Source organism: Bradyrhizobium sp. CCBAU 21365, assembly GCF_015291305.1.
Lineage (GTDB): Bacteria > Pseudomonadota > Alphaproteobacteria > Rhizobiales > Xanthobacteraceae > Bradyrhizobium > Bradyrhizobium elkanii.
Genome location: NZ_CP030036.1, coordinates 4,450,747 through 4,676,976, shown reverse-complemented (window position 1 = coordinate 4,676,976; position 226,230 = coordinate 4,450,747). Strand labels below are relative to the sequence as shown.

Sequence of the window (226,230 nt, the reverse complement as noted above, 5' to 3'; positions counted from 1 at the left end):
GCCGGACTGAGCGCCGACGGCTCGTCTCAACTTGCCGCTGTCCCGGCTCGCCGTGTTCAGTTTGCCTTCCGAGCCTCTCCCGCCGTCCGCACCAGCCGGTCCGCCTTCACAAGTGCCTTGCCGTTCTCCGGCTGCGGCCGAAACCAGAAGCTGATCGCGACAAAGAGCGAACAGAACAGCAGGCCCACCACCATCACGCGTCGGTGGGTCGGTCGATCAGCACTGTGGAACGTTGGCATCATGGCTGTCACCCGCAGCCATCCCAACCGCAATCGCAGGTGGTGACAACACGATGCTGCCCTTAACCTAACCAGGTAGGGTTAGCGGTGCCCGGGCAATGCCTCGTCAGGCAAGTTCCGACAGTCCGCCGCAGCCCGATTCACAGCGATATCCCCTGCTTGTCCGCAGCAAATTCACAGCGCCAGCGGGTCCAATTATCCAACAAAATACGGGTCTTGCTGCACCCTCGTCCACAGCCTCGCGCCGCGTGCGCGCAATCAGGCATCCGCCAGCCGTTTCAGGGTGGCCCGGAAACCCAGGCTGCGGGTTCCAACCAGCACGGTCCCGAACACTTCGGCCTCGTCACCGCTGAACGTGCCGGAGAACCCGCTCGTCACTTCCTGCCCGGCGAACAGCGGACGGGTGAACGGGTCGGCGAACGGCGAATGCTGGTTGGTGCTGAGATGTCCCTTCCAGGTCCCCTCGCCGGCGGTGTAGGCCCCGATCGACCAGAAATATGGCCCGCCGCCGATCAAGAGACCGTCGCGCAGGATCAGGATGCCGCTGTCGCGGCCCCTCACGCCGTCGGTCATGTGGATATGGATCGAATAGAGCCCGTTCTTCATCGATCGCGCCGCCCGGTCCTGGCAGCCCGCAGTATGGCTCCAATCCGGCCGGCGTGCGAGCAGGCCGATACCGTCCGGGCCCGTCCGAATCGGCGCAAAAGGCGGCTCCCCGAGCGCTTACAAATCGTTAAGAAAGCCCTGACAAGGTTCGATCCTCCGGAGGGAGAGAGCCATGCTCGTATACCCCGTACCTGTCGAAGTGACGCAGGCCAGAGTGCAGCTCGTCGTCGACCAGACGGCGAAGGAGCAGCCGCGCATCATCAATGAGGATGTGCTGGACGTCTTCGCCGCGAAGAACCAGGCCGACCGTGAAGCGGTCGAGACCATCCTCGACATCAAGGTGTGAGCGGCGTCAGGTTCCCACGACCAACGTCCCGGGAGCTGCGACCTTGAAAAGAGCGACCTTAAAAAAAGAGGCGCCCGCTAAAAAAAAGGAACGAGTCTCTCGTTCCGCCGTTGGTTTCGCGAGCGGTACAACGAGGGAGAAATCCACCGGAAATATCAGCTCAACAAGCCCCGTCAGCTTACTTCGGTAACTGGCGGGGTTTTGGTTTCTGGAGGCGCCCATGTGCGCCCTGTTCCGCGGCAAGACGCGGCCTGGAAGATCGTACGAGCCGCAGCCCGATTGGAAACCCGGACGTTCCCGAAGCCGGTCGGCCGAAACCGCATTGAACAGCGCAACCGCAAACACGCCTGGTGCCGACAGCTCACCGCCCTGTCGGCTTTGGAAGGACCCCGCGAATCCCCCTCGCGGGGTCCTTCCTTGAACCTTTTGCACGGCGCGAAGACATAAAGGGCGCTGGGGATTTCAGGGCCCAGCATCCGGCGCAGCGCTGTGGGACGAACATACTCCGTCTACGCGGCGCTGTTGCATTTTACAAATTCAACCTTAAGTTTGGTCTCCGACAGTTGACGGCTCACGCCCTGAGAGATCCCCAGTCCGTCAGCTGGGAAAGCCCCGCATCCAGCCTGCGGGGCTTTCTATTTTCCGGACCCCAGGAACCTTCCGCGCGCAGCGACATTGTATGCGCGGTTGCCGGCACGATCTCCCCAAGGCCGGTCGGCATCAGACCTCGCGAGCCCGCTCGCGGGGTTTCGCGCTTTAGAGGACGTCCAACCTCGCGTGTCCTTGATTGGCCGTGATCGGCAATCGGTGAGATAGAGGCGCGGTGCCTCCAAGGCTCGACCACGAAAGCCCTGTCCCGGATATTTCCCGGGCGGGGCTTTCTCGTATCCGCTGCTGCGCAAGCGCGGCGCGTGCCGTCCATATCTGGCTGCGTGATCGCGCGGCGCAACGGGAGCCAGCGCTCGCAAGGGTGTGAGCATGCAAAGGCGAAATGCGGTCGGCAAAAGTCGCGCTAACCCCTGCCCCGCACCGCGTTTTGCTGCTATTTCTTGCCCCGTCTCAAACAAAATCTCTGAATCCGCAGGAGGATAAGAAAATGCGCTATCTGCACACCATGCTGCGCGTCCGCAATCTCGATGTCGCGATGAAATTCTATCAGGACGCGCTGGGGCTGAAGGAAGTGCGCCGCATCGACAATGAAAAGGGCCGCTTCACGCTGGTGTTTCTCTGCGCGGAGGAAGACCTCCATCTGCTCAAGTCCCTGCCGCAGACCCGCGGCGCGCCGCTGGTCGAGCTGACCTACAATTGGGACGAGGAGAAATACGGCGAAGACCGCCATTTCGGCCATCTCGCCTACGAGGTCGACGACATCTACGCGACCTGCGAGAAGCTGATGAAGATGGGCGTCACCATCAATCGTCCGCCGCGCGACGGCAACATGGCGTTCGTGCGCTCGCCCGACCTGCACTCGATCGAGATCCTGCAAAAGGGCGAGCCGAAGGCCCCGGCCGAGCCGTGGGCGTCGATGCCGAACACCGGCCACTGGTAAACACCGCGCCCGCATCCGCGTTCCTGTCGGTGTTTCGCCCTTGCTGAAGCGCGGAGCGAACGCGAGGAACGCGACACGATCGTTGACGTTGCCTCCTTACAAGTATGCGAGGAGGCAACGAGATGGGAAAAGGAATTTTGCTTTGGCTGTTGGGCGTGCCGATTCCGGTGATCATCGTGCTGTGGTTGCTGTTCGGTCACTGACCGCGATTTGATGCATAGCTATCAGCAAGGCTCTGCCGCAATGCGGCGGGGCCTCTTTTTTTGCTCTCGGTACAATCCACCCCGCGCTTTTCCCTGACGCTTCGGCTATGAACGCGCGCAAAGCACAACAGCGGGAAGAATCGCGTGATGGACAGCAAGCCGCAACTGACGATCTGGGGCCGGGCCAATTCGGTCAACGTGCAGAAGGTGCTCTGGTGTCTCGCCGAGCTCGACCTCCCCTATCAGCGCATCGATGCCGGCATGCAGTTCGGCAAGAACGATCAGCCCGACTATCTCGCGATGAATCCGAATGGCCGCGTCCCGACGCTGGTCGACGGCGACTATGTGCTGTGGGAATCCAATTCGGTGATGCGCTATCTCTGCATGGCCTATGGCCAGGGCGCGCCGCTCTATCCGCAAGCGCCGAAGGCGCGCGCCGCCGTCGACCGCTGGCTCGACTGGACGCTGTCGACGCTGCAGCCGGTCGACCGTCCGGTGTTCTGGGGCCTGGTGCGCACGCCGCCGGACAAGCGCGACATGGTCCAGCTCCAGAAGGACGCCGATGCCGAGGGCGCGGTGTGGCGCGTCGTCGAGGCGCAGCTCGCGGGGCGCCGCTTCATCGAGGGCGACCATTTCACCATCGCCGACATCGCGCTCGGCGCCTTTGCGCGGCGCTGGCTCGGCGTCGAGGGCGTTACCAAGCCGAAGCTGCCCAATCTCGAGCGCTGGTTCGGTGAGATCGCGGGGCGGCCGGCCTTCGTGCGCTTCATCGCGCCGCCGATGTCGTGAGCGCGGGCGGCAAGCCGCTCACCGTCCGCGGCCGGACATCCCACCATCGACGCTGATGCCGCCACCGAGCTTCACGCAGGTGTCGGAGCCCTCGACCTTGACGAAGCCCGGTCCATACGACGCGCAAGGATTGCTTCGCGTCGCGGATTTCGACGGCAAGGTTTTGCTGGCGTCGGGGGGCGTCTGGAAATTGCGGCGGTCGCCCTGCTGCGCGAGCGCGGCGGCGGGTAGCAGGATGGCGATGATGGCGATGCAGGTCTTGCGCATCCGGCCTTTTATCCTGCGCCACCGGATGAGGCCAGCTCATGATGCGATCGGGACGAACGCAGCATGAGCTAGCTTCTTTCTTGAGCATGATCTGTTCGGAAACCGGATCCCACTTTTCCGGATCATGCACTACCGCACGAACTTGACGCCGAACGTCCTGCCCTCGCGCCACACCACTTCGCAGGCGCGCCCGGTGCGGGCGTCGCGCGAGAACGCCAGCCGCAGCTTGGCCGGCAGCGTGTTGTTGTCCTGGATCGTGATTTTGGCGCCCGACGAGGACATGTCCTCGACCACGCAGGGCCGCGCGGCGAATCCGCCGTCGAGCGTGATCCAGCCGGATTGCCGCAGCGATTTGCGCGTTTCGCGCTTCTTGGTCCCTGGAGCCATCACATCATCCCGGGCCCAGCCGTATCGCCGTTGGCTTTACAAAGGGTTGCCAAAGAAGGGCGGATTGCAGCGATCTCGGGATTGTTCACATCTACATCTGCCAGCGCGGCACAGCAAAGCCTGCCCGTTGCTCCAGGCAGTTCCCAATGCCAAGGAACCTCAGCAAGTCATGACCAGACGAGCCACCGAACGCCTACCGGAGATTGTCGGCGGCCGTCTTACCGAGCGCGTTTGGGCCTGCAGGTCTTGGGCGCGTCCATGGCGGAAGCGCCGTTGCAAATCCGGGTTTCAAAGTCAGTGTCGTTGTTGCCGTAAATGCCCGCCAGCGTTCGCGCGATACTCACATCGTCGCTCATCAAGAAAGCGGTCCTGGCACCGAACTCAATTGATGCAAATCTCGAAACGCTAGACGCCGCACTTGATCGGATTGATCGTGGTGCATATGCTCTTCTCTTTAATTGAAGGGAGCGGGAGACTGCCGCACATCTCATTTCCATTTGCTGGGGCTCAGTTCGATATTTGCAATACGGTAGTGTGCCACCTTCAAAGGAAAAACAATGGACGGTCTCTCGCCAACCACCATTCGGCAACTTTACGAACACGCTCTCGATGCGCCTGGTCCAAAGACGTGGTGGATCACGCGCCTCGCGATGTACAAAGCGCTCCATCGCGCTCTATCGGAATATGACGGAAACGAAAAAACGTGCCTCTCGATATCCGGATCGAAAGGACTCGGTGTTGAGCTGGGGCTGACCAAAACGAAATACACAGAGGTCAGCTATCCTGATGCCAACTTCATAGATTTGCCATTCGAAAGCGACACTTTTGACTTCTGTGTCTCGGACCAGGTTCTCGAACACGTCGAGGGAGATCCCCAAAAAGCATTCTCTGAATCAATCAGAGTTGTGAAGCCGGGCGGCTACGTCTGTCACACGACCTGTTTCGTCAATGGCATTCACGCGGCGCCGAAGGACTTTTGGCGCTTCACTCCGGAATCGCTAAGGCTGATATCTGATAACGCGAACGCCGAGACGATCGCTTGTGGGGGATGGGGCAACCGCGAGGTGATCGGGTTGATGGCATCCCCGCTTCGGATGAAACCCATCCCGGACGATCCTGCCAACCCAATTTACCAATTGGCATTACGAAATGAGCCGAGCTGGCCGATCGTCGTGTGGATTATTTCCAGGCGAAATTGATCCAGCGATTCTCACGGTCGCGCAGCAGCCCGAAATAGTCATCGGTCTGCCCTGACGTCATGTTCCGAGTAGCGCCGATCGTAATCGTAAGCCCCCCAATCAAGAAGCAGTTGCTGCAATTGCCGGTCTGACGGCAGAGCAAAGACAAGCGCCAGTTCACCCGGGACCGTTCCGGCCCCAAGCGCGGCGACCGCCCGCGCTTGGGGATCACTTCACGTAGCTGCTGATAGAGCTGTCGTCGCGAGATCGACCGGGTGATGCGCCGAAAATATCAATCTGGACGCGTAAAGGTCTGATTTTGCGGAGTCTTCACTTTGGCTGTGATGGCGCTCCCTAGCGGAATCGAACCGCTCTCTCCACCGTGAAAGGGTGGCGTCCTAACCGATAGACGAAGGGAGCAAAACTCCCGGCAAATCAATACGTTAGACGTGAGATGCGCCGGACTGGCCACAGCCCTCAAGCCGCGACGGGCGAACGTATAGTGGCGATTGGCCGGGCGGGCAAGCGTTCAGAACGCTTTTCCGGGTTGCAGGTCACTGGGAAAGAAATCTGGACATCACCTGCAGGACAATCCGGCCTCGATCGAGGTCCAGAAGCCGCAATGCGTCGGCACATGCGCATGCGCCCGCGAACCGCCGACGTGAATCAGGATTGCGGCGGCAAGCGCGACGACGACGGCGGGAACAATGAATCTTCGGATCGACATGGGCCTGCGCATCGACCGACATCGTGGCGTAACTAGGGCCTGCGGCCGGCTGGATGTCCGGCAACGCGCTCAGCGCCGGCCGCTAGTGATTGCTGGCGACGTCCTGACGATTATTCGGCTGCGCCGCCACGGGCGTCCGCTTGATGCAGGTGCTGCAGATCACGAGCTTGCGCGCCAGCCGCTCGTCGGCGTCCGCTTCAGATAGTTGCGCAGGCGATGTGTCCGCTACCGCGAGCGACGCATTCCGCGCATGGCGCCGCGGCTGCGGAAGATTGGGGTCCTGTCCGGCACCGTCCCAGGCCAGCGGACCTGTCCCCGGCGGCGGCGTGGTCATGCTGTATTGCTGCGAAACCTGCGCGCAGGCGCCGAGCGCGATCGGAAGAAACAGCACAGCGGCCTTGCGAGCCCAGTTCCGGAATGCAGACATGATCACACTCTCACGCTATTCGTACTGCGACCTAAGAGCAGAACCGCTAAGAAATCGTTTGCCCTGATTGTTCCGTCGCACCCAACCACGACGGCATCAAGACGGGATTGAGGCGCCAAGGCGTAGATCAAGGCGTAAATCAAGACGGCAATCCGGAGTCCAATCATGCCAGGCATCAACGGTCGCTTCGACGGCAAGCGCGTGCTCGCCGATCTCAATGCGCTGCGCGCGATCGGCGCCTACAAGACCGGCGTGCACAAGCCGACATTCTCCGAACCGCATCTGCGCTCGCTCGACTGGCTCGCGGCGCGTTTGCCCGACGCCGATCTCACCGCGACGATCGACGGCATCGGCAATGTGCTCGGCTCCAGCGCAAAGGCGGGACCAAAGCTGCTCGCCGGCTCGCATCTGGAAAGCCAGAACCATGCGGGCTGGCTCGATGGGCCGCTCGGCGTGATCTATGCGCTGGAGGCGGCGCGCGTCATCAATACCGATCCGGACGCAAACGGCGCGGTAGAGGTCGCCGCGTGGTGCGACGAGGAAGGACATTTCGGCAGTTTCCTCGGCAGCCGGTCGTTTGTCGGCGCGGTGACCGAAGCCGACATCGATGCAGCCCGCGACCGCTCCAGCGATCGCACCATGCGCGATGCACTGCGCGACGCAGGCTTCGCCGGCCGCCCGCGCCTCAACGCCGAGGCCGGCCGCCACGTCGGCTATCTCGAAGCGCATATCGAGCAAGGCGACACGTTGGAAAGCAGCGGGCTCAAGATCGGCGTCGTCACCTCGATCGTCGGCATCTGGCAGTATCGCATTACGTTCACCGGCGAGCAGAACCATGCCGGCACCACGCGGATGGCGGTGCGCAGGGACGCCGGCCTGGCGCTGGCGCGGTTCTGCGTCGCGATCGACGACAGCTTCCCTGCCCTGTCGGGACCACGCACGGTGTGGACCACCGGCCGCATCACGCTGGACCCGGGCGCGCCGAGCATCATCCCCGGCCACGCCGACATGCTGTTCCAGATCCGCGACGACAATTCCGAGGTGATTGCTCGCCTCGAACAACAGCTGCATCGCCTGGCGACCGAGGCCACCGCTCAGGGCCGCTGCGGCGTGAAGGTTGAGCGCATCCGCACCGGGGTGCCCGCGATGATGACGCCCGCATTCCAGGATGCGATCGAAGCCGCGAGCGCAGCCTGCGCCGGCGGCAAATCGATCCGCATGCCGAGCGGCGCCGGCCATGACGCCCAGGTCCTCGCCACCATCATGCCGGCGGCGATGTTGTTCGTGCCGTCGATCGGCGGCATCAGCCATCACTGGAGCGAGAACACCGACGAGGCCGATATCGTCACGGGGGCCGAGGTGTTTGTCGAAACCTGCCGGCGCCTGCTCGCAGGTTAGAGCACCTTCAGGTCGGACCGCCCCGGTTGCCGGATTTCAGCGAAGCCAGGGCGTGCGAGCTCTGCACGCTGCCTCTCCTCGCGGTGAAGAAGACGTACAGCAAGCAGACGTCGATCAGGATCGTGCCGGCCATGACGCTGTAGGCCCACGGGCTTTCCATCAGCTTCACTTCGATCAACACGCGCGACAGGCCGAATCCCACGACCCACGCATCGAAGCTCATGCAGATCCGGCGAAACGTCTCGGCGTCCAGCCGCCGGATCAGCCAGGCACCGAGCGGTATGCCGAGGACAACGCAGGGAACGAGCACGAACAGGAGGCTCCGGCTCTCGTCGATGAACAGACCGAGCTTGTAGTACGCGATTGCAGTCAGGCTGGACTCCGTCACCCGAACCAGTGCGAGGCCGGCCCGGAACTCATCTTTGACGAGGCCCTGATTGTTGAAAAGGATCGCCAGCGGCGGGCCCGAAATGGTCGTGACCGAGTACAAGACCCCGAGCATCGTTCCAAAAGGCAAACCGACCAGCCATTGCAACTGGATCGGCCTCCGCCAACCGGCCGCCTGCAGCAGAATGAGCGGCAGAATGATCGAGTAGGTGGCGAACTTGGTCCAGCCAGGCTGAAGCGACGTCAGCGCAAAGGCTCCGACCGCGATGCCGGGCAGCATGCCGATGAGAATAGGCAGCACGCGCCGCCACACGGCCGGAACACCACTCAGGTTGATGCACAGAACATACAGATTGACGAAGACTTCGACGATCACCACCGCGGGATTGAGGACGCGGTTGGTGTAGAAGACGAGCGCGACCGGCACCGTGAGCGAGGAAAACCCGTAACCAAGCGCGCCGTTTACAAACGCCGCAAACAGCGCGATCACGGCAAGAACGATCACAGCAGAATCAATCGAAAGCATCTCTGGCTTTTACCGGATCAGTCGCCTTGCCCACGGCATTATAACCCAACGAAGGGGACGCGGTGCCGAAAGCTGATCGGCCCCACAGGTCGCGATCCCATCCATTCGTCGGGCCAACAAAGCTCCTGCGCCTGGAACGCCACGGACCTGCCGCCGGTCAGGAACCTGTCCGGGTGCCGCCCTCGGCCTTGAGCTGATCAAGGCCCGCAACGGCACCGTTCCAACCCGCTTTCGTAAGGCACCGTGGCATATTGGTCACGAGAACGGCATCAGACCGGTTTGCAATCCGCTGAACTTGCTGCCATTTCTTCGGCACGCATCGCTTTGGTGCCATCAAAGGGGCCCGTCCGGCTCATGTTGTTGCTTGAGTCGCTTCCAACCGTTATCGGCGCCGCCGCCATTGCCCCCGCATTGCTGGTGTTGTGGCTCGTCATCGCCGCCGACGAGCGCCCCGGACCGCCGGTTCAGGTGTGGCTCGCCTTCGTGCTCGGCGCGGCCAGCATCTCGCTGCTCGGCCTCGCGCGAATTCCCTTCAACGCGCTGCTCGCCATTCCCGACAATCCCTGGGCGACGCAGGCGGTGCGTGCAGCTTTCGGCGTCGCCGCACCGGAGGAGATCGTCAAGGTTCTCGTCATCGTCGCGATCTCGACGCGGCGCCGCGCCTTCGCCGATCCGATGGATACGGTGGTCTATGGCGCGGCCGCCGGACTTGGATTTGCCGCCTATGAGAACCTCGCCTATCTGGTCCAGCACAAGGACATGTGGCGCGCGCTCGCGGCGTTGCGCAGCGTGCTCACGGTGCCGTTCCACGGCGCGCTTGGTATCATCGCCGGCGCCTATCTTGCGATCGCGCGCTCCGGGGGCGCGCTCGGCGCCTACCGGGGTCACCGCGACTGGGCGCGCATCACGAACTGGGCGCTGGTGCTGGTCGCACCGGTCGCGCTGCACGCGGCGTTCGATTTTCCGCTGCTCGCGCTCCAGCGCATCCCCGACCTCGGCTCGACCACGCGGCTGCTGCTCGGCTCGGCCAGCGTGCTGATCGGCTTCTCCTCGATCGGTTTTGCAATCCGTCTGGTGCACCGCCTCGGCAAGCATCATGCCCCGCGCACGGACATTGCGCGCGAACGGCTGAGCCAGCTGCGGCGGATGTGGGCGCTGCTGCTGATCGGCGGCGGCGCCGGCTTTGCCGGCGTCTCCTTCCTGCTCACCTCGCTGCATCATTGGTACGTCAATCCCGAGCGCAATGCGTCGTTCATCCTGGTCCCGATCGGCTTCACCTCGATCCTGATCGGACTGGCGCTGCTGATCGCGACCACCGCGGTCTACTTCCTCGGCCGCAACCGGATGCGGACCGTCTCGGAGGGCTTTCCGTCCGCACCGAGCCAGAGTTAGGATAACGCCCGCACGCGCAAAGCCTTTACGTCCGCTGATCCGGAGAGCCGCGATGACCCTGTCCAACGACCTCGACAAGCTGCGATCGGAAATGCAGGCCGCGGTGAAGGCGCACTGGAAGGCGTTCCTGTTCGAAGGCATCCTGCTCGTGATCCTCGGCATCGCCGCGATGATCGTGCCGACATTCGCGAGCCTCGCCGTCACCATCTTCCTCGGCTGGATGTTCCTGATCTCAGGCATCGGCGGGCTGATCGTGACGTTCTGGGCGCGCAACATGCCGGGCTTCTGGTGGTCGCTGATTTCGGCCGCGCTCGCCGTGCTGGCCGGCATGGTGCTGCTCGCCCGTCCGATGCAGGGCGTGCTGACCCTGACCATCGTGGTCGGTGCCTATTTCCTCGCCGAGGGCGTCGCCACCATCATGTACGCGCTGGAGCACCGCCGCGAATTGTCGGGACGCTGGTCCTGGCTGCTGATCGCCGGCCTGATGGACATCGTGATCGCCTTCTTCATCATCGCCGGCTTGCCGGAATCCGCGGGATGGGCGATCGGCCTCCTCGTCGGCCTCAATCTGATGTTCGGCGGTGCGACCCTGATCGGCATGGCGTTGGCGGCGCGCAACACCTGACGCCGAACCGCGGGGGGCTTGCATTTGGGGGGTGACAGCCCCAAATCCCTGCGCTATAGACCCGCCCCATGATCACATCAGCCACCAGCTATTTTTGGTACTTTAGCTACGACAGCTCGCTGGCGGCAGGAGGATCGCGCTCAATCTGAAGAATTGCAGCAAACGTCCAAAACAAGCCGCCAGACCTGGCGGCTTTTTTGTGTGCCGGCAGGTCCCGAACTCCAAAGGAGCCAGCCGTGTTGAGTACGACAGACGATCTTCGCATCAAGGAATTGAAAGAGCTCAGTACACCCGAAGAGGTGATGCGGGAGGTCCCGCGCACCCTGACGGCGACCCGGGTGGTGATGGGCGCCCGCAACGCCGTCCACGCGATCCTGAACGGCACCGATGACCGCCTGCTGGTCGTCGTCGGCCCCTGCTCCATCCACGATCCCGCGGCGGCCGTCGATTACGCCGAGCGCCTCGCCAGCCTGCGCGAACAGCTCGCCGACCGCCTCGAGATCGTGATGCGGGTCTATTTCGAGAAGCCGCGCACCACCGTCGGCTGGAAGGGGCTGATCAACGATCCCGATCTCGACGGCAGCTTCGACATCAACAAGGGCCTGCGGCTCGCCCGCAACGTGCTGTCGGCGGTGAACAATCTCGGCCTGCCGGCCGGCACCGAATTCCTCGACATGACGACGCCGCAGTACATCGCCGATCTGGTCTCCTGGGCCGCGATCGGCGCGCGCACCACCGAGAGCCAGATCCATCGCGAGCTGGCTTCCGGGCTGTCGTGCCCGGTCGGCTTCAAAAACAGCACCGACGGCGGCGTGCGGATCGCGGCGGACGCGGTGAAGTCGGCCTCGCACCCACATCACTTCATGGCGGTCACCAAGGGCGGCCGTTCGGCGATCGCCGCCACCAGCGGCAACGAAGACTGCCACGTCATCCTGCGTGGCGGCCGGGCGCCGAATTATGATGCCGCAAGCGTCGATGCTGCCGCCGCCGAGCTCGGCCGCGCCGGTGTCGCAGCGCGGCTGATGATCGACACCAGCCACGCCAACAGCAGCAAGAAGCCGGAGAACCAACCGGCGGTTGCCGCCGACATCGCGCGCCAGGTCGCAGGCGGCGAACAGCGCATCATCGGCGTGATGATCGAGAGCAATCTTGTTGCGGGACGCCAGGACGTCGTGCCGGGCAAGCCGCTGACCTACGGCCAGAGCATCACGGATGGCTGCATCGATCTCGGCACGACGGCAGACGTGTTGAAGCAGCTGGCCGATGCCGTCGACGCAAGGCGCAGCGTGCGGCGCGACGGCCTGCAGGAGCGTTCGGCCTGACGCGGCCGAACGGATTGAGCGTTGCCGGCGGGGCGGATATCGCGCCTCGCCGGTCAGCTGCGTGGGTTAGCAGCCACGGCAGATGCTCTTGATCTTCTTGTCGAGCGCCGCGTCTTCCTTATTGGCCTGACTGTTCGGATCGCTGATGTTCTTTTCGCTGGGGACGTCGCCGCGGCGTGGCTGACGATGTCCGATCGGCGCCTCCGGCACCCCCGCCCCCTTCTGCATGGAGGACGATCCGCCCTGCTGCTGCGCCCAGGCTTGGGAGATGCCAAGCTGGGGCGCTCCGGCCGCAACCATCATCAGAGCCATCAACAAAACTGTCTTCCGCATCTCGCGTCTCCGCTTCTCAACCCTATCGCGCCCGTTCCGGGACCTCGACGGTAGCACAGTTGCGTCGCCCCTGCGCTGCGCAATCCTGTACCTTCCGTATATCGGCCATCGTGCCAAGGAGCCAGATTCCCGCGGCGGCCAGCACCACAAAGAAGCCGAACATCACAGCATTTTCGATGCTGCGGTTGCCCTCGTCCTCGGGCGGTTCCTGCCGTCCGTCCCCGGGCCCGCTCATCGCCGCCTCAGGATTGCGGCGGGTAAAGATGAACGTCGCCGCAATAATCGACGATACGGTAGCGCCGTTCCACCGGATCTTCACGTTCGCGGGAAACCGGCTGCGACAAATAGCTCGGGCCGATCGGCGCCTTGCCGTGGCCGCCGGGAATGTCGAGCACATAATCCGGCTGACAAAGTCCGGAGACACGCCCTCGCAACGCCCGCATCAATTCCTGCCCGGCTTCGATCGTGGTGCGCAAATGCGCGGTGCCAGGCGCAAGGTCGCCGTGATGCAGATAATAGGGCTTGATCCGGCACTCCACGAAGCCGCGCATCAACGCCTCGAGCGTCGCAGCATCGTCATTGACGCCGCGCAGCAGGACGGACTGGCTCACCAAGGGAATGCCGGCGTCGGCAAGGCGCGCGCACGCTGCGCGGGCATTGTTGCTCAGCTCACGCGGATGGTTGGCGTGGATCGCAATCCAGGTCGTCGCGCCTTCGACCCGCAATGCCGCGATCATCTCGGGATTGATACGGCCCGGATCGGCGATCGGAACCCGGGTGTGGAGGCGAACGATCTTCACATGATCGATCCCGGCGAGATCGGCCATGATCTCGGTCAGCCTGCGCGGCGACAGCATCAAGGGATCGCCGCCGGTCAGGATGACTTCCCAGATCTCCGGATGGCTGCGGATGTAATCCAGCCCCGCACGGTAGGCGTCATCGGACAAGGCCGAGGCCTTTCCCGGCCCGACCATTTCGCGCCGGAAACAGAACCGGCAATACACCGCGCAGACATGGACGAGCTTGAACAACACCCTATCGGGATAGCGATGCACGATTCCGGCGACCGGCGAATGCGCATCGTCGCCGATCGGATCGGCGCTCTCGCCCGGCTGCTCGACGAGTTCGTCGGCGCTCGGGATGAACTGCCGCGCGATCGGGTCGGCGGGATCGGCCGGATCAATCAGCGCGGCGAGCTCCGGCGTCACCGCGACCGCGTAGCGCGCAGCGACCCGCTCGAGCCCGGCAAGTGCTGCGACCGGCGCGAGCCCGGCATCAACCAGCTCGCGCGGCTGTCGCAGCGTCGCCGCCAGTTTTGGATCGATCCTGTTCATGTCTCTCCCGCAGGCGGCGTCCAGACCACCTGATCAATTCGTGGCGCGCCACTCGCCAGCATCACCAGCCGGTCGAAGCCGAGCGCGACGCCGCTGGCTTCCGGCATCTGGCCGACCGCGGCAAGGAAGTCGTCGTCGAGCGGATAGCGCTCGCCATAACGGCGGGCCTTCTCGTCCATCGCTGCGGTGAAACGATGGCGCTGCTCGGCCGCGTCGGTCAGCTCGCCAAAGCCGTTGGCGAGCTCGACGCCGCAGGCATAGACCTCGAAACGCTCGGCGACATCAGGATCGCCGGCCTTGGTGCGCGCCAGCGCGGCCTCTGGCGAGGGATATTCGAACAGCACCGTCAGACGGCCCTGCCCCAGTTGGGGCTCGACATGCTCGACCAGCACTTTGCTGAAGATATCGGACCAGGTGTCGTCATCTGCAACCCGCACCCGCGCTGCTGCAGCCGCCGCAAGCGCCTCGCGATCGCCCGCGCCGCCCGTGATCGTCGCCAACAGATCGATGCCGGCGAAGCGCTCGAAAGCTGCCGCGACCGTCAGCAACTCCGGCTCGGCAAAGGGATCGGCCGTCCGGCCGCGGAAGGAGAACCGCCCGATCCCGGTCGCCTGCGCCGCATGGGCGATCACGACGATCGTGTCCGCCATGATGGCGTCATAGCCGGCATTGGCGCGGTACCATTCCAGCATGGTGAATTCGGGCAGATGCAGGTCGCCGCGCTCGCGGTCGCGGAACACCCGCGCGAACTCGTAAATCTTCGGCTCGCCGGCCGCGAGCAGCTTCTTGCAGGCGAACTCCGGCGAGGTGCGCAGATAGCGCGGCGCAAGTGAGCCATCGGCCTGCCTGAGCTCGGTGCGGGGAGCGTGCAGATGGGTCTCGTTGCCCGGCGAGACCTGCAGGATCGCGGTCTCGACCTCGGCAAATCCCTGCTCCTCGAACCAGGCGCGCACCGCTCGCGTGATCGCGGTCCGCGCCTGCAGGAACGGCCTGCGGTCGGCATAGCGCTGCGGCGACCACCAGGGCGACGGCCGGTCATGAGCTGTCATCGCCAGAGCATCCTCATGGATTCAACATCAACGAGCCGCCATCCGCACTCAAGAGTCCTGCACAACCGATTGATTCCACACAAGTTCATAAGCCCGCACAACCCCGGCCTCCGCGGCACGCGGCAAGGCTGGTCCCTTCTTGTCGAAAGACGCGCAGCTTGTCCATGCGCGCCCGGCTGAACCTGAACGACCGCTCGACATCCAAGGAGAGGAAACGCCTTTCCCCTGGCTCGAGGACTGGCGCTGCCTCTACGATCTGAAGACCGGCACATTTTCGGTTCCTGCGAGCTTTGCCGAGCACAACCGGACGGCGCTGAAAACGCCCGATCCGGCCCGAAAATAGGGGCCGCTCGGCGCGGCCGGGACGGTTGGCAACCTTGCGAATTCGGCCGCAAAAGACTGGCATCTCAGGGACAAATCAGTATGTTGCAGCCCGAAATCGCCGCCATGGCCGAGGGGCAGCCGATCCGGTTGGCGCCCTTAGGCTCTCAAATTCAGGAAAACACCTTTGAAAGTTATCGCCAGTTCCATCCGCAAGGGCAATGTCATCGAGCAGGACGGCAAGCTCTATGTGGTCCTTTCCGCCGAGAACATTCATCCCGGCAAAGGCACCCCGGTCAGCCAGATCGAAATGCGCCGCATCGGCGACGGCGTGAAGGTCTCGGAGCGCTACAAGACCACCGACCAGGTCGAGAAGGCCACCGTCGAGGACCACAACTACAACTACCTCTATGAAGATGGCGACGGCTTCCACTTCATGAACAACGACAACTACGACCAGGTCCAGGTCTCCAAGGAGATCGTCGGCTCGTCTGCGCCGTATCTGCAGGAGAACATGACCGTGAAGCTCTCGATGCACGAGGGCAACCCGGTCGCGATTCAGCTGCCGCAGCGCGTGACGCTGGAAGTGGTCGAGACCGAGCCGGTGACCAAGGGCCAGACCGCCTCCTCGTCCTACAAGCCGGCCATGCTGTCCAACGGACTGCGCACCGGCGTGCCGCCGCACATCACCACGGGCACCCGCATCGTGGTCATGACCGAGGACGGTTCCTACGTCGAACGCGCAAAGGACTGAGCGCTTGAGGCGCGGTGGGATTTGAAATGAATCGTCACCGCGCCTCAACTTGTTGGTTAAGCATCAACTTTACCGAAAACCGCTACACACTTTTCCGGAACTTGCTTTAGTCTCTCGGGCGATCAGACATGAGCCCGGGGAGTGCAGTGAACAGGAAGGTGGTCAGCTTCGTCAGTTGCTGGCTGGCAGCCCTGCTCTCGCCTCTTCCCGGCGCGCATGCCGACGAATTCCGAACGCCATCGATCTCAGCCATGCGGGTCGAATGGCGCGCTGTGCTCGACCAGTTGCGGCAGGAGATCGGCAGCCGCCCGGCCGTCGCCGCCGGCTTCACTTTCGCCGGACAACGCCGCGTTCCCGCCACCGATCCGCGGGCGACGCCTGCGCTGGTGCAGTTGAACGCCGTGACAGCGCCGCTGTTTCCCGGCATCGCGCAGAGCCCGATCCCGGTGCTGCTGCCGTTCGACCCCGCCAGCTATCTCGACGCGCGGCAAAACGGTGCGTCGGACAGCCTGTCGATCGCGCGCTATCAGGCCGACTTCCGCGCGGTCGATTTCTTCCATGCCGGTGCGTCGGGCTACGATGCCGTGTTCTCGCTCGACCCCGGTGCCGGCGACGGCCTGCCGCCGCGGACATTTGCCAAGCCGGTCGAGGTGCAGATTTCCGGCTCGATCCTGGTCTACGACCTCGCCGACCGGCTTGGCGGCAAGGGCGAGCCGGTCAAGACGCTGGCCGCGCAGTTTCCGGACCTGCGCCGCTTCATTCGCGAGGGCTATGTCCGCTACGCCTTCACCCGCTTCGGGATTCCCTATGTCGTGTCGATCCAGTGCCTCGACAGCGCGCCGCGGCCGAAGCGGCTGGCCTGCCGCGAGGCCTATCCGGTCGCCGAGCGCTTTCTGAAGGCCTTGCGCATCGCCGGCGGCCAGCCGTCGCGGCCGCGCAGCGACGTCGCCTCCGACATCGCCGAGCGGCCCGCCGCGCAATCCGCCGACTTCGCCTACCACCCGAGCGGCGACATCGTCGCGGGCAGCGGCGGCCGCAGGCAACAAGGCGGCCACGCCGACTTCACCGTCTATTCGCAGATCCGCTTTCCGCTCGAGAAGGCGCCGGCCTTCGCGCACTCGCAATCCTTCGCCAGGCGCAAGCCCGGCGCGGCCGTCGACGCCTATCCCTGGCAGGACAATTTCTGCGAGGCGCGCAGCTTCGAGGTCGGCCAATGCGCCAGCGGCTACGGCCATCAGGGCCAGGACATCCGACCTGGCGCATGTCCGGTCGACAGCAAGGATGGCTGCGATCCCAAGCAGCAGGCGGTCGTTGCGGTGCGCGACAGCATCGTGATCCGCTCGGCGGAGCAGCAGGCCGCGACATTGCAGGTCAACACCCGCACCGAGCACGTCCGCTTCCGCTACATGCACATGAACCCGTCAGTGATGGATGCCGACGGCCTGCTCAACGGACGCCGCGTCAGCGAGGGCGAGAAGATCGGCGTGGTCTCGAACTATCTCGACCACCCCAACGGCACCTCGCGGCATCTGCATTTCGACGTCCAGTTGTTCACGCGCGACGGCTGGCTGTGGGTCAATCCCTACACCACGCTGGTGTCGGCCTATGAGCGACTGATCCGCGGCCGTGGCCGCGAGATCGGACCGGAGCCCGGACCTGCGGCCGCCGTGGCCCATGCGCTGCCCGACGACGTCGTGCATCGGATCGACACCCAGGAAGGCGGCGGCAATTAGCGCGTTGTCGAGCGAAGCCTCTCCCGCACTTGATGCGGGATGGACCCCGTTCGGGGCGCACTGTCAAAATATCGAAAACAACCCCATGCAAAGGAGCCGGCGGCTGCCGTCGGTCGACACGACGACTTGACACGTCGGGCAAATCAGCGACATAATTCCATTATTCCGAAATCGTACAACGCTCCTCGCCCCGAGCCCATCGCATATGGCGTTTGCCGACTTCTGACTGAGGTATTCACGCGCGAAGGCTGGCTGTGGGCCACCCCCACACCATGCTGGTGTTCGAGGGCTATTTCAGCTCGCCGGTGATGAACTGCGCCCGCCCCATGCCGAACGACCAATCCTCGTCGTCGTTGATCACGAAATTGATGACAAGGTCGCTCGGCGCGATCCCGCAGGCCGACCACAGCGTCTCGGCAAGAACGCGATAGAAATCCAGCTTCAAGGCCTTCTCACGCGGACGGCTCGTCAATTGCAGCATCACCAGCCTGTCCGTCCGGCCGATACCGAGCCCGGTATCGAGTGCGACGACCCGCGACCGCGGGTGAACATGCACGACCTGGTAGCGGTCGCGCGGCGGCACGTGGAGCGTTTCCACCAGCACTTCGTGCGTGACATCGAGCAGCCGCTGGACATCTGCATCGCTCCGCCCCTCGATCAAATCAAAACGCAGAAACGGCATGTTAGTGGCTCCTTGCTCGATCTGCCGAGGAATGAAGCTTCGGTGCAACTGCCGGCGATCAGTTGCGCTACGCGTAGCGAACCAACTGGAGCGGAAGCGTTCCGTTCTCCAGCACGTTCGACGTCTTCAAATTATCCGAGCGAATTGAACCGCGCTCTGTCAGCTTGCTTAAGCACGCCGCACGGGAAAAGAGTAATGGCGATCTGAGATCGTTGCGATCTGAATCCCAGATCGCGTGTCATGAGTAATGACGGAGCATCCGACTGCTATTTCGCCAGCACCGCGCCTTGCAGTGCCGCGAGCGTATCCGGCCCGTAGCGGCCGTCGGGTGTGCGCTTGAGCAGGCCGGCCCGCGCCAGCCGCTGTTCGACGGCCTTGCGCAGCTCCGGGGCATCCGCGCCACGTCGGTCGCGTCGTTGCGCGGGTTGGGAAGCTGCACCGTGTTGCGATAGGCCGAATTGCCGATCACGAGCGCAACACGCCGCTCGGCAAACGCCGGGATCGAAGCGGCCACGCAGCCGATCAGGGCGAACGCCGCGCCCGCGAGCATGCGCCGGAGTGAGTACTGCATGGCCGGCGCGTCCGCCTATTTCTTCCAGGGCGCATCGCCGCGCGCCGCGGCGGCCGCGAAGATGCCCTGCTCATAATCGATGAAGGCGCGCACCATCGCGCGATAGGCGGCCTCCGCGACCTTGGGCGACAGCCCGTCCTGTTCGGCCAGCGTCATTGCCTTTTTCACCACCGCCTCGGCGCGCTCGGGCGCCTCGACTTGCGCCGGGTTGGCCTTGAAGCGGGCGGCTTCATGGACGTAGCGGCCGCGCTCGGCCATCAGGCGCACGATCTCGCGGTCGAGCCGGTCGATATTGCTGCGCACCTCGCCAAGCGTCTTGCAGCAGGCGCCGTTGTCGACCGTGGGGCTGCCCCACAGCGCCGGCGCGTTCGTCGCAGGTTCCTCGGCGCATGCCACGGCAGGAATCAGAAGCATCGACAGAAATACCGGCAATCGCATCGAACGCCTCCCAGAAAGCCGAGCACGCCTTGCGATCGTTATGCCGATTTTGCGCGCCGATGGAAGCCATGCCGCTAACGGGACGGCCGCAGGTTCCATTCGGAATCGCATCGATGCGCGCCATGTCGCGGCGACAATTGCCAGCTTGAATGATCATGATGGACGCAGCAATCCGCGGGAACCTGTCCCGCTTTGACCATCGGACGCAAGTATCTATCAGATGCCCATTCAGGCTGGACGATAACCAAGCATGCTCTCGACCTTCAGCTGGTTCTTTCTTTCGGTGAAAGGCCGCATCAGCCGGCAGGAATTCGGCCTGGGATTTTTCGGTCTCGTCCTGGTCGACATGCTCGTCATTCGCATCGGCGCAAGGCTCGACCCTGGCCCACGGTATTACGACAACAGCCCGCCCGCCGACGACCTGTCCGTCCTGCGCTTGCTGCTCATGCTGTCATTGTGGCCGTTCGCCGCGATGCTGGTGAAGCGGCTGCACGACCTCAACGTCTCGGGCTGGTGGGCGCTGACGATCCTCGCCATTCCCCACCTCGCCGCCGCGCTGCACGTCAAATACTGGATCCCCTATCTGGCGCTCGTCGCAACGCTGAGCGTGCTGCCGGGATCGAAGGGTGACAACCGGTTCGGCCGCGACCCGCTGGCGCGCGCCGGCATCTAGCGCCCTGCGCCGTGGTTGCGATCAGTCGATCTCGATCGCCGCCAGCGTCTCCTTGACCCGCATCTGAGCGTCCGCAGGGAGCGGCAATATCGGACGCGGAGGCTCGGCCACACAGATCCCTCTGAGATTGGCAAGTGCGTAGACGACACGCAGACTGGAATATGTCCTGAACAGATCCCAAATCGGCTGCAGACGCGCGTTGAGCTCTCGCGCCCGGGCCGCATCGCCGCCGGTCGCGGCGCGAACGATGTCGACGCAGACCTTCGGGAAGATTCCTGCGACAACGCTGTACCAGGTATCTGCGCCCGCCAGCAGCGCCTCGGTGCAATTCCAGTCGGCGCTGTAACCCAACGCAACGCCGTCCGGAACGACAGCCCGCAATTCCCTGAGATGGCCCGCGACCGTTGAAGCATCCAGCGCCGGACTTTTTACCGCGACGATTCCGTCCACACGACCCAACCGGCCGATGAGCGCCGGCGTGAATTGAAAATGCGTCGTTCCGGGATTGTCATAGATGCAGATCGGCAATCCGCTCTCGCGGGCCACGGTTTGAAAATGCTCAAAGACCTCGTCATCGGTCAGCGGCGTATAGGAAACCGCCGCCAGCAGGCCTGCCGTCGCGCCGGCATCACGCGCATCCTGGGCCAGCCGCACCGCATCGTCGGTGCGCAGTGCGCCGATGCCGACCAGTATTGGTGTGTTGCCGTCTGCCAAGGCGGTGGCCGCCTGCACGGCGCGCCGCCGCTCATCGCGGCTGAAATACGGATATGAGCCGGTACTGCCGAGCAGCCCGACCGAATCCACCTTCGCCGCAATCAAGGGGTCGAGCAAGGCGCGGAGCGCACCCACATCGACCCGCCCATCCCGGTTCGAAGGCGTTATCGGGAAGGCAGAGAGCCCCTTCAGACTGATCATCGGTTCGTCCCTCGTCGGCGACTGTCGCCGTAAGCTGCCGCGCAATCAATCGACCCGCCCCGTCGCGCGCAAGGTCCAGTTTCACGCGAACTGGGCAGCAAACTGGTCCAGTGCGCGTCCTGCAGGACGAGCTTCCCGCCGGTCGTTATTCGAGCATCGTGGTCAGCTGCGCGCCCTCGTCCGCCACGAACACCGCGATCAGCTCCGCCGGCTCCGTGGTGCTCGCATTGGCCGAGACCATGTGGGTCGACCCCGGCGGCTCGAAGAAGGACTGGCCGACCTTGAAGGTCTCGACCGGCCCGCCGCCGAGCTGGGAGCGGATTTCTCCCTTGGTGATGTAGGCCGTCACCGAACCGGAATGGCGGTGCGGCGGCGTGAAGCCGCCGGGACCATAGAACACGCGCACCACCGTGACGCGCTTGCCCGCGACATTGGGCAGCGCGTGCGAGCTGATGACCTCGACCTTGTCGAGCGGCGACGCTGCATTGGCGCTGGCGCACAGCGGCGCGATGACGGAGGAGATCGCGTCCATCGGGGTCGGCAGTGCCTTGCCGATCACGAAGGCGCAGGCCAGTCCCGCGATCACGGCCAGCGCGACCGGCCGCGGGAATGGAAGAGATGGAGTCATTGCCATCGAGGTCATTGTTTTTCTCCCTGTCAGCTGCCGTTTTGATCGGTCTCGACGTTACGAAGCCGCCGCGTCCGCACGCTGCCGGCGCGGCGGCGGCGTCCAGCGATAGGCCGCGCCGAACCGGTTCCAGACATTGATCGATGCGATCGCCGAGGTCAGGTAAGTCAGCTCCTGCTCGGAGAATTCGGCGGCGGCCAGCGCATAGACCTCGTCGCTGACGCCGTTCGGCAAGGTCGTCAACGCTTCGGTCCAGGCCAGCGCAGCGCGCTCGCGCGGCGTGAACTGCGGCGCCTCGCGCCACACCACGACGAGGTTCAGCTTGTCGGCGGGCACGCCGAGGCTCTCGCCCTGCAGGATGTGATACTGCACGCAGAACGCACAGCCGTTGATCTGCGAGGCGCGCAGCTTGACCAGTTCGAGCAGCTGCTTGTCGAGGCCGGCCTTCGCCGCGAACTGGCCGAGCGCGCGCACCGCGGCGAAGACGTCGGGCGCGAGCTTCTCGAAGTCGGTGTATTCCTTGCGGGCATGTGACATTGGCCTGGCCTCATGTTATCAGTGTACTGAGACATTATCAGAGCTCTGATATCATCGGCAAGATGCGGACATCGGCAACCGCGACAGCAGGCAACATGGCGGCAATGCAGAAACGAGGCAAATCCGGCACCGCCGGGCGGCGTCCGGTCGGAAAAGCCGCCGGCCGAAGGGCCGCAGCGAATGCAGGATCGACCGCAGGCGACGTCCTGCTCGCTCCTTCCGTTCCGGCGCCCGGCGAAGGCAAGCGCGGCGAGCAGGGCTATCTCGCCTATCTGCTGCGCCAGGCCCATGCGGCCTCGCGGCTGTCGATGGAGCGCGCGCTCGCCGAGCTCGGCGTCACCTCGCCGCAATTCGTAGTGCTCACCATGCTGAAGGCCTATCCGGGCCTGTCAGGCGCCGATCTGGCGCGGGTGGCACTGCTGACGCCGCAGACCGTCAGCGTGATCATCCGCAACCTCGAGCGCGACGGCGCGATCCGCAAGACGCCTCACCCCGTCCACGGCCGGGTGCTGCAATGGACCCTGACCGGCCATGGAACCGCGCTGCTGGAGAAATGCCGCCATATCGCGCAGGCCCAGGAGCGCCGGCTCGCCGCCGGCCTCGACCCCAGGTCGGAACAGGTGGTGCGCCGGTGGCTGTCAAAAATCGCCACAGATTTGCAGGATACCTAGAGCATGACCCGGAAAAGTGGGAACCGGTTTTCCGATGAGGTCATGCTCAAAACTATAGCTCCTGCGGCGGCGTGGCTTTTGGCTCACCCGATCGGCGCCGCTACACTGGCCCGATGAAACAGCCTGATTCTCCGCAATCCCCCGCCCGCCGCGCCGTCCTGAAGGCCGGGCTCGCGGCCGGCGCGGTGCTTGTCAATCCGCTCATCGCCCTTGCCGCAGCCCCTCCCGGCTTCGACCAGTGGCGCGACAATTTTCGCGCCCGTGCGCTGGCAAAGGGCATTTCGGAGGCGACCTGGACTCGCTGCATGGGACGGGTCGAGCCCGACATGAGCGTGTTCAAGCAGATGCGCAACCAGCCGGAGTTCCACGAGCAGATCTGGCAGTATATCAACCGCCGCGTCTCGGACTGGCGCATCATCCATGGCCGCGAGGCGCTGAAGAAGAACGACGCCCTGTTCGGCCGGATCGAGCGCGACTTCGGCGTCGAGCGCGGCACGCTGCTCGCGCTGTGGGGCGTCGAGTCCGCTTATGGCGATCCGCTGGTGCAGCAGAACCACATGACGCCGGTATTTCCCTCGCTGGCGGCGCTCGCCTGGAACGAGCCGCGCCGCAAGGCCTATTGGGAGACCGAGCTGATCAACGCGATGAAGATCGTGCAGCGCGGCTGGAGCACGCCTCAGGAGATGAACGGCTCATGGGCCGGTGCGATGGGCCATTCGCAGTGGATGCCGGAAGTCTGGCTCAATGTCGGCTTCGACTATGACGGCGACGGCAAGGTCTCGCCGTTCGGCCGGCCCGACGACGCGCTGGGCTCGACCGCGAAATATCTCGTCAATCGCGGCAAGTGGCACCGCGGCGAGCATTGGGGCTACGAGGTCCGCGCGCCCGGCGGCGGCGCCAGCGGCAGCCGCACCTATGCGGCCTGGGCGAGCGCCGGCGTAACGCGCGCCGACGGCCAGCCGTTTCCGCAGCCGAACGCATCAGCGCAGCTCTGGATCCCGGTCGCGGGTGGCCCGGCGTTCCTGCTCGGTCCGAACTTCAATTCGGTGAAGAGCTACAACCCGTCGATGAACTACGCGCTGGCGATCTGCCATCTCGGCGACCGCTGTCTCGGCGGGCCGCCCTTCATCCAGCCCTTCCCGGGCTCGGAGCGCGCGCTGACGCTCGCCGAGGTGCAGGAGATGCAGACGCGGCTGACCAAGGCCGGCTTCGACACCGGCGGCACCGACGGCCGCGTCGGCAACGACACCATGAAGGCGATCAAGGATTTTCAGATCAAGATGGGCCTGTTGCCCGCCGACGGTTACGGCGGGCTCAAGGTGCTGGCGCGGTTACGGCAAGGCGGCTAACCGTCATGCGATCTGCGTAGCCCGGGTGAGCGAAAGCGATACCCGGGGACGCATTTCCCGCATGTCGCTCCGCTCATGCGGGCTTACGACAGTTCGCTCCTACCGGCTCGCAGGCTGCCGCACGACGCCGCCGGCGTTCATGCCGCCGTCGATCACGAGCTCGGTGCCGGTCACATAGCGTGATGCGTCGGAGGCGAGATAGAGCACGCCCTGGGCGATCTCGATGGCCTGTCCGGCGCGGCCGAGCGGCGTGGCGAACCTTGCGCGCTCCTCCGGATCGATCGGTGCGTTCTGGCCGGCACCGGTCGCGCCGGTCGGGATCTTGCCCCAGATCGGCGTGTCGATGATGCCGGGATGCACCGAGTTGACGCGGATGCCGTCGTTCACCTGCGCGCATTCCATCGCGATCGACTTGGCGAACAGCCGCACCGCGCCCTTGGTGGCGCTGTAGCCGGAGAGCGTCGCCGCGCCACGCAGGCCGGCCAGCGACGACATCATGATGATGGAGCCGCCGCCATGCTTGCGCATCAGCGGCAGGGAGTGCTTCACCGACAGAAACACGCCGTCGATATTGATGGCGGTCTGCCGCCGCCAGTCCGCGAGCGACATCTCGACGATCGAAGGCGCCCCGATGCCGATGCCGGCATTCGAGACCATGATGTCGAGGCGGCCGTAGCGCTTGCCGATGTCAGCGATGACCTCGATCCAGCGCTCCTCGCTGGTGACGTCCTGCGGCAGGAAGACCACCTCGCGACCGGCCTTCTTGAGCCGCGCTGCGAGCTCGGGTCCCCTCAACTCGTCGATATCGGTCGCCACGACCGTCGCGCCTTCCTGCGCGAACAGTTCGACGATGGCCTCGCCGATACCCGATGCGCCGCCGGTCACCAGCGCGACCTTGCCTTCAACCTGTCCTGCCATGTCCTCTCCAACGTTTCTTATCGGATCACCGTCGGGCCCTGATCCGGCACCGCGACGTCGAGCACACGGAATTGCACACGTTCGGTGCCTTGCCAACGGTCGACCGCAAGAGAGCCCGCCACGTGCAATTGCTGCCCGCGATTTTGCGTCAAGGCGCTGCCGAGCTTCTGTCCGACGGAGCGGAATGCGATACCGTTGACGATCGAGCCGTCGCCTGACTTGAAGCGCAGCCGCAGATGCGCCTGCCCGACCTCGTCGGCATAGACCAGCTGATGCGACGGCAGCGCGATCACCGGCTCCGGATTGGCGGCACCGAACGGGCCCGCGCGATTGAGCGTCGCGGCGAATTCCGGCGTCACCGCGCGCGCGGTCACGGCGCCGTCGATGAACAGCTCGTTCTCGTGGCGCGAATTGGCGACGTCGGCCGCCAGCGCGCTCTCCATGTAGGCGCGGAATTCGGCGAGCTTCTCCTTGCGCAGCGTGACGCCGGCCGCCATCGCGTGCCCGCCGCCCTTCATCAAAAGGCCGTCATGCACCGCCTGCCGCACCGCCTTGCCGAGATCGACGCCGCCGATCGAGCGGCCCGATCCGGTGCCGATGCCGCCCGGCTCCAGCGCGATGGCAAACGCGGGACGCGCGAACTTCTCCTTCAGCCGCGCCGCGACCAGCCCGACCACGCCAGGATGCCAGCCTTCCGCCGCGGTGACGATGACAGCACCCTTGTCCTCGAGCCCGAGCGAAGCCAGCGCCTCGGCCTCGGCCTGTGCCTCGGCCGCCTGCTCGATCACGCGCCGCTCGGCATTGAGGCGATCGAGCTCGGCCGCGATCCGCGCAGCTTCGGAGACGTCGCCTTCGAGCAACAAGCGCACGCCGAGATCGGCGCGCCCGATCCGACCGCCGGCATTGATGCGCGGTCCCAGCATGAAGCCGAGATGCCAGGCCTCCGGCGGGCCGTTCAGCCGCGCCACGTCCATCAGCGCGGTGTGGCCGACATGGTCGCGGCGGCGCATCGCGATCAGGCCCTTGGCGACGAAGGCCCGGTTGAGCCCGATCAGCGGCGCGACGTCGGCCACGGTGCCGAGCGCGACGTGATGCAGCACGCTGAGCAGGTCCGGCTCCGGCATCTCGCCGGTCCAGAAGCCGCGCTGGCGCAGTTCGCGATTCACCGCGACCAAGGTCACCAGCACGAGGCCGACCGCTGCGAGATGGCCAAGCCCCGAGATATCGTCGGGCCGGTTCGGATTCACCAGTGCGTCGACCTCGGGCAACACATCGCCGGTCTGGTGATGATCGATCACGACGACCGACATCCCGAGCTTCCTGGCTTCCGCCAGCGGCTCGATGCTGGTGGTGCCGCAATCGACCGTGACGAGCAGCGTCGCGCCCTTCGCCGCCAGCGAACGCACAGCGTCGACGTTCGGCCCGTAGCCTTCGAAAATACGGTCGGGAATGTGGATCAGCGGATCCAGCCCGCAATGACGCAGATGCCAGGTCAGCAGTGCCGCCGAGGTCGCACCGTCGACGTCATAATCGCCGAAGATCGCAACCTTCTCGCCGCGCACCGCGGCATCCGCAATGCGCCTGGCGGCATGCTCCATCTCGGTGACCGTGTGAGGATCCGGCATCAGCTTGCGGATGGTCGGGTCGAGGAAATCGGCGACCTCGTCGATCGCGACGTCGCGGCCGGCCAGCACGCGCGCCAGCATTTCCGGCAGGTTGTGACGCTGCACGATCGCGAGCGCCCGCGCCGCCCCGCGCGCATCCAGCCGGTCGCGCCAGAGCTTTCCGGTCAGCGACCGCGTCACGCCGAGGAACGCCTGTGGCGCCTCGACGGGCAGTGCGGATGCGTGCAGCGTCATGATCCATTACGCGTTGCAAAGAAACAGCTGACTTCCAAGCCCAAATACCGGCCAGAGCTGTGGATAGATGCTTTTTTGCGCGCCGGGAACCAAGCCGGCCCGGGCCGAAAACCAACGCAATTTGAAGGGACTCGCGGGAATTTTGCTAGCGCCGCGATTGCGTCGGGGTCTGGCCGAAGCGCCGCCGAAATCGCTGATTGAAGTAAGCGATCTCGTTGAAGCCGCAGGCGAGCGCAATGTCGCTGACCTTCATCCGGTCCCCCTGTTCACTCGTGAGCAAGCGCATGGCGTGCTGGAGTCGTCGCTCAAGGAGCCGCTCGGTAAAACTCGAACCGGTGTCCTGCAGCAGATCCTGCACATATCTGGCCGAGACACCCATGCGTTTCGCGACCTGCTCGACTGAAAACCCTGCACTGGCAAAACTGCGGTTGATCTCGGCGATGACCTCCTGCGTGCGGGAGGCCCGCAGGCCTCGCATCGTCGCGTTCTGCGCCGCATCCCCTCGCGCACCCAACGCCAGCGCAGTCAGGTCGAGCAGCGTGGTGCCAACATGGTTCTGGAGCAGCGGATCATGCGGCTCTCCAGGGAGATCGACCACGAGTTCAATGTATCTTTGCAGAAGACCGATAGCGGGGCTTCGTTCGTCAAGCGGCTTGACCAGCACGTCGTCGGCCGCTCCGACGAGAGACAGGAGGCGATCCCTGCTGACCGTCAATGTCGTGCAGGAAAACGGAGCGTCGGACACCATGTCCGCGGGCATGCCGTTGCTGCCGAGAAATGCGCCTGACGGGGCGAGAGCAGCTTCGCGTCCCGCCTGATTCACGCGAAAGGTGCCACGCCCGCGATGGAAGAGCAGACAGAAATCATCGTTAGGGCCGCGTGAAATTGCTGTCCGCGACCGTCTTATTCGATGGAAGGAGCCGGCAAAGCGGGAGACTTGCACGTCCGACAAATCAGCCCACTGCATCGATGCGGAGAACGGCCGATCGTCGGATCGCGTGATGTCGACGCAACAGGTGAGCGCCTCCATCTGCTCGCTCCAGAGCGAGAACTTCTGGTGGTCCGCCAGTTCAGGATCAAGGCATTCCGACGAAATACTGGCGCGATTCACAGAGGCAACCTTTGGGTGCATTCATCATATGAAGCGCATCTCCTCAGGCTATGCGTAATTTCGCCGCAACGACCGCCCGATTTGTCGCAGTACATGCACACCAAGCATCAGTCCTGTTGCGAAGCTACAACATTGCTCCGAAGTTTGGCGCGGGTGCGCAGGAGCTAAATTCCATTGCGCAGGTGAACAAGACCGCCGCTGCGAGCCCTGCCAGTTTGCGCGCAGGATGCCGCGGGAAACGACGTCGCAATCTGACGTCGGCGCTCACCGGGTCCGGATCAGCAGCTGTTCGCAACCGCAATGCCTCAGGGCATCTGCGCTCAGCGCGACACTTTCAGGGGCCTATCAATGCAGAAATCTCTCCTCGGCGCTGGCTTGTTTCTAGGTGCGTCGTTCGTTCCCGCGCTTGCAGCCGACATGTCCTATCCAGTCAAGGCGCCGGTGATCACACCGGTTCAGGCCTTCTCCTGGACCGGCTTCTACGTCGGTGCCAACGTCGGCTTCGGCGGCGACAGGTTCGAGTATCCCTTTCACGCTTCGGCCCAACAGTTGCAGGCCGAGGCACCCCCGCTCACGTCAAGCACCAGCGGCAAATTCAGCCTGACATCAAGCGGCTTCTTCGGCGGTGGGCAGATCGGATACAACCACCAATACAACAACAATGTGGTGCTCGGTCTCGAAGCCGACTTCCAGTGGTCGGGCATCGAAGGCAGGTTCGAGGGCAATCAGATCCTCACCGTCAACGGAACGAGCGTCGCAACCACATTCGGCACCGGCTCCGAGATTGCGTGGTTCGGCACCGTGCGTGGCCGGCTCGGCTACGCCTGGGATCGGCTGTTCCTCTACGCCACCGGCGGCGCGGCCTATGGCAAGGTCGATACCCATGGAACCTTCAGCTTTGCCGGACCGAACGGCGTGGCTCAGACGACGTCAGTTGCATCGGGTGGCACGCAATGGGGCTGGACCGCAGGCGCGGGCCTGGAATACGCCCTTGCTCCGCAGTGGTCCTTCAAGACCGAGTATCTCTATATCGATCTCGGGAGCCGGACACTGCTTTCCAGCGCGATCAACGACGTCGCGAACGGCTTCACAGCGAATGCTGGAATGGACGTCGACACCAAGTTTCACACAATCAAGGCTGGCGTGAACTACCGCTTCTGATCGCAACGCGACAGATATGGACGAAGGGGCCGCGCGAGAACGCGGCCCCTTTCGGCGTTGGTCGGCAGTACGCTTCGCTCTCCCGGTTCGGCGAGCGTCGAGCTAGCAGCCCATCCGGCTGGCGATTTCCCCGAAATCCTTGGCCACGATGTCCCACTCGCCGGTGGCCTCGAAATCGACCTTCTGCAGCGGGCCGTATTCGGTGGGACGCGCCACGAAGGCGGTCTTCAGGCCGAGCTTCTGCGCGTGCTTCAGGTCGTAATTGTGCGCGGCGACCATCATCACCTGCTCCGGCGGCAGGCAGAGCAGCTTGGCGGCGCCGAGATAGGTTTCCGGATCGGGCTTGTAGTGCTGGAACAGCTCGGCCGACATCACGAGATCCCACGGAAGCCCCGCGAACTTCGCCATGTTGGTGAGCAGCGCGACGTTGCCGTTGGACAGCGGCGAGATGATGTATTTGGTCTTCAGCCGGGTCAGACCGGCGACGCTGTCGGGCCAGGCGTGCAGGCGATGCCAGCCCAGCGTCAGATGCTGCAGATCGGCCTCGCTCAGCCCCTTGATGTCGAACTGCGCAACGAGTTTTTCCAGCGAGCGGCGGTGCAAGACGTCCAGGATGACGTAGCCGTTCTGCGGGTTCTTGCGCACCTCGTCCATCGAGGCCGCATAGACCGCGCGCCAGCCGTCGACCAGCGCGGTCCAGTCGGCCTTGATACCGCGCGTCTCGCCCCATCTGGTGAAGTCGTTGATCAGGCTGGTGCGCCAATCGACCACGGTGCCGAACACGTCGAACACCAGCGCCTTGACCCCGGACAGATCGGACATGCGCGTCTCCCTTTGTTGTTCTTGTTGGCTTGTCATTCCGGGGCGCGCGTGAGCGCGAACCCGGAATCTCGAGTTTCAGGGGCGTTCGAAGGACGCCCCTGGAACGACCGCATGTCTTAGTCGAGGTGGAATTTCTCGAGCTGCCGATGCTCGGCCTTGATGTAGCGCACGGTGCCGGTGACCGAGCGCATCACGACCGTCTCGGTCTCGATCACGTCCTTCTTGAACTTCACGCCGGTCAGCAGCGAGCCGGTGGTGACGCCAGTGGCGGCGAACAGGCAGTCGCCCTTGGCCATGTCCTCGATGCCGTAGATCATCTTCGGATCGGTGACGCCCATCTTGTGCGCGCGCTCGCGCTTTTCCTCGGTGTCGAGGATCAGGCGGCACTGCATCTGGCCGCCGATGCAGCGGAGCGCGACCGCGGCCAGCACGCCCTCGGGCGCGCCGCCGGTGCCGATATACATGTCGACGCCGGTCTCATCGGGTTTGGCACAGTGAATGACGCCGGCGACGTCGCCGTCGGTGATGAGCTGCACGGCAGCGCCGGTCGAACGCACGCTGTTGATGATGTCGGCATGGCGCGGACGGTCGAGCACCAGCACGTTGATGGCGCTGGGGTCGACGCCCTTGGCCTTGGCGAGCCGGCGGACGTTGTCGGCCGGCGGCGCGTCGAGCTCGATCACGTTCTTGGCGAAGCCCGGACCGATCGCGATCTTCTGCATGTAGACGTCGGGCGCGTGCAGCAGCGTGCCGCCGTCGGCCATCGCCATCGTGGCGATCGAGCCCGGCATGTTCTTGGCACACAGCGTGGTGCCTTCGAGCGGGTCGACCGCGATGTCGACCTTGGGGCCGGCATTGAGGCCGACCTTCTCGCCGATGAACAGCATCGGCGCCTCGTCGCGCTCGCCCTCGCCGATCACGATGGTGCCCTCGATCGGCAGCTTGTTGAGCTCGCGCCGCATCGCGTCGACCGCGGCCTTGTCGGCGGCCTTCTCCTGGCCGTGGCCGCGCAGCCGCGCGGCCGACACCGCCGCGCGCTCCGTCACGCGCACGATTTCGAGCGTCAGGATGCGCTCGAGCAGCATCTGCGGCGGAACGGAAATATGGGTCGACATCGGCGTACTCCTTAAGCCTCTGGGACAGGCCAGCCTGCCCGCATCAATCGTCTCACGCCCGACCCGTTCAGGCCACGCGCTAGTTTTTCTCGATCCGGATCACCTGCGGCCGGCCGCTGATGACCTTATCGCGCTGCACTGCGGCCAGCGCACGATGCACGGCATCCTCGCTGGTCGCATAGGTAATCAGAATGACCGGGACCGGTGAAGGTTTTTTGGCCGCACCGTTCACATCGACGCCATCGGGGTGCCGTTGCACGATGGATTCCAGAGATATCTTCTGTTCCGCCAGCCGGGTGGCGATTGTTGCGGCAGTGCCTGCAAGATCGCGCGCCATCAGGCGGATATAATAGCCACCCTCATGGCGTTCCATCGGCGCCTTGGTGGTGTCGCGCAACCGCTCCACCGGGCGCCCGAACGGCTTGGCACGGATGCCGCGGGCGACGTCGGCGATGTCGGCGACCACGGCCGAAGCCGTCGCGCCGCCGCCGGCGCCGGGTCCCACCAGCGTGATCGGCGGAATCCCCTCGCCGTCGATCGCGACCGCATTGGTGACGCCCATCACCTGCGCAATCGAGGATGATTTCGGCACCATGGTCGGGTGCACGCGCTGCTCAATGCCCTTTGCCGTGCGCACCGCGACGCCGAGCAGCTTGACCCGGTAACCGAGTTCCGCGGCGGCCTTGAGGTCTTCCGGCGTGATCGAGGAGATGCCTTCGACATAAACCGCGCTTTCGGCGACCTTGGTTCCGAAGGCAAGGCTCGCCAGGATCGCGAGCTTCTGCGCGGTGTCGTGACCATCGACGTCGAACGACGGGTTGGCTTCGGCATAGCCGAGACGCTGGGCGTCCTTCAGACACTCCTCGAACGACAGCCCCTCCTGCTCCATCCGGGTCAGGATGTAATTGCAGGTGCCGTTGAGGATGCCGTAGACGCGGTTGACGCTGGTGCCCGCGAGGCCCTCGCGCAGCGTCTTGATCACCGGGATCGCCGCACCGACCGCCGCCTCGAAATTCAGCGCGCCGCCGTGCTTCTCGGCGGCCGCGGCAAGACGCAGTCCATGCTTGGCGATCAGCGCCTTGTTGGCGGTGACGACCGACTTGCCGGCCTTCAGCGCGGTCTCGATCGCGGACAGCGCAGGATCGCCGGCGCCGCCCATCAATTCGACGAAGCAGTCGATATTGGGATCTTCGGCGAGCGCCTCGGGGCTCTTCGCCCAGGCGATGCCGCGCAGGTCGAGGCCGCGCTTCTTGGCTTTCGAGCGCGCCGTGACCGCGACGACGCGAACGCCGCGGCCGCTGCGCTCGGCCAGCGCCCGTCCTTGTGTTTCGATGAGGCGGACGACATCGGCACCGACGGTGCCGAGCCCCGCTATGCCCACGTTCAGGGGTGCGACCATGGATTTAAGGGACCTGGAGATCAAGTAACCTGGAAGGATTAGCGTCGGTTGGCGAGAGGAACGACGTTGTGCAACGTTTCGATGCCGCTTTCAAGGAAGCGGCGCACGCCGCGCGCGGCCTGCCGGATCCGCTGCTCGTTCTCCACCATCGCAATGCGGACATAGCCCTCGCCATGCTCGCCGAACGCCACGCCGGGCGACACCACGACGCCGGATTTCTCCACCATCAGGGTCGCGAACTGCATGCTGCCGACCGCCTCGAACGCCTTGGGCAGCGGCGCCCAGGCGAACATCGAGGCCTGCGGCGGCGGAATGTCCCAGCCGGCGCGGCCGAATGACTCGACCAGCGCATCGCGGCGCTTGCGGTAGGTGTCGCGCATCTCGCGGATGCAGTCGTCGGGACCGTTCAGCGCCGCGGTCGCCGCCACCTGGACCGGCGTGAACGCACCGTAATCGAGATAGGATTTGACGCGCGCCAGCGCCGCGATGATCCGCTCATTGCCGACCGCAAAGCCCATGCGCCAGCCGGCCATCGAGAACGTCTTCGACATCGAGGTGAACTCGACGGTGACGTCGATCGCACCGGGCACCTGCAGCACCGATGGGGGCGGATTGTTCTCGTCGAAATAGACCTCGGCGTAGGCGAGATCGGACAGGATGAAGATGTCGTGCTTCTTCGCGAACGCGACGAGGTCCTTGTAGAAATCGAGGTCCGCGACATAGGCGGTCGGGTTCGACGGATAACAGACGATCAGCGCGATCGGCTTCGGGATCGAATGGATGATCGCCCGCTCGACCGCCTCGAAGAACTGCGGCGTCGGCTCCGAGGGCACCGAACGGATCACGCCGCCCGCCATCAGGAAGCCGAACGCATGGATCGGGTAGCTCGGATTGGGGCACAGCACGACGTCGCCGGGCGCCGTGATCGCCTGCGCGACGTTGGCAAAGCCCTCCTTGGAGCCGAGCGTCGCAACCACCTGGGTGTCGGGGTTGAGCTTGACGCCGAAGCGGCGCGCATAATAGGCGGCCTGGGCCTTGCGCAGGCCGTTGATGCCGCGCGAAGCCGAGTAGCGGTCGGTCCGCGGCTTGCCCAGCGTCTCCTTGAGCTTCTCGATCACATGCGGCGGGGTCGGCAGGTCCGGGTTCCCCATGCCCATGTCGATGATGTCGGCCCCGGCGTTGCGCGCGGCCGCCTTGGCCTGGTTGACCTTCTCAAAGACGTAAGGCGGCAGACGGCGAATGCGGTAAAAATCTTCCATGGGACCCTTGCTCCGACAACCGCGATGCCAGAATCGGCCCCCTTGGTCCAGCTTGCGGAAGCCGGCTCGGCCTCTGACAGAAATCGCACTGAATCAATGACTTAGAGCGAATTCGGGCGCACGATCTGGGGGCTGCGGCCGGATCTGCGGTTGAACTGGATTTCTTTTAGCACGGACACCGGGCGGCGCCAGCGCTGATCGGCCGTTTGTGGGCGCTACTTGCCGCTTTGGGCGGCCGTTGAGGCCTGGCGCGCGCGCGCGGCAATCAGCTCCTGCTCGATCTTGGCTTGGTCCGCCGGCTTGATCGTCGGATCGGCGCGGTCGGGCGGAAGATCATGGACCGGCAGGTAGCCGCCGGCGTCCTTTTCGCGCGCCGGCGCATCGGCCGGCATCGTCATATCGGCGATCGTGCTCGAGCACCCGCTCAGCGCCACCAACGACGCGAGCAGCACTGCGGCCGCGAGCCCCCTGTTCATTCGATCGATCGGCATGCGCCGAATTGTCCCCAACAAGCTAGCGCGCACGTCGCACGTTGCCGACACGGGTCGCACTGGTACGAGCCTTGCAGCGTCCCCGCTGCGTTAATTCCGACTTTAGCGTTTCAAACCATTGTCGCCCGAAACGCTTAAAGCGAGAACACCAAAAGCGACCCCTGAGGCTTCAATATGTCAGAACAAAGATTTTTTGACGCACCGCAACAGGGCGAAACATTGGATTTTGACTGATTTTCATTGCCGCACCGCGCGATGACGCCCTCCAAACGACGCGATATTGTACCTCAGATGAGCAACGTTAGTACCGACACCCCGGCCGCCCCGAAATTCAACGCCGAAGCCTTCGCCATGAACATCGCGCGAGCGATGGAGAGCAGCGGCCAGGCGCTGGCAGCCTATCTCAAGCCGCGCCAGACCGGAGAAGTCCGCGACAAGCCGCCGAATGAGCTCGGTGAGGTCATCAAGACCTTCAGCGTGATCGCCGAATACTGGCTGTCCGACAAGGAGCGCGCCTCGTCGCTGCAGATGCAGCTCGGCAAGGACTACCTCGATCTCTGGGGATCGGCGGTGCGCCGCATGGCCGGCGAGGCCGATGCCAAGCCCGCGATCGCGCCGGCCCCGCGCGACAAGCGCTTCCAGGATCCGGAGTGGAAGTCGAATCAGTTCTTCGACTTCATCCTCCAGCTCTATCTGCTGACCGCGAAATGGGCGCAGCAGCTGGTCCACGACGCCGACGGAATCGATCCGCACACCCGCAAGAAGGCCGAATTCTACGTCCAGCAGATCACCAACGCGCTGGCGCCGTCGAATTTCGTGCTGACCAATCCGGAAGTGCTGCGCGCCACGGTCGAGACCAATGGCGACAATCTGGTCCGCGGCATGAAGATGCTGGCCGAGGACATCGAGGCCGGCCGCGGCACCTTGCGGATCCGCCAGTCCGATTCGAGCAATCTCGAGGTCGGCGTCAACATGGCGACGACGCCGGGCAAGGTGATCTTCCAGAACGAGCTGATGCAGCTGATCCAGTATTCGCCGTCGACCGAAAAGGTGCTGCGCACGCCGCTCCTGATCGTGCCGCCCTGGATCAACAAGTTCTACATCCTCGATCTGCGCCCTGAGAAATCCTACGTCAAATGGTGCGTCGACCAGGGCATCACGGTGTTCGTGATCTCCTGGGTCAATCCGGACAAGGAGCTCGGCAAGAAGACCTGGGCCGACTACATGACCGAAGGCCCGCTGACGGCGATGGACGTCATCGAGAAGGTCACCGGCGAGATGAAGGTGCACACCGCCGGCTATTGCGTCGGCGGCACCCTGCTCGCCTCGACGCTCGCCTATCTCGCCGAAAAGCGCCGCCAGCGCGTGATGTCGGCGACGTTCTTTGCCGCGCAGGTCGACTTCACCCACGCCGGCGACCTGCTGGTGTTCGTCGACGAGGACCAGATCTCGGCGCTGGAACGCGACATGCAGGAATCCGGCGTGCTCGAAGGCAGCAAGATGGCGATGGCCTTCAACATGCTGCGCTCCAACGACCTGATCTGGTCGTATGTCGTGAACAATTATCTAAAGGGCCAGCCGCCCTCCTCGTTCGACCTGCTGCACTGGAATTCGGACGCGACGCGGATGCCGTCGTCGAACCACTCCTACTACCTGCGCAACTGCTATCTGGAGAACCGGCTGTCGACCGGCACGATGGTGCTCGACAACACGCTGCTCGATCTGTCGAAGGTGAAGGTGCCGGTCTACAACCTCGCGGCACGCGAGGACCACATCGCGCCGGCAGAATCGGTGCTCTACGGCTCGCAGTTCTTCGGCGGCCCGGTGAAATATGTGCTGTCCGGCTCCGGCCACATCGCCGGCGTGGTCAATCCGCCCGCCTCGAAGAAGTACCAGTACTGGACCAACGACAACATCAAGGACATCAAGCTCGCCGATTGGCTGAAGGGCGCCGAGGAACACAAGGGATCGTGGTGGCCCGACTGGCGCGGCTGGCTGGAGAGCCATGATCCGGAGACGGTCCCGGCGCGCATTGTGGGCGCGAACGGGGCGTCGGTGCTCGAGGACGCTCCAGGCAGCTATGTCCGCGTCCGCGCGTAGCGCGAGTTCTTCCGCTCAGCTATAAACAGGCGGTCCCGACGGTCGGGAATCGAATTCACGTGAGGGGGAGACGATGACGCGCGAACTGTTCTGGCTGTCGCTGACGGTGATCCTGACCGGGCTGTTGTGGATCCCCTACATCATCAACCGCTGCCAGGTGCGCGGCCTGTCCGGCGCCATGGGCAATCCCTCGCGTGGCGACAAGCCGCACGCCGAATGGGCCAACCGGCTGATGTTCGCCCACGACAACGCGGTCGAGAACCTCGTGATCTTCGCGCCGCTGGTGTTGATCCTCAACGCCGCCGACTATTCCACCAAATGGACCGTGCTGGCCTGCGCCGTCTACTTCTGGGCCCGCGTCGCGCATGTTGTCGTCTACACGCTCGGCCTGCCGGTGTTCCGCACCCTGGCTTTCACGGTCGGCTTCCTTGCCCAGGCCGTACTGGCGCTCGCGATCTTCAAGGTTCTCTGATCCAGATATTCCCGCCGGTTGCGGCGACAGCCGCGCCGGCGCGGCATCAACTACCCGCTCCTCCGCACCACGATGTGCAGCATCGTCGCGGGCGCCTCGTCAAAGCTCTTGATCTCGCTGGTGTCGGACGAGACTTGCGTCCACGCCCCTGACGCGGCGTAGGTCGCAGCGAGCCAGTCCGCCGCGGGATAATTGTAGTAGCGGCCGATGCTGTCGCGGCCATCGCCATGGCCGATCTTGTAGCTTGCATAGAAAACGCCGCCGGGTTTCAGCGCCCGATGGATGCGGCCGATGATACCGGCCAATTCGTCGCGCGGCACGTGCAGCAGGCACGCGCTGGCCCAGACGCCGTCATAGGCTTCGCGGTCCTCGAGCTCATCGAACAGCATCGCCTCGACGGGATGATTGATGCGGCGCGCCGCGACCTCGGCCATCTCGGGCGACCCGTCGGTCGCACGCAGCACAAAGCCTTCGGCGAGCATGACAGCGGCATGATTGCCGGCGCCGCAGCCGAGTTCGAGGATCGCGCCGCCCGGCGGCAGCAGCTTCAGAAAGCCGATCAGCCGGGTGGACGGGGCTTTCGCCCACCCGGCATAGGCCTCGGCATTGCGCCGATAGAATTGCAGCGTGGCGTCGTCCACGATCCGCGCCGCCGTCAGCTGTCGGACAGCCCGAGCATCAGCCGCATGTTCTGAACCGCGGCACCCGAGGCGCCCTTGCCCAGATTGTCGAGCCGCGCGACCAGCACCGCCTGGTGGTGCTTGTCGCTGGCGAAGACATAGAGCTCGAGCTGGTTGGTCTCGTTGAGCGCCTCGGGCTCGAGCCGCCCGCCCTTGGCGGCCTCGTTCTGCAGCGGCATCACCGAGACATATTTGCTGCCGGCGTACCATTTCGCCAGAGCGGCCTGCAGATCGGCACCATCAGGCTTGCCCGGCAGCGCGTCGAGTTGCAGCGGCACCGAGACCAGCATGCCCTGCCGGTAGTTGCCGACCGACGGGATGAAGATCGGCCTTCGCGTCAGATGCGAGTAGAGCTGCATCTCCGGCACGTGCTTGTGCTCGAAGCCGAGGCCGTAGAGTTCGAAGGCCGGCGCCGAGCCGTCCTCGAAGCTGGCGATCATCGACTTGCCGCCGCCCGAATAGCCGCTCACCGCGTTGACGGTGACGGGATAATCCGCCGGCAGCAGGCCGGCATCGACGATCGGCCGCAACAGCGCGATCGCGCCGGTCGGATAGCAGCCCGGATTGGAGACCTTCTTCGCGGTACGGATCTTGTCGGCCTGGTCGGGCGCGAGCTCGGGGAAACCGTAGGCCCAGTCGGGCGCAACGCGATAGGCCGTCGAGGCGTCGAGCACTTTCGGCGCGGCATTGCCCATGGTGTCGATCAGCGCCACGGTCTCCTTGGCGGCCTCGTCAGGCAGGCAGAGGATCACGAGATCCACCTCCTCCATCAGCGCGCGCTTGGCGCCGGCGTCCTTCCGCTTGTCCTCGGCGATGTGCTTCACCGCAACGTCGCCGATCGAGAGCAGCCGCTCCTGGATGCCGAGGCCGGTCGTGCCGGACGCGCCATCGACGAACACGGTGGCCTTGGTCGCACCGCTCCTGGTTTTCGGCTGGTTGGTGTCGGTGACGGTCATGGCATGGTCCTTTCGAGCTCGTTCGTTTCGTTTAACACATCTGGCCGCGCCTGCGCCGCCAACGGGGATGGGCAGTTGTCCTTAGATTGAGCGCACCCCCGCCCACGACAACAACCCCTGCTCATGGAAACAGCGCGATCTGCTCCAGTCCGGTGGTTTCAGGCAAGCCGAACATCAGGTTCATGTTCTGGATCGCCTGTCCGGCCGAACCCTTCACGAGGTTATCGAGCGTCGAGAGCACGATGGCGCGGTTCTTGATCCGGTCGGCGACGACGCCGATCTGAACGTAATTCGAGCCACGCACGTTCTGCGTCTGTGGCAGCACACCCTTCTTCGTCACATATACGAACGGCTCGTTGGCGTAGGCCCTTTCCAGCTCGGCGCGCAAATCGTCCGGCGTAGCCCCATTGAGCTTGACATAGGATGTGCAGAACTCACCCCGCGCCATCGGAATGAGATGCGGGGTGAAGTTCACGGTCACAGCCGAGCCAGCGGCCGCGCCGATCTCCTGCTCGATCTCCGCCGAGTGTCGATGGCTTCCGATCGAATAGGGCGACAACCCCTCGCCGGCCTCGCTGAACAGCGTGTTCTGCTTCAGTCCGCGTCCGGCGCCGGTGACGCCCGACTTTGCGTCGATGATAATGTCGTCGACGTCAATCAGCTTTGCCTTCGCCAGCGGAACAAGCGCCAGCAGCACAGCCGTCGGATAGCAGCCGGGACAGGCCACCAGCCGCGCGGCCGTGACCTTCTCCCGGTAGAGCTCGGTCAGCCCATAGACGGCCTCGTCCTGCAATTCGAGCGCGCGGTGCTCATGGCCGTACCATTGCGCGTAGCTGTCCTTGTCGCGCAGCCGGAAATCCGCGGACATATCGAGGATCTTGATTCCGGGATTGGTCTTCAGCACCGCGGCGATGATCTCTTGCGTCGTCCCGTGCGGCAGTCCGCAGAACACGGCATCGAGCCGAGTCCAGTCGACCTTTTCCCATTCCACGAGTTTTGGCAGGTGGAGCATGAAGAAGTGAGGAAACACCTCGCTCATCGCCTTGCCGGCATGGGTGTTGGCGGTAAGCGCGGTGATTTCGGCGTTCGGGTGCCGCGCCAACAGGCGCACCGCGTCGGCGCCAGTGTAGCCGGACGCGCCCAAGATTCCGATTTTCTTCTTCGTCATTACTCGCTCCTCGGAAGCGCAGTCGTCTCGGCCTGTATCATCGCGAAAGCCTGCGGGCGCACCTCGCGCATCACAGCCGCGATGCGCCGGGCACCGGCTTCGGCCTGCAATGCGAGCGTGTTGCCGACCGCCGCGAAATCGGTTTCGGACTTGTGCTGGTTCAGCTTGAAGCTGCCCTCCACCTCTTCCACCATCATCTCGAGGCCCACGATGGCCTTCTTCATTGCTTCCAGCCGCGCGGCGGTCATCTTGCCCGACACCCACGGCTTTTTCGGCAGTAGCCGGTCCTCGAACTTGGCGCTCAGTGCGTCGATCTGAACGGCAAGCTCCTCATCCGACAACCTCCGCACCGGCCCGGTCAGATGCACCGCCTGATAGAGCCAGGTCGGCACCTGATCGGGTGACACGTACCAGTCCGGCGAAACATAGGCGTCGGCGCCGGTGACGGCCAGCAGCCAGGACGTGCCACCCGCCAGCTTTATCAGCGGATTATGACGGGCGACATGAAACAACGCCCGCGGCGTGCCGTCAGCGGCATAGGTCAGATAGAACGGCAGCGCCGAGGCGATCGGCTTGCCGCCGTCCCACGCGCAGGCGATGCCGAAACCGCGCGCTTCCGCGAAGGCAAGGCTCGCGGCGCGGTCAGGCCTGAAGGGCGGTGGCGTATACATGATCGATGCTCCTGCATGACGAAGGAGCCGCCAGATCGAACCGCGTGTCTTTTTCAGGAGAGCGCCGCGGGATCAGGTCCGGCGGCAGAGGCGATGGTCTTAAACGCGAGCGACCGCCCATACCGCGATGATGCGGCGGCGGCGGGCAATGATGATGGTCGCGGCGTTGATCATGGGCGCGGCTATAAGGCCGCGCCCCCCTTGACGTCAAGAAAAACCGTTCAGATCGCCGGATTCCACGGTGCCGGCACGACGCGATAGCCGCTGCCGTCCTTCACCACATGGCCGAGGCCAGGGAACGGATAGTGGAAGCCCTGCACCTGGAGCCGCTCGGCAACCACCATGTCGTAGATGCGGCGGCGGGTCTTCTCCGCCACGTCGCCGTCCTGGTCGAAGAACGCATGCCAGCCGGGGTTGGTCGCGAACAGGTTCGGATTGTTGGTGACGTCGGACTGGATGAAGACCTTGTCCGGGCCCGAGGCCAGCACGTAGGAGGTGTGGCCCGGCGTGTGGCCGACGGTCTCGACCGAGGTCAGGCCCGGCGCGATCTCCTTGCCCCACTCGTAGGGCGTGACCTTCTTCTTCAGGCCGGCCTCGAAGATATTGCGGTTGTTCTTGAACAGGCCCTGCATGCGGCCGGCCGGCGCCCGGCTCATCTCGCCGTCGTCCATCCAGAACTTCCACTCGGTCGCCGGCACCAGCACCTCGGCATTCGGGAATGCCGGCGTGCCTTCGGCGGTCAAGAGGCCGTTCACGTGGTCGCCGTGGAAGTGCGAGATCACGACCATGTCGACATTCTTGGGATCGAAGCCGGCGGCGACGAAATTGTCGGCGAACAGGCCATTGGCGCCCTTCGTGCTGGCCTTCGCCAGCGCGCCATTGCCGGTGTCGATCACCACCAGCTTGCCGCCGGTGTTGAGCACCAGCGGCGCGAACCAGATCGTCATCATGTCGCGCGGCATGAACGCCTTCTCCAGCGCCGCGTTGACGTCGTCCCGCTTCGCATTGGGGATGAAGGAGTCTTCGAGCTTGAAGACGTTCTTGCCGTCGGACACCACGGTGACGAGGATGTCACCGACCTTGTAGCGGTAGAAGCTCGGTGCCTGCTTGTCGGCCGCGGGCGCTGCGGCAGCCGCAGGAACGGCCGATAGCAACGGTGCAGCGGCGATGCCGGCAGCGCCGGCGAGAGCGTGACGTCGTGTCAATTCCATGTGTTGTCCTCCCAGTGAAACGGCGCCCGGTGAATTCGCGCTTGGTGAGCGCGGTTGTATCAGCGTTTCGATGCTCGCGCGATGACGGCGGCGCGAGCGGTTGTCCTCCCGCCTAACCCCTGCCCGACGGCCTTATTCCGGAGCTTGCTACACCACCCGCCAGATCCACTCGATGGCATGCGCGATGACGTCGCCGAACAGCAGCAGCGCCGCCGACCAGACCAGGGCGGAGACGAAATTGGCGATCTGGAATTGCCAGTACGACATCTCGAAAATGCCGGCCGCAAGCGGCACCGAGGCGCGCAGTGGACCGAAGAAGCGGCCGATGAAGATGCTGGGCACGCCCCAGCTCTTCACGAAGGCCTCGCCGCGCGGCAGGATCTCCGGGTAGCGCGACAGTGGCCACATCTGCGCGACCTGCTCCTTGTAGCGATAGCCGAACCAGTATGAGAGCCAGTCGCCGAGTGCGGCGCCGACGCCGCCCGCGATCCAGATCGGCCAGAAGCTGATCCCGCTGACGCCGATCAGGGCGCCGATCGCGACCAGCGCGCCCCAGGCTGGAACCAGCAATGAAATAAAGGCGAGCGATTCAGCGAACGCCAGCAGCATGACGATCGGAGCGGCCCAGGCCTGATGGTGCCGCACGAATTCGGCCAGGGCCCGCGCAAGGTCTTCCATCTCGTCGTGTGCCTTCCCGCTCCGTTGAACCTCGAATGAACCTTTCTAGCGGCACGCAGCCTAAGAACAGGTAAGCCAGCCGATTGCGTGACATCAAGTCACAAAGGCGGGGATCGAGCGTGATTTCCCGTAAGGCCCCTGAGGTCCAGGTTGGCATCTCCCTCACAAGAAAAAGGAATTACTGGATGATCGGATCGCTGATGATGTGCGTGAGCGTTCTCGTCCTGCTGTTCGGAATGCTCGCGGGCATCGCCATGGGTATCCAGCACGACTTCACGTTGGGACCGGCGCATGCGCATCTCAATCTGGTCGGCGGCGTGCTGCTGTTCCTGTTCGGCCTCTACTACCGGCTGGTGCCGGAAGCGGGCAGCATGCTGCTCGCCAGGATCCAGGGCTGGCTGCACATCGTCGGCGGCGTCCTGTTTCCGGCCGGCGTGGCCGCCGTGCTGCTCAAGGGGCCCTCGTTCGAGGCGGCACCGATCGTGGGATCGCTGATGGTGGTCGTCGCCATGGCCCTGTTCACGGTCGTTGTATTCCGCACCTCGCGGGCGTAATGGCGGTCTCCTATCTATGGGGATGGCCGGCTACAGGGCGCGGCCGTCCCCATTGGCAGCCCATCCGTGGCATAGTCAGAGCAACCGATTCGCCGCGCCGTGACCGGCGCGCCACTTGAAGAACCATGGCCAAATCATTGAAGTCGAACGCCAAAAGCAAATCCGCCGACGATCTGTTCGGAGCCCCGGAACCGAAGGGACGCGCCCCGGCGAAGGCTGCTTCGCGATCCGCTGGAGGCGCCGAAGCCGGCTATACGGCGGCTGACATCGAGGTGCTGGAGGGGCTGGAACCGGTCCGCCGGCGCCCCGGCATGTATATCGGCGGCACCGACGAGAAGGCCCTGCATCACCTGTTCGCCGAGGTCATCGACAACTGCATGGACGAGGCGCTGGCCGGCCACGCCACCTTCATCGACGTGGAGCTGACCGCCGACGGCTTCCTGACCGTGACCGACAATGGCCGCGGTATTCCGGTCGACCCGCATCCGAAATTCCCGAAGAAGTCGGCGCTCGAAGTCATCATGTGCACGCTGCATTCGGGCGGCAAGTTCGACTCCAAGGTCTACGAGACCTCGGGCGGCCTGCACGGTGTCGGTGTCTCCGTGGTCAACGCCCTCTCCTCGCGGCTCGAGGTCGAGGTTGCGCGCAGCGGGCAGTTGCATCGCATGACCTTCGAGCGCGGCCATCCCAAGGGCAAGCTCGAAGACCTCGGCAAGGTCAACAACCGCCGCGGCACGCGCATCCGCTTCAAGCCGGACACCGACATCTTCGGCGCCAAGGCGGCGTTCAAGCCGCAGCGTCTGTTCAAGATGACGCGCTCGAAGGCCTATCTGTTCGGCGGCGTCGAGATTCGCTGGCACTGCGACCAGGAGCTATTGAAGGGCGTCGAGGACGTCCCGGCGGAAGCCAAATTCCACTTCCCCGGCGGCCTGAAAGATTATCTCGCCGCGGCGATCCACGCCGACACGCTGGTGCATCAGGATATCTTCTCCGGCAAATCCGGCCGCAGCGGCGCCCATGGCGCCTGCGAATGGGCGGTGGCCTGGACTGCCGATGCCGACGGCTTCCTGTCGTCCTACACCAACACGGTGCCGACGCCCGACGGCGGCACGCATGAATCCGGCCTGCGCAGTGCACTGCTGCGCGGCCTGAAAGATCACGCCGAACGCGCCGGCCAGGGCAAGCGCGCAGCCTCCATCACCTCGGAAGACGTGATGGTGGGCGCGGCCGTGATGCTCTCGGTGTTCATGCGCGAGCCTGAATTCCAGGGCCAAACGAAAGACCGGCTCGCCACCGCCGAAGCGCAGCGCATCGTCGAACAGGCGATGAAGGACCCGTTCGACCACTGGTTGTCAGGCAATCCGAACCAGGCCAACCGGCTGCTCGACTTCGTGATCGATCGTGCCGAGGAGCGGCTTCGCCGCCGCCAGGAAAAGGAGACCGCGCGCAAGACCGCCGGCAAGAAACTGCGTCTGCCCGGCAAGCTCGCCGATTGCTCCGACGCCGGCACCGAAGGTTCCGAGCTCTTCATCGTTGAAGGTGACTCGGCCGGCGGCAGCGCCAAGCAGGCGCGCGACCGCAAGACGCAGGCCGTGCTTCCGCTGCGCGGAAAAATCCTCAACGTCGCCTCCGCCGGCAAGGACAAGCTGACAGCCAACGCGCAGCTCTCCGACCTCGTGCAGGCGATCGGCTGCGGCACGCTCGCGCATTACCGCGAAGAGGATCTGCGCTACCAGCGCATCATCATCATGACCGACGCCGATGTCGACGGCGCGCACATCGCATCGCTCCTGATCACCTTCTTCTACCGGCAGATGCCGCGGCTGATCGACGAAGGGCATCTCTACCTGGCGGTTCCGCCGCTCTACAAGCTGAAGCACGGCACCAAGTCGATCTACGCCCGCGACGACGCGCACAAGGACGAGCTGCTGAAGAGCGAGTTCAACGCCAACGCCAAGGTCGAGGTGAATCGCTTCAAAGGCCTCGGCGAGATGATGCCGGCGCAGCTGAAGGAAACCACGATGGATCCGGCCAAGCGCACGCTGCTGCGCGTGGTGCTGCTGGCCGACGATCGCGAGGGCACCGCCGACTCGGTCGAACGGCTGATGGGAACCAAGGCCGAAGCCCGCTTTGCCTTCATCTCCGACAAGGCCGAATTCGCCAGCGACGACCTGCTCGACGTCTAGGCCCAACCGATTGATCTGAAATGAGTTTCCGGCCGCCTCCAGATTGGGGGCGGCCGTTGTCATTCGCCCTTTCGGAGAGCCCCGGCGGCTTCGTTTTCGGCCGGTTGTGTCTCACCAGCAACAGCATTTCCGGCGGAACCACGTATAGTTCGACCATGAGTTTCGGGAATCGGTGCCAGCGCACACCCCTGAGCGACCTGATCGAACGCTAAGTCGAGGATTTGGATATGAAGAAGATTTTGCTCGCTCTGACCGCGGTTGCTGCGATGACGGCATCGGCGTCGGCTGCTGATCTGGCCGCCCGCCCCTACACCAAGGCTCCTGCCCCGGTTCCGGTCGCTCCGAGCTGGACCGGCTTCTACATCTTCGGCGGTGGCGGCGGCGGCGTCTGGGATGCTGACACGGGCGTCCAGTCGACCGTCACGGGTGCGCCGATCCTCGGCTTCAACCAGCGCCAGGGCGGCGATGGCTGGTACGGCACCGTCGGTGCCGGTTACGACTGGCAGACCGCCAACAGCTGGGTCATCGGCGTGTTCGCCGACGGTCAGTTCGGCAGCCTGAAGGGCACCATCCAGGATCAGGGTCCGTTCGTCGCCGGCAACATCAAGAACGACTACAGCTGGGCGGCTGGTGCGCGCCTCGGCTACCTGATCGCGCCGAACGTCCTGTCCTACGTCAACGCCGGTTACTCCAGCTCGCACTGGAAGGGCACCACGCTGTTCAACACCGCGACCGCGCTTCCCTCGGGTCTGCACACCAACGACTTCGATCGCGGCGGCTGGTTCGTCGGCGGCGGCGTCGAGAACAACCTGAACATCTTCGGCATCACCGCGCCGGGCTGGTTCATGAAGACCGAGTATCGCGCCGCTTACTACGACAACAAGAACATCTCGGAGCTGGTCGACGGCACCAACATCTCGAACGGCCGCGACATCACCTTCAAGCCGCTTGTCCAGACCATCAGCACCTCGCTGGTCTACCGCTTCAACTGGACCGGTCCGGTTGTCGCCAAGTACTGAGCTGCGCACTGATCCCTGCTGAAATAGCAGAGCAAAAGCCCCGGCATTGTCCGGGGCTTTTTTGTTGCGCAATGTCCTGGAAATCGCCTCACGCGCAGGCCCGCCGGCGCAGGGCGGACCGGCTGTGGCCGATCTGGTCAGCGCCGTGACGATCGGGCACTCTCGCGCCCGGTTCAAACCTCAGCGGACAACAACAATGAAAAACGGACAGTTTGATCTCTCGGGCCGGGTCGCCATCGTCACCGGCGGCAATGGCGGCATCGGGCTTGGCATGGCGCGCGGCCTGGCGGACGCCGGCGCGGCGGTTGCTGTGGTCGGCCGCAACGAGGCGAAGTCGAAGGCTGCCGTCGAGGATCTCGGCAAGCGCGGCGCCAAGGCGATCGCGGTGGCAACCGACGTGACCGACAAGGCCGCCGTCGCGGCCATGGTCGAACGGGTCGTTCGCGAGCTCGGCCGGATCGACATTCTCGTCAACAACGCCGGCATGAGCATCCGCAAGCCTCCGCACGAGTTCGAGCTGGAGGAATGGAGCAAGGTGATCGATACCAACCTCACCAGCGCGTTCATGTGCTCGAAGGCGGCCTATCCCGCGCTCAAGGCGTCGGGCCACGGCAAGATCATCAACATCGGCTCGATGATGTCGATCTTCGGTGCGAGCTTCGCTGCGGCCTACGCCGCGAGCAAGGGCGGCATCGTGCAGTACACCCGCGCCTGCGCCAACGCCTGGGCTCCCGACAACATCCAGGTCAACGCCATCCTGCCCGGCTGGATCGATACCGACCTGACCAAAGGCGCGCGCCAGCAGGTGGCCGGGCTGCACGAGCGTGTGCTTGCGCGCACGCCGGCGGCACGCTGGGGGGCGATCGACGACTTCGCAGGCATCGCCGTGTTCCTGGCCTCACCGGCGTCGGACTTCGTCACCGGCACCGCGATCCCCGTCGACGGCGGCTATTCGGTGATGGCCTGAAAACACGAGCACTCTTCCGGTCGCGCGACGCGCAGTTCAGCCCGCGGCCGGCGAATGCACGTGCTCGGGCCGCACCCCGACGGCGACCAGACGTGCGGTGAGACCCTGCAGCCAGGGCATTGCCGTGATCAACCGCAGCGCCAACGGCACCGGCTGATCGCCCGCCTTCAGCGCCGCGCTGATGATGTTGTTCTGCGCAATCACCTGCATGCGCTGCGTCACGCGCACCGGGAATTCGCGGCGTCGCCGCACCGCATCGAGCTCGTCTTCCGACGGCACGCCGTGAACGAGCTTCGCCGCCAGGATGTTGGCGGTCGCGACGGCATCCTGCACCGCGAGGTTGACGCCGACGCCGCCGATCGGCGACATCGCATGCGCGGCGTCGCCGATGCAGAGCAGGCCGGGACGGGTCCAGCGTGTCAGGCGATTGATCGCAACCGTGAGCAGCTTGACGTCGTCAAAGCTCTTCACGTCGGCAATGCCGGCCTTGAGGATCGGCGCCAGGTGCAGCACGTCGTCGAGCAGCGCCGGCAATCCCCTCGCCTTCACGGCCTTGTATTGGCCCTTGGCGATCACATAGGCACATTGCCAGTAGTCGCCGCGATCGAACGTCACCATCATCTTGCCGTGCTCGACGCGGGCGAACAAATTCTCGGTCTCATCCGGACGCCGCCCGACGCGAAACCACAACACGTCCATCGGCGCGCCGATCTCCTCGACGTCGAGGCCGGCGCGCTCGCGCACGATCGAATGACGTCCGTCGCAGCCGATGGTGAGATCCGCTTCTATCTCGACCGGGCCATCGGGCGTGTTCGCGCGCACGCCCGCGACAGCATCGCCCCGCCGGATCAGATCGGTCGCCTCGGCCTTCATCAGCACCTTCAGCGAAGGGAAGCGACTGCCGCTCTCGCGCAGGAAATTGAGGAAGTCCCACTGCGGCATCATCGCGATGAAGGGATATTTGACGCTGAGGCGACGGAGGTCGGCGATCCGCACCGAGGTGCCGCCGAACATGCCGTCGAGCGTCTGAATGTCCCGATGCGGCAGCTTCAGGAAGCCGTCGATCAGGCCGAGCTCGTCCATCACCTGCAGGGTCGACGGATGCACGGTGTCGCCGCGGAAGTCGCGGAAGAAGTCGGCGTGCTTCTCCAGCACCACGACATCGACCCCGGCGCGTCCGAGCAGATAGCCAAGCATCATGCCGGCCGGCCCGCCGCCGACCACGCAGCAGCGGACCCTGATCTGACGCGTGTCCGGCTCTGCCGGATTGCCTGCATCCATGATGCCGTCCTCACCGCTGCCTCGCCCTTCAGGACCCGATTGTAACGCGGATCTGGCGGCAAGGATGCAAGGCTATCGCCTGAAGGTCTTGATTTCCGACACGCTGCCGTCGCGATAGGTCAGCTCGACCGAGACCGCCTTGGTCTGCGGCGCCAGCTTCAGATAGGGCTGCGCGTCGGACGGGATCGCGCTGGGATCGCGCGAATTGCAGGGTGGCATCTTCAGGACCTTGTCCGGCACCGCGGTGTCGATGCCGATGCGCACCTCGCGGATCGCGCAGCGATACGACATCAGGTGCGTATAGTAGACCAGCAGCCCGTTGAATTCGCGGAACGACAGCCAGCTGGTCGCGGTCATGTCGAGGATCTTGCGCTGGTCGCGGATCAGCGCGGCGTCGGGATCGAACTTGATCGGGAACGGCCCCTGCATCGTGCCTTGCGTATCGACATAGCGAATCTCGATCGTGGTGGCCGGCGCATCGGCCGGCAGCTCGACCGACGGATTGGGCATCCGCTTGCGCGTGCGCGGATCGAGCGTGTCGATGAAGCCGGTTTCGCGGAAATCGCCGCTGTCGCCGATCCGCCAGGAAATCCCGAGCGTCGGATCGGCGATCGAGAACACCACGGTCCAGCCGCCATTGTGCCGCGAGAAGCTCGCGATCGGCGCGTTGATTGAATCCTCCTTCGGCAGCTTCGGCACCGCGACCGGCGGCAGCGCGGCCACCTGCTGCGGCGGCGCGGACGGCTTGGCCGCCTCGGCCTGCCCCTTGGCGATCCCGTTCAGGAAGACGTCGTCGACCATCTGGTCGAAATAGACCGGGATCTGCTTGTGCTTCACGGTCTCGGCCATCTCGCTGACCAGGCGCCGCGTGCGCTGCGCGACCTGCACGAGATTCTCGCCGGGCTGCAGCAGCTCCCTGGCGAAGGTCCGCGTGAATACCGAATTGGGATTGGCGTCATCGTTCGAAAGACGGTCGAGCGCGGTCTGGCGCGGCCCCGCCGAGAACACCGAGAACACGCCCTCCGGCAGCTGCGTCATCGGCGCGAGGCCACCGCCGCCGGCGACCGCGCGTGTGCCGGCGCGCTCGAACGGATTGTTGCGGCAGGCATCGAACACCAGGATCGAGGTCCGCGCCTTCTTGTTCTGCAAGCGCTCGACGATGCGGTCGGCGAGAACAGAGGCGTCGCGCACCAATTCCTCCTGCCCTTCGGTGGCGGCCGGGACGTCGGTCGGCAGCAGGAAATTCTGGCCGGCGATCTCGAAGCCGTGACCGGCATAGAAGAAGAACGCGGTATCGCCGGGTTCCACGGCACGGTCGAACGCGAGCAGCGTTTCGGAGAACGCCTGCCGATTGACGTTCTCGGCCACCATGACGCTGAAGCCGAGCTGCTTCAGCGTGTCGCCCATGGTGCGGGCGTCGTTGACCGCCTTCTGCAGCCTGGGCACGTTCCTGTAGTCATTGTTGCCGATCACCAGCGCGACGCGCTTTTCGGCCTGGGCGGGTGCGGCCGATGCGACAAATGCAACTGCCCAAAGGATCGCCGAAAGTCTCGAAAGCCAGCTCTTCATCCCGTTTTCCCGCCTGCACGACAAATGCGCCGCCCGTACGACCGCCGCCTGATAGTCGGACCAGCCGCTTGGCCGGTTCAAGGCCGGCCGCGGACGGCCGTTGCGGCCGGCCACGCCAGGCCGAAATGAGGGGGCCGATCCGTCTTAGGTCAAGTTTCTTTTTACGGCCCGCGTGATAGATTCGTGTTTCCATCCGGCTCGAGCTCTCCGCACGTCGCAACGGCTTTTCCGTGCACACATGGTCTACTGATCAGGTCGATCCCAAGGATCGCTTCGACTATTGGCGCGAGGTCCGCGCCAAGGGGCTGTTCGGCGTCACCGCCGAGCTGGAAGCCGACCGGCGCCGCGACTTCTTCGGCGAGTTCTCGCTGCGCAAGCTCGGCGATGCCGGGCTGGTCGAGCTGCGCGCCTCGCCGTACCGCGTCGAGCGGCGCACGGGCGACATCGCCGACGCGGCCAGCGACAGCCTGTGCATCTACCAGCAGCTTGGCGGCGGCGGCTGGTTCGGCGGCGCGCGGCTCGATGAATTCGCGGTCCGCGATGGCATGTTCGCGACCAGCTATTCGGACCTGCCCTATCGCACGGTCCCCCTGCACGACGACGGCTTCCACCTGCGCATCATCAAGGTCCCGGTGGCGAACATCGTCCCGCCGGGCGCCGAGCTCGGCGAACTCGTCCCCAGGCCCGTGCAGGATGAGACCGCGCTGCGGACCCTGCTGGAGTCATGCTTCCGCGACCTCATCGAAAGCAGCGATGCCATCGCTGCGGCGGGCACGGCTCCGACGGTGCACGCGCTGGCCCATATCGCGCTGATCGAGCGCGGCATCATGCGGCCGAAGAGCCGACTCGCGCAGCAGGCCTTGCGAACCGCCCATTTGTCGCTGGCCCGCCGCCTGATCCGGCGCCATCTAGCGCGTGCGGCGCTGTCGCCAACCCTGATTGCCGGCCTGCTCGGCATCTCGGTGCGTCACCTGCACATCCTGTTCGAGGGGACCGAGATGAGCTTCTCGGAGACCGTCACCGCGCTCCGGCTCGAGCAGAGCCGCCGCCTGCTCCGCGAGCAGCCGAGGCAAACGATCGCCGAGGTCGCCTTTGCCTGCGGCTTCGAGAGCCTTGCGACGTTCTACCGCCTCTTCAATGCATCCGAGTCCATGACGCCGGGCGACTACCGCGCGCAAACGGCCTGAGCGCCCGTCCCAACTGGCCGGGACACCGCGCTCGCAATTTGCGTAGCTCGGCCGCGCGCCCTTCACCGCCTTGAATTTCACACCGCCGCGCGATCCGACCTTCGCTGTACCGAAGTGATCAGCCTGCGTGCGTTGAGAAGATATTTTCCGGCCGTTTCGCCAGAACCATTGCGGCGCTTCGTCCGGGTTCGGCACAGCAAATTTCCTTACCGGCGACGCGCGCTCTCATGCGGAGCGAGGGATCAGTCACGATGCGCGGTAAGCAAGGGGATCACAGCCAGGAAACGCCAGGCGCGACGCGCATTCCTCTCGATGCCGCGGACCTGCGGGCGGATCAAATCCCGGCATCTGAGCCTGCCCGTCAGGGCTCACCGGCGACCGGCAATCGCGGCTGGGCGCCGCTGCTCGAAGCCTGTCTCGCCGACTTCAAGGAGGCCACCGAGGCCGGTGATACCGCGAGCATTCCTGCGCTGGTCAAGATCGTGGCGGACCTTGCGCTGATCGAGCGCGGCGCGATCAGGCCGGGCAGCCGCCGCGCGCAGCAGGCGCTACGCGTCGGCCGGCTCAGCCTCGCGCGCCGCCTGATCACGCGCCACCTGGCAAAGCCAGCGCTGTCGCCGGGGATGGTCGCCGAGATGCTCGGCGTCTCGGTGCGCTACCTGCACGTCCTGTTCGAAGCGACCGGAGCGAGCTTTTCGCAGACCGTCACCGCCCAGCGCCTCAACGAGAGCCGACGGCTGCTTTGCGAGAAGCCGGCGCGGCCGATCGCTGATATCGCATTCACTTGCGGGTTCGGCAGCCTCGCCACCTTCTACCGGATCTTCAGCGCATCCGAAGGCCTGACGCCCGGCGAATTCAGGATGAAAAACAGCGCGGAAGCCCCCGCGGCGGCCTCGCCGTCCGGGGCGGGGGTCGTGATTCATTTGACCGCCAAATGACGAAAAAGACGCATATTTCAGCCAAAACGTTAAGCTTTTTGGGCTATCCGGCCGGTTCCAAGATTGACTTTACCGGTTTCGCCCCTATGTTGCGAGGCAACGCGGCCCTCGGATCGAAACGCGATTCGTCAGGTTTGCCGTCCGTCAGCGTTAGTCAGAGCCCCCGAGCTTTATAGAAAAGCGAGCCGTTTCGGGGCCGAACGCGACAGCCTTTTACCTTCGATTCCGAACGGCGGTTTCGACCAGAGGCTCAATGTCTTTTTCCAATCTAGGCCTGTCCGATAAGGTCCTCGCCGCTGTTGCGGCTACCGGTTACACCACCCCCACTCCCATCCAGGAACAGGCAATCCCGCACGTTCTCGCGCGGCGCGACGTCCTCGGCATTGCCCAGACCGGCACCGGCAAGACCGCTGCCTTCGTTCTCCCGATGCTCACGATCCTCGAGAAGGGCCGCGCCCGGGCACGGATGCCGCGCACCCTGATCCTCGAGCCGACCCGCGAGCTCGCCGCGCAGGTGAAGGAGAACTTCGACAAATACGGCGCCGGCCAGAAGCTCAACGTCGCCCTGCTGATCGGCGGCGTCTCGTTCGGCGACCAGGACTCCAAGCTGATGCGTGGCGTCGACGTCCTGATCGCAACACCCGGCCGCCTGCTCGACCACACCGAACGCGGCGGACTGCTGCTCACCGGCGTCGAGTTGCTGGTGATCGACGAAGCCGACCGCATGCTCGACATGGGCTTCATCCCCGACATCGAGCGCATCTGCAAGCTCGTCCCGTTCACGCGGCAGACCCTGTTCTTCACCGCGACGATGCCGCCGGAAATCAGCCGCATCACCGAGACCTTCCTGCACAACCCGGCCCGGATCGAGGTCTCCAAGCCCGCGACGACCGCGGTGACCGTGACCCAATCCCAGGTGCCCGCGGGCCGCGAGCCGCACGAGAAGCGCGAGATCCTCCGCCGCCTGCTGCGCGATGCCAAGGACCTCAACAACGCGATTATCTTCTGCAATCGCAAGCGCGAAGTCGCCGTCCTTCACAAGTCACTGCAGAAGCACGGCTTCAGCGTCGGCGCCCTGCATGGCGACATGGACCAGAGCGCCCGCATGGCCGCGCTTGATCAATTCCGCAAGGGCGAACTGCCTCTCTTGGTGGCCTCCGACGTCGCCGCCCGCGGCCTCGATATTCCCGCCGTCAGCCACGTCTTCAACTTCGATGTGCCGCATCACCCCGACGACTACGTCCATCGCATCGGCCGCACCGGCCGCGCCGGTCGTACCGGTACCGCGATCTCCATCGTCACGCCGCTCGACAGCAAGTCGATAGCCGCGATCGAGAAGCTGATCGGCCAGCAGATTCCGCGCACCGAGGGCGACTACTCCGTTCACAGCGAAGCCTCCGACGAGGACGCCGCGCCGCGCCGCTCGCGTGGCCGCGAAGGTTCGCGCGATGGTGCCCGCGGCGGCCGCAAGCCGCGCCGTGAGCGCGAGGCGCGCCACGGTGAGCGCGAGGCGCGCCACGGTGAGCGCGAGGCGCGCCACGGTGAGCGCGAGCCGCGCCACGGTGAACGCGAAACGCGTCACGAGCGGGAGCCCCGCGAGGAGCGTGCGGCGAAGCCGGAGCGTGAACCGCGCCACGGCCGCAATTCGGCTCCGCAGGCCGCGCCGTCGCACGTGCCGTCGATCGGACGTGCCGAGCCACGGCGGCCGCAGCGCGAGGTGGACCACGAGCCCGCCGATCATTCGCACCTGCCCGCCTTCCTGCTGCGACCTGTGCGCGCACGCGCGTAAGGCCTGCTCCGATGCCGCCGCGCCAGCGGCGGCGGTAGTCCAGGCAAGCTCTGTTGCCACCCGCGACCGGCGCACGCGCTGATCCGCAGCGTTTGAAGCAAATGCGTGCAGTCGCGCATCGCAGTTGCGAGCAAACGAAAAGCGTTCGAAAGTGGCGCTCAAGGCGGATAAAGATCGGGCGCGCCGCATGGTCGTCGCAGCCGGCTTCCCCGTAGTTCCACTGTTTACCTTGCCTTCACTCTCGTCCCGTACCCTCGCCCCAATAGTTTAGTCATTGCTGCCGGGCTTAATCGGCATTGCGTGCATTGAGGACGTGACAGTGGTCAAGCTGCTGGACGAGCACGAACGTACGTTGGCCTTTGCCGAAGTCGCACTTGGCCAGATCCGCTCGCTTCGCCAGACCGCCGTCCCCCGCAACTATGAAATCTGGTACGTCTACGCGACCGGATACAACGCGCCGCTCAACAAGGTCATCAACGAGACGCTGGCGCGCAGCGGCAAGCTCTCTGAATCCGATCTCGAGCAGATCTACGAAACCTACCTTTCGCACATCAAGACCTCGGACCGCATCGACAAGGTCGGCGCCCGCGTCATCGGCGAGATCGACGCCGTCATGAAGCTGATCACCGACGCGCTCGGCGTGTCCGCGACCTATGACGCCAGCCTCGTCGGCGCCAGCGACAAGCTTGCGAGCGCGACCACCCGCGATCACATCAAGGCAATCGTCGATAGCCTGGTAAAATCGACGCGCGAGATGCGCGAGACCAATCAGGCGCTGGAGAACCGGCTCGCGCTGTCGAAGTCGGAGATCAGCGACCTGCAACACAGCCTCGAGGCGATCCGCGCCGAGAGCCTGACCGATCCGCTCACCGGCCTCGGCAACCGGAAATATTTCGACCGCTCGATCGACATGGCGGTGCAGGCCGCGCTCGCCAGCGGCGAGCCGCTGTCGCTCCTGATGTTCGACATCGACCACTTCAAGTCGTTCAACGACTCCTACGGCCATCTCACCGGCGATCAGGTGCTGCGGCTGGTGGCGCAGTCGCTGAAGCAGAACATCAAGGGCCAGGACATCACCGCCCGCTATGGCGGCGAGGAATTCGCCGTGGTGCTGCCCAACACGGCGCTGCGGCAGGCGCTGACGGTCGCCGACCACATCCGCCGCGCCGTGATGGCCAAGGAGCTGAAGAAGAAGTCGACCGGCGAGATCCTCGGCCGTGTCACGATCTCGGTCGGCGTCTCCATGCTGAAGCCGTCCGACGATACGGACTCGCTGATCGAGCGCGCCGACGCCTGCCTCTATGCCGCCAAGCGCGCCGGCCGCAACCGTGTGATCTGCGAGGCCGATCCGGAATACAGCACCGAGATCCAGACCCGCGTGGCGTGAGCCGCATATGCGGCTCTGCGGATTGCTTCGTCGCCCATGCTCCTCGCAATGACATGGACAAATTCGCTCATCCTTTCAGGGAGCGCAATCTCTCCCCTCGTCGTTCCGGCGAAAGCCGGGACGACATCGAGCATGTTGCGTCATCGAGAGGCATACATTCACGGTCTCTCAGGATCGGGACCGATTCTTTCCTGTGCGCTTCTTCCGAGCCGAAGATTGCTTCGCAGTCGCCTTGCTCGACGCCACCTTCTTCCCTGCGGCCTTCCTTGCGGCGACCTTCTTCGCTGGCGCCTTCGACTTTCGCGCAGCCGCTCGTTTCCTCGGCCGCTTGCGCAGCGCGGCGCGCTGGGCGGCGCCGAGCGCCGACCGTGCCCAGACCGCGAGGTCTTCCGAATCATCGAACAGCCTTGCCGGCAGCTGCCAGTAGGAGTTCACCGTCACCGTCCTGGAACGCGTCTGATACTGGAACGGCCCGCAGCCTTCCGCCTCGAATTGCGGAATGGTCTGATCGTCGGCACGGAAGTAAAGCCCGGCTCGCAGCGCGAGCGCGAAATTGGTGCCGTCAGCCGAGATGCCGTAGCCGGAGAACATCCGGCGCAGCGTCACCGGGCCGAAGTCGGCGAACAGGTCGGTGAGGAATTCGCGGTCCATGTGCCGTCGCCCCCTTGCCGCTCATAGTGAAGAGCGCGCCAGCGCGTCTCGAACCCTATGAGGCCACTCTCGTGCCCTCGCACATCCTTCGAGACGCCGCGCCAACGCGCGGCTCCTCAGGATGACGGCGGAGCGCGCGGAGGCCGAAAGCTAAACCGTGGCCGGCTTGAGCTGCACCGATTCGCCGCAACCGCAGGCGGAGACCTGGTTCGGGTTATTGAACACGAACTGGGCCTGCATCCTGTCGGCCACATAGTCCATCTCGGTGCCGAGCAGGAACAGCACGGCCTTCGGATCGACCAGGATCTTCACGCCCTTGTCCTCGACCACTTCGTCGGTCGGGCGGATCTCGTGGGCATATTCGACGGTATAGGACTGCCCGGCGCAGCCGCCATTCTTGATGCCGACGCGCAGCCCGACGATCTCAGAGTCGGCGCGCTTGGTCAGCTCGGTGATCCGCTCCGCCGCGGCATCGGTCAGTCGCATGACCTGCGGGCGCGGCCGCTTCGGCTTGGCTGGGGTTGGTGAAGCTTGCGTCATGTCACTCATGTGGTCAGTCCCAGCGGCAAATCAATTGCCGATCTTGTCGAGCCTAAGCCTAATCTAATCCCCTAACGCATCACCACATATTGAGGACGAGGCGCGCCTCGTCCGACATCCGGTCCGGCGTCCAGGCCGGATCCCAGACCAGGTTGACGTTGACGACGCCGACGCCGGGAACGCTGGCAACGGCGTTCTCCACCATCTGCGGCAGCTCGCCCGCGGCCGGGCAGTTCGGCGTGGTCAACGTCATCATGATGTCGACCGAGCGATCATCCTTGAGATCGACCTTGTAGATCAGGCCGAGCTCGTAGATGTCAGCCGGGATCTCCGGGTCGAACACCGTCTTCAGCGCCGCGACGATCTCGCCGCTCATGCGCTCGGTCTCCTCCGCCGGCAGTGCCGAGGTGGTTTCCATGGTGGCCGTCTTGACTTCGGCTGTATCGGTCATGCGAACAATTCCCGCGCCTTGATCAGCGCCTGCGCCAGATGGTCGACTTCTTCCCTAGTATTATACATCCCGAAGGATGCGCGGCAGGTGGCCGTGACGTTGAACCGCTCTAAAAGCGGCATCACGCAATGCGTGCCGGCGCGCACCGCAATGCCCTGACGATCGATCACGGTCGCGACATCGTGGGGATGCGCGCCCTTCATCTCGAACGAGATCACCGGTCCCTTGTTGCGGGCGGTTCCGATCACGCGCAGCGAGTTGATCTCGCGCAGGCGCTCCTGCGCATAGGTGAGCAGCTCATGCTCATGCGCGGCGATGCGCTCCTTGCCGATCGAATTGACGTAGTCGATCGCAGCGCCGAGCCCGATCGCCTCGACGATCGGCGGCGTGCCGGCCTCGAACTTGTGCGGCGGATCGCCATAGGTGACCCAGTCCTTGGCCACCTCACGGATCATCTCGCCGCCGCCGTTGAACGGCCGCATCGCCACCAGATGCTCGTGCTTGGCATAGAGCGCGCCGATGCCGGTCGGTCCGTACACCTTGTGGCCGGTGAAGGCGTAGAAATCGCAATCGAGGTCCTGGACGTCGATCGGCAGGTGCACCGCGCCCTGTGCGCCGTCGACCAGCACCGGGATGCCGCGGGCGTGCGCCAGCCGGATCACGTCCTTGACCGGAACCAGCGTGCCGAGCGCGTTCGACATCTGGGTGATCGCGACGATCTTGGTGCGCGGCGTCAGGAGCTTTTCGAACTCCTCGATCAGGAAGTTGCCCTCGTCGTCGACCGGCGCCCACTTGATCACGGCACCATGGCGTTCCCTGAGGAAGTGCCACGGCACGATGTTGGAGTGGTGCTCCATGATCGAAAGGACGATCTCGTCGCCCTCCTTGATGTTCATCCCGCCCCAGGACGACGCCACCAGATTGATCGCCTCGGTGACGTTGCGGGTGAAGACGATCTCTTCACTGCGACGGGCATTGATGAACTTCGCGACCTTGCCGCGGGCGCCCTCATAGGCCTCCGTCGCGGCATTGGCGAGGTAATGCAGGCCGCGATGCACGTTGGCGTATTCGCTCTTGTAGGCCTCGGTCATGCGGTCGAGCACCGCATTCGGCTTCTGCGCCGAGGCCGCGTTGTCGAGATAGACCAGCGGCTTGCCGTAGATCTGCATGGCGAGCGCCGGGAAATCCTGCCGCACCAAAGCGACGTCGTAACTGCCGTTGGCGACCGCCTTGTGCATGCTCACGCCCTCGCCTGAAGCCAGCGCTGCGCGGTGGCGATTGCGACCTCGCGCAACGTGTCGCTGGCGATGGACTCGATCGCCTCGCCGACGAAGGCCTGGATCAGGAGCGCCTGCGCTTCCTTCTCGGGCAGTCCGCGGGCGCGCATGTAGAACAGCAGGCTCTCGTCGAGCGCGCCGGTGGTCGCACCGTGACCGCAGGTGACGTCGTCGGCGAAGATCTCGAGCTCGGGCTTGTTGTCGGCCTCCGCGTCGTCGGACAGCAGCAGCGCACGGGTCATCATCTTGGCGTCGGTCTTCTGCGCGTCGGGGCGGACGATGATGCGGCCCTGGAACACCGAATGGGCGCGGTCGTCGACCACGGCGCGGAAGATCTCGCGGCTCGCACAGTGCGGCACCGCGTGATCCAAGAACAGCGTGGTGTCGGCGTGCTGCTTGCCGTTGATCAGATTGACGCCGTTGGTCTCGACCTTCGAGCCCTCGCCGCTGCAGGTCACCGTCAGCTGGTAACGGCTGACGTGCCCGCCCGAGGTCAGGCCGAAGGTGTTGAAATGGGCATGCGCGCCAAGCGACACCGTCGCCGAGGAAATGTTGAAGGCATCGACGCTGTCCTCGACCAGGCGCACGTGATCGAGCCGTGCATTGTCGCCGATCGCAACGACCAGTCCGTCATGGGTCTGGTAGGCCCTGGCGCCGTCGGCGGCGAGATAGCTCTCCACCAGCGTCACGCCGGCATCGCGGCCGAGCCGGAGCAGCGAGCGCGTGAACGTCGAGGCCGGGGCCGTGCCGGATGCGACATGCACGATGTGCAGTGGCTGGGTCAGCACCGTGCCGTCGGCGACGTCGATGACGACCCCGTCGGTCGCCATCGCGCCGTTCAGCGCGACCATGGGGTTGGCGATATCGGACGCGAGAGCCTGCGTCGCGACGATCTCGTCGCCGGCTTCCAGCGCGAGGCGCAGCGGATTGATCGAGAGCCCTTTCTCCAGATCCCGCCAATCGGAGAGATCAGACGCGAACGCGCCGTCGACCAGCACCAGGCGCCGGACGCCTTCGATCGCGCGGGCCTGTACGACGGCCCTGGCGCGGCTCAGCGCGGCATCATCCGGCGACGCCGCGAGCGGCAGCACTTCGCGCATCAGCGCGCGCAGGTCGGTGTATTTCCAGTCCTCGATCCGGCGATGCGGCAGGCCTGATCGTTCATAAGCCTCGAAGGCCTGGCGCCGCTGATCGGCGATCTTGCCCTCGCCGGGCAAACGGTCGCGCACCACGGCGAATGCATCGCCCAGCGCGCGCCCGGTCTCGGTCTTTGCAACAACGTTCATCACAAAACCCGTGTTTGTCAGGCAGCGTCTTCGAACTGCGTGTAACCGCACTCTTCCAGCTCCAGCGCCAGCTCCTTGCCGCCGCTTTTCACCACCCGGCCCTTCGACATCACGTGCACGAAGTCGGGCACGATGTAATTGAGCAGCCGCTGATAGTGGGTGATCACGACCATCGCGCGCTCCGGCGAGCGCAGTGCGTTGACGCCGTCGGCCGCGATCCGCAGCGCGTCGATGTCGAGGCCGGAATCCATTTCGTCGAGGATGCAGACGGCCGGCTCGAACAGCGCCATCTGCAGGATCTCGTTGCGCTTCTTTTCGCCGCCGGAGAAGCCGACATTGACGCCGCGCTTCAGCATGTCCTGCGGGATGTTCAGCGACTTGGCGACTTCGCGGACCTTCTTGAGGAAGGCCGGCGACGAGATCTCGTCCTCGCCGCGCGCCTTGCGCTGGGCGTTGAGCGCCGCGTGCAGGAAATTCCAGGTGGTGACGCCGGGAATCTCGACCGGATACTGGAACGCCAGGAACACGCCCTTGGCGGCGCGCTCGTTCGGCTCCATCTCCAGGAGGTCCTCGCCACGGAACAGGATCTGGCCGCCGGTCACTTCATAGCCCGGCTTGCCGGCGATGACGTGGGACAGCGTCGACTTGCCCGAGCCGTTCGGCCCCATGATCGCGTGCACCTCGCCCGGGTTCACCGTGAGCGACAGCCCGTGGAGGATCTCACGCTCCTCGACACGAACCTTGAGATCTTTCACTTCAAGCAGAGACATCTGATTTTTCCTGAGCATCACCCGAAAGGCGCGTCGGCCGCGCCGTTGGCGGGATGGATTAGCCAACCGAACCTTCAAGGCTGATCGAGATCAGCTTCTGCGCTTCCACCGCGAACTCCATCGGCAGTTGCTGCAGCACGTCCTTCACGAAGCCATTGACGACGAGGCCGACGGCCTCTTCCTGCGAGAGCCCGCGCTGGATGCAGTAGAACAGCACGTCCTCGGAAATCTTCGACGTCGTCGCCTCATGCTCGAACGTCGCCGAGGAATTCTTGGCCTCGACATAGGGCACGGTGTGCGCGCCGCATTTGTCGCCGATCAGAAGCGAGTCGCAGGCGGTGTAGTTGCGCGCGCCGGTGGCCTTGCGATGGGCGCTGACGAGACCGCGATAGGTGTTCTGCGACTTGCCGGCGGCGATGCCCTTGGAGATGATCCGGCTCGACGTGTTCTTGCCGAGATGGATCATCTTGGTTCCGCTATCGACCTGCTGGAAACCGTTCGAGATCGCGATCGAGTAGAACTCGCCGCTCGAATTGTCGCCGCGCAGGATGCAGCTCGGATATTTCCAGGTGATCGCCGAGCCGGTCTCGACCTGGGTCCAGGAGATCTTGGAGTTCTTGCCGCGGCAGTCGCCACGCTTGGTGACGAAATTGTAGATGCCGCCCTTGCCTTCCGAGTTGCCCGGGTACCAGTTCTGCACCGTCGAATACTTGATCTCGGCGTCGTCGAGCGTGACGAGCTCGACCACGGCGGCGTGCAGCTGGTTCTCGTCGCGCTGCGGCGCGGTGCAGCCCTCGAGATAGGAGACGTAGGAGCCCTTGTCGGCGATGATCAGCGTGCGCTCGAACTGGCCGGTGTTGCGCTCGTTGATGCGGAAATAGGTCGACAGCTCCATCGGACAGCGCACGCCCGGCGGCACGTAGACGAACGAGCCGTCGGAGAACACAGCCGAATTCAATGTCGCGAAGTAATTGTCCGAGGTCGGCACCACGGTGCCGAGATATTTCTGCACCAGCTCGGGATGCTCGCGGATCGCCTCCGAGATCGGCATGAAGATCACGCCGGCCGCCTTCAGCTCCTTCTGGAAGGTGGTCGCGACCGAAACCGAATCGAACACGGCATCGACCGCGATCTTGCGGTTCGGCGTCTGCTCACCGCCGGGCGGCGGCTCGACGCCCTCGAGGATCGCGACCTCGCGCAGGGGGATGCCGAGCTTCTCGTAGGTCTTAAGGATTTCCGGATCGATCTCGTCGATCGAGGACAGCGTCTTCTTCGGCTTCGGCGCCGCGTAGTAGTAGATGTCCTGGTAGTCGATCTTCGGATAGTCGACGCGCGCCCAGGTCGGCTCGGTCATGGTCAGCCAGCGGCGATACGCCTCCAGGCGCCATTCCAGCATCCAGGCCGGTTCATTCTTCTTTGCGGAGATGAAGCGGACGGTGTCTTCCGACAGCCCCTTCGGGGCCTTGTCGGACTCGATCAGCGTCTCAAACCCATATCGATACTGGTCGACGTCGATGCGCCGGACGCGCTCGACCGTCTCTTGTACAGCAGGCATTCAATCCTCCGCTCGCGGTTTCAAGGACCGCGGTGGATATCAAGTTCCGAAAATCTCTTACGATGCTTTGATGACGAAATCCGCTTAGAACAGTTCAAGCTGTGTTTCGTCGTTCCCCCTTAACTAAGGTATCGGCGAGCTTTCGCCAAGCCTTGAGGGTCAAATCCACGTCTGTCTCCGTGGTAGACCAGCCAAGACTAAGCCGCACCGCTCCCTGGGACACCTCCGAACGGTATCCCATTGCCTCTAGCACGTGGGATGGCTGGACCTTGCCCGACGAGCAGGCAGAACCGGACGAGACCGCGATTCCCCCAAGGTCGAACCCGATGACCGCCGTCTCGGCCTTCATACCGGGCGCCGTGAACAGAACGGTATTAGGTAACCGCTTGACGTCATCGGAGAACACCAGCACGTCCGGCGTCTGCCGCAGCCCATGCTCGAGCCGGTCGCGCAGCCCCCTGACGCGGGCTGCATCGGCCTTCAGCACCGCCATCGCGGCCTTGGCGGCCGCACCGAACCCGGCGATGCCGGCGATATTCTCGGTCCCTGCCCGCCGCCCGAGCTCCTGCCCGCCGCCGCGCAGGAACGCCTCCAAACCCTCGACACCCTCGGCGAGGACCAGTGCGCCTGCGCCCTTCGGTCCGCCGATCTTGTGTGCCGACAGCGTCACCAGGTCGGCCTGCGTCGAGGCCAGATCGAACGGGATCTTGCCGAACGCCTGGATCGCATCGACATGCAGCAGCCCGCCAGCCGCATGGACGATTGCGGCAACGTCCGCCACCGGCTGAATGGCACCGGTCTCGTTGTTCGCCAGCATCACCGAGACCAGCGCCGGCGGACCATCGGCCAGCACTGCGCGCAGATGGTTGAGATCGATCACACCGGCACGCGTGACGTGGATTGCGGCGGTCGCCTCCGTCGCAAACCGACCGCCCGCGAGCACGGACGCATGCTCGATCGCCGATGCCAGGAGCCGCCGCACCGGCACGCCCGCAGCGCGGCGCAAGCCCGGCGTCAGTGCGAGCGCATTGGCTTCGGTCCCACCGGACAGAAACACCACGTCCTGCGGCCGGCCGCCGACCGCCTGCGCCACGGCATTGCGGGCATCCTCAAGCAGCCGTCGCGCCCGCCGTCCCTCGCTGTGCACCGAGGACGGGTTGCCGATCAATTCCCACGCCGCAGCCATCGCCGTCTTCGCCTCCTGGCGAAGCGGCGTGGTGGCATTCCAGTCGAGATAGACGCGATCGGCCATGGAGCTATCCGCGGCAACCACCGTGGTTGCGGCCTTCACTGCGAGATAACGACAGTTGACGACCGAGACCAGATCAGACGTCACCGGCACGGGAGATTTTTCACGCGCGCCAGGAGCCTTGCTGCCGCCAGACACGGCGTTCGCGGTCCCCCGAGCGCGATAGCATTATGACGGACTGAAACTTCAGGTAGCCTTCGAAGCAATCCGGCGTGTCGATCCGGATCGCCGCCGCCGCGTCGGCAACGCGCGCAACGCGACGCGGATTCGCGACCGCCAAGCGGCACAATTTCCTTGATTTTTGCCCCTTGCGTCATGCTAGAAGGCCTCCAGCGTGCCGCGCGGCGGTGCCTGCGCCGATTTCATCACGAGCTGCTCTGTTCGCGAACCGTCGCTGAAGATGGCTCCAACCGGTTGATTGATCGACGTCAATCAAGGGAACGCGTCAATCAAGGGAACACAATGCCTGAAGTCATTTTCACCGGCCCTGCTGGCCGCCTCGAGGGCCGCTACCACCCGGCCAAGCAGAAGAACGCGCCGATTGCGATGATCCTGCATCCGCATCCGCAGTTCCACGGCACGATGAACCACCAGATCGTCTATCAGTGCTACTACGCGTTCGCGCATCGCGGCTTCTCGGTGCTGCGCTTCAACTTCCGTGGCGTCGGCCGCAGCCAGGGCTCGTTCGATCACGGCACCGGCGAATTGTCCGACGCCGCGAGCGCGCTCGACTGGGCGCAGGCGATCAATCCGGAGGCGCGCGCCTGCTGGGTTGCGGGTTTCTCGTTCGGCGCTTGGATCGGCATGCAGCTTCTGATGCGCCGGCCGGAGGTCGAGGGATTCATCTCGATCGCGCCGCCCGCCAATCTCTACGACTTCTCGTTCCTCGCGCCCTGCCCGTCGTCGGGCCTGATCGTGCACGGCGACAAGGATGCCGTGGTGCCGCCCAAGGACGTCAACACGCTGGTCGAGAAGCTGAAGACGCAGAAGGGCATCGTGATCGACCAGCAGGTCATCCCCGGCGCCAACCACTTCTTCGACGGCAAGCTCGAGCCGCTGATGGAGACGGTGACCGGCTATCTCGACATGCGTCTCGCCAACGTGCGCTGACGACGCCGACCTTGTAGCCCGCATGAGCGAAGCGACATGCGGGTCGCGGCCGACAAGAACCCGGATATCGCTGCGCTCATCCGGGCTACGGTCCCTACTCTCATTCCGGTGCCAGCTTCAGTGCGGCGATGCCGATCAGCACGAACACGATTCCCGCGACTTTCATCGGGTTGAGCGCCTCGTTGAACAGCAGCACGCCCATGGCCAGCGTGCCCGCCGCGCCGATGCCGGTCCACACCGTGTAGGCGACGCCGACGCCGAGCACCTGCAGCGCGCGTCCGAGCAGGAACACGAAGGCGGCGAGCAGCAGCAGCGAGACCAGCGTCCAGCCGAGTCGCGTATAGCCTTCGGCATATTTCATCGAAATCGCCCAGCCGACGTCCAGCAGGCCGGCGACGACGAGCGCGATCCAGGCAACCGAGTGCGACATGGCTTACGCGGCAAGCTTCAGCATATGCGCGCGGTGGCCGACCAGGAACGCGTGCAGCAGCGCCGGATAGTCAGGCGACACCGCACTGCGTACGCTCGGCCGCTGTGCCAGCGCGCTGCGCCAGGCGCGAAGTTTTGGCGTGTGCGTGAACACCGCGAGATCGGTCAGCTGGTCGAACAAATCGAAATAGCGGAAGATCGGCGCGAATACCGCATCCACCAGACTGAAATTCTGGCCGGCGAAGAACGGACCGGCGCCGAGCGCAGCCTCGACGCGCGCGAATTTTGCCGCGACCGCCTGCCGCTTGCTCTCGAAGGCCGCGGCATCGGTGGCGGTCTCGAGCCCCCAGAGGTCGCCGAGAATGGCCGAGCCGAACTCCATCCAGGCGCGATGCTCGGCGCGGACAAGAGGATCCTGTAGGTGCAGCTTCGCCCCCGCCTGCGTCTCCTCGATGTACTCGCAGATCACGTTGCTCTCGAACAGCGCGACCTCTTTGCCGTCGTCGCGCGTCACCACCAGCACCGGCACCTTGCCGAGCGGCGAGATCTTCAGGAACCAGTCCGGCTTGTTGGCGAGATCGATGTCGATCCGCTCGAACGGCACGCCCTTCTCACGCAGCGCAATCACCGCGCGTTGTACATAGGGGCAGAGCTTGTGGCTGATCAGTTTCAGGGCGGCCATGACGAACCTCGCGTTCAATGCAACTGCATCGAATTAAATGCAACGGCATGGAACTGTCAAGGTAGATGCATTTGCATCTAAATCACGGTCGCGCGATAATGCCCCCGGTCATCGGGATCGGCACCCCCGTGGTGGCAGGGTAGCTCAGCGGCAGGCCCTTCATGCCGCGCGCGGCGAGGAAGCCGAACGCCTGCGCCTCGATCGCATCCGCCGCCCAGCCGAGCGCCTCGGCCGGCTCGACGGTCGCCGGCGCCAGCCGCTCGCGCAGCATCCGCAGCATCGTGAGGTTGGAGGCGCCGCCGCCGCAGATGATCCAGCTTTTCGGCCGTTTCGGCAGCAGCGGCACGATGCGAGCGATGGCGGCGGCAGTGAAGGCGGTCAGCGTCGCGGCGCCATCGGCCGGCGCCACGGCGCCGAGCTTGAGGCTGGCGAAGTCGTTGCGGTCGAGCGATTTCGGCGGCGGCAGCGCAAAGAACGGCAGCTTCAACGCCTGTGCGATCCAGGCCTCGTCCGGTTTGCCGAGCGCGGCGAACTTGCCGGCGGTGTCGAACGGCTGGTGCATCTGGCGGAACATGAAGTCGTCGAGCAGCGCATTGCCCGGCCCGGTGTCGCAGGCGATCAGCGTGTCCGTGCCGTCGATATAGGTGATGTTGGAGACGCCGCCGATATTGACGACGACGATCGGCCCCTCGCGGTTCAGCGATTGCACCAGCGCCCGGTGGTAGACCGGCACGAACGGCGCGCCCTGCCCGCCGGCCTCGACGTCGGCGGCGCGGAAATCGTGCATCACCGGAATGTGGATCACCTTGGCGAGCGCCAGGGCATCGCCGATCTGCACCGTGAGCCTGCGCTCGGGGCGATGCAGCACGGTCTGGCCATGGAACCCGACGATGTCGATGTCCTGGGCGGAGATCCGGTGCTGCGCCGTGAAGCTGGCGACCGCCTCGGCATGGGCCGTGGTGACGGCCTGCTCGGCCTGCCGCAAAATCCCCGGCCGGGCGTCGCGCTGCGACAGATGAACCGCCTCCGTCAGCGCCTGGCGCAGCAGACTGCGCTCGCCTTCGGTATAAGGCCGATAGCCCGAGGGTCCGAAAGACTTGATCTGACGGCCATCGGTCTCGATCAATGCCACGTCGACCCCGTCGAGCGAGGTACCGCTCATCAGACCGAGTGCCGTTAACATCATGTTGGAAGCGCCCCAGCCGGGAACCCCCGGCTTGTCTCAAACAAGTACATCCTATAATGCCACTGCGCGTCCGCCTGCGGCAGCCTCAGCGCCAAGGTTCCGCAAATTGATGCAAAAACCGTAAAAACAGAATGAGCTGGCTGGCCGACAAATGACTGCATTTAAATCGGATTTCCTGAACACTTTACAGGAACGCGGCTTCGTCCACCAGTGCTCCGATTTCGAGGGCCTCGACGCGCTTGCCGCGAAGGGCCAGGCGACCGCCTATGTCGGCTATGACTGCACCGCGCCGTCGCTGCACATCGGCAACTTCCTGACCATGATGATGCTGTACTGGCTGCAGCAGAGCGGCAACAAGCCGATCACTCTGATGGGCGGCGGTACCACGATGGTCGGCGACCCCTCCGGCAAGGACGAGACGCGCGCAATGCGCACGGTTGCGGAGATCGAGGCCAACAAGGCCTCGATCCGCGGCGTGTTCGCCAAGGTGCTGCGCTATGGCGACGGACACTCCGACGCCATCATGCTCGACAACGCCGAGTGGCTGACCAGATTGAACTGGATCGAGATGCTGCGCGACATCGGCCGGCACTTCTCGGTCAACCGCATGCTGACCATGGACTCGGTGCGGCTCCGGCTCGAGCGCGAGCAGGAGATGAGCTTCATCGAGTTCAACTACATGGTCTGCCAGGCCTACGACTTCGTCGAGCTGTCGCGCCGCGCCGGCTGCCGGCTGCAGATGGGCGGCTCCGACCAGTGGGGCAATATCGTCAACGGCGTCGATCTCGGCCGCCGCATGGGCACGCCGCAACTGTTCGCGCTGACCACGCCGCTGCTCACCACCGCCTCCGGCGACAAGATGGGCAAGACCGCCAAGGGCGCGGTGTGGCTCAACGCCGACCAGTTCTCGCCCTACGATTTCTGGCAGTACTGGCGCAATGTCGAGGACGCCGACGTCGTCAAGTTCCTCAAGCTGTTCACCATCCTGCCGATGAGCGAGATCAGCAAGCTTGCGACGCTGGCCGGCGGCGAGATCAACGAGGCCAAGAAGGTGCTGGCGACCGAGGCGACCGCCCTGCTCCATGGCCGCGATGCAGCGAACGAAGCCGCCGAGACCGCGCGCCGCACCTTCGAGGAAGGTGCGCTGGCCGAAACCTTGCCGACGGTGGAAATTCCGCGCGGCGAATTTGAAGCCGGCGTCGGCGTGCTCGTCGCCTTCGTCAAGGCCGAGCTCGTCGCTTCCAACGGCGAAGCGCGCCGGCAGATCAAGGGCGGCGGCCTGCGCGTCAACGACGCTGCCGTGACCGACGAGAAGATGCTGCTGAGTTCGGCCGATCTCACGCCGGAAGGCGTGGTGAAACTGTCGCTCGGCAAGAAGCGCCACGTCCTGCTGAAGCCTGCATAGGCGCATTCGCATTTGTCGGTTGCAGGGAGTGCGGAAAGCGCGCTCCCTGCCCGAGCGCGATCAGCAAAAGTGGACTTCCGGTTTTGCGTCCGGTCGCGCTCGAAAAGAATGCGATGGACCAGCAGACCACGCCTCCGAACGACACGCTTGCAACGCCGGCGAAGCAGTCCCGCGTCGCGCTGAACGTACTCGCGCTCTGCTTCGTGCTGTCGGTGCTCGGGCGCGGCCTTAGCGACAGCTTCACCGTTTTCCTGAAACCGATCTCGGAAAATTTCGGCTGGGACCGTGCCTCTGTGGTGTCGGTCTACTCGCTGACCTGGCTCGCCAGCGGCCTGACCGCGCCGCTGGTCGGGCGCCTGTTCGACCGCTCGGGTCCGCGCGTGGTCTATGCGCTGGGCCTGTCGCTGCTCGGTTGTGCATTCCTCGTTGCTTCACGCGCGCGAGAGCTCTGGCAATTCCAGCTCAGCGTCGGACTCTGCGTCGGTTTCGGCACCGCGCTGATCGGCAATGTGTCGAATTCGATCCTGCTCGGCCGCTGGTTCGGACCACGCCTGCCGACCGCGATGGCCGTGATGTATTCGGCGACCGGCGCGGGCCTGTTGCTGCTGTTGCCGCTGTCGCAGGTTCTGATCGACCGGATCGGCTGGCGCGAGGCCTATCAGGTGTTCGGCATCGGCGCGCTCTGCCTGCTTGTTCCGCTGGTCTTTCTGCCGTGGCGGCTGCTCGCCGGCGGATCGCCACATATCGTCCGGAAGTCGGAAAGCAGCTTGGCCGACGAAGGCTGGACGCTGCTCAGCGCGATGCGCCACCATGCCTTCTGGGCGCTGTTCTCGACCTTCTTCTTCACCGCGATCGCGATGTATGCGCTGACCGCGCAGATCGTCGCCTATCTGATCGATGTCGGCTTCCCGCCGCTGCAGGCGGCAACCGCCTGGGGCTTCTCCGGCGTCGCGCTGTTCGTCGGCATGCTCGGCGTGTCCACCCTCGACGGCATCATCGGCCGCCGTCCGAGCGTATTGTTCAGCTATGGCGTTTCGATCCTCGGCATCATTCTGCTCTGGCTGCTGCAGTGGTATCCGAACTACTGGCTGCTGACCGGCTTCATCATCTGCTTCGGCAGCATGATCGGCTCGCGCGGTCCGCTGATCACGGCGACCGCGCTGAAGATCTTCCGCGGCGAGCGCGTCGGCACGATCTACGGCACGATCATGATCGGCAGCGGCCTCGGCTCCGGCCTTGGCTCATGGGGCGGCGGCCTGATCCACGACTGGACCCACAGCTACAATCCGCTGATCGCCTTCGCGCTGGTCAATGTGGTGCTCGGCCTGATCCCGTTCCTGGTGGTCCCGGCGCTGCGACGCTGATGAACGTTAGCAGCCTCGTCGCACCCAGACACGCGACCTAAAGTCTGGGATGTCGCCTCGTGCCCATCTCCGACATCACCCCTCCGGCACTCCGGCTACGCGCATGCCCTCGCAAAGACGCTCTTGTCCCGCGAGATAAATAGGATTGTCGCTTATCTTGGCGGCGCGCAAGCGGCGGATCGTAAAGCTTGGGTTGAGCGCAAATCCCGCTTTCGCAGCAGTTCGCGCCTCATCCAGCGCGCCGAGCAAGCCCAAGGCAGCGGCAAGCGAAAAATGGGCGAGAGGATGAGTGCCGTTGGCCTCAATGCTTCGTCGCAGCCAACTGACGGCTTCGGCATCCGCACCGAGCTGTAGCTTTGCCATGCCCACAAAGCGCATAAGCCGGTTGGCAACGAGATCGCGAGGGGACAGACGGAGAGCCTCGAGTACATGGCCTTCAGTCTCGGTAGCACGACCCATATAGAATTTGGCTAAACCGATAACGCCATGAGCATAAGCCAAATTGCGATCAAGTGCTAATGCCTGCTCGCATTCGGTAATTCCCTGCGCGGCGCGGTTTGTATTGACGTAGACGAGTGCCAGTATCAGGCGAGCCGCGGCAATGTTGGGAGCTAGTGAGCGTGCTTTGATCGCGTTCGCTTCGGCTGCCGAAAGAAGCGCGGCTCGTTCGTCCGTTAGCAGGTCGGCTCCCACTGTCAGATCGACGTTTGCCATGCCGATCAACGCCCAAGCCGCTCCGACCCCTTGGGGATCGATCGCCAAAGCACGCTCAAAAAAGCCGCGCGCCCGGGTCGCATGCTCAAGGGTCGGCCCCTTGTAGAAGCAGGCAGTACCCTGAAAGAACAGGTCTATCGCGTCGGGATGCCGCAACCGCTCCGCTTTTCGTGCCTCGACTACAAAGAGTTGGGCACCAAACGAGTTGGCGAGCCTCGATACGATTTCGTCCTGCATATCGAAAAGATCGGCGACAGGTTTTTCGAAGCGCTCAGCCCAAAGATGTTTGCGGCTTTCGGCATCGATGAGCTGCACGTTCACTCGAAGCCGCTTGCCGCTGAGCTGCATGGAACCTCCTAGCACGTACCGGACGTTCAGCTCGCGGCCGACTTGCCGTACGTCGATTGCTTTGCCCTTGTACGAGAACGCGCTATTCCGGGCGATTACGAACAAGCCACCGATGCGCGACAAGTCTGTTGTTAAGTTCTCGGCTACACCATCGATGAAATAGTCCTGTTCGGGATCGCCGCTGAGGTTGGCGAATGGCAGCACAACGATGGAAAGACGAGGCGGTGAAAGGGCGCTCGATCCGGTGCGGTGAGACCGTGTCGCTGGGCCGGGTTCATCCCAGATCGCAGCATATGTCCGGACCGGGCGGGTGATGTTTTTGAAGTTCTGATCGCCCAAATCGACGAACTCAACGCCGACCTTGCCTCGCACTTGATCGTAGGCAGAAGACGAGATGCAGATGCCGCCAGGCTCTGCGATGCCTTCAAGCCGCGCTGCGATGTTGACGCCGTCCCCGAATATGTCATGGGCCTCGACGATTACGTCGCCGATGTTAACTCCCACGCGGAAGGCAACGCACCTTTCTTCCTTCTCTTGGATTGTTAATTCCTTGATGCGGGCCTGAAACTGTACGGCGGCTCGGACAGCCTCAACTGAGCTTGTAAACTCCGCCAAGAACCCATCGCCGGTGTTCTTCACGATACGGCCACCGTGTTCAGCGATTGCTGGCACAACAGCGTCCGCAAAGAGCGCGGTCAATTTGGCGTGTGTCGCCTCCTCGTCATCGTGCATGAGCCGCGAATAGCCAGCCACATCGGCGGCCAATATCGCCGACAACCTGCGCTCGACAGGGAATGGCCGCTCCTGCACCATGGCTCTCAACCCAACCGATGAAATATTGTACGACGGATCGGGAGACCGGGCCACACTGCTAATGTCGCCTGATGGCCCAGGCCGTGTGAAAATCGCGCAACTCGGGGCGCTGATTAGGTCGCTCAGAGGGCCGGCCTCACGCCCGCATCGCCTCCAGCAATCCGCCCACGCCCACGATCATCATCACGCGCTTCATATTGTAGGCGAGGACGTTGAGCGCCATCTCGGTGGCCACCTTTGGCAGATTTTTCGTGAGAAAGTGTGTTGCTCCCATCCAACACTTCATTGTGCCGAACGGATGCTCCGCTGTCTGACGGCGGACACCCATTGCATTGGGGTTGTGGTCGAGCCGATTCTGAACTCTCTCCAGAACAGCTTCGTGCTCCCAGCGTGAGATGCGGCGCTCGGGGCCTGTCGTGCACTGAGCTTTTAGCGCGCAGGTTTTGCAGGCGCTTGTCCAATAGCGGCGCAGTGTCTTTCCGTCCTCTATGTTCGTATAGTGATAAGTTAGCCGCTCGCCGGCGGGACAGCGATAGACATCGTCGGCAGCGACATAGACGAAGTCCTGTTTGCCGAAGCGGCCAGCAGCTTTGGCGCCCGAAGTCATCGGCTTCGGCAACGTCACCGTGATGTCGGCTTCCTCGCAGGCCTTGATCTCCTCTCCATCGTAATAGCCGCGGTCTGCCACGGCTTCGAGCGTCTCGACAGCCATCTCGTCGCGCGCCCGCCCGGCCATGTTGGCGAGTTGGTGGCGGTCGGTGCCCACGTTGGTCACCTCGTGAGCCACGATGAGATGATGCTGCGTATCAACTGCAATCTGAACGTTGTAGCCAACGATCCCGGTGTCCTTGCCACTTGTCGCCATCGAGCGCGCGTCAGGATCGGTCAGCGAGATCTGCTTGTCCTCGCTCTTCATCATCTCCGCATTGATCGCATTGAGCCGGACGGTCTCCTCTTTGAGCTTCTCGATTTTACCTTTCAACCGCTCAACCTTCGCCTCTGGCACCGCATCGCCGTGCCGATCGGCGGTCTCGAGCTGCGAGAGATAGCGGGCGATGCTCTCGTCGATCCGCTCAAGGCGCCGCTTCATCTTCGCCTCAGTGAAGTTCTTGTCCCGCGCATTGACGGCCTTGAACTTCGATCCATCGATGGCGACGCTCGCTGCAACAAGCAGATCAAGCTTGCGGCACAGCGCGACAAACTCGCGGCAGACCTCACAAATGGCCTTGCCATTGTCCTTGCGGAAATCCGCGATGGTCTTGAAGTCCGGCGCCAACTGCCCGGTCAGCCAGATCATCTCGATATTGCGCTGGCATTCTCGCTCCAGGCGTCGGCTCGACGGCACGCGATTGAGGTAGCCGTAGATGTAGAGCTTGAGCATCATGCCGGGATGGTAGCCGGGTCGCCCCGTGTCGAGTGACTGGACGCCAACGAAGCCGAGCTTATCCAGATCGAGCCCGTCGACGAACACATCAACCGCACGCACCGGATTGTCCTCGGACACGTAGTCGTCGAGCAGTGCAGGGAACAACGTGCTCTGTGCGCGATCAACCCCTTCCACGAATCCCGCCATCGCTCGTCCCCGCCGATTCATCGGAGAATACTAATAGCAGAGGCGGAGTTTTCACACGGCCTGGGCCCGTAGCCGACATCGCGAACCCTGTCCCTTTGGTCCGCTTCTGACGATAATGCAGACTGTCGTTAGGCGGCGGCTTATGAGTGCACGCCCTAGTTATTCGTCGTCGGCAGATCGTTCGGGCCGTACTGCTTGAACTCGAAGATCTTGCGCGTCAGCCCGGGGGCCAGCGCGGAAATCGGATTGACGCGCAGCACCGGCGCGCTCGGCGTTCCCACCACTTCATAGGTCACGCCGATCAAGCCTTCATTGCTGCCGGCGCCGAGGAAAATCCCGAAGAACGGGATCTGGCCGAACATGTTGTTCAACCCGTACATCGGAATGAAGGTGCCGTTCATCCGCACCTGGTTGCCGATATAGTCGATGCTGCCTTCGATGGTCGCGCCGATGGTCGGTCCCTTGACCACACCATTGCGGATCGAAAGCTGGCCGCTCTGGCGGGTGAATTCGGCGCGCAGCGCGTCGAACCCGATGCCGTTCTGGGTGCTGACCGGCCCGCCGGCAACGGCGCGATCGAGCTGGGTTTCGCCCTTCACCGAGAAACCGGTGATATTGATGAGCCCTTCCCTGGGGCTCGGCTCAGGGATCGGCGGCTCCATCGCGAGCGTAAGCTGGCCGCCGACGACCTTCGAATAGGTGTCGATGAAGCGCAGGAACGCACCGGCGTCGCTGGTCTGCAGATAGATCACCTCGCGGCCCTGCTGGCGTCCGCGCATATCGACCGTGACGGGGGTGTCGCGACCGACCTTGCCGCTCAGCGTGAACGCCTTGAAGAACCCGTTGCGGCGCGAGACCTTGGCGTCGACGCTGCGCAGCGCTTCGCCGTTGAATCCTGCGACCGCGCCGAGTTTCAGATCGACATCGAAATCGGTGGTTCTGGTCCTGCTCTTGGGATCGCTGTCGCGGCCGGAGATCGCCGACTTCAGGAAGCCGCGGCCGTCGAACACGTCGCCGCGCATCGTCACCTTGATCACGCCGTCGGGACCGCGATCGGCCCGCAGCGATGTCTTGTCGCCTTCCGACGGCGCATAGGTCGGGAAGTACGCATTCATGAGGTCGCCGTTCTGGTCGACCTCAAGCGCCCCCTTGATCGAAACGCCGGCGCCGTCGATCGAGATATCCTCGAACCGGGTCGATTGCCCCTTCGGCACCACGTTGAAGGTCGCCTTGCCGGCCCGGCCCTGCGCCTTGACCCAGCCCGGCAGGATGTTGTCGAGCTTGAGCTGGGTCAGGTCGGCCTCGACGCCCATCTTGGTGGTGGGATTGTCGCCGCTGCCGATCTTGCCGCTCAGCTTGATCGGGATCGCGCCCGAGACCGCGGGACCGAGATCGAGCCCGAGGCGCGCGCGGCTCGCATCGTCCAGCGTCGCCTGCAGCTTGACGTCGGCATCGCCCTCGGCCGGCTTGCGGTAGTCGAGCGAGGCCGCCTGCCCATTGATCTTGACGTCGCCCTTGACCTGGAAGCCGGCGTTGCTGGCGATCACCTTCAGCGCGTTGGCTTCGAGCTTCTGGTTCATCACCAGCTTGTCGACGGCAACGCCGGAGATGTCGGCGGTGACCGAGTAGAGCGTATCGGCCTTGGTCAGTTCGCCCTTCACCGGCATGCCGAGATTGATCGTCGCGGTGACGTTGCCCTTGCTGGCGTTTGGATCGATCGGCGGACCGGAGAGATCGCTGAGCCGGTCGGACGCGAGGATTTCGGCAGCAGCCGGCACCGGACAGTCGACCCGGAACCTGACCTTCGACGGCGACGGCTTCGGCGCCATGTCCGGCACCTCGAAGCTGAAGTCCGACAGCGTGATCTTGCGGCCCGCCGGCGTGTCGGCAATGCCCTGGTTGATGGTCACGGTCGCGGTGCGGCCGGTCACCCTCGCCTTCAGATCCGCGTCATGCACCGCGGGCATCTGATCCACCGGACGCACCGTGACACCCGAGGCGACAATGTTGACCGAGAGGCCGTCGTCCGGGATCGGCGGTCCCTTGCGCGACAGGTTGTGCACCGGCGAATTGACGCCGACATCGATGCGCTGGAGCGTGCCGCGGTCGATCCGCTCGAGCACCCATTCGCGCACCTCCGGCACGATGATGACCGGCCACATCCGTTTCAGGGCCGAGGCCGACATCGGCGTGCCGGCGAATCCGAGCTGCAGCCGCGGCTCGCCGGAATAGTCGATGCTGCCGGTTCCGGCGACGCCGATCTCGCCATTGGAGATGTCGGCCTGGGTCAGCAGCACGCGCTTCTTGTCGGTGTCGAAGCGGAAGCCGATGTTGATGCGATTGAAGATCAGCGGCGGTTCGTTCTTGTCGGCGCCGGCCAGCACGATGGTGCCGCCCGACAGGCCGGCCTGCCAGTCGGTGACGTTGTCGTTCGGCGGCTCGAGATGGCCAAGCAGCGTGATGCGGTTGGCGCCCGAGATGACCTTGATCGGCGCCAGCAGCACGCGCCGGCCCGAATCCCATTCAACGCTCATCTCGGCCGAATCGACCGGCATCGGGTAGTCGGGCGTGTCGGTGTCGATGATGTTGCCGGCACCGACATTGATCTTGCCGCGGAAGTAGGTCGGCAGGCCGTCGCGGCCGAGCTCGCCCTTCATTTCGCCCGACAGCGGCAGGTCGGCGGTGTAGGTCAGATCCTTGGTCCGCATCGCGAGCAGGATGTTCCGGGTCGAAACCTTGTCGGCCTTGATGTCGACCGAGCGCACGCCGTTCTGCTGCGGCCCGACCAGCACGCGCACCGACCAGGGTTTTGCGCCCTCCTCGCCGAAGCTGAGCGCAACGCCGCCGCCGCTCGGGCGCCGCAGGCTGAGGCTGATGTTCTCAAAGCTCCATTTGTTGCCGCGCTGCTGATCGTCGACGACAAGATTGCCGTTCTTCAGGCCGATCTCGTTGAGGTTCTGCCCATCGAGCCCGGTCATGCTGAGGCTGTCGAGCCAGTCGAGACCGGCGAGCAGCCCGCTCTGGGCCGCATCGGGCGACGCCGAGGGCTCGGCGGCAGCCGGCGGCGAGGCAACCGGCGGCGGCGGTGCTGCGGGTGTCGGCCGCGGGAATGTCGGCGGCATCCCCGCCTCCCGCTTGGAGGCAACGCCGGTGGCCAGCGGTTTTGCGGTGTCGCCGGCGGACACGGTGACATTGCCGTCGGGCGTGATGCGCACCGACAGTTCCGCATCGACCAGATTGAGGCTCTCCGCCCGCAACTGGCCCATCAGGAGCGCGGTGCCCGACAGGCGCACTTCGGCCTTGGGCGCGCTCGCAACCACCGCATGGTCGCGGTCGCGGACGATGATGTCGCGGATGCGCACCGCGATCCTGACGCGGCCGGCGCGCTCGATCTGCGTTCCGCCGACCTCGACCGTGTTGCCGTGGCCGATATTCTCCTCGATCGCCGCGGCAAGCCACGGCGTCGCCATGTCGAGATTGATCGGGCCGGCGCCGAGCCGCCACCACAGCGCGCCGAAGCAGGTCGCGAACATCGCGACCAGCACCACGAGGACGAGGCCGATGCGACGGATCCAGCGCTCGCCGTTCAGCGAGCGCTGCATGCCGGAGCAGAAATCGGTGAAGCGATGCAGGTTGGTGTTGGAACGCGCCAGCAATTGCCGCGCACGGTTGCCCGCCGCCTCATCCTGCTCGTCCCACGCAGCGTCGTCTTCCCATTGCGAGAAGTCAGCCCCGGCGCGCGGATTTGGACCCTGCGGCGACGTGTTCCTTGCCATTGCCTCTCGGTGCTGACGGCGAAGCTGATCGCCGCCATCGGGGCGCCCGTCGATGCGTATCGAGCGCTCCTGTGCCGGCATCGCCGCCTATCCTCGCCTAATCATGTTACTCGCCGATGGCCCCCAGAACGGACCAAACCAACCAATCAAAAGCCAATTCAGCAAGCGGACGGGTCACGCGTCGAATTCCTTGTCACCATACTCCGTGGCCATCAAACTTGCCCAGCGGCCGGCGCGAATCCGGCCTCCGCCAATAAGACCCGCAATACCCCAATGGTTGAGCTTCGGAAAGCGACGAAAGGAAGGCGTATGTCCAAGAAAACGCGCAAGAAATCCTCCAACACAACCGGAAAGCGGGTCGCAACAAAGGTTGCGCGCGCCGCAAGCGCAAGCACCGGGAAGTCCGCGACGAAAACCCGCACAGCGGTTGCGAAGAAGGCAGCGGCCAAGAAAACAACTAAGAAAACGACCAAGGCAACGAAAGCAAAGACCGCAGCGGGTGTTCGAAGCAAAGCTTCGCACAAGGCGGCATCGAAACCGTTAAGGCGAGAGCCGGCCGCGACCGTGACCAACTCGTCCGCCATCCCACTTGCCGAGGGCGCCACCGCGCCTGGCTTCAACCTGCCGCGCGACGGCGGGGACAGCGTTTCGCTGAAGGATTTTGCCGGCAAGAAGCTGGTGCTGTTCTTCTACCCCCGCGCCGACACCCCCGGCTGCACCAGGGAGGCGATCGATTTCACCCGGCTCAAAAGCGAGTTCGTAGCTGCGGGGACCGAAGTGGTCGGCATTTCCGCCGACACGGTTAAGGCGCAGGAGTCATTTCGAAACAAACACCAGCTGTCGGTGCCGCTCGTCTCCGATCCGGCCCACGAGATGCTGGAGGCGTATGGCGCCTGGGGCGAAAAATCCATGTATGGCAGGACCTTCATGGGAATTATTCGCACGACGGTTCTGGTCGATTCCAGCGGAAAAGTCGCCCGCATCTGGCGCCATGTGAAAGTCGACGGCCACGCCGAGGCGGTATTGGAGGCTGCCCGCTCGCTCTGACGGGACGAGTTCCGTTTCCTGAAAATTAACCATGACGGGCTCAAATCGGCCCCGCAAATTAGCCGTACGGAGCTTGGTCCGACCGGCCGCGGGAGTACCGATGTCGAGCCGGTCCGGTCACCACCAGGAACATCACAAACACCATCATCCGCAGGACCATGGCCGGACGCCGGCGCGCCGTCCGGCAGCCCATCACCCCGCGCCTGCGGCGGTGGCGGCCTCCGGCGAGGGCTATACCCTGGTCCATGCCGGCAAGCAGGTCCGGTTCGGGCCGGTGGTGTTCTGGATCATCGTCGGCACCGTGGTGCTGCTCGGCATGTGGTCGGCGGCGACCGCGACCTATTTCGCGTTCCGCGACGACGTGCTGACCCGGCTGATCGCGCGCCAAGCCGAGATGCAATACGCCTATGAGGACCGTATCTCGGAGCTGCGTGCCAAGGTCGACCGCACCACCAGCCGCCAGCTGCTCGACCAGGAGCAGTTCGACCAGAAGCTCGACCAGATCATGAGGCGGCAGTCGACGCTGGAATCGCGCGCCACCGCGCTCGGCGCGATGCCCGACGTCACCAGCACCGGATCGATCAAGCCGCAGGGCCGCGCCGAGGCTGCGCCGACCTCCGGCCCGCTGAAGCCCTCCCCGATCAGCGACACCGTGATCTTCGTGGCGCCGCCGGATCGCGAGGCACGGCTCGAATCGCGCGCGCCACTGATCGCCAAGACGCAACCGAACCAGTTCGCCAAGGCCCAGGGTGTCGACAACGTGCTGGTCCGCCTGCAGACCTCGCTTGACCAGGTCGAGCGGCGCCAGGTTGCCGCGCTCGCCTCGGTCGAGGACAGCATCGATTCCAAGGTGCGCCGGATGCGCGGCGTGATCTCCGATCTCGGTCTCAACATGGCGCAGCTGGAGGCGGCGACGCCGCGTTCCGGCATGGGCGGGCCCTTTGTCCCGGTGAAACTCTCTGCCGACGCCGGCGCGTTCGAACGCCAGCTCTATCGCATCAATATCAACCGCGCACAGATGCAGCGACTGAACCAGACGCTGGCGCTGGTGCCTTACCGCAAGCCCGTGGTCGGTGAAGTCGAATTCACCAGCGGCTTCGGCGTGCGCACCGATCCCTTCCTCGGCCGGCCGGCGATGCATACCGGCCTCGACTTCCGCGCGGCGCAAGGCGATCCGGTGCGTGTCACCGCCAACGGCAAGGTGGTGTCGGCGGGCTGGGCCGGCGGCTATGGCCGCATGGTCGAGGTCGATCACGGCAACGGCCTGTCGACGCGCTACGGCCATCTCTCCGAGATCGGCGTCAAGGTCGGTGAATACGTCAAGATCGGCCAGGTGATCGGCGCCGTCGGTTCGACCGGCCGCTCCACCGGTCCGCATCTGCATTACGAGACCCGCATCGACGGCGAAGCGGTCGATCCGCAGAAATTCCTCCGCGCCGGCGTCCGGCTCAGCGCGGGCTAGCCAATCGCACAATGATCGATCTGAATATCGGCGCAAGCGGTCTCGCTTGCGCCAATCGCGTTTGTGGCCTCAGCGGCGGCCGCCGCCGCCCATGCCGCCGGGCGGTCCGCCGCCACCGAACCCACCGCCGGGCCCGAACGGACCACCACCGCCGCCAGGACCAAACGGTCCGCCGGACGGGCCGAAGCCGCCGGGACCGGGGCCGGTCGGTCCACCACTCAGCGGATCCGGCGCAGGCGCGCCGCCTGGCGGGCTGCCGCCCGGCATGCCGGACGGCGCCCCACCGGGGCCGCCTCCCGGACCGCCGCCACCAGGCGCGCCGCGGCCGCCCGGTCCGCCAGGTCCCGATCCGTGACCCGGCCCGGATCCGCCGCCGCCGGGGCCACGGCCCGGCGTGCCCGGGCTCTTCACCGACGAGCCCGGGAACTTGCCGACCGACTGCACCGATTCGACGCGTAGCTCGCGCGGGCCCGACAGCTGCGCGTTGACGACGACGCGCGTATCGGCCACCGGCGAGAACCGCGAATGGTCGCGCGCGACAAAGCCGGAGCCGAACTGCAGGTCATTGCCGACCCGCCGCACATAGGCCTCGATCAACAGCCGGTTCGCGCCGGCGAGATCGGAGAAATCGTCGGCGCGGCTGCGCGACACCTGCATCACGCCCTGCGCGAGATGTCCCTCGGCCTGCACGCGCTGACCGACCAGCGCCGCATCGACGCCGGCGAGCTTGAGCTCGCCGATCCGCAAGGCGCCGGCACGGTCGCGCTCGAGCGGTCCCGCGACGCGTGCAGCGGCGTCATGGCGCTCCTGCACCAGACTTGCGACCACGACGCCATCGGTGCGGCGCAGCCCGAACACGGCGACATGCGCGCCCACCTTCAGCCAGCTCTCGCGTCCGGTCCAGGCGACCGTCTGGCCGAGCACCGTCAGCCCGCCCGGCTTCATTTGCTCGACCGGCCCGGTCACCTCGCTGGTCACATCGATGCGTTTGGTCGACAGCGTGCCGCCGGCATCGCGCTGCGCCACCACACGCGCGAGCTGTCCGATCCGCAGCGCCTTGGCGCTCGTCGCCTCGCCGTCGATTCGGACCGGCACGTCGGGTGCATAGGCGACGCGCTCGCCATTGACATAGATCGAGCCGAACCGCTGGATCACCCCGACGATGCCGGTGCCACCGATGCCCTGATCGGAACCGGTGATGCCGGTGCCGCCGATACCCTGATCGTTGCCGCGCTTCTTGACCTGCGCGCCCGCGAGCGACGTTCCGGCAAGCCAGAAGCCGACAAGCAGCACGCGGCGCGAAATGACCGGCGGGCGCTTCACGCCGCACCGCCTTCGTCGGCATCGTCGTCGACCGGGCCGTCCGGACCCTCGCGATAGATGTAGATGCCGAAATTCCAGCGATAGTCGCCGCCCTTGTCTTTTGCCAGCGCGCGGTTGGCCTCGCGGTTGGCGACCTTCAGCGCCTCCATCGCCAGCTCGCGCGAGCGACCCTCGAGCCGTTTCGCGAGCTTCGCCGACAGCCCATCGTAATGCACCGCGCGCTCGAGGAAGCGCGGCGTGGCCGATGACACGTTGAGCTCGGCGGCCGCGACATGGTCGTGCAGGTTGCGGCCGAGATAGTGCCATTTGCGATCGTCGTCGCCATGCGGCACGAAGGCCTCCTCGACCAGCATGATCTCGTCGTCGTCATTGATGGTGACGAGCTTGCGGTCGAGCCATTCGTCCAGCACCGCGCGCGGCCGCACGTCCTTGGTGATCGATTCGACCAGCGTCTCGAACGACGGCGCGCCGCCTTCGGCGGTGCGCGGCAGCGGCAGCGGATCGCCCTTGGCATCGGTGAACTCGGGCGCGGCCAGCCAGCGCGCGACGATCGCGCTGGTGCGCGACAGCGTCGCCGGCACCGCATTGACCGGCGCGCCGGCGCCGCGCAGCCGCGCCACCTCCTTGCGGTGGATGCCGGTCAGCAGGCTGACGCGGCTGTCGGTCTGCTCCTTGCCCTCGAGCGCGAAGTCGTGCTCGGCGACGTTGACATAGAGCTCGCGCAGCAGCTGGGTCAGCGCCGGGAACGTCATCCCGCCGCGGATGCAGAGCCGCACCAGCGGGCGCAGCATGCGCGCCAGCGGCGCGTGCAGCTTCGCTGCGGCGATCGGTGCGGACGATCCCACCTTCGACTTCGGGGCCTTGGCATTCATGCCTAACTTTTAGCTGTCCGCGCCGTGGGACACAATCCCACCTCACTTGACGTGTGATATTTTCCCACTTATGGGAAACAAAATCACCTCCGGACACAGTCCGCGCGCTCGCCAGCGGGTGCCGCGATGTCCGGCATTGCCGCCATCGCCACGGACCGCTCCATGACGTCTGCCCGATTCGACCTTGCGATCGCGGAAGCCTGCCGGATCGCCCAGGTTCCCTTTGAGGAGTTCGTGTCGACGGTGATGGCGGGCGGCTATCCCTGCCTGCCGGGCGTTGCGCCCGGATCGCCGCGCCGCTTCGACGAAACCGACCTGCTCGCACTCTACATCTACGGGCGCCTGCTCGCCTTCGGTTTCGGCGGTCTGCGCGCCGGCGAATATGCCTGCCGCGCGCATGCCGGCCTCCGCGCCGAGCCACGCGCGCAATCGATCTCGATTGCGCTGACGTCCGACGGCGGCAAGCGCGTCGTGATCGAGCAGGATCTGCAGCGCCCGGCAGCGGCGATGCTGCCCGAGCGCATTCATTTCGACATCGCCGCGATCAGGCGCCAGCTGCAGCAACCGGCCGACCGCAGCGCCGCCGAGCCGGCCTGACGCTCCGCTAGCAACGCGCGCATTTGCTCGCCGCCCCGCGCCATCGCGGCGCGATCGCACCGTCATGCGTTCCAATCCTTCCTCCCAGAAAAGTTTGTCCCCACCGCCATACGTGGGACATAATCCCACATTTTAGTCCCCGGGCACCATTGACGTGTGAAATTTTCCCACGTATCCAGAATCCATTCAGCAGGGAATCCGACGCAATGTCTCTTCGTTCGGCCCGCGAAACCGGTTCGTTTCACGAATCCGATTCGTTTCACGAATCCGGTCGGTTCGCCGCCACCACATTCCGCTTCACGCCGCAGGTCCCCTGCGGCCCGATCGAGCCGGTGCTTCCGGCGCTGCTGCGCGCGCTGGTGTTCGCCGCCGCGCTGGCGCTGCCGTTCATCGTCGCCCTGTTCGTCGCATGATCCGGATCGAGCCACCCATGATCGTCGTCAACGAGCCGGCCCGGCGTCCGTCGGTGCTCCACATCTTCAAGGTCTACTATCCCGACCTGTTCGGCGGCACGCTGACGGTGATCCGCGACATCTGCGCCGGACTGAAGGACACCTTCGACGCCGCCGTGCTGGTCTGCTCGCGCTCCGGCGGCGAGCGGCAGATCGTGGTCAACGACGTTGCAGTCGAGCGCGTGCACTCGTTCGGCGACGTGCTATCGCTGCCGGCGGCGCCGACCTATCCGTGGCGGCTGTGGCGCCGCATCGCCGAGCACGATCTGCTGGCGCTGCACGCCCCCTTCCCGCTCGCCGACCTCGTCTTCGCATTCGGGCTCGGCCGCACCCGCCCGCTGGTCGTGCACTGGCACGCCGACATCGTCTCGCACGCGGCCTTGCGCTTCCTGGTCGAGCCGATGATGCGGCGAACGCTGCGCCGGGCCGCCGCGATCATCGTCTCCGATCCGGTGCTGATCGAAACCACGCCGCTGCTGCAGGAATTTTCCGGCAAGTGCCACGCCGTTCCGTTCGGCGTCGATGTCGCGAAATATGACCGGCCGGCCGCCCAGGCCGACGACGTCAACGCCCGCGGCCGCCTCGTGCTCGCCTGCGGACGCCTCGTGCCCTACAAGGGATTTGACGTGCTGGTGCGCGCCGCCCATGCCCGCAATTTCGAGGTCTGGATCGTCGGCGAGGGCCGCGAGCGCGACAATCTCGAGCGGCTGATCCGCGACTACGGCCTGCAGGACCGCGTCCGCCTGCTCGGCTCGGTGTCCGAGAGCGAGCGCGTCAAGCTGATGCGCATCGCCGACGTGTTCGTGATGCCGTCGGTGACCAATGCGGAGACTTTCGGGCTGGCGCAGCTCGAGGCGATGGCCGCAGGCCGGCCGGTCGTCAACACCGCGCTCGACACCGGCGTTCCACATGTCGCCCGCGACGGCCTAGAGGCCATCACGGTGCCGCCCGGCGATCCCACCGCGCTTGCCGACGCCATCGAGACGCTGATCAACGATCCCGAGCGGCGCCGCCGCATGGGGCAGGCCGCGCGCCATCGCGCGATGACGACATACTCAACCGCAGCCTTCAAGGAGGGAGTCGAGACGGTGTATCGCAAGGTCGTTACCGAGGAGGCAGCCGCAAAGGACGCGGGGTCGTCAGCCCCAGCCCCGCGTTCCCGAACGGCAGGTTTCGTCGGCGCGATCCAGATCGCGGCAACACTGGCCTGGTCCGACGTGCGCCATCGCTACGTCCGCTCCCTCCTTGGACCCTTCTGGATGTCGATCCAGATGGCGATCATGGTGGCCGTGCTCGGCTCGGTGATCGGCCATCTGTCCAACGCCAGCGCGGTGGCGCGGCTGCCGATGCTGGCGGCGAGCCTCACCGCATGGACCTTCCTCAACAGCGTGGTGCTCGACGCCACCACTGCGCTGCAGGGCTCGGCCAGCCTGATCAAGGATCGCGCGCTGCCGCCGGTGATCTTCCTGCTGCAATGTACCTTCCGGCAGGCGCTGTTCGCCGCCCATAACGCGGTCGTGCCGCTGCTGCTCTGGCTCGTGCTGACGCCGCGCGATGTCGGCGGCGCCGTCGCCGCCCTTCCCGGCCTCGTTCTGTTCGTGGTCTGCACGCTGGGCCTGAGCCTCGCGCTCGGCGCACTGGCGACGCGTTACCGCGACATCAAGCCGATCATCGAGTCCTCGCTGACGCTGGCCTTCCTGGCCTCGCCGATCATCTGGACATCCGAGATGATCGATCGCGGCTCGACCGTGATGCGGCTCAATCCGCTGACGCATCTGTTTGCGATCTGGCGCGACCCGCTGGCGACCGGTCATGTCGCAACGGCAAGCGTGATCTACGTGCTGGCCTGTCTCGCTGCGCTCGCGGTCGCCGCGATCGTGACCATGACCCATCTGCGCAAAGCGGCATTCTGGATCTAGGGCATGGCAAGCATCCACCTCCGCGACGTCTGCCTCGATTATCCGCTGTACGGCGCCTACGACTTCTCGCTGAAGCGCCGCCTGCTCGGCCGCCTGTTCCGCCAGACCAGCGAGATGCGGACCATCCGCGCGGTCGACGGCATTTCGATCGAGGCGAAGGCCGGCGCACGCATCGGCCTCGCCGGCCCGAACGGCTCCGGCAAGTCCACCCTGCTGCGGCTCATCGCCGGCGTGTTCCCGGCGACCAGCGGCCGCGTCGAGATCTCCGGCAACATCGTGCCGCTGCTCGGCTTAGGGGCCGGCGTCAATCTCGATTTCGTCGCCGCCGACAATATCAGCCTGCTGCTGCGGATCGCGGGACGCAAGCCGACGCCCGCGATCCTGGACGAGATCTGGGCGTTCACGGAACTCGAGGAGCGCATGCGGCGACTGCCGCTGCGCATGTTCTCGTCGGGCATGCTGATGCGCGTGCTGTTCGCGACCGCGACCGCGTTTCCCGCCGACATCCTGCTGCTCGACGAATGGCTCAGCGTGGTCGACGAGAATTTCTCGGCCAAGGCCGAGCAGCGGCTGCGCAAGATGGTCGAGACCGCGGCGATCGTGATCATCGCCTCGCACGACCACGCCCTGCTGCGCCGGACCTGCAACAGCATCATCAATCTCGATCACGGCCGCATCGCCAGCACCGCCGCGCTGGATGCGCCCGCCCCGCATCACCTCGAGCTCAGAGAAATCAGCGCATGACAAAGATCCTGGTCGTCAGCGAGGCGCTTGGCGAGCCCAACCACAAGCGCGGCATCTTCCATTTCACCCGTGAATTGATCCGCTCGCTGGCCGGCGACGGCCATGCCCTGACCCTCGTCGTGGAGACCACGCGCCGGTACCGGAAGCTGCGCCGCAGGCAGCGGCGGACGCGCTTGCTGCCCGAGGACTCACGGCTGATCGAACTGCTCGCGCTCTATCGCTACCTCGATGAAACCGACATGAACTCGCCGATCATGCGCGGCGGCCTGCGCCGCACCGTCAACTGGTTCAAGCACAAGATCAACGCGGCGACCTCGCTCGAATTCATCATCGCCTTCCTGCGCTCGATTCATCTGCTGCCGACCAGCGTCAAGCTGATCGAGAACCGGACCGAGGGCCTCGAATACATTCCGACCGATTTGCGCCATCTCGAGTTGTTCGGCGATTTCCTGCTCGAGCCCGGCTTCTACAGCTATCAGGATACGTCGGCCCTGACCCGGTTGCCGCCGCCACGGGTCGATGCGCGCGACTACGACGTCATTCTCATCGACACCCCGACCCGGGTGGCGATCCAGCGCCGCCCGGACGCAAAGGTGATTTGCGTCGTGCATGACCTGTTGCCGATCACCGATCTCAAGCTGGATGACATCGCAACCCGCCTGTTCCTGTCGCGCCTTTTCACCAGCGTGAATCAGGCCGACGAGCTCGCCTTCGTCTCGAACTACAGCATGAACCGCTTCCGCGCCCTGCTCCCGCAATATGCGCATATTCCGGCGCGAGTGGTCTATCCGCGGACCCGTTTCGGCGTCGCGGAAGCGCCGCTTGCGCCAGTGCCGACAGCGGTCCCGGCACGGCCGGGCTTCGTCGTCATCGTCTCGAACGAGCCCCGCAAGAACCTCGCGGCCGTCATCCGCGCCTTCCGCAAGCTGCCGGAGGCCGATCTCGTCGTGATCGGCTATGCCGGCGGCGCCAACCAGGCGCGCAACCTGCCGAACAACGTCCGCTTCTCCGGCTATGTCGACGAGCACGAGAAGGCGGCACTGATCGCGGGCGCGCACGGCCTGATCATGCCGAGCCTCGCCGAAGGCTTTGGCGTCCCGATCATCGAGGCATTCGCGGCCAATACTCCCGTGCTGTGCTCGGACATTCCGGTGTTCCGCGAGGTCGCGGGCGAGCTTGCGGACTATTTCGATCCGTTCTCGACCGACTCGATTTGCGCATCGGTGCGGCGCGTGCTGGCGCAGCAGGAGCAATGGCGCGACCGGATCCGCGCGCGACGGACCGAGCTGGCCGAGCGGTTCGGCCATCACACCCAGGCGCGCGACCTGCTGTCGCATCGGGCTGCCTCGGACGTCGCGGCCGCCGCCGCGGCGCTCACCGCCGCGATGGCGACCTTCAACGGCGCAACCGCGCACGGCGTGTGACCGGTCATGAGTACCGATTCCGACGCCATCGGTCTCGCAATCGAACCGCCAGCACGATGGCGCGATCGCGTCCGCGCCTGGTCCGGCTCAGTCGCCTATGTCCGCGCCACCGATGTCGTGATCGCCCTGGCCGCGGCGGCGCTACCCTGGTCGACAACGGCACTCGCCGTCTTCATGCTGCTGTGGCTTGTCGCCGAGATCCCGACCATCGACTGGGAGCAGTTCATGCTCGACCTCGCGGAGCCGGCCTTTGCGTTGCCGATCGCGCTGGTCGCACTTGCCGTGATCGGCGTGGCGTGGTCGGAGACGAGTTGGGCCGAGCGGCTGCAGGGCATCAAGCCGCTCGGCAAGCTGCTGCTGCTGCCGTTCCTGCTCGGCTATTTCCAGCGCTCGCAGCGCGGGCTCTGGGTGTTCCTGGCCTTCCTGGTGTCGTGCACGGTGCTGATGATCCTGTCCTGGATCGTGCTGGCGCTGCCGCAGCTCAAGCTCGCGCACACCGCCTCCGACGGCGTGCCGGTCAAGAACTACCTCGACCAGAGCCAGGAGTTCGCGCTCTGCGCCTTCGCGCTGGCGCTGCCGGCATTGACGGCGCTGCGGGCCCGGCAATGGCGCATTGCAGGCGGCGCCATCGCGCTGATGCTGCTGTTCATCGCCAACATGCTCTATGTCGTCTCGGCGCGGACCGCGCTGGTCTACATGCCGGTGCTGCTGATCCTGTTCGCCTCGCTGCATCTGTCGCGGCGCGCCACGCGGCTGCTGTTCGCAGGCGTCGCGGTCACCAGCCTCGTGGTCTGGACCACGTCCCCTTACCTGCGCCAACGCATCGCCGACGTCGGCATCGAGTATCGCGCCCACGACACCTCCGGCATCGCCTCGACCGCGCAGCGCCTGACCTATTGGCGGAAGTCGGTGAAGTTCATCGCCGGCGCACCGTGGCTCGGCCACGGCACCGGCGCGATCAGGCAGATGTTCACGCAGGATGCCGTCGGACAAACCGGCCTTCAGGCCGAGGTGATCAACAACCCGCACAACCAGACCCTCAACGTCGCTATCCAGTGGGGACTGATCGGCATCGTGCTGCTCTACGCGATGTGGACCAGCCACGTCAGGTTGTTCGCCGGCCGCGATCCCGTGAGCTGGATCGGACTCACCGTGGTCGTGCAGAACATCACGAGCTCGCTGCTCAATTCGCACCTGTCCGATTTTCACGAAGGCTGGATGTACGTGATCGGCGTCGGCGTCGCCGGCGGCATGGCGCTCCGCGCCCGCCGGCCGGAGAGGATTTTGGCGGACGCCTGCGGTGCACCCCCGCGATAATACGCGCAGCATATTCGGTGTCGTCCCGGCGCAAGCCGGGACCCATAACCACAAATGCTGATTGTTGCGCGATGCTGGAACGACGAGTCCCTTCAACAACATCCGCTGCGGCGTATGGGTCCCGGCCTGCGCCGGGACGACAGCGGTGTTTGTAGCGCTAGCAACGCCTTCATAACGACCACTCGCCTACCGCGACGCCTCGTGCCCGACCTCGCCGGTGATGACGTCGCCGAACAGCTCCCACGCCTCGCCGTTGAAGCGCATCAGCTGCATCTGCTCGATCGGGAAGTAGTCGTCGGGGGAGGTGTTGACCATGACGCCCGGCAGCATCAGGTCGGAGTGGAAGTTCTTCAGGCTGGCGGCCTGCTTCATCACGTTCTCGCGCGTGAGATTGTCGCCGCACTGCCTCAAGACCTGCATCATCGCCTCGGCCTGGACATAGCCATAGAGGTTGTTGGCGTTGGCCTTGTCGCCGTCGGGGTAATATTTGTCCATGAAGGCGCGCCAGCTTTGCACCGCCGGATCCTTGTCCCAGGTCGGATCGGTCGGATCCTTCAGATAGGCGGTCGAGATGATGCCCTTGGAGAACTCGAGGCCGGCCGGCTTCAGCACCGAGGCGACCGAGGTCGCGGTGTTGGCGAGGAAGAATTTCGGCCTCCAGCCGAGCTCACCCACTTTCCGGATCGCCTGCGCCGAGCCCTTCGGCGCCGCCCAGGAGAAGAAGATGTCGGCGCCGGAATCGTGCAGCGCGACGATCTGCGAATCGATCGAGGGATCGGAGACCTCGTACGACTTGTCGGCGATGATCATGCCGACCTTGTCGCCGAGCCCGTCCTTCAGGCCCTTGAACTGATCCTTGCCGGCATCGTCATTCTGCCAGAACACCGCGATCTTGCTGTCGGGGAATTTGTCGCGAATGTACTTGGCGTAGATGCGTCCCTCGCTCTGGTAGTTGGGCTGAAAGCCCATCGTCCAGGGGAAGTTCTTGGGGTCGCCGAATTTGGTGCCGCCGGAGGCGACGAACAATTGCGGCACCTTCTTGGCATTCATGTATTTTATGATTGCCGAATTGGACGGCGTGCCGAGCGGCTGGAAGATCAACAGCACCTCGTCGCTCTCGACCAGCTTGCGCGCCTGCTCGATCGCCTTCGGCGGCGAATAGGCGTCGTCATAGCTGATGAAGTTGATCTTGCGGCCGTTGATGCCGCCCTGATCGTTGATCATCCTGAAGAAGGCGGCCTCGGTCTTGCCGATCACGCCGTAGGACGACGCCGGGCCGCTATATGGCATGATGTTGCCGATCTTGATTTCGCCATCACTCGCGCCGGGATCGTATTTCTTCTGCGCGGTGGCCGCGGTCGCGGTCAGTGCGACCGAGGTCGCGATCAGCGCGGCACTTGCGAATGCCGCGATTGCGCCAATATATCCGAAACGAGCCGGCATCGTTTTCTCCCGATTTTTGTCGTTGGTTTTGGCGGCAAGTCTCGCAAGAGACGCATTTGCTGGCAAGCGCTGGGTTTTTCCGTTGGGCGAAACGGCATTGTTGCCTGGCGCTATTTATGATTGAAGGTCGATCTGGGGATCACGAGTCGAGGCGTTCTGATTGCGTAAACCGGACATCCGTACCGGTCCGCGGCATCCGCATCTTGCGGCCGCGGGCTATGGGATCACGCGCCGCCTCAGCGAGTCCGCGCTGGCGAAGCGTGGCCTGCACAAGGCCAATGGCGAGTTCGCGCAGCGCACGATCGCGTCGATCCGCGAAAAGCTGCAACGCGGCGAGACCGTCTACATCGCCGGCCTCGCCTGCCCCGGCACGCACAATACCGGCGTCGCGCTGGTCGAGATCACCCAGAAGGACGGACCGCGCCTGATCGTCAACAACGAGGAAGAGCGCTTCTCCGGCAACAAGCACACCAACGAGTTCCCGCAACACGCGCTCGACGACATGCGCAGGGTGTTGCAGCGGATGGGCCGCGACGTCGGCGATATCGCCGCCTTCGTCACGACGTGGGACTATCCGGCGCTGCTGGCGATGCTGATCCGCACCTCGCTCGAGGAAGCGCCGGCCAGCCTCAAATTGCTGCGCGCCCCGATCGCACCGGCGATCAATCTGCGCCAGCTGGATCAGGTGCGGCGGCTGTCGCGCCGGCTCGGCAGGATGTACGGGCTCGACAAGCAATTGCCGCTGATCTGCATGCCGCATCACGACAATCACGCCTGGTACTCATTCACCGCCTCGCCGTTCGCCGATACGCGCGAGCGTGTTGCGATCGCGGTGCTCGACGGCACCGGCGACGTCGGCTCGATCTCGCTCTATGTCGCCGAGAACGGCGAGATGAAGCAGCTTTATTGCAATGAGAGCCTGTTCGACTCGCTCGGTGCTTTCTACACGGTGATCTCATCCAGCCAGGGCGGCTGGACCTGGCTCTCCAGCGAGGGCCGCTACATGGGCGCCGCCGCCTGGGGCGACATGAACCGCGCCACCAATCCGTATTATCAGCGCCTGAAGGCGGTGCTGCAGCTCGGGCCCAACGGCAGCGTGCAGCTCAATCGCGCGATGGCCAATTGGTACGCCGATCCCGCCGACAATCCCTATCATCAGCCGCTGATCGACATTCTCGGCCCGCCGCTGCGGCCGGACCAGCTCTGGAATCCCGACGCCGTGCTGCGCGTCGAGGACATCAATCACCGCCCCGGCACCAAGGACCGCGTCGACAAGGCGGCCGCGACGCAATTGGTGTTCGAGGACGCGATGATCCATGTCATCGACCATCTCTTGCGCACCACCGGCACCGACCGCCTGGTGCTGACCGGGGGCGTCGCGCTGAACGCGCTCGGCAACATGCGGCTGCTCGAGCATTTCGACGAGGCGTGGTTCGAGCGGGCGCAGCAGCGCAAGACGCGGCTGCATATGTGGGTGCCGCCGGTGCCTGGCGATCCCGGCGTGCCGATCGGCGCGGCCTGGCTGTTCGCGCACATGGCGGGCGCGCCGCGCGGCGCGCCGCTGTCGCACGCATTCTATTGCGGCCTGCCGCCCTCGAACGCCGACATCGCGACGGCGCTGCAGGCCGACGACGTCGCCTCGACCGAGATCGGCAATGTGGCGACTTCAGAAGGGCGCGACGCGGTTGCCGACCTGATGGCGTCCATGGTCGCGCAAGGCGGCGTGATCGCGATCTACCAGGGCGCGGCCGAAACCGGCCCGCGCGCGCTCGGCCACCGCTCGATCCTCGCCAATCCCTGCGATCCCGAGGTGCGCGAGCGGCTCAACGAGCGCGTCAAGTATCGCGAGGCGATCCGGCCGCTGGCGCCGATGGCGACGCTAGAGGCCGCGCGCGACTATTTCGAGCTCGAAGACGGCGCGTCCGACGCCGACTACAACGCCTATAACTACATGGTGCTCACGGCGCATTCGAAGCCCGAGGCGCGCGCGAAGATTCCGGCGGTGGTGCATGCCGACGGCACCGGCCGCATCCAGATCGTGCGCGAGACCGACGATCCCCTCACCCATGCCTATCTGAAGGCGCTCGGCCGCCATATCGGCGTCGAGATGTCGGTCAACACCTCGTTCAACGTCGCAGGTCCGATCGCGCAGACGCCGGCGCAGGCGATGGACACGCTGCGCCGCTCCAAGGGACTCGATGCCGTGGTGCTGGTCGCCGACGACGGTACCGCCTATGCCGCCTGGCACGGCGGCGAGCGCGACAGCGGACGCTTCAGCGGATGGTATGCGGCGTGGAAGCAGGCCCGCGGCTGAACCAGGCCAGCACGCGGCCGTCGATCAAGAGCAGCGCGCTCGCGATCACCAGCGCGCCGAGCACCTCGCGCAGCGCGATCGGCTCGCCGAGCACGAGATATCCGAGCAGCATCGCGGTGACCGGAATCAGCAGCGTCACCAGCATCACATTGGTCGCGCCGGAACGCTGCAGGATCTGAAAGAACACGATATAGGCCAGCGCCGTCGACAACGCCGCGAGCCCGAGCACGGCGAGCCACGTCGTTGCGTGGGGCATCGGCAGCAGCCACGGCCGATCGACGACGGCGGCGATGGGCGCCATCAGCACCGCCGAGGCGATCATCTGGAACGTCGCCGTCCCAAGCGGCGGCAGCCGCTGCGGCAGCCGCCGCCCGACCAGCGCCGCGAGGCCGTAGCTGAAAGCGCCCGCGAGACACAGCAGGATGCCGATGCCCTGCCGGCTCTCGAAACCGAGCGCATCGCCATGCAGGATCGCAACCCCGATCAGCCCGACCAGGACGCCCGCCACGCGGCGCGCCTGCAGCCGCTCCTCGCCGGCCACCGCCATCACGATCACCGTGAACAGCGGCGTCGTCGCGTTGAGGATCGAGGCCAGCCCGCTCGGAATATAGGTCTGCCCGAACACGATCAGCGCAAACGGCAGCACATTGTTGAACAGCCCCATCGCCGCAAACGGCGCCCAGCCGGACAGGCCGCGTGGGAATTCGATTCCGGCGGCCCGCAGCAGCGGCAGCAAGATGATCGTGCCGAGCACGACGCGCAGCAGCACCAGGGTCAGCGGCGGCAGTTCGCGCAGGATCACGCCGTTGAAGAAGAACGAGCCGCCCCACAGCACCGACAGCAGGACAAGCAGCCCCCAGTCGCGACGATCGATGCGGTTGTCGGCGGAAGGCATATCTGGCACTCACCTGCAGTCGGACAGGTGACTAGCGCGGCGCCGCGAATATTCCCACCCGATTTCCGTGAATGGCGGCCCCGCCTATTTCGGCCGCGACACGATCTCGATCATCTGGCCCTCGTCGGCGTCGGGCGCATGGGCCTTCGCCTTGTCGTAGGCGGCGAGCGCGGCGCGGCTGACGGGCACGCCGGGCAGCAAGGTCTCGGCGAGCCGCACGGCGTAGTCGGCATCCTTGTGGCGCAGCGCCGCGGTGAACGATGCACCGGAGAAGTTGCGGTCGATCATCCGCTTGCTGTGGCGGATCACCTGCGGGCTTGCCACCGCGCCGGTCGCCAGCGCCTCGGCCACCAATTGCATGTCGAGGCCCGCCTGCTCGGCGATCGCCACGCCCTCGGCGAGGCTTGCGATCTGCACCGCGCCGATCAGGTTGTTGATCAGCTTGAACACGGTGCCGGTGCCGACCGGGCCGAAATGCCGGATCGTGCTGCCGATCGGCGCGAGATAAGGTTGCGCGCGTTCGAGATCGGCTGGATCAGCTCCCACCAGCAGCGTCAGCTTGCCGGCGGCCGCCGCCTCCGGCAGGCCGGTGACCGGACAATCGATGTAGATCAGGCCGCGGCTGTTGAGCTCGCGCGCCATCTCGAGCGTATGCTGGTACGAGACCGTGGAGCATTCGATCGCGAGCGTGCCGGCTTTCATGTTGGCGGCAGCGCCGTCCTTGGTCAGCCAGACCGCGCGTGAGGCCTCGTCGTCGGCGACCATGGTCACGACAGCATCGGCGTCGATCGCGGCATCCTCCGGCGAGGTTGCCCACAGCGCGCCACGGGCAATCAGGTCCGCGGCCTTGGCCTTGCTCCGGTTCCACACCGCGACCGTGAAGCCGGCATCGAGGTAACGGCCGGCCATGCCGTGGCCCATGCGTCCCAATCCGATGAATGCGACGCGCGGCATGGGCTAATCCACATCCTCGACGGAGCCGGGCCCGGTGCCGAAGGCACGCTGCGCCAAGGTCGCCGCCATGAATTCATCGAGGTCGCCATCGAGCACCCCCGACGTGTCGGAGGTCTGCACACCGGTGCGCAGGTCCTTCACCATTTGATAGGGCTGCAGCACATAGGAGCGGATCTGGTGACCCCAGCCGATATCGGTCTTGGCGGCCTGATCGGCTGCCGCCTGCTCCTCGCGCTTCTTCAGCTCGATCTCATAGAGCCGCGCGCGCAGCATGTCCCAGGCCTGCGCCCGGTTCTTGTGCTGGGAGCGGCCGGCCTGGCAGACCACCGCGATGCCGGTCGGGATGTGCGTCAGGCGCACCGCCGACTCGGTCTTGTTGACGTGCTGACCGCCGGCGCCGCCCGACCGCATGGTGTCGGTGCGGACATCGGACTCCTTGATCTCGATCTTGATAGAGTCGTCGATCACGGGGAAGATCTGCACCGACGAGAACGAGGTGTGCCGCCGCGCGTTGGAATCGAACGGCGAGATGCGCACCAGGCGATGCACGCCGGCCTCGGTCTTCAGCCAGCCATAGGCATTGTGGCCGGAGATCTGGATGGTGGCGGACTTGATGCCGGCTTCTTCACCCTGGGACTCTTCGAGGAACTCGATCTTGAAGCCGTGCTTCTCCGCCCAGCGCGTGTACATGCGCAGCAGCATCTGCGCCCAGTCCTGGCTCTCGGTGCCGCCGGCGCCGGCATGGACTTCGAGATAGGAATCGAACTTATCGGCCTCGCCCGACAGCAGCGCCTCCAGCTCGCGCCGGGCAACCTCCTTCTTGAGGTCCTTGAGCGCCTTCTCGGCCTCAGTGACCACGCCTTCGTCGTTCTCGGCCTCGCCGAGCTCGATCATGCCGATATTGTCCTCGAGCTCGCGCTCGACCTTGCCGATGCCCGAGAGCGCGTCCTCCAGTGAGGTGCGCTCCTGCATCAGCCGCTGGGCCTTCTGGGGATCGTTCCAGAGGTTGGAGTCTTCTGCGAGCTTGTTCAGCTCAGCGAGGCGTGCCGTCGATTGTTCGACGTCAAAGATGCCTCCTCAGCAGCCCGACTGACTGCTTGATCTCTTCAACAAGGCGTTCGATTTCCGCGCGCATGGTCTTTCAGGTGTTGGCTAAAAAGGTTCCGGGGGATGTAGCGACCGGCGCGGCAAAGCGCAATCGGCTTGGCCGCACTATCCCGGCGATTTGGCCGGATCGGCCGCTAGTAAAGCCCCCCGGTTCCCGGGCGCATGAAGAAGCCGCCATCCGGCTGGGCCCCATTCTGCGACGGCTGGGGGCCAGGCGCCGGGCTGCGCCCATCGGCATCGGCGACGCCGATGACCGAGTAGTTCTCCGGCGGCGCGGTGCCCGGCTTGAAGGCTTCGAGGATGGTGTTGCCGCCGTCGCCGGGACCGGCGCGCATGCCGCTCTTGGCGTCGACGCGGATCAGCTTGATGCCGGCCGGAACCTTGAACGGCGTCGGCGGCTTGTCGGCGAGCGCAAGCTTGAGGAAGTCGCGGGCGATCGGCGCTGCGACGTGGCCGCCGGTGGCGGCACGGCCGAGATTGCGCGGCTTGTCGTAGCCCATGTAGACGCCGACCGCGAGATCGGGCGAGAAGCCGACGAACCAGACGTCCTTCTCGTCGTTGGTGGTGCCGGTCTTGCCGGCAATCGGCTTGCCGACCTCCTTCACAACGGTCGCGGTGCCGCGCTGGACCACACCTTCCATCATCTCGGTGATCTGGTAGGCGGTCATCGGATCGAGCACCTGCTCGCGGCGGTCGACGAGCTGCGGCTCCGGCTGGCTCTTCCAGCCACCGGGCGCGTCGCAGCCGCGGCATTCGCGGGTGTCGTGCTTGAAAATGGTATGGCCGTAGCGATCCTGGATGCGATCGATCAGCGTCGGCTTCACCCGGCGGCCGCCATTGGCGAACATCGAATAGGCCGTGACCATGCGCATCACGGTGGTCTCGCCGGCACCCAGCGCATACGACAGATAGTTCGGCAATTCGTCATAGACGCCGAAGCGCTTGGCGTATTCGCCGACCAGCGGCATGCCGATATCCTGCGCGAGGCGCACCGTCACGGTGTTGAGCGAGCGCTGCAACGCGTTGCGCAGCGTGGTCGGGCCGTAATACTTGCCGGTCGAATAGTTTTCCGGCCGCCACACGCCGGCGCCCTGCCCCTGATCGATCTCGATCGGCGCGTCGATCACGGTGGTCGACGGCGTATAGCCGTTGTCCAGCGCCGACGAGTACACGATCGGCTTGAACGACGAACCCGGCTGCCGGTAGGCCTGCGTCGCGCGGTTGAACTGGCTCTGGTCGAACGAGAAGCCGCCGACCATCGCGAGGACGCGGCCGGTCCACGGATCCATCGCCACCATGGCGCCGGACACTTCAGGCAATTGCCGCAGGCGATACTGGCCTTCGACCGCGTTGCCGTCCTTGGTCACCAGCGGGTCAGCGTAGATCACGTCACCCGGCTGCAGCACCTGCGAAACGGCGGTCGGCGCCTTGCCCTTGGTCTTGGCCCAGCGCACGCCGTCCATCGTGATGATGCCGGTCTGCCGCTCCTTGCTGACCGCGCCGCCGAGTTCGCGGCCCGGCTGGAAGCCGATCCGCGCCGACTGATCGCTGGTCTCGAGCACGACGGCCATCCGCCACGGCGAGATGTCGGACAGCGACTTCACGTCGGCAAGCTTGACGCCCCAGTCACCGGAAATGTCGAGCTTGTGCAGCGCCCCGCGCCAACCCTGCGCCTCGTCGTAGTTGACGAGACCCGCGACCATGGTCTTGCGCGCCATCACCTGGATCTTGGGATCGAGCGTGGTGCGCACCGACAGGCCGCCCTCGTAGAGCTTCTTTTCGCCGTAACGCTCGAAGATGTCGCGGCGGACCTCCTCGGCGAAATATTCGCCGGCGAAGATGTGCGCGCCGTTCGAGCGGCTGGTGACGTTGAGCGGGTCCTTGCGCGCCTTGTCGGCGTCGGCCTGCTTGATCCAGCCGTTCTCCAGCAGGCGGTCGATCACATAGTTGCGGCGCTCGATCGCGCGGTCGCGGTTGCGCACCGGATGCAGCGCGGCCGGCGCTTTCGGCAGCGCGGCGAGATAGGACGCTTCCGCGATCGTCAGCTCGTTGACCGACTTGTCGAAGTAGACCAGCGACGCCGCCGCGACGCCGTAGGCGCCAAGCCCGAGATAGATTTCGTTCAAATAGAGCTCGAGGATGCGGTCCTTGGAATAGGCGCGCTCGATGCGCATCGCCAGCAACGCTTCCTTGATCTTGCGGCTGAACGAGACCTCGTTGGTGAGCAGGAAGTTTTTCGCGACCTGCTGGGTGATGGTCGAGGCGCCTTGCGGGCGACGGTTCGAGCCGTAGTTCTGCGCATAAAGAATCGCAGCACGCGCCATGCCCTGATAGTCGATGCCGCCGTGCTCGTAGAAGTTCTTGTCTTCGGCGGCGAGGAAGGCGTTGATCACGAGCTTCGGCACCGCCTGGATCGGCAGATAGAGCCGGCGCTCCTTGGAGTATTCGCCAAGCAGCGCGCCGTCGGCGGCATGCACGCGGGTCATCACCGGCGGCTCATAGTCCTGCAGCTGCGAGTAGTCGGGCAGGTCCTTGGAGAAATGCCAGATGGCGCCAGCGACGGCGGCGACACCGACCAGGAACACGACGGTTCCGGCGGCGAACAAGAAACCCATAAACCGCACGAGCAGGCGCATTATCGACGTTCCGTTCCTACCCTCCGGCGCTCAGTCGTCAGAAGCGCCTGTCCAAGAGTGCGAAAGCCTCACACAACGAAGCTTTGGCCCAGCGAGCCACCTTGCGCACGCGAATATACAAGAGCCGCCGGACAATATGGTCGATTCTGGGGACCTGCGGTCCATTGTCTATACCGTCGCGGCTGTGGCCAAACTAGGGCTTCGGCGCAACGGCCCCGGCTTTTCAGCGGGCCGGTTTCACTTTGCCGACCCGGCAGTTGCCAGCCGTTTGGCGAAGAAGGTGTCGATCGCCTGCACCATCGAGCCGACCGCCTTGTTCCGCCAGCTCTCGGAGACGAGGTGCTCGAGGTCGCCCTTGTTGGAGACGTAGCCGATCTCGACCAGCACGGACGGCACGTCGGGCGCCTTCAGCACCCGGAAGCCGGCCGACTTGAGCGGATGCTTGTGCATCCGCACCGTGGTCCTCATCTCGTCCATCAGAAGACGGGCGAAGCGATTGGAGAACGTCTTGGTTTCACGCTGCGCGAGGTCGATCAGGATGTCGGCGACCTCGGTCGGCTCGTCGGTCAGGTTCACACCGGCGATGGCGTCGGCCTTGTTTTCCGCCTCCGCCAGCCGTTCGGCCTCGGCGTCGGAGGCCTTGTCCGACACCGTGTAGATCGTGGCGCCCTGGGCATCGCCCTCGCGGCGCGGCAGGGCGTCGGCGTGGATCGAGACGAACAGCGCCGCCGATTGGGAGCGCGCGATCTTCACCCGATCATTGAGCGGGATGAAGGTGTCGTCGGACCTCGTCATGACCACCCGATACTTGCCCGACTTCTCGATCCGGTCGCGCAGGGCAAGGCCAAAGCCCAGCACCAGGTTCTTCTCGGTCTGGTCGCCGGATTGGGTGCCGTTGTCGATGCCGCCGTGACCGGGATCGATCACGATCAGCGGACGCGCGTCGGTGACCGCGACCGGCGGCAGCGCCGCCGAGGTGACGGCCGGAATGGTCGCGGTGGTGGATTCGGAAATCGCCGGCTTCGATTCGGGCCGGCTCGCGGGCGCCAGCGACTGCACGAAGCTGGTGCGGTCGACCTCCTCGAAGTCCAGCACCAGCCGCGGCGGCTGGCCGTTGGCGGCGTCGAGCACGTAGGAGTTGGCAATCTTCACCGGTCCGGTCAGATCGAACACGATCCGCGAGCCGCCGGGCATCACGAGGCCATAGCGGAACGCCTTCACCAGGCCCCGCCCCGCCGAGCCGGTGCCGGTCGCGAGCTGGAAATCGACCTGCGGGATATCGACCACGACGCGGTAGGGGTCGGCCAGCGGAAAGGCGCGAAATTCGATCTTCTGGTCGAGGTCGAGGATGAATCGGGTCTGCTTGGCGTCGCCGGCGAGCCTGGCGCCGGATGCGATCGGGAAATTCGGGGCGCTCGCGGCCAGCGCGGGCGGGGCGTTCTGCGGTCCCTCGGCGGCGCTCGGGGCGCCGGCAATGGCAAACACCGATGTTGCGGCGCACAACAGCCCGCATCCCAGAAAAACAAGGTGTTTTGCGCGGTTCGCCACCCGATTCGTAGCCTCCCAGCTGCTTCTTACCGCATTAGAACCACACGGTTAATCGCCCCCTAATGACGCTCCAGCGAAAAGAACCGAGTGTTGCGGCGGCGTGACGCTTCCCTTGCACGCGGCGGTCAATCCACGTATGTACGAGGTGCTGACGGCTAGTACTCCCGGTTGTGTCGCGTTCAGCCTCCCGGTGCAGCGGTGGAACCTTCCTGATCGAAGATCCCGCCGTGTTTTTCCGGTCCCTCCCCAGCCAGCGCCGCGCGCGGCTGACACGGAGTGGCGGATTCAAGCCCGAGCGGCGTCCGGTCCCAGGCACACTCCCTCGCCAGAGGGACGGTTTGAGACACGGCATAACCGATTATCCGGTCCCTTGGGGCCTCGATATGCGATGGCCGGCAGGCGCTTCGGCGCCAGACGGGGCTTTCAGCAAAAGATACGGCGGTATTTGTCGCCGCCAACATGTTTAGACGGGCCGACGCTTAATGCGCCAGACTGCATTGCCGACCAGGATCCCCCGAATGATCGCGCTGACGCGAGGTGAAAGCTTCGCCCGTCGCATCATCCCGGTGAGTTCCCGTCCGGCGCTGCGCCGCGAGATGCGTTTCGGCCTTCCCCTCACCCCCGAATCAGGTGGACCGTCGCGTCACCGGGCGGCGCAGTTTGCGCGCGCCATGATCCGCGCCCGCCGCCGTCAAGAGCTCCAAAATGCCCAACAAGATGTTGATCGATGCCACCCACCCGGAAGAGACCCGGGTCGTCGTGGTCCGTGGCAATCGCGTCGAAGAGTTTGATTTCGAGACCGCCCAGCGCAAACAGCTGCGCGGCAACATTTATCTCGCCAAGGTTACGCGCGTAGAGCCGTCGCTGCAGGCCGCCTTCATCGAGTATGGCGGCAACCGGCACGGCTTCCTGGCCTTCAGCGAAATCCATCCCGACTACTACCAGATCCCGGTCGCCGACCGTCAGGCGCTGATCGAAGCCGACGAGCGCGCCCACCGCGAGGCCGAGGAAGAGCACGAGAACCGCGGCCATCGCCGCCGGTCGCGCCATCGCAACGCCCGTCGCCGCGGCCATGGCGAGCGCGTCCAGAGCGAGGTGATCGAGGGCGCGAACGACACCCAGGCGCTGCCCACCATCGAGGCCCACGAACATCCCGTCGATGCCGAGCATCACGAACATGATGCCGGGCACTACGATCACGGCGTGGTTGCCCACGAAGGCCACGAGCATGAGGCGCATGATCATGCGCATCACGAGGACCATGAGCATCACCATGATCATGGGCAAGATGATCGTGACCACGACGATCATGGCCACCACGATCATGGTCACGACGACCATCACGATCACGATCATGCCCATGATCACGACCACGCCGCCGAGGTGAGCGAGGCGGCGGTTGCCGACGCCCCGTCCGACCCCGTCGTTGCTGTGGTCGAAGCCTCCGCCGCGTCGGCCGCGCCCGAGACCGTCGAGGCGGTCGAGGTCAATCATGAGCCCGAGCGCGCCCATGAGGAGCAGATCGAGGAAAACGCCGCGCATGCCGACGATGCGCCGCATGTGGCGTCCGACGACGTTCACGTCGCCGCCGATGAACAGGCGGTCGGCGAATATGGCGCGCTCGCCGAGGTGGTCGCGCCCGAGACCGGGCCTGGCGATGAGGCCGGCGAAGACGACGAAGAGGATGACGGCGAGGAAGGCGAGGAAGAGGACGTGGTCGAGTCGGTCGGCGGCGACGACGTGCTCGAGGAGGTTCCGGAGCGCCCGTTCCGCCCGCGCCGCCAGTACAAGATCCAGGAAGTGATCAAGCGCCGGCAGGTGATGCTGGTGCAGGTCGTCAAGGAAGAGCGCGGCAACAAGGGCGCCGCGCTGACCACCTATCTGTCGCTCGCCGGCCGCTACGCCGTGCTGATGCCCAACACCGCGCGCGGCGGCGGCATCAGCCGCAAGATCACCTCCGCCCAGGACCGTTCGCGGCTGAAGGAAGTGGTGCAGGATCTCGACGTGCCCGAGGGCATGGGGATCATCCTGCGCACCGCCGGCGCCTCCCGCAGCAAGCCGGAGATCAAGCGCGACTTCGAGTATCTGATCCGGATGTGGGAAACGGTGCGCGACCTGACGCTGAAGTCGCAGGCGCCGACGCTGGTCTACGAGGAAGGCTCGCTGATCAAGCGCTCGCTGCGCGACCTCTACAACAAGGAGATCGACGAGATCCAGGTGGCGGGCGAAGCCGGCTACCGCGAAGCGCGCGACTTCATGAAGATGCTGATGCCGGCCAATGTGCGCGCGGTGAAGCAGTATCGCGACGGCCAGCCGCTGTTCTCGCGCATGGGCGTCGAAAGCCAGCTCGACGCGATGTTCTCGCCGACCGTGCAGTTGCGCTCCGGCGGCTACATCGTGATCAACCAGACCGAGGCGCTGGTCTCGATCGATGTCAACTCCGGCCGCGCCACGCGCGAGCACCATATCGAGGACACCGCGCTCAAGACCAATCTGGAAGCGGCGGAAGAAGTCGCGCGCCAACTGCGCCTGCGTGACCTCGCCGGCCTGATCGTTATCGACTTCATCGACATGGACGAGAAGCGCAACAACCGCGCGGTCGAGCGCAAGCTGTCCGACTGCCTGCGCCAGGACCGTGCGCGGATCCAGGTCGGCCGCATCTCGCATTTCGGCCTCTTGGAGATGTCGCGCCAGCGCATCCGCGCCAGCGTGCTCGAAAGCTCGACGGAGCCCTGCCCGCAATGCGGCGGAAGCGGTCACGTTCGTTCGGTCTCGTCGGTGGCGCTGCAGCTGTTGCGCGGCATCGAGGAAATCCTGATGAAGGGCGCGACCCACAATCTGGTGGTCCGCACCCGGACCGACGTCGCGCTCTACGTGCTCAATCACAAGCGCGGCCATCTGCGCGATCTCGAAGACTCCTTCCGGGTTTCGCTGTCGATCGTCGCGGATGCCACGGTGCATGGCCAGCAGTCCTACATCATCGACCGCGGCGAGCAGGTGCATACGCTCGAAGCCGCCAAGGCGCTGCTCGCTGCGCAGGCTGCCGCTGCGCCGGCCCAGGCCGAAGAGGCCGATGACGAGGAAGAGCTGTTCGAATACGAGGCCGAGATCGAGACCGACGAGACCGAGGGCCTCGCCGACGAGCGGGCGGCCGGTGATGAATCGGGCTCCGCCGAGGGCGAAGGCGACGGTCAGCGCCGCAAGCGTCGCCGCCGGCGCCGCGGCCGCGGTGGCGGCAGCGAGGCGCGTGAAGGCGCCCAGCAGCCGCGCGAGGACGGCGATCTCATGCATGTCCTGCCCGAAGGCACCGAGGCGGTTGCCGCCGCCGATGCCGAAGCTGATGAGGACGAAGGCGACGAGCAGCAGGGCGCTGCCCGCGACGACCAGGCCGGCAATGGCGATCGCCGTCCGCGGCGCCGCGGACGTCGTGGCGGCCGCCGCCGGCGCGGCAGCGGCGGACCGGACGACGGTCTCGCCGGATCGATCTCCGATGAGTTGAGCCCGGCGACTGCTTCGGAGGCCTCCGACGCAGTGGCCGATTTCGACAGCCATGATGCGGAGCCGGCTCCCTGGCTGGCGCAGCCCGAGCTGGTCGCCGAGCCGCCGGAGTGGCAGCCGACCGAGGCCGCGCCTGTTGAGCCGGTCGCGGCACCCGAGCCCGAAACTGCCGCGGCGTCTGCCGCCGAGGACACGGCTGCCGAAGGCGACCGCGCGCAGCGCCGCCGCTCGACGGTGCGCGAAAAGGTCAACTTCGCGTCGAGCCCACTGCCCGAGGCATCAGCGGCACTGGTTCAGAGCCCGGCGGAGGAAGCTGCCCCCGAGCCGGCCGCGACGGCTCCAGAGCCGGCACCGGCCGCTGCGGCCGAGGCTCCGGCCCGCAAGGGCTGGTGGTCGCGCCGCTTCGGCGGCGGCAACTAGCACCACCTGGAAGTCAAAACGCCCGGTTCACGCCGGGCGTTTTTATTGAACAGGCAATCCGTTCGTCAGACGCCGGCGTAACGGAGCCTGACGGAGACGGATCCCAATGCAAAGCGCGATCGTTCTTGGCGGCGGCATGGTGGGCGTCAGCACGGCGCTGCATCTGCAGCGTCGCGGCTGGTCGGTGACGCTGGTCGACCGCAAGGAACCGGGCCGCGAAACCAGCTACGGCAATGCCGGCATCATTCAGAGCGAGGCGGTGCGGCCCTACCCGATGCCGCGCGATCCCGCCACGCTCGCCAGGATCGCGATGGGGCGCACCAACGACGTGCGCTATCGCCTGGCGTCGCTGCCGCAGCACGCCGGCCCGCTGCTGCGCTACTGGTGGAACTCGACGCCCGAGCGACATCGCGAAGCCACCCTCGCCTGGGCGCGCCTGATCGCCTACGCCACCGCCGAGCACGACACGCTGATCCGCGATGCCCACGCCGACAATCTGATCCGCCGCGCCGGCTATCGCCTGCTGCATCGCGACCCGGCCGCGCTCGAACAGGCGATCGCCGTCGCCGAAGAGAACCAGCGTGACTTCGGCGTGACGTTTCGCGTGCTCGATGGCCGCGAGCTCGCCAAGGCGGAGCCGCTGCTGCGCGACGACCTGCCCGGCGCCATTCACTGGCTTGGGCCCTGGACCGTGTCGGACCCCGGCGGACTGGTTTCGGCCTATGCCGGACTGTTCGAGCGTCTCGGCGGCACGCTGCTGCGCGGCGATGCGCAGACGCTGACGGAGACGACGTCCGGCTGGTCGGTCGACACCGCCAGCGGCCGGATCGATGCCGCCCATGTCGTGGTCACGCTCGGGCCGTGGTCACCGCAATTGCTGCGCAAGTTCGGCTACCGGATCCCGCTGGTGCGCAAGCGCGGCTACCACATGCACTACCAGGGCGGCCGCTCGCTCGACCTGCCGCTGGTCGACACCGCGAACGGCTACGCCATGGCGCCAATGGCCAAGGGCATCCGCATCACCACCGGCGCGGAGCTCACCAGCCCCGACGCGCCGGCGACGCCGATCCAGCTCGGCTACGCCGAAGCAGCGGCGCGCGAGCTGATCGAGATCGGCAGCCGCGTCGAGCCCGAGCCGTGGTTCGGCACCCGCCCCTGCACGACCGACATGCTGCCGGTGCTCGGGCCGGTGCCGCGCCATCGCGGACTGTGGGTCAATTTCGGCCACGGCCATCAGGGCTTCACGCTCGGCCCCGCGACTGCGCGGGTGCTGGCCGAAACGATGAACGGCGAGGCATCCTCCGTGGACACCTCGCCGTATCGGCTGGATCGCTTCTGACGCTGAAGGAAAACTAAGGCCTGGTGAGACTAGGTCGAGCTGGAACGGCGTCGAAAGTTCACCTCTCCCTTGGGAGAGGTCGATTTGCGCAGCAAATCGGGTGAGGGGTTACGGTCTATCGAGAGAGCAAGGGCCCTCACCCGGATTGCTCCGCAATCCGACCTCTCCCCAACGGGGAGAGGTGAACCGAGACCGCGCCAAGCCGATTCAGCAAGAACTCACCCCGCTTCAGTCCGTCGTCAACGCGGTCTCCATGTCAGTCGGGTCAATCTGCCGGGCGAGATTGGCGTTGAGCTTGTCGCGATCGAGCTCGCCCTCCCACCAGGCGACGATCACGCAGGCGACGCCGTTGCCGCACAGATTGGTCAGCGCGCGGCACTCGCTCATGAACTTGTCGATGCCGAGCACGATCGCCATGCCCGGCACCAGCCGCGGATCGACCACCGCAAGCGTCGCTGCCAGCGTGATGAAGCCGGCACCGGTGATGCCGGAGGCGCCCTTCGAGGTCAGCATCGCCACGATCAGGATCGTGATCTGCTGGCTGAAGGTGAGATCGAAGCCCAGCGCCTGCGCGATGAACAGGGTCGCCAGCGTCATGTAGATGTTGGTGCCGTCGAGGTTGAACGAATAGCCCGTGGGCACCACGAGGCCGACCACGGATTTCGAGCAGCCGAGCCGTTCGAGCTTCTCCATCAATGACGGCAGCGCGCTCTCGGACGACGAGGTGCCGAGCACGATCAGGAGCTCATCCTTGATGTAGGCCAGGAACTTGAAGATCGAGAACCCGGCGACCCGCGCGATGATGCCGAGCACTCCGAACACGAACAGCGCGGCGGTCAGATAGAACGTCGCGATCAGCCCCATCAGGTTCAGGATCGCGCCGGTGCCGAACTTGCCGATGGTGAAGGCCATCGCGCCGAACGCGCCGATCGGCGCCGCCCGCATCACGATCGAGATGACGCCGAACACCGCATGCGCGGCGTCGTCGATGAACGAGCGGATGGTGTGGCCGCGCTCGCCAAGGCCCATGATCGCGAAGCCGAACAGCACCGAGAACAGCAGCACCTGCAGGATCTCGCCCTGCGCGAATGCGCCGACCACGGTGTCGGGTATGATGTGCAGCACGAAGTCGACGCTCTTCTGCGCCTCCGCCTGCTTGGCATAACCGGCGACCGCCTGCGCGTTCGCCGCCGCATTGCCGAAGCCGGCGCCGGGCCTGACCAGATTGCCGACGAGCAATCCGATCACCAGCGCGAAGGTCGAGACGACCTCGAAATACACCAGCGCCTTGACGCCGATGCGGCCGACCTTCTTGGCATCTTGTATATGGGCAATGCCCGACACCACGGTGCAGAAGATGATCGGCGCGATCACCATCTTGATCAGCTTGATAAAGCCGTCGCCGAGCGCCTTGATCCACTCGTTGGTGGCAAGGCCGGGCCACAGCCAGCCGACCAATGCGCCGAGCACGATCGCGATCAGGACCTGGACATAAAGAACTTTATACCACGGCTTGCTGCCGGCGCTTGCCGGCGCAGCCGTGACAACGGTTGCCGTTGCCATGTGTCACTCCCCCTCAGAAATGGCGGAAACAGCCAAGATCAACTTTGCGGTTCAAGTCAAATGGAACTGTGTGGGCCCTGCCGCTTATCCGCGACGATCCGCCTGCCACAGCGCCGGTGAAACCACGACGCTGCGCTGCGAAACCGATCCGAAAGGCAAAGCGAACTCCGGACGGCTCTTGAAGGCTCTTAAGGCGCTTGGAGTTCGCGGGCTATTTAAGCCAATGCGCGATCCGCGCAACTGCTTCCTGCATCTCCGCGGCCGAGCGTGCATAGGAAAAACGGATGAAGGCCCGGCCGTGGATCGGATCGAAATCGACGCCGGGGGTCGCCGCGACATGCGCCTTCTCGAGCATCTCGCTGGCGAAGGCGAAGCTGTCGGCGGTGAAATCGGAGACGTCGGCATACAGGTAGAACGCGCCGTCTGCGGGGAGGAATTTGGTCAGGCCGGCCTTCGGCAGTCCTTCGATCAGGATGCGGCGGTTCTCCTGATAGCCGCGCTTGATCGCCTCCATCTCCTCGCGGCCTTCGAACGCCGCTTCGGCCGCGATCTGCGACAGGGTCGGCACCGAGATCGACAGATTCTGCTGCAGCCGCTCGATCGGCCGTACCAGCACGTCGGGAACAACCATCCAGCCGACACGCCAGCCGGTCATGCAGAAGTACTTCGAGAACGAGTTGATCACGAGTGCGTTCGGCGACAGTTCGGCGGCCGTCACCGCAGGAAATGCATAGTCGAGTCCGTGATAGATCTCGTCGGAGATGAAGCGGATGCCTGCGCCGTCGGCGGCCGCCATCAGGCTCGACAGCGCCTCGCGCGACATCATGGTGCCGGTCGGGTTGGCGGGGCTGCCGACCAGCACGCCCTTCAGCGGCGCCTTGCGATGGGCGGCGAGCAGCGCCTCGCCGGTCAGGGCATGGCGGGTGTCGCCGGAGGTTTCGATCAGCACCGGCTCGCAGCCCAGCGCGGTCAGGATATGCCGGTACGGCGGATAGCCCGGCACGGTGACGGCGACCCGGTCGCCCGGCTCGAACATCGCAAGGAACGCCAGAATGAACCCACCCGACGAGCCGGTCGTGACGATGATGCGCTCCGCGTCAATCGCGCAATCATACGTGTCGCGATAGTGCCGGGCGATGCGCGCGCGCAGCGAGGCAATGCCGAGCGCCGAGGTGTAGTCGATCCGCCCGTCCGCAAGCGCGGCCTGCGCGGCCGCGATCGCCGGCTTCGGCGCGCCTGCGGCAGGCTGCCCTACCTCCATATGGATGACATGGCCGCCGGCGGCTTCGATTCGCGCGGCCGCCGCCATCACGTCCATCACCATGAACGGCGGAACATCGCTCCGTCCGGACGCTGTCAACAGGCTGCTTACACGGTCTCTCGGTGTCGCTTCACGCATGGATTTCTGCTATTGCACGGCCATTGCCGAATTCGGGTTCCCGTTGCCGGCTGCCGCCCCAGACTGGCCGCATTCGGTGGCTCCTTATAACCCTTTCAGGCCAAGTGAATACCCGGTTCGCGTGACGAAGAACTGCAAAAACAACAGACTGCGCCACGCGGCAAATCCGGTCGGGCCCGGACCCCGGACTTGTGCCGGCGCGGCCAGTCATTGCCGATAGATCGCCCATGCTGTTCCGCCTCGCGCTTCGCACCAGGACCTTCAAGCTGACCGCGTTCATGACTGCGGTCGCGCTCGCGGTCGGACCCGTCGTCCCTGCGCGAGCCCAGCAAAAAGGCCCGCCGGTGCTGCGCGACACCGAGTCCGAGCAGCTGCTGCGCGAATACACCAGGCCGATCCTGCGCGCCGCAGGTCTCGAGAAGCAGAACATCCAGATCGTGATCATCAACGACGGCTCGTTCAACGCCTTCGTTGCCGACGGCCGGCGCATCTTCGTCAATTACGGCGCGCTGCTGCAATCGGAGACGCCGAACCAGATCATCGGCGTGCTGGCGCACGAGACCGGCCACCTCGCCGGCGGCCATCTCGCCAAGATGCGCGAGCAGCTGGCGCAGGCCCAGACCCAGATGATCATCGCGATGCTGCTCGGCGTCGGCGCGCTTGCCGCGGGTGCGGGCGGCCGCGGTGGCGGCAACGGTCTCTCCAGCGCAGGCGCCGCGGCGATCTCGGCGCCGCAAGCGGTCATTCAGCGCACGCTGTTGTCCTATCAGCGCCAGCAGGAAGAGAACGCCGACCGCGCCGGCGTCAAGTTCCTGAACGCGACCGGACAATCCGCCAAGGGCATGTACGAGACGTTCAAGCGATTCACCGACGAGAGCCTGTTCGCCGCCCGCGGGGCCGACCCCTATCTGCAGTCGCACCCGATGCCGGTCGATCGCGTCTCCGCGCTGCAGGAACTGGCGCGCTCCAGCCCCTATTGGGACAAGAAGGACGATCCGGCGCTGCAGCTGCGCCACGACATGATGCGCGCCAAGATCTCGGGCTTCATGGAGCGGCAGGACACGGTCTACCGCCGCTATCCGCTGTCCAACACCAGCCTGCCGGCACGCTATGCACGCGCGATCACGACCTATCTGCACGGCGATCTGCGATCGGCGATCGCGCAGATCGACGGCTTGATCCAGGTGCAGCCCAACAATCCCTATTTCTACGAATTGCGCGGCCAGGCGCTGCTCGAAGGCGGCCGGCCCGCGGAAGCCGTCGCGCCGCTGCGCCGCGCGGTGCAGCTCTCCAGCAATTCGCCCTTGATCGAGATGCTGCTCGGCCAGGCGCTGGTCGCCTCCGACAACAAGGCCTACACCGACGAGGCGATCAACATGCTGCGCGCCGCCGTGGCGCGCGAGCCCGAGGCGCCGCTCGGCTATACCCAGCTCGCGATGGCCTATGGCCGCAAGGGCGACTATGCCCAGGCCGACCTCGCCTCGGCGCAGGCCGCCTATCTCCGCGGCGACACCAAGACCGCCCGCGACCTTGCGTCACGCGCCAAGACGCGGTTCGCGATCGGCACGCCCGGCTGGGTCAAAGCTGACGACATTGTGAGCGCCAAGCCCATGCCGGGTCAGAAAAACAACTAGAAATAAACCGTAGTTCCATACAACGATCACCGAAACCGGCTCACGGCCTCGCCGATTTTTTGGGCCACCGCGAACAAGGATTTTGTCATGCCAGCGCTTCGTTTTCTTGCCCCTGCCCTGCTCGCGCTCGGCGTTTGCGCCGCGCCGCTTCCGGCGTCCGCGCAGAGCTTCACCGACACCCAGCGCAGCGACATCGAGACCATCGTGCGCAACTATCTGATCGCGCATCCGGAGGTGCTCGAGGAGGCGATGAACGAACTGAGCAAGCGGCAGGCCGCCGCCGAAGCCGAGAAGCATGAACAGAGCGTCGCCAAGAACGCCGACACCATCTTCAATTCGCCGCGCGGCGTCATGCTCGGCAACAAGGACGGCGACGTCACCTTCGTCGAGTTCTTCGATTACAATTGCGGCTACTGCAAGCGCGCGATGTCCGACATGCTTGACCTGATGAAGGCGGATCCGAAGCTGAAGGTCGTGCTGAAGGAATTCCCGGTGCTGAGCCAGGGCTCGGTCGAGGCCGCGCAGGTCGCGGTCGCCGTGCGCATGCAGGATCCGACCGGCAAGAAGTATCTCGATTTCCACCAGAAGCTGCTCGGCGGCCGCGGCGCCGCCGACAAGGCGCGCGCGCTGGCGGTCGCCAAGGAGGTCGGTCTCGACATGGCGAAACTCGAGAAGGACATGGCGAGCCCCGAGGTGAAGGCGACCATCGAGGAGAATTTCCGCCTCGCCGAATCCATGGGCATGAACGGCACGCCGAGCTACGTGATCGGCAAGCAGGTCGTGATCGGCGCCGTCGGCGTCGACAACCTCAAGGAAAAGATCGGCATCGCCCGCTGCGGCAAGGCGACCTGCTGATCGCCGCACGACAGCGCGCATCATCTCGAAAATCCGGCTGCCAGGCAGCCGGATTTTTTTATTGTCGTCACCGAACCGATTCGCGCGGGCCGCAACCAAGGGCCGTCACCAACGACGGAAGTCGCGGGAAGCCGAAATACAGCGCGACCCATCTCGAGATCGAAGAGCATTTGGCGGATTCAATTTCGGCGGCGGCAACGGCCAGCTCGATCATGCGAGCATCGAGTTCGACTGGGCCTGCGGTTGAAGCAGCCGCGCATTCATCTCGCGCGTTCATCGCGCATTCACACCTAAAGAACAAACCGCAAGGAACCGCAAATCAACAGGAACATCGCACAGGCTCTCTCGTTGTCGGCGCGGGCAATGCTGAAAAACGAGGAGGAATTACGATGTCTAACCGCTTTCTGATTTCGGTCGCGGCTGCGGCTCTGCTCGCCGGCACCGGCCTTGCGAATGCGCAGGGCGCGGGCGGCGCTAACAAGGAGTCCGGGGCCGGCGGTGGCGCAACCACACAGCACAGCGCACCGTCCGGTGGTGCATCGTCAGGCACGATGCAACGCGATACGGGCGGCATGAAGGGTTCCGAGCATTCCACCACCGGTGAGTCCCCGAGCACGAAGGGTGCAGAGTCCGACAAGTCCGGCGCGGCCACCAAGGGTGCGCAGGACAGTACCCAAAAGTCGAAGGGCATGAGTTCGGAGAACGATGCGGCCAAGGGCTCCAAGGAGGGCTCGAAGGACATGAAGGCCGAGGGTCGCGACAAGAGCGGCAACATGAAAGCCGAGGAGCGTGACAAGAGCGGCAAGATGAACGCCGAAAGCCGCGACAAGAGCGGTGCCGGTGCCACGACCAACCAGAACGCTCAGACCAAGAGCCCGGCCGACCCCAACCGCGCGCAGACCAACGACACGAGCCGCACGCAGACCACGACCGGTAACGCGGCAACGTCGGCCACCGCGGCTCCGCCGGCCGAGAAGCGCACCCAGATCACGACCGCGATCAAGTCGGAGCACGTGACCGAAGCCACCAACGTCAACTTCAACGTGGCGGTCGGCACCCGCGTTCCGGCCGACATTCACTTCTACCCGGTGCCGGAGCGGGTCGTGACGATCTACCCGCAGTGGCGCGGCTATCAGTTCATCCTGGTCAAGGGCCGCTACGTGATCGTGCAGCCTGAGACCCATGAGATCGTCTACATCATCGAGGGCTAGACCGGCCTCGGTGCGAGGGCGCCAAGACGGGCCTTCGAAAACGGGCCCTCGCCTTCATCTCGACCCCGCCCCCTTTCGGGGCGGGGTCTTGCTTTCGGCCGCACCCCCCCCATCACGCCGGCCGGAGCGCCCGCCGGAGGCAGCTTCCGCAAGATTTGGTTAATCAGCATTTTCCGTAGGTTAGGGCCGCCATCTAACAGGGCGGAGGAAGTTGTTGAAGACGTTCCGATTTCACCTAAAGACTTCCCCTTCGGCCGGTTGTTACCTATAACCCGGCCCACTCCACCCCTTGTCGGCCCCCCGTCGGAACCCTTGGCCGGAACCCTTGGCCGGAACCCCTGGCAGGAAATTTTGGAATGGCTGCTGCCGGAACGATCTATGTGCTGAACGGCCCGAACCTCAATCTGCTGGGGACGCGCGAGCCGGAGACCTACGGCCATGCCACCCTCGCCGATGTCGAGAAGCTGTGTGCGGACACCGCGCGCCAGTTCGGGTTGACCGCCGACTGCCGGCAGTCCAACCGCGAGGGTGAACTGATCGATTTCATCCATGAGGCTCACGCCAAGAAGGCGGTCGGCATCATCATCAACGCCGGTGGCTACTCTCATACCTCGATCGCGCTGCATGACGCGCTGGTCGCGGTCAAGATTCCCGCGGTCGAAGTTCATGTCAGCAACATCCATGCCCGCGAAAGCTTCCGGCATCACTCGTTCACTGCTAAAGCCGCCTTCGCGTCACTTTGCGGCTTCGGTATCGACGGCTACCGGCTTGCCATCATCGGCCTCGCCACCAGGATCGGCGCCAAGATCGATGCCAAGATCGACGCCAAGCCAAAGACTTAATCGTCAATCCTGACGTTCCCCGTCACCAGACAGAGATTTTGGATCACAGAGCATGGCGCGCCAGCCAGACGACAAATCAGCCGCAAAATCCAAGAACGACTCCAAGAGCGACGACAGCGTCCTCATTCGCGAGCTCGCGCTGCTGCTCGCGGAAACCAATCTGACCGAGATCGAGATCGAGCGTGCCGGCCTGCGTGTCCGTGTCGCACGCAACATCAGCATCGCGGCCTCGGTGCCAACCGTGGCGAGCGTTGCCGCACCGGCCGCGGTGGCCGTCCCGGTGGCTGCGGCTGCGACCGATCTCGCCAAGCACCCGGGCGCCGTGCCCTCGCCGATGGTCGGCACCGCCTATTGGGCGCCCGAGCCGGGCGCCAAGCCGTTCATTGAAGTCGGCACCAAGGTCAGCGCCGGCCAGACGCTTCTGATCATCGAGGCGATGAAGACGATGAACCAGATTCCGTCGCCGCGCGCGGGCACCGTGACGCAGATTCTCGTCGAGGACGGCCAGCCGGTCGAATTCGGCGAGCCGCTCGTCATCATTGAATAGCTTCCGTCAACACCAGGCGCTGCGATGTTCGACAAGATCCTCATAGCCAATCGCGGCGAGATCGCGCTTCGCGTGCTGCGCGCCTGCAAGGAGCTCGGCATCTCGACCGTCGCGGTGCATTCCACCGCCGACGCCGACGCCATGCATGTGCGGCTCGCCGACGAGAGCGTGTGCATCGGCCCGCCGCCGTCGAAGGATTCCTATCTCAACGTGCCGGCGCTGCTCGCGGCGTGCGAGATCACCGGCGCCGACGCCGTGCATCCCGGCTACGGCTTCCTGTCCGAGAACGCGCGCTTCGCCGAGATCCTCGCCGACCACAATCTGGGCTTCATCGGACCGAAGGCCGAGCACATCCGCCTGATGGGCGACAAGATCGAAGCCAAGAAGACCGCCAAGCGCCTCGGCATTCCCGTGGTGCCCGGCTCGGACGGTGCGGTGACCTCGGAGGCCGACGCACTCGCGATCGGCAGGGAGATCGGCTTCCCGGTGCTGGTGAAGGCGGCGGCCGGCGGCGGCGGCCGCGGCATGAAGGTCGCCCACACCGAGGCTGACCTCGCGCTGGCGCTCTCGACCGCGGCCAACGAGGCCAAGTCGGCATTCGGCGACGCCTCGGTCTACCTGGAAAAATACCTGCAGAAGCCGCGCCACATTGAGATCCAGATTCTCGGCGACGGCCGCGGCGGCGCCATCCATCTCGGCGAGCGCGACTGCTCGCTGCAGCGCCGCCACCAGAAGGTCTGGGAGGAAGGCCCCTCGCCCGTGCTCGCGGCGGCGGCGCGCGCCACGATCGGCGAGACCTGCGCCAAGGCGATGCGGGACATGAAATATCTCGGCGTCGGCACCATTGAATTCCTCTACGAGGACGGCGAGTTCTATTTCATCGAAATGAACACGCGCATCCAGGTCGAGCATCCCGTCACCGAAAGCATCACCGATATCGATCTGGTGCTGGAGCAGATCCGGATCGCCGCCGGCGGCGACCTTCCGGCCAAGCAGAACGACATCGCGATCATCGGCCACGCCATCGAGTGCCGCATCAATGCGGAGAACCCGCAGACCTTCCGTCCCTCGCCCGGACGGATCACGCAATTCCATCCGCCTGGCGGCCTCGGCGTGCGGATCGATTCCGCCGTCTATCAGGGCTACGTGATCCCGCCCTATTACGACTCGCTGGTCGGCAAGCTGATCGTGCACGGCAAGACCCGCGGCGAATGCCTGATGCGGCTGCGCCGGGCGCTGGACGAGATGGTGGTCGACGGGATCGAGACGACGCTGCCGCTGTTCCGTGCGCTGGTGCGGGAGCCCGACATCATCGAGGGCGACTACCACATTCACTGGCTGGAGCAGTACCTCGCCGGTCAGCCGTCCGACGCCGCAAAATAGTTCGGAACTCCGTGGAACCCGGCCCTTCCTCAAACGTATTATAGGGTTATTGGCTTTCCACGGGGACGCGTTGAATCCCACTCCCATAGCGAGATCGTCGTGACGCTCGTTTCACGACGCCGGTCGACGTTACAGATCCTCCTGCTGTCGGCGGGATTTTTCGTGCTGGTCGCGGTCAGCGTGGCGTCGGTCCTGCTAGTCAACAAGGCGCGCGAGGACAACGCCTGGGTGATTCACACCGTCGAGACCGACAGCCAGATTGCCAATCTGCTGCTCGACATCAGGCGCGCCGAAAGCGCCACCCGGGCGTATCTGCTGACATCAGCACCACAATACCTGTCCGAGTACCAGTCCGCGGCAGCGGGAGTCCCGGCCGCGCTCAACCATCTCCAGATGATGACCGCGGACAATCCGGCGCAGGTCGCCAATGCCGCGAAGCTCAAAGCCGCGGTCGAGCAACGGCTGGCCGAGTTCGCGCTCAGCATCGAGCGCGTCAAGAACAACGACACCGCGACCAGCATCGACATCTTGCGCAAGGGCACGTCGACCGATGCGTTGGAGGCAATCGCCCGGATCGGCCGCGACATCCGTACCGAGGAGGATCGCCTGCTGGCGGTACGCACCGCGACGGCCGACAAGACCCAGGTGCTGGCCTCCTCAGTCACGATCGCCGGCTCCTGCATGGTGCTGGCGCTCGCCGCTCTCTCGGTGGTGCTGCTGCGGCGATCGTCGCGGGCGCGCGACGAGGCCGAGGCGAGGCTGCGCGACAGCAACATCAATCTCGAGACCATCGTCGACGAACGCACCTCCGACCTGCGCGAGGCCAACGAGGAAATCCAGCGCTTCGCCTATATCGTCAGCCACGATCTGCGCTCGCCACTGGTCAACATCATGGGCTTCACCAGCGAGCTCGAGGAACTGCGCGGCGACATCTTCAAGCGGATCGCCACGCTCAATCGCGCCGCGTCGCTGGCACCTGCGATGCCGGAAGACGCGACCGATGTGGCCGAGCCCGAGCTCGAAGGCTCCGACAAGCAGCTATCCGACGATTTCAACGAATCGCTCGGCTTCATCAAATCGTCGATCGCCAAGATGGACCGCCTGATCAGTGCGATCCTCAATCTGACCCGAGAGGGCCGCCGCGAGTTCAAGCCCGAACGGATCGATCTGCGCGAGCTGATCGACGGCATCGTCAAGACGGTGGCTCACCAGGCCGTCGAGGCCAATGCGACGGTCGAGGTCGGCGCGTTGCCCAATATCGTCAGCGACCGCCTCGCGCTGGAGCAGATTTTCTCCAATCTGATCGACAATGCACTCAAGTACCTCAGGAACGGCGTTCCCGGCGAGATTTCGATCGAGGGCCGCACCAAGCTCGGCTTCGCGATCTTCGAGGTCACCGACAACGGCCGCGGCATCGATCCGAAGGACCATCAGCGCATCTTCGATTTGTTCCGTCGCGCCGGAACCCAGGACAAGCCCGGTCAGGGCATCGGGCTTGCCCATGTCCGCGCACTTGTGCGCAGACTGGGCGGCACCATGTCGGTAGCATCGGAACTTCACAACGGCAGCACCTTCACGATCACGCTGCCTATCAATTGGTCAGGCAAGAATCGGGACAAAGTGACATGAGTGATCCAGTCACCATCATCATGATCGAGGACGACGAGGGCCATGCCCGCCTGATTGAGCGGAATATCCGGCGCTCAGGTGTCAACAATGAGATCATCCCGTTCACCAACGGTACAGAGGCCGTCAACTACCTGTTCGGCAAGGATGGCAGCGCCGTCGAGCGCAAGGGCCAGGCCCTGCTGATCCTGCTCGATCTCAATCTGCCCGACATGACCGGCATCGATATTCTGAAGCGGGTCAAGGAGAACAAGTATCTCAAGTCGACGCCGGTGGTCGTGCTGACCACGACCGACGACTCCCAGGAGATCAAGCGTTGCTACGAGCTCGGTTGCAACGTCTACATCACCAAGCCGGTGAACTACGAAAGCTTTGCCAACGCCATTCGCCAGCTTGGCCTGTTCTTTTCGGTGATTCAGGTGCCGCCGGCTGCCTTATGACCAACGCAACGCCGACACTGCTCTACATCGACGACGACGCGGCGCTGGCGCGCCTCGTCGAACGCGGGCTGACGCGCGCGGGCTACAAGGTCGTGCACGCCGCAAGCGGCCAGGAAGGCCTCGACCGGCTCGGCCAGGGCGGCATCGACGTCGTCGCGCTCGACCAGTACATGCCCGGCCTCGACGGGCTGGAGACGCTGGAGCAGATCCTCAAGATACCGGACGCCCCGCCGGTGGTGTTCGTCACGGCGTCGCAGGATTCGGCGATCGCCGTCACCGCGCTGAAGGCCGGTGCGGCGGACTATCTGGTCAAGGACGTCAGGGGCGAATTCATCCCCCTGCTCCAGGTCGCGGTGAACGGCGCGATCCGGCAGGCCGCACTCCAGAAGGCGCGCGATGAAGCCGAGGCCGAGGTGCACGCTTCGCGCGACCGCTATGCCGCGCTCGCCGCAGAGCGTGAGGTTCTGCTCCGCGAGGTCAACCATCGCGTCGGCAATTCGCTGCAGATCATCGCCTCGCTGCTGCATCTGCAGGCCAACTCCGCGACCCAGCAGGATGTGAAGGCCGCGCTCACCAACGCGATGGGGCGCGTCGCGGCCGTCGCACAGGTGCACCGCCGCCTCTACACCTCGCACGACTTCAAGACGGTGATGCTCAACCAGTATCTCGAGGCGCTGCTCGAGGATCTCCGGCGATCGGCCGAAGGCAACAAGATGTCGCGGCTGACCCTGAAGGCCGACCCGATCGAGATCGATCCCGACCGCGCGGTCGCGATCGGCATCATCGTCAACGAGCTGGTGATGAACGCCGTGAAGTACGCCTATCCCGATGGCGCCGGCCCGATCCATGTCGAGCTGAAGCCGCAGGGCGACGATCTGCAACTCGCGATCAGCGACGACGGCGTCGGTTTTTCCGACAAGGCCGATCCGCGCGGCACCGGCATGGGCCAGCGCATCGTCAGCGCGATGGCCGCCAAGCTCGATGCCAGCGTCGAGCGCGACCCCGGCCACAAGGGCACCCGCTTCGTGGTGCGGTTCGCCCGCGTCAGCCCGGCGCTCGACAAATCGACAAGCGCCGCCGCCAGCTAATGCCGCAAATTTCGGCAAATTCGATTGATTTGTCCGGTTCGCTTTAACGACTACGTCATGCTGCTGATGGATCGCGGCCCGCCGAGCCTGACCGGTTAAGAAAGTTCTGGGCGTCCTTCGCGATGCTTGTGCCAACTGCTTGGCAGGAGCGGCACGCGATGTTCGGACGCAGGCCAGTTTTTGGAAAGAAGCAAGAGACGACCTTGGGCGAGCTCAAGGAGACCGCGCGTCCAGTGCCGGGCGCCGAATGCGCGACGCCCGCTTTTCACAAGCAGCAGTGGGATCACCCGCTGATCGGCTCGATGCTGCGCGATGCGGGCTTCGCGCCTGACGACGAAGCCGGCATCGTGCCGACGGCCGACAATCGCCTTGCCGTGTTCGCCGCGGCCAGCAAGCGATTGCAGGATCGTACCGAGACCTTCAATCGCGACATGACGGCGCGGCACGGCCATTGCCACGCGGTGCCGTTCCTGGTCATCGACCAGAAGATCTGGGATGGACCGCATGGCGCGTTTCTCTACGCGCAGATGGGGCTGATCGGCTACGACGAGTGGAACGTGATCATGCTGGCAGGAGACCCGCAGACCACGGCGTCATGCGGCCTGGCAGGCCATCCCGGCTTCCTGCCATCCGTGACGCAAGTCATGACCGAGCATGTGATCGCGTGGAAGGCGAGGCACAACGCCCTGCTCGAGACATTCGGGATCACCGCGACCGGTGGCCGGGATATCTCGGATGAACAATACGAGATGGAAAAGGACACCCTGCGCAACGAAATCATCGACAAGGCCGGCTGGATGAAGCCGCGCATCATCGAGGAGCTCTTGCGCAAGGCCTAGAGGCATCAAGCCTCTCCGAAGCGCCTCACTCGTGCCTGCCGCGGTGCCGCGGTGCGCGCTGCGGACGGCAATCCTGACACCGTGCGCCAAACACCACCTGCGACGGATAGGGCCGCGCAGAATGCCACGGCGTCGAGCCGAACAGGCCGGCCGCACCGAAGCCTGCGCTGAAGGGATCGACGGCGAAATTGCCGGGGAAATAGCCGTTGCTGCGAAAATCGCGGTCGTCGTCCCTGCCGTCGAAATACGCGCCGCCGGTGCTGCCGTAGCGCATCGGCCGCTGCTGGGCCGACGCCGCGGCTACGCTCAGCGCGATGACGGCGCAGGCGATCAGTCCTCTCATGGCAATCATGGCCGAAACCCTCATTGCGGAAGGGTGCCCCAGTCGCCCTTCCAGGCGATCAAGCGTCCCTTGCCGAATTGCAGATAGAGCCCGTCGCTGCGCCTCGACAGCACGCTGCCCCTGACATTGGGCAGCGCGACGAACAATTCATTGCCCGGCGTGCCGCGCACGTAATTCAGGGGAACGCCGAGCGACTGGCTGGCCTTCGCGGCGCTCATGCCGAAGGCGAGCGGAACGCTGTTGGGCGGCCGTTGCTGCGCGCGGGACGCGTCGGTCAATACGCCCAGCGCGATGACGAGGACAACGAGGAGTGTCGCGAAACGCTGCATGGCTGACCTCATGGCACCGCCGCCGCCAGCGTACCGGCGGGCGTCCAGCCGCCGCCGAGCGCCTGGAACAGGCTGCTCGCCGCCAGCAGCTTGTTGAGCCGGACCGTGACCAGATTGTTTTCGGCGGTGAACAGCGTCTGCTGAGCCTGCAGCACCGTGATCAGGTTGACCGTGCCGCCGCGCAACTGCGTCTCGGCGACCTCGAACGCCTTGCGCGAGGCGGCGACGACGTCGGACTGCAGGCGCTCCTGCAATGTGTACTTCTGCAACGCGATCAGCGCCTTCTCGACATCGGCGAAGGCCGACAGCACCGCCTTGCGATAGGCCTGCAGGTTTTGCAGTTGCTGGCCCTTGGCGAGCTTGAGCTGGCTCTCCAGCAGGAAACCGTCGAACAGCGGCTGGGTCAGCCCGGCGGCGAGCGTGTAGTACCAGGCGCCCGGCGCAAACAGCGCGGCGAGCGCCGCGCTCTGGAAACCGGTGGTGCCGGTCAGCTGAATCTGCGGAAAGAACGCCGCGCGCGCCGCATCGACGCTGAAATTGGACGACGCCAGTTGCGCCTCGGCCTCGCGGACGTCAGGCCGCTGGTAGAGCAATTCCGACGGCAGTCCCGGCGTGACGCGCGGCACTGCGATCTGCGTGGTGGACCCGCCGCGGACCTTGAAATCGGCCGGGGCGCGCGCCACCAGCACGGCGAGCGCCGCACTGCTCTGTCCGACCGTGACCTCGAGCGGCGGGATCGCCGCGCGCTGCGTGGCGACCAGTGCCTCCTGCTGCGACAGATCGAGCTGCGAAGCGGTGCCGCCGGCGAATTGCGACTTGATCAGCGCAAGGATGCGCTCGGCCGCCGCGAGGTTGCGGCGGGTGACCTTGATCTGGTCCTGCGCCGCCAGCAGCTGGAAATAGGTATTGGCGACCGTCGCCATCGTGGTCAGCGCGACCACCTCGCGATTGTAGCGCGCGACGGTCGCACTCTCCTCCGAGGCCGACAGCGTCGCGCGGTTCTTGCCCCAGAAATCGACGATGTAGCTTGCGCTCAGCCCGAGGCTGTACTGCGAGAAAGTGCCGCTGGTGCCGAACGACGAACTGGATCCCGTTGCCACACGCTGACGCTCGGCATTCGCCGATCCGGAGATGGACGGCAGCAGCGCGGCGCCGGACACGCCGACCTGGGCATCGGCCTGCACGATCTGGGCGATCGCCACCGCGATGTCGAGATTGTAGAGCTGCGCGGATTCCATCAGCCCGGTCAATTCGGGCGAGCGGAAGCCGCGCCACCAGGCGAGCGCCGGAACGGCCGCGTCGGCATCGCCCTTGGCCGCAGTCTTGTAGCTCGCCGGCACTTCGAGGCTGAGCTCGGGCTTCTCCGCCCCGAGGATGCAGCCGGACAGGCCGAGGCTGAGGCCGCCGAACGCCGCCACGCGCAGAAACCGGATCGGCTTGCGCACCAACTGAAGATTTCGCAACGCTGCACCTGTCGGCATTTACTCGCCCGGTTGAAGTGAGGAGCCCGGCATCCGCATCGCGCCGCCGCGGCGCACGCGCTGGGCCCACAGGCGGAACCGGTCGAGATAGAGGTAGATGACCGGCGTCGTGTACAGCGTGAGGACCTGGCTCAGGATCAGGCCACCGACGATGGCGATTCCGAGCGGCTGCCGCAGCTCGCCGCCGTCGCCCATGCCGATCGCCAGCGGCACCGCCCCGAGCAGCGCGGCCATCGTCGTCATCATGATGGGGCGGAAGCGCAGCAGGCAGGCCTCCCGGATCGCCTCGAGCGGCTCCAGCCCGCGCCTGCGTTCCGCCTCCAGCGCAAAGTCGATCATCATGATGGCGTTCTTCTTCACAATGCCGATCAGCAGGATGACGCCGATCAGCGCCATGATACTGAACTCGGTCTTGAATGCCATCAGCGCCAGCAAGGCGCCCACACCCGCCGAGGGCAATGTGGACAAGATGGTCAGCGGATGGATGTAGCTTTCGTAGAGCACGCCCAGCACGATGTAGATCGCGACCAGCGCGGCAAGGATCAGGAACGGCTGGTTGCTCAGCGAGTCCTGGAACGCCTTGGCGGTACCCTGGAAGGTGCCGCGGATCGTGGCCGGGACCCCGATCCGGTTCATGGTCGCCTCGATGCTGCCGACCGCCGTGCTCAGCGACACGTTCGGCGGCAGGTTGAACGAGATGGTGTTGGCGACCAGCAGGCCCTGGTGATTGACCGCAAGCGGCGTCGCGCCCTGCTTGAACGCCGCAACCTCCGACAGCGGGATCATGGTCTCGCTGCTGGTGGAGACGGCCGATCCGGTCGAGGCCACGCCCTTCCCGGTCGAACCGATCGAATTGGTGGCCTGGTTGCGCGCGGCCTGAGCGTTGGCCGCACTGGCCGCGCTCGAGGTGCCTGGCGCAACGACCGTGCCCGCCACCGCGTTGGTCGATTGCGAGCCGCCGACCGATCCGCCGGACGTGCTGATATAGACGTCCTTCAGCGTCTCCGGATTCTGCCAGTAGCGTGGCGCGACCTCCATGATGACGTGATACTGGTTGCGCGCGACATAGATCGTCGACACCTGCCGCTGGCCGAAGGCATCGTAGAGGGTGTTGTCGATCTGGCTCACCGTGATGCCGAGCCGGGCCGCGGCGTCGCGGTCGATCACGAGATCGGATTCCAGGCCCTTGTTCTGCTGGTCGCTGTTGACGTCGGCGAGATCAGGATCGCGCTGCAGGGCCGCGGCGATCTTCGGCGTCCATTCATTGAGCTCCTCCAGCGTCGAACCCTGCAGCGTGTACTGATACTGCGCGTTCGAGGCCCTGCCCCCGACCCGGATGTCCTGCACCGCCTGCAGGAACAGGCTCGCGCCCGGCACCACCGACAACTCGCGGCGCAGCCGCGCGATCACGCCGTCGGCGCCGATCTTGCGCTCATCGAGCGGACGCAGCGAGACGAACACGAAGCCGGAATTGGTCTGCCCGCCGCCGGTGAAGCCGACCGCCGTCTCCACCGCCGGATCGCGCTTGATGATGCCGACGAACTGCGCGAGCTTCTGCTGCATCAGCTGGAACGACACGCTCTGGTCGGCCTGGATCGAGCCGACCAGCCGGCCGGTGTCCTGCTGCGGGAAGAAGCCCTTCGGGATCACGTCGTAGAGATAGAAGTTGAGGCCGAACACCGCCGCCAGGATCAGCATCACCGACAGCGGATGCGCCAGCGCCGCGGTCAGCGTCCTGCGGTAGAAATTGAGCATCGACTCGAAGAAGCGCTCGCTCGCCCAATAGAGCCGGCCATGGCCGCCGGCGTCCGGCTTGAGCAGCACGGCGCACATCATCGGCGTGGTCGCCAGCGAGACCGCGAGCGAGATCAGGATCGAGATCGAGATCACCATCGCGAACTCGCGGAACAGCCGCCCGACGATGCCGGCCATCAGCAGGATCGGGATGAACACCGCGATCAGCGAGATGCTCATCGACAGCACGGTGAAGCCGACCTCGTTGGCGCCCTTCAGCGCGGCCTCGAGCGGGCTCAGCCCCTGCTCGATGTAGCGGATGACGTTCTCCAGCACGACGATGGCGTCGTCGACCACGAAGCCGGTCGCGACCGTCAGCGCCATCAGGGAGAGGTTGTCCAGGCTGTAGCCGAACAGGTACATCGCCCCGAAGGTCGCGACCAGCGACACCGAGACCGCCACCACCGGGATGAAGGTGGCGCGCGCATTGCGCAGGAACGCGAACACCACGATGATGACCAGCAGCACCGCCAGAACGAGGGTTCGCTCGACGTCCCGGAGCGAGGTGCGGATGGTGGTCGAACGGTCAACCGCAAAGCCGATGTCGATCGCCGGCGAGACCGATGCCTGCAGCTGCGGCATCAGCCCCTTCACGAGGTCGACGGTACTGATGATGTTGGCGTTCGGCTGCCGGTAGAGGATGATCAGAACCGCCGGCTTGCCGTTGGCGAGCCCGGCATTGCGCAGGTTCTCGACGCCATCGGCCACCTCGCCGACGTCGGAGAGATGAACCGGCGCGCCATTGCGGTAGGCCACGATCAGCGATTTGTAGTCATCGGCCTTGTTGGCCTGGTCGTTGGCGTAGATCTGGTAGCGCTGGTCGCCGACGTCGATGCCGCCCTTGGGGCTGTGGGCGTTGGCGCTCGACAGCGCCGCGCGGACGTCTTCCAGACCGATGCCGTATTTGTAGAGCGCCTGCGGGATCAGATCGACGCGCACGGCCGGCAGCGAGCTGCCGCCGACCACGACCTCGCCGATGCCCTCGACCTGCGACAGCTTCTGCGCCAGCACGGTGGAGGCGGCGTCGTAGAGATCGCCGCGCGTCAGCGTATCCGACGTCAGCGTCAGGATCAGGATCGGCGCGTCGGCCGGATTGACCTTGCGATAGGTCGGATTGCTGCGCAGGCTGGTCGGCAGGTCGGCCCGCGCGGCATTGATCGCGGCCTGCACGTCGCGCGCCGCGCCGTTGATATCGCGGTTCAGCCCGAACTGCAGCGTGATGCGGGTCGAGCCGACCGAGCTCGACGACGTCATCTCGGTGACATCGGCGATCTGGCCGAGATGGCGCTCGAGGGGACTGGCGACCGTGGTCGCGACATCTTGCGGGCTGGCGCCGGGCAGCGTCGCCTGCACCGAGATCGTCGGGAAGTCCACCTGCGGCAGCGGCGACACCGGCAGCTTGAAGAACGCGACGATGCCGGCCGCCGCGAGCCCGAACGTCAACAGCGTGGTTGCGACCGGCCTACGGATGAAGGGCGTTGACGGATCCATGGCTCAACGCGACCCGCTCGCCTCGCCGATCTCGTCCGCCCGCCCGGCAAACCGCAGCGCGAGGCGATCGAACCAGAGGTAGATCACCGGTGTCGTGAACAGGGTCAGCAGCTGGCTCACCAGGAGGCCGCCGACGATCGAAATGCCGAGCGGATTCCGCAGCTCGGAGCCCGCGCCGCTGCCGAGCATCAACGGCAGCGCGCCGAGGACAGCTGCCATCGTCGTCATGATGATCGGCCGGAACCGCAGCAGGCAGGCCTGGTAGATCGCCTCCCGCGGCGGCTTGCCCTCGTTGCGCTCGGCATCGAGCGCGAAGTCGATCATCATGATCGCATTCTTCTTCACGATGCCGATCAGGAGGATGATGCCGATGATCGCGATGATGGTGAGATCCTGGCCGGCCATCATCAGCGCCAGCAGCGCGCCGATCCCGGCCGAAGGCAGCGTCGAGAGGATGGTCAAGGGATGGATGAAGCTCTCATAGAGCACGCCGAGCACGATATAAACCGTGATGATCGCGGCCAGGATCAGGAACAGCTGGTTGGAAAGCGAGGACTGGAACGCCAGCGCCGCGCCCTGGAAGCTCGTGATCATGCCGAGCGGCTGGTTGATGTCGGCCTGCGCCTGCTTGATCGCCGTCACCGCCCCGCCGAGGGAAGCGCCCGGGGCGAGATTGAACGAGACGGTCGCCGACGGGAACTGGCCGAGATGGGAGATCTGCAGCGGCGCGGTCTCCACCCGCATCTTGGCCATCACAGACAGCGGCACCGGCGTCGAGCCCACCGATGACGGCAAATAGATCGACGACAGCGAATCCAGCGAATTCTGCAGCGACGGATCGGCTTCCAGAATCACGCGGTACTGGTTCGAATTGGTGAAGACGGTCGAGACGATGCGCTGGCCGTAGGAATCGTACAGCGCGTTGTCGATCGTCGCCGGCGTGATGCCGAACCGCGCCGCCTGGTCGCGGTCGATGTCGACGAACACCGAAAGCCCCTGCGCCGAGATGTCGCTGGTGACGTCGCTGAGCTCGGGCAATTCCCGGAGCTTGTCGACCAGCTTCGGCGTCCATTCCGCAAGCTCGTTCGGATCGGCATCCTGCAGGATGAACTGGTACTGCGTCCGGCTCACGGTGCCTTCGATGGTGAGGTCCTGGACCGGCTGCATGTAGAGCGTGATCCCGGTCAGATCAGCCGTGCTCGCCTTGATCCGGTCCATGATCGTCGAGACATTGGCCTTGCGCTGCTCATGCGGCTTCAGATTGATCAGGATGCGGCCGCTGTTCAGCGTCGTGTTGGTGCCGTCGACGCCGATGAACGACGACAGGCTCTGCACGTCCGGATCCTTCAGGATCGCGCTGGCGAGCCGCTGCTGCCGCTCGGCCATCGCCGCATAGGACACCGATTGCGGCGCCTCGGAGATCGCCTGGATCACGCCGGTGTCCTGCACCGGAAAGAAGCCCTTGGGGATGACGACGTAGAGCAGCGCCGTCAGGCCAAAGGTGGTTAGCGCGATCAGCAGCACGAAGGTCTGGCGATCCAGCACCCAGTTGAGCATCCGGGCGTAGATCGCGATGACGGCATCGAAGGCTTCGCGGCTGAGCCGCTGGAAGGTGTTCTCGCGCGCCATGGCCTCCGGCTTCAGCAGCTTCGCGCAGGCCATCGGCACCAGGGTCAGCGACACCACGGCGGAGATCAGGATCGTGACCGACAGCGTGATGGCGAATTCGCGGAACAGGCGGCCGACGACGTCGCCCATGAAGAGCAGCGGGATCAGCACCGCGATCAGCGACACCGTCAGCGAGATGATGGTGAAGCCGATCTGCTCGGACCCGCGCAACGCCGCCTCGAGCGGCGACTCGCCCTCCTCGATGTAGCGCGAGATGTTCTCGATCACGACGATGGCGTCGTCGACCACGAAGCCGGTCGCGATCGTCAGCGCCATCAGCGACAGGTTGTTCAGGCTGAAGCCGAACAGGTACATCGCGCCGAGCGTGCCGACCAGCGAGAGCGGCACCGACAGGCTCGGGATCAGCGTGGCGCGGGTCGAGCGCAGGAACACGAAGATCACAAGCACGACCAGAATCACGGCAAGCGACAGCTCATATTCGACGTCGCGGACCGAGGCCCGGATCGTGACGGTGCGGTCGGTCAGGATATTGAGGTCGATCGCGGCCGGCAGCGTCGCCTGCAGCTGCGGCAGCAGGTCCTTGATGCCCTGCACCACCGAGATCACGTTGGCGCCGGGCTGGCGCTGGATGTTGAGGATGATCGCCGGCGTCTCGTTCATCCAGGCGCCGAGCTTGTCGTTCTGCGCGCCGTCGACGACGTTGCCGACGTCGCTGAGGCGGACCGGCGAGCCGTTCTTGTAGGCGATGATCAGCGAGCGGTAGTCGCTGGCATTGCGGATCTGGTCGTTGGCATTGATGGTGTAGGCGCGCATCGCGCCGTCGAAATTGCCCTTCGGCGTGTTGATGTTGGCATTGCCGAGCGTGGTGCGGAGATCGTCGATGTTGAGGCCATAGGCCGCGAGCTTGCGGATGTCGGCCTGGATGCGCACGGCCGGCCGCTGGCCGCCGCTGATGCTGACGAGGCCGACGCCGGGCAGCTGCGAGATCTTCTGCGCCAGCCGCGTGTCGACGAAATCCTGCACCTGGGTCAGGGGCATGGTCTTCGAGGTCAGGCCGAGGGTCAGGATCGGCGCGTCGGCCGGATTGACCTTGGCGTAGATCGGCGGCGCCGGCAGGTCCGACGGCAAGAGATTGCCCGCGGCATTGATCGCGGCCTGCACCTCCTGCTCGGCGACGTCGAGCGAGATCGACAGGCCGAACTGCAGCGTGATCACGGACGAGCCCGCCGAGCTCACCGAGCTCATCTGGGTCAGATTCGGCATCTGGCCGAACTGCACCTCGAGCGGCGCCGTCACCGACGAGGTCATCACGTCGGGGCTCGCGCCCGGATAGAAGGTCTGCACCTGGATGGTCGGATAGTCGACCTCCGGCAGCGCCGCGACCGGGAGAAATCGGAACGCGAGCATGCCCGACAACATGATGGCGATCATCATCAGGGTCGTCGCCACCGGCCGCAGGATGAATGGCCGCGACGGGTTCATTTCTTCTGCCCGTCCTCGGACCGCTTGTGGTGGCCGCCTCCGGGATCAGCGCCGTCCTTACTATCTCCCTTGCCGTCGCCCTTCGCGGCCCCGTTCGCCGCGCCACTCGCCGTCCCCTTGGCCGCAGCCGCCGGGTTGGCGGCATCGGCGGCGGAGCGCACGACCACCTTGGCGCCCTCGCGCAGCTTGTCGGCGCCGTCGATCACGATGCGATCGCCGGGCACAAGCCCGGACAGCACCTCGACCCGGTCGCCGTCGGTGACGCCGAGCTTGACCGGCCGTACCGAGACCGTGCTGTCGGCGTTGACGAGATAGACGAAGGTGCCGGGCACGCCGCGCTGGATGCCGGCGGTCGACATCGTCGTCGCATCCTTGTGGGTATCGAGCAGCAGGCGGACGTTGACGAACTGGTTCGGATAGAGCGTGCGCTTGTCGTTCTCGAACTGCGCGCGCAGTTTGATGGTGCCGGTGGTCGCATCGATCTGGCTGTCGAAGGTCTGCAACGATCCCTCGGCGAGCTTGTTGGCACCACTGCGGTCATAGGCCACCGCCGGCAGCACCGCGCCCTCCTTCAACCGCTTCGCGACCGCCTGCAGATTGTCCTCCGGCAGCGTGAACAGCACGCTGATCGGCTCGAGCTGCGTGATCACGACCAGGCCGTTGGTGTCGCCCGGCGTCACATAGTTGCCGAGATCGACCAGACGCAGTCCGACGCGTCCGTTGATCGGCGACACAATGTGACAATATTGCAAATTCACCTCGGCCGACTTCACCGAGGCGCGATCGGCTTCCACCGTGCCCTGGTACTGCGCAACCAGCGCCACCTGGGTGTCGAGCGTCTGATGCGGCACCGCATTCTGCGCGGCGAGGTTCTGGTAGCGGGTGAGATCGACCTGGGCGCCCTTCAGCTGCGCCTCGTCGCGGGCGAGCTGTCCCTTGGCCTGCGCCAGCGTCGCCTCATAGGGGCGCGAATCGATCTCGGCGATCAGGTCGCCCTTCTTGACCTCATCGCCCTCCTTGAAATCGATCTTCATCAGATAGCCGCTGATCTGGCTCCTGATCGTCACGGTCGCGAGCGACGTCACGGTGCCGAGCGCATTCAGGCTGACGCCGATATCGCCCTTGCCGATCGTCTCCGGCACGATCGACATCGGCCCGGCGGTGCGGCCGCCACCGGCCTGCGGCGGGGCGGCCTGCTGCCGCGTCCACCAGACGATGCCTGCAAGCACCGCCAATACGAGACATCCCGTCAGAAACCCTCGCCAACGCGACCCTCGCCTGGTTCGCTCGGGCGCCACAATCGACGGGTCTTTGATCTGCTGGTCCATAACCTGCCCACGAAGAAACACGAATGAGCTCGCGCGGCTCTATGTGTCCCCTGAACTCCGCGCGCGCCACATCCGACGAAGCATTTTGAAGGCTTCTGCCGGACAAAGCGCGTTAAGAATTGTAAAGGATAGCGGCGCTTCCCGGTCGGCCGCTGTTTCTCGCTGGATTGTGGCTATTTTACCCGATCATTTGTAACCAGGGCAACACGATCAGCAACAATCCGGCAAAGTAGATCAGGCCGAAAATCAGCCCGAATTTCCAGAAGTCGCCTTTGCCGATATAGCCGCTGCCGTAATACATCGGCGCCGGTCCCGTGGCATAGGGCGAGATCACGCCCATCAGGCCCAGCGAATAGACGCAGAGCAGCATCAGGGTCTGCACCGACAGGCCGGGAATACTGGAGCCGACGGCGAGCACCACCGGCAGCACGGCGGCGGTATGCGAGGTGATGCTCGAGAAGAAATAGTGGATCCAGAAGAAGAAGGTGACGAGCAGGATCATCCCGACCAGCGGCGACGTGCCGGAGAGCGGCTTGGCATAGCCCTCGGCCACCCATTTGATGAAGCCGATCTCGTTGAGGCCCGACGACAGCGTGAGCAGCGAGGTGAAATAGAAAAATACCTCCCACGCGCTCTTCTCCGCGACGATGTCCTCGAACGCGATCACGCCGGTCAGCAGCATCAGCGAGATCACGACGAACACGACGGTGGTCGCGTTGATGAAGTTCGAGCCGAGCAGCGGCACGCTGATATTGGGATTGGAGCCGCAGATCCACAGGAACATCGCGAGCACCACCAGCACCGCCATGATCCATTCGTGCCGCGACGGCGGCCCCATCTTGGCGAGCTCGCCCTCGCTCCAGGTCACGATCTCCGGGCTCTCCTTGATCTCGGGCCGGCAGACCAGATAGCTGAGCAGCGGCACCAGCAGCAGCAAGAGGATGCCGAGCGGCGCGAAGCCGATGAACCATTGCGACCAGCCGACCTCGATGTTGACGAGCTTCTTGGCGATCGAGAGCGCGGCGGCGTTCGGCGCCAGCGCGGTCAGGAACAGCGAGCTGGTGACGGCCGTGGTCGCGAACGCGGTCCACATCACGAAGGTGCCGATCTTGCCCGCGGTCGGGCCGGGCTCCGAGCCGTAGATGCGCGGGATGTTGCTGACGATCGGATAGATGGTGCCGCCCGAGCGCGCGGTGTTGGACGGCGTCGCCGGCGCCAGCACGAGATCGGAGAACGCCACCGCGTAGCCGAGCCCGATGGTGCGGCGGCCGAGACCGCGCACCAAGAGCAGCGCCAGCCGGCGGCCGAGCCCGCTCTTGCGATAGCCGATCGAGAACACGAAGGCGCCGACGATCAGCCACACCGTGCTCTCGGAAAAGCCGCCGAGCATCCAGCGCAGCGACTTGTTCGGGTCGTGCTCGACATAGCCGCCGATGCCGGCGACCGTCAGGCCGATCAGACCGACCGCGCCGACCGGCATCGATTCAAGGATCAGCCCGGTGATCACGGCGGCGAACACCGCGAAATAGTGCCACTGATTGGCGTTCAGCCCCGACGGCACCGGGACCAGATAGATCACCAGCCAGACCAGCAACGGCGCAAACGTCCGCCATGACCATTTCATGCAGCGTCCCCCTCACCTGTGTCGATTGTCGGGCGCGCAAGCCACCGTGTCCCGGCAGCGCCGCCATCTTTTTGTTGCAATCTAGCACGACCGCGCAGTCCGTCTCGGGAAACTGCGTCGGAACGGCGCGGCTTGTGGAGGAACCGGCGCGTTTCGTCAACACGTAGCGTCCCGGTGGCAGCCCCCATCGCAAGACCGCCCGCGCTTTGCTATCCTTGGCGCTATGACCTCACGCGACTCCGCCTCCTCCGAGATCACGCCCGAGGTGCTGTTGCGCGCCTATGCCTGCGGCATCTTCCCGATGGCGGAGAGCGCCGACGATCCGACCCTGTTCTGGGTCGAGCCGGAATTGCGCGGCGTGATTCCGTTCGACGGCTTCCGTGTCGCCTCCCGCCTGGCGCGCACCGTGCGCTCGGATGCCTTCACCGTCACCGTCGATACCGCGTTCAAGGCCGTGATCGCCGGTTGCGCGGCGCCGCAGCCCGGCCGCGACGACACCTGGATCAACAAGCGCATCCGCGATCTCTATGTCGGGCTGTACGCGTCGGGCCATTGCCACAGCGTCGAGGTCTGGCAGGACGACAATCTGGTCGGCGGGCTCTACGGCGTCAGCCTCGGCCGGGCCTTCTTCGGCGAAAGCATGTTTCACACCATGCGCGACGCATCGAAGGTCGCGCTGGTGCATCTGGTGGCGCGGCTGATCGCGGGCGGGTTCGAGCTGCTCGACACGCAATATGTGACGGAGCATCTGCGGACGTTCGGCGCGATCGAGATCTCGCGGCGCCGCTATCGCACGCTGCTCGACAAGGCGATCACGGGCGCACCGGCGGATTTCCGCAAACTCGACGCCACCCAGCCGGTCAAGGGCGCCGACGCGCTGGCGATCATCGCCGAGCGCAATTGAAATGACGCGTTGATCACGTAGCCCGGATGAAGCGAAGCGCAATCCGGGGCAGACTGTCCGTGCGGACAGGAACCCGGATTTCGCTACGCTCCATCCGGGCTACGAAGTGCCAATCAGTTTCCGAACAATCCGCCGAACAACCCGCCCGGCCGCTGCTGTTGTTGGGGCGGCGGAGGTGGCGGCGGCTGCTGCTGCTGGTATTGCGGCAGCGGCGGCGGACGCGGCGCGGCCTGCTTCTGCGGCGCGCGCTTCTGGGCCGGCGGCGGAGGCGGCGTCGGCGCCTTCGGCGGATCGGGCGCGGCGGTCACGATGGTCTGGTCCGGTCCTTTGCAGTCGGTCAGCCAGATGTCGTAGATCGGATGCTCGACGCCGTGCAGGCCGGGGCTCGCCGCGAACATCCAGCCCGAGAAGATCCGCTTCACCTCGCCCTGCAGCGTGATCTCGTCGACCTCGACAAAGGCGTCGGTGTTGGCGGCTTCCGTCGACGGCCTCGTGTAACAGGCATCGGTCTTCACCCGCAGCGCACCGAACTGCACGGTCTCGCCGATATCCTCGTCGAAATTGATGATGCGTCCGGTGATCTTGTCGAGACCGGAGAAGCTCGCCTTCTTGTTGGTGATCTTGGTCGACGGCGGCTCCTGCACGACCTCGTCGCCCGGCTGCAACGTGGCAGGCGTCTGCGGCGCGGTGCCTGGGGGCGTGCCCTTGGGACGCTGCCCCGGCGGCAGCGGGTTGGCGCCGGGCGGTGTATTGGCAACGGCGGGACCGCCGGGTTGCGGCGGCTGCACGGCGACACCAGGCTGGGTGCCCTGCGGAGCCACCGTCGAGCCGGGCGGCGGCGCCAGCGGCTGCGACTGCACGCTGCCGGGCGGCGGCACCGCCTGGCCTGGCGGCAGCGCCCGCGGCTGTGTCGGCAGCAGGCGGCCGCGCGGCAATTCCGGCACTTCCTCGTCGTCGTCGCTGGGAGGGGCCGCCTGACCACGCGGGATCGAGCCGGGCGGACGCGGCGCGGGATCGGAGAAAATCGTTCCGATCTGCGCGCGCGCGGGCGGCGCAAGCGAGATGGTTGAGGCGGCAACCAGGGCCGCAAAGCCAGTCAGGGCAACGGTTCGAAGCATCTCGCGCGGCTTTAAAGGGCGAATCGGGCTCGCGACAGTCTACCTTGATATCGGCCGCTCGCAGGCCACCGGTTAACACGCCGAATACGGCGGGGAAAGGGCACCCGGCCACCTCTCCCCGGCCCACTGGTCAGCCCCTGGCCAGCCTCTGGTCACTGCTGGGAACACGTGTGATAGTCCTCACGCTGAAGGCACGCGGCCACGCGTGAAAACCAGGAAAATCCGGATCGAACCGGACCAGCCAGAGGAAACTCACCATGCCCGATCGCATCAGGCTCGACGGCCGGGTCGCCGTCGTCACCGGGGCTGCCGGCGTCATCGGAACCGCCACGCTCCAACTGCTCGCCGAACGGGGGGCGCGGATTGTCGCAGTCGACCGCAAGGGCGCCGATCTCAACGCCGCCACCAAGGACCTGCCCGCCTCGGCCGAGGCCCTTGCTATCGAAGCCGACGTCACCGACGAGGACGAGGTCAAGGACTATGTCCGCGCCGCCGTCGACCGCTTCGGCACCATCGATGCCTTCTACAACAACGCCGGCGTCGAGGGCGACATCAAGCCGATCCCTGAATATTCGCTGGAGAGCTTCCGCCGGGTGCTCGACGTCAATGTCGTCGGCGTCTTCCTCGGCATGAAGCATGTGCTGCCGGTCATGCTGAAGCAGAACAAGGGCAGCATCATCAACACCGCCTCGATCGCCGGCCTCGTGGGATCGCCGATGATCGCGGTCTACAGCGCGAGCAAGCATGCGGTGATCGGGCTGACCAAGAGCGCGGCCTGGGAATGCACCGGCACCGGCGTGCGGGTCAATTGCGTCTGCCCCGGCATGATCGAGAGCCGGATGCTGAGCACGATCCTGCAGGGCCGCTCCGGCGGCAACGCGCCGCCGCCGATCGAGAAGATCGTCGATCGCATCCCGGCGCGCCGGCTTGGCCTCGCAAGCGAGGTCGCCTCCATCGTCGCTTTTCTTGCCTCCGACGAGGCGAGCTACGTCTCCGGCTCCGCCTACACCGTCGATGGCGGCCGCACCGCCGCCTGACATTTCAGTCCAGCATCATAGGAAGGTTTGTTGTCTATGCCCGTCGTTCTCGATCCCGATGCCGCCGCCGTCTACAAGGCGTTCCAGGAGGCCGGCCGTCCCGCCTATGAGACGCTGACTGCGCCGGAAGCGCGCGACTATTATCGGGCCGCCCGCGTCGTCTCCAATCCCGAGCCGCCCGCGCTGGAATCGAGCAAGCCGCTGGCGATCCCGGCGCCGCACGGCGCGATCCCTGCCCGCATCTACACGCCGAACACGCTGCGCAAGAAAGACGGGCTCGCACCATGCCTGGTGTTCTTCCACGGCGGCGGCTGGGTGATCGGCGATCTCGATACCCATGAGGTGGTTTGCCAGAAGCTTGCCCATGAGGGCGAGCTGATCGTGATCTCGATCGACTATCGCCTGGCGCCCGAGCATCGTTTCCCTGCCGCGGTGGACGACGCCGTCACTGCGACCCGATGGGTCGCCGCCAATGCCAGGGATTTCGGCATCGACGCCGCGCGCCTGACCGTCGGCGGCGACAGCGCCGGCGGCAACCTCGCGGCGGTGGTTGCCCTCACCGCCCGCGCCGGCGGACCGAAGCTCGCTGCCCAGTTGCTGATCTATCCCGCGACTGATTTCTCGCGGAAGCATCCCTCGCACAGCGAGCCCGAGACCAGCATCCTCCTGACGCATTCGGTGATCGGCTGGTTCGCCAACCATTATCTCGGCGACGCCGACAGCAACGACTGGCGCGCCTCGCCGGCGCGCGCAAAGGACTTTGCCGGATTGCCGCCGGCCTATGTGCTGACCGCCGGCGCCGATCCGTTGCGCGACGAAGGCGACGAGTACGCGAAATTCCTTGAGGATGCCGGCGTGCCGGTGACCTACCGGCATTTTCCCGGCCAGTTCCACGGCTTCTTCACCATGGGCAAGCTCCTCAATCAGGCCAATATCGCGGTGACCGAGATCAGCGCCTGGCTGAAGACGTTGGGCTAAAGCAGGATGAGTTTGGGTTGAATCGGGACCGCAGGCTTGGCTTACCTCTCCCCATTGGGGAGAGGTCGATTTGCGCAGCAAATCGGGTGAGGGGCCGCGGCTCCAACGAGAGAGCGTAACCCCTCACCCGGCGCTACGCGCCGACCTCTCCCAAGGGAGAGGTGAACTTCTGCCGCCGCTCCAGATCAAACCTAATCTCATCGTGCTCTAGCGATCCGATCGGGGGCGACGCGCTTGCAGTGTCGTCCCCCTCGATCGCGGCTCGGAGCACATGGCGTGCCCAGCTTGCGGCGTTAGCGCGCCTTGAAGTTCCGCACGCCGCGCGATAGTGCGGCCGTCAGCGCTTTCACGCCGCCGGGCACTCCAGCCATCGAGATCGTCTTGCTCACGCCACTCCTCGTCTACGGTATCCCGCTCGATTTCATCCTGTTCGCGCTGACGCTGCTCGGCGTCGCGATCTTCCATCACCACACGCTCGCGGTGGCGCTGACGGGCCTTGCCGCGATCGTCGCCTACAAGCTGCTGTTCGCGGGCTTTGCGAAATTCGGCGCGGGCCTGCCCGGTCTCGCGCATCACATGGAGCATGAGTGGGTCACGCTCGCCAACCTGTTCCTGCTCCTGATGGGCTTTGCGCTGCTGTCGCGCCACTTCGAGGAGAGCCGCATTCCCGACGAGATGCCGGCGCTGCTGCCCGATGACTGGAAGGGCGGACTGATCCTGCTGGTCATCGTGTTCGTACTGTCGGGCTTCCTCGACAATATCGCGGCTGCGCTGATCGGCGCCACCGTGGCCCGCCACGTGTTCCGAGGCCGTGTGCATATCGGCTATCTCGCGGCCATCGTCGCCGCATCGAATGCCGGCGGCGCCGGCAGCGTCGTCGGCGACACCACGACGACGATGATGTGGATCGACGGCATCAGCCCGCTCACGGTGGTGGAGGCCTATGTCGCAGCCATCGTCGCGATGCTGGTATTTGCGGTGCCGGCCTCGCTGCAACAGCACCGCTTTTCCCCGATCGTGAAGGATGCACCGTCCGGCCTCAGAATCGACTGGGCGCGGGTGGGGATCGTGGCCGTGATCCTGCTCGCCGCGCTGACGGCCAATGTGACGGCCAATCTGAAGTTCCCCGCGCTGCTCGAAGCGCTGCCCGTGCTCGGGCTCGCGGTCTGGGCCGCGATCCTGGTCACCTCAGCGCTGCGGCGGCCGGACTGGTCGGTGATGCCCGAGACGCTGAAGGGCACCGTCTTCCTGCTCGCGCTGGTGACGGCGGCCTCGATGATGCCGGTGGAGAAATTGCCCGCCGCGTCGTGGCAGACCGCGCTCGGGCTCGGCTTCGTCTCGGCGGTGTTCGACAACATTCCCCTGACCGCGCTGGCTCTGAAGCAAGGCGGCTATGACTGGGGCTTTCTCGCCTATGCGGTCGGATTTGGCGGATCGATGGTCTGGTTCGGCTCGTCGGCGGGCGTTGCGGTGTCCAACATGTATCCGGAAGCCAAATCGGTGGTCCGCTGGATCACCCAGGGCTGGCCGATCATGGCGGCCTATGTCGTCGGCTTCTTCGTGATGCTCGCCCTGCTTGGCTGGCACCCCGACGCGCCACATTGACGCAACACAATGCTGCAATGCACAATTGCGCTCGCCTCAAAACTGTGGAAAATCGAGACAAATCCGTTGACATTGCTAAACTCCATTCGCCGTAACAACTTATGGAGAGTTCGCATGAGTGTTAGTGCAGAAGTCCTCGCCCGCGCTCCGTCGGAGCAGATGGAGGACGAAATCAACACGGTGACTTCGCATCGACCACGCAGCAACATCCGGCCCCTCTCGCCGATGCCGGACTATGTCGAGCATCGCAACGGCGTCAACGAGGTGGGCAAGCTGTCGGCCGAGGCGGTCGTGCGCGAATACGAAGCGGCGGTGAAGGAAATCGAGGCCCTTGGATCGGAACTGCAACTGGCCGCCAAGAACTGCGAGGTCATGGTCGCAGGCGTCCATGACATGATCGCCGAGATCAAGGAGTTCGCTGCCGGTTACCGCGATCAGGGCAAGCGTTTCTTCCTGCAGATCGAAGCCGTCTCGTTGATGACTGCGGAGGTCAGGGATACCTGCGAAGCACTCAAGAAGAAGATCGCAACCGATACATTGAGCCAGTGATTTTTCGGTTGAAGCGCGTTTCGTGATCAGCGCATCCGTGGATCTCTACGATCGTGGGCTGATCCTGTATTGGTGAATGACTGCGCTATTCCGGCGCGGCAGAACCGTTAGTTCTATTCAAGACCAAGTCACTCAAGATTAAGTCGCTCAACATCTTGCCCCGCTTCGGCGGGGCTTTTTTATTGCGAGACGAGCAATCTCTGCGCGGGTCGCGTCCTCGACCGGGCCGGGCCTCCGTCCATGACCTTAGCGCGCGTCAGCTGCACGCCCGGCCGTGTCCGTCGCCGGAGACAAGTCGGATAACGCAGACCAGCGGTCGCTGAAATCGTTGGCCGGGAGCGCGTCCGTGCCGGCGACGGCAATGCCGTCGGTCCGGGGCGCGTGCGACTTGATGGTCGCGGCGGTTGCGGTGACAGCCAGCAGGGCGACAGCCACGAACCCGGTAATCGTTCGATGCTTTGTCATTAGAACCTCCTCGGGTCCCCAATGCCCACTTAACGTGGGTCACGGGAACCCTCGTCAGGTTCATCGCTGCAACGACGACATGGATCGCGTGAAATCGGACAACGAGCTTGTCCCAAACGCGCCTACCCTGCCCGCGCGGCCCGCCGCAGCGATTGCGGCGGCTGGCCGAAGGCGCGGATGAAGGCGCGGCGCATCCGCTCGGGATCGCGGAAGCCGGTGATCTCGGCGACGCGCTCGATCGCCTCGCCCGACGACTGCACGCGCTGCCGCGCGACTTCGATCCTGAGCCGCTCGACCGCTTTCGAAGGCGTCGTGCCGGTCTCCGCGATGAAGGCGCGGGTGAAATGCCGCGAACTCATCCCGGCCTTGTCGGCGAGGTCCTCGACCGTCAGCGGCGCATCGAGATGCTCGCGCGCCCAGGCGAGCAGCGGCCCGAACCTTCCGTTCGGCGTCTTCAATTCCAGCAGCGAGGAAAACTGCGACTGCCCGCCGCTGCGCCGATGGTACAGCACGAGTTGCCGCGCGGTGTTCTGCGCGACCTCGTCGCCATAGTCCTCGGTGATCATCGCGAGCGCGAGGTCGATGCCGGCGGTGATGCCGGCCGAACTCCAGATATTGCCATCGCGGACGAAGATCTGGTCCGGCTCGAGCTTGATCTTCGGATAGGTCTTCACGAAATGCGGCGTGCGCTGCCAATGCGTGGTGGCGCGGCGGCCGTCGAGCAGGCCCGCCTCGGCCAGCACATAGGCACCCGAGCACACGCTGGCGACGCGAATGCCGCGGCCCGCCATCCGCCGCACGAATGACAGCGTGGCTGGACAGGTCGCCGGCGTGCGCACGCCGTTGCCGCCCGCAATGATCAGCGTCGTGATCGCCGCCGACGGCTTGAAGCCGCGCGCAAGCATCTCGACACCGGACGAAGAGCGCACCGGCCCGGCCTTCGCCGCAATCGTCCTGATCGCCGGCGCGTTGTTGGCGAAGCGCGCCGCGATCTCGAAGGCCGCGATCGGGCCGGCCGCGTCGAGCAGCTGGAAGTCGGGAAAGATCAGGATGCCGATCATCGCCAAATCCTCGCAGGTGACGTTACCTTCTTGGCGGCTCTCTCTCGGGAGCCTTGCGTCTCTCAGGAGCCTTGCGTCTCTCGGAAGCTCTGCGTCCGAAAATGAGGGAAATACGCCATTTTGGACGAGAGGCCATCATGACATCGTGGTTCCGTCAAGCGCTATTTGGAGGCCCCGATGACCGAACCCCTGCAGATTGGATTGCTCGTCTTCCCGAAGGTGACCCAGCTCGACCTGACCGGTCCGCTGCAGGTGTTCTCCTCGGTCCCCGGCGCCAAGGTGCACCTGATCTGGAAACGCATCGAACCCGTTCCGACCGATTCCGTCATGGTCCTGACGCCGACCACGACCTTTGCCGATTGCCCGCAGCTCGACGTGATCTGCGTGCCGGGCGGCCTGGGCACCGACGACATGGTCGGTGACCAGGACATGCTGGCCTTCCTGCGCAGGCAGGCCGAGGGTGCGAAATACGTCACGTCGGTCTGCACGGGATCGCTGGTGCTCGGCGCGGCCGGCCTGCTCAAGGGCTATCGCGCGACCACGCATTGGAGCGCGATTGATTTCCTGTCGGGCTTCGGGGCCATTCCGACCAGGACGCGCGTCTGCGTCGACCGCAACCGCTTCACCGGCGGCGGCGTCACCGCGGGCATCGACTTCGCGCTGACGCTGGTGTCGGAGCTCGTCGACCGCAAGACCGCGGAAGCGATCCAGCTCAGGCTCGAATACAACCCGGCCCCGCCGTTCAACGCGGGCTCGCCGGATACCGCACCGGCCGAGATCCTCGCCTTCATGAAAGAGCGGATCGCGCCGTCGCAGGCGCGCCGTGCCGACTTGATGGGCCGTGCAGCGGCGCGGCTGTCCTGACCTGATCGCCGCAAAGAAAAAGGCCGCCCGGTTTCCCGAGCGGCCCTTCCTGTCTCACGGTAGCCTCACATTTGCGGGCGATTTCAGGACATCTGTACCGGGGGCCTATCTCCCGGCCGCATCCCACTCGGAGGCCGCTGCTCATCGGGACAGTCGCGATCTGGAGCCCGATCCGACGCGATGGTTTCCCATCTCCGTAAGATGACCCTATTGAGCCGCGAACCCGCGCTCGGCGCAAGCGGACAGCGTCTGCTGCGGCCCATCTGTCCCCGCTGTTACCGTTGTTCACAGGCGCGCGCTTGCGCTATCGGGCGCGTGCGCTGCACGCGCGGCGTTGCGCGCGTGCACGTCAGAACAACCACGTCAGAACAACAATGCGTGAAAGTCAGCTTCCCGGCGTCCAGGCGTGATAGTCGCCGGTTGCCTTGGGGCGGCGGCCGCTCGCCAGCGTCGAGCCGGACGGACGGTAGGCCTGCGCGGTGCCGGTCAGGTTCGGCAGATGCGGCTTCTCCCATTCCCGCGCCTGGTAGTTCTGCTCGGTCGGGGGCACATCGACGGTGTGATGCAACCAGCCGTGCCAGCCGGCCGGAATGCGCGAGGCTTCGGCGTAGCCGTTGTAGACCACCCAGCGGCGCTCGAAATGCAGCGTCGGATCGACCTCACCACCCTTGGTGCGGTAATAGCGGTTGCCCTGCTCGTCCTCGCCGACCAGTTCGCCGAATCGCGAGGTCCACAATTGCGTGCCAAAGGTCTGGCCATTCCACCAGGTGAAGAATTTCAGCAGGAATTGTTTCATGCGTGGCCGGTCGTCGGTTCGAGGCTATGCGGCTCTGATGCCACCTCATTCCCCAAATGTCCAGCCACCGCCAAGGTAGCCCCGCACCCCTCGGACAGCCCCGGGTTTATGCGCCCGTTTGGCGACCAAATGACGCGCTCACGAGGAGTTTTGTTCAGCTGCCATACATGAGCCGCCGGCTACGCGAAGATGACCCACAATCAATGTGGAGCACGGGAACGTCCGACCGCAGAGATGGTTAGACATTCACCGTTTTGATGGAGTCCAAAATGATCAATATGAAGGTTCTGAGCACCGCCGCGGCTCTGGCGCTTGCGCTGCCGTTGGCTGTGGCGCCGACCGTTTCGTTCGCCCAGTCTGCCGCACAGATGGGCGCGATGGGCGGTGGCGGCGGCCACGTTGGTGGTGGCGGCGGTGGTGGCTTTGGCGGCGGCGGCCGCGGAGGCGGAGGTGCCATGGGCGGCGGAGGCGGCGGCTGGCACGGCGGCGGTGGCGGCGGTCACTGGGCCGGTGGTGGCGGCGGCGGTTGGCGCGGCGGTGGCGGCTGGCACGGCGGTTACCATCGTGGCGGCGGCTTCTGGCCCGGCGCGGTGGCCGGTGCGGTCGTCGGCGGCGCCCTCGCCTCGGGCGCGTATTACGGCTCCGGCTATTATGGCTACGGCCCCGGCTACTATGACGACAGCTACGGCTACTACGATGAACCGTCTGTCGCCGTGGAGGTGCCGAGTGGCGGCGGCGCCAGCTACTGCGCGCAGCGCTACAAGTCCTACGACCCGGCCTCGGGCACCTATCTCGGCTATGACGGCCGGCGGCACCCCTGCCCGTAATGAAGGCCTGAATTCCTGGTTGCAAAGGGCGGCGCCAGCGCCGCCCTTTTTCATGTCCGCAAGTCCTTCTTGTGCGCAAGTCGTCTCATGTACGCAAGGCAACCGCGACGGCCGCGAAGGTCACCACGAGCGCTGCGATGTCGCTCGCGCTGAGCGGCTCGCGCAGCATCGCCGCTGCCGCAAGCACGCCGACGACGGGGACCAGCAGCGTGCCGATCGACGCGGTCGCCGCCGGCAATCGCTCGAGTGCCGCAAACCAGCAGACATAGCAAAGGCAGAACTGGATCAGCGTCATGTAGATCATCGACGCCCAGCCGAACTGCGACAGCGCGGCAAGCTGCGGCTGCTCGATCAAAACGCCGATGATCGCGATCGGCACGCAGCCGATCGCAAGCTGCCACGCCGCGAGCGACAGCGGCGGCATCGCGAGCTTGAACGATTTGGTCAGCACCGTGCCGAGCCCGACGCAGATCGCGCCGGCGAGCGCGAACAGAATCCCCGGCAGCTTGCCGAGGCTCGCATCGATGCCGCCGCCGCCGATCAGCGCCGCGATCCCGGCGAGCGCCACCGCAAGCGCAAGCGCACGCGGCAGCGACACGCGTTCGCCGAGCACCGGCCAGGCGACCAGCGCGACCCACACCGGAATCGTTATCCCGAGCACGGCCGCCTCGCTGGCGCGCAGCCAGATCAGCGCGAGGCCCATGGACGCGACCCAGCCGCCGATCGCCAGCGTCGACACCAAGGCAAGCCGCAACCACATGCCGTCGGGCACGCGCAGCGTCTGTCCCCGCACCAGCGCGATCAGGCCGAGCGCAACCGCGCCGACCACGCCGCACAGCCCGCGCGACGACAGCGGCGGCCACTCCGTGAGCAGGAACTTCATGATCGGGAAGTTGAGTCCCCAGCCGGTCGAGGCGACCACCAGGAATGCGAGGCCGAGCGGTGACAGCGGGGCGCGGCCGGCGACGGGAACTGCGGTCATGGACCTGTCGTAAAGGGGATGGACAAATACAGGTGATGTGTCACGGCTAGCTGGAAATCCGCTTGTCAGCAAACAGCATATGCATTCTATGATACAGACTTTCCGTCTAGGTTCCGCCTTAATTGACGAACAGGCCAAGCGAGTCGCCGGCACGCAAGGCCGTTAGAAAAAGAGGATGCATCGTGCCGAGCGTTCTCGTGGTTGATGACGATCCGATGGTGTGCGTTGCCATCGAGGTGTGCTTGCAACGCCAGGGCTTCGAGGTCACCGTCGCCGATGGCGGTGAAGCCGGCATGCGCGCGCTGGAGCAGGCCACCTTCGACGTCATGCTGGTCGACGTCTTCATGCCGCATATGCGCGGGTTCGAGGCGATCCGCGTCTTCCACGAACGCGCGCCCGATATTCCCGTGATCGCGATGTCCGGCTATGCCTTCGCCAATGCCGACCGCGCGCCGGACTTCCTGCGGATGACGATCGAGCTCGGCGCGTCCGCCTGCCTGCGCAAGCCCTTCACCCCGCAGGCGCTGATTGCCGCCGTTAACGAATGTCTTGCGAAGTATGCACCTTCCGCTCGTCTTTCGAAATAATTGCTCGTACTAATCGTCGATGGCTTCCCAGCGTCTCATTCTCGGCAGCGGCCTTGCGATCCTCCTCGTCATCAGCGCGGCGTCGATCGGGTTGGACGTCAAATCGCGCAGCGAGATTGATTCGGCAGATCGCACGCTCGGGATCCTCAAGCGGATTTCCGACACCCGGCCGTTGCCGCGGGGTGTGGAAAGCGCGGCGCGCGCATTCGCGCTGACCGGCGACGCCTCCTTCGCCGACGAATTCCGTGAGCAGAGCGCCGCCCTCACCTCGGCTTTCGACAGCCTGATGGCGGCGGTGAAGACGGCGCCCGAGGAGGCGCAGCTGCTCGCGGGCGCCAAGACTCAGGTCGACCGCGGCATTGCGCTCGGCGCCGAGCTGATCAGATTGCGCAGCGCGGGCGACACGGCCGGCGCCGCGGCGCTGATGTCCGCGGGCGAGAGCCGCGCGCTGATGGACAAGGTCGGCGCGGCGCTCGAGCGGCTCGTCACCGAAGAGCGCCGCGTGCTCGGGCTTCGCACCGACCAGTCGAAGACCTACGGACGCCTGCTGCTGGCGATCGACCTCGCCGGCGTCGCGATGATCCTGCTGCTCGCGATCGCGCTGACGCTGGCGGCGCGGCGCGCCAGCCGCGAACTGCAGGGCGCGCTCAGCGCGACCAAGGCGACCAATCTGTCGCTCGAGGGCAAGGTCGCCGAACGCACCAAGGATCTCGGCGCCGCCCTCGAGGAGCTCCGCCGTTCCACCTCGGTGATGGAAACCACCTTCCGCACCATGGCGGAGGCGGTGCTGGTGATCGACGGCGCCGGCACCGTGCTGCTGTCGAACCCGGCCGCCGAGAAGATGCTGCGCTACAAGCCGGGCATGACGGTCCGGCAGCTGCGCGCCATGAGCAACGTGTTCCAGTCCGACGGCGTCACGCCGATGCAGGCCGACGACATGCCGTCGGCCCGGGCGCTGCGCGGCGAGGAATTCGACGGGCTGGAATTCGTCGCCAAGCCGGTGCGCGGCGCGCCGGAGATTCACCTCGTGGTGTCGGGCCGGCCGCTGCGCGATGGCGACGACACCATCACCGGCGCGGCGCTGATCTATCACGACATCACCGCCTCGCGCGAAACCGAGCACAAGCTGCAGCAGGCGCAGAAGCTCGACGCCATCGGCAAGCTGACCGGCGGCGTCGCGCACGACTTCAACAACATGCTGACGGTCATCACCGGCACCACCGAGACGCTGGTCGACAGCCTGCGCGCCCAGCCGCAGCTCGCGAAAACCGCCGAGCTGATCGACCGCGCCGCCGAGCGCTGCCGCGAGCTGATCCAGCATCTGCTCGCCTTCGCGCGCCGCCAGCCGCTGGAGCCGCGCACCGTCGACATCAACGGCACCGTGGTCGACATCGCCAAGCTGCTGCGGCCGACGCTCGGCGAGCAGATCGAGATCAATTCGGTGCTGGCGCCCGACGTCGCCAGCGTCCATATCGATCCGTCGCAGCTTGCCAACTCGCTGCTCAACATGGCGATCAACGCCCGCGACGCGATGCCGAACGGCGGCAAGCTGCTGTTCGAGACCAGCAACATCGTGCTCGACGACGCCTATGCGGCTGTCAATCCCGACATCACGCCGGGCCGCTACGTGCTGCTCGCGGTCAGCGACACCGGCACCGGCATGTCGCATGCGGTGCAGGACAAGGTGTTCGAGCCGTTCTTCACCACCAAGGAGGTCGGCAAGGGCTCCGGCCTCGGCATGAGCATGGTCTACGGCTTCGTCAAGCAGTCCGGCGGCCACATCAAGATCTACAGCGAGGAAGGCCACGGCACCACGATCAAGCTCTATCTGCCGCCTGCCCGCGGCCAGGTCGAGGTGGAGGCGCCTGCGCCGGAGCCGGTGCGGCGCGGCAGCGAAGTCATCCTGGTGGTCGAAGACGACCAGCTGGTGCGCAACTACGTCGTCACGCAGCTGGGCAGCCTCGGCTACAAGACCATCGCCGTGCCCGACGCCCGCGCCGCGCTGGCGCTGGTCGACAAGGGCGAGAAGTTCGACCTCCTGTTCACCGACGTGATCATGCCCGGCGGCATGAACGGCCGCCAGCTCGCCGACGAGGTGCAAAAACGCCGCCCCGGCATCAAGGTGCTCTACACCTCGGGCTACACCGAGAACGCGATCGTGCATCACGGCCGCCTCGACGAAGGCGTGCTGCTGCTGGCCAAGCCCTACCGCAAGGCGCAGCTCGCCGGCATGCTGCAGCAGGCGCTCGGCGAGTGATGTGAGCTACCTCGTCGCCAGCGCGACGCCGGCGAGCGTGAACAGCAGCGCGACGATCTGGCTCGGCCCCAGCGGCTCGTGCAGCGCGATTGCGGAGGCCACCACGCCGATCACGGGCACCGCCATGGTGCCGATCGCGGCGACCGAGGCCGGCAGGCGGGCGAGCGCGGCAAACCACGCGACATAGGCGACGCAGAACTGGATCAGCGTCGAATAGACCAGCAGCCACCAGCCGACCGTGGTGATGCGGTCGAGATGCGTGGTCTCGATCAGCAGGCCGACGATCGCGATCGGCACGCAGCCGAGGCCGATCTGCCAGGCCGCGGCCGGGATCGGCGGCATCACCAGCGGATATTTCTTGGCCAGCACGGTGCCGAGCGCAAAGCCGAAGGCGCCGCCGAGCGCCATGATGATGCCCGGCAGCTTCTCCTTGCTCGCGCTGATGCCGCTGCCGCCCATGATCGCGGCGAGCCCTGCAAAGGCCATCACCAGCGCGATGGTCCGCAGCAGCGTCGGCCGCTCGCCGAGCACCGGCCAGGCCAGCAGCGAGGCCCATACCGGCATGGTGTAGGCGATCAGCGCCGCCTCGCTCGCCGGCAGCCAGAGCAGCGCCAGCCCCATCAGCACCATCCAGCCGGTGACGTTGAGCGCCGCATACAGCACGAGCCGCGGCCACAGCCGTTTCTCGACATGTAGGCTCTGGGCGCGGATCAGCGCCAGCGCCGCCAGCAGCACGGCGCCGATCACCCCGGTGGTGCCGCGCAAGGTCAGCGGCGGCAGCTCGCCGAGCAGGAACTTGGTGGACGGCCAGTTGAACCCCCAGCCCACTGAGGTGATGGCGAGGAACATCAGGCCGGCGGGCGCAAGGCGCGGCCGCGCGGAAGGCTTCTGGACTGTCATGGAACCCGGCGGGGATGTGAGTCGGCCTCACCTTGCCCGCGATTTTGTCGCCCGACCATCACGGCTCTGACATGCCTGGTCCGTAGTTTGCCCGTAGGCCTACGTGAGTCCCCAAAATTCAATCCGGGACCGCGAATAAAAACTTCGCCTGTGAACAGCGGGGCGAAGCTCCGATCCACAGGCGATAGGAATATTTTTGGCTTGGGAATCCCTGAGGACTCACCGATAGTTGGCTCGATCACAGGCGCGGCACCGACCCCTGTTATCCCCCTCTTTCCACCATATTTAGTGTTTGATTCAGAAACTCGTACTAGTCCTTGACGGGCGTGACGGACATGGCCTAGCTTTCAACCTGTTCGGCGCGAGTGTGTTTGGGTCCCCGCCGGTCGCTCCCACAAGGGTTCCAAAATGACCACTCCGCCAGGCCTTCGGGCCGCGGGTGAAGGGTTTCTCTGCCCTGATTTTGGGCCCGAGGTCTTTCGAGTCCGGGGACGACGGAACGGGCCGCGAAGGACCCGGAAACAGAGGCCGTAACCGGCCCGCAAGAAGCGTACGCGTGACGTGTCGCGTGAAGCGTTTTGGGGCGTTGAATGCATGACCCGGAGCACCCGACCAGTCGGGCGCCGGGACGATGCCGCCGCAGGACCGGTCATACCGGTGCCCAGCGGATGAGAGAAAACAGGCCGGATCCACCGGCTGAGCTGCGGATGACGGGAGGCGTGCTGACACGTGTTCCGAAGTCCGCGAACAGACAACATTCCGGCACCTGCGGGGAAACGTGGGGCCGGGCAGAAGAAGAGACGGGGCTCGACCATGCGAATCGAACGACGCAACACCACCAGCGGACAATCTCCCTATGCCGGGATCAATTTCCGCCTGACCACATCAGAGATCCGCAATCCGGACGGCTCGGTCGTGTTCCGCGCCGAGAACGTCGAGGTTCCGGAGTTCTGGTCGCAGGTCGCCTCCGACGTGCTGGCGCAGAAGTATTTCCGCAAGGCCGGCGTTGCCGCGCGCCTGAAGAAGGTCGAGGAAGAGACCGTGCCGTCGTGGCTGTGGCGTTCGGTGCCCGACACCGAGGCCCTCGCAGCGCTGCCCGAGAACGAGCGCATCGTCGGCGAGACCAGCGCAAAACAGGTGTTCGATCGCCTCGCCGGCTGCTGGACCTATTGGGGCTGGAAGGGCGGCTACTTCTCCACGGAAGAAGACGCCCTCGCCTTCTTCGACGAGCTGCGCTTCCAGCTCGCAAAACAGATGGTCGCGCCGAACTCGCCGCAATGGTTCAACACCGGGCTGCACTGGGCCTATGGCGTCGATGGCCCCGGCCAGGGCCACTATTACGTCGACTGGAAGACCGGCAAGCTGACCAAGTCGAAGTCGGCCTATGAGCATCCGCAGCCGCATGCCTGCTTCATCCAGGGCGTCGGCGACGACCTCGTCAACGAGGGCGGCATCATGGACCTCTGGGTGCGCGAGGCGCGCCTGTTCAAATACGGCTCCGGCACCGGCTCCAACTTCTCGAGCCTGCGCGGCGAAGGCGAAAAGCTCTCCGGCGGCGGCCGCTCAAGCGGCCTGATGAGCTTCCTCAAGATCGGCGACCGCGCCGCGGGCGCGATCAAGTCGGGCGGCACCACGCGCCGCGCCGCCAAGATGGTCGTGGTCGACGCCGACCATCCGGACATCGAGACCTATATCGACTGGAAGGTGAAGGAGGAGCAGAAGGTCGCCGCTCTCGTCACCGGCTCCAAGATCAACCAGAAGCACCTCAAGGCCGTGATGAAGGCCTGCGTGAACTGCGAAGGCAGCGGCGACGATTGCTTCGATCCGGAGAAGAACCCGGCGCTGCGCCGCGAGATCAAGCTCGCCCGCCGCAACCTCGTGCCGGACAACTACATCAAGCGCGTCATCCAGTTTGCAAAACAGGGCTACAAGGACATCCAGTTCGACACCTACGACACCGACTGGGATTCCGAGGCCTACCTCACCGTCTCCGGCCAGAACTCCAACAACTCGGTGTCGCTGAAGGACGATTTTCTGCGCGCGGTGGAAACGGACGGTGACTGGAATCTGGTCGGCCGCACCACCAAGAAAGTCACAAAAACGCTGAAGGCGCGCGACCTCTGGGAGAAGATCGGTTACGCCGCCTGGGCGAGCGCCGACCCCGGCCTGCACTTCAACACCACGATGAACGACTGGCACACCTGCAAGGCGTCCGGCGACATCCGCGCGTCCAATCCGTGCTCGGAATACATGTTCCTGGACGACACGGCGTGCAACCTCGCCTCCGCGAACCTGCTGACGTTCTACACCCCCTCCCTTCCCTCCCCCGCAGGCGGGGGAGGGTTGGGTGGGGGCCGCTTCGACATCGAGTCCTACGAGCATCTCTGCCGGCTCTGGACCATCGTGCTCGAAATCTCCGTCATGATGGCCCAGTTCCCGTCGAAGGCGATCGCCGAGCTGTCCTACGAGTTCCGCACGCTCGGCCTCGGCTTTGCAAACATCGGCGGCCTCTTGATGACCATGGGCCTGCCCTATGACTCGAAGGAAGGCCGCTCGCTGTGCGGCGCGCTGACCGCTGTGATGACCGGCATCGCCTACAAGACTTCGGCCGAGATGGCGGCCGAGCTCGGTACCTTCCCGGGCTACAAGAAGAACGCGGCGCACATGCTGCGCGTCATCCGCAACCACCGCCGCGCCGCCCACGGCAACGCGGCCGGCTACGAGGCGCTCTCGGTCAACCCGGTGCCGCTCGATCACGCTTCCTGCCCGCAGGAGGACATCGTCACCCACGCCAGGCTGGCCTGGGACGACGCGCTGGCGCTCGGCGAGGTCAACGGCTATCGCAACGCCCAGACCACGGTGGTGGCGCCGACCGGCACCATCGGCCTCGTGATGGATTGCGACACCACCGGCATCGAGCCCGACTTCGCGCTGGTGAAGTTCAAGAAGCTCGCCGGCGGCGGCTACTTCAAGATCATCAACCAGGCGGTGCCCTCGGCGCTGCGCGCGCTCGGCTATCGCGAGAGCGAGATCGCGGAGATCGAGGCCTACGCCGTCGGCCACGGCTCGCTGTCGAATGCGCCGGGCATCAACGCCTCGACGCTGAAGGCAAAAGGCTTCACCGATGAAGCCATCGCCAAGGTGGAAAAGGCGCTGCCGACCGCGTTCGACATCAAGTTCGCCTTCAACAAGTGGACCTTTGGCGAAGACTTCATCCGCGACCAGCTCGGCATCGGTGCCGAAGCCATTGCTGCTCCGGGCTTCGACCTGCTCCAGGCCGTCGGCTTCACCAAGCGCGAGATCGAGGCCGCCAACGTGCACATCTGCGGCGCGATGACGGTGGAAGGCGCCCCGCATCTGAAGGCCGAGCACTATCCCGTGTTCGACTGCGCCAATCCCTGCGGCAAAATTGGAAAACGCTATCTCTCGGTCGAGAGCCACATCAGGATGATGGCGGCCTCCCAGCCGTTCATCTCGGGCGCGATCTCCAAGACCATCAACATGCCGAACGACGCCACGGTGGAGGACTGCAAGTCCGCCTACCTGTTGTCGTGGAAGCTGGCGCTGAAGGCCAACGCGCTGTACCGCGACGGCTCGAAACTGTCGCAGCCGCTGAACTCGCAGCTCATCGCCGACGATGAGGACGAGGACGATGCGGTGGAAGCGCTGTACGAGAAGCCGATGGCCGCGCGTGCCGCCCAGGTCTCGGAGAAGATCGTCGAGAAGCTGGTCGAGCGCATCGTCGTGATGCGCGAGCGCGAGAAGATGCCTGATCGCCGCAAGGGCTACACCCAGAAGGCTGTGGTCGGCGGCCACAAGGTGTACCTGCGCACCGGCGAATATGACGACGGAAGGCTCGGCGAGATCTTCATCGACATGCACAAGGAGGGCGCGGCGCTGCGCTCCTTCATCAACAATTTTGCGATCGCAGTATCCCTGGGTCTGCAATACGGCGTGCCGCTGGAAGAGTATGTCGACGCCTTCACCTTCACCCGCTTCGAGCCGGCGGGCCCCGTGCAGGGCAACGACTCGATCAAGTACGCGACCTCGATCCTCGACTATGTCTTCCGCGAGCTCGCGGTGAGCTACATGGCGCGCTTCGACCTCGCCCATGTCGATCCGAACGAGTCTGGCTTCGACGCGCTCGGCAAGGGCGTCGAGGAAGGCAAGGAGCCGGATGAGGCCCCCGCCCAGCACCAGGCGACGAAATACCTGTCGAAGGGCCTGACCCGGTCGCGCACCGACAATCTCGTCGTCATGCGTGGCGGCTCGGCCGCGGTGAGCCAGGGCGCCGACAACGCGCCCGCCGGCAGTCGCGTCACCGCGCTCGCCTCCCACGGCGCAACCTCGCGCGGCGCCTCCGACACCGTCGAAGGCGCGGTCGCCCTGAAGCAGGAGGTCAGCCACGACCTCTCGCCGACCGAGAAGCTCGAGGCATTGAACTGGAGCAAGCCCGGCACCGCCGCAGCCGCCGCCCCGTCCAAGGCCGAGCGTCGCGCCGAAGCCAAGGCCAAGGGCTATGAAGGCGAGATGTGCTCGGAGTGCGGCAACTTCACGCTGGTCCGGAATGGCACCTGCATGAAGTGCGATACTTGCGGCAGCACGACGGGGTGTTCGTGAGGCGGACGGCTTGGGATTTAAAAAGGGCGGCCAATGGCCGCCCTTTTCTTTGAGATACCACGCAACTAATACGAGTATTCTTGGAGGCCATGGATATGGACGCCTCCTCACTCGCACAGAAATACCTCGTTTCGATAAGGAGGCGGAATGCCAGAAGTGCAAGGGTTGTTCGGTGGGACTCGACCGATCAAGAGCCTCCATCCGTCATTCCAATTCTTGAAGACATCACCGAGAAACAAGTCGACGCGTCGCTTAATGAATGACGCGTTCGCTGGATTTGTCGAAAAGGACGGCAATTTCGTCGAACAATTTCAAACGACGGGTTTCAACACACGCACGTTCGAACTGTATGTCAGTGAGTTGCTTCATTCGGAGGGGTTCGTCTTCGAAGGGAAGGAACCTCAGCCAGATTTCTGCGTGGTGAAGAACGGAGTGCGACTTGCGATCGAATGCACGACCGCGAACCCAACCGATGCAGGTAAAGGCGAACTTCACGTTTATCAACCCGTCAACGAGAAGGATCGCGATCCTGATGGAATTCGTGCGCGCCAAGAGAACGAAGTCCCGATAAGGGTTGCCGGCGCACTAAGAAGTAAGATGCTTCACCGCGTGAATAGAAAGAAAGATCCGAAGGCCTACTGGGAATTGCCGCACGTTGCTGGCGCGCCGTTCGTACTGGCTGTTCAAACCTTCCATGAGCACGGCTCTCTTGGGTTTTCCAATGCGGGAATCATTCGATATCTCTACGGACTTGAGCAGAGGCCGTCGTGGGACGAGGCAGGTAATCTGATAATCAAATCCTTTCCCGTTCTTGAACACGCATATAACGGTCGCACGATTCCCTCAGGCTTCTTCAATCAGCCGGGGTCGGAGAACATCTCAGCAGTTCTCTGGACCAATGCAGGAACGGTTGCAAAGTTTACGCGAATGGCCCTCGCCGGGCCTTATCCGGACGAAGACGTAACTGCCCTACGCGCGGGAGTGATGTTTGACTTTGATCCAAACGCGCACGCTCCTCTTCCTTTTGCCTACATTGTCGGAGATCCGGAGACACCGGTTGAAACTTGGGGGCAGGAAGCCAACCTCTTCCACAATCCAACAGCGAAGTATCCCATCGCCAATGGTCTGTTCGAGACCGTCACCGATTCCAGAGTCGTTGACGGACAATACAGTGATCTCATCAAGGGAAATTTCTCGCCAATCATGTCGATGTCCATGGTCTTCAGCGGACCAAGGCATCGACTAGGCGCGATACACAAGGGCGAGCAGGTAGTCGAAGTCCTTAGCGAGGCCTACAAACAAATGAACAAGCGCCCTGAGTAAGCCCATGTCCGATGCCTGCATGGCTCACCAACGTATCGGCGCCGCCAAGGGGCGGACTATTGCGCGCGGGCCGAATAGCCGCGTACCGCCTCTTTAGATCCGTTAAGGCAAGAGAAGATTTGCGCCAATTGATTGATGGTACCAGCTTTAACGCAAATCAATCTCGGCAGTTGGGGTTTCAATTCTAGTCCGCAAGACGCAAGGCCGATTAGGCGCAATCCGCCATTTCGCTCGCAACAATCTCGGTGGGTTACCGTTCCCTAACCCACCCTAACACAAAAAGCCCCGCCGCCACGGCGGGGCTCTTCGTTTGGGATGTCGCGGCCCGAGGACGAACGTCGATCGATCGGCGCCTCTATCCGAGCTCCCGCAGGGCAGCCTATTGCGTCCGCTCGTTGATAATGGGCGTCGCCGTCCGTTGCACCCGCTCATAGCGGCTGATTTGATCTTGCGAGAGTTTCTTCATGGCCAGTAATTCATCTGAGGTCTTGATCTTGAGCTGAGCGAAGATGGCCGACGGTGTCACCTCCTCGTCCATCGGCGATGGACTCGATCGAAGCGCAATCATCCGGTCAATGCGCTGCAGCAAGCATAGCCCGGATGAGCGAAGCGACATCCGGGACCAACACGCACCTCGCAAGATCAATCCCGCATATCGCTTCGCTCATGCGGGCTACTGCCTGCCCCCATCCTGCGCGCTAGATCACCATGACGCAGACGCAGACATCCGCGCGCTTCCCAATCGCTTGAAAGTGCGGTCATATGCCGTCCGGAGACACTAGGCGTTTGGGGCAAGGGTCTCGGCTTGCGGGAGGAGAATGCGCGTGAAAGAACTTGCTGGAAAGACCGCGTTCGTGACCGGCGCAGCGTCAGGCATTGGATTGGGGATCGCGACCGCTTTGGCTCAGGCGGGGGCTAAAGTCATGCTTTGCGATATTGAAGAAGCGGCTCTATCCGCGGCGCTCGAGCAATTGAGGCGCACCAACGTCGATGTCGACGGCGTGAAAGCGGACATCTCGATCAAATCCGAACTCGCGGCGGCCGCCGAAGCCACGACTGCCCGCTACGGCAAGGTGCATATCCTCGTCAACAACGCGGGCGTTGGTGGCGGTGGGCCCTATGGCACCTGGACCGACGCGTCGTGGGATTGGACTCTGGGCGTCAACCTGATGGCGACCATTTGGGGAATCGAGATTTTCGGACCGTTGATAGAGCAGCATGGCGAGGGTGGACACATTGTCTCCACTGCCTCGATCGCCGGTCTTATTTCAGGGGCGAGCAATGCATACAATGTTTCGAAATACGGCGTTGTCGCGCTGTCCGAGGGCCTGCGCCTTGAACTTGCGCCCCGCGGGATTGGCGTATCGGTGCTGTGTCCCGGGTTCATCCGGACGCAAATCGCGAACTCAAGGCGCAACCTTCCCAAGCGCTTCGAGGGGGCGGTCCGTGCCTTGCCGACGTCGGGCCCAATTGCCGAGCAGATCAATCTGATCCGCCAACGCGTCTCTCAGGGCATCGATCCCAACTATGTCGGTGAACTCGTCCGCGAAGGGGTCGAAAACGACTGGCCATATATCTTCACCGACCTCGAGTTTGAACCGATTGTCGACGCGCGCTTCGCCGCAATCAAGCAAGGCTTTGACCGGATCCGCGGGCGCACCCCGAAACGATGAGCGCGCAGCAAGCGTAGCCCGGATGAGAGCCAACGGGTCGCGCGAAATGCGCGCCCGACGACAGGCTCCGCGACGCAACTCACAAGATCAATCCCGCATGTCGCTTCGCTCATGCGGGCTACTGGCTGGCACGCTTTTCAAGAAGCAGCGTGCGGTCGGCGATATCCTTCAATTCGAACGCCTGGGAGTCGAGGAACGCGACGGACCCGTTGTTGGGGTCCGCGGCGAGGCGATGGGTTTCGCCCAGATGATGCTTCAGCCAGGCCCGCTGCTCGGTCTGCAATTGCGCGTGCGCCTCGCCCTTCGACCTTGCGAGAAGCGCTTGATAGGCGGTGTTGAGCCTGACGTCCCACTGCCCGATTGCGGCCTTGCCGCATGCGAGCATCTTCGTTGACGTCCCTTCGGCTTTGTCCATGCACGCATCATACGCGGTGCTTTGCTGCGCGCGCGCCGACAAGGTCCCGAGCACGAGCGCAGCTGCAACCAATACAAGCGTTCGCGAAAGCATGACCACGTCCAAATCACCCCACCCGCATCTCCGGACAACCATCGTTGCACAGGAGTGCCCGAAACAAAAGCCGGCAAGCGTAGCCCGGATGAGCCAACGGGTCGCGCGAACGCGCGCCCGATGACAGGCTCCGCGATATCCGGGACCAACGTCACCAGACGCACGACCAGCCCCGCTCTGCCCTCACCGACCCCGTCATCGCCCGGCTCGACCGGGCGATCCAGTACGCCGCGGCCTCCCGGCTCCAGCACCGGCGTCTCTGGAATACTGGATCACCCGCTTTCGCGGGTGATGACACCGACCTAGCCGTTTGACAGCAAGCGTAGCCCGGATGAGCGAAGCGATATCCGGGACCAGCATCACCGGATGCACGACCGGCCCCGCATATCGCTTCGCTCATGCGGGCTACTGCTGCCGCGGCGCGTTCATGCCTCAGGTATTCTTGTGACGGCGATGCGTTTGCATCATCGCACGCGAAGCAAATCACTCAGGTGCCACGCGCAACGTGATCCGCGTCAATTCCGACGGCCGGCCGAGCCGCAAGGCAAAGCCGGGCCAGAGCGCGGTGCCGTTGTTGACGTAGAGCGTCATCCCGTCGACATCGTAGCGGCCCGAGACGAAGCCGGCGTTGGCGCGCGCGGCGAGGCGATCGATCCCCAGGATCAATCCGCCATGGGTGTGTCCGGAGAGCTGCAGCGCCACGCCGAGCCGGGCTGCCTTTCGTGCGTCGCTCGGCTGGTGATCGAGCAGGACGACGGGCGCGCCCTTGGGGGCACCATCGAGAACCGCGGCAAGATCGCGGATCGAATGCCCCCGGTGGCGCGAGGCGCGGTCGGTAATCCCTGCGATCACCAGGCGGCCGGCGCCGCGTTCGAGCACGATGTGCCGGTTCTCGAGCGAGCGCAGGCCGAGCGCTTCGTAGTGCGCCATCCAGCCGTCATAGCCGAAGATATATTCGTGATTGCCCGAGATCACGTAGACGCCGTCGGCGGCCATCAGGTCGCGCAGCGGCGCGATGTCGCCCCGCCGCGCATCGATGGTGCCGTCGATCAGGTCGCCGGTGATCGCGATCAGGTCGGCGCCGAGCTTGTTCGACCGCTCGACCACGGCGCGCGCCCATGGCGCGGGAAACAGCCGGCTGATGTGCAGATCGGTCAGTTGCAGGATGGTGTAGCCGTCGAACTGCCGCGGAAGTCCGCTTATGCCGACCTCGACATCCCTGAGCGGCGGAATGCGCATCGCCTGATGCACGCCGATCGCGGCGGCGGCGGCCGCCACGCCAGCAAGTGCGTAGCGGACGCCGTCAGGCGCGCCGACGAAGCCGCCGTGGAACAGCGCTGTGACCAGCAGCCCGGCATCGAGCGCCAGTTGCAGCAGCGCCAGCAGCATGATCGCGCCGAACGCCCAGTTGAACAGCACGACCACCGGACGCGGAAACTCCGGCGAGAATTCCGATCCCGACGACAGCCTGTTCCAGCGGTGAAACTGCAAGGCGACCAGCACCAGCAGCGCGGCGACGATCTTTGCCGGGAGCGGCCAGTCGAGCGGCCAGATGAAGCGGGCCAGGATCAATAGGCTGGTCAGGCCGAAGATGAGTTGGGGAATAGGTCTCGCTCCGGATCGGATCGGTGAAGGCTGCGGGGTCGGCGCCCAGCGAAGGCAGGGTGGATCGGCCGCGCGCGTAAGCCGCCATCGTCTGCACATTTTCGGCAAGTTGGGCGTCGCTGAAGCGCCCTGCGCGCTGTCCCAGTAGCCCGGATGAGCGAAGCGACATCCGGGATCCGCCTCGCAAGAACACGCCACCGGCCCCCGCATATCGCTTCGCTCATGCGGGCTACGGGCTACAGACTGCGCGCGTTGCTGTGGAGCGCAAGCCGGAGGTCTCCTGGCACCTTCCATCAGCATTATCGCCCCTCCTGAAAAATGAACCTGAACGCCGCTCATTTTCATGCCAACTATTGAATATTGTTCATTTTTTGTTGGAACCGATGATGCAAACGACCTTCCGGATGGACGGATTGACCGGGTCCGAACGGGGTCATCACCAACAGGCGCGGTGCGGGCGATCTGCGACCGTATCTGCTGCAGGTGCTCCCGCTCATCCTGATCCCGCTCTGGCAGTCGATCTATCATGCGCCGCGCGCCGATCGCGCAGCGTTCGCCGCCGCGATGGCGCTGTACGTTCTGGCCAAGATCGCCGAGGTGCTCGACCATCAGATCGCGAACTCGCTCGGGTTCGTCAGCGGACACACCTTGAAGCACCTGCTCGCGACTTCAGCCACGGCCGCCATCGTCTGGGGGCTGACGCGACGATTCTCGGCCGGCGGCCGTCGAACGGCGGGCACTTCGACAATTTCGGAATAATGGAAACGTACCGCTGATTTGCCCGACGCGTCAAGTCGCTCTTCCGAGTGCCGGCGGCAACCTGCCCCTTTGCATGGGGTTGTTTTCGATATTTTGGGACGGGCAGCTCTGCTTCGTCGATCGCATCTGGCGGATTGACCGGCATGGCGACCGCATCCATATGCATCTGCATGAACCGGCCGTCGCCTGCCGTTTCGCATCCACCTGGACACAGCCAAATACCATCGGCTCCCGTCCCTAACGTTCCGGAGTCGCCGTGGCCGCCCTCTCCATTCTCGATCTCGTCCGCGTCACCGAGGAAACCGACGCGCGCGGCGCGCTCTATAACGCGCGCGATGTCGCCGTGCATGCGGAGGCGCTCGGCTATCGCCGCATCTGGGTGGCGGAGCACCACAACATGGCGGGCATCGCCAGCGCCGCGACGTCGGTCGTGATCGGGCACATCGCGGCGGGAACCAAGACCATCCGCGTCGGCGCCGGCGGCATCATGCTGCCGAACCACGCGCCCTACGTCATCGCCGAGCAGTTCGGCACGCTGGCGCGGCTGTTTCCGGACCGTATCGACCTCGGCCTCGGCCGCGCGCCGGGCACCGACCAGCTCACGCTGCGCGCGCTGCGCCGCACGCCGGAATCCGCCGAGAACTTTCCGCAGGACGTGCTCGAGGTGCAGGCCTTCCTCGCCGCGGCCGGTCCCAACCAGCGCATCCAGGCGGTGCCGGCCGCGGGCACCGACGTGCCGCTGTGGATTCTCGGCTCGAGCAATTTCGGCGCGATGCTGGCCGGCGAGCTCGGCCTGCCCTACGCCTTCGCCTCGCACTTCGCCCCCGAACTGCTGATCCAGGCGCTGCAGATCTATCGCGCCCGCTTCAAGCCGTCGGAGCAGCTCGCGCATCCCTACACCATGGTCGGCGTCAACATCATCGCCGCCGACACCGACGAGGAGGCGCGGCGGCTGGCGACCACGCAGCAGATGTCGTTCACCAACATCTTCCGCGGTGCGCGCGGCCTCAGCCAGCCGCCGATCGACGACATCGAGAGCTACTGGTCGCCGGCGGAGAAGGTGCAGGCGATGCGGATGCTCGCGCGCTCCATCATCGGCTCGCCCGCGACGGTGCGCGCCGGCATCGACGCGCTGGTCGCGGAGACCGGCGCCGACGAGCTGATGATCGTGTCCGACGTCTACGATCACCAGAAGCGGCTGCGATCGTTCGAGCTGATCGCCAAGGCCGGCGGGATCACGCCGCAGACCTAGCCCTGAACGGCAGGGCTATCGCATATGGGAGGAGATGGACTTGTCCGCACCGTCATGGCCGGGCTTGTCCCGGCCATCCACGTCTTTCTTCGCCTGGAAACAAAGACGTGGATGCCCGGGACAAGCCCGGGCATGACGAGTTTGTGGAGCGATCGAGCTCATATGCGATGGCCTTGCCCTGGACGGGCGGGATCACTTCGGCGCGCCGGCAGGCGCCTGCGACTGCGCGAGCTGGCCGAGCGTGACGCTCAGCGAATTCGGCGCATGGTCCCGCAGCATCGAAAGCTTGACCGAACTGCCCGGCGCTCCCGCATAAACCTTCTTGGTCAGCTCGTTGGCGCTCTTGATCGGCTCGTCATTGACCGAGGTGATCACGTCCCCCCGCTTCAATCCGGCCTTCGCGGCCGGGCCGCCGGTCTGCACGCCGACCACGACCGCGCCGTGCAGATTGTCCGCACCTAAGCTTTCGGCAATGCCGGGGGTGATCGATTGAATCTGGGCGCCCATCCAGCCGCGCGTGACCGTGCCCTTGTCCTTCAGCTGCGGGATCACCGTCTTCACGGTATCGGCGGGTATCGCGAACGCGACACCGACCGAGCCGCCGGAGGGCGAGAAGATCAGGCTGTTCACGCCGATCACCTCGCCATGCGTGTTGAAGCTCGGCCCGCCGGAATCGCCGCGGTTGATCCGCGCGTCGATCTGGACGAAATCTTCCGAAGATCCCGTCTCCAGGTCGCGCGCACGCGCCGAGACGATCCCTGCGGTGACGGTGTTTCCGAGGCCGAATGAATTGCCGGCCGCGAGCACCCAATCGCCGGTGCGCGGCGGTTGATCGGCGAGCTTGACATAGCTGAAGTCGGTCCGCCCATCGACCTTGAGCAGAGCCAGGTCGCTGACCGGATCCTTGCCCAGCACTTTCGCCTTGTAGACCTTGTTGTCGCTGGTGCGAACGTCGGCGCGGTCGCTGCCGCCGAGGACGTGATTGTTCGTCACCGCATAGCCGTCCGCCGAGATGAAGAAGCCCGAACCGATCGATGTCATCTCACCCAGCTTCGGCAGATTGCCCGGTCCGCGCCTGCCGGGATTCGGAACGGCCCTCCCCGGCGTGTCCTGATCGGGCAAGTCATCCGGCCCAGAAGAGTCGCCGGGAGACTGGCCGGGAGAAGAATCGTCGTCATCCGCCGCAGCGACCTTGGCGTTGACGCCAATCACGGCCGGCCCAACCTTCTCCGCAAGGTCGGCGAACTCGCCGGGACCACCATTGCCATGATCCGCGCGCGAAGCTGCCGGCTGTGCGTGGGCAAGGCTTGCGCTCACAAGGCTTGCGCTTACAAGGCTTGCGCTCACCAGCAACGCCGACGTGAAGGCACTGGTGACGAGCGACGTGCGAAGGCTGCCGAAAGCCGGGTCTCTGTGATTCATCTTCCGCGTCCATGTTTGGGATCAGCCGATTGCTTTGGATGAGTTGCCGGCCCGGACGCGACGATCAGTGAACCGTTCCCTGCAGCACAGGGGCGCAATGCCGAGCGACGAACGGCAACGGATAGAGCGACAGACCGTTCCATCGGCATTCGCGGTAGACGGGCGGCTTGCCACCTTTGCGCCCTTTTGCGCATTAAATCGCCGGATTTTCGCTTGCTTTGCCCGCCTGCGCCCCTACGGTGCGCCCGCAACGACGGAGACGATCTCGACCATGGACGCCGCAATGAACTGCCCGAAATGCAATTCCGAGCATGCCTATCAGGACGGCGTTCTCTGGGTCTGCCCGGAATGTGCCCATGAGTGGAGCACCGACGCGGCCGCGGCCGCCGAGACCGCGCCGGAAGCTGGCGTGCGCGATGCGCACGGCAACCCGCTGACCGACGGCGACAGCGTGATCGTGATCAAGGACCTCAAGGTCAAGGGCTCGTCGTCGGTGGTCAAGGGTGGCACCAAGGTCAGGAACATCCGCCTCACCGAGGGCAGCGACGGACACAACATCGCCTGCAAGATCGACGGCATCGGCGCGATGAATCTGAAATCGGAGTTCGTCAAGAAGGCCTGACGCAGCCGGGCTTACGCATCCGCCAATGCTTTCGCCGGTGAGGCGGCGGCCTTCGCGATGGGCCGGTTCTCGTCGTCGACCAGCACGACCCGCGGATGAAACTTGCGCGCCTCGTCGGCGTCGAAGCTGGCATAGGCGACGATGATGACCTTGTCGCCGGCCATGGCGAGCCGCGCGGCCGCGCCGTTGAGGCCGATGGTGCCCGATCCCGCCGGCGCCTCGATCACGTAGGTCGAGAAGCGCGCGCCGGTGTCGACATTATAGATGTCGACGCGTTCATTGATGAGGAAACCGGCGGCCTCGATCAAATTGCGGTCGATCGAAATCGATCCCTCGTAATGCAAGTCCGCTTCCGTGACGTGCGCGCGATGAATCTTGCCCTTCATCAAAGTCACTTGCATCGAGACCATCCCGTATCGTTGCGTCGGAATTTTCCGCGCCGCCAATAACGGCGCGCCGCCTCCGCGTCAACGTTGTCCGGGTGTACGCTCGCTTCGAGCGCAGCACCATCGCGATCGGTTTGTCCTGAAATTGCCGACCGCGCCGGTCTGCAATGCTCCGCGCCGCCCAAATCGGAGAATGAATGCGCTGCGGCGAAGCCTTTCCGGAGCAGGCTATTATTTGTGACCCGGCGGCGAACGCCCTACTCCCGCTTGCTCGCAATCTCGTTCGCCAAGACCAGGATCACCTCGCCGTCGAGGATCGGCTTCGCGACCTCAAAGAACCGCGCCACGGCCGGCGAATTGTTGTGCCGGTCCATGGCTGCCTGATCCGGGTATCGCTCATACGTCGAAAATATCCGGGGACTGTCGACATCCTGCGAGACGTAGTAGCCGAGGGTGGACGGCTCGTTGGCGCGGACATGCTCGACGACATCGAGCAATGCCTGACGCATCGCCGCCTCATGGCCCTTCTTCGCGCGGATGATCGCCGTAATCGCTAGCATGCACTCTCTCCGGAATTGGTAGCCCGTTCGCTCGACCCATCCTACACGCTTTTGACTAGCTCACACCCTGCTCAACGCCTGCGCGATGTCGGCCACCAGGTCGGATGGATGCTCGATCCCGATCGAGAGCCGGATCGTCGAATCCAGCACGCCGATCCGCTTGCGGATATCGGCCGGTACGCCGGAATGCGTCATGGTGGCCGGCAGGCTCGCGAGCGACTCGGTGCCGCCGAGACTGACCGCGAGCTTGAATATCTGCAGCGCGTTGAGGAATTTCTCCGCCGCCTGCTGCCCGCCGACGATGTCGAACGAGAAGGTCGAACCGGCGCCGCTGCTTTGGCTCGCGAACACACGCCCCGCGGGGGACGCCGGATCGTGATGGCCGAGATAATGCACCTGCGCCACCTTGGGGTGATCGCGCAGATAGTCGGCGACGATCCGCGCGTTGCGGTCGGCCTTTTCCATGCGCAGGCTGAGCGTTTCCAGCGAACGGCTGATCATCCAGCAGGAATGCGGATCGAGCTGGGTGCCGATCGCGCCGCGCAGCGCCTTGACGTCCTTCATCAGCTTCTTCGAGCCGAGCGCCGCGCCCGCAATCAGGTCGGAATGGCCGCCGACATATTTCGTCAGCGAGTACAGCGACAGATCGGCGCCGTGCTCGATCGGCCGCTGAAACACGGGCCCGAGCAGCGTGTTGTCGCAGGCGATGATCGGCGTATGGCCCTGTGCCTTGCCGATCGCGTCGGCGATGCGCCGCGTCAGCGCGATATCGACCAGGCCGTTGGTCGGATTGGCCGGCGTCTCGATGAAGATCATCGCGACGCGGCCCTTCTTCATCGCCTCGTCGGCAGCGGCGCGGATGACACTCTCGTCGAGGCCGTCGGCAAAGCCCACGGCGTGAATCGAGAAGCCCGCCAGCGTCCTGGTGAACAGCGTCTCGGTGCCGCCATAGAGCGGCTGCGAATGCAGGATCACGTCGCCGGGCCGCGCGAAGGCCAGCACCGTGGTCGAGATCGCCGACATGCCGGAGGAGAACAGCGCGCAGCTCTCGGTGCGCTCGTAGATCGCAAGCCGGTCCTCGACGATCTCGCTGTTCGGATGATTGAAGCGCGAATAGACCAGCCCCGCTCCCATGCCTTCCGGAGGCTCGCGCCGGCCCGCGACAAAGTCGAAAAAGTCCTTGCCGTCCTCGGCGGTGCGGAACACGAAGGTCGAGGTCAGGAACACGGGCGGTTTGACGGCGCCCTCCGACAGCTGCGGATCGTAGCCGTAGTTCAGCATCTGGGTTTCCGGATGCAGCAGGTGATTGCCGATATGGGTTTTGGACGGAAACGGTTTTGTCATGGCCGGTCTCCTGTTCACGGGCCGCCGCGCTGACGGCGATTCCCGGAATGATGGGACCAGCATACCCCAGCTTTATGCCATTCAGCCAAAGCACGGCATCAGACAGTTCTGGATAACGAACGGCCGGCGTGCGCCCTGCTCCGCCGGCCGTTCCGAATTGTCACGCAGTGGTGAAGACGCGGGCTACCAGCCGCGATCCACGTTGCGCACCTCGCCGGTCCGCGCATCGACATCGACCTGCATCCAGCGGCCGAGGCGATCACGCCCCTCGACCTCCCACTCGTCGCCGAGGAACTGGGTGTTGGACACCGTCACGATGCCGAGATTGGTCGCGACATCGAGCGCGGCTTCCATCGAGATCTGGCTGCCGGAATCGTAGGCCATCGCCGGCGTCGCTGCGCCGATCGCCAGGGCCGCGATCGCGGGAATAATGAAACTTCGCATGGCTCACTCCTCATGGAACGGGATGTTATGCCGCATAAAACGAGCGGCGCACCCATCAGTTCCGACAACAGGGGTGACGAAGCAGCGCGAAACTTCGGCAGTTGCGGCGATTTGGTGGCGGTTCCGGTTTCATCGACGCGCGCCGTTCGCCTTGCGCGCTCTCTTCTTCCACATCCGAAATCCGCCCTCGAATGCGTTGGCGTTGTCGCCGAACCTCACCTTGGGCGGCGGGTTGTCGACCTTGTCGGCATTGCCGCCGCCGAGCACGATGTACTCGGGCTCCAGCGCGGCGGACAGCCGCGCGATGACGTCGTCGACGCTCTTGCGCCATTTCTTCCGGCCGCGGCGCTCGAAACCCGCGACGCCGACATAATCCTCGAACGTCGCGCCCTTGCGGTACGGCAAATGACCAAGCTCCATCGGCTCGTAAACACCATCCACGATCATCGCGGAGCCGAGGCCGGTGCCGAGGCCGAGAAACAGCATCCGGCCGCCCTGATAGCTGCCGATCGCCTGCATCAGCGCATCGTTGACGACCCTGGTCGGGCGGCCGAACGCCCGGTGAAAATCGAAGCCGGCCCAGCCGCGTCCGAGATTGTGAGGCTCGGTCAGCGGACGGTTGTGAACGACGGGTCCCGGATAGCCGACCGAGATCACATCATATGACCAGTCCTTGGTGAGCAGCTTGACCTGCCGCACCATCTCGGTCGCGGACAGCGTTGGACCTGACTCGAATTCGCGCTTGATGCGCTCCTTGTCGGTCATAACCTTCACATGCGTGCCGCCGACGTCGATCGCCAGCACGGTGCGCTCCGATGCGGGCGCTCGCGCTTTCGTGCTTGTTGTCCTGCTTGCTTTCTTCCTTGCTTTCTTCCTTGCTTTCCTGGCCATCGATCCGCTCTCTCTCGTGCGCACCGAGTGGAACAGAGAAACGCTGCGCGCGCCACGGCGATGTTCTGCATCTGACTCCAATTTGTTCGCAAAGAACGAATCGGAATCGCGCAAATCGGCGCCGCCAAAACCTTAACAAGGCGTGCACGTCTGCCGCATCAGAGCGACCGAATGGAGGCAAGCTGAACGCAGGCGACGTCGTTTACAGCAAGCTTGCCGGATCACGTCGCGGCCCAACGGATCCGATCGAACAACCCTTCGACCCGGGTGCAGACGCGGTAGAGACAAGGGCTGAGCAGATCGGGGCGCTGCGATTGCGCTTCGTTCGGCCCGATGTCGGCCCTGCGCTGTCGGCATAATTCTGCGCGTCGGCCGGCCTAATCCTTTGACACGAAATCCTTCAGGCGAAGCCGGCTTCGGTGGTCCGCATGCGCTTCCTCGCCCGACGGATTGAGGCCACGAAAATATGTTTTTTGCCAGCGCTGCTGCGTTGCTCCCGATCCCGGATCCTGCAGATCGGTATTGAAGGCGTTGCGACCTTCGGACCACAGCCTGTGCTCGCGCTCGATGTCGGGTGCTTTCGACAATGGCAACGTCTCCGGCTCGATCCGCTCGAGGCTGCCACGCTCAATCGGAAAAAGATGGCAATATGGCTCGCCCTGCTCAAATCGTATCTTTGTATTCGAGCGCGTGAATCGCCAATTCATCGTGAAGGTGTACGGCGACCAATCCGTCTCGATGATCCCGCTCAACGGCGCAATGGCATCTTTCGGCCTGTTGATGGGTCCGGTGACAAAGAGGTCGAAACCGGGATCGGTGCGGAACAGGCACGGGACGTGGAAGGTCAACACGCCATGTCCGAAGTGGCTCACAGCCGGCGCGTCGGTGCCGAGATCAGGCTTGATCCGAATGGTTTCCTTGTGATTGAGCCCGTCCCAGCGAGCCGAGAAGCCCGACGGACAGAGCAGCTCCCAGCCATGGGCGTTTGCAATGTTGAGCGGCAGGCAACGGTACGCATAACGTTGGTCGGTCGCATCCATCCAGTCGCGGTCGGGCGATGCAGGGCGGATCCGAACCGCATGGCCGTCCAATGTGTAGGCGATGAGCTTCGGCATCGGGCCTCATTGCGAAAACCAGCCCCGACCGCTGTTTGGCGGACCGGCAAATTTGTAGCTCAACCCTACGCGAACGATTTCCTCAGTCAATTTGGCCGAGTGCGTCCATGCGAATGGGCTTAGCGCGCCCACGTTTTGTGGTGCCGGAGCCGTCCGATCACCGAGATCGACATGGAGATACTCGAACTTGGCCGTCCACGGGCCGCTCACAACAGTCTCCCAGCCGAGGCCCGCCGTCCAGCCAGGTTTCACGCGGGAGTCGGAGCCCGCGAATCTAAAGCCCGTGGATCCGGGAAAATCAATTGCAGTCGAAAAGGCATAGTCCGCATAGGCCAATCCTGCAGTCGCGTACAGCATATTCGATGGGTTTACGAGCAACCCCAGGCGTCCGCGGACGGTGCCGAGGTAATTCGATCGGAAACTGTTTTCCCAGGTGTTGGATACCCCGGCCGCGAGCGGGAACGGTCCCCGCAACTCGGATGATCGTAGATCGGTGTAGTTGATATCCGTTTCGAGCCCAATGACTGTCTTGTCGTATTGCACATTGCAGGAGACGCCAGCGCCCGCCGTAATCCCTCCAGCGCGTTGTGAAGCGGCCGAAGTCGCCTGCTGGGCGGCAAGTTGCGGGACGGCTCCGGCGATTTGCGCAAAATCAACGATGACGTCGTTTGGAGCGGAATCGAAGCGAGCCTTGGCCGAACCATAACCGGCATTCACGCCGACGCTGCAGCCGGTCCAGCCAAAGGGGACGACCGGTAGCGGCGGCGCCTTGACTGGCATATACGCGGCAAAGGCGGAACTCGCCTCGTCGAACCGCATCCGGAAATGCGCTTTCGCCTCCCAGGCATCGATGCCAGGCGTGAAGAATGACAGATAGCCGCCCGACAGCCACAGTTCGGCTTGTGACCCGAGCTGGGCGCGGACGCCGCCGCGCAATTGTCCATGCCAGCGTGTGAGCCCGACGTCGGTGCCGTCGATCGTGGTGACAGTATCGACCAACTGCTGAGTGTCGTACCGCAACGTGGCCTGGACGAACGGCTGCAGCAGAAGTCGCTGGTCGAGCACAAAGTCTCGATTGACCTCCACGGAACCTTCGACGTGACCCCAGCTATAACCTTGGCCGGGGATCGGAAATCCCTGACTGCTTGTAACACCCGAGACCTCGTCGTGCGCATGAAAAAGCGTGAACCGGGGCAGGACACGCATCCACGGCGTATCGATGATCTGGGTGATGCTCGTGGACAGGAAGGCGCGGTCGACTGGCATGTTGGCGCCGTGCCCGAACACGTCGAAGGCACGGTCGAGCCGCACGTAGCCGAGCCAGGCATCGAACAGCGTCGTTGGGCTGATGAGCCACCCCAGATAGGGCCCTCCGCCGATTCCCGACTGGTAGATCGACGCATTCAGTCCGTCGTACGTGACTTTGGTGCTTTCCGGATTGAACGCAAAGCCCACAACGAGGTCCGGGCTGACACGATAGTCGAGCCCGTATGTAAGTTCCTGTAGCGTGCCTTGCGACGTGAGCCCGACAACCCGGTCGGTGTAGTTGACCTGGCGCGGTGTCATCCAGGCATGCCAGCCGTGGCCCATCGATGCCGAGGTCGGACTGGTGGCGACGCTTGCGTACTGGTTGAACCCGGCGAGAATCGCGTCCGAGATGAAGTAACTGCGCGCAAAGTCGGTCCCGAGCGCGCGTGCGAGATTCGCGTGCGGCACCGGCATGGGTGGTGGCGGCCCAGGTGGTGGTGGTGGTGGTGGCGGCGGCGGCGGTGGAGGCGGTGGAGGCGGTGGAGGCGGCGGTGGTGGTGGCGGCGGTGGCGGCGGGAACGGTCCGGGATGTGGAAATGGTATGAAGCCGTTCCAGTGCCGCGGAAGCCGCGGAATTGGCCCCGGCGGCCCCGGCGGCGGCGGTGGCGATATCGAACATAGCTGGTTGGTGAATGCATTCACCTCATTCGAGACCGACTTCTCGCCGACCAGCGGTCCCAGGACGCCGCCATAGGCCCTGAACTTCTCATGGTCATCGAACGACGGCGGAAACACCTCGGTTGCAGTGTCTGTTCGCAAATCGAGGAAGGTGGGTCCGCCGCTGAGCGTTCCGCTCTTGCTGAAGCGCCACATGAAACCAGTCTGCGGATCGCCCTGCACGCTGCTCGCGTTAATGCAATAGTCATTGGTCGCGGAACGATAGCCATCGAAGCCCAGATGGATTCTGTCCGCGCCGATCGCGACGTTGCCGGAAACGAGCGACGCCGCGGTCCCCAACAAAAAAGGGCGGACCCGCGTCTGCCAATGTCGCTCCGTCGAAGCGGAACATGCGCGCTGTCGATTGGATCCGACCGCGGCTTCGGCTGGCTTCGTCGATGGAATCAAGGCCGATCGAGTTCGCGGTGCATCCATCCGCGGTCTCCACAAATCAGCCCCACCCCACGCTAGCGCTCCGGGATGAAACATTCAGTCACATAATTGCGGTGCGATGAATTGCTACCTTAAATCGTTTTCCAATGTTGCCAGGCAGCAACTATTCATTACAACTTATACGATCGTTCCCTAACAACGTCGCGCGATCGGCGCCAAGCTCTCCGCTTTGCCGCACGAGCAATGGCACAGACTGCACATTGCTCCTGTGGGCCGCACCACAACTGGGTTCGCGATCCGACTCCAATTTGTTCGCGGGGAACGAATCGGAATCAGGAAAATCGGCGCGATCCAGACGTTAACAACGCATATACACCGGCCGCATCCGAACAATCGATGTTGTATCATGATGAGATTATTGCTCTCGGCGCGGAACATCGCGGCGCATTTCAGGTGCACTGCGTTCTCCCGCATCACTGATCGAGCGATGAACCGCACCACGGCCACGTTCCCGATCCGACTCCAGTTTGTTCGCGAGGAACGAATCGGAATCGAAAAATCGGCGCGAAGCGATTCTTAACAAGACATTGCGCGACTTCGATGCCGCGGCACTTTGTTCGGCGGATGAGCGCACGCGTAACCGGACATCCATCGACGACGTCACTGCGTCGGGTTACTGCGCGCCAATTATTCGGCCGCGCCTTGCGCGGGTCAGCCGCCAGCTCTTGAGGTGAAGCCAGAGCGCTTCGGCGACCGGTCCTTGCAAATGTTGACGTCGACGGACGGCCGCAAGATTTTCCTCGCGGCCCGGAAAGTTCGGTCCGGCGATACTGATCAGCCTGCCGTCCCGCAGCTCGTCCTCGATCAGCCACGCAGGCAGATGGCCCCAGGCGAGACGATGCAGGATCAACTCCTTCTTCATCATCTGGTCTGGCACGCTGCACTGATGCGCACCGTCGATCAGGAAGAAGTTTTCCGACGACGGTCGCCGCGCCGTGTCGCGGATCACGCACTGCGTGAAGGGGCGCATGTGCTCCGGCGTGACCTTCTTCGTCCACGCAAATGGCAGAAAGCCGGGAGCGACAACCGGCACCATGGCGGTGGTCGAGAGCTTGATCTGTTCGAAGCGCGGATCTGACGGCTCCGCGCGATGAAACACCAGATCAGCGTTATCATCGATCAGGCGCTCGAGCGGTCCGCCGACCGCCTCATATTCCAGGTGCAGGCGCGTGTTGGGATAGCGGGCAAAGAACCCGGAGAGCATCTGCAGCACCGGCGGCCGTGGGCACAGGTCGCCGATGACGATGCGCAGGACGACCTCTTCTCCGCCGGCAAGCTGCTCCGCATAGCTCTGCAGCAGCTCGAACTCGCGCAGCGTCACCTGCGCGCGTGCGTGAAACGTCCGGCCGGCGTCCGTCAGCCCGATGCGGTATCCGCTGCGATCGAACAGCGTGAGGCCGAGCTGCTGCTCGAGCCGGGCGACCGCCGCGAACACCGACGGGTGCGACCGGTTCAGAGCGGTGCCGGCGGCCTGAAAGCTTCCCTTGGTCGCGACAGCGTCAAAGCAGCGCAAATCGTGCAGCTTGATCCGATCCATTGTCCATAAAACCTACAGAGATCGATCAATCTTAGTAATTTTTCTTCGAAGGCGCGAGTCCTAGCCTGGCTCGACGCGAAGCCTGGCGGCTTCCTCCAGCACAAGGGACTGACGAGATGAGCGGCGATCGACACTTCACCACGGCGGATGGCTGCCGGATTGCGTACCGTATCGACGGTCCCGACGATCGGCCGGTGCTCGCGCTGTCGAACTCGATAGCCACCAACCTGCACATGTGGGATCGCTCAATGCCCGCCCTCACCCGCTCGTTTCGCGTGCTCCGCTACGACACCCGCGGTCATGGCGGTTCAGACGCGCCGGTCGGCGCATACTCGATGGATCGGCTCGGCCGCGACGTGGTCGAACTGCTCGACCACCTCGCGATCGATCGCGCCCATTTCCTCGGTCTGTCGCTAGGCGGCTTTATCGGGCAATGGCTCGCCATCTTCGCGCCTGACCGCATCGATCGCCTGATCCTCTCGAACACCGCGCCCTATCTGGCGTCCGAGCTGCCGTTCGACGACCAGATCCGCGCGGCGCTGGCTGCCCCGGATATGAATGGAATCGCGGACGGCTTCATGCGCAACTGGTTTCCGGCGGCGATGCTGGCTGCACCGAACGACATTGTCGACGAATTCCGCAACATGGTGCTGACCACGCCGCCGCGCGGTCTCGCCGGATGCTACGCGGCCCTGCGCGACGTCGATCTCCGCCGCGTCATCTCGCTGATTGCGGCGCCAACGCTCGTCATCGGCGGCGAGAGCGACACCGTCACGCGGGCCCGCCACAGCGCTGATATCGCCGCGACAATCACCGATGCCAAGCTCGTTCTGCTGCCCGGCGTTCACATCCTCAATGTTGAGCTGCCGGATCGATTTAACCGAGAGGTCGCGCGTTTCCTGGCGCTCTCGGCCACATGACTGCGTAGCCCGGATGAGCGAAGCGACATCCGGGACCGCTCTCAGAGTACGCGATCGGGCCCCGCATATCGCTTCGCTCATGCGGGCTACAGGGATCACGCACCATAATCGTTCTCCATCCGACTCCATTTTGTTCGCAAAGAACGAATCGGAATCGAAAAAATCGGCGCGAATCGATTCTTAACAACGCGTTGCAGATTTGATTCCGGTCGACTCTGTAGGGCGGACTAACACCGGGTTACGCTTGGCTGACCCGCCCTACGCAACGTCCAACGTCATATTTGAGCTCCGGCCGCAGCGCGCGCATCTTCTCCGCCAGCCTGTGGCTTGACGTCTCCTCCGCATGCGCCAGCCGGTTGACCAGCGCGACATAGTCCGCATCGCTCTTGTGCTGGTTCAGCTTTGACTGGCCCTCGATCTCGTCGACGACGATGTCGATCACCCTGATACCCGCCAGCATCGCTTCGCGCTTGCCGGGCTCCATCTGCGTCAGGTCCCAGGGCTGCTTCGGCAGCCGCGCCTCGGAGGCCGCGAGCAGCGCGTCGCCGTGGCCGCGGTTCTCGCCGTGATCGCGCAGATGCGCGACGCCCGACAAATGCACCGCCTCGTAGAGCCAGGTCGAGACGTTGTCGGGTGAGACATACCAGTCGTTCGAGATGTAGGCGTCGTCGCCGGAGACGATCAGGAGGAAGCGCCGCGTGCCGTCGGCGAGCTCGACCAGCGGATTCTTCGCGGTGAGATGGATCTGCACGATCACGCGCTCGTCGCGGCGCTCGATCACGAACGGCACATGGGACGCGCGCGGGCCGCGCGCATCGGCGGCGACGATAGCGCCGAAGCCGCGCGCCGCCGCAAAGGCGAGCGCGCGGTCTTGCTCGATGCGAAACTGGGGACGGAGGATGTGCATGGCGGCGGCGCTCGCAAGCTGGAGGGAGACGACCAGCAAGGCTAGCGCAACTTTCGCCGGAGATCACCGCCATGCACGATCCGGCTCAGCAGATCATGGCATTGTCGCCGTGATCGCAGACGCCGCCGGGCTGGTCCCGCGGCAACGCCTCCGACTCGCCGAAACGCGAAACCGCCATGCGCGGCGGACCACCGCTCCAGCGGCCGGCGGCGGCATGGCTCTTCACGAGCGCAGATGGGCCCGCCGCCGGCACCTCGTGTGCCATGGCCGCCCCCGTCAGCATGGCGAGCGCGGTCAGCGCGGCCGCAACCTGTTTGATCCCTGACATCAGTTGCTCCTGTTGGATTCGGCACGCCGGCGCATTGTTCGCCGCACGCCGATCGGTTCGCGCTCACATCATGATCGATCGCTCTGCCGTCTTATTCCGACGCCATGAGGCAAGCGTTTGGATGCAGGACAGTGCACCCGCGCATCTTCTTCCACGTCGATCCGACACGTTCGGTTGATCGCAGCGTGACAGACGAGGTCCCGACGCGAACCCGCAAATCAAACCGGGCTGCGCCGCCTGCGACAAAACAGCCCGACGGCAACTCAGCAAAACCTGTCGATATCAGAATAAGAAAATATTCCGCTTACTGCCCTTTGCTCGCGGCCCATGGGTGCGATCAGACAAAACATGTCGCGAGAATGCGGATGTATGACTCGCAGCGAACCACACATTCGATGTCGTCCCGGCGAAGGCCGGGATCCATAACCACAAAAGGATGTTGTCGAGCATCGCTGGAACGACGAGTCCCATTCACTACACCTGCTGTGGCGTATGGGTCCCGGCCTTCGCCGCGACGACGATGTGGAAGAACGCGAGCCCGGACTATCACCGCCATGCTGAGGAAGCCGCGCAGCAGCCGTGTCCACCGTTGAACTGGGGGCAACGGACGGGTTACGCTGCCTCCAACCTCACGCCCTCCCGCTGGAAGGATCACCATGAACGGCAATCGATATTATGGCGTCCGCGTCGAGGGCGCGAAATACGGCGTGGGGTTCGGCTCGGCGCTGGCGATCGCGATCTCCTACACCAAGAACCATTCGATCCTGTGGGCGATCATCCACGGTATCCTGGGCTGGCTCTACGTGATCTACGCCGCGCTGTTCGGGTGAAGCGCACAAGATGACGGTCATCTCGATTCAGTCACAGGTCGCCTGGGGCCATGTCGGCAACAGCGCCGCCAGCTTTCCGATCCAGCTGCACGGCATCGACGTTGTCGCGGTGCCGACCACGCTGCTCAGCAACCGGCCCGGCTATCCGACCATTCGCGGCCGGGTGCTCGACGTGCAGCTGGTCGCCGACCTGCTGCGCGGCATCGAGGAGCGCGGCGCGGTCGAGGCCGCGCGGCTGATCCTGTCGGGCTATCTCGGCTCGGCCGACATCGCGATGGACGTTGCCGACTTCGTCGCCCGCGCGAAAGCGGCGAACCCGGCGCTGCTCTATTGCTGCGATCCCGTGCTCGGCGACCGCGACCGCGGCATGTTCGTGCGATCGGACATTCCGCCGCTGGTGCGCGACGAGCTCTGCCCGCTCGCCGACATCATCACGCCCAATCATTTCGAGTTCGAATTCCTCTGCGGCGCGCGCGTGACGACGATCGATGACGTCGTCGCGCAGGCGAGCGCGCTGATGGCGCGGGGACCTCAGACCATCGTCATCACCAGCGCCGAGTTGGCCGGCACGCCGCAGAGCGAGATCGAGACGCTGGCGATCGAGCGCACTCAATCCGACAAGATATATGCCTGGCGCGTGCGCACGCCGCGGGTTCCGATCAGCCCGTCCGGCACCGGCGACCTGTTCGCCGCGCTGTTCGTTGCCGCCCGCGCGCGCGGCCTGGCGACGCCGGATGCGCTCAGCCACGCCGCGTCAGGCATCTACGGCGTGCTGGAGCGCACCGCGCAGAGAGGAACCGAGGAAATGCGCATTATCGAAAGCGCCGGCGTCATGCTTGATCCGAAGCCGCGCTTCGCGGCGGTCGCCATCGCCGCATCCTGACATCCGGGACAGGTCTTCATGATCGACATCACCACCCTCCTCACCTACGCCGCCGTCGTGCTCGGCCTGTTCCTGATCCCCGGGCCGGCGGTGCTGCTGGTGCTCGCGCGTTCGGTCACCGGCGGCGCGCGCGTCGGCGTCGCGACCGGGTTCGGGATCGCGCTCGGCGATCTCGTCCACACCGCGATGGCGACGTTCGGCCTGTCTGCCGTGCTGATGACCTCGGCGCTGGCGTTCTCGGTCGTGAAATATGCCGGTGTGATCTACCTGATCGTGCTCGGCGTCCGCGCCCTGTTGGAGAAGAACGACGACCTGAATTTGCCGGCGGCGCAGCCGGTCGATCCGCGCCGTGCGTTCCGGCAGGCGATCTGGGCGGAAATGCTCAATCCGAAGACCGCGCTGTTCTTCCTCGCCTTCCTGCCGCAGTTCGTGCACCCCGGCCACGGCTCGGCGGTGGCGCAGTTCGCGACCCTCGGCCTGATCTTCGTCGTGATGAGCGCGGTCTACACCTCGCTGCTCGCGCTCGCCGCCGGCCGGATCAGCCCGTGGATCCGCCGGCATCGCCGCATCGGGCAGTGGCAGGGCCGCGTGGTCGGCACGATCTACATCGCGCTCGGCGTCCGCCTCGCCTTCCAGGAGCGCTGATGTCCCCGCTCAGGCCGCAAGCCACGAGCCGATCTTCTGAGGTCGCCCCGATCACGGCCGCGTGATTCAAATCGTCTGGATTCCCCGTAGTTTACCGATGGGGGATCACCCGGATTCTCAGTGCCCGCGCGCGCTGTTATTCCAGCGCACGAGAATCGCTTCGGCATGGGAATCGGAAGATGTCTGCAGTTTTCTTTCACTGCTCCGACGACAAGCACGTCATCCTGGATCGCACCGGCGCCGCGATGGATCTGGCGGAGGCGCGCCTGTATGCGGAGCAGCTGGCGCGCAGCTATGTCATGACACCAAGCGTGGAAGACTGGCGCAACTGGGCGGTCCACGTCACCGACGACATCGGAACCGAGATCTTCGAGCTGCCGTTCACCGCCATCCTCGGCGAGCTGCACTGAGGGCATGCCATGAACTCGATGGAACTTGCCCTGCGGCCGTTGCGGCGCCACCTCGCCCGCCTCATCGCGCGCTGCGTCGCGCTGATCGATGGCGTCATCAATCCCTATCGCCCCGAACTGTACTACATGCGCGGACCAGGCCCGAAATGCCGCGCCCGGCGGCAAGCCGCACTGCGCGACTAGAGCCTATCCCGTTCCGATTGAATCGGAACGGGGCTCTAGATTCTTGTTTTGACGCGTTTTCTTCACGCGAACCGGTATCCACTTCGCTCGAAAACGCTCTGGCTTCGCGGCATCCGCAACGAGAAAAGGCCGGCGGGCGTTACGCCACCGGCCTTCTCCTGCAGCTGCCGGTTCCCGGAGTCCGGTTCCGCTGCGATTCCACTTGGTCTTGAGCTTGCGACGACTGTTTTAATCAAATCTTAACGGCATGGCGGTGAGCTGGTTTCAAAGGACTCCTTCGCCGTGCGGCGTGGTTTGTTCGTTCATCGTGCTTGATGCGCTGCACATCGTTTTTGCGCCAATCGCACGTTGATTGTGCGCCACGCATCTTAGGGAATGCTCGACTCAGTGTTACCCTGTGATGCAAACCGAAACGGAGACTTCGGAATGCCGTACTACACCTTCGATCTCGTGGTGGGGGACGAGTTCCGTAATCAAGGAACCATCATCCTCGAAGACATCAGCCTCGCCTCCGACCGCGCCGACCAGCTCGCCAACGAGCTGTCGCAGGTCAAGCCGGAGCTTAAGGCGCGTGGCTGTGCGGTGCGCGTCACCGACATCGACCGGCGCGAACTCTACCGCACGCCGCTCGATCCCGTGCCGCGGTGGCGCAGGGCGGGCTAGCGTCCGTCGGTTAGATCTGCGGCGATCGCGCTCGCGCGATCCTAGTGTTGTTGCGCGACGGCGGGGACGTCTGCTCTGCCCGCCGTCAGCTCTGATGCGGTCCGCGCATCATCTTCAGCGCGTCCTCGATATGGCGCCAGTCGCGCGCGTCGTCGGTCTCGCCCTTGCTCTCGCAGGCCACGGCGTTCTGCGCGGCCTGGGCGATCGCCTCGGGGCCGTGCTTCAGCAGCATCTGCCGGGCGATGGTGTGGATTTGCATCTCGGCTAACATGGCGCTCTCCTCGGCTGTCGACTGCTGACATCAGAAACCACCGAGCGCCGCGTCTGGTTCCAGCAGCGCGCCGTGCGCACCACAATCGGCGGTTCCCACACGGCGCGGCGGCGGTTACAGAGGGGCCATGGCGCAGAACATCTATGACGATCCCGGGTTCTTTGCCGGCTACAGCCAACTGCCGCGGCAGGTCCGCGGACTGCTCGGCGCGCCCGAATGGCCGGCGATCCGCGCCATGCTGCCCGATATCGCGGGCAAGCGCGCGGTCGATCTCGGCTGCGGCTTCGGCTGGGTGTCGCGCTGGATGCGCGAGCAAGGCGCGTCCGACGTGCTCGGCGTCGACCTCTCGCAGAACATGATCGCCCGCGCCACCGCCATGACGCAGGATGCGGCGATCACCTACGAGATCGCCGACCTCGAGACGCTGGAGCTGCCGAAGTCGACCTTCGATCTCGCCTACAGCGCCCTCACCTTCCACTACATCAGGGACTTCGATCGCCTGGCGCGCATGCTGCATCGCGCGCTGGTCCCGGAGGGGCACCTGGTCTTCACCATCGAGCATCCGATCTACATGGCGGCCGCCCATCCGGACTGGGGGCAGGACGAAGACGGCCGCAAGACCTGGCCGGTCAACCGCTACTTCATCGAAGGCGAACGCCGCACGGACTGGTATGTGAAGGGCGTGCTGAAATATCACCGCACCATCGGCACCACGCTCAACGCGTTGATCGGCGCCGGCTTCACGCTGCGCCATGTCGAGGAATTCTCCCCGACACGTGAGCAGGTCAAGGCGATGCCCGAACTGGCCGACGAGCTCGAACGCCCGATGATGCTGCTGGTGTCAGCGCAACGCTGAAGCATGATCCGGAAAAGTGCGAAGCGGTTTTCCCTCGCGACAAACACGGGACGCGTTTGCGCGGAGATCATGCTCAAACCAAGAGCCAAAGCGCGATGAAGCTTCAACCCGAACGCATCGCGCTTTGGCGTCAGGCTGCGAGCAGCTTGTCGAACTCCTCGGGCGGGTATGATTTCCCGTCCTTGTCGGTGATCACCACCTGCCATCCCTCGCTCGCCCAGACCTTGGCCTTGGCGATGATGATGAAGGTGCTCTCGCGCTCGATCCTGACCGTTTCGTTCTCGCGTTCTGCGATCATCTTGTAGGTCAACGCTTGTCCCTCGCCGACTTGGTCGATCCGGCGTTTGTTGGCAGCGGCTTTGGGCCGGATTTCGCTGGGACTGTGACAATTTGGTGGAAGCGCCGGCGCAGGATATGCCAGCGCGCAATTTGCGGTCGCGCCTAACGCGCGATGTGATCAGGTTGAATCGTCATCGCGCTTTAGCTCTTTGTTAGAAGCGGCCTCTGCCCGCGCCTCCATCATGCCGAGCCGCCCATCATGCGTTAGCATGACGGCAGCGCCGCCCAGCAACAGCTGCAATGCCGCGCGCCGTGACGGCCGACCCAATGCGACGCCGTCCGTTTCTCGATTGTTGTTTGGCAATGGCCGCCTTCCAGAAGCAGAACGGAGGTTATGGTGCCGGCTCAAGCTGTCAACGCATGCGGCGCGCATGGCCGCCACAAGAAAAACCCCGCCCTGGAGGGACACCAGGGCGGGGAAGGTTCATTGGGTAGAAATCCACGCGCCTGGAATTGGAGAGCGCGGGGAAGTAGCGGCAACAATTCTATTTGCCGCCGTCGTTCGGACAACAGGATTAAAGCGCGCGCAACGCCGGGACTTTTTCCCGATCGAGCCGGCAAAAATCCCGAACCTGGCTTGCGCCACGCCATTCACTGCACCACGTCGAGCCTGACATTCGTGATGCCCTTGCCGATCATGCCGAGCGATTGCGCGGCAGAATGCGAGACGTCGACGATGCGCCCGGGAACGTAGGGTCCGCGGTCATTGACGCGCACCGTGACCGAACGGCCGCTCTTGACGTCGGTGACGCGCAGCTTGGTGCCGAACGGCAATGTCGGATGCGCGGCGGTCAGCTCGCGCCCGTCGAACTTCTCGCCGCTCGCGGTCGGCTGCTCCTCGCTGTAGAAGCTCGCGACGCCGTGCGAGGCGATCTTGCTGTCGCCGGTCCTGCGCGAGGCATAAGGCGTATGCCTGCGCGTTGTGGCGACACGTGTGCGCGTGGCAGATGACGCAGCCCGTGTCGGCTCGATCGATGCCGGCCGGCTCGCGAGCGCCTGTGAGCGCTGGCTGACAACGGAGGACTGCGCGCACGCCGCGAGCGACGCTGCGCCGATCATCACGGCAAGCAGCCGGAGCGGCTTTCGGGCATGCGCAAACGGGATCGGGGCCGCAGCACCATCCGCGCTGCATTTGACGCCGACGTACGAGATGACTGCATCGTCGCGTGACATTGTTGCACCCCCAACTTGCGCCCCAGCCCAAGCCGAAAATCCAACGCCCTATCAGCCGAATCCAATCGGGGCGGAACGGTGGCGGAGCGCGGTCAGACGTGCCGCACGCAATGCGATTTGCCCTCGGCTGTGGTGGATGCGCCACACAACCCAGGCGCCTCACCCGGAAATGCCGGCTCGAAGCTCCCCACTCGTGCCGCGGATGCCACGCCCCTCGCCCCCGGCTTGGGTTCCCCAAACTCCCCAACCTCTCCACCCTCTCGCCTTGCTTTGGTCAAACCGGACTGGAGTCGTGGGGACAGGGTCAGGGGTCAATACAGAGCGTAAATTTGCCGGCCGCCCATTTGCGGTTGACCTTGGAATGAAACGGGGACCGCCATGCAATCGACACTGAAAGACGCAGATCCACACGATATTTTCGCGATCGAGCCCAGCTTCGCTCCGGTACGCCCGGACAACGCCGCTGCGCCTGCCGGAAGGGCAGCGCCGGGGCAGCGCGAGCCCTATTTCGGCCCGAGCCTCGCGCCTTCGTCCGCGCCCCCGGCCGCAGCCGTCGCCTCGGTGCCGCCGGTCACGCCAATGTCAGTGGCGCCGGAGCCGCCGGCCGAGCCGGCCTATAGCGCGCCAAGCCATAACGGCCGACTGGACGACATCAGATTGGACCGCGCGCCGCGCCCCACCAGCAAATGGGCGATCCGCGCCTTCTGGTTCTGCTTCGCGATCGCTGGCGCCATGGGCACCGCGGCGTGGCAGCACTACGGCGATCGGGCCAAGCAGATCGCCGCCGAGTGGGCGCCCCAGATCGCACAACTGACCTCGCTGATCCCGGGCAAGTCCGTGTCCGCATCCGACCAGGCGAGCGCGCCGGCCGCGCAGGCGGCGACCACCGATCAGCCGGCAGCTGAAGCCGCACCAGCCGCCCCGCCACAGGACGTCGCCACGGCCGCGCCCGCCGCAGCGGCGCCCGCCCCCGCAGCAGCACCGGCTGCCGCGGCCGCTCCGGTCGCAGCGGCCGCGCCGGTCGCAGCTAGTGTCCCGGCGGCGCCTGCAGCGGCACCCGACCAGACGCAGTTGCTGCAATCGATGGCGCGCGATCTCACGTCGATGGGACAGCAGATCGAGCAGCTGAAGACCAGCATCGATCAGCTCAAGGCCAGCCAGGATCAGTTGGCACAGCGCGTCGCGAAGACCGACACCAGGGCCGTCGAGCCGCGGCCGGTCGCTCCGCCGCGCCCGCGCGCCGCGGTCACGCCACAGGCGGCGCCGCATGCCGCCGTTGCGCCGCCACCGGTGCGCCGGCCGGCGCAGGCCTACATCCCGCCGCCTCCGCCGCCTGCATCAGCAGCGCCGCTGCCGGCTCCCGCCGCCGCCCCCCAGGCGGTTGCGGCACCGCGGCCGGTGCAGCAGCAGTCCTCGGTTGTTGACGCGGATGATGGCGGCCCGGTGGTTCGGCCGCCGATGCCGCTGCGCTGAAGTCTGACTGACCGGTAAAAAAGCGTGCGGCCGATCGCGATGACGCGATCGGCCGCCCTGCGCTTCGTATCTGAATTACGCGCTCTGTCCCGGCGGCAACACCACCACGGTCGCGCCCGGCTTGACCCGCTGATAGAGGTCGATCACGTCGCCATTGGTCATGCGAATGCAGCCCGACGAGATCGCCTGCCCGATATATTCGGGCTGATTGGTGCCATGGATGCGATACAGCGTGTCCTTGTTGCCCTGGTAGAGATAAATGCCGCGGGCGCCGAGCGGATTGGCCGGTCCACCGGCGACTCGCTTCGGATACGGCCCGAGCCGCTCCTGGATATCCTGGGTCGGAACCCAATCCGGCCATTCGGCCAGGCGGCCGACGGTGGCGACACCGGAGAAGGCCATCGCCTCCTCGCCAACGGCGACGCCGTAACGGATCGCCTTGCCGCCGGGCAGCACGTAATAGAGGTAGCGCGCGTCGGTATCGACCAGGATCGAACCCGGCTGCTCCCGACGGGTGTACTCGACAATGTGCCGCTGGAACTGCTGCGGGATCTTGGCGTCCGCATAGGGCGGATGCGCCAGCAATTGCCGATCGCGCGACGTCATCGCGACATCCGTCGCCGGCGACAGCGTCGCCTGCATGCACCCGCCAAGCGCAAGCGATCCCACAAGGACCGCAGCAAGCCCCAACTTTGACACGATCATTCTCCCCTGCGTCAACTTGTGCCACATGCTGCCGAAATCGTGCTTAAATCGTGGCAGCGCAGGTTGGAACACGTCTGTTTGATCGGTTCTTTCCGTGAGTGTGTCCTGTCGGTTGCACTCGGTTCCCCTGGACGCTAGCCTCACAAAAAACGTCCAAAACCTTCGGAGGAAATTCATGCGTTACGCTCTGCTGATCGGCGGCCTGATTGTCGCAGCAACCCCTGCCCATGCCGATCCGCGCGCGGCCTATGTCACGATGGTGCTGCAGGCCTTTGCCGCCAAGGTCGAGTGCCCCGGCACCGATCTGGTCTATCAGGACCTCGTGCAGCGGGCGCAGGACATGCATCTGCCCGACGGCACCACCGAGAAGGTGCGCAAGGCGATCGCCTTCATGCATACCGGCGGCAAGATGGGCGAGAAGCAGGCCGACGACCTGATGACGGAAGTCGCGATCGCGACCCAGACCACCGACCTCGATCAGCGCCGTGCCGGCAGCATGACAACCTGGTGCCAGGACCAGAAGACTCGGCTTGCGGGTTACATCAGGACGAAGGAGTAAACTCCAACTTTCAATCGAGCTCCGGCGGCGCGAACCAGTTGGTCAGCGACAGGCCGCCGTCGACCACGATCGACGCCCCGGTGACGTAACCGGAGAGCTTTTGCGAGAGCACGGCGAGCGCCATCGGCGCGAGATCGTCCGCCTGGCCAAGCCGTCCGAGCGGAATGTGCTTTGCCAGCGCGGGATCGGCGACGAAGCCGCCGGCCGCGATCGCGCCGGGCACCAGCGCATTGACGCGGATGCCATGGCGGCCCCAGCTCTTGGCAAGCTCCTTCACCAGCATCGCCATGCCGGCCTTCGCGGTCGAGTAATGCGGCAGGTTGCGCGGCGTGCCGGCATGCAGCGAGGTGAGCAGCAGGAACGATCCCGGCGTCTTCGATGCGATCAGCCTGCGTGCCAGTTCGCGCGACAAATGAAAGCCGGCATCGAGATTGACCGCATGCATCTGCCGCCAGGTCCCTTCATCGACGGCCATCGCATGATCGGCTTCGCGGCGCGGCGGCGAAGCACTGTGGACGAAATGGGTCACCTGCCCGAGCGTGGCTTGCGCATGCGCCAGCAGGGCGTCGCACGCCGCGCGCTGTGCGAGATCGCCGGCCCACGCGACCGCGAGCTCGGGACGCGGCGCGGCCTTGATCGCCGCCAGAACCCTGTCCTCATGCAGATCGGCAAACACCGTCCGCACACCTTCGCCGACCAGCGCCTGCGCGATGGCGCGGCCGATGCCGTTGCCCGCGCCGGTCACCAGGGCTGTCTCGCGCGCGGGATCGAACGGCGATGTGAACTGACTCATGATCGCGAAACTCCCGGGATTGGCAGACCTGCGCTCAGTATGGCGGCGCCTTGCGCGCCCGCTGTGCCTTGGCGGCTTCGATCCACCAGGAAAAATCGTCGGCAAAACGCGGAAAGGCGCGTTCGAGTGCCTTGCCGGCCTCGCCGATCGGCTTGCCCTCGGCCGACAGCGTCTGCGCGATCGGCCCCGCACCGATCGTGCTCGATATCACCACCATGCCCATCTCGGACAGCGTGCCGTGCCAGGCGGTCGCGGCGCGGACGCCGGCGAACCGCCCGGCCGAATAGCTTGCGATCGCCGCGGGACGCCAGAACCATTCCTCGAGGAAATGGTCGGTCAGGTTCTTCAGCCCGGGCTGGATGCCCCAATTGTACTCGCCGGTGACGAACAGGAAGCCGTCGGCGTCGCGGATTTTTCCGGCGAGCGTTTCGAGCACGGCCGGTGCCTGCCCCTTGGGATGTTCCTTGTACATCCGGTCGAGCATCGGCAGGCCGACCTCCTTGGCATCGATCAACTCGACATCGTTGCCCCGCGCACGAAGGCCGTCGACGACGAAGTGTGCCAGCCGGATGCCCATGCGATCCGAGCGATAGGAGCCGTAGAACACGAGAATGCGGTGGGTCATGATAGGCCGATCCTAGCACGGTGCGGCAACAGCGTCCTGCGGCGCGGCGCGCGGCGAGCCGCCGCGCACAAGTGTTAACCGGCCTTCCGGCTCGTTTCGCCGGCATTAAGCAATTCGTCGCAGGCCCTTCGCCGTGGCCAAAAATCGCCAGATTTCTTTTCTGGATATGTTTTCGCTTCGAGAAGGAGGAACCGACATGCGGATCGCAAAGCTGGTTTTCGCAGGCTCGCTCGCAGCCATCGCTGCCGTTGCCACGCCTGCGCTGGCGAAGAGCACCGAGCGCCAGAAGGCCGACGAAAAATCCACCACCACCACCACTTCGTCCGGCTGCCAGGCCTACCAGCAAGCCGCCGACGGCACCTGGAACCAGCTCCCCTGCGGCGAAGCGGGCTCGAACGGCGCCACCCAACACCGCCCCGCGGCCAAGGGCGCTGACGACGACGAGCACTGACGTGTCACGCCCTGCCGCCACGCGCGGCCGGGCGAAGTGGCACCTTCGACTTTCGGACCAAACGGCCGGGACCGTTGCGGCGGCTCCCGCATCATAAACCCAAGCTTAATGCACGCCCGCTACGGTTGAGGCCTCCCCTCTCTCGTCAAGAATGGCGCGCATCCCATGAAAATCGGTACTCTCCTGACGGCCGCGATCGTCTCACTGTCCGCGGTCGGCGGCGGACTGGCGGCCTATGTCGCGGTGACCAAGTACCAGACCATGGACAAGGTCTCGACCGCGCAGAGCCGGCTCGAAATCGTCCGCGCCGTCGGCGACATCCCGCGCTACATGAACTCCGAGCGCGGCATGTCCACCAACCTCTTGTTCAGCACCGGCGCGATCGACCAGAAGCAGATCGCCGATCTCGACAAGCTGCGCAAGCTGACCGACGACGCGCTCGCCAAGGTCAATCAGGTCCGCACCATGCTGCCCGGCTCGCTCGACGACGGCGAGGCGGTTGCGAGCGCGATCGATGCGCTGAAGGCCAAGTTCGCCGCGCTCCGCGACGCGATCGAGAAGGCGATCGCAGGTCCGGTCGACGCCCGCCGTCCGGCGGCAACCAAGATCGTCGCCGACAACTCCGTTTTCAACGCCGGCGTCACCGTGCTGCTCGACGAGCAGGTGCGCCGCCTCGCCGGCCTTGACGGCAACGCCTACCGCCAGGCCAGCTACGCCAATGTGGCCTGGACGCTGCGCGACACCGGCGGCCTTAATGCCAGCCTGCACAAGGCGCTGGTCGGCGCCAAGCGCGTCGCGACCGAACAGGAAAAGCTGGAGCTGTTCCGCAGCACCGGCCGCACCGAGCAGATCCTCTCGACGCTGCAGGAGTTGCGCAACAATCCGGCGACATCGGCCAATGTCCTGACGGCGCTGGGCAAGATGCAGGCCGACTATGTCGAGCGTTTCGGCAAGGCCCTGAAGCTCGCCAAGGAAGGCGCGATCTCCGGCAAGTATGAGCAGGACGTCGAGACCTATTATGCCGAATCCCAGATCGGCCTCGCCTCCATCATCACCGTGCGCGACGCGTTCTACGAGAATGCCGAGCAAGGCCTTGCGAGCGCCTATTCGTCGGCGCGCTTCAGCTTCGTGGTGGCGCTGATCGGGCTGCTCGCGGTCGTGGCCGTCAGCGCCGGCCTGATCGTCATGGTCCGCCGCCGCATCCTCAACCCGATCGCCGCCCTCACCGGCCGGATGTCGCGCCTTGCCGCGGGTGAAGTCGCCGAGACGATCCCGGGCGCCGCGCGCAAGGACGAGATCGGCGCGATGGCCGCCGCCGTGCAGGTGTTCAAGGACAACAAGATCGAGGCCGATCGCCTCGCTGCCGAGAAGGAAGCCGAGAACGACGTCAAGATGCGCCGCGCCCGCGTGCTCGACGACCTGACCCGCACCTTCGAAGCCAAGGTCACCGAGCTGGTCGGCGGATTGTCCGCGGCATCCTCGGTGATGGAGGAGACGGCGCAATCGATGTCGGACACCGCCGCCGCCACCAACCGCCAGGCCGCCGTCGTGGCCGCGGCATCCGATCAGACCTCGACGAACGTGCAGACGGTGGCGAGCGCCACCGAGGAGCTGACCTCCTCGATCTCGGAGATCGCCCGTCAGGTCGCGACCTCGACCGAGATCGCCGCGCGCGCGGTCGACCATGCCCGGCGCACCGGCGACACCGCGCGCTCGCTGGCCGAGGGCGCGCAGAAGATCGGCGACGTCGTGACGCTGATCCAGAGCATCGCGGCACAGACCAACCTGCTCGCGCTCAACGCCACCATCGAGGCGGCCCGCGCCGGCGAGGCCGGCCGCGGCTTTGCCGTGGTCGCGTCCGAGGTGAAGTCGCTGGCCGGCCAGACCGCGAAGGCAACCACCGAGATCTCCGAGCAGATCACCGCGATCCAGACCGCGAGCGACGAGACCGTGACGGCGATCCGCAGCGTCATCGACGTCATCACCGAGATCGACCAGATCGGCACCGCGATTGCCGCCGCGATCGAGGAACAGGGCTCGGCGACCAAGGAGATCTCGCGCAGCGTTCAGGAAGCCGCGCGCGGCACGCAGGAGGTCAATTCCAACATCTCCGGCGTGCAGCGCGCCGCCGACGACACCGGCGGCGCTGCGAACCAGGTGCTGGGCGCGGCCGAACAGCTCTCGACGCAGTCCAAGGACCTTGCCGGCCAGGTCAACCGCTTCCTGTCCGACGTGCGGGCGGCCTGAGGTGATGGCCGGGCACGGCCCCGCCCGTCACGGCTGGCGAACCGTCTAGCCGCCGCGCAACCCGAGCACGCGGCGGGCGATCGCCTGGCGATGCACCTCGCTCGGGCCTTCGTAGACCCGCATCAGGCGCGCCTTCTGCCACAGCGCGTTGAGCGGCAATTCCAGGGTCACGCCGAGCGCGCCGAGCGTCTGCATGGCGTGGTCGCAGGCGTCATAGGCCATCTCGGTCGCGAACACCTTGATCATCGAAGCCTCGTGGCGGATGTCCTCGCCGCGGTCGGTCTTGTCGGCGGCCTCGCGCACCATCAGCCGGCACGCATGCATGCGCGTGGAAACATCGGCGATCCACCACTGGATCGCCTGGCGCTCGGCGAGCTTGACGCCGAACGTCTCGCGCTGCCTGGCGTGCTCGCACATCATGTCGAGCGCACGCTTGGTGATGCCGACGCAGGTCGACCCCATCTCGAGCCGCCGCGTGCGCAGCCGCAGCTGCATCGGCGCGTAGCCCTTGCCGACCTCGCCCAGCACGGAATCCTTCGGGATGCGGCAGTCCTCGAACACGATCTCGTAGGTCGAGCCGCCGCCGACCATCGGGATCTCGCGCTCGATAATGAAGCCCGCCGTGCCCTTCTCGACGATGAAGGAGGTGATGCCGCCCTGGCGCTGATCGTTGCCGACCCGCGCCATCACGATGATGAAGTCGGCGGCGCGCGCATTGCTGATCCAGATCTTGCGGCCGTTGAGCACCCACTGTTCGCCTTCGAGCACCGCGCGCGTCTTCATGCCCGCGGGATCGCCGCCGGCGCCGGGCTCGGAGATCGCGATCGCCGATGCCATCCGGCCCTCGATATAGGGCTGCAGATACTTCTTCTTCTGCGCATCGGTACCGACCGCCTGCAGCATGCGCAGGTTCGGCGAGTCCGGCGGCAGCACGAACGGCACGCAGCTGCGGCCGAGTTCTTCGTGCACCGCAGCCATCGTGCGCGTCGGCAGGTCGTGGCCACCGAGATCCTCGGGCGCATCGAGGCCCCAGAGGCCGAGCTCTTTCGAGACGTCGCGCAGCCGCTTGCGCTGTTCCGACGTGAGCTCGGGATGATCGCTGCCGGGCAGCTTCGATTTCAGATAATGCGGCTCGAGCGGGATCAGTTCGCGGTCGACGAATCTCGCGACGGTCTCGCGGATCATGGCTGTCTGTTCGTCATCGCTCATCTGAGATTCCTCGCCTAACGCTGTTGGATTTCAAGAACCAGTAGCGCATTTTTTGTCGGCGGGAATAGCGGAAACGCGCAGCCGCGCTCACGCTCGCGCGATGGTTTCACGGCGCGGAATTCAATATCCCGCGGCGTGGTCGATGCCTACGCAAATGCGCGGGACGCGCCCGTGCATCGCGCAGCCGATCGCGCCGCACGAGGTTGTTGCCCCTGAGCAAGCGATCGACGCGGCGCTAGTCGGCGAAGCCGACATAGCGGACAAAATCGTTGTTGGCCTCGCGGTCGGAGCGCACCGCATTGGCGGCAAAGCTGTCGTCGGGATAGCCCATCGCGACGCAGGTCATGATCACCTCGTCTTCCGGGATGTCGGCGACCTCGCGCACGATGTCGGAGCGCATGATGCCCTGGCCGTTGATCACGCTGCCAAGGCCGCGATCCCAGGCCGCCAGCACGATGCCGTAGCAGAGCGCACCGAGATCGAAATGGCAGACCGCGCCGGGATCGAGGATGCGGTCGTAAGTCAGGACCAGCGACACCGGAGCATCGAACTGACGGAAGCCGCGCAGCACCCAATCCTGCCGCATCGGCTTGTCGTCGCGGGCGATCCCCATCGCGCCGAACAGCTTCTTGGCGATGTCGACCTGGCGGCCGCGGTGCACGCCCTGGTACTCGCCATGGCTGACGATGTCGCGCTTCACCTTGGCGCCGGCGACCATCTCGTCCATGTTGCGGCGGCGCACTTCCTCCAGCGGCGCCCCGGTCAGGACGTGGACATGCCAGGGCTGGGTGTTCATCGAGGACGGCGCGCGCTTGGCCACCTCGATGATCTCTTCGACGGTCGCCCGGGACACCGGCTGCTTCTTGAACCCGCGCACGCTTTTGCGTGACTGTACCAGCGTCTCGAATTCCATTCCGCGCTTCCCCGATTTTGTTCCGCGCTGCACGCGGAATTTCCTTGATCTGATCGGGGTATTTTATCGACAAAATCGGCCATGGGAACTTGATCGGGCCAAGAATCCCGTATCCAATCCGGCCACTGGTTTGGTTTAGGGAGAACCCAGATGAAGCGGATTTTCTTGGCGGTGGTGATCGCGACCTTTGCCGCCAGTTCGGCATTTGCACAGGACGCCTCCTGCGAGACGAAAGCGGTCGGCAAGGACGGCAAGCCGCTGGCCGGCGCGGCCAAGACCTCGTTCATGAAGAAGTGCACCACGGATGCCTGCGAGAGCAAGGCAGTCGGCTCCGACGGCAAGAAGCTCGCCGGCGCGGCCAAAACCTCGTTCATGAAGAAGTGCCAGAGCGGCGCCTGAGCCCTCGACGGCGCTAACATCCCCCTCAATTCGGACAGATCATCGGGTCGCGCAGGGCGCGGCCCGAACGGCTATTGATCCGTACGCTTCAAGCCCTCAGAACGAGACGCCGACCCGCACGCCCCTGCTCCAGACCCGCCGGCAACGCTTCCGGGTGTTGCCGTGAAACATTTCGAAACGTTCTGGCAGCTGGATCGGCTTGGCAAATTCCAGGCAGGCCCCGCCGGCGGAATAGTCCACCAGCCGGCATTCGATCAGCGGCGCCTTCGGTTCAAGCTGGAGCTTGACCACGCTGGACACGCATCCGCTCGGACGAACACGCGCAAATCTCCGGGGATGCATCAGGCCGCCTCAGGTGAAATCGTACCCACAGGCTCGTCGGCGGTCGTTAAGATTCCGTTCAGATCGATGGTTACGAACCGTGGCTGCCGGACGGATCGGCGCGGGTGGCGCCCGGACGGCGCGAGGCGGCCAGCGTCTCCGATGGCGCTTCCCCGAACTGCGACCGATAGCTGCGCGAAAAATCGCTTAAGTGCCAGAATCCGTAGGCCAGCGCGCACGTCTTGACGCTGGGTGCCCCGGCAAGCAGTTGCTGGCGCACCAGCCAGAGGCGACGCAACCGCAAATAGCGATGCAGGCTGACGCCCCGGTAGCGCTGGACGGCGTCATGCAGCGTGCGCACCGACACGCCGATCTGCCTGGCGAGTTCGCCGCTGTAGATCGGATGCGCCACGTCGCCTGCCAGAATTGCGCGCGCGTCGTTGAAGACCTTGAACTGGCGCGTCGTGTTGGCCCGCGTCGTCCACTTGGCCGGCACGATCTCGGCGAAGGCGTTGTCGATCGCCGCAAGCAGCGTCTCCTTGATCGACTCGCCGCTAGCGAACTGGGCATCGTCGCTCGGCTGCGACGTCACGAGCAGGATGTGCCTTACCACTTCACGCAGCCGATCCTGCGCGCGTTGAGAAATCTCGTGAATGCTGAAATGAAGACCCGCCTGCGGCCAGCCGCGGTCGACAATCGCCGGCGTAAACATCACCGAGGCATATTGGCGGGGCGTCTCCTCCACCGACGAGTAGAACGCGCCGCCGCCACCGAGCACGATGACCGCGCGATCGCGCTCGACGCCGTTGAAGCGGATCGGGACCCCGTCATCCATCGTGAAGCCGACCGCGGTGGTCTGCGGCGCAAGCTGCGCGTCGACGATCCGCGGAAAGGACTGCGTGTAGTTGAGCTCGCATCCCGGCAAACTCAGGATGACCTGCTCGGCCGAAATCTTCCGCGCAAGTGGCGTGAAATCAACATCCAGATTTCGGATCGAACTCCGGAATGCATCAACATCGTCAAAACGAAAGACTCTCGGCACCGGCAATGGCGCCGTCAAATGACCGCTCCTGTGAAATGCTCTTGAAAAATTGCGCGCGACGCGGCGCCTTGCGCGCCGGCCCCATCAATAACTTCCATGCACAAAATGCGAATCGTCCAATAGGTTCAATCAGGAAAAATGCGGTCCGTTCGTCGAACCGGACAATCCGGCAATGTAACGCGGCTGCCGAATTTCGATAGTCTTTAGCGGGATATCCACCGCCGAGATCGGCCCTCCCCATCAATTTCTATACCCCTATTAAAGATTCGAGGAGCAGATTGGCATTGGGAACGATGATGTTCCTCGTCGCGGACCATTTTAGAGACCGCAATGATAGTTATTGCCTCGCCCGATCTTATTGCCAAGCTCGACCATGTCTTGAGAGCCGGTTCCCCAGACCTCCACACGCGCATGCTGCAGGAGGTGGCTGGGCTGTTTCTCGAAGACGCTCACCGCCTCAGCGCGCACCACGTCGAGATGTTCGACGGCATCCTGGTCCGACTGATCGAGAGCGTCGAGCTGCGGACCCTGACCACGCTCAGCCGCTCGCTTGCCGATGTGCGCCTGGTGCCGCGGGAACTCGCGCGCCGTCTGGCCAACCATGACGACGCCGATGTCGCCGCTCCGATCCTGCGCAAATGCGAATGCCTTCCCGATGCCGACCTGACCGACATCGCCTGGATGCGGGCCGAGGGACACCTCTGCGCGATCGCAGGACGCAAGGCCGTCAATGCGGAGCTCACGGACATTCTCTTGCTGCGGGGCGACAGCAGCGTGCTTCGGGTCCTCGCGCGCAATCCCGGCGCTGATCTGACCAGCGCGGGCCTCGCCATGATGGTCGATGCCGCCGAGCGCGACGACGACATCGCCGAGGGATTGATCTCGCGCAAGGAGCTGCCTCGCCGCGTCCTCGCCGACCTCGTGATGCGGTCCACGCCGCGCCAGCAGGCCCGGCTGCTCAAGCTTGCGCGGCCCGACCTTCAGGACACGATCCGCGCCGCCATCAATGCCGGCGCAGCCCGCGCCTCCGCAATCCCACCAGCCACAATCGACGATGCGGAGGCGCGGGCCACGGTGACGACGCAGCGCTCTCACGCTGGAAGCGCTCTCAGGTCGTGTGAGTGATGCAATGACGTATGGTGACCGCAGGGCGGAACGCGTCAGGCTCGAGACGCGCTATCCCGTCAATCTCATGGGTGTCGACGGCACGTGGCGGCGGAGTTGCATCCTGCTCGACGTCTCGCAGAGCGGGGCCCGGCTCGAGGTCGACGGAACGCTCGATGTGCTGAAGGCCCAGGAGTTCTTCCTGGTGCTGTCCTCGCGTGGACTGGCCTTCCGCCGCTGCGAGCTGGTTCGCGTCGACGGCGCCGAGATCGGCGTGCGATTCATCGAAGAGCGAAGGCGAAAGGGACGTCCCGTCGTTCCGAAATAGGAATTGCCGAAATGAGGATTGGCGGCATCAGGCCCGAGAGGAAGTTGACGACATGAGCGTGCAGAGATCGACCAACATCGCGGTGTCGACCGCCTCCACCGCACCGTTGCGCGGGACCATCGAGATCGACTGCGCCGGCACCGTCGCGACGTTTGCGATCGACGAGGAAATGGCGCATCGCTTGTGCGCCGATCTGGAACGGTTTCTGACCCAGGCTCAGCACAAGACCCGCGCAGCACGCCGACCTTGACCTGCGGACGACCGCGCCGCGCCTACTCCCGCTTGAAGCGATAGTCGAAGCGATCGCCGTCCGCCCTGATCAGGCCGACCGTCGGAGCCGGAAAATGGATCGGCAGGATCAGCGTGTCGGTTTCGGCGACGGAGGCAAAGAACTTCCGCCGCGATAGTGCCGATTGCTTCGGGTCCCAGTCGGGCTTGGCCGACCACTCCGGCTCGCGGCACTGGATCGCATGGTGCATCAGATCGCCCGCGACCACCGCGCGCTGGCCCTTCGAGAAGATATTGACGCAGCAATGGCAGGGCGAATGGCCGGGCGTCGGCGTCAGCGTGACGGTGTCGTCGAGCGCGTAGTCGTCGTCGACCAGCAGCGCCTGACCGGCCTCGACGATCGGCAGGCAATTGTCGCGGAACACCGTGCCGGGCGGATTGGCACCCTTGGCGTTCTCGGCCTCCCACGCCGCATACTCGCCCTTGTGGAAGACGTATTTCGCATTCGGGAAGGTCGGCACCCAGCGCCCGTCACGCAGCGTCGTATTCCAGCCGGTGTGGTCGATATGCAGATGGGTGCAGAACACATAGTCGATCTGCTCATAGGAGATGCCGAGCGCAAACAGCTCGTTGCGCCAGCGCTCCTTGCCCGGGAAGTCGAACGGCGGCGGGTGTCCCTTGTCCTCGCCGGTGCAGGTATCGACCAGGATGGTGTAGCGCGGCGTCCGCACCACGAAGGTCTGATAGGTGATCACCATCATGCCGCGGGCGGCATCGAAGACCTCCGGCTCCATCGTCTTCAGATGATGCTTGAACACATCGTCGTTGTAGGTCGGGAAGAAATCCTGCGGCCGCCGCCACGGTCCTTCACGCTCGATCACCGCGTCGATCGTGATGTCGCCGATCCTTATCTGCTTCATGGCTGTTTCGCTCCCACTTTTTGCGAAGCGTAGCGGGCGGTGCCTGACCCCACAAGCCGAGCGCCGCGCAACACGCCATGCGGCTTTGCATTGCTGGCATCGTCCATTCATCCGAAATGCCGCTCCTGCCGCGAGGCTGACGTATCCCGATGCTGACGTGACTGAAACGTTGGGTTGCCGCAAATCGACCAGAAAGCACCCCTACCCGGGCCGGCGATCCAGCAAGGAACCGAGTCGCTTGGGCAGGAAACTGAAATACGCGGCAGCGGCGATCGTTGCCGTCGCCGCCGCAATCTACCTCAACAACACCAGCCTTCTCGCAACGCATGCCGGCGGCAAGCCGGTGCTGCTCGCCCATCGCGGCATGGCGCAGCGTTTCGACGAGCGCGACCTCAGGAACGACACCTGCACCGCGGCGCGCATGCTGCCGCCAAGCCATGACTATCTCGAGAACACGATCCGCTCGATGCGGGCGAGCTTCGATCGCGGCGCCGATATCGTCGAGCTCGACGTCCATCCGACGACCGACGGCGAGTTCGCCGTGTTTCACGACTGGACCGTCGATTGCCGCACCGACGGCCAGGGCGTCACCCGCGAACAGCCGATGGCGCGGCTGAAGATGCTCGATATCGGCTTTGGCTACACCGCCGATGGCGGCAAGACCTTTCCGTTCCGCGGCAAGGGCATCGGCCTGATGCCGTCGCTCGACGAGGTGCTGAAGACCTTTCCGGATCGCCGGCTCCTGATCAACGTCAAGAGCCGCGATCCCGCCGAGGGCGAGAAGCTCGCAACGGTCTTGAACCGGCTGCCCACCTCACGGCGCAAGCTGATCATGGTCTATGGCGGCGACGAGCCCATCGAAGCGATCCGGCGTCTTGCGCCGGAGACGCGGACGATCTCGCGCGCGACGATCAAGAGCTGCCTCGTGGGCTACCTCGGCTATGGCTGGACCGGCATCGTGCCTGACGCCTGCCGCAACGCCATCGTGCTGGTGCCGATCAACTACGCGCCGTGGCTCTGGGGCTGGCCGGACCGTTTCCTCAACCGGATGGCCGCGGCCAACAGCGCGGTCTTCGTGCTCGGGCCTTATCAGGGCGGCGAATTCTCGACCGGGGTCGACGATGCCGAGCAATTCCGGCGCCTGCCGAAAAATTATTCCGGCGGAATCTGGACCAACGAAATCGAGACCATCGCCCGGCTCACCGGCCGTTAGACGAGGCCCGCTCCTCTTGTCATCTCGTCGTCATAGAAATCATGCGACTGAAGCGGCTCGTCGCATCGAGGACAACGCTATGAACGCACCGAACCTGACCCGCCCCAAGCTTGCCGAGACCGTCATCGAACCGACGGTCAAGCTGCGCGAGGTCGAGGTCGGACGTTGCTGCGAGGTGCTCGGCGACACCGCGATCGAATACACCGAGCTCGGCGATTACTCCTACCTCGGCAGCGGCTGCATGGTCGCCGACGCCGTGATCGGCCGCTTCTGCGCGATCGCGGCGCAGGTCCGCATCGGTGCGCCCAATCACCCGGTCGAGCGTCCCTCCCAGCACCGCTTCACCTACTGCCCCGAATATTACTCGGCCTCTGCCGAGCGCGATCACGGCTTCTTCAGCGATCGGCGCGCGGACCGTGTCGTGATCGGAAACGACGTCTGGATCGGCCATGGCGTGATCGTGCTGCCCGGCGTCACCGTCGGAGACGGCGCGGTGCTGGCGGCCGGCGCGGTGGTCTCGCGCGACGTCGCCCCATACACCATCGTCGGCGGCGTGCCGGCCCGGCCGATCAAGGAGCGGTTCAACCGCAAGATCGCGGCCGAGCTGTCGCAGATCGCCTGGTGGAACTGGCCGGCCGAGACCATCTGGGAGCGCCTGCCCGAGTTCCAGTCAGGTGATGTCGAGGCGTTTTGCGCGCGGTGGCGAGCTTGAGCTAGCTCCGCAGTCCCGGCGCTTCCTGGCCGGTGCGCGCGACATACTCAGTGTAGCCGCCGCCATATTGGTGGATGCCGTCAGGCGTCAGCTCCAGCACGCGGTTGGAGAGCGCGGCGAGGAAGTGCCGGTCGTGCGAGACGAACAGCATCGTGCCCTCGAACTCGGCGAGCGCGGATATCAGCATTGCCTTGGTGGCGAGATCGAGATGGTTGGTCGGCTCGTCCAGCACCAGGAAGTTCGGCGGATCGAACAGCATCTTGGCCATCACCAGCCGCGCCTTCTCGCCGCCCGACAGCACCCGGCACTTCTTTTCGACATCGTCACCGGAGAAGCCGAAGCAGCCGGCGAGCGCGCGAAGGCTGCCCTGTCCGGCCTGCGGAAACGCGTCCTCCAGCGACTGGAACACGGTGCGCTCGCCGGCGAGCAGGTCCATCGCATGCTGGGCGAAATAGCCCATCTTGACGCTGCCGCCGACCGCGACCGCGCCGTCATCGGGCTCGGTTGAACCGGCGACCAGCTTCAGGAGCGTCGACTTGCCGGCACCGTTGATGCCCATCACGCACCAACGCTCCTTGCGACGGATCATGAAGTCGAGGCCGTCATAGATGCGCTTGCTGCCATAGGCCTTGTGGACGTTCTTCAGGCTGACGACGTCCTCGCCGGAGCGCGGCGCCGGCTGGAATTCGAACGCCACGGTCTGCCGCCGCCGCGGCGGTTCGACCCGCTCGATCTTGTCGAGCTTCTTCACCCGGCTCTGCACCTGGGCGGCGTGCGAGGCGCGCGCCTTGAAGCGCTCGATGAACTTGATCTCCTTGGCGAGCATCGCCTGCTGCCGCTCGAACTGCGCCTGCTGCTGCTTGTCGGAGAGCGCGCGCTGCTGTTCGTAGAACTCGTAATTGCCGGAATAGGTGGTGAGCTGGCCGGCGTCGATCTCGACCACCTTGTTGATGATCCGGTTGATGAACTCGCGGTCATGCGAGGTCATCAGCAGCGCGCCTTCATAACCCTTCAGGAACTGCTCGAGCCAGATCAGGCTTTCGAGATCGAGATGGTTGCTCGGTTCGTCGAGCAGCATGACGTCCGGACGCATCAAGAGGATGCGCGCCAGCGCCACCCGCATCTTCCAGCCGCCGGAGAGTTTGCCGACGTCGCCGTCCATCATCTCCTGGCTGAAGCCGAGACCCGCCAGCGCTTCGCGTGCGCGGCCGTCGAGCGCGTAGCCGTCGAGCTCCTCGAATTGATGCTGCACCTCGCCATAGCGCGCGATGATGTCGTCCATCTCGTCGGCCTTGTCGGGGTCGGCCATCGCAGCCTCGAGTTCCCTGAGCTCGGCCGCGACCACGCTGACGGGCCCTGCCCCATCCATCACCTCGGCGACCGCGCTGCGGCCGGACATCTCGCCGACGTCCTGGCTGAAATAGCCGACCGAAATGCCGCGATCGAGCGAGACCTGGCCCTCGTCCGGGATTTCCCGGCCCGAGATCATCCGGAACAGCGTGGTCTTGCCGGCGCCGTTCGGCCCGACGAGGCCGATCTTCTCGCCCTTCTGGAGCGCCGCGGAGGCTTCGATGAAGAGGATCTGGTGACCGACTTGCTTGGAGACGTTATCGAGGCGGATCATGCTCTAATACTGGGGAACTGAGGGTTTGCGGCCTCTTATTCGATCTGGGACGTGGGTGGAAGCCCATTCCGCAGGTTCGTGCCGCGTTTCGTGCATGCCACGATCCTTGCCGATCGAATATGACATGAAGCGGTTCGATGATCGGTTTTGGGGCATCTTATGCAAGTCTGGTTTCTCTATCTGCTCGCGCTCGGCGCCGGCATCTGCGTCGCCGTTCAGCAGGTCCTGAACGGCAATCTCAGGTCCGCCCTCAACTCGCCGGCCTGGGCCGGGCTCGTCAGCTATCTCGGCGGGCTCGTGACGATGGCGGTCGTGCTGGTCGCGACGCGCGAGCCGGTGCCGTCCTGGAAGCTGGTGACGGCGGTGCCGTGGTGGGCCTGGAGCGGCGGCGTCCTCGGCGGCATCTTCATCCTGCTGATGATCCTGCTGCTGCCGCCGCTCGGCGCCGCGACCCTGCTGGCACTGGTGGTTGCGGGTCAAATGCTCGCGGGCATCGCGATGGACCATTTTGGCCTGTTCGGGCTGGCGCAGCACCCTGTGTCGGTTTCACGGCTGGCCGGCATCGCGCTGATCATCGGCGGCGTGCTTCTGATCAAGGATTGACGGGCTCTAGTTACGCCCGGCGCATCAGCCGCAGTTCGGCCGACAGGCGAAGGCTGCGCTTGCCGGCCAGCGCGATGCCTTCGAGCTCAGCACCGTCCGCACGGCACGACCCGGCGAAGCCGATGCCGACTTCATAACCGCCGAACACCGGGTACTCGCCCTTCGCCGGCGTATGCTCCTGGTTGACGATTTCGCCCCGCCAGCGGCCATCCGCGGACGAATACGAGCCGAGATAGTAGAAGAACGCATCGCCGCCGAGGATGCGGCCGTCCATCAGCAACATGACTCCGGTGAGCCCGGCGTCGACACCGTCGAGCGCGCGGAGATGGATAGAGTACAGTCCGTTGACGATGCCGCCGGGACCGACCGCCCCGCACGGCGGCAAGGCCTCGTCGTCGAGCGGCGCCAAATTCGCCCAGAACACGCCGTCCGGCATGGCGTCGGCCTTGCCCTCGAGCAGGATGGTGGAACCCTCGCGCCTGCCGCGCACCTTGATGACGGTGACGTCGGTGCCCATCAGCGGCTTGAAGTTCGGATCGTCATTGTGGCGCTCGGTGATCACCTCGGCGGCGATCTCGCCTTCCGTCACCTGATAGGTGCCGAGATGGGCAAAGGCCGAATTGCCGCCCAGCATCTTGCCGTCATGCATGCACATGATGCTGCGGCCGAATGCGCCGTTGATGCCGTACTCGACCTTGTAAAGTCCGTTGAGCACGCAAAAATCCAAAAATTAAAATTGATTCTGTTCGCCACATAGCACCGGGCCGAACGCCGCACCATTGCGTCTTTTGGCGCAGGCAACCCCGCAATGTCCGGGTGTGGACAGCAGCCGATTCGTCGCTTAGCTGTAGGCACCGTCCGCGTCGTGCTGCGTCACGCGGGATCTGGTCTGCCGGTTCTCTACTCTCCCAGTTCATTGTGTCCAAGCATTTGCGCATTCCGCCAATGGTCGCGCGGCCGCACCCGGCCTCGACACAGGCGAGGCTTCGAGGAGCATCACATGATCAATCGCTTTGGGCTGGCCGCCGCGCTGGCGCTGCTGCTCGGCAGCAGCAGCACAGCCCCGGCCCAGTCGCTGCCCGACTATATGGGGCCGATCTCCGGTAAGACCTCATCAACGCCGGCCGACGTCGCGACCAAGGACGTGCTCGCGCTCAACACCGGCATGTTCGAGCTCTATGGCGATGCGGCGCGGATCTTCCAGAAGAACATCCTCGACAAGCATCCGGTGATCCTCGGCCTGTTCTCCGGCGCCGGCGGCCGTCTGATCCTGTACCGGCCGGGCAAGCCGCCGACCGAAGCGCCGCAGGTGCCGATCGTCTATCAGCTGCTCAAGTCGGTCGGCCACAGCACGATGGCGCTGGCCGAGGTGGTCGGTCCCTATGTCAACAATCCCGACGACAAGGCATGGCGCGGGTCGATGCAGGCCTATCGCAGCCGGATGCAGTCGGCGCTCGACGGGCTCGATGCCACGCCGATGCAGGCGGACTGGCGCGACAACAACCGCGCCATCCTCAAGAACAACATCGCCTTCATGGATGAATGCCTCACCGCCGGCGCCATCCCCTTCGCGACGCTCGAGGCGTTCGGCAAGAAGCAGGCGCCGCTGCTCGCCAAGAACGTCGCCTGGGCTGCGCAGACCCAGGTCGCGCACTGGATGACGGTCATGGCCGACTGGAAGAGCCAGCTCGGCGCCGACTGGGACAAGACCTACGGCGCGAGCAACACGATCTATGTGGCACGGCAGAACAACGTGATCTTCAGCGTGCTGGCGCAGTTCTTCGGGTCCGACGCCATCAACAGCCGCCTGATGCTGATCGAGACGATCTCCTTCACCACGACGCCGTCGGACATGCTGGAGTCGCTGACCCGGATCATCGCGGACCGCTCGGTCGGCGCGCTGTTCTTCGGCAGCTACCATCTGATGGACTATGAGCTGATGGGGGGCGATGCGCGCGAGGCGATCATCGCCGAGACCAAGAAGCGCGGCATGACGGCCTTCCTGCCGCCGCTGGTGCCGTTCGGTTCCAAGCAGTGGCCGACGCTGATCACGCCGGGTCCGGGACCGGCCACCATCGCCGACCTGAGGTGAGGCCCCCCTTACGACCTTATGCGGCGTTGCGGTTGCGCTTGCTTTGCCGCAATAGGTCCGCGTGTATTGCACCAATTGTTAAACCCCGGCGCGATATGCCGTCGTCGAGGTGTCGATGAAAGATCAGACCATGCGGCCTTCGCGACGCGAATTCGTGAAGTGGTTGTCGGCAGGCGGCATCTCGGTCAGCCTGTCGCATCTGGCGCTGGCGAAGGAACCAGCTTTCGCGAGCCGCGAGACGCTGCCCGGGCGCGGCCATTTCAATCCGGCGGAAAGCGGCGCCGGCCGTGTCGACGGCGTGGCCAAGGTCACCGGCGCAAAGCTCTACGCCTCTGATTTTCGCGCCGCCGACATGCCGGGCTGGCCCGCGACCACCGCGCACGCCATCCTGGTGCGCGCCGATGACGCGACGCATGTCTATGCAGGCATGGACCTCGTCCGACTCGATGGTCCGGCAAAGCCGTCGGTTATCGTGACCGCTGCCGATCTCGACCGGATCGGCACGCGGGTTCCGGAATTCTACACCGGCGACCTGTTCTGCCCGGTCGGCAAGACGCCGCTCTATCTCGGGCAGCCGGTCGCGCTGTTGATCTTCGAGCGGTTCGATGCTTTCGACCGCGCGCGCCTTGCGCTGCGCGACGGCGGCTTCGTCAAATTCGGCGACGAGACCGGTCCGGTCATCCTGCCGAACTACGGCGCGTATCGCTTCACGCGCGTGGCGGGCGCCACGCCTGACGCGCCCGACGTCTATTCGCCGATCCAGGCCGGCTGGGTTTCGCCGAGCCGCATCCAGAACGCGGCGCTGCCGGTCTGGCTGCCGCTCGCCAAGGAGACCAAGGCCGACTACGCCAAGGCCGCGACCCATGGCGAGGCGATCCGCGCCCAGCTCGCCAAGGACGATCCGACGCAGCTCGTGCTCGACCGCGAGTTCGAGACCCAGTCGGTCGATCCGATGTTCCTCGAGCCGGAGAGCGGGCTCGCCTGGTACAGCGACAACAGCGGCAATCTCGAACTGGTGCTCGGCGTGCAGTCGCCCTATGAGGCGACCGAGTCGATCGCTTTCATGCTCGGCAAGGCCCGCCCGCCGTTCCGGCCCTCGCACATCAACGCGCAATTCGCCCATGTCGGCGGCGGCTTCGGCGGCCGCGACCATACCCCGTTCGTGCTTTACGTGGCGCTGGCGGCGATGTTCTTCCCGGGCCGGCCGGTGCGGCTGGCGCAGGACCGCTACCAGCAGTTCCAGGGCGGCATCAAACGCCACCCGATCAAGATGCGCTCGCGGATCGGCATCGATCGCGCGAGCGGCAAGATCACCGCATTCGCCGCCGACCATGTGCTCGACGGCGGCGGGCTCGCCAACTTCTCGGCCAATGTCGCGGTCGTTGCCGCGACCGCCGCGATCGGCATCTACGACATCCCCAAGGTCGACGTCACCACCGTGGCGCTGCATTCGCGCGGCGTCCCCGCAGGCTCGATGCGCGGCTACGGCACGCTGCAAACTATGACCGCGCTCGAAGTCCTGATCGACGAGGCGGCGAGCGAGCTCAAGGTCGATCCGATCGCGTTCCGGCGCAACAATGCGCTGAAGCAGAACGGCCGGACCATGACCGGCAATCCCTACATCGTATCGGTGCGCACGCCCGACATCCTCGACAAGCTCGAGACGCATCCGATCTGGCGGCAGCGCGCTGACTTCAAGCAGAAGGCGCCGGAGGGCCGCCTGGTCGGCACCGGCGTCGCCTGCGTCACCAAGGATTACGGCTCGGGCGCGGATTGCTCGCTCGGCCGGGTCGAGATCAATGCCGAGGGACGGATCGCGATCCATTGCGACCACGTCGAGATGGGCAATGGCGTCGGCACCGCGCTCGCCAACCGGGTCGCGAGCCATCTCGGCGCCGTCGCCGACGAGGTCGCCGTCTCCCGCGTCGACAGCTATGACGCGCTCGGCCTCGTTACCTCGGGCGATCCCTACACGATGGATCAGAAGACCCAGGATCTCGCCGAGAGGAACCCGCGCTGGGTGCCCGCGATCAGCTCGGCGACCAGTGCCTCGATCGGCGCCCATGTCGGCACGCACTCGTCGGCCGAGGCGGCGCGCGTCATCTTCCGCTTCGGCCTGTGGCCGGCGGCGCTCGAGCTCTGGCATATCGCCAACGCCGATCCCCGCGCCCGCCGGTGGGACAAGGCGCGCTGGAAGGATGGCCACTTGGCACTCGACGATCTCGCGCCGCTGCCCTTGCCGAAGCTTGCCGCGACCGCGCATGCGCGCGGCTTCGTCACCGGCGCCATCGCGCACAGCTTCTCGCGTTGGGCCTGGTCGCGCGCGCGCTTCCCGCTGTTCGGCGAACAGTACCGCGCCGAGATCGACGCGCTCGCTGTTCGTCGTGGCCGGAACCAATTCGAGCGGATCGACCGAACAAGCGTAAAATTCCCGCCGACCGACAACAACCGGATCGGCACCGCCTACACCTCGATGTGCGGCACGCTGGTCCGCGTCGAGATCGAGCGCGCGACCGGCAGCTTGCGCATCGCCAAGGCCTACAGCGTGTTCGAATGCGGCCAGGCGCTGGTGCCTGAAGTGGTGCTCGGCCAGTCGCATGGCGGCTTCGCGATGGGCGTCGGCTACGCCCTGCTGGAAACCCTGCCGCCGTTCGAAGGCGGTCCCGGCAACGGGCAGTGGAATCTCGGCCAGTACCTGATCGCGCGCGGCTCCGACCTGCCGCTGCACGATCTCGAGATCGAGATGCTGCCGCCGCTGACGCCGGACGAGCCGCCGAAGGGCATGGCCGAGGTGGTGATGATCCCGATCGTGCCGGCGCTGCTCAACGCCATCAACGATGCCACCGGCCACCGCTTCCGCTCACTGCCGGTGACAACAAGCCTGCTCAAGGGAGCGCTGGCGTGACGACGCTCAACCTCACCATCAACGGCCAGAAGCACGGCCCGATCGAGGTCCGCGACGACCTCTCGATGAACGATTTCCTTCGGGAAATGCTCGGCATGACCGGCACCAAGTTCGGCTGCGGCGCCGCGCAATGCCTGAGCTGTGCCGTCATCATCGATAATCCCGACGGCACGAGCTACACCACCCCGACCTGCGTGGTGCCGGCCGCGAATTTCGACGGCAAGGCGATCCGCACCGTCGAGGGCCACGCCAGGGACGGCGAACTCTCGGCGTTGCAGCGCGCCTTCATCGACCACTTCGCGTTCCAGTGCGGTTATTGCACGGCCGGCTTCCTCAACGAAGGCCAGGTGCTGCTCGAACGGCTGGCGAAGACGCCGGTGGCGCGGGACCAGCTCGAGAGCGTCATTGCGGATGCGCTCGACGGCCATCTGTGCCGCTGCACCGGCTACATCAAGTATCACCAGGCGGTGCGCGACGTGATCCTCGCCGATTCCAAACGCTACCTGACCGCCAGCAAGTGAGCGCGCGAGCAATGCCATCGGACACGCGGTTTCGGATCGTTGCAGTGCTGACGGCGCTCGCGACCAGCCTGTGCGCAGGCTACGCGGCATCGGAAAGCGCAAGCCACGACCTCGCCTCGCCCGAAAGCTTCGCCGGCATCGGGAATGTCGAGCAGCGCTCGGCGGCGATCTTCACCGAGCTCGGCAAGGTTCTGACGCATCCGCGCTGCACCAATTGCCATCCCGCCGGCGACAGCCCGCGGCAGGGCGACATCAGCCGCATGCATCAGCCGCCGGTGACGCGCGGTGCGGACGGCCACGGCAAGGACGCCATGCGCTGCTCGATCTGTCACCAGCACGCCAATTTCGATCCCGGTCGCGTGCCGGGCCACCCGGAATGGCACCTTGCGCCGCGCGAGATGGCATGGGCCGGCAAGACCGTCGGCGAGATTTGCGCACAGATCCGCGACCCCGCGCGCAATGGCGGCCGCAAGGTCGAGGAGCTGATCGAGCATATCGGCAAGGACACGCTGGTGGGCTGGGCCTGGCATCCCGGCTTCGGCCGCGCACCGGCACCGGGCACGCAAGCGCAGGCCGGCGCACTGGTCGAGGCCTGGGTGAAAACCGGCGCGGCCTGCCCCGCGCCTTAGTTGCGCTAAGCACGAACTAGTGGCGCTTGAAATACTGCACGTCGCGCTCGTGCTTCTCCGCCGCCGCGCGCGACTTGAAGGTGCCGAGATTGCGGCGCTTGCCGGTCTTCGGATTGACCTTGCGGGAATAGAGGCGGTACTCGCCGGAACGCAGTTTGCGGATCATGACATCGCCTCGCCAATGCCTTTCGCATGTCAACGACATGCCGCGGCGAGCGTTCCAGTTTGATTAGAAGCAGAGATTGGTCACGGGATTGCCGCGCTTGTCCTTGATGACATAGGGACAGCGGGCCCGCTCCAGCGCCTTCTTGGCATCCTCGTCGCCGAGCGCGGCCGCCCGCTCGTAATAGGCCTTTGCGGCATCGCTATCCTTCGGCCCGCCGCGGCCGGCTTGCGCGAAGGCGCCCATCCGCTCCAGCGCGCCGGGATGGTTCTGCGCGGCGGCCTTCTCGAACAGCGCCCGCGCGGCGGCATCGTCCTGCGCGCCGCCCTTGCCTTCGGCCAGCATCATGCCGAGCTGGTACTGCGCTTCGGCATTGGTCTCGGCGGACTTGCCGAGCAATTCGCGCGCGCGTGCCGGATCAGCCGCTGCGCCGCCGCCGAGCGCGGCGAGATTGCTGACGCCGCGCGCGTTGCCGGCCTGCGCCGCGCGCTCGAACAATTTGCGCGCCTGCGCCTCGTCCCTGGCGAAGCCGGTGCCGTTACCGTAGAGCACCCCGAGCTCGACCATCGCCGATGTCGAGCCCTTGTCGGCCGCCTTGCGCCACGCGCTTGCGGCTTCCGCCGTCTGCCGATTGGCGGCATAGGCCCGGCCGAGCTCGTACATCGCGCGGCGCGACGATCTTGCGGCCACCGCGCAGTACTTGATCGCGGTCGCGATGTCGGCCGACGCGATGTCGGGCACGCCCTTCACGTCGGCCGGCTTGTCGGGATCGGTGGGATCGGCGGCAAGCCGGTCGCACAGCACGAGGTCGGCCGATTGAGCGTGGGCAAGCACGGGCGCGGCCAGCGCCACAGCAAAGACAATCGCGTGAAGTGGTTTGAACATGACCAGCAGAGTGCGTCGCGGTGCGGGCGAATTCAAGGCTCGAGCCCGGTCTCGCGCAGCACCGGCGCGACTTCAGCCGACGACAGATAGCGCAGCAGATGATCGGCGGCCGCTGCGCGCTGCGACGCTGCCACGCGGCCGGCGGAGAACACCGCCGGGGTCTGCAAATCCAGCGGAATCGGCCCGACGACCTCGATACCCTCGATCTGCTTCAACTCGCTGATCTGCTGGATCGCCAGATCGGCGTCGCCGCTGACGAGCTTCTCCGCGGTGAAGCCGCTCGGAATGATCACCGCCCGCGCGTTGATCGCCTCCACAATGCCGAGACGCTCGATCAACTGCGCGAACAGGATGCCGCTGGCGCCGAGCCGCGAATAGGCCACCGCCCGCGCACCGAGCAGCGCCGCACGCAGCGCGGCTTCGGTTGCGATGTCGGGATGCGCGGCCCCCGCCTTCACCGCGACGCCGACATAGGAGCGCGCAAGATCGACAGCACTTTGGCGCGCAACGCGGCCCTCGCCGATCATCTCGTCGAGGCCCTCGCGGGTCAGGATCACGAGGTCGGCGCCCTCGCCGCCGCGCAGGCGTTCGAGCAGTGCCAGCGTCGGGGCGAAATCGGCGTCGATCGCAACGCCGCTCGCCGCCTGATAGGCGGCGGCAAGCCGCGCGACCGCGCCCTTCAGCGCCAGCGTCGAAAGCACGCGAACCGAATTGCCCATATGCCTATGCCCGGCGCATCAGCTTGAGCGCGGCCGTGAGCCGCAGGCTGCGCTTGCCGGCAAGCGCGGTCGCCTCCAGCACGGCGCCCTCGGCGTCGCAGGTGCCGGCAAAGCCGATACCGACCTCGTGGCCGCCAAAGATCGGATTCTCGCCCATCGCCGACGTGTGCTCCTGATTGAGGATCTGGCCTTTCCAGCGGCCTTTCTCGGAGGTGTAGGTGCCAAGATAGTAGAAGAACGCGTCGCCGCCGAGGATGCGGCCGTTGTTCAGCAGCATCACGCCGGTGAGGCCACCGTCGACTCCGTCGAGCACGCGGATGTGGATCGAATAGAGCCCGTTGATAACACCGCCCTCGCCGACCCCGCCGGCGATCGGGATGTCTTCCTCGGTGATCGGCGTCATCACCGACTGGAACGGCACACCGGGCAACTCCTTCAGTTCGCCCTTGAAGCGATAGAGTTCACCGTCCGGCCGGCCTTTGGCAATCAGCGTGGCGTCATCGGTACCGGCCATCGCGCGGTAATTCGGATCCGGGTTGTGGCGGACGGTCTGGATCTCGACTGCGATCTCGTCGCCAGCTTTCGCGTAGGTGCCGATATGGGCGAACGCCGAATTGCCGCCGAGCATCTTGCCGTCGCCGACATACATCACGCTGCGGCCGACGGCGCCGCCGAGTTCGAACCGGACCTTGTAAAATCCCTCAAACAAGCGCCGTGTCCCCGGCAGCCAAGATGCACCCGTTGTCTAGCGCGGTTCATAACGCAGCGAAACCGGTTTCGGCAGCAGGCGGCCTGCACAGACCGTCATGAAACGCAAAGGTCCGCCAAGGCAGTCGCCCTGGCGGACCCGATTTGCGGTACCGGACGGTTCGATCCGGGGCCCGATAACTGCTTAGGCAGCAGCCATTTAAGCCGCAGCCTTCGCTCCGGTCGGAACCTCGGAGATCGTCTTCAGGATCTGCGAAGCGATCTGGTAGGGGTCGCCTTGCGAGTTCGGGCGGCGGTCTTCCAGATAGCCCTTGTAGCCGTTGTTGACGAACGAGTGCGGCACACGGATCGAGGCGCCACGGTCAGCCACGCCGTAGCTGAACTTGTTCCAGGGCGCGGTCTCGTGCTTGCCGGTCAGGCGCTTGTCGTTGTCCGGGCCGTAGACGGCGATGTGATCCATCAGGTTCTTCTCGAAGGCTCCCATCAGCTTCTCGAAGTATTCCTTGCCGCCGACTTCGCGCATGTACTTGGTCGAGAAGTTGGCGTGCATGCCCGAGCCGTTCCAGTCGGTGTCGCCGAGCGGCTTGCAATGGAATTCGATGTCGATGCCGTAGCTCTCGGTGAGACGCAGCATCAGGTAGCGAGCCATCCACATCTGGTCAGCGGCGGTCTTGGAGCCCTTGCCGAAGATCTGGAATTCCCATTGGCCCTTCGCCACTTCGGCGTTGATGCCTTCGTGGTTGATGCCGGCGGCGAGGCAGAGATTGAGATGCTCCTCCACGATCTTGCGGGCGACGCTGCCGACGTTCTTGTAGCCGACGCCGGTGTAGTACGGGCCCTGCGGCGCCGGATAACCCTCTTCCGGGAAGCCAAGCGGGCGGCCGTCCTTGTAGAAGAAGTATTCCTGCTCGAAGCCGAACCAGGCGCCGTCGTCGTCCAGGATGGTGGCGCGCTTGTTGGACGGATGCGGGGTCTTGCCGTCGGGCATCATGACTTCGCACATCACCAGCACGCCGTTCTCGCGCGCGGCGTCGGGATAGCAGGCGACCGGCTTCAGCACGCAGTCAGAGCTGTGGCCTTCAGCCTGCTGGGTGGACGAACCGTCAAAGCCCCACAGCGGAAGCTGTTCGAGGGTCGGGAACGACGCGAATTCCTTGATCTGCGTCTTACCGCGCAGGCTCGGCGTCGGCGTATATCCGTCGAGCCAGATATACTCGAGCTTGTACTTGGTCATTGAACCTCTCTGTTGATGATGCAAAACCGTGAGGAACCGAAAGCCAGTCGGCCGCCGCACGCGTACCCGGCCACCATCGGCCGGCTCTTACTAAGCAATTAAAATGCCAGTCGCTGCACTGCGGCGCCCGCCCGGTCGCGGATGTCCACAGCGGACATCGCATTTTTTTCTGCGACATAGCAGCGCGGCTGGCATGCGCCGCGGTCAGTCAAAATCTTCTCCCAGCGCCCTCCGCCGCCCGTTTCTGCAGCAAATTCGGCTACGGCATCGCCTGCCGCTTAATGCGGCGGCAGCACTATGTGACAGTTCGTGTCCAACGGTCGGGCGCCCTGCAACCACCGCGACGGCTCAAGCGTTGGTCAGCTGCATCCTGCCTCACAGAAAGCAAACCCGAACTTGCCTATGAATTGGTCAAATCATGACTATTTCTTGGTCACTTGCACCCCGCCAAGCCCGGGCCGATATCGAAAGCACGGTAACCACACGCGAATGAGTCGGGCGCACCATGGAGGCTCGCTCCGGCCAAAGGAGACTTTGACATGATCACCACGGGCCAACACCAAGGACCGATCCAAGGATCGGCAACGATCTATCAATTCCCGGCAGGGGGCCGCGCGGCTCTCGGCGGACGCCGCTACGGCGAGACGCGGGCCGCGCTCGAACTCGCCGCTGAAGTCGAGACCGCGGCCTGCAGCGAGAGCTGGTACCATCAGGCGGCGATCGACGACGCCAAGCCGGGCCGCGATCACTGATGTCGACGCGATCGAGGGGCGCGACGCAAAAACGTCAGACAGCAGAACAATAACAAGGGTCGGAACGCGAGCGTTTCGGCCCTTTTTTCATGCCAGTTCGTTTCATGCCAGCTCGCAGGCCGTCGCCGGCCGCCTCGCATGCCGGAGCCTGGCAAGCCCGGTCCGGCTGATCTCAAGCGTGACCCCGCCACCCCTGTAGCGTGTGCCCGTCAGCGACAGGCGCTTCTTCAGCGTCACCGCCTTGCCGTCGAGTTGCAGATGCGCGCGCGTATCCCCGTTGAAGAACCCGGCAATGAACTGCGTGCCGTCAGCGCAATGATAATTCCGGAAGGCGGACTGCGCCGACACGTTCGAGGAACCAAAGAGCTCGAAAAGAATTGCGCCGATGACAATGGCGCCCCCGCGATAAGCCATATTCTCCCCCTGACCGGCCGGTTATAGACCTGTCTGCGTCACTATTCCTGCGCCAAGACCTCATCAGCCGCAACAGGCCCGCCCGATGTCCGAAGCCCCTGCCCGTCACCTCAATCTCGCCGGCGCCAGCAATTTTCGCGACCTTGGCGGCTACCAGACGCGCGACGGGCGGACGGTGCGCTGGCGCCAGATCTTCCGCTCCAACCATCTTGCGCATCTCACCGAGCAGGACGTCGCCGTGGTGCGCTCGCTCGGGGTTAAAAGCGCGTTCGATTTTCGCGGCGTCGCCGAGCGCGCCGAGGCGCTGTGCGGCATGAGCGACGTCACCGTGCATTCGCTCCCCGTCGAGCCGACCGTGGTGGCGTCGCTGCGCGCGATCGCCAGCAGCCGTCAGCTCTCGGAAGCCGATGCAATCGATGTGATGCGGGATTCCTACCGGGGCTATGTGCAGGACAACACCGCGCGCTACCGCACGCTGTTTGCCCATCTATTGGAGGACCGCGCGCCGCTCGTGATCCACTGCACCGCCGGCAAGGACCGCACCGGCTTTGCCTGCGCGCTGATCCTGCACGCGCTCGGCGTGTCCGAGCAGGTGATCGCGGACGACTATCTCCTGACCAACCAGTTCTACAAGCGCGACCCGGCCCACAGCACCGAGTTGCCCGATGATGTCAAGCAGGTGCTCGGCACGGTGCGCGCGGCGTTTCTGGAGGCTGCATTCGAGGCGATCGATGCCGATTACGGCAGCCTCGACGGTTACTTCCGTGAAGGCCTCGGGCTCGGCCAGGCCGAGCGCAAGGCGCTTGAAGGCCGCTACCTGCAGGCCTGATCCGTTCGCGCGACAACGTTTTCGAGCGAAGTGGATATCGGTTCGCGTGAAGAAACGCGACCAAGCCGAAAAGCTCAGGCCGCTGCGGCCTCGAGCTCGAGCTCCGCGTCGAGGTCGGCAATCACATCCTCGAACGCCGAGATCGCCTGCTGGATGGCCGCGATCTGCATCAATTCCCAGCTGCCCACTGGTCCGTTGCGGTTTTGCAGTGCCACCACGAGATCGCGCCGCTGCTCCTTAAGCTGAACGAGCGGTAAACCGTGATCCGGAAGATTTCCCATTCGCATAACCCCTACCTTGGCTGGAGCTCAGCTTCTAAGGAAAGGGTTCTGCAAACGACTTACGGAAGTGCTGCAAATTTTATCCAACCAGCCTTACCCCGTAGTCTTACGTAGTCGGCGTCACGTGATGGCCTCCGGCTTCAATGCGTCGTCGATCGCGCCGAACAGCGACTGGGTCACGCAATTGGTCGCCCACTCGCTGGTGTGAAGCTGTCCGCCATCGTCGAGCTCGCCAAGCGGAATCCCGTCATCGGTCCAGCGCTTCATCAGCGCGAAGCGGCTGAACAGATTCACCTTCTTGCTTGAAGTCACTTCGGCGATCATCGGCATGATCACATTGGCGAGATTGAGCGCAGCTTCCGTCCCGACGATCGCCTGGGTGTACTGGGAATCCATCACGACGACGTCAAGCGGAAGCGCTGCGAGCACGTCGAGCCCGGCCTCCAGCGCGGCGCGCACCTCGGCGGGATTGTAGCTCTTGTAGACGGCGTTGGTGCCGACCTGCCAGATCACCAGCACCGGCGCCTCAGCCGTCACGTCGGACTCGATGCGCGAATACTCCTCCGGCGCTTCCTGGCCGCCGATCCCCCGGTTGATCACGTCGATCATCCGGCCGAAGAAGCGTTGCCGCAGCAGCATCTCGAGCCGCGGCGGGAACGGCAGGATGTTGTCGGCGCCCGCGGTCGACGACGATCCCAGCGCCACCAGTTTGACCTTGCGCTGATGCCGCAGCGCATCCGCGAAGTGCGGCAGCTTATGTCCGAACCTGACGAGATCGAGATGGGCTTCGCACGGTCTGGGTGTCGGCATCGCAAACATCCTTGAGGCGAATGAATTGATGAATGCGCGCAGTAGGCGGCGAAATTGGCGGCATTGCAAATGAATTCCGCCTGATCATAGTGGGCAGTCGTTTGCTCGCGAATGCGGAGACCGCCATGCACGGAAAAGCCATCGTCATCACGGGCGCCCTCGGCGCGCTTGGCAAGGTGGTCGCCACAGAGGCGCTGGCGCGCGGCGCGCGCGTCGCCGGCATCGATCACGCTGCATCCACGCTTGCGGCGACGGCCGACCATATCGAGCTGGGCGGTGTCGACCTTACCGACACCGCGCAGGCGACCGCCGCGATCGACAAGGCGGCCGGGCATTTCGGCCGGCTCGACGGGCTGATCAACATCGCCGGCGGCTTTACCTTCGAGGCGGTCAGCGACGGCGACCCGGCGACCTGGCAGCGCATGTATGCGATGAACGTGATGACGGCGCTCAACACCTCGCGCGCCGCCATCCCGCATCTCACCAAGTCGGGCGCCGGGCGGATCATCAATATCGGCGCACTCGGCGCCTTGCAGGCCGCCTCCGGCATGGGTCCCTACGCCGCCTCGAAGGCCGGCGTGCACCGCCTGACGGAGTCGCTCGCCGCGGAACTGAAGGGCAAGGTCACGGTCAACGCGGTGCTGCCCTCGATCATCGACACCGCCGCCAACCGCGCCGCGATGCCGAAAGCCGACATCTCCAAATGGGTGACGCCGAAGGAGCTCGCCGACGTGATCCTGTTCCTCGCCAGCGATGCCGCGAGCGCCGTCACCGGCGCGCTGCTGCCGGTGAACGGGCGGGTTTAGTCCGCAACCAGTAGCCGCAGCTTCGACCGGAAACGGATGCTCTGCTTGCCGGCGAGCGCCATGCCGTCACCCTCGGCGGTCTGGTCGGTGTAGGTGCCGGTAAATCCGATCGTGACCACCTTGCGTTCCCATACCGGGCGCTCGCCATAGGTCGGCGAATGCTCCTCGTTGGTGACCTCGCCCTTCCACTTGCCATCGGCTGCGGTGTAGCTGCCGTAGGCAAAGAAAAACGAGTCGCCGCCGCGCATCTGTCCGTCGCGCAGCACCATGACGCCCTGGTTGCCGCCAGAGACGCCGTCGAGAAATTCGACGGTGATGTGATAGAGCCCGTTCCGGATCATGAGCTGCGCCTGGTCCCGGTTCCGACAATAGCCGTTCGGCCGCGCCTTGGGCAAATTTCATCCGCCTCGGCGAGCGCAATTCCGCGCTATGCTGACGCACCGAGTCGCGGCCGGATGCCGCAGGAGCCTGCCTGTTGGAAACCGCGCTTTATCTGCCCGTCAAAAGCTTCCTGGAAAAGCTCGGCTTCACCGTGAAGGGCGAGATTGGCGGCTGCGATCTCGTGGCGCTGAGCGGCGACGATCCACCGGTCGTCGTGATCGGCGAGCTCAAGCTCGCCTTCAATCTCGAACTGATCCTGCAGGCGGTCGATCGCGCCGGCGCCGCCGACGAGGTGTGGATCGCGGCCAAGGTGTCGGCCCGAGGCAAGGGCCGCGAGAGCGACGCGCGCTATCGCAATCTGTGCCGGCGGCTCGGCTTTGGCATGCTCGGCGTGACCGATCGCGGCGACGTCGAGGTGCTGGTGCCGCCGCCGACCGCGGCGCCCCGCCGCAATCCGAAGAAACGTTCACGGCTGATCACCGAGCACCGGAAACGCAAGGGCGATCCCGCGATGGGCGGATCGACGCGGGCGCCGATCATGACCGCCTACCGGCAGCAGGCGCTGGCCTGCGCCTCGGCGCTGTCGGTTGGGCCGCGGCGGGTGCGCGACCTGCGGGCCGACATTCCCGACGCCGGCAAGATCCTGCTGCATAATGTCTATGGCTGGTTCGATCGCGCCGAGCGCGGCATCTATGTGCTGACCGATGCCGGCCGCGCCGCGCTGAAGCGCTGGCCGCAGCAACAGATGAGTGCATCCGGGGCAGAAGCCACCCCGTAGAGCATGATCCGGAGAAGTGCGAAGCGGCTTTCCGAGAAGATCATGCCCAAACAAGAACCTAAAGCGCGATGATGACTTGGCTTCATCGCGCATTGGAGGGGATATCATGATCGTCGTCACCGGCAGCGTCACTGCCCGCCCCGACTCGTTCGACGAGGTGCGGCGCTTGAGCCTCGAGCATGTCCATCGCTCGCGCACCGAGCCCGGCTGCATCTCGCATGCGGTCCATGTCGACTGCGAGAATCCGCTCAGGCTGATGTTCTTCGAGCAATGGGCCGACCGCGCCGCGCTGGCCGCGCATTTCGCGGTCCCTGCGTCACGCGACTTCGTCCGCTCGCTGCAATCTCTCGCGGCCGCGGCGACCACCATCGAACTTTATGACGCTCACAAGATTGAGAGACTCTAGCTGCATGGCTGGATTGCCATCTCACATTCATATTGCAATGCAACATTGGGGACCTTACGTATCTCCCGCGATTCAATGATGAGGCGGCGATGAGCGGAGACTGGAATACCAAGTATGGCACCCGGCGCGTGCGGCATGATCCGCCGACGTTGGAAGAAGCAATCTTCGCTGCCATCGGCATCACCGATGACGTGGAGGCCCAGGCCGAAATCGCGTCGGCCCTGATGGGGCTGCCCTATGACGATGTGCTCGCCGAGGTGAAGAAAACCGCGCGCGTCAGTGCCCGCACCGGCACGGCAACCCGCGTCATCGCCGGCGAACAGGGCGCGCAGCGTTCCGTCGTGGTCGAGCGCCGCGTGGTTCGCCGCTTTGCGACCGACAAGCGCACCGGCACCTGAGAAACACCATCCAATTGCTGAAAGAAGAAGGGCAATCCATTGAATGGATTGCCCTTCTTGGTTTGACGTGAGATTTTTGTTGGACGCGTTTCCTTGACGCGAACCGGTTTCCGCTTCGCTTGGAGACGCTACCGGCTCAGGCCGCCCGACCCCAGCCGGAGATCTGCATCACCATGCGCCAATAGGCCCGGTTCATGTCGACGATCGCGCGTGCAGCCTCAACCGGCGTCACCGCGGCGACAGCCGGCACCGGTTCGGGCTGCTGCTGCTCGGTCAGGTCGATGCTGCCGGTCGACTCCCCATGACGGAAGGTCAGCTGGGCACCGAACTTGGTAGCGAGCGCCCGCATCGCATCGTTCTGCGCGCCGGTGGTGATGCGCAGGCTGCCGTAGCCCTTGGCATGCGCCTCGGCGATCAGCTTGCGGAACAGGGTGCTGCCGACGCCCTTCCGCCGCGCCGACCGCTCGACGCTGAAGGCGATCTCGGGCTGGACATCCGGAGACTGCTCCGGGGGATGCAATTCGGCCGCGCCGCGGACCACGCCGTCCTCGAAATAGGCGATGATGACGGTGCCGTCATTGGCGCAGCGCTCGGCGTAGCGGCGGATGAAACTGTCGTCGATGAAGCCATGAAAACGATCATGACGGCTGGTGCGATCCAGCCGCAGCAGGTGATCGCGCAGCAGCGGAAGCTCTTCCTGCTGGCTCAACGTCCGCACGGTGCCCTTGGCGGACGTCGAGCGAATGGAATCATAGTTCATTTCATAACTCCTCTTGGTAGCCCTCGAGGAGGCGTCGAGTCCCTAGCAGCTGCTATATTGTGCGCCGCACCATAAAATTCAAGTACTCAGATTCATTTAAGTAAACAATGCTGTGATTGGAAAATCACAGCATCACCCCATTATAATACCAGTTGCGTCTGGGTCACCACCGCGACCAGCTTGCCGTCTTCGGTCTCCAGCCTGGTCTGCCAAACCTGGGTCCGCCGCCCCCGGTGAACCGGTGTCGCGGTCGCAATCACGGTCGTCCCCTCCTTGGCCCCGCCAATGAAGTTGGTCTTGCTCTCCAGCGTCGTGGTGCCCTTGGCGCCCTCAGGCAGGTTGATCACGGTGGCTGCGGCGCCGACCGAGTCGGCGAAGGCCATCACCGCGCCGCCGTGGATGGTGTTTCGGAGGGTGCAGAGGTCCGGCCGCACCAGCATTGTCGCGACCACGCGGTCCTGGCCGGCCTCGGTGAAGGTGACGCCCTTTAGTTCCGCAAACGGCATCTTCATCGACTGGATCTTCTCGAGCGGCGTCATGGTCACTCCCTGCTTCGCGCGGTCTTTTTCAAGATTGGTGCGGGCATGATGGAATGCCTGACGGGACCGGGCAATGACCTCCGAGGTAATGGTACGGATGACGTCATGGCCGCCGTGACAATCCCTGGCGAGTCTGCCTACCGTCAGCGATGCGCGACTTCCCTCCCCGTCGGATCGTCTGCCTGACCGAAGAGACGGTCGAGACGCTGTACCTGCTTGGCGAGCAGGACCGCATCGTCGGCGTCTCCGGCTACGCGGTGCGGCCGCCGCAGGTCCGCCGCGAGAAGCCGCGGGTGTCGGCGTTCATCTCAGCCGACATTCCAAAAATCCTGGCGCTTGACCCGGATCTGGTGCTCGCCTTCTCCGATCTGCAGGCCGATATCGTCGGCGATCTCGTGCGCGCCGGCGTTGCCGTCCATGTCTTCAATCAGCGCGATGTCGCAGGCATCCTTGCGATGATCCGCACTTTGGGCGCGATGGTCGGCGCAACCGATCGCGCCGGGCAGCTCGCACAAAGCCTCGCGCAACGGCTGGCCGCGGTCGCCGCAACGCCGCGTCCGGCACCGCAGCCAAAAGTCTATTTCGAGGAATGGGACGATCCGCTGATCAGCGGCATCGGCTGGGTGTCCGAACTGATCGAGATCGCCGGCGGCACCGATGCGCTGCCGCATCTGCGTGCGCACAAGGCGGCCAAGGATCGCATCGTCACGCCTGACGCAGTGCGTGCGGCGATGCCCGACGTGATCCTCGCGTCCTGGTGCGGCAAGAAGGTCGTGCCCGACCGCATCCGCAAGCGTGAGGGCTGGAGCGACATCCCGGCGGTGCGCAACGACCGCATCGTCGAGATCAAGTCGCCGATCATTTTGCAGCCCGGCCCCGCGGCGTTGACCGATGGGCTCGATGCGATCGTGAAGGCGTTGTGGCCGGGGCATTGACCCTTCCAGCGTCGTCCCGGCGAAGGCCGGGACCCATACTCCGCGGCTAATGTTGTGATCGGGACTCGTCGTAGCAGCGCTGCTCATCAACCGAGATTCGTGGTTATGGATCCCGGCTTTCGCCGGGACGACAGCGAATTTGTTGCGCAATCACGCACAAGACTATGATTGCAATGGCATAGGGAGAACGAAGCTACGCCTTCTCCACGCCGCACCATTCCGCGATGAACAGCGCCATCGCCTTGGTCGCTTTCCGCAGCGACTCCAGCTCGACATATTCGTTGAAGCCGTGCATCGCGGCGCCGGTGGCGCCGAAGCAAAGGCTCGGGATGTCGTGGTTCAAGCCGTAGAAGCGCGTGTCGGTCAGCGCGGTGAAGGCGCGGTCTTCCACCGCGCCGCCATACACGACCCCGTGCGCCTTGGCGAAGGCAGCTTCCGGTGCCTCGGAGTTCACCAGTTCGTAGCCTTCCGACAGGAAGCCCGACCATTCGACCTGCGGCGGATTGTTGGAGAGGAAGCGATGATCGCGCGCCGCCGCCGACACGCACGCCAGAATCTCCTTCTGGCACTCGGCGATCGACCAGCCCGGCAAGACCGCGATGCGGCAGTCGACGTCGCACCAGGCGGGCACGCTGGAGGCCCAGTCGCCGCCCTTGATGATGCCCGGATTGAAATTGATCGGGTGATTGACGTCCTTGAAATGGCGGTCGGCCTTGGCGCGCTCGTTCCAGGCGATCTCGAGCTTCTCCAGCGCATGCACCAGATGATACGCCGCCATGATCGCGTTCGAGCCCGCGCCGGCCTCGAACACATGCACCGGGAAACCGCGCACCTTCAGGCGGAACCAGATCACGCCGACCTGCGAGCGGATCATCTTGCCGTTGGTGGGCTCCGGGATGAAGCAGGCATCGGCGCGATAGCCGCGCTGCAAGGTCGAAAGCGCGCCGACGCCGGTGCTCTCCTCCTCGATCACGGACTGGAAGTGAATCCGTGCCGTCGGCTTCAACCCGGCCTTCCCGATCGCATCCAGCGCATAGAGCGCGGCGATGGTGCCGGACTTCATGTCGCAGGCGCCGCGGCCATACATCCTGCCGTCCTTGATGACGGGCGAGAACGGCGGCGTCTCCCACATCTCGAGCGGACCGGTTGGCACCACGTCGCAGTGGCCCTGCAGGATCAGCGATTTGCCGGCATTGGTGTCCGGGCGGTAGGTGCCGACCACCGTGCGCGCCTTCGAAAAATCATGCTCGATCGGGCCGAAGCCGCGCAAATCCCTGAGCTCGTCGGGATTGATGTGCCAGTCGTCGACCTCGTAGCCGCGCTCGCGCAGGAGATCGCCGATCATGTCCTGGCACGGCCCCTCGGCGCCGCGGGTCGAGGGGATCGCGACAAAGGCCTGCGTCGTCGCAAGCTGCGCATCGAATCCCTCGTCAACGGCGCTCAGGATTCGTTGTTGCGTCTCGGCAGTCATGCTTTGGCTCCATCGGGAAAACAGATCAGGCGGGAGCCGCAACGTAGCCCGATTTCACTCCGCCTTGTATTGCGCAAAATAGGCATCCCGCAATGCATCTTCGAGCAGCCGGCCTTCCGAATAGCCATCGAGCGTCTTCGGCCGCGTCACGCCGTCGAGCAGCCGCGGACACGGCTCGGGCGCGCCGAGCACGGTGCGCACCGGAATGCGCTCGGCATAGATCGGCAACTCGTAATCCTCGTCATCGTCGGCGACGCCCTTGGCGCGAATTTTTGCCGAAGCCTCCTCGATCTCCATCGCGATGAACGAGGTCGCCTTGATCTCCTGCTTGTTGCTGGCACGCAGGCTCGCGGTGCGCTCGGGAAAGAAGCGGTCGACCATCGCGACGATCGCGCGTTCCTTCTCTGCCGGGTCGGTGACGAGATAGGCTGACCCGAACGCCATCACCGCGCGATAGTCGGCCGAGTGGTTGAAGCCGCAGCGCGCCAGCACCAGGCTGTCGAGATGGGCGACCGTCAGGCACACGCGTTGCCCTTCGGACTGGTTCTCCAGCATGCGGCTCGCGCTCGAGCCGTGCCAGTAGAGCCTGGTGCCCTCGCGCCAGAAGAACGTCGGCGTGCAATAGGGCTGGCCGTCGATCACGTAGGAGACGTGGCACAGCATCGAGGCGTCGAGGATCTTGTGCACGGTGACGTGGTCGTAGAAGCCGCGGTCGTGGCGGCGCTTCACCCGGTTGCGGGACGACATGGGGTAGGACGGAGCGGATGCGCCTTCGGTCACGGTGAGCCTTTCGAAATCTGGAATCTGTCCAGAGTTGTAGCGGCTCATTTGGTCTGCGATAGTGCCAATTCCATGCGAAAAATTCCGACCAATTCCCGGGAGCCCGCGGCGCGCAAGGCCGAGCTGCCGCTTGACCTCGGCGGTCCGCACGTGACGCCCGGCGCGGCCTCGCAGCAGCGGCTGTATCAGGCGCTGTGCCACGCGATCGTCGGCGGCCTCGTCAAGCCGGGCGAGCCGCTGCCGCCGTCGCGCGCGCTCGCCAGGCAGACCGGCTTCCGCCGCAACGCCGTCACCACGGCCTATGAGCGGCTGATCGCCGACGGCTTTGCGGTGGCAACCACGGGCTCCGGCACCTTCGTCGCGGCGCGCATTCCGGCCCGGGCCGCCGCGCCGCGCCGCGCAAGGATCGCGATCGAGCCGCCACAGCACAACGCGCTGTCGCTCGGCTGCACGCATATCGATGAGCGCGCGCTGCAGCGCTTCCGGGCCTTTGCCGGCCGCAGGCTGCGCGCCTTCGGGTCCGAGCATCTGCATTACGGCGATCCCCGCGGCAGCAGCGAATTGCGCGCGGCGATATCGGACCATCTGCTGTCGGCGCGCGGGCTGCGCTGCGACCCCGACCAGATCATGCTGGCCTCGGGCACGCTGCATGCCCTGCGCATCGTGCTCGGGGCGATCCTCAAGCCCGGCGACCAGGTCTGGTGCGAAGACCCCGGCTATCCGGCGGCGCGGCGCGCGATCGAGCATTGCGGCTATCGTCCGGTGTCGGTGCCGGTCGACATGTCGGGCATGCGCATCGACAAGGGCCGCGCATCCGCGCCGCAAGCGCGCGCCGCCTATGTCACGCCCTCGCACCAGTTTCCGCTCGGCGTGCAGATGTCGATGCCGCGCCGGCTCGAGCTGCTCGACTGGGCACGGGACGCCGGCGCCTTCGTGTTCGAAGACGATTACGACAGCGAGTTCCGCTACGACGGCGCGCCGCTTCTGTCGCTCGCCGGCATCGATCATCTCCGCCGCGTGATCTACATGGGCACGTTCGCCAAGACGCTGTTTCCGGGATTGCGGATCGGCTATTGCGCCCTGCCCGAAGCCTTGATCGGTCCGGTGACGGCGGCGCGCGCCGCGCTCGACCGCTTTCCCGCCACGTTGATGGAAGGCGCGGTCGCCGACATGCTGAACTCCGGCGCCTTCGCGGCGAACTTGCGCAAATCGCGCAAGCTCTACCGTGAGGCGCGCGACGTCCTGGCGTCGACGCTTGCCAATGCCTCGGAGGGCGAGCTCACGGTTCCCGTGCCCTCGCAGGGCCTGCACCTCGTGGCGCGGCTCGATCCCGCGACCGATCCGCTGATTGCCGCTCAGGCAAAGGCGGCCGCCGGCGTCGGCGGCTGGCTGCTCGCCGAGACCTATCATCGCGCGCGCCCATTGCCCGGCTTCGTGCTGGGATTTTCCGGTCACCCGGTTCCGCAACTCGTCGCGTCGGCGGAACGACTGGCGAAGACAACGCTCGCCGCGCTGCGCGCGACGCGCAAGATATCGGTCAAACCATCCGCCAAGCCGCAGCGCTCTAGGAGAATCGCAGCCACCTGACTAAGGTCGCGCGCGTTCAGTCAGAGCCTTCCGTTCCGATGGAATCGGAACCCGGCTCTTGATTGTTGTTTTGACGCGTTTTCTTCACGCGAACCGGTATCCACTTCGCTTGAAAACGCTCCAGTGTCCGCTTACGGAGATACCGGATGCCAAATCGCAACGTCCTGTATCTCGTGATCGCCGCGCTGGTCGTGATCGCAGGCATGCTCGGCTACAATCTTTACCAGGCGAAGAAGCAGCCCGAAGGCCTTCAGATCAATGTCGGGCCCGACGGGCTCAAGATCCAGAACAAGTGAAGGAGGCTGCGATGCTGCGCTTGGGATTCGTCGCGCTGGTCAGCGTCGCAGCTCTTGGCGCGATGGCGCAATCTGCCGCAGCAGAGCAGTCCTACATGCGTGAGGGCGACATCGTCGATCTGCGGGTCGGCCAGCGCGTCCTTGTCGATGACGGCTCGTGCCCGGCTGGGCAGATCAAGCAGGTCGTCGGCTCCAGGCTGAGCCAGAACGGCGTGGTGCGGACCAGCAGCTGCGTGCCGCGCCTCGCCAAAAAGTAAAACGCCCCGCTGTCGCGAGGCGCTTGGTTCCTCATTACTTTGATGCGCGGCTCAGTTCGAGACCGGCTCGAACATGCATTGCAGGGTCGGCTTGGCGATCTTGGTGAAGGTTGGGCCGATCTCGCCCTGCTTGGACGGCGGCACCCAATCGGTCTCGATGGTCGGCACACCGGTCTCGCTGATCCCGCGCAGCAGCGCCTGGCGCAGGTCGGGATCGTCCACCGTCGCGGCGGCGTGGTCGTGCAGGCAGCCGCACACGGCCTCGGGATGTGCCCAGCGGCCGAGCATATGCGGCGCGCATTGCCGCACGAACTCGTCGCGCGGTTCAGGCACGCGGTACAGCGAGCGGATCTGCATCGATTCGAGGGGGAGCTGGGATTGGGCCTGCGCGGCGCCCGCCAAGGGCCCCATCAGGACAAGCGATGCCAACATCGCGGCGGAACAGATACGGAGCACCATTGGGAGAGCCTTTACCGGCAGTTCTATTTTTTGCGTCGCGCTCAGTTGGCCTGTGCCATCACCATCGGGACCGGGGTGACTACCGGCGAGCCGTTATAGGAGAAGGTGCCGATCCCGGGCAAACCGCTGTCCGGCGAGCCTGCCATCGACGAGCCGGCCATCACAAAGGCGAAGGCGAGGATCAGGCTCATGGTTCGCATCTGACAGTCTCCGTTATTCCGCTCGTCGGCGTCCGGCGCCGTTGTGTGACGGTCTGATAACGATCTGCCGTTTCGGGAGTTCTGCGGAACAAGCCGAAAATGGTTTCGTCGGAACTGGAATTGTTTCGTCGACCAGCGGTCCACGAAACATTCGGCCGAAAACCCCAATGATTTCAGCGGCAGAAGCGTGGCTGAAAGGCTGTTGAAAACTTCGCGCGACCAACGCCGACCCCGGCCGCTGCCGGAGCCGCGGCCAATTACGCGTGCAAACTGAACGAGCTAGCGCGCTTTGTTAACTTTCCTCTGCTGAGAGAGGAAGCAGCACGGCAAGGACGGCGGTGAACCGGGCGGCGGTTCGGCCGACTCATCTGGGCGCCGTGCAACCATCTTCGCGGTGGCACGTTGTGGTAATCTCTCCCGATCCAACGAAGGATGTCAGTCGTGGGCAATGGCAACATAGGTGTTGGCAATGAATCCGCGGCGAGCAAATCCGGCCAGCAGCAGATGACGGCCGCGATGCCGCAGCAAGGCGCCTACGTCATGGGCGACAATGAGTGCGCGCCGCAGAAGCTGGTCCGCCTCGTTGGCTGCCGCGACTCGAAGGTCAAACCGGGCCTTGGCATCCGCGCGAAGCAGTTCGGGCAAACCGAGCGCTAGCTCGCCCACCGCCTCAGCCGCCTGCGCCAAGTCGCTGCTCCAGCTATTGAATGAACTCGCCGCACTTCTGCACGGCAGCATCGGCTGCGCCCCACGGCATGATCGGCACCGACGACGTCGAGTTCTTTGGCGAGCCCTCGATCAGCCGGTCCGAATAGACCATGTAGACCAGCACATTGCGCTTGGCGTCGCAGCCGCGCACGATCTGCATCTTCTTGAAGAACAGCGACCGGCGCTTGCTGAACATGTCGTCGCCCTGCCCGAGCTTGGTCTTGAAGCGGATCGGCCCGATCTGCCGGCACGCCAGCGAGATATCGGAGACTTCCTCGGCAAGGCCAAGCCATCCCTTGAAGCCGCCCTTTTCCGGTACCGTGAAGTGACAGGCGACGCCCTCGACCTCGGGATCGTCGACGCCATAGGTCGCGAGCTTGTCGTTGGGGCTCACCCATTTGAACACGGTGGAGCGGCGGAAGATCAGGTCCGGCTCGTCGGCCGCGGCCGCAGGACCTGCCTGCCCCAAAGCCAGCAACATCAGCAGCACCGCGCATCCCCAGCCAGACAACCGTCGCAGGTCACACAAGCTCACATATCTCGATGTCATTGAGGTCTCCGCGGGGTGGGTCCCGCCTATGTAGTGCGCAAACGCCGCACAGGAAGGCGCTGACAGTTCGGTGATCGGACCGGGCGCTTTAACCTCTTGTGAGGCTTTTTTGCTACTCTTTCGTCGAAAATCCGCCCCTCACGGAAGGGTTAGATCGCTTGCGCTGGTGAACGCGTTGTGCGTCTGCGACAACCAACAGGTAGTTTGGACTGGGATTCGGAATATGCGCGCAGGTGGACGGCGGATTTCGATTTTTGATGTTGCGAATGAGCGGTTCTGGCAGCTTGCAATTCTGACGACCGCCGGCACCGTCGCCGCCTCCACACAGGCCGATGCAGCGCTCTACTACTGGAACCGCGACTCCGCCTTCTACGGCGACTACGAGCCAATGCCGCTACCACAGCCGCACCGGCAAAAGCCGAAGCGCAACGCGGCCAAGAAGAATCCGGCGATCGAGAAGGAGGCCGGCAGCAAGCCGCAGGGTCCCCTGATCATCTCGGTCTCGATCGACCAGCAGCGGGTCAGCCTCTACGACGCCAACGGCCTCTATGCCGAGAGCCCGGTGTCAACGGGCATGAAGGGGCACTCGACCCCGATGGGTGTCTTCAGCGTCATCCAGAAGCAGAAGTACCATCAGTCCAACATCTACAGCGGCGCGCCGATGCCGTATATGCAGCGCATCACCTGGTCGGGCATCGCCATGCACGCCGGCGTGCTGCCCGGCTATCCGGCCTCCCATGGCTGCATCCGCATGCCGATGTCGTTCGCGGTCAAGATGTACAACTGGACACGGATGGGCGCCCGCGTGTTCGTCACGCCCGGCACGATCTCTCCGGAGAGTTTCTCCCACCCGCTGCTGGTGACGCAGAAGGTGGCGCCGCAACAGCCGGTCGCCGACGATATCCTGAAGATGGATGCGCCGCTCGGCGTGAAGAGCGACAAGGGTGCCGACAAGCCGCAGACCGGTCTCGATTTGCGCACGAGCGTCGGCCATGCCGCCGCGTCGCTGCGCGACAACACCCACACCGCCGACGCCAGCAGCGCGATGCCGGCAGCGAGTGCGTCGGTGACGATGTCCGATGCGTCCTCTTCCACAGCGCGCGACGCCATCGCGGAGAAGATCGCCGCTGACAAGTCCGAGACGGTGAAGGCCGAGACAGCCGCCGCCGACAAGCCGGCCGAGGCCAATTCCGCCGTCCGCGACAGCAACAGGACCACGGATGACAGGACTGTCGGCGAGACCACCGCCAGCACCGACACGCCAAAGACCGAGGTCTCCGCAAGCGATCCGGTGAAGGCGGAGGCCAAAGCCGACGAGCCCAAAGAGGACGCCGCCAAGCCCGCCGAGGCAGCCACCGCCGCCGATGCGCCCGACGCCAAGAAGGATCCGGCGCGGCTGCCGGGCACCGCCAGGATCGACGTGCCGAAGCGCGCCGGCCAGATCGCAGTGTTCATCAGCCGCAAGGATTCCAAGCTCTATGTGCGGCAGAATTTTGCCCCGCTGTTCGAGGTGCCGGTGACGATTGCGGCGAGCGACCGGCCACTCGGCACGCATGTGTTCACCGCGCAAGTCGACAAGACCGATGCGAACCTGCTGCGCTGGTCGGTGGTGACGCTGCCGACCCGCAACACCGCCCGCATCGACGTCGAGGAGCGCGCCTCGCATCGCCGCAAGGTCGCGGCCGCGGCGGTCGCCGAGGCCAAGCCGCAGCCGGTGACCAACAGCCCGGCCGAGGCGCTCGACCGCATCTCCATTCCGGCCGACGTGATGGCGCGGATCAGCGAAGCGCTCGGCACCGGCGGATCGATCATCGTCTCCGACCTCGGCGTGAACCAGGGCGAGACCGGCGAAGGCACCGACTTCATCCTGCCGCTGCGCTAGGGGGATGGTCGCGCGCGATGCCCGGATTGCGTTTCGCAGCGTCCGGGCCACCGATCTGCGGGCTATAACGCCTTCTTGAAAGCCTGAGCCAAGCCCGCTGGATTATGACGTCACGACATCTGTTCCGGGGACGAGACCATGATGGACCGCAGGACACTGATCGTGGCGGCGTTCGCCGCAGCCGCAGCATCCCGCCCGTCGCATGCCGAACAGCCCGCGATGAGCCGGATCACCGCCTACGCCTTCTCATTTCCGGCGCTCGGCGGCGGCGATATCAGACTTGCCGACTATGCCGGCCGTCCCCTGATGATCGTGAACACGGCCTCGCTTTGTGGCTTCACGCCGCAATATGCCGGCCTGCAGCAACTCTGGACCGAATTCCGTGAGCGCGGCTTCGTCATCATCGGCGTCCCCTCCAATGATTTCGGCGGCCAGGAGCCCGGCGGCCCGACCGAGATCGCCGAGACTGCGCAGCATCAATATGGCGTCACCTTCCCGATCGCAGCGAAAGCAATCGTGCGCGGCGCGAGCGCGCATCCGTTCTACCGCTGGGCGGCGGAGGCTCGGCCGAAGGACGTGCCGCGCTGGAATTTTCACAAATACCTGATCGGCCGCGACGGCTACATCGCCGACGTTTTCGCTGAGTCGGTTGCGCCCGACGACACGCGCATCAAGACCGGAATCGCACGGGCATTGGCGGCCGCCTGAGATATCGCGATAATCCCCGGAATTAACTGATCCGACGAGGATTTTGGACACGCGCTCGCCACGTTCATTGCGTTGGCGTCGCCACTGCGACTAGGGTACGATCGGTTGGGGGCGAAGCGACCCGGTCGCGGCATTGCCGGCGCCCGGAGCGCGATCAGCAGGGAACACGCCATGCGCATTGCGACAGGTCTGATTTTCGCAGGGACCGTATCGTTGCTCGCGTCGAGCGCAGCTTGGTCGCAGACGCCGCCCGCCAAGGGCGCCACCGCGGCACCGGCAGCACCAGCGGCCGCGGCTCCCGCGCCGGCCGCCGCAGCACCGGCACCAGCAACCGCAACGGCAGCCCCGGTTCCGCCGAAGCAACCGCCACAGCCGGCGCGCGCCGCCTGCAACAATCCGAACGCGCTCGGCGTCGGCCGCACGGTCGAGATCGACACCACTGGCGGTCCCGGCTTCGGCTTCGAGCATTTCAAGCAGCTCGACTTCCTGCGCGACCATGAGGTGGTGCTGACCTTCGACGACGGCCCGTGGCCGGGCAACACGCCGGCAGTGCTGAAGGCGCTCGCGGATGAATGCACCACGGGCATCTTCTTCCCGATCGGCAAGCATGCGACCTATCACCCCGAAATCCTGCGGCAGGTCTATGCCGCCGGCCACACGGTCGGCGCCCACACTTGGTCGCACGCCAATCTGAACAACAAGAAGCTGACCGAGGATCAGAAGAAGGACGAGATCGAGCGCGGCTACGCCGCGGTCAAGTGGGCGCTCGAGACCTCACCCTCGCCGTTCTTCCGCTTCCCGGCGCTGCAGCATCCGCCGGAGATGGTGACCTATCTCGGCAACCGCAACATCGCGATCTTCTCCTGCGACCTCGACTCCTTCGACTTCAAGGCGAGCAAGCCGCAGCAGGTGATCGACACCGTGATGAGGAAGCTGAACAAGCTCGGCAAGGGCATCATCCTGATGCACGACTTCCAGAAGCACACCGCGGAAGCCTTGCCGACGCTGCTGACGCAGCTCAAGGCCGGTGGCTACAAGGTGGTCGCGATGCGCGCCAAGTTCCCGGTGACGGTGCTGCCGCAATACGAGCAGGAGCTCGCCAAGGACGTCAAGCTGCCGACCGTAAGCTCGCGCCCGGTGAACAGCGTCGTCACGACCGTCGATCAGCAATAGCGCCGGCGACAATCCTGGTGCCCGAGCTACGTATCGAAGGCTTCGTCATCGTCTCCGCCGATGGCCGGCTGGCGAATGCGCGGAATGTGATGCCCGACGATCTCAAGATCGAGGGCGACAAGCGGTTCTTCACCGCAGCCCTCGACCGCGCCGACCTCATCGTGCATGGCCGTCACTCAGAGGAAGAGCAGCCGAACGCGCCAAGGCGGCGGCGCCTGATCCTGACCCGCAAGGTCGCGGCCACCGCACCCGACCCCGATAATCCGAAAGCGCTGTTGTGGAATCCCGCCGGCTGCCCGTTCGAGACGGCGAGCCGCGAGGCCGGCGTGACCTCGGGCATGGCCGCGATCATCGGCGGCCCGGGCGTGTTCGGCATGTTCATGGACCGCTACGACACGTTCTGGCTCTCGGTCGCCCCGAATGTGCACATCCCCGACGGCGAGCCATGCTTTCCCGGCGTCCCCGCCCGCACCCCGCAGCAGGTGTTGTCAGCGCACGGCCTTCACGCCGCCGCGCCGCAGCTGATCGACGCTGCGCATGATGTCAGCGTGACGCCGTGGCGGCGGGTGGGTTGAAAGCGGGGCCGCGCGTCGTGTGGACCCGTTGGCTCTACCCATCCTGCGCCACTGCGCCCTACACGTCCCCATAGGCCGGGTCGTCGCGGCGCGGGCCACGGCCGTAGCCGGCGATGATGAACAGCGCGCCGATCAGCGACAGGTTCTTCAGCGCATCGATCAGCGTCCTGACGTTGTCGGGCGCCGGCTGATTCCAGAAATCATGGAAGTAGAAGGTGGCGAAGCACACGAAGATGATCAGGAGGATCGCGAAGAACCGCGCCAGCACGTTCACCGCGATCATCAGCCCGGCGACGATCTCGAAGCCGCCGATCGTGATCGCCAGCAGCTGCATGAAGGGCATCCCGACGGAGGCTTCGATCTGCTGCGTATAGGGCGCGACCACGGCCGGGATCGTCACCTTGGCCGCCAGCAGATCCGCCATCGCCTGGATGCCGAACAGCTTGCTCGCGCCCGAATAGAGGAACAGCACGGCGAACAGGATCCGCCCGAAGGTGATGAACGCTGGCATGGGTCGGCCTCACTGGATGGCAGAAATCGGACGAAGCAGGCCCAGCGATTATGGTCGCTCCGCCTGCCTCGATCAAATCGAATCCATCTCGGCTCAAACACGATGCGGAAAACCACGCTGCGGTTTTCCGAACATAACGTGCTCAAACAACGGCCGTCAGCCGAACAGCGTCGGCTGCGCGCGGCCGGCGCGCTCCTGGGCTTCGACGGCGGCCACCGCCGTCATGTTGAGGATGCCGCGCGCCGTCACGCCGGGGGTGAGGATGTGCGCCGGGCGCGCCGGACCGATCAGGATCGGCCCCACCGGCAACGCGTTGGCCAGCGATTTGATCATCTGGTAGGCGATGTTGGCGGCATCGAGGTTCGGCATGATCAGGATGTTGGCCTCGCCTTCCAGCCGCGACTGCGGCAGCACCAGGCGCCGCGCCGCCGTCGACAGCGCGGTGTCGCCCTGCATCTCGCCGTCGGCCTCGATCTCCGGATGCTTGTCCTTCAGGAGCTGGGTCGCCCGCCGCATCTTGCGCGAGGAATCCGTGTCATAACTGCCGAAGTCGGAATGTGACACGAAGGCGACCCTCGGCTTGAAGGCGAAGCGCTGGACGTGGATCGCCGCGAGCGACGCCACTTCGGCGAGTTCCTCCGCGCTCGGGTTCGGCCGCACCTGGGTATCGGCGAGGAAATGGGCGCCGGTGGAGGTGATCATCAGCGCCAGCGCGGCATAGTCGCTGACCCCCGGCAGGAAGCCGATGATCTCGCGGACATGCCGCAGATGGCTCATGTAGCGGCCCTCGACGCCGCACAGCATGGCGTCGGCCTCGCCACGCGAAACCGCAAGCGCCGCGATCACCGTATTGTTGGTGCGGACCACGGTGCGCGCGGCCTCCGGCGTCACGCCGCGCCGACCGGCGACATCGATATAGGACTGCACATAGGAACGGTAGCGCGGATCGTCCTCGGGATTGATCAGGTCGAAATCGCGGCCGGCCTTGATCGACAGGCCGAAGCGCTTGATCCTGGTCTCGACCACCGAGGGCCGGCCGACCAGGATCGGCCGCGCCAGCTTTTCCTCGAGCACCACCTGCGTCGCGCGCAGCACGCGCTCGTCCTCTCCTTCGGCGTAGATCACGCGCACCGGTTGGGTCTTCGCCTTGGCGAACACCGGCTTCATGGTGAGGCCGGAGCGGAACGCGAAGCGTTCGAGATTGGCAGCGTATTCGTCGAAATTGGTGATCGGCCGGGTCGCGACGCCGGACTCGATCGCGGCCTTGGCCACCGCCGGCGCGATGCGCAGGATCAGGCGCGGATCGAACGGGCTCGGGATCAGCGAGCCCGGGCCGAACCCCTGGGTCTCGCCGCTCTCGAAACCATGGGCCACCGCATCCGACGGCGGATCGCGCGCGAGCTGCGCGATCGCGTCCACCGCGGCGTGCTTCATCGCCTCGTTGATCGCGGTGGCGCCGGCGTCGAGCGCGCCGCGGAAGATGAAGGGGAAGCAGAGCACGTTGTTGACCTGGTTCGGAAAGTCCGACCGTCCCGTGCAGATCATCGCGTCGGGACGCGCCAGACGCGCCTCATCCGGCATGATCTCCGGCACCGGATTGGCAAGCGCCATCACCAGCGGCTTGTCGCCCATCTGCTTGACCATTTCGGGCTTCAGCACGCCCGGCGCCGACAGGCCGATGAAAATGTCCGCGCCCGGAATGACGTCGGCGAGCACGCGTGCGTCGGTCTTCTGGGTATAGACCGCCTTCCAGCGATCCATCGTGGTGTTGCGGCCCTCATAGACCACGCCGTCGATGTCGCAGACCCAGATGTTCTTGCGCTGTGCGCCCATCGAGACCAGCAGATTGAGGGTTGCGATCGCAGCCGCGCCCGCGCCCGAACAGACGATCTTCACATCGGACAGTTGCTTGCCGTTCAGCAACAGCCCGTTGACGATCGCGGCGGCGACGATGATCGCGGTGCCGTGCTGGTCGTCATGGAAGACCGGGATCTTCATGCGCTCCTTGAGCTGCGCCTCGATCTCGAAGCATTCCGGTCCGCGGATGTCCTCGAGGTTGATGCCGCCGAAGGTCGGCTCCAGCGCGGCGACGGTCTCGACCACGCGCTCGATCGTGTCGGCCTTGATCTCGATGTCGAACACGTCGATGCCGGCGAATTTCTTGAACAGCACCGCCTTGCCTTCCATGACGGGCTTGGAGGCCAGCGGACCGATATTGCCGAGACCGAGCACCGCGGTGCCGTTCGAGACCACGGCGACCAGATTGGCCCGGGCGGTCAGCGTCGCCGCCTCGGCCGGGTTCTTGGCGATCTCGGTGCAGGCGGCGGCCACGCCCGGCGAATAGGCCAGCGCCAGGTCACGCTGGTTGGCAAGCGGCTTGATCGCCTGGATCTCGAGCTTGCCCGGCCGCGGCAGCCGGTGATAGGCGAGCGCCGCGTTGTGGAGTTCTTCAGACGATGACGACATGCGTGCTCCCCGCGTTTCCGGCCCAAATTTCTTGTTTCTGTGCTAATCCAGGCGAAAGTCATTTGTCCGGCAAATCGAGCCGGATGTGAAGCATGTCCAGCCGCTTGGATGCAACATCCGATAATGTCTCCGTCAACAGGCCCGGGCCGGCCGTTCATCGACGCCTGCCCCTCCCCGCGCCATTCCGCCGGGGATTGGCAATTTTTTTCCCTTGATGATCCGGAGTTGACCGAATGAAGAAAATTCTGCTCGGCCTGATCGCCGTCGCAGTCCTCGCGGCCGGCAGCTACTTCGGTTTCGACTTCTATGCCCAACGCCGGGTCACCCGCGACGTCGAGGCCGCCTTCGAGCAGGTTCGTGCCACCGGCGCCAAGGCGAGCCACGGCAAGATCACGTTCGACGTCAAGAGCCGCACCCTGACGATCGCGGACGTCGCCACCGAGTCGGGGACGCAATCTCCGGTCAGCGTCAAGATTGCCAATCTCACGATGACCGGCCTCGGTCAAACCGACGCGGCACGGGTCTCCGCCGGCAATGTCGAGTTCAGCGATGTCGAGATCGGCGTGGCAGGACCTACCCCGACGATCACCTCACTGACCTACAAGGCGCCGCGGATCACGGTGAAGGATTATTCCGGCCCCACCAGCTTACCCCAGCTTCCGGCGGCGTCGTCGATCTTGGAGCTGTACCGGTCCGCATTTGGACTGCTCGCGAGCATCAACGCATCGTCGGTCGCTGCGCCCAGCCTGACCGGAACGATGACCTTCAGCGCCGCCGCAAAAGCCGGCGACGGCGCCGGCGGCGAATTCGCCTATTCGGGCATCGCCATTGAAAACATCAAGGACGGAAAGATCGCGTCCAGCAAAACTGACAAGGTTGTGTTCACGATCAACCAGCAGACGGCAGGCAAGCCGATCAAAATGACCGGCGAGCTCGCCAATATCGCCGCGACCGATATCGACGTTGGCGCGATGGCAGCGATATTCGATCCAGGCAAGGCCAGCGATGACAGGGAGTATCGGGTCCAGGGACACGTTTCGGCCGGTCCTTATGTCATTACCGCCGCGCCCGGTGTGAACATGCGGATCGAGGGAGTGACCGTCGACGACACCAGGATCAATCCGTCACGGATGCAACTGCCGGCGCTGCTGGCAATGATCCCGCCGCAAGGGAGTCCGCCGCCGTCTGCCGCCCAGGCACGCGACCTGCTGGACAAGATCGCCGGCCTCTATTCGGGCATCGGAATTGCAAATGCCGAGATGCATGGGCTCTCGGTCGAGACGCCGCAGGGCCCGCTCAAGCTCGCCTCGATGCGGTTCAACTTCGAACACGGCAAGATCGGCGAGCTTGCGGTCGAGGGACTCGATACCCGTGCGCCGAACGGTCCCATCAAGGTCGGACGCTTTGCGCTGAAGTCGCTCGACGTCGCCAACTTCATGCGGCTGTCGGCGCAGTTCGCCGCGCAGAAGCCATCGGCCGAACAGGCGCTGGCGCTATTCCCGCTGATCGAAGGCGTCGAGATCAAGGGCGTCGCGTCGCCCTACAAGGCCACCGGCAAGCCGGTCAACATCGACGTCGTCAGCCTCGACTGGGGTCAGTTCGTCGGATCGATCCCGAGCAAGCTGCGGCTGACCGCGAAGCTGGCGGCACCGCTGGATGCCGCCGATCCGCGGCAGCAACCGCTCGTCGCCGCCGGGATCGACCGGATGGCCGTCGACGCCGATCTCGGCGCCATTTGGACCGAGGCCTCACGCGCGTTCGCGCTCGAGCCGGTCAAGCTCGACATGGCGGGCCTGCTGAATGCGTCGGCAAGGCTCTCGCTCGGCAACGTGCCGCGCGAGGCATTCTCGACCAGCGCCGCGGAAGCCATGGGCGCGGCCGCGCAGATCGAAACCGGCACGATCGAGCTCACTGTCCATGACCTCGGCGTCATCGATCTCGCGATCGCTCAATTTGCGCGCACCCGGAACATCAGCCGCGACGAGGCGCGCAAGGTCATCCTCGACGCCATCAAGGCGCAGGGCGGCGAGATCGGCGGCGGCAATCCCGACGCCACCGCCCTCCTCACCGCGATCAGCCAGTTCGTCGAGACGCCGGGACAGACGCTGGTCATCAAGCTGACCCCGCGCGCGAAGGCGCCGGCGCTTCAATTGATGCAGCTGCTCAAGACCGATCCGCAGTCGGCGCTGGCGCAGTTCCGGATCGAGGCCTCGACGGGGCTGTAATCGCTGGGCCCTTAACTGCTTTTTCCTCTCCCCGTTCTTACGGGGAGAGGGTCAGGGTGAGGGGCTGCTTTTGAAAAATTGCTGTCGGACGGACTCGCGGAAACCCCTCACCCGGATGGCATCTAACGATGCAATCCGACCTCTCCCCGCAGGCGGGGCGAGGTGAAGGCCCGCCTACCCCTTCGCCGGCAGGTTGGTGCGGATGTGCAGTTCCTTGAGCTGCTTCGGCGTTGCTTCCGACGGCGCGCCCATCAGCAGGTCCATGGCCTGCTGGTTCATCGGGAACAGCGAGATCTCGCGCAGATTGTTGGTGCCGCAGAGCAGCATCACGATGCGGTCGAGGCCGGCCGCCATGCCGCCGTGCGGCGGCGCGCCGTACTGGAACGCACGGTACATGCCGCCGAAGCGGTCGATGACCTCCTGCTCGCC

The 226,230-nt window shown here is 65.0% G+C and carries 221 protein-coding genes and 1 tRNA gene (1 of these 222 only partly in view); 102 read left to right on the top strand and 120 right to left on the bottom strand.

Going from position 1 to position 226,230, the window contains the following annotated elements; translation table 11 throughout:
* Positions 1–56: 56 nt before the first annotated feature.
* Together XI02_RS21355 and XI02_RS21350 are read right to left on the bottom strand one after the other, a co-directional pair.
* The gene (locus tag XI02_RS21355; RefSeq protein WP_038375803.1) at positions 57–242 is read right to left on the bottom strand and encodes a hypothetical protein; all 186 of its coding nucleotides are present in this window, start codon (positions 240–242) and stop codon (positions 57–59) included.
* A gap of 255 nt (positions 243–497) precedes the next feature.
* On the bottom strand, positions 498–845 hold the full coding sequence (locus XI02_RS21350; RefSeq protein ID WP_018271497.1) for a GrlR family regulatory protein: 348 nt from the start codon (positions 843–845) through the stop codon (positions 498–500).
* 172 nt (positions 846–1,017) lie between these two features.
* On the opposite strand from XI02_RS21350, the gene XI02_RS21345 reads away from it, so the two are divergent.
* From XI02_RS21345 to XI02_RS21335, 3 genes are all read left to right on the top strand, one after another.
* Positions 1,018–1,191, top strand: coding sequence for a hypothetical protein (locus XI02_RS21345; protein ID WP_018271496.1), 174 nt, complete (start codon positions 1,018–1,020; stop codon positions 1,189–1,191).
* Between the two features lie 1,096 nt (positions 1,192–2,287).
* Positions 2,288–2,740 carry a VOC family protein gene (locus XI02_RS21340; protein ID WP_016844600.1) on the top strand — a complete coding sequence of 151 codons (453 nt, stop codon included), beginning with the start codon at positions 2,288–2,290 and terminating at the stop codon, positions 2,738–2,740.
* Between the two features lie 350 nt (positions 2,741–3,090).
* Positions 3,091–3,732, top strand: coding sequence for a glutathione S-transferase family protein (locus XI02_RS21335; RefSeq protein ID WP_018271495.1), 642 nt, complete (start codon positions 3,091–3,093; stop codon positions 3,730–3,732).
* An 18-nt stretch (positions 3,733–3,750) separates the two neighbouring features.
* On the opposite strand, the gene XI02_RS21330 is transcribed toward XI02_RS21335, so the two are convergent.
* Both XI02_RS21330 and XI02_RS21325 read right to left on the bottom strand, forming a co-directional pair.
* The gene (locus XI02_RS21330; RefSeq protein WP_016844597.1) at positions 3,751–3,999 is read right to left on the bottom strand and encodes a hypothetical protein; all 249 of its coding nucleotides are present in this window, start codon (positions 3,997–3,999) and stop codon (positions 3,751–3,753) included.
* Between the two features lie 129 nt (positions 4,000–4,128).
* The gene (locus XI02_RS21325; RefSeq protein ID WP_038375801.1) at positions 4,129–4,386 is read right to left on the bottom strand and encodes a PilZ domain-containing protein; all 258 of its coding nucleotides are present in this window, start codon (positions 4,384–4,386) and stop codon (positions 4,129–4,131) included.
* Positions 4,387–4,943: 557 nt separating this feature from the next.
* Here XI02_RS21325 and XI02_RS21320 point away from each other — a divergent pair.
* The gene (locus XI02_RS21320; RefSeq protein WP_016844594.1) at positions 4,944–5,585 is read left to right on the top strand and encodes a methyltransferase domain-containing protein; all 642 of its coding nucleotides are present in this window, start codon (positions 4,944–4,946) and stop codon (positions 5,583–5,585) included.
* Between the two features lie 324 nt (positions 5,586–5,909).
* On the opposite strand, the gene XI02_RS21315 is transcribed toward XI02_RS21320, so the two are convergent.
* The 3 genes from XI02_RS21315 to XI02_RS21305 all read right to left on the bottom strand — a co-directional run bounded on the left by XI02_RS21315 (position 5,910) and on the right by XI02_RS21305 (position 6,718).
* A tRNA-Glu gene (locus XI02_RS21315) sits at positions 5,910–5,984 on the bottom strand.
* 157 nt (positions 5,985–6,141) lie between these two features.
* Positions 6,142–6,291, bottom strand: coding sequence for a hypothetical protein (locus XI02_RS21310; RefSeq protein ID WP_170991817.1), 150 nt, complete (start codon positions 6,289–6,291; stop codon positions 6,142–6,144).
* Between the two features lie 82 nt (positions 6,292–6,373).
* A complete protein-coding gene (locus XI02_RS21305) occupies positions 6,374–6,718 on the bottom strand; it encodes a hypothetical protein (RefSeq protein ID WP_172648039.1) in 345 nt (114 codons plus the stop codon).
* 165 nt (positions 6,719–6,883) lie between these two features.
* Here XI02_RS21305 and XI02_RS21300 point away from each other — a divergent pair, with 165 nt between their 5' ends.
* A complete protein-coding gene (locus tag XI02_RS21300; protein ID WP_018271488.1) occupies positions 6,884–8,116 on the top strand; it encodes a Zn-dependent hydrolase in 1,233 nt (410 codons plus the stop codon).
* A gap of 7 nt (positions 8,117–8,123) precedes the next feature.
* Here XI02_RS21300 and XI02_RS21295 read toward each other — a convergent pair whose 3' ends face one another.
* Entirely contained in the window at positions 8,124–9,029 is a 906-nt protein-coding gene (locus XI02_RS21295) for a sulfite exporter TauE/SafE family protein (RefSeq protein ID WP_018271487.1), read from the bottom strand.
* Positions 9,030–9,383: 354 nt separating this feature from the next.
* Between XI02_RS21295 and XI02_RS21290 the strand changes: the two genes are divergently transcribed.
* The 3 genes from XI02_RS21290 to XI02_RS21280 all read left to right on the top strand — a co-directional run bounded on the left by XI02_RS21290 (position 9,384) and on the right by XI02_RS21280 (position 12,368).
* Positions 9,384–10,421 carry a PrsW family glutamic-type intramembrane protease gene (locus tag XI02_RS21290; RefSeq protein WP_018271486.1) on the top strand — a complete coding sequence of 346 codons (1,038 nt, stop codon included), beginning with the start codon at positions 9,384–9,386 and terminating at the stop codon, positions 10,419–10,421.
* Between the two features lie 52 nt (positions 10,422–10,473).
* Complete coding sequence (locus tag XI02_RS21285; RefSeq protein ID WP_018271485.1) at positions 10,474–11,046, top strand: HdeD family acid-resistance protein; 573 nt, start codon at positions 10,474–10,476, stop codon at positions 11,044–11,046.
* A 236-nt stretch (positions 11,047–11,282) separates the two neighbouring features.
* A complete protein-coding gene (locus tag XI02_RS21280; RefSeq protein WP_026192726.1) occupies positions 11,283–12,368 on the top strand; it encodes a 3-deoxy-7-phosphoheptulonate synthase in 1,086 nt (361 codons plus the stop codon).
* A gap of 66 nt (positions 12,369–12,434) precedes the next feature.
* On the opposite strand, the gene XI02_RS21275 is transcribed toward XI02_RS21280, so the two are convergent.
* From XI02_RS21275 to epmA, 3 genes are all read right to left on the bottom strand, one after another.
* Positions 12,435–12,701, bottom strand: coding sequence for a hypothetical protein (locus XI02_RS21275; protein ID WP_026192725.1), 267 nt, complete (start codon positions 12,699–12,701; stop codon positions 12,435–12,437).
* 242 nt (positions 12,702–12,943) lie between these two features.
* Entirely contained in the window at positions 12,944–14,035 is a 1,092-nt protein-coding gene (locus XI02_RS21270) for a lysine-2,3-aminomutase-like protein (RefSeq protein ID WP_018271482.1), read from the bottom strand.
* On the bottom strand, positions 14,032–15,084 hold the full coding sequence (epmA, locus tag XI02_RS21265; RefSeq protein WP_018271481.1) for an EF-P lysine aminoacylase EpmA: 1,053 nt from the start codon (positions 15,082–15,084) through the stop codon (positions 14,032–14,034). The genes XI02_RS21270 and epmA overlap by 4 nt, the downstream gene beginning before the upstream one ends.
* A gap of 139 nt (positions 15,085–15,223) precedes the next feature.
* Between epmA and XI02_RS21260 the strand changes: the two genes are divergently transcribed.
* The 3 genes from XI02_RS21260 (at position 15,224) to XI02_RS21250 (ending at position 17,892) form a co-directional block, all read left to right on the top strand.
* A complete protein-coding gene (locus tag XI02_RS21260; RefSeq protein ID WP_129964997.1) occupies positions 15,224–15,427 on the top strand; it encodes a hypothetical protein in 204 nt (67 codons plus the stop codon).
* Positions 15,428–15,592: 165 nt separating this feature from the next.
* Positions 15,593–16,159: an elongation factor P gene (gene efp / locus XI02_RS21255; protein ID WP_016844580.1), complete on the top strand. Its 567-nt coding sequence runs from the start codon at positions 15,593–15,595 to the stop codon at positions 16,157–16,159.
* A gap of 128 nt (positions 16,160–16,287) precedes the next feature.
* Positions 16,288–17,892 carry a M23 family peptidase gene (locus XI02_RS21250; protein ID WP_172648040.1) on the top strand — a complete coding sequence of 535 codons (1,605 nt, stop codon included), beginning with the start codon at positions 16,288–16,290 and terminating at the stop codon, positions 17,890–17,892.
* A 289-nt stretch (positions 17,893–18,181) separates the two neighbouring features.
* Here XI02_RS21250 and XI02_RS21245 read toward each other — a convergent pair whose 3' ends face one another.
* The 3 genes from XI02_RS21245 to XI02_RS21235 all read right to left on the bottom strand — a co-directional run bounded on the left by XI02_RS21245 (position 18,182) and on the right by XI02_RS21235 (position 19,583).
* Positions 18,182–18,574, bottom strand: a complete 393-nt coding sequence (locus XI02_RS21245; RefSeq protein ID WP_018271479.1) for a tautomerase family protein — start codon at positions 18,572–18,574, stop codon at positions 18,182–18,184.
* A 238-nt stretch (positions 18,575–18,812) separates the two neighbouring features.
* Positions 18,813–19,145, bottom strand: coding sequence for a hypothetical protein (locus XI02_RS46400; protein ID WP_370143620.1), 333 nt, complete (start codon positions 19,143–19,145; stop codon positions 18,813–18,815).
* 15 nt (positions 19,146–19,160) lie between these two features.
* On the bottom strand, positions 19,161–19,583 hold the full coding sequence (locus tag XI02_RS21235) for a chorismate mutase (protein WP_197971315.1): 423 nt from the start codon (positions 19,581–19,583) through the stop codon (positions 19,161–19,163).
* Between the two features lie 250 nt (positions 19,584–19,833).
* Between XI02_RS21235 and XI02_RS21230 the strand changes: the two genes are divergently transcribed.
* Complete coding sequence (locus XI02_RS21230; protein ID WP_018271476.1) at positions 19,834–20,256, top strand: DUF805 domain-containing protein; 423 nt, start codon at positions 19,834–19,836, stop codon at positions 20,254–20,256.
* A gap of 21 nt (positions 20,257–20,277) precedes the next feature.
* On the opposite strand, the gene XI02_RS21225 is transcribed toward XI02_RS21230, so the two are convergent.
* The 3 genes from XI02_RS21225 to XI02_RS21215 form a co-directional block, all read right to left on the bottom strand.
* On the bottom strand, positions 20,278–21,171 hold the full coding sequence (locus tag XI02_RS21225; protein WP_026192723.1) for a dihydrodipicolinate synthase family protein: 894 nt from the start codon (positions 21,169–21,171) through the stop codon (positions 20,278–20,280).
* A 145-nt stretch (positions 21,172–21,316) separates the two neighbouring features.
* Positions 21,317–21,814, bottom strand: a complete 498-nt coding sequence (locus tag XI02_RS21220; protein WP_016842967.1) for a cupin domain-containing protein — start codon at positions 21,812–21,814, stop codon at positions 21,317–21,319.
* A 42-nt stretch (positions 21,815–21,856) separates the two neighbouring features.
* Positions 21,857–22,336, bottom strand: a complete 480-nt coding sequence (locus XI02_RS21215; protein WP_018271474.1) for a carboxymuconolactone decarboxylase family protein — start codon at positions 22,334–22,336, stop codon at positions 21,857–21,859.
* Between the two features lie 95 nt (positions 22,337–22,431).
* Between XI02_RS21215 and XI02_RS21210 the strand changes: the two genes are divergently transcribed.
* Positions 22,432–23,007: a MarR family winged helix-turn-helix transcriptional regulator gene (locus XI02_RS21210; RefSeq protein WP_016842965.1), complete on the top strand. Its 576-nt coding sequence runs from the start codon at positions 22,432–22,434 to the stop codon at positions 23,005–23,007.
* A 113-nt stretch (positions 23,008–23,120) separates the two neighbouring features.
* On the top strand, positions 23,121–24,356 hold the full coding sequence (locus tag XI02_RS21205; RefSeq protein WP_172648041.1) for a lytic murein transglycosylase: 1,236 nt from the start codon (positions 23,121–23,123) through the stop codon (positions 24,354–24,356).
* 99 nt (positions 24,357–24,455) lie between these two features.
* Here XI02_RS21205 and XI02_RS21200 read toward each other — a convergent pair whose 3' ends face one another.
* The 3 genes from XI02_RS21200 to XI02_RS21190 form a co-directional block, all read right to left on the bottom strand.
* On the bottom strand, positions 24,456–25,274 hold the full coding sequence (locus XI02_RS21200; RefSeq protein WP_016842963.1) for an SDR family NAD(P)-dependent oxidoreductase: 819 nt from the start codon (positions 25,272–25,274) through the stop codon (positions 24,456–24,458).
* A 17-nt stretch (positions 25,275–25,291) separates the two neighbouring features.
* A complete protein-coding gene (gene recJ / locus XI02_RS21195) occupies positions 25,292–27,133 on the bottom strand; it encodes a single-stranded-DNA-specific exonuclease RecJ (RefSeq protein ID WP_172648042.1) in 1,842 nt (613 codons plus the stop codon).
* A 145-nt stretch (positions 27,134–27,278) separates the two neighbouring features.
* Entirely contained in the window at positions 27,279–28,244 is a 966-nt protein-coding gene (locus XI02_RS21190) for an AraC family transcriptional regulator (RefSeq protein WP_172648043.1), read from the bottom strand.
* A 348-nt stretch (positions 28,245–28,592) separates the two neighbouring features.
* Between XI02_RS21190 and XI02_RS21185 the strand changes: the two genes are divergently transcribed.
* Positions 28,593–29,405, top strand: coding sequence for an outer membrane protein (locus XI02_RS21185; protein ID WP_016842959.1), 813 nt, complete (start codon positions 28,593–28,595; stop codon positions 29,403–29,405).
* A 102-nt stretch (positions 29,406–29,507) separates the two neighbouring features.
* Here the strand turns inward: XI02_RS21185 and XI02_RS21180 are convergent, their stop codons facing one another.
* From XI02_RS21180 to XI02_RS21160, 5 genes are all read right to left on the bottom strand, one after another.
* A complete protein-coding gene (locus XI02_RS21180) occupies positions 29,508–30,227 on the bottom strand; it encodes a haloacid dehalogenase type II (protein ID WP_172648044.1) in 720 nt (239 codons plus the stop codon).
* A 116-nt stretch (positions 30,228–30,343) separates the two neighbouring features.
* Positions 30,344–31,342, bottom strand: coding sequence for a class II fructose-bisphosphatase (gene glpX / locus XI02_RS21175; RefSeq protein ID WP_026192722.1), 999 nt, complete (start codon positions 31,340–31,342; stop codon positions 30,344–30,346).
* 79 nt (positions 31,343–31,421) lie between these two features.
* Positions 31,422–32,741: a homoserine dehydrogenase gene (locus tag XI02_RS21170; RefSeq protein ID WP_028342125.1), complete on the bottom strand. Its 1,320-nt coding sequence runs from the start codon at positions 32,739–32,741 to the stop codon at positions 31,422–31,424.
* 38 nt (positions 32,742–32,779) lie between these two features.
* The gene (locus tag XI02_RS21165; protein WP_016842955.1) at positions 32,780–34,000 is read right to left on the bottom strand and encodes an LL-diaminopimelate aminotransferase; all 1,221 of its coding nucleotides are present in this window, start codon (positions 33,998–34,000) and stop codon (positions 32,780–32,782) included.
* Positions 34,001–34,215: 215 nt separating this feature from the next.
* Complete coding sequence (locus tag XI02_RS21160) at positions 34,216–34,491, bottom strand: hypothetical protein (RefSeq protein ID WP_016842954.1); 276 nt, start codon at positions 34,489–34,491, stop codon at positions 34,216–34,218.
* Between the two features lie 291 nt (positions 34,492–34,782).
* Here XI02_RS21160 and XI02_RS21155 point away from each other — a divergent pair, with 291 nt between their 5' ends.
* Positions 34,783–36,591, top strand: coding sequence for an alpha/beta hydrolase (locus tag XI02_RS21155; protein ID WP_172648045.1), 1,809 nt, complete (start codon positions 34,783–34,785; stop codon positions 36,589–36,591).
* Between the two features lie 73 nt (positions 36,592–36,664).
* Entirely contained in the window at positions 36,665–37,063 is a 399-nt protein-coding gene (locus XI02_RS21150; protein WP_018271466.1) for an MAPEG family protein, read from the top strand.
* Between the two features lie 50 nt (positions 37,064–37,113).
* On the opposite strand, the gene XI02_RS21145 is transcribed toward XI02_RS21150, so the two are convergent.
* The 6 genes from XI02_RS21145 to XI02_RS21120 form a co-directional block, all read right to left on the bottom strand.
* Positions 37,114–37,704, bottom strand: coding sequence for a bifunctional 2-polyprenyl-6-hydroxyphenol methylase/3-demethylubiquinol 3-O-methyltransferase UbiG (locus XI02_RS21145; protein ID WP_018271465.1), 591 nt, complete (start codon positions 37,702–37,704; stop codon positions 37,114–37,116).
* A 14-nt stretch (positions 37,705–37,718) separates the two neighbouring features.
* Positions 37,719–38,699 (bottom strand): N-acetyl-gamma-glutamyl-phosphate reductase, encoded by a 981-nt coding sequence (gene argC, locus XI02_RS21140; protein ID WP_172648046.1) that lies wholly within the window; start codon positions 38,697–38,699, stop codon positions 37,719–37,721.
* Between the two features lie 121 nt (positions 38,700–38,820).
* A complete protein-coding gene (gene argC / locus XI02_RS21135; protein ID WP_069278442.1) occupies positions 38,821–39,867 on the bottom strand; it encodes an N-acetyl-gamma-glutamyl-phosphate reductase in 1,047 nt (348 codons plus the stop codon).
* Positions 39,867–40,538, bottom strand: a complete 672-nt coding sequence (locus tag XI02_RS21130; protein ID WP_172648047.1) for an FMN-binding negative transcriptional regulator — start codon at positions 40,536–40,538, stop codon at positions 39,867–39,869. Before XI02_RS21130 ends, argC (XI02_RS21135) begins: the two co-directional genes overlap by 1 nt.
* A 221-nt stretch (positions 40,539–40,759) precedes the next feature.
* Entirely contained in the window at positions 40,760–41,749 is a 990-nt protein-coding gene (locus XI02_RS21125; protein WP_018271461.1) for an MBL fold metallo-hydrolase, read from the bottom strand.
* 147 nt (positions 41,750–41,896) lie between these two features.
* Positions 41,897–42,427 carry a DedA family protein gene (locus XI02_RS21120; RefSeq protein WP_069278444.1) on the bottom strand — a complete coding sequence of 177 codons (531 nt, stop codon included), beginning with the start codon at positions 42,425–42,427 and terminating at the stop codon, positions 41,897–41,899.
* Positions 42,428–42,612: 185 nt separating this feature from the next.
* On the opposite strand from XI02_RS21120, the gene XI02_RS21115 reads away from it, so the two are divergent.
* The 4 genes from XI02_RS21115 to XI02_RS21100 all read left to right on the top strand — a co-directional run bounded on the left by XI02_RS21115 (position 42,613) and on the right by XI02_RS21100 (position 47,153).
* Entirely contained in the window at positions 42,613–42,981 is a 369-nt protein-coding gene (locus XI02_RS21115; RefSeq protein ID WP_172648048.1) for a hypothetical protein, read from the top strand.
* A 125-nt stretch (positions 42,982–43,106) separates the two neighbouring features.
* The gene (parE, locus tag XI02_RS21110) at positions 43,107–45,167 is read left to right on the top strand and encodes a DNA topoisomerase IV subunit B (protein ID WP_172648049.1); all 2,061 of its coding nucleotides are present in this window, start codon (positions 43,107–43,109) and stop codon (positions 45,165–45,167) included.
* Positions 45,168–45,394: 227 nt separating this feature from the next.
* Positions 45,395–46,186: an outer membrane protein gene (locus XI02_RS21105; RefSeq protein WP_038380069.1), complete on the top strand. Its 792-nt coding sequence runs from the start codon at positions 45,395–45,397 to the stop codon at positions 46,184–46,186.
* 196 nt (positions 46,187–46,382) lie between these two features.
* Complete coding sequence (locus tag XI02_RS21100) at positions 46,383–47,153, top strand: glucose 1-dehydrogenase (protein ID WP_172648050.1); 771 nt, start codon at positions 46,383–46,385, stop codon at positions 47,151–47,153.
* 36 nt (positions 47,154–47,189) lie between these two features.
* Here XI02_RS21100 and XI02_RS21095 read toward each other — a convergent pair whose 3' ends face one another.
* Both XI02_RS21095 and XI02_RS21090 read right to left on the bottom strand, forming a co-directional pair.
* Positions 47,190–48,434 carry an FAD-dependent oxidoreductase gene (locus tag XI02_RS21095; RefSeq protein WP_172648051.1) on the bottom strand — a complete coding sequence of 415 codons (1,245 nt, stop codon included), beginning with the start codon at positions 48,432–48,434 and terminating at the stop codon, positions 47,190–47,192.
* A gap of 72 nt (positions 48,435–48,506) precedes the next feature.
* Positions 48,507–50,003: a caspase family protein gene (locus tag XI02_RS21090; protein ID WP_172648052.1), complete on the bottom strand. Its 1,497-nt coding sequence runs from the start codon at positions 50,001–50,003 to the stop codon at positions 48,507–48,509.
* A 230-nt stretch (positions 50,004–50,233) separates the two neighbouring features.
* On the opposite strand from XI02_RS21090, the gene XI02_RS21085 reads away from it, so the two are divergent.
* From XI02_RS21085 to XI02_RS21070, 4 genes are all read left to right on the top strand, one after another.
* Positions 50,234–51,190 carry an AraC family transcriptional regulator gene (locus XI02_RS21085; protein WP_018271454.1) on the top strand — a complete coding sequence of 319 codons (957 nt, stop codon included), beginning with the start codon at positions 50,234–50,236 and terminating at the stop codon, positions 51,188–51,190.
* Between the two features lie 251 nt (positions 51,191–51,441).
* A complete protein-coding gene (locus tag XI02_RS21080) occupies positions 51,442–52,128 on the top strand; it encodes a helix-turn-helix transcriptional regulator (protein WP_244620860.1) in 687 nt (228 codons plus the stop codon).
* A gap of 253 nt (positions 52,129–52,381) precedes the next feature.
* Complete coding sequence (locus XI02_RS21075) at positions 52,382–53,917, top strand: DEAD/DEAH box helicase (RefSeq protein ID WP_018271452.1); 1,536 nt, start codon at positions 52,382–52,384, stop codon at positions 53,915–53,917.
* Between the two features lie 319 nt (positions 53,918–54,236).
* Positions 54,237–55,304: a GGDEF domain-containing protein gene (locus XI02_RS21070; RefSeq protein ID WP_018271451.1), complete on the top strand. Its 1,068-nt coding sequence runs from the start codon at positions 54,237–54,239 to the stop codon at positions 55,302–55,304.
* 168 nt (positions 55,305–55,472) lie between these two features.
* On the opposite strand, the gene XI02_RS21065 is transcribed toward XI02_RS21070, so the two are convergent.
* The 8 genes from XI02_RS21065 to XI02_RS21030 form a co-directional block, all read right to left on the bottom strand.
* Positions 55,473–55,955, bottom strand: a complete 483-nt coding sequence (locus XI02_RS21065) for a TfoX/Sxy family protein (RefSeq protein ID WP_018271450.1) — start codon at positions 55,953–55,955, stop codon at positions 55,473–55,475.
* A gap of 150 nt (positions 55,956–56,105) precedes the next feature.
* A complete protein-coding gene (locus tag XI02_RS21060) occupies positions 56,106–56,495 on the bottom strand; it encodes an iron-sulfur cluster assembly accessory protein (RefSeq protein ID WP_018271449.1) in 390 nt (129 codons plus the stop codon).
* Positions 56,496–56,574: 79 nt separating this feature from the next.
* Positions 56,575–56,946 (bottom strand): SUF system Fe-S cluster assembly protein, encoded by a 372-nt coding sequence (locus XI02_RS21055; RefSeq protein WP_016845787.1) that lies wholly within the window; start codon positions 56,944–56,946, stop codon positions 56,575–56,577.
* On the bottom strand, positions 56,943–58,190 hold the full coding sequence (locus tag XI02_RS21050) for a cysteine desulfurase (RefSeq protein WP_018271448.1): 1,248 nt from the start codon (positions 58,188–58,190) through the stop codon (positions 56,943–56,945). The genes XI02_RS21055 and XI02_RS21050 overlap by 4 nt, the downstream gene beginning before the upstream one ends.
* Entirely contained in the window at positions 58,187–59,509 is a 1,323-nt protein-coding gene (sufD, locus tag XI02_RS21045) for a Fe-S cluster assembly protein SufD (protein ID WP_018271447.1), read from the bottom strand. Before sufD ends, XI02_RS21050 begins: the two co-directional genes overlap by 4 nt.
* A 17-nt stretch (positions 59,510–59,526) precedes the next feature.
* Complete coding sequence (gene sufC, locus XI02_RS21040) at positions 59,527–60,279, bottom strand: Fe-S cluster assembly ATPase SufC (protein WP_026192720.1); 753 nt, start codon at positions 60,277–60,279, stop codon at positions 59,527–59,529.
* A gap of 58 nt (positions 60,280–60,337) precedes the next feature.
* The gene (gene sufB / locus XI02_RS21035) at positions 60,338–61,834 is read right to left on the bottom strand and encodes a Fe-S cluster assembly protein SufB (RefSeq protein ID WP_018271445.1); all 1,497 of its coding nucleotides are present in this window, start codon (positions 61,832–61,834) and stop codon (positions 60,338–60,340) included.
* A 94-nt stretch (positions 61,835–61,928) separates the two neighbouring features.
* Positions 61,929–63,086: a cysteine desulfurase family protein gene (locus tag XI02_RS21030; protein WP_172649176.1), complete on the bottom strand. Its 1,158-nt coding sequence runs from the start codon at positions 63,084–63,086 to the stop codon at positions 61,929–61,931.
* A 459-nt stretch (positions 63,087–63,545) separates the two neighbouring features.
* On the opposite strand from XI02_RS21030, the gene XI02_RS21025 reads away from it, so the two are divergent.
* Complete coding sequence (locus XI02_RS21025; protein WP_016843213.1) at positions 63,546–64,193, top strand: alpha/beta hydrolase; 648 nt, start codon at positions 63,546–63,548, stop codon at positions 64,191–64,193.
* A 100-nt stretch (positions 64,194–64,293) separates the two neighbouring features.
* Here the strand turns inward: XI02_RS21025 and XI02_RS21020 are convergent, their stop codons facing one another.
* From XI02_RS21020 to XI02_RS21010, 3 genes are all read right to left on the bottom strand, one after another.
* Positions 64,294–64,623 (bottom strand): multidrug efflux SMR transporter, encoded by a 330-nt coding sequence (locus XI02_RS21020; RefSeq protein ID WP_018271443.1) that lies wholly within the window; start codon positions 64,621–64,623, stop codon positions 64,294–64,296.
* 3 nt (positions 64,624–64,626) lie between these two features.
* Positions 64,627–65,304, bottom strand: coding sequence for a glutathione S-transferase family protein (locus XI02_RS21015; protein ID WP_018271442.1), 678 nt, complete (start codon positions 65,302–65,304; stop codon positions 64,627–64,629).
* An 82-nt stretch (positions 65,305–65,386) separates the two neighbouring features.
* Complete coding sequence (locus XI02_RS21010) at positions 65,387–66,490, bottom strand: anhydro-N-acetylmuramic acid kinase (protein WP_026192718.1); 1,104 nt, start codon at positions 66,488–66,490, stop codon at positions 65,387–65,389.
* A 151-nt stretch (positions 66,491–66,641) separates the two neighbouring features.
* On the opposite strand from XI02_RS21010, the gene tyrS reads away from it, so the two are divergent.
* On the top strand, positions 66,642–67,895 hold the full coding sequence (tyrS, locus tag XI02_RS21005) for a tyrosine--tRNA ligase (RefSeq protein ID WP_016843209.1): 1,254 nt from the start codon (positions 66,642–66,644) through the stop codon (positions 67,893–67,895).
* A gap of 113 nt (positions 67,896–68,008) precedes the next feature.
* Positions 68,009–69,259 (top strand): MFS transporter, encoded by a 1,251-nt coding sequence (locus XI02_RS21000; protein ID WP_026192717.1) that lies wholly within the window; start codon positions 68,009–68,011, stop codon positions 69,257–69,259.
* 75 nt (positions 69,260–69,334) lie between these two features.
* Here XI02_RS21000 and XI02_RS20995 read toward each other — a convergent pair whose 3' ends face one another.
* The 3 genes from XI02_RS20995 to XI02_RS20985 form a co-directional block, all read right to left on the bottom strand.
* Positions 69,335–71,134, bottom strand: coding sequence for an adenylate/guanylate cyclase domain-containing protein (locus XI02_RS20995; RefSeq protein ID WP_018271439.1), 1,800 nt, complete (start codon positions 71,132–71,134; stop codon positions 69,335–69,337).
* A 136-nt stretch (positions 71,135–71,270) separates the two neighbouring features.
* Entirely contained in the window at positions 71,271–72,707 is a 1,437-nt protein-coding gene (locus tag XI02_RS20990; protein ID WP_018271438.1) for an IS1182 family transposase, read from the bottom strand.
* 155 nt (positions 72,708–72,862) lie between these two features.
* On the bottom strand, positions 72,863–76,564 hold the full coding sequence (locus XI02_RS20985; RefSeq protein WP_018271437.1) for a DUF3971 domain-containing protein: 3,702 nt from the start codon (positions 76,562–76,564) through the stop codon (positions 72,863–72,865).
* A gap of 228 nt (positions 76,565–76,792) precedes the next feature.
* Between XI02_RS20985 and XI02_RS20980 the strand changes: the two genes are divergently transcribed.
* Positions 76,793–77,530: a peroxiredoxin gene (locus XI02_RS20980; RefSeq protein WP_080650363.1), complete on the top strand. Its 738-nt coding sequence runs from the start codon at positions 76,793–76,795 to the stop codon at positions 77,528–77,530.
* A 100-nt stretch (positions 77,531–77,630) separates the two neighbouring features.
* On the top strand, positions 77,631–78,992 hold the full coding sequence (locus XI02_RS20975) for a M23 family metallopeptidase (RefSeq protein ID WP_026192716.1): 1,362 nt from the start codon (positions 77,631–77,633) through the stop codon (positions 78,990–78,992).
* 69 nt (positions 78,993–79,061) lie between these two features.
* Here the strand turns inward: XI02_RS20975 and XI02_RS20970 are convergent, their stop codons facing one another.
* Entirely contained in the window at positions 79,062–80,315 is a 1,254-nt protein-coding gene (locus XI02_RS20970) for a DUF5666 domain-containing protein (protein ID WP_018271433.1), read from the bottom strand.
* Positions 80,312–81,187, bottom strand: coding sequence for a DUF6502 family protein (locus XI02_RS20965; RefSeq protein ID WP_018271432.1), 876 nt, complete (start codon positions 81,185–81,187; stop codon positions 80,312–80,314). Before XI02_RS20965 ends, XI02_RS20970 begins: the two co-directional genes overlap by 4 nt.
* A 162-nt stretch (positions 81,188–81,349) precedes the next feature.
* Here XI02_RS20965 and XI02_RS20960 point away from each other — a divergent pair, with 162 nt between their 5' ends.
* The 6 genes from XI02_RS20960 to XI02_RS20935 all read left to right on the top strand — a co-directional run bounded on the left by XI02_RS20960 (position 81,350) and on the right by XI02_RS20935 (position 87,640).
* Positions 81,350–81,784, top strand: coding sequence for a hypothetical protein (locus XI02_RS20960; protein WP_129964995.1), 435 nt, complete (start codon positions 81,350–81,352; stop codon positions 81,782–81,784).
* Between the two features lie 206 nt (positions 81,785–81,990).
* Positions 81,991–82,197 (top strand): hypothetical protein, encoded by a 207-nt coding sequence (locus XI02_RS20955; protein WP_016847686.1) that lies wholly within the window; start codon positions 81,991–81,993, stop codon positions 82,195–82,197.
* Positions 82,198–82,214: 17 nt separating this feature from the next.
* Positions 82,215–84,155 carry a glycosyltransferase gene (locus XI02_RS20950; RefSeq protein WP_026192715.1) on the top strand — a complete coding sequence of 647 codons (1,941 nt, stop codon included), beginning with the start codon at positions 82,215–82,217 and terminating at the stop codon, positions 84,153–84,155.
* Positions 84,156–84,158: 3 nt separating this feature from the next.
* Positions 84,159–84,899, top strand: coding sequence for an ABC transporter ATP-binding protein (locus tag XI02_RS20945; RefSeq protein ID WP_018271429.1), 741 nt, complete (start codon positions 84,159–84,161; stop codon positions 84,897–84,899).
* Entirely contained in the window at positions 84,896–86,323 is a 1,428-nt protein-coding gene (locus XI02_RS20940; protein ID WP_018271428.1) for a glycosyltransferase family 1 protein, read from the top strand. Before XI02_RS20945 ends, XI02_RS20940 begins: the two co-directional genes overlap by 4 nt.
* 6 nt (positions 86,324–86,329) lie before the next feature.
* Positions 86,330–87,640, top strand: coding sequence for an O-antigen ligase (locus XI02_RS20935; protein ID WP_018271427.1), 1,311 nt, complete (start codon positions 86,330–86,332; stop codon positions 87,638–87,640).
* Positions 87,641–87,826: 186 nt separating this feature from the next.
* Here XI02_RS20935 and XI02_RS20930 read toward each other — a convergent pair whose 3' ends face one another.
* Entirely contained in the window at positions 87,827–89,083 is a 1,257-nt protein-coding gene (locus tag XI02_RS20930; protein WP_018271426.1) for an ABC transporter substrate-binding protein, read from the bottom strand.
* A 160-nt stretch (positions 89,084–89,243) separates the two neighbouring features.
* Here XI02_RS20930 and XI02_RS20925 point away from each other — a divergent pair, with 160 nt between their 5' ends.
* Positions 89,244–91,397 (top strand): carbamoyltransferase C-terminal domain-containing protein, encoded by a 2,154-nt coding sequence (locus XI02_RS20925; RefSeq protein ID WP_018271425.1) that lies wholly within the window; start codon positions 89,244–89,246, stop codon positions 91,395–91,397.
* Here XI02_RS20925 and XI02_RS20920 read toward each other — a convergent pair.
* The 6 genes from XI02_RS20920 to XI02_RS46160 form a co-directional block, all read right to left on the bottom strand.
* Positions 91,357–92,292: a DMT family transporter gene (locus tag XI02_RS20920; protein WP_018271424.1), complete on the bottom strand. Its 936-nt coding sequence runs from the start codon at positions 92,290–92,292 to the stop codon at positions 91,357–91,359. The two genes, XI02_RS20925 and XI02_RS20920, sit on opposite strands and share 41 nt — an antisense overlap.
* Before the next feature lie 84 nt (positions 92,293–92,376).
* Entirely contained in the window at positions 92,377–93,246 is an 870-nt protein-coding gene (locus XI02_RS20915; RefSeq protein WP_018271423.1) for an NAD(P)-dependent oxidoreductase, read from the bottom strand.
* Positions 93,247–93,249: 3 nt separating this feature from the next.
* Positions 93,250–94,381 (bottom strand): peptide chain release factor 2 gene (gene prfB, locus XI02_RS20910; RefSeq protein WP_100213632.1). Its coding sequence is split into 2 segments (ribosomal slippage): positions 93,250–94,311 and positions 94,313–94,381, totalling 1,131 coding nucleotides; the frame shifts between segments, so codons are not numbered across the junction.
* A 106-nt stretch (positions 94,382–94,487) separates the two neighbouring features.
* Complete coding sequence (locus XI02_RS20905; RefSeq protein ID WP_018271422.1) at positions 94,488–96,989, bottom strand: penicillin-binding protein 1A; 2,502 nt, start codon at positions 96,987–96,989, stop codon at positions 94,488–94,490.
* A 237-nt stretch (positions 96,990–97,226) separates the two neighbouring features.
* Complete coding sequence (locus tag XI02_RS20900) at positions 97,227–98,537, bottom strand: N-acetylmuramoyl-L-alanine amidase (protein ID WP_026192714.1); 1,311 nt, start codon at positions 98,535–98,537, stop codon at positions 97,227–97,229.
* Between the two features lie 615 nt (positions 98,538–99,152).
* On the bottom strand, positions 99,153–100,097 hold the full coding sequence (locus tag XI02_RS46160; protein WP_276325808.1) for a hypothetical protein: 945 nt from the start codon (positions 100,095–100,097) through the stop codon (positions 99,153–99,155).
* Here XI02_RS46160 and XI02_RS20895 point away from each other — a divergent pair, their 5' ends adjacent.
* Both XI02_RS20895 and XI02_RS20890 read left to right on the top strand, forming a co-directional pair.
* Entirely contained in the window at positions 100,098–102,455 is a 2,358-nt protein-coding gene (locus XI02_RS20895; protein WP_276325807.1) for a ribonuclease E/G, read from the top strand.
* Positions 102,456–102,561: 106 nt separating this feature from the next.
* Positions 102,562–103,794: an FAD-binding oxidoreductase gene (locus XI02_RS20890; protein WP_018271418.1), complete on the top strand. Its 1,233-nt coding sequence runs from the start codon at positions 102,562–102,564 to the stop codon at positions 103,792–103,794.
* Positions 103,795–104,022: 228 nt separating this feature from the next.
* Here the strand turns inward: XI02_RS20890 and XI02_RS20885 are convergent, their stop codons facing one another.
* Both XI02_RS20885 and XI02_RS20880 read right to left on the bottom strand, forming a co-directional pair.
* On the bottom strand, positions 104,023–105,357 hold the full coding sequence (locus XI02_RS20885; RefSeq protein ID WP_016842141.1) for a dicarboxylate/amino acid:cation symporter: 1,335 nt from the start codon (positions 105,355–105,357) through the stop codon (positions 104,023–104,025).
* A 211-nt stretch (positions 105,358–105,568) separates the two neighbouring features.
* A complete protein-coding gene (locus tag XI02_RS20880) occupies positions 105,569–106,756 on the bottom strand; it encodes a pyridoxal phosphate-dependent aminotransferase (protein WP_026192713.1) in 1,188 nt (395 codons plus the stop codon).
* A 227-nt stretch (positions 106,757–106,983) separates the two neighbouring features.
* Between XI02_RS20880 and XI02_RS20875 the strand changes: the two genes are divergently transcribed.
* Together XI02_RS20875 and XI02_RS20870 are read left to right on the top strand one after the other, a co-directional pair.
* Complete coding sequence (locus tag XI02_RS20875) at positions 106,984–108,390, top strand: M48 family metalloprotease (RefSeq protein ID WP_018271416.1); 1,407 nt, start codon at positions 106,984–106,986, stop codon at positions 108,388–108,390.
* A gap of 87 nt (positions 108,391–108,477) precedes the next feature.
* Complete coding sequence (locus XI02_RS20870; RefSeq protein WP_018271415.1) at positions 108,478–109,245, top strand: DsbA family protein; 768 nt, start codon at positions 108,478–108,480, stop codon at positions 109,243–109,245.
* Between the two features lie 67 nt (positions 109,246–109,312).
* Here the strand turns inward: XI02_RS20870 and XI02_RS20865 are convergent, their stop codons facing one another.
* Positions 109,313–109,459 carry a hypothetical protein gene (locus XI02_RS20865; RefSeq protein WP_016840096.1) on the bottom strand — a complete coding sequence of 49 codons (147 nt, stop codon included), beginning with the start codon at positions 109,457–109,459 and terminating at the stop codon, positions 109,313–109,315.
* A 175-nt stretch (positions 109,460–109,634) separates the two neighbouring features.
* Here XI02_RS20865 and XI02_RS20860 point away from each other — a divergent pair, with 175 nt between their 5' ends.
* The 8 genes from XI02_RS20860 (at position 109,635) to XI02_RS20825 (ending at position 117,221) form a co-directional block, all read left to right on the top strand.
* Positions 109,635–110,456 (top strand): DUF1236 domain-containing protein, encoded by an 822-nt coding sequence (locus XI02_RS20860; RefSeq protein WP_018271414.1) that lies wholly within the window; start codon positions 109,635–109,637, stop codon positions 110,454–110,456.
* 356 nt (positions 110,457–110,812) lie between these two features.
* Positions 110,813–111,298, top strand: a complete 486-nt coding sequence (gene aroQ / locus XI02_RS20855) for a type II 3-dehydroquinate dehydratase (protein ID WP_016840093.1) — start codon at positions 110,813–110,815, stop codon at positions 111,296–111,298.
* A gap of 52 nt (positions 111,299–111,350) precedes the next feature.
* Complete coding sequence (gene accB / locus XI02_RS20850; protein ID WP_018271413.1) at positions 111,351–111,845, top strand: acetyl-CoA carboxylase biotin carboxyl carrier protein; 495 nt, start codon at positions 111,351–111,353, stop codon at positions 111,843–111,845.
* A gap of 24 nt (positions 111,846–111,869) precedes the next feature.
* A complete protein-coding gene (accC, locus tag XI02_RS20845; protein WP_018271412.1) occupies positions 111,870–113,228 on the top strand; it encodes an acetyl-CoA carboxylase biotin carboxylase subunit in 1,359 nt (452 codons plus the stop codon).
* Positions 113,229–113,327: 99 nt separating this feature from the next.
* Positions 113,328–114,857 carry a CHASE3 domain-containing protein gene (locus tag XI02_RS20840; protein WP_026192712.1) on the top strand — a complete coding sequence of 510 codons (1,530 nt, stop codon included), beginning with the start codon at positions 113,328–113,330 and terminating at the stop codon, positions 114,855–114,857.
* Positions 114,854–115,294 (top strand): response regulator, encoded by a 441-nt coding sequence (locus XI02_RS20835; protein WP_016840088.1) that lies wholly within the window; start codon positions 114,854–114,856, stop codon positions 115,292–115,294. Before XI02_RS20840 ends, XI02_RS20835 begins: the two co-directional genes overlap by 4 nt.
* The gene (locus XI02_RS20830) at positions 115,291–116,382 is read left to right on the top strand and encodes a sensor histidine kinase (RefSeq protein WP_018271410.1); all 1,092 of its coding nucleotides are present in this window, start codon (positions 115,291–115,293) and stop codon (positions 116,380–116,382) included. Before XI02_RS20835 ends, XI02_RS20830 begins: the two co-directional genes overlap by 4 nt.
* 203 nt (positions 116,383–116,585) lie before the next feature.
* Positions 116,586–117,221 carry a hypothetical protein gene (locus XI02_RS20825; protein ID WP_172648053.1) on the top strand — a complete coding sequence of 212 codons (636 nt, stop codon included), beginning with the start codon at positions 116,586–116,588 and terminating at the stop codon, positions 117,219–117,221.
* A 25-nt stretch (positions 117,222–117,246) separates the two neighbouring features.
* On the opposite strand, the gene XI02_RS20820 is transcribed toward XI02_RS20825, so the two are convergent.
* The 7 genes from XI02_RS20820 to XI02_RS20790 all read right to left on the bottom strand — a co-directional run bounded on the left by XI02_RS20820 (position 117,247) and on the right by XI02_RS20790 (position 128,722).
* Complete coding sequence (locus tag XI02_RS20820; RefSeq protein ID WP_244980685.1) at positions 117,247–117,573, bottom strand: BA14K family protein; 327 nt, start codon at positions 117,571–117,573, stop codon at positions 117,247–117,249.
* Between the two features lie 11 nt (positions 117,574–117,584).
* The gene (locus tag XI02_RS20815; RefSeq protein ID WP_016840055.1) at positions 117,585–117,893 is read right to left on the bottom strand and encodes a hypothetical protein; all 309 of its coding nucleotides are present in this window, start codon (positions 117,891–117,893) and stop codon (positions 117,585–117,587) included.
* 8 nt (positions 117,894–117,901) lie between these two features.
* Positions 117,902–119,374 carry an efflux transporter outer membrane subunit gene (locus XI02_RS20810; RefSeq protein WP_244980686.1) on the bottom strand — a complete coding sequence of 491 codons (1,473 nt, stop codon included), beginning with the start codon at positions 119,372–119,374 and terminating at the stop codon, positions 117,902–117,904.
* On the bottom strand, positions 119,375–122,659 hold the full coding sequence (locus tag XI02_RS20805; protein ID WP_018271406.1) for an efflux RND transporter permease subunit: 3,285 nt from the start codon (positions 122,657–122,659) through the stop codon (positions 119,375–119,377).
* Between the two features lie 3 nt (positions 122,660–122,662).
* Entirely contained in the window at positions 122,663–125,770 is a 3,108-nt protein-coding gene (locus tag XI02_RS20800; RefSeq protein WP_018271405.1) for an MdtB/MuxB family multidrug efflux RND transporter permease subunit, read from the bottom strand.
* Positions 125,767–127,098 (bottom strand): MdtA/MuxA family multidrug efflux RND transporter periplasmic adaptor subunit, encoded by a 1,332-nt coding sequence (locus XI02_RS20795; RefSeq protein WP_080650362.1) that lies wholly within the window; start codon positions 127,096–127,098, stop codon positions 125,767–125,769. The genes XI02_RS20800 and XI02_RS20795 overlap by 4 nt, the downstream gene beginning before the upstream one ends.
* A 178-nt stretch (positions 127,099–127,276) precedes the next feature.
* Positions 127,277–128,722, bottom strand: a complete 1,446-nt coding sequence (locus XI02_RS20790; RefSeq protein ID WP_018271403.1) for a DASS family sodium-coupled anion symporter — start codon at positions 128,720–128,722, stop codon at positions 127,277–127,279.
* 223 nt (positions 128,723–128,945) lie between these two features.
* Between XI02_RS20790 and aat the strand changes: the two genes are divergently transcribed.
* Complete coding sequence (gene aat / locus XI02_RS20785; protein WP_018271402.1) at positions 128,946–129,626, top strand: leucyl/phenylalanyl-tRNA--protein transferase; 681 nt, start codon at positions 128,946–128,948, stop codon at positions 129,624–129,626.
* A gap of 113 nt (positions 129,627–129,739) precedes the next feature.
* Here aat and XI02_RS20780 read toward each other — a convergent pair whose 3' ends face one another.
* On the bottom strand, positions 129,740–130,744 hold the full coding sequence (locus XI02_RS20780) for a DUF2155 domain-containing protein (RefSeq protein ID WP_018271401.1): 1,005 nt from the start codon (positions 130,742–130,744) through the stop codon (positions 129,740–129,742).
* A gap of 257 nt (positions 130,745–131,001) precedes the next feature.
* Here XI02_RS20780 and XI02_RS20775 point away from each other — a divergent pair, with 257 nt between their 5' ends.
* From XI02_RS20775 to XI02_RS20760, 4 genes are all read left to right on the top strand, one after another.
* Complete coding sequence (locus tag XI02_RS20775) at positions 131,002–131,781, top strand: SDR family NAD(P)-dependent oxidoreductase (protein ID WP_018271400.1); 780 nt, start codon at positions 131,002–131,004, stop codon at positions 131,779–131,781.
* Positions 131,782–131,817: 36 nt separating this feature from the next.
* On the top strand, positions 131,818–132,759 hold the full coding sequence (locus XI02_RS20770; protein WP_018271399.1) for an alpha/beta hydrolase: 942 nt from the start codon (positions 131,818–131,820) through the stop codon (positions 132,757–132,759).
* Positions 132,760–133,140: 381 nt separating this feature from the next.
* On the top strand, positions 133,141–134,364 hold the full coding sequence (locus XI02_RS20765) for an SLC13 family permease (RefSeq protein ID WP_026192710.1): 1,224 nt from the start codon (positions 133,141–133,143) through the stop codon (positions 134,362–134,364).
* A gap of 9 nt (positions 134,365–134,373) precedes the next feature.
* On the top strand, positions 134,374–134,913 hold the full coding sequence (locus XI02_RS20760; RefSeq protein ID WP_244620884.1) for a hypothetical protein: 540 nt from the start codon (positions 134,374–134,376) through the stop codon (positions 134,911–134,913).
* A 246-nt stretch (positions 134,914–135,159) separates the two neighbouring features.
* On the opposite strand, the gene XI02_RS20755 is transcribed toward XI02_RS20760, so the two are convergent.
* Both XI02_RS20755 and XI02_RS20750 read right to left on the bottom strand, forming a co-directional pair.
* Positions 135,160–135,378 carry a hypothetical protein gene (locus tag XI02_RS20755; protein ID WP_018271396.1) on the bottom strand — a complete coding sequence of 73 codons (219 nt, stop codon included), beginning with the start codon at positions 135,376–135,378 and terminating at the stop codon, positions 135,160–135,162.
* A gap of 122 nt (positions 135,379–135,500) precedes the next feature.
* A complete protein-coding gene (locus XI02_RS20750; protein WP_018271395.1) occupies positions 135,501–136,439 on the bottom strand; it encodes a GlxA family transcriptional regulator in 939 nt (312 codons plus the stop codon).
* Between the two features lie 177 nt (positions 136,440–136,616).
* On the opposite strand from XI02_RS20750, the gene XI02_RS20745 reads away from it, so the two are divergent.
* Positions 136,617–137,303, top strand: a complete 687-nt coding sequence (locus XI02_RS20745) for a DJ-1/PfpI family protein (RefSeq protein ID WP_018271394.1) — start codon at positions 136,617–136,619, stop codon at positions 137,301–137,303.
* A 385-nt stretch (positions 137,304–137,688) separates the two neighbouring features.
* Here XI02_RS20745 and XI02_RS20740 read toward each other — a convergent pair whose 3' ends face one another.
* Complete coding sequence (locus tag XI02_RS20740) at positions 137,689–138,099, bottom strand: NADH:ubiquinone oxidoreductase subunit NDUFA12 (RefSeq protein WP_018271393.1); 411 nt, start codon at positions 138,097–138,099, stop codon at positions 137,689–137,691.
* Between the two features lie 269 nt (positions 138,100–138,368).
* Between XI02_RS20740 and XI02_RS20735 the strand changes: the two genes are divergently transcribed.
* A complete protein-coding gene (locus XI02_RS20735; RefSeq protein ID WP_026192709.1) occupies positions 138,369–138,926 on the top strand; it encodes a BA14K family protein in 558 nt (185 codons plus the stop codon).
* An 85-nt stretch (positions 138,927–139,011) separates the two neighbouring features.
* Here the strand turns inward: XI02_RS20735 and XI02_RS20730 are convergent, their stop codons facing one another.
* Positions 139,012–139,908: a DMT family transporter gene (locus tag XI02_RS20730; protein ID WP_018271391.1), complete on the bottom strand. Its 897-nt coding sequence runs from the start codon at positions 139,906–139,908 to the stop codon at positions 139,012–139,014.
* 182 nt (positions 139,909–140,090) lie between these two features.
* Between XI02_RS20730 and XI02_RS20725 the strand changes: the two genes are divergently transcribed.
* Together XI02_RS20725 and XI02_RS20720 are read left to right on the top strand one after the other, a co-directional pair.
* Positions 140,091–140,495 (top strand): response regulator, encoded by a 405-nt coding sequence (locus XI02_RS20725; protein WP_026192708.1) that lies wholly within the window; start codon positions 140,091–140,093, stop codon positions 140,493–140,495.
* Between the two features lie 19 nt (positions 140,496–140,514).
* Positions 140,515–142,752: a CHASE3 domain-containing protein gene (locus XI02_RS20720; protein WP_018271389.1), complete on the top strand. Its 2,238-nt coding sequence runs from the start codon at positions 140,515–140,517 to the stop codon at positions 142,750–142,752.
* 6 nt (positions 142,753–142,758) lie between these two features.
* Here the strand turns inward: XI02_RS20720 and XI02_RS20715 are convergent, their stop codons facing one another.
* A complete protein-coding gene (locus tag XI02_RS20715) occupies positions 142,759–143,652 on the bottom strand; it encodes a DMT family transporter (RefSeq protein WP_018271388.1) in 894 nt (297 codons plus the stop codon).
* Between the two features lie 813 nt (positions 143,653–144,465).
* Here XI02_RS20715 and XI02_RS20710 point away from each other — a divergent pair.
* A complete protein-coding gene (locus XI02_RS20710; RefSeq protein WP_018271387.1) occupies positions 144,466–148,272 on the top strand; it encodes a vitamin B12-dependent ribonucleotide reductase in 3,807 nt (1,268 codons plus the stop codon).
* A gap of 255 nt (positions 148,273–148,527) precedes the next feature.
* Positions 148,528–149,595: a hypothetical protein gene (locus XI02_RS20705; protein WP_018271386.1), complete on the top strand. Its 1,068-nt coding sequence runs from the start codon at positions 148,528–148,530 to the stop codon at positions 149,593–149,595.
* Positions 149,596–149,974: 379 nt separating this feature from the next.
* Here the strand turns inward: XI02_RS20705 and XI02_RS20700 are convergent, their stop codons facing one another.
* Positions 149,975–150,184 carry a hypothetical protein gene (locus XI02_RS20700; protein WP_129964994.1) on the bottom strand — a complete coding sequence of 70 codons (210 nt, stop codon included), beginning with the start codon at positions 150,182–150,184 and terminating at the stop codon, positions 149,975–149,977.
* 235 nt (positions 150,185–150,419) lie between these two features.
* Here XI02_RS20700 and XI02_RS20695 point away from each other — a divergent pair, with 235 nt between their 5' ends.
* The gene (locus XI02_RS20695; protein ID WP_026192706.1) at positions 150,420–151,268 is read left to right on the top strand and encodes an SDR family NAD(P)-dependent oxidoreductase; all 849 of its coding nucleotides are present in this window, start codon (positions 150,420–150,422) and stop codon (positions 151,266–151,268) included.
* Between the two features lie 118 nt (positions 151,269–151,386).
* Here XI02_RS20695 and XI02_RS20690 read toward each other — a convergent pair whose 3' ends face one another.
* On the bottom strand, positions 151,387–151,782 hold the full coding sequence (locus XI02_RS20690) for a lysozyme inhibitor LprI family protein (protein WP_244620887.1): 396 nt from the start codon (positions 151,780–151,782) through the stop codon (positions 151,387–151,389).
* A gap of 477 nt (positions 151,783–152,259) precedes the next feature.
* The gene (locus tag XI02_RS20685; protein WP_026192704.1) at positions 152,260–153,381 is read right to left on the bottom strand and encodes a metallophosphoesterase; all 1,122 of its coding nucleotides are present in this window, start codon (positions 153,379–153,381) and stop codon (positions 152,260–152,262) included.
* A 483-nt stretch (positions 153,382–153,864) separates the two neighbouring features.
* Between XI02_RS20685 and XI02_RS20680 the strand changes: the two genes are divergently transcribed.
* Both XI02_RS20680 and XI02_RS20675 read left to right on the top strand, forming a co-directional pair.
* Positions 153,865–154,140 carry a hypothetical protein gene (locus XI02_RS20680; RefSeq protein WP_018271381.1) on the top strand — a complete coding sequence of 92 codons (276 nt, stop codon included), beginning with the start codon at positions 153,865–153,867 and terminating at the stop codon, positions 154,138–154,140.
* 256 nt (positions 154,141–154,396) lie between these two features.
* Positions 154,397–155,392, top strand: coding sequence for an LLM class flavin-dependent oxidoreductase (locus tag XI02_RS20675; RefSeq protein WP_018271379.1), 996 nt, complete (start codon positions 154,397–154,399; stop codon positions 155,390–155,392).
* Between the two features lie 192 nt (positions 155,393–155,584).
* On the opposite strand, the gene XI02_RS20670 is transcribed toward XI02_RS20675, so the two are convergent.
* Complete coding sequence (locus XI02_RS20670; protein ID WP_018271378.1) at positions 155,585–156,814, bottom strand: S1C family serine protease; 1,230 nt, start codon at positions 156,812–156,814, stop codon at positions 155,585–155,587.
* A gap of 271 nt (positions 156,815–157,085) precedes the next feature.
* Between XI02_RS20670 and XI02_RS20665 the strand changes: the two genes are divergently transcribed.
* Positions 157,086–157,436: a zinc ribbon domain-containing protein YjdM gene (locus XI02_RS20665; protein ID WP_018271377.1), complete on the top strand. Its 351-nt coding sequence runs from the start codon at positions 157,086–157,088 to the stop codon at positions 157,434–157,436.
* Between the two features lie 11 nt (positions 157,437–157,447).
* Here XI02_RS20665 and panD read toward each other — a convergent pair whose 3' ends face one another.
* From panD to XI02_RS20625, 8 genes are all read right to left on the bottom strand, one after another.
* The gene (gene panD / locus XI02_RS20660; RefSeq protein ID WP_051110167.1) at positions 157,448–157,837 is read right to left on the bottom strand and encodes an aspartate 1-decarboxylase; all 390 of its coding nucleotides are present in this window, start codon (positions 157,835–157,837) and stop codon (positions 157,448–157,450) included.
* A 242-nt stretch (positions 157,838–158,079) separates the two neighbouring features.
* Positions 158,080–158,382, bottom strand: a complete 303-nt coding sequence (locus XI02_RS20655) for a putative quinol monooxygenase (RefSeq protein ID WP_018271375.1) — start codon at positions 158,380–158,382, stop codon at positions 158,080–158,082.
* 60 nt (positions 158,383–158,442) lie between these two features.
* A complete protein-coding gene (locus tag XI02_RS20650) occupies positions 158,443–159,726 on the bottom strand; it encodes a cystathionine gamma-synthase family protein (protein ID WP_018271374.1) in 1,284 nt (427 codons plus the stop codon).
* Positions 159,727–159,909: 183 nt separating this feature from the next.
* On the bottom strand, positions 159,910–160,170 hold the full coding sequence (locus tag XI02_RS20645; protein WP_016842771.1) for a PepSY domain-containing protein: 261 nt from the start codon (positions 160,168–160,170) through the stop codon (positions 159,910–159,912).
* A 129-nt stretch (positions 160,171–160,299) separates the two neighbouring features.
* Positions 160,300–160,974, bottom strand: coding sequence for an ROK family protein (locus XI02_RS20640; RefSeq protein WP_018271373.1), 675 nt, complete (start codon positions 160,972–160,974; stop codon positions 160,300–160,302).
* A 464-nt stretch (positions 160,975–161,438) separates the two neighbouring features.
* Positions 161,439–162,176: a DUF6065 family protein gene (locus tag XI02_RS20635; RefSeq protein ID WP_018271372.1), complete on the bottom strand. Its 738-nt coding sequence runs from the start codon at positions 162,174–162,176 to the stop codon at positions 161,439–161,441.
* 6 nt (positions 162,177–162,182) lie between these two features.
* A complete protein-coding gene (locus XI02_RS20630; protein WP_129964993.1) occupies positions 162,183–164,576 on the bottom strand; it encodes an outer membrane beta-barrel protein in 2,394 nt (797 codons plus the stop codon).
* 631 nt (positions 164,577–165,207) lie between these two features.
* Positions 165,208–166,131, bottom strand: a complete 924-nt coding sequence (locus tag XI02_RS20625; protein ID WP_018271368.1) for a LysR family transcriptional regulator — start codon at positions 166,129–166,131, stop codon at positions 165,208–165,210.
* 116 nt (positions 166,132–166,247) lie between these two features.
* Here XI02_RS20625 and XI02_RS20620 point away from each other — a divergent pair, with 116 nt between their 5' ends.
* Entirely contained in the window at positions 166,248–167,051 is an 804-nt protein-coding gene (locus tag XI02_RS20620; RefSeq protein WP_018271367.1) for an alpha/beta fold hydrolase, read from the top strand.
* A 238-nt stretch (positions 167,052–167,289) separates the two neighbouring features.
* Here the strand turns inward: XI02_RS20620 and XI02_RS20615 are convergent, their stop codons facing one another.
* Positions 167,290–167,958: an FMN-binding negative transcriptional regulator gene (locus XI02_RS20615; RefSeq protein ID WP_038373397.1), complete on the bottom strand. Its 669-nt coding sequence runs from the start codon at positions 167,956–167,958 to the stop codon at positions 167,290–167,292.
* Between the two features lie 85 nt (positions 167,959–168,043).
* Positions 168,044–168,286: a hypothetical protein gene (locus XI02_RS20610; RefSeq protein WP_018271366.1), complete on the bottom strand. Its 243-nt coding sequence runs from the start codon at positions 168,284–168,286 to the stop codon at positions 168,044–168,046.
* Between the two features lie 656 nt (positions 168,287–168,942).
* Between XI02_RS20610 and XI02_RS20605 the strand changes: the two genes are divergently transcribed.
* The 6 genes from XI02_RS20605 to XI02_RS20580 all read left to right on the top strand — a co-directional run bounded on the left by XI02_RS20605 (position 168,943) and on the right by XI02_RS20580 (position 171,900).
* Positions 168,943–169,116 carry a hypothetical protein gene (locus tag XI02_RS20605; protein ID WP_016840760.1) on the top strand — a complete coding sequence of 58 codons (174 nt, stop codon included), beginning with the start codon at positions 168,943–168,945 and terminating at the stop codon, positions 169,114–169,116.
* 10 nt (positions 169,117–169,126) lie between these two features.
* Complete coding sequence (gene pdxY / locus XI02_RS20600; protein WP_018271365.1) at positions 169,127–169,999, top strand: pyridoxal kinase PdxY; 873 nt, start codon at positions 169,127–169,129, stop codon at positions 169,997–169,999.
* Between the two features lie 18 nt (positions 170,000–170,017).
* Positions 170,018–170,644: a LysE family translocator gene (locus XI02_RS20595; RefSeq protein ID WP_018271364.1), complete on the top strand. Its 627-nt coding sequence runs from the start codon at positions 170,018–170,020 to the stop codon at positions 170,642–170,644.
* A 179-nt stretch (positions 170,645–170,823) separates the two neighbouring features.
* Positions 170,824–171,054, top strand: a complete 231-nt coding sequence (locus XI02_RS20590) for a hypothetical protein (RefSeq protein ID WP_016840757.1) — start codon at positions 170,824–170,826, stop codon at positions 171,052–171,054.
* 9 nt (positions 171,055–171,063) lie between these two features.
* Entirely contained in the window at positions 171,064–171,237 is a 174-nt protein-coding gene (locus XI02_RS20585) for a hypothetical protein (RefSeq protein WP_016840756.1), read from the top strand.
* Positions 171,238–171,663: 426 nt separating this feature from the next.
* Entirely contained in the window at positions 171,664–171,900 is a 237-nt protein-coding gene (locus XI02_RS20580) for a hypothetical protein (protein WP_016840755.1), read from the top strand.
* A gap of 85 nt (positions 171,901–171,985) precedes the next feature.
* On the opposite strand, the gene XI02_RS20575 is transcribed toward XI02_RS20580, so the two are convergent.
* On the bottom strand, positions 171,986–172,171 hold the full coding sequence (locus XI02_RS20575; RefSeq protein ID WP_016840754.1) for a hypothetical protein: 186 nt from the start codon (positions 172,169–172,171) through the stop codon (positions 171,986–171,988).
* Between the two features lie 127 nt (positions 172,172–172,298).
* Here XI02_RS20575 and XI02_RS20570 point away from each other — a divergent pair, with 127 nt between their 5' ends.
* On the top strand, positions 172,299–173,027 hold the full coding sequence (locus tag XI02_RS20570) for a bifunctional 2-polyprenyl-6-hydroxyphenol methylase/3-demethylubiquinol 3-O-methyltransferase UbiG (protein WP_018271363.1): 729 nt from the start codon (positions 172,299–172,301) through the stop codon (positions 173,025–173,027).
* 130 nt (positions 173,028–173,157) lie between these two features.
* On the opposite strand, the gene XI02_RS20565 is transcribed toward XI02_RS20570, so the two are convergent.
* Together XI02_RS20565 and XI02_RS20560 are read right to left on the bottom strand one after the other, a co-directional pair.
* A complete protein-coding gene (locus XI02_RS20565; RefSeq protein ID WP_016840752.1) occupies positions 173,158–173,337 on the bottom strand; it encodes a hypothetical protein in 180 nt (59 codons plus the stop codon).
* Between the two features lie 620 nt (positions 173,338–173,957).
* Complete coding sequence (locus XI02_RS20560; protein ID WP_018271361.1) at positions 173,958–174,539, bottom strand: septal ring lytic transglycosylase RlpA family protein; 582 nt, start codon at positions 174,537–174,539, stop codon at positions 173,958–173,960.
* A 378-nt stretch (positions 174,540–174,917) separates the two neighbouring features.
* Here XI02_RS20560 and XI02_RS20555 point away from each other — a divergent pair, with 378 nt between their 5' ends.
* Positions 174,918–176,012 (top strand): hypothetical protein, encoded by a 1,095-nt coding sequence (locus XI02_RS20555; protein WP_018271360.1) that lies wholly within the window; start codon positions 174,918–174,920, stop codon positions 176,010–176,012.
* 75 nt (positions 176,013–176,087) lie between these two features.
* Here the strand turns inward: XI02_RS20555 and XI02_RS20550 are convergent, their stop codons facing one another.
* Positions 176,088–176,717, bottom strand: a complete 630-nt coding sequence (locus tag XI02_RS20550; RefSeq protein ID WP_016843930.1) for a L,D-transpeptidase — start codon at positions 176,715–176,717, stop codon at positions 176,088–176,090.
* A 175-nt stretch (positions 176,718–176,892) separates the two neighbouring features.
* On the opposite strand from XI02_RS20550, the gene XI02_RS20545 reads away from it, so the two are divergent.
* A complete protein-coding gene (locus tag XI02_RS20545; RefSeq protein ID WP_016843931.1) occupies positions 176,893–177,276 on the top strand; it encodes a hypothetical protein in 384 nt (127 codons plus the stop codon).
* Between the two features lie 10 nt (positions 177,277–177,286).
* Here XI02_RS20545 and XI02_RS20540 read toward each other — a convergent pair whose 3' ends face one another.
* Positions 177,287–178,069 (bottom strand): SDR family NAD(P)-dependent oxidoreductase, encoded by a 783-nt coding sequence (locus XI02_RS20540; RefSeq protein WP_018271358.1) that lies wholly within the window; start codon positions 178,067–178,069, stop codon positions 177,287–177,289.
* A gap of 34 nt (positions 178,070–178,103) precedes the next feature.
* On the bottom strand, positions 178,104–178,694 hold the full coding sequence (locus XI02_RS20535) for an NADPH-dependent FMN reductase (protein ID WP_018271357.1): 591 nt from the start codon (positions 178,692–178,694) through the stop codon (positions 178,104–178,106).
* A gap of 196 nt (positions 178,695–178,890) precedes the next feature.
* On the opposite strand from XI02_RS20535, the gene XI02_RS20530 reads away from it, so the two are divergent.
* On the top strand, positions 178,891–179,145 hold the full coding sequence (locus XI02_RS20530; protein ID WP_018271356.1) for a hypothetical protein: 255 nt from the start codon (positions 178,891–178,893) through the stop codon (positions 179,143–179,145).
* Between the two features lie 165 nt (positions 179,146–179,310).
* A complete protein-coding gene (locus XI02_RS20525) occupies positions 179,311–181,392 on the top strand; it encodes a methyl-accepting chemotaxis protein (protein ID WP_018271355.1) in 2,082 nt (693 codons plus the stop codon).
* A 45-nt stretch (positions 181,393–181,437) separates the two neighbouring features.
* On the opposite strand, the gene XI02_RS20520 is transcribed toward XI02_RS20525, so the two are convergent.
* The gene (locus tag XI02_RS20520; RefSeq protein ID WP_018271354.1) at positions 181,438–182,601 is read right to left on the bottom strand and encodes an acyl-CoA dehydrogenase family protein; all 1,164 of its coding nucleotides are present in this window, start codon (positions 182,599–182,601) and stop codon (positions 181,438–181,440) included.
* A gap of 235 nt (positions 182,602–182,836) precedes the next feature.
* On the bottom strand, positions 182,837–183,514 hold the full coding sequence (locus tag XI02_RS20515) for a nitroreductase (protein ID WP_016843937.1): 678 nt from the start codon (positions 183,512–183,514) through the stop codon (positions 182,837–182,839).
* 150 nt (positions 183,515–183,664) lie between these two features.
* Here XI02_RS20515 and XI02_RS20510 point away from each other — a divergent pair, with 150 nt between their 5' ends.
* Positions 183,665–183,913: a hypothetical protein gene (locus XI02_RS20510; RefSeq protein ID WP_016843938.1), complete on the top strand. Its 249-nt coding sequence runs from the start codon at positions 183,665–183,667 to the stop codon at positions 183,911–183,913.
* Positions 183,914–184,009: 96 nt separating this feature from the next.
* Here XI02_RS20510 and XI02_RS20505 read toward each other — a convergent pair whose 3' ends face one another.
* From XI02_RS20505 to XI02_RS20495, 3 genes are all read right to left on the bottom strand, one after another.
* The gene (locus XI02_RS20505; protein ID WP_026192700.1) at positions 184,010–184,255 is read right to left on the bottom strand and encodes a PilZ domain-containing protein; all 246 of its coding nucleotides are present in this window, start codon (positions 184,253–184,255) and stop codon (positions 184,010–184,012) included.
* Positions 184,256–184,325: 70 nt separating this feature from the next.
* Positions 184,326–185,159 (bottom strand): AraC family transcriptional regulator, encoded by an 834-nt coding sequence (locus XI02_RS20500; RefSeq protein WP_244620796.1) that lies wholly within the window; start codon positions 185,157–185,159, stop codon positions 184,326–184,328.
* Between the two features lie 94 nt (positions 185,160–185,253).
* A complete protein-coding gene (locus XI02_RS20495) occupies positions 185,254–185,517 on the bottom strand; it encodes a hypothetical protein (protein ID WP_129964988.1) in 264 nt (87 codons plus the stop codon).
* Positions 185,518–185,606: 89 nt separating this feature from the next.
* On the opposite strand from XI02_RS20495, the gene XI02_RS20490 reads away from it, so the two are divergent.
* From XI02_RS20490 to XI02_RS20480, 3 genes are read left to right on the top strand one after another with little or no spacing between them, the layout of a single operon-like run.
* Positions 185,607–186,401, top strand: a complete 795-nt coding sequence (locus XI02_RS20490) for a DUF2336 domain-containing protein (RefSeq protein WP_080650360.1) — start codon at positions 185,607–185,609, stop codon at positions 186,399–186,401.
* Between the two features lie 4 nt (positions 186,402–186,405).
* Positions 186,406–186,708, top strand: a complete 303-nt coding sequence (locus tag XI02_RS20485) for a PilZ domain-containing protein (RefSeq protein WP_016843942.1) — start codon at positions 186,406–186,408, stop codon at positions 186,706–186,708.
* 52 nt (positions 186,709–186,760) lie between these two features.
* Positions 186,761–186,958 carry a hypothetical protein gene (locus XI02_RS20480; protein ID WP_016843943.1) on the top strand — a complete coding sequence of 66 codons (198 nt, stop codon included), beginning with the start codon at positions 186,761–186,763 and terminating at the stop codon, positions 186,956–186,958.
* 22 nt (positions 186,959–186,980) lie between these two features.
* Here XI02_RS20480 and XI02_RS20475 read toward each other — a convergent pair whose 3' ends face one another.
* A complete protein-coding gene (locus XI02_RS20475; RefSeq protein WP_018271351.1) occupies positions 186,981–187,856 on the bottom strand; it encodes an MBL fold metallo-hydrolase in 876 nt (291 codons plus the stop codon).
* 238 nt (positions 187,857–188,094) lie between these two features.
* On the opposite strand from XI02_RS20475, the gene XI02_RS20470 reads away from it, so the two are divergent.
* On the top strand, positions 188,095–189,069 hold the full coding sequence (locus XI02_RS20470; protein ID WP_018271350.1) for a glycerophosphodiester phosphodiesterase family protein: 975 nt from the start codon (positions 188,095–188,097) through the stop codon (positions 189,067–189,069).
* A gap of 79 nt (positions 189,070–189,148) precedes the next feature.
* A complete protein-coding gene (locus XI02_RS20465) occupies positions 189,149–189,781 on the top strand; it encodes a DapH/DapD/GlmU-related protein (RefSeq protein WP_018271349.1) in 633 nt (210 codons plus the stop codon).
* Position 189,782: 1 nt separating this feature from the next.
* Here the strand turns inward: XI02_RS20465 and XI02_RS20460 are convergent, their stop codons facing one another.
* The gene (locus XI02_RS20460) at positions 189,783–191,405 is read right to left on the bottom strand and encodes an ABC-F family ATP-binding cassette domain-containing protein (protein ID WP_018271348.1); all 1,623 of its coding nucleotides are present in this window, start codon (positions 191,403–191,405) and stop codon (positions 189,783–189,785) included.
* Positions 191,406–191,564: 159 nt separating this feature from the next.
* Here XI02_RS20460 and XI02_RS20455 point away from each other — a divergent pair, with 159 nt between their 5' ends.
* Positions 191,565–192,008: a DMT family transporter gene (locus XI02_RS20455; protein WP_016843015.1), complete on the top strand. Its 444-nt coding sequence runs from the start codon at positions 191,565–191,567 to the stop codon at positions 192,006–192,008.
* 10 nt (positions 192,009–192,018) lie between these two features.
* Here XI02_RS20455 and XI02_RS20450 read toward each other — a convergent pair whose 3' ends face one another.
* Positions 192,019–192,723 (bottom strand): GrlR family regulatory protein, encoded by a 705-nt coding sequence (locus XI02_RS20450; RefSeq protein ID WP_069277662.1) that lies wholly within the window; start codon positions 192,721–192,723, stop codon positions 192,019–192,021.
* A gap of 285 nt (positions 192,724–193,008) precedes the next feature.
* Here XI02_RS20450 and XI02_RS20445 point away from each other — a divergent pair, with 285 nt between their 5' ends.
* The 4 genes from XI02_RS20445 (at position 193,009) to XI02_RS20430 (ending at position 198,155) form a co-directional block, all read left to right on the top strand.
* A complete protein-coding gene (locus XI02_RS20445) occupies positions 193,009–194,100 on the top strand; it encodes a hypothetical protein (RefSeq protein ID WP_069277661.1) in 1,092 nt (363 codons plus the stop codon).
* Positions 194,101–194,230: 130 nt separating this feature from the next.
* A complete protein-coding gene (locus XI02_RS20440) occupies positions 194,231–197,005 on the top strand; it encodes a xanthine dehydrogenase family protein molybdopterin-binding subunit (RefSeq protein ID WP_172649178.1) in 2,775 nt (924 codons plus the stop codon).
* Positions 197,002–197,526: a (2Fe-2S)-binding protein gene (locus tag XI02_RS20435; protein WP_028332318.1), complete on the top strand. Its 525-nt coding sequence runs from the start codon at positions 197,002–197,004 to the stop codon at positions 197,524–197,526. The genes XI02_RS20440 and XI02_RS20435 overlap by 4 nt, the downstream gene beginning before the upstream one ends.
* A gap of 11 nt (positions 197,527–197,537) precedes the next feature.
* Entirely contained in the window at positions 197,538–198,155 is a 618-nt protein-coding gene (locus XI02_RS20430) for an Isoquinoline 1-oxidoreductase subunit (protein WP_069277660.1), read from the top strand.
* Between the two features lie 16 nt (positions 198,156–198,171).
* Here XI02_RS20430 and XI02_RS20425 read toward each other — a convergent pair whose 3' ends face one another.
* The 5 genes from XI02_RS20425 to XI02_RS20405 all read right to left on the bottom strand — a co-directional run bounded on the left by XI02_RS20425 (position 198,172) and on the right by XI02_RS20405 (position 201,864).
* On the bottom strand, positions 198,172–198,321 hold the full coding sequence (locus tag XI02_RS20425) for a hypothetical protein (RefSeq protein ID WP_016843021.1): 150 nt from the start codon (positions 198,319–198,321) through the stop codon (positions 198,172–198,174).
* Between the two features lie 63 nt (positions 198,322–198,384).
* On the bottom strand, positions 198,385–199,203 hold the full coding sequence (locus tag XI02_RS20420; RefSeq protein ID WP_069277659.1) for a tetratricopeptide repeat protein: 819 nt from the start codon (positions 199,201–199,203) through the stop codon (positions 198,385–198,387).
* A 32-nt stretch (positions 199,204–199,235) separates the two neighbouring features.
* A complete protein-coding gene (locus XI02_RS20415; RefSeq protein ID WP_069277658.1) occupies positions 199,236–199,922 on the bottom strand; it encodes a substrate-binding domain-containing protein in 687 nt (228 codons plus the stop codon).
* A 4-nt stretch (positions 199,923–199,926) separates the two neighbouring features.
* On the bottom strand, positions 199,927–200,631 hold the full coding sequence (locus tag XI02_RS20410; RefSeq protein WP_069277657.1) for a hypothetical protein: 705 nt from the start codon (positions 200,629–200,631) through the stop codon (positions 199,927–199,929).
* A 198-nt stretch (positions 200,632–200,829) separates the two neighbouring features.
* Positions 200,830–201,864, bottom strand: coding sequence for a glutamine synthetase beta-grasp domain-containing protein (locus XI02_RS20405; RefSeq protein ID WP_016843026.1), 1,035 nt, complete (start codon positions 201,862–201,864; stop codon positions 200,830–200,832).
* A 539-nt stretch (positions 201,865–202,403) separates the two neighbouring features.
* On the opposite strand from XI02_RS20405, the gene XI02_RS20400 reads away from it, so the two are divergent.
* Positions 202,404–202,616 carry a DUF2735 domain-containing protein gene (locus XI02_RS20400; RefSeq protein WP_018271339.1) on the top strand — a complete coding sequence of 71 codons (213 nt, stop codon included), beginning with the start codon at positions 202,404–202,406 and terminating at the stop codon, positions 202,614–202,616.
* A 102-nt stretch (positions 202,617–202,718) separates the two neighbouring features.
* Here the strand turns inward: XI02_RS20400 and XI02_RS20395 are convergent, their stop codons facing one another.
* Positions 202,719–203,030, bottom strand: a complete 312-nt coding sequence (locus XI02_RS20395) for an MliC family protein (RefSeq protein ID WP_018271338.1) — start codon at positions 203,028–203,030, stop codon at positions 202,719–202,721.
* Between the two features lie 85 nt (positions 203,031–203,115).
* On the opposite strand from XI02_RS20395, the gene XI02_RS20390 reads away from it, so the two are divergent.
* On the top strand, positions 203,116–203,859 hold the full coding sequence (locus tag XI02_RS20390; protein ID WP_016843029.1) for a tyrosine-protein phosphatase: 744 nt from the start codon (positions 203,116–203,118) through the stop codon (positions 203,857–203,859).
* Positions 203,860–203,933: 74 nt separating this feature from the next.
* Here the strand turns inward: XI02_RS20390 and XI02_RS20385 are convergent, their stop codons facing one another.
* Positions 203,934–204,140 (bottom strand): hypothetical protein, encoded by a 207-nt coding sequence (locus XI02_RS20385; RefSeq protein WP_038375209.1) that lies wholly within the window; start codon positions 204,138–204,140, stop codon positions 203,934–203,936.
* Positions 204,141–204,260: 120 nt separating this feature from the next.
* Positions 204,261–204,950 (bottom strand): hypothetical protein, encoded by a 690-nt coding sequence (locus XI02_RS20380; protein WP_069277698.1) that lies wholly within the window; start codon positions 204,948–204,950, stop codon positions 204,261–204,263.
* Between the two features lie 125 nt (positions 204,951–205,075).
* On the opposite strand from XI02_RS20380, the gene fabG reads away from it, so the two are divergent.
* On the top strand, positions 205,076–205,756 hold the full coding sequence (gene fabG, locus XI02_RS20375; RefSeq protein ID WP_026192693.1) for a 3-oxoacyl-ACP reductase FabG: 681 nt from the start codon (positions 205,076–205,078) through the stop codon (positions 205,754–205,756).
* Here the strand turns inward: fabG and XI02_RS20370 are convergent.
* Positions 205,753–206,097: a GrlR family regulatory protein gene (locus tag XI02_RS20370; protein WP_035634127.1), complete on the bottom strand. Its 345-nt coding sequence runs from the start codon at positions 206,095–206,097 to the stop codon at positions 205,753–205,755. The genes fabG and XI02_RS20370 overlap by 4 nt on opposite strands.
* Before the next feature lie 134 nt (positions 206,098–206,231).
* Between XI02_RS20370 and XI02_RS20365 the strand changes: the two genes are divergently transcribed.
* The 3 genes from XI02_RS20365 (at position 206,232) to XI02_RS20355 (ending at position 207,719) form a co-directional block, all read left to right on the top strand.
* Positions 206,232–206,915, top strand: coding sequence for a DUF2161 domain-containing phosphodiesterase (locus tag XI02_RS20365; protein ID WP_018271333.1), 684 nt, complete (start codon positions 206,232–206,234; stop codon positions 206,913–206,915).
* 106 nt (positions 206,916–207,021) lie between these two features.
* Positions 207,022–207,321, top strand: coding sequence for a putative quinol monooxygenase (locus tag XI02_RS20360; RefSeq protein WP_018271332.1), 300 nt, complete (start codon positions 207,022–207,024; stop codon positions 207,319–207,321).
* Positions 207,322–207,410: 89 nt separating this feature from the next.
* Positions 207,411–207,719, top strand: a complete 309-nt coding sequence (locus tag XI02_RS20355) for a hypothetical protein (RefSeq protein ID WP_016843036.1) — start codon at positions 207,411–207,413, stop codon at positions 207,717–207,719.
* A gap of 136 nt (positions 207,720–207,855) precedes the next feature.
* Here XI02_RS20355 and XI02_RS20350 read toward each other — a convergent pair whose 3' ends face one another.
* On the bottom strand, positions 207,856–208,479 hold the full coding sequence (locus XI02_RS20350; protein ID WP_016843037.1) for a GNAT family N-acetyltransferase: 624 nt from the start codon (positions 208,477–208,479) through the stop codon (positions 207,856–207,858).
* Positions 208,480–208,619: 140 nt separating this feature from the next.
* A complete protein-coding gene (locus XI02_RS20345) occupies positions 208,620–209,018 on the bottom strand; it encodes a PaaI family thioesterase (RefSeq protein WP_018271331.1) in 399 nt (132 codons plus the stop codon).
* 149 nt (positions 209,019–209,167) lie between these two features.
* Here XI02_RS20345 and XI02_RS20340 point away from each other — a divergent pair, with 149 nt between their 5' ends.
* Positions 209,168–209,953 (top strand): cobalamin-binding protein, encoded by a 786-nt coding sequence (locus tag XI02_RS20340; protein WP_018271330.1) that lies wholly within the window; start codon positions 209,168–209,170, stop codon positions 209,951–209,953.
* A 193-nt stretch (positions 209,954–210,146) separates the two neighbouring features.
* On the opposite strand, the gene XI02_RS20335 is transcribed toward XI02_RS20340, so the two are convergent.
* Together XI02_RS20335 and XI02_RS20330 are read right to left on the bottom strand one after the other, a co-directional pair.
* Positions 210,147–211,424: an ArgE/DapE family deacylase gene (locus tag XI02_RS20335; RefSeq protein WP_018271329.1), complete on the bottom strand. Its 1,278-nt coding sequence runs from the start codon at positions 211,422–211,424 to the stop codon at positions 210,147–210,149.
* Between the two features lie 54 nt (positions 211,425–211,478).
* Complete coding sequence (locus XI02_RS20330) at positions 211,479–212,171, bottom strand: pyridoxamine 5'-phosphate oxidase family protein (protein ID WP_370143909.1); 693 nt, start codon at positions 212,169–212,171, stop codon at positions 211,479–211,481.
* Between the two features lie 105 nt (positions 212,172–212,276).
* On the opposite strand from XI02_RS20330, the gene XI02_RS20325 reads away from it, so the two are divergent.
* The 3 genes from XI02_RS20325 to XI02_RS20315 all read left to right on the top strand — a co-directional run bounded on the left by XI02_RS20325 (position 212,277) and on the right by XI02_RS20315 (position 214,344).
* On the top strand, positions 212,277–213,791 hold the full coding sequence (locus XI02_RS20325) for a PLP-dependent aminotransferase family protein (protein WP_018271327.1): 1,515 nt from the start codon (positions 212,277–212,279) through the stop codon (positions 213,789–213,791).
* Positions 213,792–213,937: 146 nt separating this feature from the next.
* The gene (locus XI02_RS20320) at positions 213,938–214,087 is read left to right on the top strand and encodes a hypothetical protein (protein ID WP_016843044.1); all 150 of its coding nucleotides are present in this window, start codon (positions 213,938–213,940) and stop codon (positions 214,085–214,087) included.
* An 11-nt stretch (positions 214,088–214,098) separates the two neighbouring features.
* On the top strand, positions 214,099–214,344 hold the full coding sequence (locus XI02_RS20315) for a DUF6719 family protein (protein ID WP_051110164.1): 246 nt from the start codon (positions 214,099–214,101) through the stop codon (positions 214,342–214,344).
* Between the two features lie 51 nt (positions 214,345–214,395).
* Here XI02_RS20315 and XI02_RS20310 read toward each other — a convergent pair whose 3' ends face one another.
* The 4 genes from XI02_RS20310 to XI02_RS20295 form a co-directional block, all read right to left on the bottom strand.
* Positions 214,396–214,803 carry a hypothetical protein gene (locus XI02_RS20310; RefSeq protein ID WP_018271325.1) on the bottom strand — a complete coding sequence of 136 codons (408 nt, stop codon included), beginning with the start codon at positions 214,801–214,803 and terminating at the stop codon, positions 214,396–214,398.
* A 41-nt stretch (positions 214,804–214,844) separates the two neighbouring features.
* Complete coding sequence (locus XI02_RS20305) at positions 214,845–215,003, bottom strand: hypothetical protein (RefSeq protein WP_167350432.1); 159 nt, start codon at positions 215,001–215,003, stop codon at positions 214,845–214,847.
* Between the two features lie 435 nt (positions 215,004–215,438).
* The gene (locus tag XI02_RS20300) at positions 215,439–215,690 is read right to left on the bottom strand and encodes a hypothetical protein (protein ID WP_157183453.1); all 252 of its coding nucleotides are present in this window, start codon (positions 215,688–215,690) and stop codon (positions 215,439–215,441) included.
* Between the two features lie 13 nt (positions 215,691–215,703).
* Positions 215,704–216,261 carry a CreA family protein gene (locus XI02_RS20295; protein ID WP_069277656.1) on the bottom strand — a complete coding sequence of 186 codons (558 nt, stop codon included), beginning with the start codon at positions 216,259–216,261 and terminating at the stop codon, positions 215,704–215,706.
* 223 nt (positions 216,262–216,484) lie between these two features.
* Between XI02_RS20295 and XI02_RS20290 the strand changes: the two genes are divergently transcribed.
* The 4 genes from XI02_RS20290 (at position 216,485) to XI02_RS20275 (ending at position 220,599) form a co-directional block, all read left to right on the top strand.
* Positions 216,485–218,143 (top strand): L,D-transpeptidase, encoded by a 1,659-nt coding sequence (locus XI02_RS20290; protein WP_069277655.1) that lies wholly within the window; start codon positions 216,485–216,487, stop codon positions 218,141–218,143.
* Positions 218,144–218,281: 138 nt separating this feature from the next.
* The gene (locus XI02_RS20285) at positions 218,282–218,851 is read left to right on the top strand and encodes a glutathione peroxidase (RefSeq protein WP_026192688.1); all 570 of its coding nucleotides are present in this window, start codon (positions 218,282–218,284) and stop codon (positions 218,849–218,851) included.
* Between the two features lie 171 nt (positions 218,852–219,022).
* Entirely contained in the window at positions 219,023–220,024 is a 1,002-nt protein-coding gene (locus XI02_RS20280) for a polysaccharide deacetylase family protein (RefSeq protein WP_018271322.1), read from the top strand.
* A 17-nt stretch (positions 220,025–220,041) separates the two neighbouring features.
* Entirely contained in the window at positions 220,042–220,599 is a 558-nt protein-coding gene (locus XI02_RS20275) for a hypothetical protein (RefSeq protein ID WP_018271321.1), read from the top strand.
* Positions 220,600–220,657: 58 nt separating this feature from the next.
* Here XI02_RS20275 and XI02_RS20270 read toward each other — a convergent pair whose 3' ends face one another.
* Entirely contained in the window at positions 220,658–221,110 is a 453-nt protein-coding gene (locus tag XI02_RS20270) for a DoxX family protein (protein WP_069277653.1), read from the bottom strand.
* 156 nt (positions 221,111–221,266) lie between these two features.
* Entirely contained in the window at positions 221,267–223,576 is a 2,310-nt protein-coding gene (locus tag XI02_RS20265) for an NADP-dependent malic enzyme (RefSeq protein ID WP_194483470.1), read from the bottom strand.
* 233 nt (positions 223,577–223,809) lie between these two features.
* Between XI02_RS20265 and XI02_RS20260 the strand changes: the two genes are divergently transcribed.
* Positions 223,810–225,801, top strand: coding sequence for a hypothetical protein (locus XI02_RS20260; protein WP_018271320.1), 1,992 nt, complete (start codon positions 223,810–223,812; stop codon positions 225,799–225,801).
* 174 nt (positions 225,802–225,975) lie between these two features.
* Here XI02_RS20260 and aspS read toward each other — a convergent pair whose 3' ends face one another.
* Positions 225,976–226,230 carry the 3' end of an aspartate--tRNA ligase gene (gene aspS, locus XI02_RS20255; protein WP_018271319.1) on the bottom strand. 1,521 nt of this gene lie beyond the right edge of the window, so only the last 255 of its 1,776 coding nucleotides appear in the window; its start codon lies off the right edge, out of view; the stop codon is at positions 225,976–225,978.

Coding starts and splice junctions, on each gene's coding strand:
- XI02_RS21355 (WP_038375803.1), bottom strand. CDS start 242: ATGATGCCAACGTTCCACAGTGCTGATCGACCGACCCACCGACGCGTG.
- XI02_RS21350 (WP_018271497.1), bottom strand. CDS start 845: ATGAAGAACGGGCTCTATTCGATCCATATCCACATGACCGACGGCGTG.
- XI02_RS21345 (WP_018271496.1), top strand. CDS start 1,018: ATGCTCGTATACCCCGTACCTGTCGAAGTGACGCAGGCCAGAGTGCAG.
- XI02_RS21340 (WP_016844600.1), top strand. CDS start 2,288: ATGCGCTATCTGCACACCATGCTGCGCGTCCGCAATCTCGATGTCGCG.
- XI02_RS21335 (WP_018271495.1), top strand. CDS start 3,091: ATGGACAGCAAGCCGCAACTGACGATCTGGGGCCGGGCCAATTCGGTC.
- XI02_RS21330 (WP_016844597.1), bottom strand. CDS start 3,999: ATGCGCAAGACCTGCATCGCCATCATCGCCATCCTGCTACCCGCCGCC.
- XI02_RS21325 (WP_038375801.1), bottom strand. CDS start 4,386: ATGGCTCCAGGGACCAAGAAGCGCGAAACGCGCAAATCGCTGCGGCAA.
- XI02_RS21320 (WP_016844594.1), top strand. CDS start 4,944: ATGGACGGTCTCTCGCCAACCACCATTCGGCAACTTTACGAACACGCT.
- XI02_RS21310 (WP_170991817.1), bottom strand. CDS start 6,291: ATGTCGATCCGAAGATTCATTGTTCCCGCCGTCGTCGTCGCGCTTGCC.
- XI02_RS21305 (WP_172648039.1), bottom strand. CDS start 6,718: ATGTCTGCATTCCGGAACTGGGCTCGCAAGGCCGCTGTGCTGTTTCTT.
- XI02_RS21300 (WP_018271488.1), top strand. CDS start 6,884: ATGCCAGGCATCAACGGTCGCTTCGACGGCAAGCGCGTGCTCGCCGAT.
- XI02_RS21295 (WP_018271487.1), bottom strand. CDS start 9,029: ATGCTTTCGATTGATTCTGCTGTGATCGTTCTTGCCGTGATCGCGCTG.
- XI02_RS21290 (WP_018271486.1), top strand. CDS start 9,384: ATGTTGTTGCTTGAGTCGCTTCCAACCGTTATCGGCGCCGCCGCCATT.
- XI02_RS21285 (WP_018271485.1), top strand. CDS start 10,474: ATGACCCTGTCCAACGACCTCGACAAGCTGCGATCGGAAATGCAGGCC.
- XI02_RS21275 (WP_026192725.1), bottom strand. CDS start 12,701: ATGCGGAAGACAGTTTTGTTGATGGCTCTGATGATGGTTGCGGCCGGA.
- XI02_RS21270 (WP_018271482.1), bottom strand. CDS start 14,035: ATGAACAGGATCGATCCAAAACTGGCGGCGACGCTGCGACAGCCGCGC.
- epmA (WP_018271481.1), bottom strand. CDS start 15,084: ATGACAGCTCATGACCGGCCGTCGCCCTGGTGGTCGCCGCAGCGCTAT.
- XI02_RS21250 (WP_172648040.1), top strand. CDS start 16,288: ATGAGCCCGGGGAGTGCAGTGAACAGGAAGGTGGTCAGCTTCGTCAGT.
- XI02_RS21245 (WP_018271479.1), bottom strand. CDS start 18,574: ATGCCGTTTCTGCGTTTTGATTTGATCGAGGGGCGGAGCGATGCAGAT.
- XI02_RS46400 (WP_370143620.1), bottom strand. CDS start 19,145: ATGCAGTACTCACTCCGGCGCATGCTCGCGGGCGCGGCGTTCGCCCTG.
- XI02_RS21235 (WP_197971315.1), bottom strand. CDS start 19,583: ATGCGATTGCCGGTATTTCTGTCGATGCTTCTGATTCCTGCCGTGGCA.
- XI02_RS21230 (WP_018271476.1), top strand. CDS start 19,834: ATGCTCTCGACCTTCAGCTGGTTCTTTCTTTCGGTGAAAGGCCGCATC.
- XI02_RS21225 (WP_026192723.1), bottom strand. CDS start 21,171: ATGATCAGTCTGAAGGGGCTCTCTGCCTTCCCGATAACGCCTTCGAAC.
- XI02_RS21220 (WP_016842967.1), bottom strand. CDS start 21,814: ATGACCTCGATGGCAATGACTCCATCTCTTCCATTCCCGCGGCCGGTC.
- XI02_RS21215 (WP_018271474.1), bottom strand. CDS start 22,336: ATGTCACATGCCCGCAAGGAATACACCGACTTCGAGAAGCTCGCGCCC.
- XI02_RS21210 (WP_016842965.1), top strand. CDS start 22,432: ATGGCGGCAATGCAGAAACGAGGCAAATCCGGCACCGCCGGGCGGCGT.
- XI02_RS21205 (WP_172648041.1), top strand. CDS start 23,121: ATGAAACAGCCTGATTCTCCGCAATCCCCCGCCCGCCGCGCCGTCCTG.
- XI02_RS21200 (WP_016842963.1), bottom strand. CDS start 25,274: ATGGCAGGACAGGTTGAAGGCAAGGTCGCGCTGGTGACCGGCGGCGCA.
- recJ (WP_172648042.1), bottom strand. CDS start 27,133: ATGACGCTGCACGCATCCGCACTGCCCGTCGAGGCGCCACAGGCGTTC.
- XI02_RS21185 (WP_016842959.1), top strand. CDS start 28,593: ATGCAGAAATCTCTCCTCGGCGCTGGCTTGTTTCTAGGTGCGTCGTTC.
- XI02_RS21180 (WP_172648044.1), bottom strand. CDS start 30,227: ATGTCCGATCTGTCCGGGGTCAAGGCGCTGGTGTTCGACGTGTTCGGC.
- glpX (WP_026192722.1), bottom strand. CDS start 31,342: ATGTCGACCCATATTTCCGTTCCGCCGCAGATGCTGCTCGAGCGCATC.
- XI02_RS21170 (WP_028342125.1), bottom strand. CDS start 32,741: ATGGTCGCACCCCTGAACGTGGGCATAGCGGGGCTCGGCACCGTCGGT.
- XI02_RS21165 (WP_016842955.1), bottom strand. CDS start 34,000: ATGGAAGATTTTTACCGCATTCGCCGTCTGCCGCCTTACGTCTTTGAG.
- XI02_RS21160 (WP_016842954.1), bottom strand. CDS start 34,491: ATGCCGATCGATCGAATGAACAGGGGGCTCGCGGCCGCAGTGCTGCTC.
- XI02_RS21155 (WP_172648045.1), top strand. CDS start 34,783: ATGAGCAACGTTAGTACCGACACCCCGGCCGCCCCGAAATTCAACGCC.
- XI02_RS21150 (WP_018271466.1), top strand. CDS start 36,665: ATGACGCGCGAACTGTTCTGGCTGTCGCTGACGGTGATCCTGACCGGG.
- argC (WP_172648046.1), bottom strand. CDS start 38,699: ATGACCGTCACCGACACCAACCAGCCGAAAACCAGGAGCGGTGCGACC.
- argC (WP_069278442.1), bottom strand. CDS start 39,867: ATGACGAAGAAGAAAATCGGAATCTTGGGCGCGTCCGGCTACACTGGC.
- XI02_RS21130 (WP_172648047.1), bottom strand. CDS start 40,538: ATGTATACGCCACCGCCCTTCAGGCCTGACCGCGCCGCGAGCCTTGCC.
- XI02_RS21125 (WP_018271461.1), bottom strand. CDS start 41,749: ATGGAATTGACACGACGTCACGCTCTCGCCGGCGCTGCCGGCATCGCC.
- XI02_RS21120 (WP_069278444.1), bottom strand. CDS start 42,427: ATGGAAGACCTTGCGCGGGCCCTGGCCGAATTCGTGCGGCACCATCAG.
- XI02_RS21115 (WP_172648048.1), top strand. CDS start 42,613: ATGATCGGATCGCTGATGATGTGCGTGAGCGTTCTCGTCCTGCTGTTC.
- parE (WP_172648049.1), top strand. CDS start 43,107: ATGGCCAAATCATTGAAGTCGAACGCCAAAAGCAAATCCGCCGACGAT.
- XI02_RS21105 (WP_038380069.1), top strand. CDS start 45,395: ATGAAGAAGATTTTGCTCGCTCTGACCGCGGTTGCTGCGATGACGGCA.
- XI02_RS21100 (WP_172648050.1), top strand. CDS start 46,383: ATGAAAAACGGACAGTTTGATCTCTCGGGCCGGGTCGCCATCGTCACC.
- XI02_RS21095 (WP_172648051.1), bottom strand. CDS start 48,434: ATGGATGCAGGCAATCCGGCAGAGCCGGACACGCGTCAGATCAGGGTC.
- XI02_RS21090 (WP_172648052.1), bottom strand. CDS start 50,003: ATGAAGAGCTGGCTTTCGAGACTTTCGGCGATCCTTTGGGCAGTTGCA.
- XI02_RS21080 (WP_244620860.1), top strand. CDS start 51,442: ATGCGCGGTAAGCAAGGGGATCACAGCCAGGAAACGCCAGGCGCGACG.
- XI02_RS21075 (WP_018271452.1), top strand. CDS start 52,382: ATGTCTTTTTCCAATCTAGGCCTGTCCGATAAGGTCCTCGCCGCTGTT.
- XI02_RS21065 (WP_018271450.1), bottom strand. CDS start 55,955: ATGGACCGCGAATTCCTCACCGACCTGTTCGCCGACTTCGGCCCGGTG.
- XI02_RS21060 (WP_018271449.1), bottom strand. CDS start 56,495: ATGACGCAAGCTTCACCAACCCCAGCCAAGCCGAAGCGGCCGCGCCCG.
- XI02_RS21055 (WP_016845787.1), bottom strand. CDS start 56,946: ATGACCGATACAGCCGAAGTCAAGACGGCCACCATGGAAACCACCTCG.
- sufD (WP_018271447.1), bottom strand. CDS start 59,509: ATGAACGTTGTTGCAAAGACCGAGACCGGGCGCGCGCTGGGCGATGCA.
- sufC (WP_026192720.1), bottom strand. CDS start 60,279: ATGTCTCTGCTTGAAGTGAAAGATCTCAAGGTTCGTGTCGAGGAGCGT.
- sufB (WP_018271445.1), bottom strand. CDS start 61,834: ATGCCTGCTGTACAAGAGACGGTCGAGCGCGTCCGGCGCATCGACGTC.
- XI02_RS21030 (WP_172649176.1), bottom strand. CDS start 63,086: ATGGCCGATCGCGTCTATCTCGACTGGAATGCCACCACGCCGCTTCGC.
- XI02_RS21025 (WP_016843213.1), top strand. CDS start 63,546: ATGCCTGAAGTCATTTTCACCGGCCCTGCTGGCCGCCTCGAGGGCCGC.
- XI02_RS21020 (WP_018271443.1), bottom strand. CDS start 64,623: ATGTCGCACTCGGTTGCCTGGATCGCGCTCGTCGTCGCCGGCCTGCTG.
- XI02_RS21015 (WP_018271442.1), bottom strand. CDS start 65,304: ATGGCCGCCCTGAAACTGATCAGCCACAAGCTCTGCCCCTATGTACAA.
- XI02_RS21010 (WP_026192718.1), bottom strand. CDS start 66,490: ATGATGTTAACGGCACTCGGTCTGATGAGCGGTACCTCGCTCGACGGG.
- tyrS (WP_016843209.1), top strand. CDS start 66,642: ATGACTGCATTTAAATCGGATTTCCTGAACACTTTACAGGAACGCGGC.
- XI02_RS21000 (WP_026192717.1), top strand. CDS start 68,009: ATGGACCAGCAGACCACGCCTCCGAACGACACGCTTGCAACGCCGGCG.
- XI02_RS20995 (WP_018271439.1), bottom strand. CDS start 71,134: ATGGTGCAGGAGCGGCCATTCCCTGTCGAGCGCAGGTTGTCGGCGATA.
- XI02_RS20990 (WP_018271438.1), bottom strand. CDS start 72,707: ATGGCGGGATTCGTGGAAGGGGTTGATCGCGCACAGAGCACGTTGTTC.
- XI02_RS20985 (WP_018271437.1), bottom strand. CDS start 76,564: ATGCCGGCACAGGAGCGCTCGATACGCATCGACGGGCGCCCCGATGGC.
- XI02_RS20980 (WP_080650363.1), top strand. CDS start 76,793: ATGTCCAAGAAAACGCGCAAGAAATCCTCCAACACAACCGGAAAGCGG.
- XI02_RS20975 (WP_026192716.1), top strand. CDS start 77,631: ATGTCGAGCCGGTCCGGTCACCACCAGGAACATCACAAACACCATCAT.
- XI02_RS20965 (WP_018271432.1), bottom strand. CDS start 81,187: ATGAATGCCAAGGCCCCGAAGTCGAAGGTGGGATCGTCCGCACCGATC.
- XI02_RS20960 (WP_129964995.1), top strand. CDS start 81,350: ATGACGTCTGCCCGATTCGACCTTGCGATCGCGGAAGCCTGCCGGATC.
- XI02_RS20955 (WP_016847686.1), top strand. CDS start 81,991: ATGTCTCTTCGTTCGGCCCGCGAAACCGGTTCGTTTCACGAATCCGAT.
- XI02_RS20950 (WP_026192715.1), top strand. CDS start 82,215: ATGATCGTCGTCAACGAGCCGGCCCGGCGTCCGTCGGTGCTCCACATC.
- XI02_RS20945 (WP_018271429.1), top strand. CDS start 84,159: ATGGCAAGCATCCACCTCCGCGACGTCTGCCTCGATTATCCGCTGTAC.
- XI02_RS20940 (WP_018271428.1), top strand. CDS start 84,896: ATGACAAAGATCCTGGTCGTCAGCGAGGCGCTTGGCGAGCCCAACCAC.
- XI02_RS20935 (WP_018271427.1), top strand. CDS start 86,330: ATGAGTACCGATTCCGACGCCATCGGTCTCGCAATCGAACCGCCAGCA.
- XI02_RS20930 (WP_018271426.1), bottom strand. CDS start 89,083: ATGCCGGCTCGTTTCGGATATATTGGCGCAATCGCGGCATTCGCAAGT.
- XI02_RS20920 (WP_018271424.1), bottom strand. CDS start 92,292: ATGCCTTCCGCCGACAACCGCATCGATCGTCGCGACTGGGGGCTGCTT.
- XI02_RS20915 (WP_018271423.1), bottom strand. CDS start 93,246: ATGCCGCGCGTCGCATTCATCGGATTGGGACGCATGGGCCACGGCATG.
- XI02_RS20905 (WP_018271422.1), bottom strand. CDS start 96,989: ATGCGCCTGCTCGTGCGGTTTATGGGTTTCTTGTTCGCCGCCGGAACC.
- XI02_RS46160 (WP_276325808.1), bottom strand. CDS start 100,097: ATGCGGCGCATCGTCGGCATGCGCGGCGTTTTCCTCGATCTGCTCCTC.
- XI02_RS20890 (WP_018271418.1), top strand. CDS start 102,562: ATGCAAAGCGCGATCGTTCTTGGCGGCGGCATGGTGGGCGTCAGCACG.
- XI02_RS20885 (WP_016842141.1), bottom strand. CDS start 105,357: ATGGCAACGGCAACCGTTGTCACGGCTGCGCCGGCAAGCGCCGGCAGC.
- XI02_RS20880 (WP_026192713.1), bottom strand. CDS start 106,756: ATGCGTGAAGCGACACCGAGAGACCGTGTAAGCAGCCTGTTGACAGCG.
- XI02_RS20875 (WP_018271416.1), top strand. CDS start 106,984: ATGCTGTTCCGCCTCGCGCTTCGCACCAGGACCTTCAAGCTGACCGCG.
- XI02_RS20870 (WP_018271415.1), top strand. CDS start 108,478: ATGCCAGCGCTTCGTTTTCTTGCCCCTGCCCTGCTCGCGCTCGGCGTT.
- XI02_RS20865 (WP_016840096.1), bottom strand. CDS start 109,459: ATGATCGAGCTGGCCGTTGCCGCCGCCGAAATTGAATCCGCCAAATGC.
- XI02_RS20860 (WP_018271414.1), top strand. CDS start 109,635: ATGTCTAACCGCTTTCTGATTTCGGTCGCGGCTGCGGCTCTGCTCGCC.
- aroQ (WP_016840093.1), top strand. CDS start 110,813: ATGGCTGCTGCCGGAACGATCTATGTGCTGAACGGCCCGAACCTCAAT.
- accB (WP_018271413.1), top strand. CDS start 111,351: ATGGCGCGCCAGCCAGACGACAAATCAGCCGCAAAATCCAAGAACGAC.
- accC (WP_018271412.1), top strand. CDS start 111,870: ATGTTCGACAAGATCCTCATAGCCAATCGCGGCGAGATCGCGCTTCGC.
- XI02_RS20835 (WP_016840088.1), top strand. CDS start 114,854: ATGAGTGATCCAGTCACCATCATCATGATCGAGGACGACGAGGGCCAT.
- XI02_RS20830 (WP_018271410.1), top strand. CDS start 115,291: ATGACCAACGCAACGCCGACACTGCTCTACATCGACGACGACGCGGCG.
- XI02_RS20820 (WP_244980685.1), bottom strand. CDS start 117,573: ATGATTGCCATGAGAGGACTGATCGCCTGCGCCGTCATCGCGCTGAGC.
- XI02_RS20815 (WP_016840055.1), bottom strand. CDS start 117,893: ATGCAGCGTTTCGCGACACTCCTCGTTGTCCTCGTCATCGCGCTGGGC.
- XI02_RS20810 (WP_244980686.1), bottom strand. CDS start 119,374: ATGCCGACAGGTGCAGCGTTGCGAAATCTTCAGTTGGTGCGCAAGCCG.
- XI02_RS20805 (WP_018271406.1), bottom strand. CDS start 122,659: ATGGATCCGTCAACGCCCTTCATCCGTAGGCCGGTCGCAACCACGCTG.
- XI02_RS20800 (WP_018271405.1), bottom strand. CDS start 125,770: ATGAACCCGTCGCGGCCATTCATCCTGCGGCCGGTGGCGACGACCCTG.
- XI02_RS20795 (WP_080650362.1), bottom strand. CDS start 127,098: ATGGACCAGCAGATCAAAGACCCGTCGATTGTGGCGCCCGAGCGAACC.
- XI02_RS20790 (WP_018271403.1), bottom strand. CDS start 128,722: ATGAAATGGTCATGGCGGACGTTTGCGCCGTTGCTGGTCTGGCTGGTG.
- aat (WP_018271402.1), top strand. CDS start 128,946: ATGACCTCACGCGACTCCGCCTCCTCCGAGATCACGCCCGAGGTGCTG.
- XI02_RS20780 (WP_018271401.1), bottom strand. CDS start 130,744: ATGCTTCGAACCGTTGCCCTGACTGGCTTTGCGGCCCTGGTTGCCGCC.
- XI02_RS20775 (WP_018271400.1), top strand. CDS start 131,002: ATGCCCGATCGCATCAGGCTCGACGGCCGGGTCGCCGTCGTCACCGGG.
- XI02_RS20770 (WP_018271399.1), top strand. CDS start 131,818: ATGCCCGTCGTTCTCGATCCCGATGCCGCCGCCGTCTACAAGGCGTTC.
- XI02_RS20760 (WP_244620884.1), top strand. CDS start 134,374: ATGCTGCAATGCACAATTGCGCTCGCCTCAAAACTGTGGAAAATCGAG.
- XI02_RS20755 (WP_018271396.1), bottom strand. CDS start 135,378: ATGACAAAGCATCGAACGATTACCGGGTTCGTGGCTGTCGCCCTGCTG.
- XI02_RS20750 (WP_018271395.1), bottom strand. CDS start 136,439: ATGATCGGCATCCTGATCTTTCCCGACTTCCAGCTGCTCGACGCGGCC.
- XI02_RS20745 (WP_018271394.1), top strand. CDS start 136,617: ATGACCGAACCCCTGCAGATTGGATTGCTCGTCTTCCCGAAGGTGACC.
- XI02_RS20740 (WP_018271393.1), bottom strand. CDS start 138,099: ATGAAACAATTCCTGCTGAAATTCTTCACCTGGTGGAATGGCCAGACC.
- XI02_RS20735 (WP_026192709.1), top strand. CDS start 138,369: ATGATCAATATGAAGGTTCTGAGCACCGCCGCGGCTCTGGCGCTTGCG.
- XI02_RS20730 (WP_018271391.1), bottom strand. CDS start 139,908: ATGACCGCAGTTCCCGTCGCCGGCCGCGCCCCGCTGTCACCGCTCGGC.
- XI02_RS20720 (WP_018271389.1), top strand. CDS start 140,515: ATGGCTTCCCAGCGTCTCATTCTCGGCAGCGGCCTTGCGATCCTCCTC.
- XI02_RS20715 (WP_018271388.1), bottom strand. CDS start 143,652: ATGACAGTCCAGAAGCCTTCCGCGCGGCCGCGCCTTGCGCCCGCCGGC.
- XI02_RS20710 (WP_018271387.1), top strand. CDS start 144,466: ATGCGAATCGAACGACGCAACACCACCAGCGGACAATCTCCCTATGCC.
- XI02_RS20705 (WP_018271386.1), top strand. CDS start 148,528: ATGAATGACGCGTTCGCTGGATTTGTCGAAAAGGACGGCAATTTCGTC.
- XI02_RS20670 (WP_018271378.1), bottom strand. CDS start 156,814: ATGAATCACAGAGACCCGGCTTTCGGCAGCCTTCGCACGTCGCTCGTC.
- XI02_RS20665 (WP_018271377.1), top strand. CDS start 157,086: ATGGACGCCGCAATGAACTGCCCGAAATGCAATTCCGAGCATGCCTAT.
- panD (WP_051110167.1), bottom strand. CDS start 157,837: ATGCAAGTGACTTTGATGAAGGGCAAGATTCATCGCGCGCACGTCACG.
- XI02_RS20655 (WP_018271375.1), bottom strand. CDS start 158,382: ATGCTAGCGATTACGGCGATCATCCGCGCGAAGAAGGGCCATGAGGCG.
- XI02_RS20650 (WP_018271374.1), bottom strand. CDS start 159,726: ATGACAAAACCGTTTCCGTCCAAAACCCATATCGGCAATCACCTGCTG.
- XI02_RS20645 (WP_016842771.1), bottom strand. CDS start 160,170: ATGCGAAGTTTCATTATTCCCGCGATCGCGGCCCTGGCGATCGGCGCA.
- XI02_RS20635 (WP_018271372.1), bottom strand. CDS start 162,176: ATGCCGAAGCTCATCGCCTACACATTGGACGGCCATGCGGTTCGGATC.
- XI02_RS20630 (WP_129964993.1), bottom strand. CDS start 164,576: ATGGATGCACCGCGAACTCGATCGGCCTTGATTCCATCGACGAAGCCA.
- XI02_RS20625 (WP_018271368.1), bottom strand. CDS start 166,131: ATGGATCGGATCAAGCTGCACGATTTGCGCTGCTTTGACGCTGTCGCG.
- XI02_RS20620 (WP_018271367.1), top strand. CDS start 166,248: ATGAGCGGCGATCGACACTTCACCACGGCGGATGGCTGCCGGATTGCG.
- XI02_RS20615 (WP_038373397.1), bottom strand. CDS start 167,958: ATGCACATCCTCCGTCCCCAGTTTCGCATCGAGCAAGACCGCGCGCTC.
- XI02_RS20610 (WP_018271366.1), bottom strand. CDS start 168,286: ATGTCAGGGATCAAACAGGTTGCGGCCGCGCTGACCGCGCTCGCCATG.
- XI02_RS20605 (WP_016840760.1), top strand. CDS start 168,943: ATGAACGGCAATCGATATTATGGCGTCCGCGTCGAGGGCGCGAAATAC.
- pdxY (WP_018271365.1), top strand. CDS start 169,127: ATGACGGTCATCTCGATTCAGTCACAGGTCGCCTGGGGCCATGTCGGC.
- XI02_RS20595 (WP_018271364.1), top strand. CDS start 170,018: ATGATCGACATCACCACCCTCCTCACCTACGCCGCCGTCGTGCTCGGC.
- XI02_RS20590 (WP_016840757.1), top strand. CDS start 170,824: ATGTCTGCAGTTTTCTTTCACTGCTCCGACGACAAGCACGTCATCCTG.
- XI02_RS20585 (WP_016840756.1), top strand. CDS start 171,064: ATGAACTCGATGGAACTTGCCCTGCGGCCGTTGCGGCGCCACCTCGCC.
- XI02_RS20580 (WP_016840755.1), top strand. CDS start 171,664: ATGCCGTACTACACCTTCGATCTCGTGGTGGGGGACGAGTTCCGTAAT.
- XI02_RS20575 (WP_016840754.1), bottom strand. CDS start 172,171: ATGTTAGCCGAGATGCAAATCCACACCATCGCCCGGCAGATGCTGCTG.
- XI02_RS20570 (WP_018271363.1), top strand. CDS start 172,299: ATGGCGCAGAACATCTATGACGATCCCGGGTTCTTTGCCGGCTACAGC.
- XI02_RS20560 (WP_018271361.1), bottom strand. CDS start 174,539: ATGTCACGCGACGATGCAGTCATCTCGTACGTCGGCGTCAAATGCAGC.
- XI02_RS20555 (WP_018271360.1), top strand. CDS start 174,918: ATGCAATCGACACTGAAAGACGCAGATCCACACGATATTTTCGCGATC.
- XI02_RS20550 (WP_016843930.1), bottom strand. CDS start 176,717: ATGATCGTGTCAAAGTTGGGGCTTGCTGCGGTCCTTGTGGGATCGCTT.
- XI02_RS20545 (WP_016843931.1), top strand. CDS start 176,893: ATGCGTTACGCTCTGCTGATCGGCGGCCTGATTGTCGCAGCAACCCCT.
- XI02_RS20540 (WP_018271358.1), bottom strand. CDS start 178,069: ATGAGTCAGTTCACATCGCCGTTCGATCCCGCGCGCGAGACAGCCCTG.
- XI02_RS20535 (WP_018271357.1), bottom strand. CDS start 178,694: ATGACCCACCGCATTCTCGTGTTCTACGGCTCCTATCGCTCGGATCGC.
- XI02_RS20530 (WP_018271356.1), top strand. CDS start 178,891: ATGCGGATCGCAAAGCTGGTTTTCGCAGGCTCGCTCGCAGCCATCGCT.
- XI02_RS20525 (WP_018271355.1), top strand. CDS start 179,311: ATGAAAATCGGTACTCTCCTGACGGCCGCGATCGTCTCACTGTCCGCG.
- XI02_RS20520 (WP_018271354.1), bottom strand. CDS start 182,601: ATGAGCGATGACGAACAGACAGCCATGATCCGCGAGACCGTCGCGAGA.
- XI02_RS20515 (WP_016843937.1), bottom strand. CDS start 183,514: ATGGAATTCGAGACGCTGGTACAGTCACGCAAAAGCGTGCGCGGGTTC.
- XI02_RS20510 (WP_016843938.1), top strand. CDS start 183,665: ATGAAGCGGATTTTCTTGGCGGTGGTGATCGCGACCTTTGCCGCCAGT.
- XI02_RS20505 (WP_026192700.1), bottom strand. CDS start 184,255: ATGCATCCCCGGAGATTTGCGCGTGTTCGTCCGAGCGGATGCGTGTCC.
- XI02_RS20495 (WP_129964988.1), bottom strand. CDS start 185,517: ATGGGGAGGGCCGATCTCGGCGGTGGATATCCCGCTAAAGACTATCGA.
- XI02_RS20490 (WP_080650360.1), top strand. CDS start 185,607: ATGATAGTTATTGCCTCGCCCGATCTTATTGCCAAGCTCGACCATGTC.
- XI02_RS20485 (WP_016843942.1), top strand. CDS start 186,406: ATGACGTATGGTGACCGCAGGGCGGAACGCGTCAGGCTCGAGACGCGC.
- XI02_RS20480 (WP_016843943.1), top strand. CDS start 186,761: ATGAGCGTGCAGAGATCGACCAACATCGCGGTGTCGACCGCCTCCACC.
- XI02_RS20475 (WP_018271351.1), bottom strand. CDS start 187,856: ATGAAGCAGATAAGGATCGGCGACATCACGATCGACGCGGTGATCGAG.
- XI02_RS20465 (WP_018271349.1), top strand. CDS start 189,149: ATGAACGCACCGAACCTGACCCGCCCCAAGCTTGCCGAGACCGTCATC.
- XI02_RS20460 (WP_018271348.1), bottom strand. CDS start 191,405: ATGATCCGCCTCGATAACGTCTCCAAGCAAGTCGGTCACCAGATCCTC.
- XI02_RS20455 (WP_016843015.1), top strand. CDS start 191,565: ATGCAAGTCTGGTTTCTCTATCTGCTCGCGCTCGGCGCCGGCATCTGC.
- XI02_RS20445 (WP_069277661.1), top strand. CDS start 193,009: ATGATCAATCGCTTTGGGCTGGCCGCCGCGCTGGCGCTGCTGCTCGGC.
- XI02_RS20440 (WP_172649178.1), top strand. CDS start 194,231: ATGCGGCCTTCGCGACGCGAATTCGTGAAGTGGTTGTCGGCAGGCGGC.
- XI02_RS20430 (WP_069277660.1), top strand. CDS start 197,538: ATGCCATCGGACACGCGGTTTCGGATCGTTGCAGTGCTGACGGCGCTC.
- XI02_RS20425 (WP_016843021.1), bottom strand. CDS start 198,321: ATGATCCGCAAACTGCGTTCCGGCGAGTACCGCCTCTATTCCCGCAAG.
- XI02_RS20420 (WP_069277659.1), bottom strand. CDS start 199,203: ATGTTCAAACCACTTCACGCGATTGTCTTTGCTGTGGCGCTGGCCGCG.
- XI02_RS20415 (WP_069277658.1), bottom strand. CDS start 199,922: ATGGGCAATTCGGTTCGCGTGCTTTCGACGCTGGCGCTGAAGGGCGCG.
- XI02_RS20405 (WP_016843026.1), bottom strand. CDS start 201,864: ATGACCAAGTACAAGCTCGAGTATATCTGGCTCGACGGATATACGCCG.
- XI02_RS20400 (WP_018271339.1), top strand. CDS start 202,404: ATGATCACCACGGGCCAACACCAAGGACCGATCCAAGGATCGGCAACG.
- XI02_RS20395 (WP_018271338.1), bottom strand. CDS start 203,030: ATGGCTTATCGCGGGGGCGCCATTGTCATCGGCGCAATTCTTTTCGAG.
- XI02_RS20390 (WP_016843029.1), top strand. CDS start 203,116: ATGTCCGAAGCCCCTGCCCGTCACCTCAATCTCGCCGGCGCCAGCAAT.
- XI02_RS20385 (WP_038375209.1), bottom strand. CDS start 204,140: ATGGGAAATCTTCCGGATCACGGTTTACCGCTCGTTCAGCTTAAGGAG.
- XI02_RS20380 (WP_069277698.1), bottom strand. CDS start 204,950: ATGCCGACACCCAGACCGTGCGAAGCCCATCTCGATCTCGTCAGGTTC.
- fabG (WP_026192693.1), top strand. CDS start 205,076: ATGCACGGAAAAGCCATCGTCATCACGGGCGCCCTCGGCGCGCTTGGC.
- XI02_RS20370 (WP_035634127.1), bottom strand. CDS start 206,097: ATGATCCGGAACGGGCTCTATCACATCACCGTCGAATTTCTCGACGGC.
- XI02_RS20360 (WP_018271332.1), top strand. CDS start 207,022: ATGATCGTCGTCACCGGCAGCGTCACTGCCCGCCCCGACTCGTTCGAC.
- XI02_RS20355 (WP_016843036.1), top strand. CDS start 207,411: ATGAGCGGAGACTGGAATACCAAGTATGGCACCCGGCGCGTGCGGCAT.
- XI02_RS20350 (WP_016843037.1), bottom strand. CDS start 208,479: ATGAACTATGATTCCATTCGCTCGACGTCCGCCAAGGGCACCGTGCGG.
- XI02_RS20345 (WP_018271331.1), bottom strand. CDS start 209,018: ATGACGCCGCTCGAGAAGATCCAGTCGATGAAGATGCCGTTTGCGGAA.
- XI02_RS20340 (WP_018271330.1), top strand. CDS start 209,168: ATGCGCGACTTCCCTCCCCGTCGGATCGTCTGCCTGACCGAAGAGACG.
- XI02_RS20335 (WP_018271329.1), bottom strand. CDS start 211,424: ATGACTGCCGAGACGCAACAACGAATCCTGAGCGCCGTTGACGAGGGA.
- XI02_RS20330 (WP_370143909.1), bottom strand. CDS start 212,171: ATGTCGTCCCGCAACCGGGTGAAGCGCCGCCACGACCGCGGCTTCTAC.
- XI02_RS20325 (WP_018271327.1), top strand. CDS start 212,277: ATGCGAAAAATTCCGACCAATTCCCGGGAGCCCGCGGCGCGCAAGGCC.
- XI02_RS20320 (WP_016843044.1), top strand. CDS start 213,938: ATGCCAAATCGCAACGTCCTGTATCTCGTGATCGCCGCGCTGGTCGTG.
- XI02_RS20315 (WP_051110164.1), top strand. CDS start 214,099: ATGCTGCGCTTGGGATTCGTCGCGCTGGTCAGCGTCGCAGCTCTTGGC.
- XI02_RS20310 (WP_018271325.1), bottom strand. CDS start 214,803: ATGGTGCTCCGTATCTGTTCCGCCGCGATGTTGGCATCGCTTGTCCTG.
- XI02_RS20305 (WP_167350432.1), bottom strand. CDS start 215,003: ATGCGAACCATGAGCCTGATCCTCGCCTTCGCCTTTGTGATGGCCGGC.
- XI02_RS20295 (WP_069277656.1), bottom strand. CDS start 216,261: ATGACATCGAGATATGTGAGCTTGTGTGACCTGCGACGGTTGTCTGGC.
- XI02_RS20290 (WP_069277655.1), top strand. CDS start 216,485: ATGCGCGCAGGTGGACGGCGGATTTCGATTTTTGATGTTGCGAATGAG.
- XI02_RS20285 (WP_026192688.1), top strand. CDS start 218,282: ATGATGGACCGCAGGACACTGATCGTGGCGGCGTTCGCCGCAGCCGCA.
- XI02_RS20280 (WP_018271322.1), top strand. CDS start 219,023: ATGCGCATTGCGACAGGTCTGATTTTCGCAGGGACCGTATCGTTGCTC.
- XI02_RS20270 (WP_069277653.1), bottom strand. CDS start 221,110: ATGCCAGCGTTCATCACCTTCGGGCGGATCCTGTTCGCCGTGCTGTTC.
- XI02_RS20265 (WP_194483470.1), bottom strand. CDS start 223,576: ATGTCGTCATCGTCTGAAGAACTCCACAACGCGGCGCTCGCCTATCAC.
- XI02_RS20260 (WP_018271320.1), top strand. CDS start 223,810: ATGAAGAAAATTCTGCTCGGCCTGATCGCCGTCGCAGTCCTCGCGGCC.